The following is a 230686-nucleotide window of genomic DNA, read 5'->3' as shown; positions in this document are numbered from 1 at the left end:
TTCTCGGCACATCATCATAGCGTAACCCTCTCACGAGTATTGGTCGGCGTTCGGTCATTACCCATGGTCAATATGCCCTTAACAATGTATCGATTAACACTTGGTGCTTTTAAAGTGACATTCCTTACAACTTTAAAATAGAGCGGGTTGTAGGAAAAAATGTGTGATTGATACGATTTATGTTAACCAGCCTTTTTCAATACAGCCCCGCAGCCGCAAGCGCGCACGGTGCAAAATCACCCAACAGTTCGCATCGCTAAGCGTTAATGCCTCACAGATCTCCTGGGTGGTCAGCCCCATTAATTCACGCATGGTGAAAACCTGGGCAGTATTATCTGGTAGCACCATTAAACAGGTATCGAGTAAGCGCCAAAACGCCGCGTTTTCGAGTATCTGGTCGGGGTCGCCCCAAGGAGTGGGTTTGCTGGCAGCTTGCCAGCGCCCGTTCTCTTTAAACAGGTTTTCAAACGAATCCTCATCACTTAGCTCATCGTCTTGCCAAGAGAAATAGCGCCGTTCATGACGGAAGCGCTCAAGTATTTTATTTTTTAAAATGCCAAATACCCAGGTTTCAAACGCTGAACGCCCTGAAAAGCTCTGGTGCTTCTCTAAAGCGGTGACCAGCGTATCCTGCACCGTATCTTCAGCGGCGGCGCTATCGCGTAACTGCAAGCGCGCGAAGGCGACAAGCTTGGGCCGCAGCGTCGCGATATGCTCTTCAGTAGAGTGCGTGGCAGTCGTCACGGCAGGATCCTCATGGGTATACCGATCACGTTTTCGAAGAGGCTTAACATTTTGTGCATGCCTTAACCAGGCCAGTGATCGCAACAGCGACCACTGCCAAACATAAGTTATGACGCAGGAGCTTCCCAAGCTAACGGCTTAAGCTCTTCATTAAGTGGTGTGCCAGCAATATGGTTGGTGTAGTTGGAGAGTGTTTTCAGCGCGCAGGCAATTACCAGCTCAAGCACCTGCTGCTGAGTAAAACCTGCCTCAAGAAAAGCATTCAACTCGGTTTGCTCAGCCCAGCCGCGCTGTGCGTTTAGGTGGCGGGCAAAGCGTGTCACAGCGGCAAGCTTGGCATCGTTAGGTGCGCTGCGTGCGCGTAGATCTTCGATGATCTCGTCATCGGCCCCGGCTTTCTTGATTCCTCCGGTATGTGCCGCCACGCAGAATTCACAGCGGTTATCCGCGCTAATGGCGAGCAGAGCTGCTTGCTGTTCAACAGGGCTAAGGCTGGTTTTGGAATAAATGCCGTCAAGCGTTAGATAGGCTTCGAGTAGCGTTGGCGCTTCCGCCATTTTGGCAAAGATATTAGGCAGAAAACCCATCTTTTTTGCAGCGGCTTGAAGGTTCGCTTGAGCCTCTTTAGGGGCACTCTCAGCGGTATGTAATGGAAAATCAGTCATTTCAAACTCCTTCTGATCAATAAATGATCGTGTCGCTGTGTCGTCAACTGGCTTGAATTATTATGGAACAATTGGTTCATAAATGACAATGGTAACGTTTAAAAATACACAAAGAGGTGTAAGGAGAGCGTGATGTCGTTCACTCATATAGCGAAACAATAGATAAAAACGTTTGGATACTGAGGTGAACACCATGTCGCTAACTAAACAAAAACGCAGTGATTTGCTGGATAAACTTCGTCGCCAGGTTCGTTACAGCACACCCGTCTTGGTGCTGGTGGTAGGCGGCGTTGCGCTGGGCGTTTCGGCCAATGAGCAAAACGTAGTCGCCAACGATCAATCGGCTACGAGTGAACTACTGCTGGCAAGTAATCACGCAGAGGCAGAGGCGCAACCTGCAGGCGTGGCTAGCGCTGAAGGTGAAGCAGAGGGTGGTGTGCAGCCTAATGAACGTACGCAGTTAGTGTCCCGGCCCGAAGGTTACGTACCCGGTTACGATGAAAACGGTGACAACCCCAAAACACTCATTGAACGCGGTGAAGCCCTGTTCAATGACACCTCGTTGAGTACGAATGGACTCTCCTGCGCTAGTTGCCACGGTAGCGACGGCCAACAAGGCTATCAGGCAACGTTCAATCAGCCATACCCTCATCCGGTGGCCATGGGAACTAATATGTTTGGCATGGACACGGTGCACGCCGATGAAATGGTGCAGCTCTGCATGGTCTCCCCCATGGCCGCTGATCCATTGGATTGGGAGTCTGAGGATTTAGCGGCGTTGGCCGCCTATGTAGTTAATGCACGACAGCGGTTGGTCGGTGAAGCTGATGGTCATTGTGATATGTAGGCTTCTCTTGTGTAAAAGTGAATGATGTAAACCGAACGACGGAGTCTGATCAGGCTCCGTCGTTATTTACAGAGTACATGGCGTCTGTACTTAACGTTGGATTGCGTTGTCGGCGATGCGTGTGAATAACTCATCCAGTTCACTGGCAATCTTCGCCAGTTCATCATCGTCACCCTGCCCATAGGGAGCGAAGACGGCACTGGGCGTCTTCCACGACAGCGTGGCGCTTTCTGAGTCATTTTCGGTTACGTAAAAGCGCAGTGGCGCTTCAATCATGGCGGGGACGCTTTCGCGGATAATGCGCACGGCAAAATCGTTACGAAACACGCCGATGACTCGGTTGCCGGGAATCGTTTCGCCGCGGCGGGCGGCGGCGTCGGTTGGGCTGGCTTCAGTCACTACCAGCATATCGGCTTGTTCAACGGCGCGGCGCAGATCCTCCACCAGGTCGGCATAGGGTTTGTCGGTTTCTACCACGTTCCAGCCTTCCTGCGGCCAGTCGACAGCCGTATCGGCATTCGAGGTGAGTGAAAAACTGAACAGTAAAAATCCCATGAGGAGGGTTGAGAGTCGTTGCCTTGCACCAGCAAGCAATCCTTGATCGTGACGCCAGGCACCTGAATCACGAGTAGGCAAAGTAGGCATGAGGAAGCCTCCCACAGTCTGCATTTTTTTGATCTGTCCGAGGATAAGTGACTAGTAGGGACCAACCCTTACAGCCTCGTTGTTTATCAGTTAAAAGAGACAAGGGCTTTCAAGAGGCGAAACGCTGCCGCGCCCAGTAGCGGAGCGTCGATGGGTGAACACCGAAGTGCTTGGGTAGCGCGATGCCCAACTGTTCGCAAAACGTACCCAGCAGCGCCATATGGTGAATGCTGTGGCTGGTTAGAAACGCCAGCTCCCGGCCCAGGCTGGTGGGCAGTGCCACCGAATCGTCAGCGTCACCCACCTCAACCGGATAGCTCAGCGTTAGGGCGGCATCATGTTGCATGTTCGCCAATGCCTTGAGCCCCGCCTGCAGCGCTTCAGTACGCTCACCCGCATAGCCTGGCTGGGTTTCCAGCGCCGCTTCCCGCGGGCGATTTTCATAATCAAAAGTCGCCTGAGTAGGGGCCGTCGCGCAGGCATCCAGCAGGGTTTGGTAGTGCTCAAGGATATGGCGAACGTGCTTGCCCAGGGACTGGGTACCCTTGGCGCCGAGCGGGCGCTGGTAGTCCTGTGCAGACACGCGGCCCAGCAGTAGGGTGAGCTGAGCGAGGGTTTGCATGTTTTCGTCTATCAGTGGCGACAGCAATGATGTCGACATGGTCGTTAGCCTCCCGGTGAAGTGTGCCGGTGCGTACACCGGCACAGAAGCAGTTATCCTAGCGGGCAAGGCCAGTGTTAACCGGCTTCGGCACCGCCTTCCGCTTCACCTTCCATTTCTTCCTCGTCGGCGCCCTCAGCGCTGCCTTCCGCCAGCATCATGGGTGCTTCCTGCATCGAGGTGAACCCTTCGGTGGGTTCGTCGGCCTGGGCCTGGAAGGCCAGGCCACCCGCTACCAGCGCAAGGGCGGGGGCGGTATAGCCGAACTGGCGGCTAAGGCGGCTCAGTAAACGACGTTTAGCTTCGTTTTGAGACATGAGGCTTCTCCTTTTGGTGTGACAAGCAAATGCGCCAGATGGCGCGACTTCCTGCCGCTATACCGCGGCGTGGGAAGAGGGTAAAAGCGGTGTCCGGTTAAGCCACTGGCCTACGGCCTCGACCTGCGTGCTGGCCAGCCGCGCACAATGCGCGCCCTGGGTCATATGCTGCAGCGCGGTCAAGGCGTCAGGGCTTAACCCTTGTGGGTGTTCTGCTGTTTCCATGGACGCGGGGAACAGGGCGCCGAGTAACTCGAGTGACGACGGCGCCTCCGGGCTGTCGCTCGGGGCGGCATCAAGCCATAAAAGCCCAACGTAAGGGCCGCGTTCCTGAAACAGGAACCCGGCATCCCCAAGCGGTAGATTAAGCGGTTCCAGGGTGTCCGGTGCGGCCAGTGAGATGCGTGCCCCGCGCGTCAGGGCAAGGCCGTTCTGTGCCGCCACCGCCTTCAGCGTGCCCATCGCCTGGGCAGACTGCTGGGCGGGCACCACGCAGACAACATGCCCCTCCGGCCGACTCAGCATGACGACGTCGAGTACCAACTGCCCGTCACTGGTGGCGTGGGACAAGCAGTGCTGGGTGATGGCGGGGACGATGTCGTCAAGGTGTAGGCGCGAGCGAATTACCCGGCTGTCGCTGGTCAGGCAATAGCCGTTGGCGCTTTCCAGGACATGCAGTGACATGTCGGGGGCGTTGCCGTCGGCGTCCAGCAGCGGCGCCAGTGTCTCGGCAATACGTGCTGCCACGGGGCCCTGAGGCGCGCTGATCGACCAGCGGCGCTGATCAAAAAACAACGTACTGCGCCAGGTGGCGGGACGCTCGCGCGCGGGTGACGCCGTGTCGGGCGGAGAAGTGTCGCGATCCCCAGGCGCCAGCAGGCCGTGCTGCCACCATAGCGAGAGCGTCTCCCACAGATCGCCGGCAAGGGTGTCGGCATCGACCTGCTCTCCGCTTGCCGCCTGGAGCTGCTCGATCACGCTCTCGATCGGCGCGCCTTCGCTGACCAGCAGCCAGATCAGCGCCGCGCTGTCGTTAAGCTGGAAGTAGCGCCCGCTGGGGTGGTGGTAAAGCGCCAGCCGCTCGCCGTCGATCAGCTCGCTGACGTCCTGGCCGTGAAAAGATAGGCTCAGCGGGGCGATCTCGGCCGCCAGGCGGTAATCGGCAAGGCTGGGCAGCCCGACAAAGGGCAGGTAGCGATGGCCGTCCCGGGTCGGGTAGAGCGGTACAAAGCCTCCGGCTCGTTCACGCTCGACCGTCAGTGCAGCGGCATCGAAGACCGCCGCATTGCGAGGTGGTTGATCAAGCCCGATTAAGTCGATCATGTCCTGCACCAGGCCGGTTTTGACGGCCTCTTCGACCACGCCGCCGTGCTCGGGCTTGGCGCAGGTGCCCAGCGAGGGGCTCAGGTTGCACTCCAGAATCCAGGGCTTGAGCTGGTCGTCGACCAGGCAGTCCAGGCCGATCAGCTCGTAGCAGCCCCGCGGGTCGGCGCCGTCTTCCCGGGAGCGGGCGCGCATCGCCTCGACGCCGGAGAGCGCGGTCAGCGTGGCCAGATCCTGAAGCTGGCTAAACAGCGCCTGGTCGTCGTGACCCTGCTCGCGAAGCCAGTGGCGATAGCGGTCAAGATCGATAAACTCCACCGGAACCTCGGCGTCCAGGTTGAGCGCGTTGATGTCGGGGTTGGTCAACTGGCTAAAGGGATTGTCGATGTCATCCGGGCTCCACGGCGCCGAGGCTAGCTTGGCAAAGCCCTGGTCGTAGAGATACACGCGTAGCGGGTCAATGCTGGCAATCAGCATATAAAGGCGCAGCACGTACTTGTGGCCGCGGATGGTGTGCGGGTTGGCAACGTACTCTTGCACCAGCCAGTTGGGTGCCAGCGGTGCCGTGGTCGGGTCGCGAAGCACCTGAACCCCTTGGCCCTTGGAGGCATTGGTCGGCTTTAAAATCCAGCGCTTTTCGGGATGCGCGGCGGCGTCTTCGACCAGCGCCGGGTAGTCGTGGGGCATTTCATAGGCGCGCGGGAAGAAATTCAGCCGCTTAGTGTTGGGATGCGCCTCACCGTAGTGGCGCCGGGTACGTTCGCGCAGCGCCCTCAACCCCGCATGCAGGCGGCTTTTGACCGTGAGCGCGGCGTTGCCGGGGATGTGGTTCATCACCCGGCTGGGAGACGTCGCCTTGAATGCCGCCTTGGGCGGCATGCCGGTAACCCAGGCCGCCTGCCACTGCGCTTCGTCGCCTTGCTGCCAGCCCTTGGCTTCCAGCGTCTGGCGGAAAAAAACATCCTGCTCGGCATGGCGTTTGCCGCTCAGCCAAAAGCGTGGTGGGGGAGTAGCGTGCGCGCTCATCCTGGGCTCCTTAATCGGGTCGTTAGCAGTAAGTGGCCGATCAGCGCGATTACTTACAATTAATTTTTAACAACCGTTAAAAGCCGATCTGGCACTGAATTCACAATCGTTGGAACGCGTTGCTAACGGGGAAAGAAAATATCGCTTTCAGAGTGGTTCAGTATCGCTCAGTATGGCATTAATGTACCAATCGTTCCTGGCTCTGCTGCAATAACGTGGCGGGGCCTAGTAGCTAAGTACTAAGTACCTAACCCCCCACAAAGGGCACTTCAGGAGGTGTTATGTCTCGTTTACTATTTAGTCTAATTGGCGCGCTGGGGCTTTCCAGCCAGGCCTTTGCGCTTGAAATGACGCCGCTGGTGGATGCCCAGTGGCTGAACGAGCATCTTGATCAAGAAAAGCTTGTGGTACTGGACGTGCGCTCGTCCATCGATGAGGGTGGCGATGCCGAAAGCTTTGCCGAGGCCCGCATTCCGGGCAGCCGTTATTCAAGCTACACCGATGACGGTTGGCGCGAAACCCGCGACAGCGTTGCGGGCTTGATGCCTGAGGTCAGCGATCTGGAAAAGCTGATTGGCGACCTGGGTATCGATAACGATAGCGCTGTGGTGATTGTACCCGCCGGGTCGGGCGCTACCGACTTCGGCAGTGCGGCGCGGGTGTATTGGACGCTTAAAGTCCTCGGCCACGACGATGTGGCCATCCTTAATGGTGGCTTTGCGGGCTGGGAGCAGCAGGGCTTCGACGTGGCAAGCGGCGAGCCTGAGTCATACGATGCCGCGGAATTCGATGCCACGCTTCGCGAGGAGCTGATTGCGTCAACCGAGGACGTGGAAGCCGCCCGGGAAAGCCAGGCGCAGCTGGTCGACGCCCGGCCCGCCGACTATTTCTCTGGTGACAACCAATCGCCGGCGGCACGGGTCGCCGGTACGATTCCGGGCGCGCGGAGCCTGCCCCATCAGTCGCACCTGAACGACCAGAACGGCGCTTACTACCTGGACGTCGATGGTCTGCAGTCGCGCATCAATGCCGTGGTGCTGGATAGCAACGAGCGCACGATTGCCTTCTGCAACACCGGTCACTGGGCCGCTACCGACTGGTTTGTGCTTAGCGAAGTCGCCGGGTTCGACAACATCGCCATGTACGATGGCTCGATGGCCGCCTGGACTGTCAGCGATTCCCGCCCGGTGCAGCTTGCCCGCGAAGGTATCAAGCAAGTCAAAGAGCTACTCAATTAATTCAACTAAATGGCTGCGCTAATACAAAGCATCCACGCTCTGGGTGCTTTGCGTAGGTTAACGCTATCTCGTAATATGACGACTTTTTTGGGATTTCGTAATGAGTCTCGGCAGACCTCTGCAGCACCATCCTGAAACAGCGCTGAAAGCCGCGGTTCACGCTTTTTGGCGTTCGGGTTACCACCATACATCCATGCGCGATTTGCTGGATGCGATGCAGCTATCGCGCAGTAGTTTGTACCAAGCCTATGGTAATAAAGAGGCGCTGTTTTTACTGGCGCTGACCCGTTACCGTGAAGAGTTGCTTGCGTCTCTGCGGGCAACGCTTGCCCAGGAAGCGAGCGCCTGGCAATTTATTGAGCAATTGCTGTTACGTATGGCCCAGCAGGCCCAAAGCGAACAGGCGGCGCTGGGTTGCCTGATCTTTAATTCGGCCACCGAATTGGGCAATAGCGGCTCCTCCGTTTCGAATGCCGCAGTGCAGAGTGTTCAGGCCATTACTGAGTTTTTTACGAAGGTCATTGAGCAAGCGCAGCAAGAGGGTAGTATTTCCCTTGAGCGTGATGTACAAAGCTCAGCATACTTCTTAACCCTTTCTATATCGGGTCTGCGCATGCTGCTGAAAAGCGGTGCTAACCAGCGTCAGGCCGAACAATTAGTTGATAATATTTTGCGTGGATTGCGCTGAGCCAAGGGCACATTCAGCAGGGTGTTTCTGTAGGCTCAATAATGGAAAATACGTTGTTACTAGGATTTTTGGGCAGCCTAACCGCCGGGTTATTAACGGCGGTGGGTGCTCTACCGGTGCTGCTGGGTAAAACGCCTAGCCGGGGCTTTCGTGATTTGGCGTTAGGTTTTGCGGCGGGGGTAATGCTGGCGGCGTCATTCTTTTCGCTGATTATTCCAGCGCTTGACGCTGCGGAAATCTATTATTCCGGCGGCCCCGTGCCTGCCGCGATTGTTTGTGCGGCTATTTTGTTAGGGATGGGCGCGATTGCGCTGCTTAACGAGCATCTGCCCCATGAGCATTTTGCCCAGGGCCGTGAAGGGCCGGAGGCTGCATCGCTTCGCCGGGTGTGGCTGTTTGTGTTTGCGATTACTATCCACAACCTGCCGGAAGGCATGGCGGTGGGCGTCGGCTTTGGGGCCAATGGGTTAGAGGGCGGCATGCCCCTGGCGATCGGTATTGGCCTACAGAACATGCCAGAAGGGCTCGCCGTTGCGGTCGCCTTAATGGGCGAGGGCTACTCAAAGTGGCGCTCCTGGTCGATTGCTGCGCTAACCGGTCTCATCGAGCCCGTTGGAGGGCTATTTGGTGCCAGTATTGTCAGCGTTTCCCAAATACTGCTGCCCTGGGGCCTGGCCTTTGCCGCCGGGGCGATGCTGTATGTGATCAGCCACGAAATCATTCCCGAAACTCACCGCTGCGGGCACCAGAAAAAAGCCACCTTTGGTTTGGCCATGGGTCTGGTGATTATGCTGTTTTTAGACGTGTGGCTGGGTTAATCGCGCATTAGCCGATGACATCGGCGCCACCGTGAGGCCCTGCCTGATGACACAGGCGGTGATCGCTGAGCACGTCAATAATATGGCACTGGCCAACATTGCCTCCCGCACACTGATTGATCATGCGTTTGAGCTCATCGCGTACCGAGGTGAGTCGTGCAAGTCGTGCCTCGACCTCGGCTAGGTGACGCTTCGCTAGCGTGTCTACCTCTTCGCAGGGCATAGTGGGGTGATCCGCCATTTGTAACAGCTCTCGTACCGCCTCCACTGAAAAGCCAAAATCCCGCGCATGGCGAATAAACGTCAAACGGCGGATAGCGGCTGTGGTGTAGCGTCGCTGATTGCCTTCGTTGCGCGGTGCTGAAGGCAGTAGCCCAATCTGTTCGTAGTAGCGCACCGTTTCTGGCTTGCAGCCGGACTCGCGTGCCAGCTCGCCAATGCCGATATAGCGCTCAGTGGAAGTTGGCTCAGGGGTTTGATCTTTCATTACTTGAACCTCTAGTGACTACAGGTATTACGCTGCTCCTAAGATAGACTAACTTGGAGCAAAGAGCGATGAGCACGACCACACCGGCTAAAACCTCTGCAGTTTCTCCGTCGCCGACTACCCTGCGCGTGCAGGGTATGGACTGCGGTGGCTGCGAACGTAAAGTTGAAGCGGCGCTAAATCGTTTAAACCATGTTGAACATGTTTCGGCGAGTGCCGTTGCGGGGTCGGTTCAGTTGACTCCCTCAATCGGTAAAACGCTGCCGCATGCCGAGATTGAGTCGACGATCACGGCTCTGGGCTACCAACTGATCGATGAGTCGGCTGGCGTGACTGGATCGGCAAAACATACCCCCTGGTGGCAGTCGCCCAAAGGGCGTTTGGTGCTTGTCAGTGGTGCGCTGCTGGCGCTTGCCTGGGGGCTTAGATTTGCCTGGCCCGCCTTGGGCGGTTGGCCATTCATAGCTGCGACGGTCGTTGGGCTTGTGCCGGTTGTTCAGCGTGCGTGGCAGGCACTTAAGGTGGGCAACCCCTTCACCATTGAAATGCTGATGAGCATCGCAGCCCTTGGGGCGTTGGCGATAAACGCCGCCGCCGAAGCAGCGGTAGTGGTGTTTCTATTTGCAGTGGGGGAGATGCTGGAAGGCGTTGCCGCCGCTCAGGCACGCCGCAGTATTTCGGCACTTTCCAAACTAACGCCCTCCACCGCGCGGTTGCTGGAGCAGGGCGAAGTGCGCGAAGTAGCTGCCGCCTCGCTTCAGCCGGGGCAACGGGTGCAGGTACGCCCCGGCGACCGTCTGCCTTGTGACGGGCAAATTATTGCTGGTCACTCCTCGATTGATGAATCGCCTGTGAATGGTGAGTCGGTGCCACGGGAGCGTAGCGAAGGCGAGTCAGTATTTGCTGGCACCGTCAATCTGGATGGCGTGCTTGAGGTTGAGGTAACCCGCAGCGCTGAAAACAACACCATCGCCCGAGTGATTAAGCTCGTGGAGGAGGCTCAGGCGGCCAAAGCACCGGTGGCGCGTTTTATTGATCGCTTTGCGTTTTACTATATGCCGGCGGTCGTCGGGGTGGCGCTGCTGGTCGCTATCATACCGCCGCTGGTGTCGACGATGCTGTGGTCGGAATCCATTTATCGTGCCCTAGCGCTACTGCTCATTGCCTGCCCCTGTGCGCTGGTGATCTCGACGCCTGCGGCCATTGCGGCCGGGTTATCGGTGGGTGCTCGCAACGGCCTGTTGATGAAAGGCGGCGCAGTATTAGAGCAGTTAGGCAAACTCAAGCGGGTCGCGCTGGATAAAACCGGCACGCTAACTGCGGGCAAACCCACCGTGACGGATGTGGAGAGCCTTGAAGCTGGTAACCGTCTTGATAAAAACCGTCGTGCTGAGATAGTGCGTCTTGCTGCCGCTCTGGAGCAGGGCTCGAGCCACCCTCTTGCTGTAGCGATCAGTGACTATTATGACCTACAGGAGGGAGCGCCGGTGCCTACTGTGCAAGGTGCCCGTGCGCTAGCCGGGCAGGGCGTTGCCGGGCAAGTCGAAGGGCGTGAGTTACTGCTGGTGAGCCCGCGCTATTTACAACCTTTCACCCAGCACACCGGCGAGATAGAAGCCCGTATTGCGGCGTTGGAAGCGCAGGGCAAAAGCCTGGCTGTTTTGCTAGAAAGAGGGATAGAAGGAGAGGACGGGATAGAAAATGAGCGCCTTTTAGGGCTAATCGCACTACGTGATGAACCCCGTGAAGATGCTCGCGAGGGCCTTCAAGCACTAGAACGTTTAGGCGTGCAAGCCGTGATGCTCAGCGGAGACAATGCCCGCACCGTGGCCGCCATTGGTGAGCAGCTGGGCATTGAAGCAGAAGGTGAGCTGATGCCGGAAGATAAAGCCCAGCGCGTGCGTGAGTGGCAGTCTCAGGGGCTTGGGCCGGTAGGTAAGGTGGGTGATGGTATTAACGATGCACCGGCACTCGCAGCGGCAGAAGTGGGTATCGCCATGGGCAGCGGTACCGATGTGGCGCTTGAAACCGCCGACGCTGCGCTGCTTAAAAACCGGGTAGGCGGGATAGCCGAAATGATCGCGCTTTCCCGAGCAACCATGCGCAATGTAAAAACCAACGTGGCGCTGGCGCTTGGCTTTAAAGCGCTGTTTTTGGTCTCTACGGCGCTGGGGATCACGGGGATGTGGGTCGCGGTAATGGCCGACACTGGGGCGACCGTGCTGGTCACCCTCAATGCACTGCACTTATTGCGCTACCGCTTTAATGACCTGGACTAAATAACGACCGTGTTAGGGCTGGGCTCAAGCGAGCCCGGCTGGTTAGCTTTGTATCTGCTAGCGCTGTTGGTACTAGCTCTGTACGTATTCAACCAGTGCCTGGGCGAAGGAGTCGGTAGTGCCAGTGCCACCCATATCAGGAGTAACCATGTCGCGACGGGTTTCCAGCACGGTACGAATACCCTGGCGGATGGCGGTGCCTTTCTCTGTCATGCCCAGGTGGTCAAGCATTTGTGCGGCGGCCAGTAGAAGAGCACAGGGGTTGGCGATGTTTTTGCCTTCGATATCCGGCGCTGAGCCGTGCACCGCTTCAAAAATCGCCGCTTTTTCGCCGATGTTTGCCCCTGGGGCCAAGCCCAAACCGCCCACTAAACCAGCGCAAAGGTCAGAGAGAATGTCGCCAAACAGGTTGGTGGTGACCACCACATCAAACTGATGTGGGTTCATTACCAGCTGCATGCAGGCGTTATCGACGATCATCTCCTGGAATTCGATCTCGGGATACTCTTTGGCAATCTCCCGCGCCACGTCCAGGAACAACCCCGAGCTGGTTTTGATAATGTTGGCTTTGTGTACCGCGGTGACTTTTTTGCGGCCATTGTTTTTGGCCAGCTCAAAGGCGTAGCGCACAATGCGCTCGGAGCCTTTGCGAGTTACTTTGATCACTGAAATGCCGGTATCGCCGTCGTCGATCATCTCCTGGCCGTCGGAAAGATACGCGCCTTCGGTATTTTCGCGCACGGTGATCATATCGATGTCGTCGTAGCGCGAACGGGTACCGGGAAAGCTAATCGCCGGGCGCACGTTGGCATAAAGGTCAAAGTGACGACGTAGCTGTACGTTAATCGAGGAGAAGCCTTTGCCAATCGGCGTGGTCAGCGGGCCTTTCAGCGCAATGCCGTATTTCTCGATGGCATCCAACGACTCCTGAGGGATCAGCGTGCCATGCTTTTCAAGGGCGCCTAAGCCAGCGTCAATATGCTGGTAGGTTAAGCCGCAATCTAAGGCGTCGAGTACACGCAGCGTGGCCTCCATAATTTCGGGGCCGATACCGTCGCCCTTGATGACTGCAATAGATTGGCTCATGTGCTGCTCCTCTTTGATCGACAAGTGTGTTGCGTATGCCGCTTCAACGTAAATAGTTGGGACTTGATAAGACCTCATTTTCGAGCGCAATGGTACGCCAAATTGCATCTAGTGGGCACCCTGCAAAGGGTGTAGCACGGGTGCAAAGAGCGCTAATTGCTGCTAGAATGCCGCTGCTTATAGCATCCCGCTTTAACTTTGCGGTTCTTCTTACAGCAAGGCATAACGGTAATGATCCTTTCACCTTTATCTCAGGCACTACCTATTTCAGGGCTGATGACTCCGCCCTAGGTTTTCCCCTCCTCAATAAAACGTCTGACCTCGTTAATTGCGTTGTCATGGCGTTGCGGCATGCTATTGACGGCCGCACCCTAGATTACTCCAGCATTGACTCATTGGCCTGACGCCGCACGTCTTGTGTGTGCTGATATGCCGCGTCGAGAGTTTGTAAAATCTTAACCTCCAGCCATGGACTCCCTGAATGTCTCTCTATACCAAGCAAGAGTGGTTTTCCAACATTAAAGGCGACACGCTCTCTGGAATCGTTGTCGCCCTTGCACTAATTCCCGAGGCGATTGCCTTTTCAATCATTGCCGGCGTTGATCCCAAAGTTGGTCTTTACGCTTCATTCTGTATCGCGGTGATCATTGCGTTCACGGGGGGGCGCCCCGGCATGATTTCGGCGGCGACTGGTGCTATGGCGTTACTGATGGTGACGCTGGTGAGAGAGCATGGGCTTGAATATTTGCTGGCCGCCACGCTGTTGACAGGTGTGCTCCAGATTATTGCTGGTTATCTGAAACTCGCGGATTTGATGCGCTTCGTGTCACGCTCAGTGGTGACGGGATTCGTTAATGCGCTGGCGATTTTGATTTTCATGGCACAGCTACCGGAGTTGACCGATGTGACTTGGCATGTGTATGCCATGACGCTGGCCGGATTGGGCATTATCTACCTGTTCCCCTATTTACCTGTCATCGGAAAGTCCATCCCCTCACCGCTGGTCTGTATTGTGGTACTTACCGCGGTCTATATGATCAGCGGTATGGATATTCGCAGCGTCGGTGATATGGGCGAACTGCCTGATACATTGCCTGTATTCCTGTGGCCAAGTGTGCCGCTGAACCTGGAAACGCTATGGATCATTCTACCTTACGCGATGATGCTAACCGTGGTCGGTCTGCTCGAGTCTATGATGACTGCCACCATTGTCGATGATTTGACCGATACGCCGAGTAATAAAAACCGCGAATGTAAGGGCCAAGGTATCGCCAACATTGGTGCAGGTTTAATGGGCGGCATGGCGGGCTGCGCCATGATCGGCCAATCGGTGATCAACATAAAATCTGGTGGCCGTACGCGCCTTTCAACGCTGATAGCGGGTGTCGTACTACTGATGATGGTGGTCTTTTTAGCCGATTGGGTTTCGCAAATTCCAATGGCGGCGCTGGTGGCGGTAATGATTATGGTGTCGATCGGTACCTTCAGCTGGGAGTCGATCCGTGATCTTAAAAAGCATCCGATAAGCACCAATATTGTCATGCTGGCAACGGTTGCAGTTACCGTCAGTACACACAACTTAGCGATTGGTGTTTTTGTAGGCGTGCTGCTAGCAGCGCTATTCTTTGCTAATAAAGTGGGCAACATTCTCTACGTTGGTTCAAAAGAAGTAGAAGTCGGTAAGCAGCGTGAGTATCAGGTGGTGGGGCAAGTATTCTTCGCATCCTCTGAGCGCTTTACGGCCGCCTTCGATCTAAAGGAAAGCATTGAGAAAGTGACGATTGACCTTTCTCGTGCGCATTTTTGGGATGTGACTGCTGTACAGGCACTTGATCGGATCGTAATTAAATTCCGCCGTGAAGGTACCGAAGTAGAGTTGGTGGGCTTGAGCGAGGCCAGCGCGACGGTAGTGGATCGCTATGCGGTGCACAATGACCCCGAAGCGGTTGAAAAACTGATGGGCGGCCACTAAACCAACGCATGGAGAGCGATATGACAGATCAAGTATTAGCCGCTATTGACGGTTCCCAGTTTTCTGAAGGCGTCTGCGATTACGCTGCCTGGGCAAGCTTGGCCATGGATGCACCGTTAACCTTTGTGCATGTGGTCGACAACCACTCAGAAGTACCCGAAGAGCAGAACCTTTCCGGCAACCTGCGTTTTGGTGCCCGCGAAAGGCTGATGAAAGAGCTTTCTGAGCTTGATGAGCAGCGCGCTAAGGTGAACCGCGAGCATGGCAAGCTGATGCTGGAAGCGGCTAAAGAGCGAGCAATTGAGGATGGGGTCAGCGACCCCGTTACTCGTCAGCGCAATGGCACCCTGGTAGAGAGCTTGTTAGAGCTTGAAAAAGAGGTGCGTTTGCTGGTGGTGGGTAAACGCGGTGAAACCGCCCACCAGGCCAGCGGGCATCTTGGCTCTAACCTTGAACGGGTGGTGCGTGAACTGCACCGGCCGATTCTGATGGTGCCGAAAACCTTCAAGCAGCCTGAAAAGATATTGATGGCCTTTGACGGTAGCAAAACCGCTCGTAAAGGCGTTGAGATGCTGGCACGCTCGCCCCTTTTTGCGGGCACCGAGTGCCATGTGCTGATCGTGGGTGCGGAAACGGCTGAACGCCGTTCCGAGCTTGAGTGGGCGTTAAGCACACTGCGCGAAGCGGGCCACCAGGCTGAAGGCGCTATTCGTGCTGGCGAGGTAGATGAAGCCCTACAAGCCTACGAAAAAGAGCACGGCATCGACCTGCTGGTGATGGGTGCCTACGGGCACTCGCGTATTCGTCACCTGCTGGTCGGCAGCACCACAACGGCCATGCTACGTGGTAGCCGCATACCGGTGCTGATTTTGCGCTAAAACTCAAAAGCTAAAGCTCAAAAAAAGCAGCAGCGCATAACCGTTTAGCTTGCATTGCGACTTTTCCCGCAGCCGGCCCTCTTTCTTGAGTGAGCCGGCTTTTTAGTCTTTGCAGTGCATAAAATTGATCTCCATCAAATGATGCTAATGTTGCGATGCGCTTCTATGCTAGTAGTCAGGTTGTGACCTATCCACCAGTTGGATTAGCGAGAGGAGCCTGCCGTGAACATGCCTATGTTGGAGAAAAAGCCTGTTGGTTTCGATGAAGCCTCTACTTCCCACCGCTTTGTTGCCGAGCTACTGGCCCAAGCCGATATTCGGTTCGACGGCCACCGCCCCTGGGATATTCAGTTAAATGCCCCCGGCGTTATTGATAGCGCCCTTTCGCGAGGCAATCTTGGGTTTGGCGAAAGCTATATGCAGGGTGACTGGGACGCCGATCGGCTTGACGAGTTGTTTTACCGCTTAATGCGTACCCAGCTCGGGCAGCGTATCAAGCCTACGCAATTGATTTATCACTCTCTGCGTTCGCGCCTGCTAAATCGTCAAACGGCGAAGCGTGCCTGGGAAGTGGGCGAAAAGCATTACGATCTGGGTAATGACTTCTACGCGGCCATGCTCGATCAGCGCATGACCTACACCTGCGGTTACTGGAAAAATGCCAAAACCCTGGACGAAGCCCAGGAAGCCAAGCTTGACTTAGTCTGCCGTAAATTGCAGTTAAAACCAGGCATGCGCGTGCTGGATATCGGCTGCGGTTGGGGGAGCTTTATGGCCTACGCGGCCGAGCATTATGGTGTGGAGTGCGTGGGCCTGACTATCTCCAAAGAGCAAGCGGAGTTTGGCCAGCGATTGATCAAAAAGGGCTTACCGGTAGAGTTCCGCTTGCAGGATTACCGCAATGAAAGCGAGCAGTTTGATCGCATTGTCAGTATTGGTATGTTCGAACACGTGGGACATAAAAACTATCGCGAGTACATGGTCGTGGCTAGCCGCTGCTTAAAGGATGACGGCCTGTTTTTGCTGCATACCATCGGCAAAAATTTAAGCCACACGGTGACTGACCCTTGGATTGATAAGTATATTTTCCCCAATGGCGAACTACCCACCCTGGGGCAAATCATGGATGCCACTGAGGCGCTTTTTGTGGTGGAGGATGTGCATAATTTTGGGGCTGATTACGACCGTACCCTGATGGCATGGCACCATAATTTTGAGAGGCATTGGCCGACATTTGAAAGCCAGTATGGCAAGCGTTTCTATCGCATGTGGCGCTACTACTTGCTGAGTTGTGCCGGCGCTTTCCGGGCCAGGGAAATCCATCTTTGGCAGTTGGTGATGAGTAAGCAAGGTGTGCTGGGAGGTTACTCCCGTGTTAGCTAATCGCTATCTAATAAAAACTAGGGATCCGGGAGTAACTTACTGGGCACCCAGCGTAACAGTGCCACCATACCAAATAGCTCTACCAGTGATTGAAACACCACCACCACGACCGCTGCCTGCCAAGCGCTGGGTAGCGTCAGGGCTATGGGCAGCATCACAAAAGAGTTACGCGTACCAAAGCTAAACGCTAGCGTTCTAGCGCTGGCGGTGGGCAGCTTAAACAACTTGCCAAGTCCCTTGCCCAACAGTGCTGCAAAGAGTAAAAAGCCGATAAAGATAAATACCACCTGAATCAACACGCGGCTAAGCTCGAACACAGTGTTGATCTGGGAAGCGGCGATTATAAATACCACTAAGGCCAACAAAGGCACTGGCAGTAAACCCAGGTACTGCACGGTGTGTTTAATTGCCTTGTTGCGCTGGGCGCCGTACTCGGTAATCCAGGCGAGCGTTAAAGGCGTGAGAATAAGCCCTGCAAAAGCGCTCAATAACTCTGTAGAGAGCGTTAGCTGAAACCACTCACTGCCCAGGAACAGCCACAAATAAACGGGTAACGCGACTAACTGCACCAGCAGCAGTAGTGGGGCGGCGGCAACCGCCCGAGCACTATCACCCTTGCCTAAATGCGTAAAGGTAATAAACCAATCGGTGCAAGGCACCAGCAGTACCAGTAAAACGCCTGCCAGCACGGCGGGAGACAGCGGCAGCCAAATAACAGTCAGGGCTAAAAAGGCCGGAATGGCAATAAAGTTACCGACCATCAGCGCGGCCATAAAACGTGTGTCAGCGAAGCTTCGGGCAATGTGTAGCAAAGGTATTTGCGTAAAGGTGGCGTAAAGCAGCACCGCTAGCAGTGGCCATAAAAAATGCGCTAGCGGCTCAGCGAATTGCGGTGCGCCGATGCCTAACGCAAGGCCTAAACCAATGAAGGCCAGGTAGAGCCAAGACTGATGCTTTTCCATCTGATCGCGCATGCTGGCACATCCTGTGGCTGACGGTTTTGCTAACGAAAAAGCGCCAGGCGCTCACCCACCACGGCGGCACCCAGCCAGAGGGGGAGACTGACCACAATATAAATCAGCGCAATCCCCGGTCGGCCTAACTGCACCAGATGCAGCGTCTCTAAGCTGAACAGCGAAAAGGTGGTAAAACCGCCGCAAAAACCGGCCACCAGGAATGGCTGAAAACGCGCTAGCTGGCTGCGGGGAGAGCGCGAGAGGGTGGCCGCCAGCCAACCGATTAAGCACGAACCCAGTACGTTAACGATAAGTGTTCCCCAGGGGAAATAACCCCCTAGTGCTGCCTGAGCTATTAGCGAAACGCCATAGCGCAGCGCGCTACCAACCCCGCTGCCGACACCCACTGCAAGGTAAGCCTTCCAGGCGTTCATAAGGTCGCTCCTGACAATGAAGCGCCTGATAACAACCAGCCAAGGGATACCATGGTTAAGCCGAGTAGGAGCGTGGCGCCAATATTTACGCTGGCGCGGAGTTGTTGGCCGCCCTGCCATAGCTCAATGGTTTGCAAGCTAAAAGAGGAGACCGTGGTGTAGCCACCCAGTAGACCGGCCACGGTAAACAGCCATAGAGGGGACGGGGCGCTGGCGATACCTAGGCTGCCGAGCAGCCAGCCCGCTAGAAAGGCTCCGCTGGCGTTAACTGCCAGGGTTCCCCAGGGAAAGGCTTTACCTAGGCAGCGGGCGAGTAGATTGGAAATCGCAAATCGCCCCATACCACCCAACGCGCCGCCTAGCGCGACTAACAGTACGCTTGTTAAGCCGTGTCCCATGCCTTCCCCCTGAAGCACCTCAATAGGCTGCTAAGTTTAACATGTGGGCTCTATAGCGTCCGAAGCAGGTAAGAACGTTTTAGGGTGTCGCGGGTCAATGAGTTCGTGTAGAAAAGGGTGAGAATATAAAAATAATATTGATGCTCAAGGAGAAGTTCCTTATGTCAGATCGCGTGTTGGCAGCTATCGATAGTTCTCAGTTTTCAGAAGGTGTGTGTGATTATGCGGCTTGGGCTGCCAAAGCGCTGGATGCCCCGCTCAGTTTTATTCATACCGTGGATAACCATGCCCAGGTAGCCGAGCCGGATTTAACCGGTAACCTGGGACTAGGTACTAGAGAGCACCTGCTGGAAAAGCTGTCAGCTATTGAAGAGCAGCATGCCAAAGTTTCCCGCGAGCGGGGTCGCCTGCTACTCGACGCCGCCAAGGAGCGTGCAATCAACGCTGGTATTGCTGACCCTCTATGCTTGCAGCGCAATGGCACTCTAGTGGAAACCCTGGTCGAGAACGAAAAAGACGTTAGGCTTTTGGTGGTGGGCAAGCGGGGCGAGACCGCGCACCAGGCCAGCGGCCATCTAGGCTCCAACCTTGAGCGCGTGGTACGGGAAATGCACCGGCCGATTCTCATGGTGCCAAAGGAGTTTGTTCAACCGCACAATGTGATGATGGCATTCGACGGCAGTAAAACGGCCCGCAAAGGCGTGGAGATGCTGGCCAAAAGCCCGCTATTTGAAGGTGCCACCTGTCACGTGGTGATTGTCGGCGCGGAAACCGCTGAAAATCGCTCGCAGCTGAGCTGGGCGCTGGAAACCTTACGCGAGGCCGGGCACACCGCCGAAGGGGCGATACGCGCGGGCGAGGTGGAAGAGACCCTGCGTACCTATAAGCAAGAGCATGATATCGACATGCTGGTGATGGGTGCCTACGGCCACTCGCGGATTCGTCATCTGCTGGTCGGTAGTACTACCACCACGATGTTGCGTAAAGCCCAGCTGCCGGTGCTTATTTTGCGCTGATTGCGGCACGTTTAAGGCTCAGCCGTGATAGTGGAGGCTTCCCACAGTACGCGCTGAGCCAGTAGCCAGCCGACGATGATAAACAAAAGCATGCCTAATAGAAGGGCATGAAAAGGTGCGCCTGCGCTAAGGGCTAACCCCAGTACGGCGGGCGCGACGCCGGTGGAGAACACCATGGCAGCGCTAAGAGCGGAGCGAACCCTCCCTAGGTGCTCAGCTCCCCATAGCTTGATCAGCAGACCCGATGCAATTAGCTCTTGCGCGCCCATGGCCAAGCCGCCCCCTACCATCAATGCCCAAATGCTGATATGCCCGCCAATGGTGAGTGCCATCACCATGGCAAAGGCGTAGGGGAGTAGGTAAAGGCGGGCTAGCTTTACGGGGCCCAGTTTATCCACCCAGCGGCCTCCTAATAATGCCCCCGGCAATTTGGCGATTCCCATGCCGGTCAGCGCCAGGGCATAAACCGCCAGTGAGCTATCCAGAGACTCCGTTAATTGCGCTTGATAGATAAACAGTCCCGTCATGGTGATGGGGAGGGCCATTAATAGCGGCATTAGCAGCCAAAAGCGTTTTTCGCGAAAGGGGCGAGGGCCATGGGGCGTCTGCTTGGTTGGTTTAACGCCCGGTGCGTCGGGCCAAGGTGCTTTTAGCAGCAGCCACAGCCAAGGCAGGGCGATGACGCCACACAGCAGCCACCAGAAGGTTTGCCAACTGCTCCAGATAAGCGCGGCAGCCACTAACGGGGGTAGCAGCGCTTCACCCAGCGGTATCCCTAGGTTAGCCAGGCCAATGGCACGGCCACGCATGGTGGAAAACTCTCTGGCGGCGAGGGTGTTACCCAAGTGGGTCAACATGCCCTGGCCGCATAGCCGCACTATGCCAAGGCCGACTATCCCCAGCCACCACCAGGGCGATAAGGTGAGCAGGACAACGCCGGTTAACAGCAGTGACAAGACGATAGCGGCAAAGCGCCGTGGGTTGATCCAGTCAATAGAGGGCCCAAAGCGCAGCATGCAGAAACCCGCCATCAGAGTCACCATGGCATAGGCGGTGCCAAACTGGCCGACGCTAAGACCCAGATGGTCTGAAAGGGGCGCTTGAAAAAGGCCAATAAAGTAACTCTGCCCAAGGCTTGAGCTAAACATCGCTAGAAAAGCGATACTGAGTAAGCTGCGGTGATCGCGCAGCAGAGTGCGATAGCCCATCGAATAATCCCTTACGCGATCAAACAAATTAGTGGATTAATGATAGTAAGTTAACGACTGAAGGCCAACGGGAGGCGCAGATGAATCACCCTGAGGTGGATGGTGGATATAGCCGTTATCCGTGAGAAATTACTGGCCCTCGACGCTACGCTCCGTGAGGAGAGCGCCAGTAGTGAAGAGTCCCGGGATACGGTGATGCTGGATCAAACGTCGGTAGGTCGGCTGTCGCGTATGGATGCAATGCAGGGGCAGGCGATGGCCAAAGCGGGTGAGCAGCGCCGCCAGCTAAAGCTGAAGCAAGTAGCTGCTGCCCTGCAGCACATTGAGAGTGAAAGCTTCGGTGAGTGCATCGAGTGCGGCGAATGGATTGGGGCCAAACGCCTCACCTGGGATCCGTTAGTGCTGAAGTGTATTGAGTGTGCTGATTAGACCCTGCTCCTTAGAGCCAAGCCGTTTACGCTTCGGCGGCAGCTTCTTGCTGCTGCTCAGTTGTCTGACCTGGGTTAATCGTTGCGTTAATACCTGACAGCAGCGCCTTGAGCGATGCACTCACGGTGTCGCTATCTTCGGCCACTGCGCAGAGCCGCTGGCCATCGATATTGAGCTGAACGAAGGCGATGGCATTGGCTTCACTGCTGGCACCCAGCGAATGCTCGCTGTAATCGATAATCCCTACACTGCTGCCGGAGTGGCGTTGCCACGCATCGGTAAACGCCGACATCGCGCCGTTGCCCTTGCCAGAAAGGCGCAGCGTTTCGTCACCCTGTTTCAGCGTCAGCTCAATGCCTTCCTGCTGGCCTTTGGAGAGCTGGTAATCCACAAGAGATAAGGGCGCTTCCTGGGTGAAATTATCGAACATCACCTGGCGAATCATTTCGCTGGAGAGTTCGCTGGCGCGTTTTTCGCTCTCTTGCTGCACGTAAGGCGCCAAGGCCAGCATCATCCAGCGCGGTAGGTTAATGCCGTAATCCCGCTCAAGCAGGAAAGCCATGCCGCCCTTGCCGGACTGACTATTGACGCGAATCACCGCCTGATAGTCGCGGCCGATATCGTGGGGGTCGATGGGCAGATAAGCCACTTGCCAGGGCTCGTCGGGCTTTTGATGCTTGAGGGATTTACGAATCGCATCCTGGTGGCTACCCGAGAAAGCGGTATAGACCATCTCGCCCACCCAGGGGTGGCGCGGGTGTATAGCGATACCGGTGCACTCGTTGACTACCTGAATGATTTCATCAGGATTGGATAGATCCAGTTCAGGGTCGATGCCCTGGCTGTAGAGATTCATCGCCAGGGTGACGATATCCATATTGCCCGTGCGCTCGCCATTGCCCAGCAGAGTGCCTTCCACCCGCTCAGCACCCGCCAGCAGGGCGAGTTCGGCAGAGGCTACCGCGCCACCGCGGTCATTGTGGGTGTGCACCGAGATAATCACGCTGTCACGGCGGCTGATGTGCTGGCAAAAGTACTCAATCTGGTCGGCGTGATGGTGCGGCCCGGCCACTTCCACCGTGGTGGGCAGGTTGAGAATGCATTTATTCTCTGGCGTCGGCTGCCACACATCCATCACCGCTTCGCAGATCTCCAGCGAGAAATCGATCTCGGTGCTGGAAAAACTTTCCGGGGTATACTCGAAACACCACTCAATGTCGGGGTATTGATCGGCGTAGGTTTTGACCCAGGTGGCCCCTTGTACCGCGATATCGACAATCCCGGCACGATCCATCTCGAACACCCGCTCGCGCTGAATGGTGGAGGTGGAGTTATATAGGTGAACAATGGCGCGCTTGGCGCCCACCAACGAGGCAAAGGTCTTCTCAATCAAGTGTTCACGGCACTGCACCAGTACCGCAATGGTGACGTCATCGGGAATTTGATTCTCTTCGATCAACCAGCGCACGAAGTCGTAGTCGGGCTGGCTGGCCGAAGGAAAGCCTACCATGACTTCTTTAATGCCCACTTTAACGATCTGCTGCCAGAAGCGCTGCTTTTGCTCAACGGTCATCGGCTCAAGCAGCGCCTGATTGCCGTCGCGTAGGTCTTCGCTCACCCAGATCGGGGCGTGATCTAGATCACGGTCCGGCCATTGGCGATTGAAGGTAGGCACACGGGGCGCAGGGCGATATTTGCGATGATCAAAAGCAGACATGGTGAGCTTCCTAATGGCGATGAGTTGTTAAAAGCGGCCGCTTGTGGCGTATGCCGCGTTGCAGAAGTGCCAGGGTGAGGCACCTTAAGGGGCTGCTTGTGGCAATGACGCTTGTCGTACTGGGCTATCTTTTACGGACGATCTTTTACGAACGATCTCTTACGGACTATCTCGTACTGGATATAGTGTATGCGGATCGTGACGAAAGGTTATTGCGAAAATGTAGTGTTATCGCCAATAATTGACAGTAAATATCGTATAATTTGTTTTTATTGGTAGGAGCTGCTTTCCATGGCCGTAATGCCGCTGTCGCTTGATCGATTTGATCGTCATATCCTGGATATTGTGCAGCAGGAGGGGCGCATCAGTAACCAGGAGTTGGCTGATAGAATCGGGCTTTCGCCTTCGCCCTGTTTGCGTCGGGTGCGGGCCCTGGAGGAGCACGGCCTAATACTGGGCTACCGCGCGGAGGTCGATTCCCGCCAACTGGGCTATCAGTTAATGGCGCTGCTGCATATCTCCATGGATCAGCATACGCCGGAGCGTTTCGATAATTTTGAGCGCCATATTCGTGAGATACCCAACGTCATCGAGTGCCTGATCATTACCGGACAGGCGGCGGATTTTCAGCTCAAAATCCTGGTACGCGACATGGACGACTACCAACACCTGCTGCTGCATGTGATTAACCGCATCGAGGGTGTTACCGGCGCGCATACCAGCTTTGTGCTCCGGCGGGTGTTTGAACATCGGCCTGTGCCGACAGATCGGCTTTGATAAAGAAGGCGTAGTCAAGGAGAAGCTAAGCGGTTTAGACTGCTTTTCTTAAACCCACTAGGAGTTTTCCCTATGGCTATTCAGCGCCACGATACAAAAGCCCGCATGAGTCGTGCGGTAATTCACCAGGGTGTGGCCTATCTATGTGGCCAAGTGGCTGGCCCGGAGGCCCGCGAGGGCGACGTTACTGCTCAAACGGAAAGTATGCTGGCGCGGGTGGATGCGCTACTAAAAGAGATTGGTTCAAGCCGTGAGCAGCTACTTAGCGCGACGATCTACCTGAAAGAAGGCGGTGACTTTGCCGCTATGAACGAGGTGTGGGATGCCTGGGTGCCCGCAGGCTACGCACCGGCGCGCACCTGTGTCTGCGCGCCCATGCCCGCCGATGAGCTTAAAGTGGAAATTACGGTGACTGCCGCGGTGAGCCACTAACGGCTGATCCTTTAGCGCTTAAAAGTTTATGGCCATATCTCTAGGGGACGAGGGCAGGTTGAAGCGAGGGTCTTTTGCCAGGGCCGGAAAATGTTCCCAACAATTCCGGCATTCCCGCCATCCATGGCGGTCAGATGGCAAAAGTAGCGCCCAGGGATGGGTTCACAGCGCCCTCGCGGAAACCTGCCCTCGTCACCTTACCAATTAGCTATCCAAACATGTTCACTTCCCAGGCTTTTCCACCGGAAAGCGGGTGTCGCGCAGGCTGTCTTTGATTTTCATGAGGTGGGGTAAGAAGTCTTCACCACGCCTCAAGGTTACCCCAGTGGCCAGCGCATCAATCAGCGTTAATTGAATTACCCGCGAGGTCATCGGCATGTAGTGGTCGGTGTCTTCGGGGGTAGCGACCTCCAGGGTGGCGGTACACTCGCTAGACAGAGGTGAGTTGGGTGCAGTGATACCGAGAACCACGGCTCCGGCATCCCTCGCTAAACGGGCGATATCCACCAGCTCCCGCGTACGCCCGGTGTAGGAGATGATCACCACCACATCCCCCGTGTGGCAAGCGGCGGCGACCATACGCTGCATCAGCACATCGATGTAGGCCATCACCGGCAGGTTGAAGCGGAAGAACTTGTGCTGGGCATCCTGGGCCACCGCGCCGGAGGCGCCCAAGCCAAAAATGTGGATCTGCTTGGCCTGGGTGAGGTAGTCGACCATACGCTCGACGGCGCCCATGTCGATTTCGCGCTGGGCTTCGTCGAGGGCGGCGATGGTGGCGCCAAAAATTTTGTGGGTGTACTGGGTGGCAGTGTCACCGGGCTCCACCGCGCGGGTCACATAGGGCGTGCCACCGGCTAAGCTCTGGGCCAGTTTGATTTTAAAATCGGGATAGCCCTTGGCGCCAAAGTTACGGCAAAAACGGTTAACCGTGGGTTCGCTAACGCTAGCCGCCTGGGCCAGACTGGCAATGCTTAGACTGGTGGCGACCGTTGGGTCTTCAAGAATTACATTGGCGACTTTACGCTCCGAGCGGTTGAGTTCTTCTAAACGTTCGCGTAAGCGGTCAAGTAAGTCATGAGCCATTAACGGTCTCCGTATGAGATGTAGAAAAAAGCGGCTTCCATTCGCTGCACCAGGTTACAAATGCCTCGGCAGGCAGTGGACGAGCATAGAAGTAGCCTTGCGCGGCTTCACAGCCGATAGAGCTTAAGTAAGCCGCCTGGGCTGAGTTCTCGATGCCTTCTGCCACTACATCGCAGCCCACACTGTGGGCGAGCTGGGTAATGGTATGCGCCAGCTGGCGGTCAATCGCGCTGGTTTCCAAGTCCATCACAAAGGCACGATCTATCTTAAGCGTCGAGAAGGGCAGCGTTTTAATATAGGCCAGTGACGATTGGCCGGTGCCAAAATCATCGATGGCGACAGCGATATTCATGTCGGCCAATTGGGCAAGCTGCTGGCGAGCGTGATTCATATCGCTCACCAGCCCCGACTCGGTCACTTCCAGGGCCAGGAAACGCTCGGGAATCTGTTGCTGCTCAAGGCGAGCAAGCAGCTGTTGGGCAAAGTCCTTACGGCTCAGCTGACGAGCGGCCACATTCACCGCAATATGAAAATCGTCGTTGAGCAACCCTTGTGCTCGCCAGGTGCTGATATAGCGCATGGCTTCATCCAGCACCCAATCGCCTATGCAGAGAATATCACCGCTGGCCTCGGCCAGCGGAATAAATTCACCAGGGGAGATAAATCCAAACTCCGGATGCCGCCAGCGTAGTAGCGCTTCCGCGCCGAGAATCTTGTGGTCAGCCAGCGATAGTTTGGGCTGGAAGGCGAGCGACATCTCGCCACGTTCGGTGGCGCCACGGATCGCCTGCTGAATATGTAGTCGGTGCCGCTGCTTGGTCTCGAGCGCGGGGGTGTAGTACTGAACCTTGAGCGATTCCAATGGTGGCAATGCCAACGCGGCCATATGCACCAACCGTTCCGTCTCAAAATAGCCTGCTTCGGCGCTAATGCCGATACGTGCGCTGAGGGGCAGCAACAGCTCCTCCAGCGCTTGATCTTGCTCGAAGCACTCGAGCAGTTGCCCGGCCAAGTGCAGCAGTTGAGTGGGGTTCGCCGTGGGGGTAATGACCAGCAGCTCGCTTCCTCCCCATAGTCCAAGCAGACATTCGGCGTCGAGCTGTTGCCGAAGCCGTTGGCTAATGAAACGCAGTAGCTGATCGGCGACTCGGTAGCCGTGCAAGCGCACCACATCGTCGAGCTTATCAATAGCGATAAACAGTAGCCCCGTGCCCGAACCCTGGAGGGCCGCAGCGTGCAGCGCTTGGCTTAACCCACGGCGGTTGGGTAGCTGGGTAATGGGGTCGGTGCGAGACTGGCGGTCTAACTCCTGGGTGCGCTTGGCAACCATAAGCTCGAGAGTGTCGACCTGCTTCTCGCGCACCTGGTAGCGGTGCTCAATGTTTAAGGTATTACGGATGCGCTGTAAGACTTCATCCTGCTTAAACGGCTTGGTAATGAAATCACGTACCCCCATGGTGAGGGCGCGCTGGCGAGTAACGTCATCAATTTGTGCGGTAAGCACAATGATCGGTGGCATCTGCTCGGCAAAATACGTACTGAGCTGTTCAATGACCGCGTAGCCGTCTAAATGCGGCATGCGAATATCCAGCAGCAGTAAATCCGGCAACTGGCGCTGGCAGTGGGGTAGCACCTCACGGGGGTCGTTAATTCCGTGAATATTCTCAAACCCATACTCGTCAAGAAGATCAAACATGAGCTCGATGTTAATCGTGCTGTCATCCACTATTAACAGGTGTTTTTCAGTAAGGCTCATGGTTCCTTCCCTGACGCAGTCTGAATAAACTGAGCGATGGTGGCTTTTAGTTTATCAAGTTCAAGCGGTTTGGTGAGATAGGCGTTAAAGCCCGCTTCCAAACCGCGCTTGATGTCGCCAGGCATGGCGTTGGCTGAGAGGGCAACCACCGGCAACGTTTGCAACTTGGGGTCGCGGTGCATTGCTTCTAATGCCTGATAGCCGTTCATGCCCGGCAGATGGATATCCATTAATACCAGAGCAGGCGAGCAGTGGCGCATTATTTCCAGACCAATTTCAGCGCTAGGTGCAATTTGCAGCTTTATGTCGCCTATCTCTTCGATAATATCTTCCATTAGCCGTTGATTGGCGGGGTTATCTTCAATATAGAGCAGCATAAAGGCGTTGCTGGGCTGGGTATGAGCCCAATGGGGCGGAGGGGCTTCGTCAGCGGTGGCATCTGCGTTAGCCGTAGGCAAGGTAAACCAAAAGGTGGCGCCGTGGCCTGGCTGGCTATCGACGCCCATTTCTCCGTTCATACGCTCGACTAGCTCGCGGGTAATCGCCAGGCCAATACCGGAGCCTTCTATGCTGCCTCCTTCTGCATCAAGACGATTAAAGGGTTCAAAAAGCTCGTGCTGACGTTCAGGGGCAATGCCGGGGCCGGTGTCCGTTACGCTGATGCGTACATGGTCGACTAAGTGGGCCACGGTAATATCGATTGAGCCGTTGGTGCTGTTGTACTTAATCGCATTGGAGAGCAGGTTTAACAGTATCTGTTTGGTGCGTGTGTAGTCGGCGTTAACCTGCCACTGATCATTAGGCGAGGTGTAGCGAAAACGAATGCCTGCCGCCTCGGCGCTGGCTTCCAGGGTGGAGCAGGCGTCGTTAAACACGTTGGCGAGAATAATCGGTTCGATGGAGAGCGTCATATGGCCTGCTTCGATCTTGGCCAAATCCAGCACTTCATTAATTAGGCTAAGCAGATGCTGGCCGCTTCTCTCGATTTGGGAGACCTGGCGATGCTGCTTATCGCCCAGCGGTTCCCGGCGGCTATTGGTCAGTATTTGGGCAAAACCGATGATGGCATTGAGCGGGGTGCGTAGCTCGTGGCTCATGGACGAGAGAAATTCACTTTTCGCCCGGCTGGCGGTTTCCGCCTGGTCTCGAGCGGCAGCCAGATCCCCCATGACCTGTTCACGCTCGGCCATTTGGCTATAAAGATTGATCAGCAGTGCGCAGGTATCGGTAAACGGCTGAAGCCAATCCAGCAGCGCTTGGTTCAGCGGCTGTTTGCTGTTGGCAATAGCGTACATGCCGATCAACCGTTCGCCGCTAAAAATAGGCACACCGAGGTAGTTATGCAGTGGCGGATGCCCCGGAGGGAAGCCGCCACGTTTGACATGATTATAAACATCATTGGTCATAATCACTTCACCATACGCAAATACGTTGCCAAGCAGCGATTTAGGGTTAGTGAGTGTCATGTCGCCGCTGCGCAGCCGCCCCATCAGGTGGCGCGACTCCTCACTCCATGACAGGTCTGTGATGGCATGAATTTTAAGGGCATTGGTGGTGTTGGTAGGTAGCACTTCACCTATCAGCGCGTAGTCACTATCGGTAAGTTCGCGCAGCGCCTCCATTAGAAATAGCCACAACTGTTTTCCCGACATCAGCGCTGGATAATCCGTAATGCCTTGATGGAGTACTTTGAGCAGTTTCTGCTCTTTATGCATCTGGTGGGCGGTGTGGGTTAGTTCCAGCTGAAGTTTATGTAGGCGAAGTAGCTCTTCAGCCTGACCCGCTAAACTGCCAAGTAGCTTTAAATCACGTTCGCTGAACTGACGAGGCTTTTGGTCAATGATACACAGGGTGCCAATGGCCATGTCATCCAGCGGCCGTAGTGGGTAGCCTGCGTAAAAGCGGATACGTGGTGAGTCAATGACCAGGGGGTTGTCTGCAAAGCGCTCGTCTTTATGGGTGTCTGCAATCATTAACGGCGCGTCATGGGCGATGGCATGAGCGCAGAACGAGAAGGCCCGGTTGGTTTCGCATACATCAAGACCCAGGTGCGATTTAAACCACTGGCGCTCTTTATCCACCAACGACACTAAGGCAATGGGCACATCGAACAAGTCACGGGCCAGTTGCGTCAAGCGCTCAAAAGCCGTGTCTTGAGGCGTATCGAGTACCTGTAGAGTATGCAAGGCCGCCAGGCGCTGTGTTTCATTATGAGGAGTGTCTGGGGCGTGCATAGTCTTTCCAAAGCTGGGGATTAATAAAACATCCTATAAGGTCGTTAGGCTGATAGGTAATTAAATATCGGACATTAGCCCACAAGCTTTAGCCAAGACCAATAAGTTTTATTAGCCAGCGCCGGTAAGGCGGATAAAGCATGCGGCTAGCAGAGCGTTTAGCCTGATAGAAGACACCACGCAAATGGCTAAAACGCTCAAAACCATGACGGCCGTGGTAGGCACCCATACCGCTCTCGCCGATGCCGCCAAAAGGCAGTGAAGGAACGGCGTGATGAAGCAGCGTGGCATTAAACACCAGCGCGCCAGAGCGCGTCGTTTGCAGTAACTGCTGCTGTAAGCCCTTATCATTTGTGAAGGCATACAGTGCTAACGGATGAGGGCGGGCGTTCACATAACGTATTGCTGCTGACATATCGCTAACGCCAATGACCGGTAGACAGCGGCCAAAAATCTCTTCGCGCATCATCTGGAGCCCCTGGTGGGGGTCGATAATCAGCGCTGGGGCATAAGCACCGTGATCAATGACTCTGCAGCTGTGGTCTTGGGCTTCTTGCAGCATGGCATCTAGCCGCTGTTGGTGGGCCGCGTTAATCGCGTGGGTGGCTGCATGGTCGTCGGGGCGCTGCCGTTGAATAGCCTCGCTCAATGCTTTAATCAAGGCACTAATATGGCGGCTCTCAACCAGCACGTAGTCGGGGGCGATACAGGTTTGCCCGCCGTTCATGCCTTTACCAAAAATAATATCCGCAGCCGCTTTATCGAAATCCGCATCGCCTGCCACGATGGCGGGCGACTTACCGCCTAGCTCAAGCGTCGTTGGAGTCAAATTCGCCGCGGCTGCTTGGGCCACTTGCCGACCTACCGCGCTGGAGCCGGTGAACACTAGGTGATCGAATGGCAAAGCGCTAAAAAGACGCGCCACCTCTACATCGCCTTCGATGACCTTGAGTTCTTCAGGGGTGAAGTATTGCGGCACCAGCCGTTGCAGTAGGGCGCTGGTAGCGGGGGAGTGCTCGCTGGGTTTAAGCATCACCACATTGCCCGCAGCAAATGCATCCACTATCGGCATTAGCGCCAAGCTCCAGGGGTAATTCCAGGGTGACATCACGCCGACCACGCCCAGCGGCTGCGGCGCGATGCGTGCCCGGGCAGGCATTAACCGCCACGGGATGCTAACCGACCAAGGGCGCATCCAGCGCCATAGATGCAGCCTGGTATGACGAATGGCATGGAGCACCGCGCTGATTTCAGCTATGCGTATTTCTACATCGCTGCGTTGACCAAAATCCGTTTGAATCGCGCGGATAATCTCTAGCTGGTGATGCTTGGTCATACGCGCTAATCGGGCCAGCCGGTCACGACGCTCCGTTAGCGTTGGGTAGGGCATTTGGTCGGCAGCTTGGCGCTGCGTTTGAAAGTCACCCGTCAGATCGCGCGTCATGGCCTCTCCTCATATGCCGTTACCGGCGTGGCGTTAACGTTAAATACTGCAGTTCAATCGCCGTATCTGTTTTCGTTGGCATAGATCGTTGATTTAGCCAGTTGATTTAGCCAATTGATTTAGACATCGGTGTAGATGGTTAGTGTAAACGGTTTATATAAACAGTTAGTGTAAAGTGGCCTTTTAGCCCCACACACTCGGAAAGGTGCTATGCCGTTATCCCCACTGTCGATCACTATTCTACCCACCATTGAGGCCGTTACGGCAAGCCAGTGGGACTCACTGGTCGATGATGATCAGCCCTTTTTACGACACGCGTTTTTACACGCCCTAGAGGCAAGCGGCTCTGTCAGTGAAGCCACGGGGTGGGAGCCCTGCCACCTAAGTGTATGGCAAGGCGAGCAGTTGGTCGCAGCGCTACCCATGTACCGCAAGCACCACTCCTACGGTGAGTATGTGTTTGATTGGGGCTGGGCAGATGCACTAGAGCGCGCCGGTGGCCGCTACTACCCCAAAGCCCTCAGCGCGATACCGTTCACGCCGGTGCCAGGCGCGCGTACTTTAATCGCCCAGCACGCCGATGCCAGTGCCGTGCGTACTATGTTGGCCGATGCCTGGCGCGAGCAGTGTGAAAGTCTCAGTCTGTCTAGCTGGCACTTGCTGTTTGCCGATGAAGCGGACGTCAACGCTTGGCAGGCCCAGTGCCCGGAACTGATCACCCGTGAAGGGGTACAGTTTCAGTGGCGTGATCGAGGCTTTGGTGATTTTGAGGGCTTTCTAGCCAGCCTGACCTCTAAACGGCGCAAAATGATCAAGCGCGAGCGTCGCTTGGTCGCCGAGCAAGGATTAAAGGTCTCGCGTTTAGAAGGCGATGCGATTACATCAGCGGATATGGCGCATTTCTATCGCTGCTATGCGATTACCTATCATGAGCGCGGCAGACCGCCTTATTTAAACCACGACTTTTTTGAGCGCCTGCGCCAAACCATGCCTGAAGCGCTGGTGCTGGTACAAGCCTACGTTGAAGAGCGCCCGGTAGCGGCCGCGCTCTATTTTCGTGGCAGCAGCACGCTCTATGGGCGCTACTGGGGGAGCGAAGTCGTCGCCGATTGTCTGCATTTTGAAGCGTGTTACTACCAAGGCATTGAGTACTGCTTGCAGCGTGGCTTAACGCTGTTTGATCCAGGCACCCAGGGCGAGCACAAGCTGGTGCGTGGGTTTGCACCCCAGCGCGTGCGCTCGCTGCACTATATTCGCCATCCTGGGCTAGCTGCCGGTGTTGCCCAGTTTTGTCATGAAGAGGGCGAGCATGTTAGCGCCTACCGCGATGCAGCCCACCAAGCGCTGCCATTTAAGTAGTTATTTAAGCTGTCATTTAAGCTGTTATTTAAATCATGCGCGGCTCGCTGGTGCTGCGCCTTGATGGCATAATGCGCGCCAATAAGCGCTCTTTAGTGAATCAACGCAGCTTTTGATCAAACCAGGGCTTTTTCACCAGCCAATATTTCCAGGGAGTGCCGTGATGCGCAAATGGTTAGTGATGACATTGCTCGCTGTCTTGGCGCTGCTTCAGTACGAGCTGTGGTTAGGCAACGGCGGCTGGCGCGATTTACAGCACGTGGAGCAGCGGGTCGCGGTGCAAGAGGCGGCCAATGTGCCCATGCGCGAGCGCAATGCGCGGCTGGCGGCCGAAGTGACGGACTTAAAAACCGGGTTGGACGCCATCGAGGAGCGTGCCCGCAGCGATATGGGTATGGTACGCACCGACGAGCAGTTTTTCTGGGTGCCTGGTGTGGCGATTGAGAATGAGCTGATCGGTATTAATGCGGGTCTGGTCGCTCCCCAGGAGCCGCCGCAGTGAGCCAAACCTGGTTAATTGTTCCCGCGGCGGGTCAAGGCCGCCGTATGGGGGCCGACAAGCCCAAACAGTACTTGGCTTTGGCCGACGAGCAGCCGGTGCTGGCGCATACCTTGGCACGTCTTCACCGCGCCTTTCCGAATGCTCGCTTGGTGCTCTGTTTAGATAACGACGATCGTTGGTTTTCGCCACACTGGGTGCCTTTCATTACTTGGCAACGCGTGTCGGGTGGCAACGAACGAATGGACAGCGTGTTAAATGCGCTGCACGCCATGGCAGCCGACGATAATGATGTGGTGATGGTGCATGATGTGGCCCGCCCCTGTATCACCGTGGATGATCTTCAGGCGCTGTATCAAGCCGCCGCAACCCACCCCGCAGGCGCACTCTTGGCGATGCCGGTGGCGGATACCATGAAGCGCGCCGATAACCAGTGCCTGAGTGCGCGAACCGAACCCCGGGATGGCTTGTGGCATGCGCTAACGCCCCAAGGCTTTCGCTATGCGCTGCTGCGGCGAGCCCTAGAAACCGCCCGCCAGCAGCAAACGCTGGTAACCGATGAAGCCTCGGCGGTTGAAGCCTTGGGCGAGCGTCCGCAGTTAGTAAGCGGGCGGCGCGACAACCTGAAAATTACCCATCCGGACGACTTAGCGCTGGCAGCCGCGATTTTGGCGGCGCAAGCCGCTCACACGCCTGACGGGCTTTAATCACTAGGAGCTTATAATGCGTATCGGCCACGGATTCGATGTACACCGCTTCGGCCCCGGCGATCATTTAATGATCGGTGGCGTTAAGCTACCGTTTGAACAGGGCTTTGTGGCCCACTCCGACGGCGATGTGCTGCTTCACGCGATTAGCGATGCACTGTTGGGCGCCTGTGCGCTGGGCGATATTGGCCGCCATTTTCCCGATACTGACCCGACGTGGGCGGGGGCTGATAGCCGCGAGCTGCTGCGTCATGTGGTCACGCTTATTCAAGGACAGGGCTATGGAGTGGTCAATATAGACGCCACGCTGATGGCCCAAGCACCTAAAATGGCCTCTCATATCGATGCAATGCGGGAAGTCATCGCCGCTGATCTAGGGGTCGCGCTTGGTCAAGTCAATGTTAAAGCCACCACCACTGAACGATTAGGTTTCACCGGGCGCGGTGAAGGCATCGCCGCGGAGGCGGTGGTGCTGCTTAACCGTGCTGAGGCGCTTAATGATTAATATGCCGGAGTGGCAGCGCTGTCTAGACGCACAGTTTGACCCGCCTAAACCGGGCCAGTACCGTGCCCAGCCGGAAGATTTTTGGGTCGATGAGCAGCTTGATTTTACCCCTGAAGCACACGGGGAACATCTGTGGCTGCGAGTTGAAAAGCGTAATCAAACCACGTTAGATGTCGTCAAGACATTAAGTCGGCTTTGTAGCGTAACGCCCCGTGATATTGGTTACTCCGGCATGAAAGACCGCATTGCCGTCACACGCCAGTGGCTGAGCGTGCATCTGCCCGGCCGTGACGCGCCCCCTGAACTTGAGCATTCGCTTAATGCGCTGGGGATCACTGTCGTAGAACAGGCGCGCCACCCACGTAAGTTGAAGCGAGGCGTGCACCGCACAAACCGTTTTGTGTTGCGCCTGAGCGGTGAGGCCATTGAAAGTGAAGACTTTATTAGCCGCTGGGAAACGCTTTGTCAGCATGGCGTGCCTAACTATTTTGGCCCTCAGCGCTTTGGGCCTGAAGGGCGCAATCTTCAGCGTGCCGAAGCATTACTTAACCGAGGTTGGCGCAAACGCGATGATCGCCAGGGTATGATGCTCTCCACGGCGCGCAGTTTTTTGTTTAACGAACTGCTCAGCGCACGCATTGTGGATGGCACCTGGTCGCAGCCGCTGGCGGGCGATACGTTGATGCTGGACGGCACGCAAAGCGTGTTTCGTATCGATGCCTCCGATCCGACGCTTCAGGCCCGCGCCGCTGAACTGGATGTGCATCCTACTGGGGTTCTTTGGGGCGTTGGTGAAGCAGACCAGGGCGACGCCGCTGACTATGAAGCTCGTCTACTGGAGTACTACCCTGGCCTGTGCAATGGCTTAGAGCGCAGCGGAGTAAAGCAGGCGCGCCGGGCACTTCGTATGCGACTGTTGGAACCCCAGCTTGCTTGGGAGCCTGGCGCCGCCCGACTTTCGTTTTCACTGCCTCGGGGTAGCTTTGCCACTGCCGTGCTGGGTGAGCTGATGTTAACGAACGGATAGCCGTGGGTGGATTCAGCCGTTAGTGCTGTATAACTCATCAGGCTTAGAGGTTAGTAAAAGTGATGGATATAAGCCGCCACGTTACGAGCTTATGATCAAGGAGACCCGCCATGCGGCGACTACTGCTTTCAAATGATGATGGTGTGCACGCGCCGGGACTGCGTGCGCTGCACGATGCGCTGTTGGCCCATGCCAATATTCGCGTAGTGGCTCCTGACCGAGACCGTAGTGGTGCCAGCAACTCGCTCACTTTGTCACGGCCACTCTCGTTGACGCCGCTGGATAACGGCTTTTACAGCGTCGATGGCACGCCCGCTGACTGCGTCTATTTGGGCGTTCATGGTGTATGGGACGAAAAACCCGATTTAGTCATCTCAGGCATCAATCACGGCAGTAACCTGGGTGACGACGTGCTCTATTCAGGCACCGTCGCGGCGGCGATGGAGGGGCGCAATTTGGGTATGACGGCGATTGCCATGTCGCTGTGTGGCGAGCGCCATTTTGCGACGGCCGCCAGGGTAGCTGCCACCTTGATTGGCGCGGCGGATCAGCTCTCGCTACCGCCGCGAACACTGCTGAATGTCAATGTGCCCGATGTACCCTGGGAGGAAATTAAAGGCGTTAAAGTGACTCGCTTAGGCTATCGTGGGCCAGCCGAGAAACCGTTAGCGGTTAAAGACCCGCGGGGGCGTACGCGCTACTGGATTGCACCCGTAGCGGCCAATGCCGATGACGGGGATGATACCGATTTTGCTGCCGTCGAGGCAGGCTATGTGTCGATTACTCCCCTACAAACAGACCTAACGCGGCACCCCGCGCTTAACGATGTGCAGGAATGGTTGGATGTTTTTGCCTGATATCTCTCCAGGAGAGCTGCGCGGTCGCGGTATGACCTCCCAGCGTACCCGTGACCGCATGGTGGAGCGCCTCATGCAGCAGGGCATCAGCGATGCCCGGGTGCTGGAAGTCATGGCCAGCGAGCCGCGTCATTTGTTTGTTGATGAAGCGTTGGCCCATCGCGCCTACGAAGATACCGCGCTACCGATTGGCTTTAGCCAAACGCTGTCGCAGCCTTTTATCGTAGCGCGCATGACCGAGCTCGTGCTGCGTGCCGGGCCGCGCAGGGTACTGGAGCTGGGCACAGGGTCTGGCTATCAGACCTTGATACTGTCGCGGTTGGTAGAAGAGCTCTACTCCATTGAGCGCATTGGTGCGTTATACGAACGTGCGGCGGAACGGTTAAGGCGGCTAGCAGCACCTGCCACACTGGCGGTGGCGGACGGCGGCTACGGTTGGCCTGAGGCCGCGCCGTTCGACGTTATTTTGCTAACCGCCTGTGCCCAGACGTTGCCTACAGCGCTGCTAGAACAATTGAGCCATGACGGGGTGCTAATTGCCCCGTTGGAAGAGCCTGATGGTAGCCAGTGGCTTACTCAGGTAAAGCGTATCGGCAGTGCCTTTGAAAAGCGTCGGCTTGAGCCCGTGCGCTTTGTACCCTTACTGCAAGGAGTAGTGGATTGAAGCGGCAACCTTTGGGAATATTTTTACGAGGCGCAGGGATGGGCGCCGCCGACGCTGTGCCCGGCGTGTCGGGAGGAACGATTGCGTTTATTAGCGGTATTTATGAAGAGCTGATCAACACGATCAAACAGTTTGGCCCCAGCGCTATTGGCGCTTGGCGCCGCGGTGGCTGGCGGGCTCTTAGTAACCATTTGAATCTCGCCTTTCTGGTACCGCTATTGGCGGGGGTAGCGGTTAGCCTGTTTAGCGTGGCGCATTTAGCGCTCTGGTTGATGGAAGCACACCCGCTGCTGTTGGATGGTTTCTTTTTTGGCCTGGTAGCTGCCTCTGCATTGGTGGTAGGACAGGCGAGCAACGGCTGGAAGCTGTGGTATCTAGTGCCGCTACTGGTGGGGCTAGTGCTAGCACAAGCATTGCCCGGCATGATGCCGCTGGTGTTATTAATAGGTAATGAAGCACTGGTAGTGATGGTGGCAGGCTGTATCGCCATTAGCGCCATGCTACTGCCGGGTGTTTCAGGCAGCTTTCTGTTGCTGACCATGGGTCTCTACGGCACCATCATGGGCGCAATTCGCAGTTTGGACCTGGGCATTATTGTGCTGTTTGGCATGGGCTGTATGGTGGGCTTAGCGCTGTTTTCACGGCTGCTGTCGTGGCTGTTACGGCGCCACCACACCCCGACGATGCAACTGCTATTGGGGTTTATTGCCGGTTCGCTGCCGGTTCTCTGGCCATGGCGCGAGCTGTTACGCTACCAAATAGGGCCAGAAGGGCAAATGATTCCTCTGGAGTACCGCTATTTATTGCCCGCTGACTATGCCGTATTGACCGGTGCTTCGGCACAAGTGGCCGGTGTTGTCGCGCTAATGGCCGTGGGAGCCCTCATTGTCGTGTTACTCAACCGACATGCGGATCGTCGGCCAATCGATACCCAGCTTGGCGCTGAAAAGGAGTAGGTTTGTATGCGTAAAGGTTATCTACCTAAAGTACTGATGTTGTCGGCGCTGGGACTCGCAATTGCTGGCTGTGCCAGCCAGCAGGGCGGGAGCCCCCAGGTGCGGGATTTAAGCCAAGCTCGCCAAGCGGTGGAAAACTCGCCCCAGTACACAGTGAAAGCAGGCGATACCTTGTATGGCATTGCGTGGCAGCATAATTTGGATTATCGCCAGCTCGCGGCAATGAATAACATTGATCCGCCCTACCAAATTCGGCCAGGGCAAACGATTGCCCTGCGTGAAGGTGCTGGGTCGGCATCAACCGCCAGTAACCAGCCCGCGTCGAATACCTCACGTGGCGGCGGCGCCGTGGCGACCGGGTTGAGCCCGCAGACGGCTTCCGTAGCGAGTGATGACCAGGAGTTGGATTGGTTGCTGCCCGATGAATCCGCGATTCAGCGTAATCAGCGCCTCACGGCAGAACGCAATGCCGCAGAGCAAGAAGCTGATGAACTGTCCTCAACACCTCAGCCTGAAGTGGTCGCGGCGGCTGATCCTGAGCCCGCCGAGCAGCCTGAACCTCAGCCATCATCAGAACCCGAACAAACTGAGCCCGAACAAGCGCCGGCACCGGAGCCCGAAGCTGAACCCGAACCACAGCCTGAAGCCGCTCCTGCCACACAAAGTGCCAGCGTAGACCGCTCATCGCGTACCTATACGCCCGCCGAAACCATTGCTTGGCAGTGGCCTGCAGATGGCAATGTGGTTGGTGCATTTGGACAGGGTGATAGCATCACTGCCGGGATTGATATCGCCGGTGAAAAGGGGCAACCTGTTAAAGCGGCAGGCCCCGGCATCGTGGTCTATGCGGGCAGCGGCGTCAGGGGTTACGGCAACCTCATCCTTCTCAAGCACAACGATCAATTCCTAAGTGCGTATGCCCATAACGACAGCTTGCGGGTCAAGGAAAATGACGTGGTCGAGGCCGGTGAGGTCATTGCCACAATGGGGGATAGCGATGCAGAAAACGTCAGATTACACTTTGAGGTTCGCCGTGACGGGCAGCCGCAAGATCCCATGGACTTTCTGCCCTCCCGCTAAGGCACCCACCGGGAGAGTGAGCCGTCAGCATTTAACATGGACGTTGCCCGAATCGCTGCATTCGAGCGTCATATAACAATCGTCACATAACAATATGGTGTGCGTCCTAGAGCGCACCCCTTTGACTTTCTAAATGGCGGGTAGGCGACAAACGAGGGGTAAAGCCATGAGTATGTTGGAGAAAGATCTACAGGAGGTTGACCTGGATGCTGCTGAGGAGGCGCTTGATGATACTGATGATGTCACGGTAGAAGAAGACGCTTTCGAGAAAGCACTAGGGCGCGAGGATCGTCAATCGACCCAAAGCTTGGATGCGACGCAAATCTACCTCAACGAAATCGGCTTTTCGCCACTGCTAACACCAGAAGAAGAAGTTTACTACGGCCGCCTGGCGCGTAAGGGTGACCCTCTAGGGCGCTCGCGGATGATTGAGTCCAACCTGCGGCTTGTGGTGAAGATTGCCCGCCGCTACCTTAACCGTGGCTTGACGCTGCTGGATTTGATCGAAGAGGGCAATTTGGGCCTGATTCGTGCTGTGGAGAAGTTTGACCCGGAGCGTGGCTTCCGTTTCTCGACCTACGCCACTTGGTGGATTCGTCAGACCATCGAGCGGGCGCTAATGAATCAGACGCGGACGATACGCCTGCCCATTCATGTGGTCAAAGAGCTCAATATTTACCTGCGGGCGGCGCGGGAATTAACCCAGAAGTTCGACCACGAAGCCACTGCCGAAGAGATCGCCGATCACCTTGATAAACCGGTTGATGTGGTCAAAAAGATGCTTGGCCTTAATGAGCGAGTGTCGTCGGTCGATTACCCCATGGGGGGCGAGAGCGATAAGCCGCTGATCGATACGCTGGCGGACGATGAAGTTCAGGGCCCTGAAGCACGCTTGGTGGATGGTGACGTCAAGGAGCATGTGGATTTGTGGTTAGACGAGCTGAGCGAAAAACAGCGCGAGGTAGTGGTGCGCCGTTTTGGCTTGCGAGGCCACGAGTCGGCCACCCTGGAAGAAGTGGGCGCTGAAATTGGCTTAACCCGTGAGCGGGTGCGCCAGATCCAGGTCGAAGCGCTCAAGAAACTACGCCGTGCATTGGAAAAACAGGGCCTTTCTTTAGAGGCGCTGTTTGAAACCTGAGTGACGAACAGGTCTGGAAAATGACGGCTGGTTAAACCGCCTAGTATCCGGGCGAAGGGGAGGTTGAAGCGAGGGTCTTTTGTCATGGATGACAAAAGTAGCGCCCAGGGAAGGGTTCACAGCGCCCTCGCGGAAACCTCCCCTGAGCACCGATGCTACCTACTATAATCCTGGCTTAGCTAGGCACCTATTTGATGTTTTTCCTCTATAAACTTTGTAAGTGAGTCACCTCATGCGCCCCCTTGTGGCCGATATTGATCTGGACGCTCTGCGTCACAACTATCAATTGGCGTGCCGCTGCGCGCCCCAAAGCCGCTCAGTGGCAGTGATCAAGGCCGATGGGTATGGGCATGGCGCACTGGCCTGCGCTCAGGCGCTGGAGAGCTTAGCCCCGGCGTTTGCCGTCGCCTGCATTGAAGAGGCGCTTACCCTGCGTGAGGGCGGCATTACCCAGCCCATTATCCTGTTGGAAGGCATTTTCAGCGCTGATGAACTACCGCTGGTGGATACCCACGGCTTCTGGATCACGGTACACAGCCAGTGGCAGGTCGATGCTCTGCTAGCCGCTTCACCTAAAAAGCCAATTCCCGTCTGGTTGAAAGTTGACTCCGGCATGCACCGCCTGGGCTTCGCTATCGACGAGGCCGCTGCCATCTGGCGTCAGCTTAGCGCCGCGCCGAGCGTGGCCTCGCTCCATCTTATGAGTCACTTTGCCAGCGCCGATTCCCGCGATAACCGCTACTTCAACCAGCAAATGTCCCGGCTACAAGGCCTTGCTAGCGAGCTAAAAGCACCGCTGTGTTTGGCCAACTCACCGGCCACCCTGGCATGGCCCGTGGCCCATGGCGACTGGAACCGGCCGGGTGTGATGCTCTACGGTAGCGACCCCTTGGAAGTTGCCAATGAAATTACTCAGCAACTGCAGCCGGTGATGACCCTACGCTCGGAAATCATTGCCCTGCGTGAGCTGGAAGAGGGTGAGCCCGTGGGCTATAGCGGGCGCTGGCGCGCACCGCGGCGTTCACGCATTGCCGTGGTTGCCTGCGGCTACGGCGATGGTTACGACCGTCATGCGCGCGACGGCACGCCGGTACTGGTCAACGGCCAACGCTGCGCGATTGCCGGTAAAGTCTCCATGGATATGTTGACCGTTGATGTGACGGACGTACCCGACGCCGCCATTGGCAGCGACGTTGTATTGTGGGGCAGGGCCAGCAATGGGGAAGTGCTGTCGGTGGATGAAGTGGCCCGCTACTGCGATACCATCAGCTATACGCTGCTAACAGGGGTACTGCCCCGGGCGCCGCGGCGTTATCATGGGCGTTCTGCTTAAACGGTTGTTTGCATGTCGAAATCACGTTACCCGCGCTCGTTTGCCCACCCGCGTTACTGGCCCACATGGCTAGGTATTGGTGCCATGTATATCGCTGCCTGGTTGCCTTGGCGATTAAAAATGGCCATTGGCAAAGGGCTTGGGCTGCTCGCCTGGCGCTTTGCCAAACGGCGTCGCCATATCACTGAAACCAATATAGCGCTCTGTTTTCCCGAAAAGAGCCCCGAACAGCAGAACCAGCTTGTCAGAGATACTTTTATTGCCAATGGCATTGGCCTGATTGAAACCGCAACCGGCTGGTGTCGCGATGGCGAAAGCCTGCGCCATCGTGTCGCTTACATCGGTGAAGAGCACATGGCACGCGCTGAGGCCAAGGGTAAAGGTGTGATCATTGTGGGGGTTCACTTCTCTTCCCTCGATTTAGGGGGGGCTCTGCATGCACTGTTTTTCTCCGCCGATGCGGTTTATCGCCCACATAACAACCCGCTGTTTGAGCGCTTTATGACCCGCGCCAGAAAGCGTAATTTTGGCGTAGCGATTGACCGTTACGACCTGCGTGGGGCTGTGCGTCAGCTCAAGGCGGGCCGCATGGTGTGGTACTCACCGGATCAGGATTTTGGTCGCGATGTGAGCGTATTCGCGCCGCTATTCGGCCAGCAGGCCGCCACTATTCGCTTAACGGCCAAGCTTGCGCGTATGACCGGTGCACCTGTGGTGCCTATGATGTTTCACCGCAACCCGGATAACGTTACTTATACGATTGAAAGCTTGCCAGCTTTGGAAGGGTTTCCCAGTGGTGATGAAGTCGCCGATGCCACGCGGGTCAACCAGTTTATTGAACTGGCCATTCGCAAGCATCCCGAGCAGTACCTCTGGCTACACCGACGTTTTAAGACTCGCCCTGAAGGCGAGCCAAGGGTTTATTAACCACTCGGTAACTATTCAGTAGGTTTCAAGTTGTACTCGCCAGCCTGCTGTTTCATCAGGCTTAGATAGCTGCCCCTCGTGGAAGGCAGCTTTAGCTCGCGACCATCCAGGCATCCAGCCGGAAGACACTAAGGGGTGCCTTCGGCACCCTTCGCGCGCTGAAGCGCCCTCCCACAAGTCGCTTCTGACTTAGTGCTGGCTATGGGGTGTTGTGGGAGGTAGCTTTAGCTCGCGACCGTTTAGACTGCCAGTTTGATAGTTGCCCCCGTGGGAGGCTTAAACCAAGCTTTTCGGCACACACGGCGCTTGCGCCACGGTTTGCCGGTGAAGTGCCAGCGTTTAGGCGGCGAAGTGAGGCGCGTCAGGCAGCCTGAGCTGAATAGTTACATCACTCGCAGCCATATAAAAAGCCAGCATTAGCTGGCTTTTGGGTGTTCTGGTGCTGCGTTGAGCCCAGATTGGGGGCTTTTAATCCAGATTGCGGGAGTAGAAAATTTCCAGCATCTCTTTACGCAAACGACCCTCGATATCCCGGGCTTCTTCAAAGGTAATATCGCGACGCGACGTGCCGAACAGGTAGTTATCCAGTTCGAAGTCTTTGAGCAGCATCTTGGTGTGGAACATGTTCTCCTGATACACGTTTACGTCCATCATCTGGTACGCATTCTTGGTGTCTTCAGCGAGATAATCTTGAATGGAAGTAATACCGTGATCGATAAACAGTTTCTTGCCATCCACATCGCGGGTAAAGCCGCGCACCCGGTAATCCATGGTAACGATGTCGGAGTCGAAACTATGGATTAGGTAGTTCAGCGCTTTTAACGGGCTGATATGTCCACAGGTGGAAACATCGATATCCAGGCGGAAGGTGCTGATACCGTTGTCGGGGTGTGACTCAGGGTAGCTGTGCACCGTAACGTGGCTTTTATCCAGGTGGCCGACTACCGTCTCTGGTAACGGGCCGGGGCCTGGTTGAATTTGCTCAGGCGCCGCCTCGTCAAGCTCATGCTCGGCAATCAAAATCGTCACGCTCGCGCCATGGGGCTCGTAGTCCTGGCGGGCGATATTGAGCACATGGGCGCCGATGATGTTGGTGACGTCTTTAAGAATCTGGGTCAAACGCTCGGCGTTATAGAGCTCATCGATATAGTCGATGTAAGCCGCTGTCTGCTCTTCGGTCTTGGCATAACAGATATCGTAAATGTTGAAGCTCAGCGAGCTGGTCAGGTTGTTAAACCCGTGGAGCCGGAGATTGTCTGTCACGTCCGAGCCTCCTCAATAATCTCAAAGGAATGGGTGATCTTAACGCCGCCGTTAACGAGCATGATCGATGCACTGCAGTACTTTTCTGCGGAGAGTTCAACCGCGCGGGCAACCTGCTTCTCTTTAAGCGCGCGTCCGGTTACCACGAAATGGACGTGGATCTTGGTAAATACGGCGGGCACTTCATCGGCGCGTTCGGCGTCTAGCTCAGCAACGCAGTCGGTCACATCGGCACGCGCTTTATCAAGAATATTCAAGATATCAAAAGCGGTGCAACTGCCCATGCCCATCAGCAGCATTTCCATTGGGCGAGGCCCCGTATTACGGCCGCCGTGGTCGGGCGGGCCATCGATCACAACGCTGTGCCCGCTACCGGATTCCGCCACGAATTGGCGGCCTTCTGTCCATTTTACCCGTGCTTTCACGCTGCTCTCCTCATCTAGGCGACGAAAGGTAAGTCGCGCAGCATAACATTTCTTGGCCTGCGCGCCTCTTCTCAACGTTGTTGTTGAACATTGCTAATGTTCGGCGTGTGCCAGCCACCCTCATATATCGCTGTTTTGCCTGCCACGCTGGGGTTGTAAAGATACACCCAGGCGAGACCAAAACAGGTGTCGATCTGCTGGCGGTCATACTCACCCTCGGTGGGCGCATCAATGCGGTAATCCTCTAAGCGGTCTAGTTGGGCCAAGTGGTGAACGTTGATCCGATAGACTTCTATTGTGATCCCTTTTGACCGCTGCCGTTTGGCGCCGGGGTAGGGGCCGATATCGTAGAGCGTGAGCGCTGGAGTAGCGTCGCGCCCGAGCAGTGTGGCATCGTTTAACCAGTGGGCATTGTTAAAGCCTTGTTTGAGCGTTCCGTAGACCGCTACCCGTGGCGTGTCAGCGATTGCTTCACGTAAATAGCGCGGATGCATAGGCTAACCCCTTTCGCTCTGTAGCTGGCGCTCCAGCGCCGCCAGTCGTTCAGGGGTTCCAACGTCAACCCAATGCCCCTTATAGTGCTCGCCGCTTACCTGGTTGTTATCGATAGCAGTTCTCAGCAGTGGCGCCAAGGCAAAGGAGCCCTGGGGCTGCCCGGCGAGCAGCCCAGGGTGAATCACACTGATGCCTGAGTAGGTCAAGCGTTCAGAGTTGGTTTGATTCACGCGTCCTCCTGCTAGTCCAAAATCTCCACTGGCGTGCTGTGGAGGATTTTCCACCAGCATCAAGTGTGCCAGATCGTCGCCTTGGAGTGCTTGCTGGTCTGGGAGCGCTGCGCACCAAACGTCACCGTTGACCAGCAGAAACGGCGCCTCGCCAAGTAGCGGCAGCGCTTGCTGAATGCCGCCACCGGTCTCTAGTGGGGTTGTTTCCGGGCTCCAGCGAATGCGCAGGCCATAGGCGCCACCATCGCCCAACGCTGCGACAATCTGCTCGGCACGGTAGCTGACGTTGATGACTACCTCATGAATACCCGCCAGGCGAAGTCGCTCCAGATGGTGCACGATCAGCGGCTTCCCCGCCACGGGCAGCAGCGGCTTGGGGCAGTGGTCGGTGAGCGGGCGCATCCGCTTGCCCAGACCCGCGGCTAAAATCATCGCTTTCATGACGGTATTTCCGCTAGTCGTTTCATAATGGCAGGCCGTAAGGTGAGTTTGACCCACTCCGCGAACTCAGCCTGTTCGGTCAGGAACCATAGACTATCTTCCAGATGATCCAGAAAGTGCGGTAAGCGCTCGAGATAGCCACTTTTTTGATCACGCAGGGTTAAACGGCAGAAAATTCCCAGCACTTTTAGTGATCGCTGTGCGGCCATGGCGTGGCACTGGGTTAGAAAAGTGGCAAAATCGACGCTGCCGGGTAGTCGGCCATCGCTGCGAGCCTGTTGATAAAATGCCTCGACAAAGCCGGCAAACTGCTCATTGCTAAAGCGGCAGTAGCGCCCTCGCAGTAGCGAGATTACATCGTAGCTGAGCGGGCCAGCCACGGCGTCCTGAAAGTCGATCATAAACAGACGCTGATCGTGCATCATCAGGTTCATGGCATCAAAATCGCGGTGCACAGTCACTACTGGCTGCGCTAGGGCATGCTGGATAAGCTGCTCACGAACGACGTGCCAGCTCTCAGGCGGTGGCAGCGTTAACCAGGCACCAAGGCACCACTCGGGAAACAGATCGAGCTCACGGCCCAGCAGTGCCGTATCATAAGCAGGCAGTGAGTCAGGGCCTGCGCGATTTTGCAGTTTGGCGATCAGCGTGAGAGCCTGAGCATGGTAGGCCTGTGTGGTAGCGTCGTCGTTAAATAAGTGCTGTAGCGGCGTGTTGCCCAAGTCTTCAAGCAGCAGAAAACCGTCCGCTAGGTTGGCCGCGTGCACCTTGGGTACCGGTAGCCCGGCGCTTCGCCAGCGCTTGGCGATGGCCACAAACGGCTGAGAGTCCTCTTGCTCAGGAGGAGCGTCCATGACCACCTGGGTGGCACCGTCGGGGAGCGTGAGGCGAAAATAGCGCCGAAAACTCGCATCTCCCACGGCGGAGGAAAGCGAAATGTCGGCCTCAGAGAGACCGTTTTGTTGGGCAGCCCACGTGGTGAGGGCGTTAATCCGATATGAGGACATGCAAGCTCCTTGCTGGTCGGGCATCATGCGGGCTGTATAATACCGATTCTGGATGCCAAGGATAACGAACATGGGCAAGCGATTTTCGCGCACCTTGCCGGTTGCGCATACGCTGATGGGCAGTTTGCTTGCTGGCGCCTCGTTTACGGCGGTGGCTCAAGGGCAAACCATGTCCGCTGAAGCGTTGGATTGGCAACCCTGGGGGGAAGAAGAAGCGGCTAATCAACTTTGCCGTGGGCGCTATGTCATGCCCAGCTACCGCTTGCCAGCGGAAGATAACCCGGAAACGCTCTCGCTTGAGGCTAGCGACGTCGATTATGCTGCCGATGGCGAAGCGTTGCTGCGCGGCGATGTGGTACTGCGCCGCGGCAATGAAGAAGTGGAAGCGGAGCGGGTCTTTTTACCCGCCGACCGTCAGCAGGTCGATGCTGAAGGCAATATCGCCATCCGCGATGGGCGCGCTTTGGTACGCGGCGAACAGGCGATGCTCCGGCTTAACGAAGATCGGGCCACCCTGGGTGACAGCCACTATGTGCTCTACGAGCAGCATCTGCGCGGTCAGGCTAGTCAGCTAGAGCAGACCGGGGAAGGTGAGTACCGCCTACAAGATGCAAGCTTTACTACCTGCGACCCGGGTGCTAATAGCTGGCAACTGGTCAGCAGCGATATTCGCTTGAACCAGGCCGAAGGCTTTGGTACTGCACGTCATGCGCGCCTGGAGGTGAAAGATGTGCCAATATTTTACTGGCCATGGCTGCGTTTCCCCATCGACGACCGCCGCCATACTGGGCTGCTTTCCCCAACGATAGGCTTCTCGTCGGACGGTTTTGACTACGCTCAGCCGTTTTATTGGAATATTGCCGCCAACCACGATGCAACCATTACGCCACGCTGGATGAGTGACCGCGGCTTGCTAATGAGCGGTGAGTACCGTTACCTGTTTGAAGAGAGTGCGGGCATCGTTGAAGGTGGCTATTTAAATAGCGATGACGGCGGCTCTGGCGGCGGAGAAAACCGCTTTGAGGGCGATGACCGCTGGTATGTAGATGCCCGCCATGCAGGCCGGGTTAACGAGCGCAGTAATTATCGGCTGCGCTACGGAGCCGCCAGTGACGGGCGCTATTTCGATGACTTCGGCGGTGAATTTGGCGAGAGTGACCGCGCCAGTATGGAGCGTTTGGCCCAGGTCGATTACCGCGGCCAGCGCTGGCAGTTGGATGCCCGCGCCCAGGGCTTCCAGCGTTTGGAAGACCCGCTTAGCGATAGCGATAAACCCTTTTATCAACTGCCGAGCCTGAGCGCAAATGCCAATTGGCAGTTCGACAACGGGCTATATACCCAGTGGCGATCGAACGCGACCTATTTTTGGCGCGATGTGGATGAGCGCCGTGTACCGGAGCGCGAAGCGGCCACCGGCAGCCGGTTGCACCTAATGCCAGCAGTTGGCTGGCGTTTCGAGCGTCCTTGGGGCTACCTGGAACCGCGAACCGAGCTGTGGAACACTGCTTACGAGCTGGATTACGGCGAGCGCGACACACAGCGTAGTGACTCACCCAGTCGTAGTGTTGCTCTGACCTCCATCGACAGCGGGCTGGTCTTCGAGCGTGAACTCGCCCTGGGTGGGCGAGATTACCGCCAAACCCTGGAGCCACGCCTTAACTACGCCTATGTGCCGCGCACTGATCAGAGCGAGCTGCCCGACTTTGACAGCCGCGAACGTGCTTTCTCTTGGGATCAGCTCTGGTCAGCCCAGCGCTTTTCCGGCACCGACCGCGTTGGCGATCTCAACCGGCTCTCTTACGGCGTGCAGTCGCGCTTGTTGGAAGATGCCTCCGGTCGTGACCGCCTCTCGTTCGGGGTTGGTCAAAGCGTTTACTTTGATGACCGTCGTATTGATAGCGAGGGTGACGCCGATACGCTGCCAGATCGTCCGGAAGACAACCCGAACGTCAATCCAGAAAGCCGCTATCAGGCTACCCGGGATCGCTCGCCTTTGGTCACCCGCCTTGACTGGCAGATCAATGATCGCTGGAGCAGCGGAGCAGAATGGCTCTACGATGATCACCGTGAACGCACCGAACGCTCAAGCGTTGATGTTGGTTACCGGCATCCCGAAGGGCACGTAGTGAACCTTGGCTACCGTTGGGAGATCGAAGGGTTCGACCCCAGCGTATTGCCGGGCGATGATGGCTTTCGTGACTACAGCCGCGAAGAGTGGGATCTTTCGTTTGCCTGGAAAGCCAGTACCAACATTGATTTGATCGGCCGCTACCTGCACGATCAAACCAATGAGCGTTCGCTTGAGCAATTGGCAGGCGTGCAGTGGAATAATTGCTGTTACGGACTGCAGTTGGTGTGGCGCGAATGGGTCGATGACAATGACACCGCTCGTATTAATGATGACTTTAATGATCGCGGACTATTTTTACGCTTCGTATTCCGTGGTCTGGGCGGCGTTGGTCAGGATGCGGATAGCTATTTTGAACAGACCATTCCTGGCTATCGTCCGACTGCCCTGTAAATGACTTCCATAGAATGGCTAATGAAAGAGACGTTTGTTATGAAAATGAGAAAGCCCCTGCTAGGCCGTATGAAACAGCTCTCTGCTGGTAGCCTGCTAGCTTTGTGTGTAGGTGCAGGCCTGGTGCTGGCCCCGCTTGCTTTACAGGCGCAGAACTTCCAATCCACCCAGCGCCAGGCGTTAGATAGCGTTGTGGCTGTCATCAATGACGATGTGATTATGCGCAGTGAATTAGATGATCGCATGTCGCAAATTGAGCAGCAGGCGCAGGCCCAGGGGGGAAATCTTCCACCGCGCTCCCAGTTGGAGCGTCAGGTGCTTGAGCGCATGGTGATGGAAGAGATTCAGCTGCAAATGGCGGAAGATGCCAATTTGAGCATTGATGATACCGAGCTCAATGGGCAGGTGCGCTCGATTGCCGAATCCAACGGCATGACACTTGATGAGTTTGCCGACGCAGTGGAAGCTGATGGCATGACACTGGCCAGCGTGCGCGAAGATATTCGCCGCGAAATGCTGATGCGGCAGGTACAGCAGCGCCAAATTAGCGACCGCGTATCGGTCAGCGACCGTGACGTTGAGCGCTTTCTAAACCAGCAGTCCGGCCAATCCGGCGAGCAGAACTTTATTGAAGAGACCCGTGCCCGCCATGTGCTGATTGCACTGACTCCCAACCGCGATGAAAACCAAGCCCGTGCGCGGGCGGAAGAGGTGCGCCAGCGCCTTTCTCAAGGCGAGGACTTTGCCTCGGTGGCACGTGAGTATAGCGATGACAGTGGCACAGCCCTCAACGGCGGTGAGCTGGGCTGGGTTCGTCCAGGGCAAACCGTTCCTGCCTTTGAAGAAGCGATGCGTGAACTGGATGTTAACCAAGTATCTCAGCCGGTGCGCTCCCAGTTTGGCTACCACGTCATTGAAGTAGAAGAGCGTCGTCGTCAAAATGTCACCCAAGAGAGCCAGCGCGAGCAAGTGCGCCAGGCGATCTTCCAACGTCGCGCTAACGAAGAGCTAGAGTCCTGGCAGCAAGAGGTTCGCTCCCAGGCCTTTGTTGATATTCGACTCTAATGTTAGTGGATACTTTATCATCCGATAGCGAGCTGCCGGTGGTGGTAACTACCGGCGAGCCAGCGGGTATTGGCCCTGAGCTAATGCTGATGCTGGCGGCCCAGGGTAGCCTTCCCGCGTATACAGTGGCGATTGGCGACCCGGATATGCTACGCCAGCGTGCAGCCGCGCTGGGGCTCAAGGTCACGGTGGTAGAGTGTTCGCCCGGTGAGCACCCAAGTGGCACCCATGGCTTGCCGGTCTGGCCGGTTGCGTTGAGCGAACCGGCCACGCCGGGCGTTCTCAATCCGGTTAACGCTGACTATGTGCTGGCGACCTTGGCGCTGGCGGTGGATGCCTGCCAAAAAGGGCAGGCGGCTGCCATGGTGACGGCGCCACTTCATAAAGGCGTCATCATCGAAGGTGGTCATCCATCCTTTACCGGCCACACCGAATGGCTGTGCGATGCTTGCGGTGTCGATGAGGTGGTAATGATGCTCGCTACCGATGCGGCACTGCATGCCAGCGGCCCAAGTTGGCAGGGCAGTGGCGATCTTCGTGTGGCGCTGGTGACCACCCACTTACCCCTGCGCAAGGTTGCCGACGCCATCACCTATGAGCGTGTTACCCGAATCAGCCGCTTGCTAGTCGCTGATTTGCAGCGCCAGTTCGGGATTGCTAAACCGCGTGTGGCAGTGTGTGGTTTAAACCCGCACGCCGGTGAAGATGGCCACCTGGGTCGCGAAGAGCTAGATGTTATTATTCCCGCGCTCGATGCCCTGCGCGCTGAAGGAATGGATATCCTTGGCCCGTTGCCCGCCGACACGCTGTTTACCCCCAGACACTTGGCAGGTGTTGATGCGGTGCTGGCGATGTACCATGACCAGGGGTTGGCGGTGTTAAAATACGCCGGCTTTGGCCAGGCCGCTAACATTACCCTGGGCTTGCCATTGGTGCGTACTTCGGTCGACCATGGCACCGCGCTGGATCTGGCTGGCAAAGGCGTGGCAGACCCCGGCAGCCTAAAAGTCGCTATCGACCTTGCGCGCCGTTTAGCCGCGCAGCGGTTGTCTGCTACTGAAATTTAATCCGGTGCCAGAGTAGGTTGCAGCGAGGGTCTTTTTCCAGGGCCGGAAAATGTTCCGACAATTCCGGCATTTCCGCCATCCATGGCGGTCAGATGGAAAAAGTAGCGCCCAAGGACGGGTTCACAGCGCCCACGCGGAAACCTACTCTGGTACTGATTCATGCAGACGACCAGTTGCAACAGTGCTGGCCACTACATACTCCCGATTGAATCCGCACTCCAAGGAACACCGTTTGATGTCTACTGTGCCCCAACACCGCGCTCGTAAACGCTTTGGTCAGAACTTTTTACGTGACCTCGGCATTATCTCGCGGATCGTTCGCGCCGTTGGCCCGCGCTCGACGGATCGCTTGGTCGAAATTGGCCCAGGCCAGGGGGCGCTAACCGAGCCGCTGCTGGAGGCTGCGGGGCACTTGGAAGTGATCGAGCTTGATCGCGACCTGATTCCCGGTCTGCGGGTGCAGTTTTTCAACTATCCCGATTTTGTGATTCATGAAGGCGACGCACTGAAGTTCGATTTTGCTGCGCTGAAAGGCGATGGGCCCGCGCTACGCGTGGTAGGCAACCTGCCCTACAACATCTCCACACCACTGATAATACATCTGCTGGCTGCAGGAAGTGCCATAGAAGATATGCACTTTATGTTGCAAAAAGAGGTGGTTGAGCGCTTAGCCGCAGAACCCGGCGGTGCTGATTGGGGGCGTCTGTCGGTTATGGCTCAGTACTACTGCCAGGTCGAACAGCTGTTTATCGTGCCGCCGGAAGCCTTTGTGCCGCGCCCCAAAGTCGACTCCGCCATTGTGCGTTTAACTCCCCATGAAACGCTACCTCATACAGCGGATGATCCAGCGCTGTTGTTTGAGCTGGTGAAGCTCGCCTTTGGCCAGCGGCGCAAGACGCTGCGCAATAACTTCAAAGGGCGGGTGAGTGCCGAAACCCTGGAAGACTTGGGCATTGACCCTATCCGTCGTCCGCAAACATTGACTGTGGAGGAGTACGTGACGATTGCCAATCGTGTTGCCGCCGATGAGCAGGCAAGCGGTGAGCGGGGCAGCCAAACGTGAGTGGCCTAGCGATCAACGTCAGCGTCGTCCCTAGCTACCGCGCTGATGAGTCTAACGATGGCGAGTCGCGCTACGTGTTTAGCTATACAGTGACCGTCCACAATCAGAGTCCACATAGCGCTCAATTGATGGCACGCTACTGGAAAATCACCCAGGGCAGCGGCGATTGCCAGGAAGTGCGTGGCAAGGGCGTCGTCGGTCAACAGCCGCTGATTGGCCCTGGCCAGAGTTTCCGTTACACCAGCCGCGCCATTCTGCAAACCCCAGTCGGTGTAATGGAAGGTACCTATACGCTGTTGGACACCTCTACTCAGCGCGTTTTTGAGGTAGCCATTACTCCCTTTAGGTTGGCCGTACCGCTCCAGCTCCATTAGGCGGTTTGCGTTAGCCTACTCTCTAGGTGGTCGCAAAGCCGCAGGGCCAACTGCACTAGTGTTAACGTAGGGTTGGCGTGCCCGGCGCTGGCAAAAACGCTGGAACCTGCCACATAGAAATTGTCCTGAGCAAATAGACGGCAGTCGGGGTTAACAATGCCTTGCTCGGCATTAAGGCTCATGCGCGTGCCGCCCATATGGTGACGGCCAGCCAATTCACCCTCGGTGGGCAGCTGTACCGGCGTATCGGCTAGCCAGTCAGCCAGTTGCAGCCTACCTACCTCGCTATCACACAGATACTCCCCCAATAGCAGCATGCTCTCGCGGATGGTGTGGCGATCCAAATCAGACTGCTGCCACACCAATCGGCTGCGGGGCACGCCCAGCTCATCCAGCTCCTCGCTTAACTCTATGCGATTGTCAAAGCGAGGTTCCTGCTCCCAGGCGGCTCTTAGCACCGCGCCGTGTATCACCCGCCCCTGGGCCTGCCAGATACGCAACCGTCCTGCCAGCGTGGGCGCCTGATCCGCGAGCTCATCAATCAGTTCCTGGGTGGCTTCAGCGTTCATGCGGTGCAGGCGCAGCCCACAATTCAGTATTTGGCGCGAGCTGATGGAGTGGGCGGTGGGGGAGAGGAACACGTTGTAATCTTCGTCCAGACCCAGGGCCGCTGGCTCAAAAATTAGCGCCTGGCCCACCGTGGCGTGAGGGTGCTCCATCCAGTAGCGCCCTAAGGTGCCAGCTTGCGGTATAAGCTGGCCATTTAACTGTTGGTTGCACCACAGCAGCAAGCGCGAGTTTTCGATGCCGCCACAGGCCAGCACAAAGTAGCGCGCCTGAACCTTTCGGTAATTGCCTCGGTAGTTTTTGAAAGTGGCGCCGGTGACTTTGCCGTCCTGGCTTTCCAGTGCCACCAAGTTGGCTGTTAGGCAGCACTCCAACGTGGTCGATTCGCTTAGCGTGGCGGCATACTTCTCCTTCAGACGCGTCGGGTGGCCCAGTGAGAAGTAGATGCGCTTGAGTCCAGAGCCAGTGATCGGCTGATCAGCAGGCGTAGGCGCCAAGTCCAGTACGCTGGCAGCGGGACGATAGTAGGGCGATAACGCGTCGCGGCCAATAGGCCAATCCGTCTCACTGGCAGCGCTTTTGGCGGTAAAGTCATAGCGATCAAGTGGTCGGCAGATGCCGCCCCAGTGGTTGGTCGACCCGCCCAAGTGGCGCAGGCGAGCGCCATAGAGGGGAATATACGGGTCGCCGATAACTTCGCCCCGGTAGCACTCTTGGGAGCGTTCGCTGTAATCCGCATCGCCACCTTCGCAGAGCAGTACGCGGTGGCCGCGCTCCGTCAGGGTAACGGCCATGGAAATGCCCGCCGCACCAGCACCGATAATGCAGACATCCACTGCCTTGCTGCGCTCGCTGATATCCTCAAAGGCGATATACATCAGCGGTCACTGCTGCGCAGTAGCCAACCATTAACGGTCACCGCAGCGGGCGGTGGGCCAAGCTTGGGAGCAGCGGCTCGTGCGGCAGGAAGAAGCGTTGTGCCGGGGAGTATGAGTGCGCCAAGGCCTGCCAGCGTTGCTGCTCGCAGTAGCCCGCGCCGAGAATGATCCATTGTCATAAGCGTACCGTTTTCCTTAACAGTTGTTGCGAAGTGGCTACTCGAGAGACTAACTATTCATTTGACCAACTATTCATTTGACCAACGACGCGATTGAGTGGCTAAGCTAGCGAGAAGCTCAAGAGTGCCAAAGCGTATTTTTATAGTGATCCAGGTTTGTACTTTCCACCAGTGTTAATCATCAACATAAGCCATCAACATAAACCACCGACGACAGGCAGAGGGTGTCGTTGAAGTGGTAGTATTTAGCCTACTCATTTTATTAAAAAGGCCTCGTGCATGAGCACCTATGCGATCGGCGATCTGCACGGCTGTTACGCCGAATTTGTAGCCCTTCTTGAAAAGCTCAGCTTCAACCCCGCGCGGGATACGCTATGGCTGGTGGGCGATTTGATTAATCGTGGGCCTGGTTCATTGGAGTGTCTGCGAGAAGTGCGCGCACTGGGTAGTTCGGCACGCAGCGTATTGGGCAACCACGATTTTCATTTGTTGGTCGTGGCGCGTGGCGGCGGCAAGCTGAAAAAAAATGACACCTTGAGCGATATTCTGGGAGCGCCTGACTGCGAAGTGTTGCTGGATTGGCTACAGAGCCAGCCGCTTAGCGTGTTTCAAAACGGTACGCTAATGACCCACGCGGGGCTGCTTCCCCAATGGAGCGTAGCCCAGACCGTGTCTCTGGGGTGTGAAGTGCAGGCTGCGCTTGCCAGTGAAGCCTCTGGTGAGTTTTTAACCCAGCTGTTCGGCAACCAACCAGACAGCTGGCACGACGAGTTAGACGGCATTGATCGGCTGCGTCTGATTGTCAATGTGCTGACTCGGATGCGCTTTATTGATGCCCAGGGCCGTTTGGACTTTGCTGCCAAAGAGGGATTGGACAGTGCCCCAGAGGGCTTTCTGCCCTGGTTTCAATACCCGCGCGACGATGATACACGGCTGCTCTTCGGCCACTGGGCGGCGCTGGAGGGAAATACCCCCCAGGCGCGAGTGCCCGTTGAGGCGCTGGATACGGGCTGTGTTTGGGGCGGACGTCTAACCGCGTTCAATCTGGACAGCGGTGAGCGAACCAGTGTAGCTAGCCTTCAGCAGGAAAAACGACAGTGAAAGAGACAAACAGTGATCCCCACTTAGCGGGCTTGAACGTGTATCGGGTAGGCGGCGCCGTGCGCGATGAGTTACTTGGCTGGCCGGTATATGACAATGACTGGGTTGTGGTGGGCGCTACGCCAGACGCCATGCGCAGGCGCGGTTTTAAGCCTGTGGGGCGCGATTTTCCAGTTTTTTTGCATCCAGAAACCGCTGAGGAGTACGCCCTGGCCCGCACCGAACGCAAGTCGGGCCACGGCTATGGCGGTTTTGAAGTGCATGCCAGCCCCGATGTCAGTCTGGAAGAGGATCTGTTGCGGCGTGATTTAACCATTAACGCCATCGCCCAGAGTACTGAAGGTGAATTAACCGACCCGTTTAATGGTCAAGGCGATATCGAACGGCGCGTGTTGCGGCATATCTCCGCGTCGTTTAGCGAAGACCCGTTGCGGGTGCTTCGTACCGCACGTTTTCTGGCCCGCTATGCGTCACTGGGCTTCAGCATTGCCCCTGAAACACTGACGCTAATGCGTCAGGTGAGTCACAGCGGTGAACTTGAGCACCTGGCCGCCGAGCGGGTGTGGGTCGAAACGGAAAAAGCGCTGGGTGAGCCAAGCCCAGAGGTCTATTTCACTACCCTTGAACGTTGCGATGCGCTCAACGTCTGGTGGCCAGAATTAGCGGGCGAAGCGTTAGTGAAGGGCTTGGCAGCGATGGCTAAGGTACCTGATAGCGACATGTTCCCATTGGCTCATTGGCGCCATGCGCAGCTGGTATCGCCGCTAAGCGCTGAGCAGCGCGATGCCTTGTCGGAACGGCTCAAACTGCCCAATGCCGTTGCCCAATTGGCTCGCCATACCGCGCTTACCTATTCGTTAATAAACCATTCGCTAACAAACCATTCATTATCCAACCAGGCGCTGCCTTCCGACGCATTAGAGGGCTCTAGCGTGCTACGTTGGCTGGAGCGTTTGGATGGTTGGCGTAAGCCTGAGCAGGTCGAGGGGCAGCTGGCGTTAGTCAAAGTGTTGGCGCCTGAGCAGGTTGGCCCGCTCGAAAACGCCTGGCAGGCTGCTCGGGAGGTAAGCCCCCAGGCGCTGATAGCTGAGGGATATCAAGGAGCTGCGCTGGGCGAGGCCTTGCGAGAGCGCCGGGGGCAGGCCGTGGAGGCGGCGCTAACCTAGCCGTTTACCGGCGTGCCGCCGCCAGCAGGGGCTGTTCATCTGCTTGGGAGATCCAGCGACCGCGCCAGCTAAAATCCACCGCCCAAAGGCGCTGGCTACCAAGCTCAAAGGCGCTCCATAGCTCCGCATAGGGCGTGCCGCAGCGGGGGTGGCGCTGCTCGGGCAGCAACTCGGCGAGTGGCTGCAAAACAAACGCATTATGGGTAATTTCGCTACGCGGTAAGGCGACTTCATCAATCGTGCCGCAGAGGCTGCCCACGGTGAGCAAGTCAATATCCAGCGCTCGGGGGCTAAATTTGGCAATATCGGGCCGGCGGCCATGCTCTATTTCCAGCTGCTTACCCCATACCTGCAGTTCGCCCGGTGTCCAAGCGCTGTGAAACGCCACCACCAGGTTATAGAAATTGCGGCTGTCGGCGAAACCAACCGGTTCGCTTTCAAACACTCGTGAGATCTGTAGGGGGCCGAAGGTATCGGCAAGCGCATCCAGGCAGCAGCGAATATGCCGAGTAGGGTGAATATTGCTGCCTAAGCTGACGGTCACCAGGTTCATGCGCTGATCTCCTGGGTTGCCTCCGGCAGATTGCCGCGGGTAATTTCCAGGCCGACGCTAACGGCATTGGCAACCGCGCCCGGTTTACGTACCGTTAAGCGCAGCCAAGTGATGGGGAAGTCTGTACGCAGGCATTCAGCGAGCCGTTCGGCAAAGGTCTCTACCAGGGCGAACTGATGGGCATCGGCAAACTGCTGAATGCGCTGGCAGATAGCAGCGTAGTCCAGGGTAAGGCGTAAATCGTCGGTGGCTGCGGCCGAGCGAATGTCGGTCGCCAACACCAAGTCTAAGCTTAGCGACTGTTGAATCGAGCGCTCCCAGTCGTAGACACCAATCACGGTATCGACGCTTAACGCTTCAATCAAAATGCGATCCATCCAGCTTCCCCCTACGGTAACAAGCGGGCGATTGTACGTTAGGATGGGGCTAAACGACAGTATATCGGGCTATCGAAACGGTCTATAAAGCGAGCAAATCGCCATGGTATGGATAGTGGTGGGTTATTTAAGCGGCAGCTGGCTGGCAGCGATCAGCGTTTGCCGCCTGGCGGGTGTGGGCGACCCCCGCCAACACGGCTCATTTAATCCCGGCTTTTCCAACGTGCTGCGCCTATATGGCCCCCGCTTAGCGGCAGCCACTCTGCTGTTAGATGCTTTAAAAGCCATGCCCGCTGTGCTCGGTGCCAAGCTATTGGACTACCCGGTCTGGCTGCAGGGGCTGGTGGGGTTGGCAGTATTACTAGGTCATAGTTTTCCGCTGTGGCACGGCTTTCGTGGCGGTAAAGCGGTCGCCAGTGCCTTTGGTGTACTGCTGGTATTGGTGCCCCAGGTGGCGTTACTGAGTGCAGCGATATGGGCGCTGCTGGTGTGGCGATTAAAAACAGCGGCGCTGGCGTCGCTAGTGAGTGCTCTCGTGGCGCCGCTTGCCTGTGGCTGGCTGGCGCCGGAGTACGTCATGGTGGTGGGGGGCTTCAGCCTGCTGGTGCTGGCACGACACGGTCTTAATATTCGTCGTCTACGACGTGGTGAAGAGCCGCCGTTTCGTGGTTCTTAGCGTGAGTCAGGCGGTGTCAACTGATCGAGAGGCCAGCGGGGCGTCGCCTGCATCATTCCAGGAGTGTCGTACTCGCCTGCCGCCAGACGTTGAGCACCGACATAGGCAATCATGGCGCCGTTGTCGGTACAGAATCGCCCGCGCGGGTAGTAGGCGCGGGCCTGACGTTTTTCGCACTCAGCCTGCAGTTGCGCGCGGAGGCGATGATTGGCGCTGACTCCGCCCGCCACTACTAGACGCTTCAATCCGGTTTGATCCAGCGCTCGACGGCACTTGATCACCAACGTATCGACAACGGCCTCTTCAAAGGCTCGGGCAACATCGGCGCGGGCCTGGGCGTCGAGTTCTCCGGCTGTTTCCAGTTGGCGAATGGCCGTCATGGTGTGGGTTTTAAGGCCCGAAAAACTAAAATCCAGTCCCGGCCGGTCGGTCATGGGGCGTGGAAAACGAAAACGCTTGGGGTCACCCTGTTCCGCTAACTTGGCGACCTGAGGGCCGCCAGGGTAGGCCAGTCCGAGCATCTTGGCGGCTTTATCAAAGGCTTCACCTGCCGCGTCATCCACCGATTCGCCGAGCAGTTGATAGCGACCCAGCCCTTGAACTTCGACGAGTTGGGTATGCCCCCCGGAGACCAACAGTGCAACGAAAGGGAACTCGGGTGGTTCGTCTTCCAGCATTGGTGCCAATAAATGGCCTTCCATATGGTGTACGCCGAGCACAGGGATGTTCAAGGCGCGCGCCATGCCATGGGCGGTGCTAGCGCCCACCATTAATGCGCCGACCAAGCCGGGGCCGGCGGTGTAAGTGATGCCATCCAGATCGCGGCGCGTCAGCTTGGCGTCGCTGAGCACTTGCTCAATCAACGGCAGCAGTTTGCGGGTGTGATCGCGAGAGGCGAGTTCGGGCACTACGCCGCCAAATTCGGCATGCATGGCGATTTGGCTATACAGCGCATCGGCAAGCAGCCCCTGGCCGCCGGTTAACGAGGTGTCGTAAAGCGCGACACCTGTTTCGTCGCAGGATGTTTCAATGCCCAGAACTCGCATAAAGTGGGACTCTCAAAGGCTATTCAAAAGATATAAAGATGAAAACTGAAGGGCGCTAGTCTAGCATTATCGCCGTAGGTCAGCGTAAGCATTTGCAAAGATGGTCAACGGCGACTAAACTACTGTGCGCTGTAAAACTGGGTCGTACACCGTGTTCTAAAATGTAATTTCGCAGTGTACGTACTATCCGAACTCAAGACTCCTTAAGGTAGGTGAGTGCTTAATGCCTTCTGTAAAAGTACGTGATAACGAGCCGTTTGACGTCGCCCTGCGTCGCTTCAAGCGTTCTTGCGAAAAAGCCGGTGTTCTTTCTGAAGTACGCCGCCGCGAGCACTATGAGAAGCCGACTGCTGAGCGTAAACGCAAAGCGGCAGCTGCCGTAAAACGCCACGCTAAGAAAGTTCAGCGTGAGCAAAAGCGTTTCGAACGGCTCTATTGATCCGTACCCGAGGGGGCCGGAGCAGTTAGCTGGCCGTCTCAAGAGGGATGCCAAGCGGCCGCCACTAGGTGGCCGTTTGTTTTTGACTGTTGTTTTTAAAGCCATCGTTTTCCAAAGCTGTCGTTCAAGACCGTCGCTGTTTACGATGATCTGATCTGGCAATGGGTCTGATGACCTTGGGCAGTGTCTTAAAACTGGTTTTGACCGGTTTTAAAAACTGTTTTTAAACAGGGCTTTTAAAAAACAGTCTCGAAAGTTAGCGCTTTGCGCGAGGATGCCCGTAGTTCATGGCAGGCCAAATTCCACAGCGTTTCATTGATGACCTGTTAGGCCGCGTTGACGTGGTCGAGGTGGTTGGTGAGCGTGTGCAGCTTAAAAAGGCTGGCCGTAACTATTCCGGGCTATGTCCCTTCCATCAAGAGAAAACCCCATCGTTTACCGTCAGTGCTGATAAGCAGTTTTATCACTGCTTTGGCTGCGGAGCTAATGGTAATGCACTACGCTTCTTGATGGAGTACGACAAGCTGCCGTTTCCTGAGGCGGTAGAGCAGTTGGCCGGTCGCCTGGGTATTGAAGTGCCGCGTGAAGGTGCTGATGACCCGCGTGCCCAGCAGCGGGAAAAGAAGCGCAAAGAGGGCGTTAACCTGCTCGAGCTCGCCGCCAGTTTTTATCGCGAGCGATTAAAGATGCAGGAGGGCCAGTCTGCCCAACGCTATTTGTCGGGTCGTGGGCTCTCAGACGAGGTGATCAAGACCTATGGCATTGGCTATGCCCCAGCGGGTTGGGAAGCGCTAAAACAGCACCTCAGCGAGCGTGGTATTGGTGAGTCGGTGCAGGTGGAGTACGGCCTGCTGATTCACCGTGAGGATACTGGGCGTACCTACGACCGCTTTCGTGACCGGGTAATGTTCCCCATTCGCGATTTGCGCGGCCGCACGATTGCCTTCGGTGGTCGAGTGATGGGTGATGATCAGCCCAAATATCTCAACTCACCGGAAACGCCCGTGTTCCATAAAGGTCGTGAGCTTTACGGCTTGTATGAGGCGCGCCAAGCCTCGAACAAGCTTGAGCAGCTGGTCATGGTCGAAGGCTATATGGATGTGGTGGCGTTGGCGCAATACGGTATTCATAACGCTGTGGCGACGCTGGGTACCGCCACCACGGAAGACCATTTGACCCGCCTGTTTCGACTGGTGAGTCGCGTAGTGTTCTGTTTCGACGGTGACCGTGCGGGAAGACAGGCGGCTAGCCGGGCTTTGGAAACCGCGCTGCCGCAAATGATTGACGGTCGTGAAGCGCGCTTTCTGTTTCTGCCCGAAGGTGATGACCCGGACACCCTGGTGCGCCGTGAAGGCACCCAGGCTTTTCAGGATCGCGTGACCTGTGCCATGCCGCTGTCGGAGTTTCTATTCGAACAGGCGGCCCAAGGGCGCGACTTGAATACCGTGGAAGGGCGTGAGCGGTTTGCCAGTCAGGTGCTCGAAGCATTGAACAAAGTGCCTGAAGGCATGCTCAAATCGCTACTGCTGGAGTCATTGGCAAAGCGAAGCGGGTTGGCGCAAGAGCAGTTGAAAGCACTGCTCGAAAAGCGTGTCCAAGCGTCGCGGCGATCCGTCACCCAAGGTGATGTTTCGCAGGAGCAGGCAGAGCAGGTGGAGCCCGATTCGGCCTCATCCTCCATGCCCGGAGCCGTTTTGGCAGCGCCAGCCCGCTCATCGCGCTCACGGTCTCAGGCGCTCTCCCCGGTTGGGCGTATCGTGCAGCTGTTATTGCATGAGCCCAATCTGGTAGCCACGCTCCCTGATCATTTGGAGTGGTTGCCGGAAGATGACGATGCGCCGCTATGCCGCGAGCTGATTGAACTGCTCAAGGCGGGGCGCTACCGCAGCCCGCAGGTGGTGTTGGCGCATTTTCAAGGCAGCCAGCAGGGGCAGGCCTTGGCTGCTTTCGCTAAGCGCGAGCTATTGATTCCCAAAGCAGATCGGGAAGCAGAGCTGAATGGCTTGGTGGAACACTTGCAGTACGTTCAGCGTCAGCGTTCTCCCCAAGAGGAGTACACGGCGTTGCTGGCGCAGGAGCGCGCCGGGCAAAAGTTGGATAAGGAGCAGCGCCAGCGTTTGGCAAGTTTGGTAATGGAGCTTGCCCAGCGCCAATAAGGCGGTGTCTTGGGCGATGGGGGTTGAATTCCTAACGTTTCAGCACCAGATATAGGGTCAGTCGCCAAACGTTGGCCTAACCGAACAAACTAACACACCTGAATTACCGCGCAAATACGTTGGGCTGGAAAATTTCCTGCTTTTTACGCTATACTGTACGGCTTGTTGAGTTTAATCGATTCAGCGCTCCAGGTGTTTCATTCTTCTTCGTCGAGATAGGGTTTCTATGGCTGGAAATGCGCAGCAGCAGTCGCGTCTGAAGGAGTTGATCGCTCGAGGCAAGGAACAGGGCTACCTGACCTATGCCGAGGTCAACGACCATCTACCCGAGGATATCGCCGACCCGGATCAAGTGGAAGACATCATTGGCATGATCAACGACATGGGTATAAGTGTCGCTGAAGAAGCGCCAGATGAAGACACTTTGATGATGTCGGATCAATCCACGGACGAGTCCGCTGCGGAAGAGGCCGTAGCGGCTCTTGCCGCCGTGGAAAGCGATGTAGGCCGCACCACTGACCCCGTACGCATGTATATGCGTGAAATGGGCACGGTTGAGCTTCTGACCCGTGAAGGCGAAATCGAAATCGCCAAACGGATCGAAGAGGGTACCCGTGAAGTGATGTCGTCTCTGGCCTATTTGCCGGGAGCCGTCGCGTCTATTTTGGACGCCTATGACGCCACCCAGGATGAAGAAGCGCCGGGGCGTCTTTCGGATCTATTTTCTGGTTTCATCGATCCCGATGAAGGCATTCCCGGCGTTGCCGAAGCAGAGGTGCCCGAGCCAGAGCCTGAGCCCGAAATTGACGACGACGTTGAGAGCGACGGCGACGATGAAGACGAGGACTCTACGGCCAGCGAAGGCGGCCCGGATCCCGAAGAGGCCCGTGCGCGTTTCGAGCAGATTCGCGAGCAGAACGCCTTGGTCGAAGCGGCGTTTGCCAAGCATGGTCGTGGTAGTCCCGAGCTTAAAGCTGAGCAAGCCCGCTTGGCGGTGCTTTTCTCGCCCATCAAGCTGGTGCCTAAGCACTTCGAGCGCTTGGTCGGTCAGGTGCGCATCAGCGTTGAGCAAGTGCGTGCCCAAGAGAAAGCGGTCATGCAGCTGTGCGTGAAAAAAGCCAAGGTGCCGCGTAAGACGTTTATCAAGTCGTTTCCTGGTAATGAGTCGAGCAAAACATGGCTGGATGAGTTTCAGGCAGCGCAGAGCAAGTACGCCGACCGCCTTGAGCCGCTGCGCGCCGACATCGCCCGTGCCCAGCGCAAGATCGCCTTCGAAGAGGATATGGTGCAGCTCTCGGTTGCCGACCTTAAAGAGGTGAACCGCAAGCTCTCTATTGGTGAGGCGAAAGCCCGTCGCGCCAAGAAAGAGATGGTTGAGGCTAACCTTCGCTTGGTGATCTCGATCGCCAAGAAGTACACCAACCGTGGTTTGCAGTTCTTGGATCTTATCCAGGAAGGCAATATCGGCTTGATGAAAGCGGTCGACAAGTTCGAATATCGCCGTGGCTATAAGTTCTCAACCTATGCCACCTGGTGGATTCGTCAGGCAATTACCCGCTCGATTGCCGATCAGGCGCGCACCATCCGTATACCGGTGCATATGATTGAGACGATCAACAAGCTCAATCGCGTATCGCGCCAGATGTTGCAGGAAATGGGTCGTGAGCCGACGCCGGAAGAGCTCGGCGAGCGTTTGGAAATGCCTGAAGATAAAGTTCGTAAGGTGCTCAAAATCGCCAAAGAGCCGATCTCCATGGAGACGCCGATTGGTGATGACGATGATTCACACCTGGGCGACTTTATCGAAGACGGTACCATGCTACTGCCCATTGATATGGCCACCGGTGAAGGGCTTATCGAAGCAACGCGCAACGTGTTAGGCGGCTTGACCGCCCGCGAAGCGAAGGTGCTGCGCATGCGTTTCGGTATCGATATGAACACCGACCATACGCTGGAGGAGGTGGGCAAGCAGTTTGATGTAACTCGCGAGCGAATTCGTCAGATTGAAGCCAAAGCGTTGCGTAAGCTGCGTCATCCCAGCCGCTCCGAGCCGCTGCGTTCGTTCCTTGACGAGTGAATGCCGTAAGTTTCGAATGGTGAGTGGTAGATAGAAAGCAAAAAGCCCGTCGTTCTCAGAACGGCGGGCTTTTTTTGTGTGGATGATGGTGGGAGGTGATCATTGCTGCGCTTAAGCGCAGCAATTGGATGCTGTAACCATAGAGTTTAAATAGTTGTCTGCCGGGCTTTGTAAATGCGATGGGCTAGTAGCAGCAACTCCAGGGTGGCGATCAGAATTAGGCTATAACCGAGTAGCTCGACGACTTCTTCAGCTACGCTCTTGAAGGTTCCTGAATAGCTGTCTTCAAGAATAGCTTGCCAAAACTCCTGCCGCCCATACAGGCGCGAGAATATATAAGTGGTCAGCACGCCTGCCGTAAACAAACCAAAGGCGAAGGTGTTGCTGTAATGAGCGAACTCCGCGAGAAAGTGTTGGCGCTGCTTAATCACCCAAAAGAGCGATGGGAGAATAATCAGCGCAACAAGCACCTTCCAGGTGTTATGAGCCACATAGTTATCTAAAAAGTGATCTTGTTCGCGCACCAACGAGGCGGCCACAAATGCCAGCAGCAGAAGCGTGACGGTGGGCCATACTTTAAGTACTTGGCGAATATAGATCAGCATTGCACAGCAGGTGGCCAGCACCAACGTTTGGGTAAATTCAGTAAAGCCCAGCTCAGAAAAGCGTACTGAGGGGAGATAAAGTGCTTCTAAGTAGGCACCTTGGGCAATCGCACCGATAAACAGTACGTACAACACCGCACGCACTAAAATGGTTTGAAACCCGATGGGCCAAGCAGGGGGGGAAGACATACCAACATCCTTTGTGGGTAAGCAGCGTCGCTATTCGCATATTAAAACATGCATGGGTGAATGTTCATTATATCGTCACACTTATGTGTTCGCACGTCGATATTGCGGTTAACCGCTCGACGTTTGGTTGTCAGCACTGCAAAGTGTCTAATCGGCAAGTAATAACAGCGTTGTGAGGTGTAACAGGCATGGCTATTAGTGTGTTTGATCTTTTCCGAATTGGTATTGGGCCTTCAAGCTCCCATACGGTGGGGCCAATGCGTGCGGCCCGCGACTTTGCCATGGCGCTTGAAGATACCAGCGTTACCCGGTTAGTGGTGAGGCTGCATGGCTCGCTTGCTGCCACCGGGGTGGGGCACGGCACCGACCAGGCAGTGATCATGGGGCTGATGGGAGAGGCGCCGGAAAGTATAGACCCGGACACGATTGCCGCGCGATTAAAAAAACTTGAAGAGGGTGAGTCGCTGGTACTTGCCAATGGTCAGGCAATCGCTTTTGAGGCCCGGAACGATGTCGAGTGGGATGAGGCGTGTCTGCCGTTTCATCCCAATGCCATGGTGCTGAGCGCCTATTGTGATGACACGCTGTTGGCAACCAATACGTTTTACTCCCTTGGCGGCGGTTTCTATGTCGATCAAGCTAAGGCTGAACAAGGCGAGGTTGGCGAAGACGCTACTGAACTGAAGTATCCCTTTAATACGGCAGCCGAACTGCTCATGCTATGTCAGCAGCATCAGCTGCGGATTAGCCAACTAATGCTTGAAAATGAAAAAGCCTGGCGTAGCGAATCAGCCATACGTGAAGAACTGCTGATCATTTGGCACGCCATGAGCGACAGCATCGAGAATGGCCTGCGCGCGACGGGCCATTTGCCCGGTGGATTAAATGTGCGCCGTCGAGCACAGCTACTCCATCAACAGTTGCTGCATCCGCCGAAAAATCAGCGGCTGATTGTGTCGAGTTTTACCGTGATGGATTGGGTCAATGTGTTTGCGCTGGCGGTCAATGAAGAGAACGCCGCCGGGCGGCGCATGGTCACCGCCCCGACCAACGGTGCGGCGGGCATAGTGCCTGCGGTGTTGGCGTACTATTTGAAGTTTGAGCCCGACGCTAGCGAAGCCGATGTGGTGGACTTTCTGCTGACCGCCGGGGCAGTAGGCATTTTATGCAAAAAGAACGCTTCCATTTCCGGTGCGGAGGTGGGGTGCCAGGGTGAAGTGGGCTCCGCCTGTGCCATGGCGGCCGCAGGGCTTGCCGAAGTGCTGGGTGGCTCGCCGGGCCAGGTTGAGAATGCCGCTGAAATTGGCTTGGAGCATAACCTCGGTTTGACCTGCGACCCGGTAGGAGGGCTTGTTCAAGTGCCCTGCATCGAGCGCAATGCGATCGCCTCCGTCAAAGCTATCAATGCTGCACGAATGGCGCTGCATGGCGATGGCGATCACTTTATATCGCTGGATAAAGTGATCCGTACTATGCGCGATACTGGCCGTGATATGCAGGATAAATACAAAGAGACCTCCAAGGGCGGGCTCGCTGTCAATGCCATCGAGTGCTAGGTCAGCGGGTTCCTGGGCAATAAGCTGTCAATGTTGGCGGCCAAATAGTCAACCAACTGGCGGATTTTGGGTGACAGGTGGCGGTGTCGGGGGTAGACCGCCCAGACGGCAGTATCATGGTGGCGAAAAGGCTCAAGAACGGCCACCAGCTCACCGCTGGCCAGGTAGGGGCCAACATAATAGTCGGGCAGTTGCGCAAGCCCTAGCCCTTTAAGTGCGGCATCTAATAATGCAGGGCCGGAATTACCGCTCCAGCGCCCTTCTACGCGCACCTCACGTCGTTGACCGTTCACTTCAAACAACCAATTAGGTCGTGATCCAATCAGGCAGCGATGCTGGTTAAGCTCGCTCAGCGTATGCGGGCGTGGCGCTTGGCGGAAGTAGCTTTGTGAGCCGACGATATACTCGCGGCGGTCGCACAGTCGCCTGGCGATTAGGCTCGAATCCTTTAATACTCCCATCCTGATGGCAATATCGTAGCCTTCCTCAATCAGTTCTACCGGACGGTTAGTAAAATGCATATGGACGTCCAGCTGCGGATGTAAACACTGAAAGTCATTAACCAACGGGGCGATAAAGCGCTCACCGAAGGTGGTGGCGGAGGTGAGTTTAAGCAGCCCATTGGGCTTGTCCTGGAGTTCACTAAGCGCCTGCTCGGCATCGCGTAGCCCATCAAATAGATGGCGACAGTGTTCAACGTAGATAGTGCCTGCGTCGGTTAAGCGGATCTGGCGGGTGGTGCGATAGAGCAATTGCACGCCCAGTTGGTTTTCGAGTTGACTGACCAAGCGGCTAATATGCGAGGTAGATACCTTTAAGTGGCGGGCCGCAGCAGAGAACGTGCCTAAACGCACTACCTCAACAAAGGCTTCGATACGGCTCCAGTGCTGCATGCCAACTCCTCGGGTTGATAGCGATTATTGCTGTGTAGCAATAATCTTGTGAGTGTATCCCGGTTTATCAAGAGCGCCTAGGTGGCTTACACTGTTAGTATCGCTGGCCTATCAATGGAGCCTTTTATTTATGCCTATATCTTTATCTCGGTGGTCTCGCGGTGCCCTAGCAGTGGCCGTGAGCGCTGGCTGGGCAGTCAGTGCTCAGGCGGAGCTGCCCACCCAGCAGCAGGAGCAGGCGCCAGGTTGGTTTCGCATGATGGTTGGGGAGTATGAGGTAACCGCGCTATACGATGGCCATACGGCTATTGATACCTCCTTGCTAAAAGGCATGGAGCAAGAAGATATTCTCCGCCACCTGGATGCGCTATTTATCGATGCAGAAAGTGGCATGCAAACTGCGGTCAATGCCTTTCTTATTCACACTGGTGAGAACCTTGTGCTGGTTGATGCCGGCTCAGCTGCCTGCTTTGGCCCATCGTTGGGTCAGGTAGAGAGTAACCTGCGTGCTTCTGGTTACTCGCCGGAGGATGTTGACACGGTGCTGATGACTCATCTGCATCCTGACCATGTGTGTGGTTTGGCCAATGAGGAGGGTGAAGCGGTTTATCCCAATGCTGAACTGCGTGCCAGCCAAGCGGATGCCGATTTTTGGCTGGATGAGGAGCGTGCGGCTGCGGCTCCTGAAGCCAATCAACCCTTCTTTACCATGGCTCAAGAGGCGGTAGCGCCTTATCAGGAAGCTGACCGTTTCAACCCTTTTACGGCCGGTGATGAAGTGCTGATGGGTGTCGTTGCCCAAGATACCCATGGCCACACCGCCGGACACTCAAGCTTCATGCTGAACAGCGATGATGACGCCATGCTGGTATGGGGTGATGTGGTGCACAGTTACGGCGTGCAATTTGCCGACCCCACTGTGGCCATTGAGTTTGACTCAGACCCCGAGCAAGCCATTCGCACTCGAGAAGAAGTGCTCGAAAGCGCGGTTGAAGATAAGCACTGGGTCGCCGGTGCCCACATGCCATTTCCCGGCATTGGTCATATCGTAAAAGATGAAGAAGGCTACCGCTGGCTGCCGATTGAGTTTGGCCCAGTGGCAAGTGACGAGTAACGCCTTAGTTTTTGTTTTTGAAGTAATGAACGTTTAGGAGTCAATATGAAGTCACGCGCAGCTGTTGCACTGGAAGCGGGTAAACCGCTTGAACTGGTTGAGATTGATGTTGAAGGCCCTAAGGCGGGAGAAGTGTTGGTTAAGATGGCTGCGACAAGCGTTTGCCATACAGATGCTTATACGCTTTCCGGTGCTGATCCCGAAGGTAACTTCCCTGCGGTGCTGGGCCATGAAGGTGCCGGCGTTGTTCAGGAAGTCGGCGAGGGCGTCACTAGCCTTAAGCCAGGCGACCATGTGATTCCGCTCTACACCGCCGAGTGCGGCAAGTGTAAATTCTGTCTGTCGGGTAAAACCAACCTATGTGGTAGCGTGCGCGCTACCCAAGGCAAAGGGGTCATGCCCGACGGCACCTCGCGTTTCTCACTCGATGGCAAAATGCTTCATCACTACATGGGTACCTCCACGTTTAGTGAGTACACCGTGTTGCCTGAAGTCTCCCTGGCGGTGGTTTCAAAAGAAGCGCCCATGGATAAAATTTGTCTGTTGGGTTGTGGTGTGACTACCGGTATCGGTGCGGTGCTGAATACCGCTAAAGTAGAGCCTGGCGCCACGGTGGCGGTGTTTGGTCTCGGGGCTATCGGTTTGGCCGTCATTCAAGGCGCGGTAATGGCCAAGGCGGGGCGTATTATTGCTATCGACGTCAATGCTGATAAGTTCGAGCTGGCCAAGCAGTTTGGCGCCACCGACTTTGTGAACCCGAAAGAGTACTCAGACCCCATTCAGCAGGTCATTGTCGATTTGACCGATGGCGGCGTTGACTACTCCTTTGAGTGTATCGGCAACGTCAACGTGATGCGTTCAGCGCTGGAGTGCTGCCACAAAGGCTGGGGTGAATCGATCATCATTGGTGTAGCCGGTGCCGGTGAGGAGATCTCCACACGGCCGTTCCAACTGGTCACCGGACGGGTCTGGAAAGGCTCCGCTTTTGGCGGCGTAAAAGGGCGCAGCGAGCTGCCGGGCTACGTTGATCGTTATATGAACGGCGAAATCAATATCGACGATTTCATTACTCACGATATGCCGTTTGAGAAAATCAACGAAGCGTTTGAGTTACTGCATGCGGGTAAGAGCATTCGTACCGTGCTGCATTACTAGGCTCTGTGGCTCGATGCCGTGCCAGTGCAGGTTTCCGCGAGGGCGCTGTGAACCCATCCGTGGGCGCTACTTTTGACATCCCTGTCAAAAGACCCTCGCTTCAACCTACCCTGGCACTCCGTTATCGTGTGTTTTACAGACAGTCATTCGGCCTGTGCACAGCATTATTAAGTAGTATAGAAAGCACGTTTGAAACGCTAAAACGCGGTAGGGTGGACCTGCCGCGTTTGCTGCATTTAAAGGAACCTGCCCATGAGCATGAGTGAAACTCTAGAACTGGTGTCCGCCAACCGTAGTTTCGGTGGCTGGCATAAGCGCTACCGCCACTACTCCCGTGCGCTGGATTGCGACATGATCTTCGCCGTTTACTTGCCGCCCCAGGCAGAAAACGAGCGCGTACCGCTGCTGTGGTGGCTCTCGGGGCTGACCTGTAATGACGAAAACTTCATGCAGAAAGCGGGCGCTCACCGTATTGCCGCTGAGCTGGGCGTGGCGATTGTTTGCCCTGATACTAGCCCACGGGGCACCGACTTGCCCGGGGAGCATGAAAGCTATGATTTAGGCTCGGGTGCCGGTTTTTACGTGAATGCCACCGAGTCACCCTGGAAGTCCCACTATCGCATGTACGATTATGTGATCGAGGAGTTGCCTTCGGTGGTGCGTCAGCACTTCCCGGTCAATGGGCGCGAATCGATTAGCGGGCACTCAATGGGAGGGCACGGAGCGTTGATCCTGGCGCTGCGTCATCCAGGGCGCTTCCGTTCAGTGTCGGCCTTCTCGCCGGTGGTCAATCCGATGAACTGCCCTTGGGGTCAGCAGGCATTTAATACCTATTTGGGAGAAGATCAGTCACGCTGGCGCCAGTACGATGCCTGCGAACTGGTTGCCAACGGTGCATCACGTCAACGGCTGTTTATCGACCAGGGCGAAGCGGATCAATTCCTGGAGGAGCAGCTTCAGCCAGAGCGTTTAGAAGCCGTTTGCGAAGAGCACGATCACCCGTTAACGCTGCGCCGCCAGCCGGGCTACGATCACAGTTACTTCTTCATTGCCTCGTTTATCGAGGATCATCTGCGCTATCATGCAGATCACCTCATGAAGCGTTAAGGATAACTGGATGCTCAATCGCTCGTTGCGCCGTGTTCTGCGTCTGCTATGGCGGATTGTTTGGCGCGGCGTGTTAGCGTTTGTGCTGCTGTCGGTCGCGCTGGTCTTGCTGTTTCGGTTCGTTCCTCCACCGGGGTCGATGGTGATGGTCGAGCGCAAAATTCAGAGCTGGATCCATAGCGATCCGATTCGTATACAGCGCGAGTGGCGAGGCTGGGATTCGCTCTCGGTAAACGCCAAACTGGCAGTGATCGCTGCAGAGGATCAGCGCTTTCCGCATCATAGCGGATTTGATCTGGTTGAATTGCGCCGCGCATTGCAGGCCAGCCAAGACGGTGGTCGACTGCGCGGTGCCAGCACCTTGAGTCAGCAAACGGCTAAAAACGTTTTTCTGTGGACAGGTCGTAGTTGGACACGGAAGGGGCTAGAAGCGTGGTTTACGCTACTGATCGAGATACTCTGGAGCAAGCAGCGTATTTTGGAGGTTTATCTCAACGTCGCCGAGTGGGATCGCGGTGTATTTGGCCTAGAGGCCGCTGCTCAGCACTATTTTGGGGCCTCTTCGAGTTCGTTAACTGAACGCCAGGCAAGTCTTCTCGCGGCTATCTTACCCAGCCCGCTGACGCGCAGCGCCGCACGTCCCGATGCCCAGGTTGAGCGGCGAAGCCAGTGGATTCGCCAGCAGATGCGTAACTTAGGTGGGGCTGATTATTTGCAACATTTATAGCGGGCTTCATCCACACTAGTCGTATTTGGCATCGTCAATTTCTGCCAGGGCTTCTAGGTTGGGATAGGAAAAGTAATAGCCCTGCTGCATGGGAATGCCCAATGCCAGCAGGCAGCGCGACTCTTCGCGAGTCTCAATGCCCTCTGCAATCAGCTGTGTACCCAATGTCTCTGCTAGCGCCACCAGGCTACGCAATATGGCCTGGCGACGCTTGTTGCTATCGCATCCCATTACCAGGTCACGATCGATTTTCAGCGTATCGGGCCGCAGGTCGGTCAACAGATCGAGATTGGCATAACCGTTGCCAAAGTCATCCAGCGAGGTGGTAAAGCCCATTTCGCGGTAGCTCTCAATAATCGTACGCATATGCATACGATCATTGACCCGCTCGGTTTCGGTAATTTCGAAGTTGAGCCGTTCAGTGGGCCAACCAACACGATGCGCTGTTTCCAGGGTAGCTTGAATGCATGCCTGTGGTTCATAAACCGCATTGGGCAGAAAGTTAATGGAGAGGCGCTCCTGCATGCCCAGGTCGCTGGCTAGCTCAATGGCTTTGATGCGGCACGCCTGGTCAAAACGGTACATCAGCTCATCGGTCACCTGACCCAGTATTGAAAAAGCGGACTCGCCGTTGGTGCCACGTACTAACGCCTCGTAGTAAATAACTTGTCGCTGATTAACATTGACGATTGGTTGAAACGCCATGGTAAATGCAAAAGGTACCGGAGAATCGCAACGGTTACAGTGTCCGTTCACCCTGGCACAGTGGTGGTGTGCTGACATGTTTATCCAAGCCCTGGTTTACAAATATCGTTATCTTTTAGTCGCCTTATAGACGGGTTTCCGAATAACCATCACCACCCCAGTGATGGCGACCAACATCCCCACAAGCCCTAGCAGGGGAAGACGTTCGTCAAATAGCCACCACGCCTGAAGCGCCGTGACCGGTGGCACAAGATAAAAAAGACTCGCAACCCGCGAGGCTTCCCCCTTTTTAATCAAGGCCATGAGTAACAGAATAGCGGCAATTGAGAGAATCAACACCAACCAACCCAGCGTCAGCACAAAGGTGCTGCTCCACTCCACCTGGCGCGTCTCAAAAAGCAAGGCGCCAACGCCCAACAGAGCGCCTGCTGCCACGTACTGAATCACCGCCCCAGAAAGCAGCGGCATACTGGTGCAATACCTCTTCTGATAGAGCGTGCCCAGTGAAATCCCCATTAACGCAGCGGTAACACACAGTAGAGCGCTAACTCCGAAGCCATCAAATAGCGACTCACCCAGTTCAAGCTTACTGCCGAGCACTAAACTGATACCTATTAGGCCCAGGCCTAGCCCTACCCATTGGCGCCAAGAGAGCTGTTCACCTAATAGTGGCCCGGCGAAGGCGGCGGTCAGAAGTGGCTGCAACCCCACCAGTAGTGCCGCTAAACCAGCAGGCATACCTAAGTAAATGCCATAGAAGACTCCACCTAAGTAAGCGCCATGAACTAGAAAGCCTGATATGGCGATATGAGTCCATAACCTGGGTGATGAAGGCCAAGGTATTTGCATCACGACGACCAGCGGAATCAGTAGCAGTAGCGTGAACACAAAGCGAATAAACAGAAATGTAAAAGGTTCTGCATATGGCAGGCCGAACTTGGCGCCAATAAAGCCGGTGCTCCAAAGTAGAACGAAAAGTGCAGGCATGGCGGCAAGTCCTGCCGAAGGTAAGTCGTTTTTGTGTAACTTACTGAATATTATGGACATATTATTTCCGTGGTGGCGTGATAAACTCATCTTTAGGATACATTTGGTTCTTTTTGTTACTATCTTTTACATAAAGAGTTGAACCTGCTTGAACATGGCGCGTCACAGAAGGCACACACACAACGCAATATTGAGGTTTCTTCTATGCAACGTATGACTGCTCTGTTTTCCGCTGCCCTGCTCGCGACCGGTCTGATGGCTGCTACCGCCCACGCGCAGGAAGAGCAACAAGGCGCTGCACAAGATCCAATGGCAACCCAGCAAGCACCTGCCCAGGATTTTTCTGACGACCAGCTCCAGCAGTTTGCTGATGCTTCTCAAGAAATTGCGGTTATTTCCCAGGAATATACCCAGCGTCTGCAGGAAGCGGAAGATGAATCAGCGCAGCAGGAAGTGCGCACCGAAGCTAACGACCGCATGATTGAAGTGGTCGAAGACAGCGGGCTAGATGTTGATACTTTCAACGCTATCGGTCAATCCATTCAGCAAGACCCTGAAATGATGCAGCGTGTTCAGGAAATGGCTAACCAGTCGTAAGCTGTACTGCTGAAAGTAACTGACGACGATTTCCTGATTTTTTATATCGCTAATATAGCAGTTTTTATTTAGCAGGGTAATTATCAGTATGGCTTAGGCCAGTAAAGCCCGGTGCTTAACTGCACCGGGCTTTTTTATGCAGCTTGTTTCGCCAATGGGCAGTTTTATTATACTGAGTGGGGTTTACCTGACTTAGCCTTCCCGCCACACTTTAGTATTGTGAGTAGATTCTCCAGCCCATTGACCGGTATACCCGAGGAGTCCGTATGGATGTCGAACTGTTAGAAATACGCCAACATATGGGACGGTTCCCGCCTTTTGATGGGCTATCGGATGATCTTCTTGATGCCATCGCTGAACAGGTCGAAGTGAGTTACTTCAAAACCGGCAGCAACATATTAGCGCTCAACGAGATGCTCAATGATCTCTGTTATATCCGTAGTGGCGCTGTGGAGGTTTATCGTAGCCAAGGAGAACTGTATAACCGCCTGGGTGAAGGCGATATTTTTGGTCATTTCAGCCTGCTGCGTAACCACAAAGTGCGTTTTCCTGCCCAGGCTATTGAAGATACGCTGATCTATTTTATCCCCAAGGCGGTTTTCCTCAGGCTGTGCGAGGAGGATGACCATTTTGCCGATTTTGTCGAGTTGGAGCGGCCGCGGCTAGAGAGTGCCGCTGAGCAGCAAAAGAAATCCAACGACATGATGGTCACAAGGATACGCAAACTGATAACCCGTTACCCGGTGATGGTGGAAACGTCTACCAGCGTTCAGCACGCCGCGCAGCAGATGAGCGACGCCCAGGCTTCTGCGCTGCTGGTATTAAAAGAGGGGAGCGATAACCCGCGCTACAGCTTTAAAGATAGCGAAGGTCAAACTTGGCAGATGTGCGGGATTTTAACCGACAGTGATTTTCGTACCCGCGTTGTGGCCGAGGGGCTATCACCGCAAACCTCGGTCGGTGAGGTGGTTTCCTCGCGGCTAATTACCATTCAATCGGATGCCTCTGTTTATGAGGCCATGCTGACGATGCTGCGCAGTAATGTGCACCACCTGCCTGTCTTGTATCGTCAGCGCCCGGTGGGCGTGGTGCATCTCTCCGATATTATTCGCTATGAAACCCATAGTGGCCTCTATCTGGTCAGCAATATTTTCAATCAGTCCAGCGCCCAGGGGCTGGCACGCTTGGCGCCGGATGTGAGCGCGGCGTTTGTGCGTATGGTGCAAGAGGGGGCTAACTCGCAAATGGTAGGTAGCGCCCTTTCCACGATCGGACGCAGCTTTACTCGGCGGTTGCTGGAAATGGCTGAAGCAGAACTTGGCCCTCCGCCGGTGCCTTACTGCTTTATGGTGAATGGTTCTATGGCCCGCAATGAGCAGAGCATTGTCACTGACCAGGATAATGCGCTGATCCTCTCCGATGAGTTTATTCCAGAGCAGCATGATGACTATTTTTACGCCCTGGCAAAAATCGTTAGCGATGGTTTAGATGCCTGCGGCTACACCTACTGCAAGGGTGATGTGATGGCGACCAACACGCAATGGCGTCAGCCCCTCAGCGTTTGGAAGGAGTATTTTCAGGATTGGATGGCCAACCCTACGCCGGAACGGTTGCTGCATAGCTCGATTTTCTTTGATCTGGATAGTTGCTACGGCGAAGACCTCTATGTGGAAACGTTGCAAGATTTGATTGCCGAGATAGCGCCAAAATCACCGCTTTTTTTAGCCGCCATGGCTCGCAATGCCTTAAACCGTACCCCGCCGCTGGGGTTTTTCCGTACTTTTGTGATGGAGCAAGATGGCAAGCACAACAACTCTATCAACTTGAAGCGTCGAGGGACGGCGCCGATGGTGGATTTGGTGCGTATTCACGCCTTAGCCTGCGGCTCCAAAGCGCAGAACTCCTTTCAGCGCCTGAATGACATCAGCAAGACCCAGCTGTTGGCGACTGGGATGAGTGACAAGCTAAGCTATGCGTTTGAGTTTTTATGTATGTCGCGGATTCGCCATCAAATGATTGATCTACAAGAGGATCGCCTGCCGGATAACAATATCGAGCCTGAAAACGTGGCGGATAGCGAGCGGCACACGCTGAAAGATGCCTTCCAGGTGCTCAGCAACGCACAAAAATTTCTGAAATTCCGCTATCCCATGCCTGCCCAGCGGCAGGGACGCTAAGATGCTCAATATACGCCCACGCCAAAAAATCGTACAGGCCGATTGGAAGGGCTATATGGCCCAACGGGCGCAACAAGCGAAAAATCCTGCCCTTCAGCAATTTTTTGGTGCGTCGTTGCCTGATCCTGAAACGCCCATTTCTGAAGTGCCTATGGTGGCGCTGGATATGGAAACCACAGGGCTGGATGAGAGGCGACATGCGATTGTCAGTATTGGCCTCGTGCCCTTCACGTTAAATCGTATCAAATTGGCTGAGCGGCGCTATTGGGTCGTGAACCCTTCGCGGCCGCTCGCAGAAGCCTCAATTACCTACCATCACATTACCCACTCGGAGATTGCCCAGGCGCCGGACTTAGATGTGATACTGGACGAACTCCTGGCCCAGCTAGCAGGTCGCCTAGTGGTGGTTCATTTTCGCAATATTGAACGCCCCTTTTTGAATGCAGCTGTCAAAGCCCGGCGTGGGGAAGGGGTGCTGTTTCCGATGATTGATACTATGTCGCTGGAAGCGCGGATGCACCGCCAAACCCTATGGGCGAGGTTCCGCCGCTGGCTTGGCCGCCCACCGGTTTCCATCCGCATGCATGCGAGTCGTGAGCGCTATGGCTTGCCCCCTTATCAAGGACATCATGCCCTGGTGGATGCGTTGGCCACCGCAGAGCTATTGCAGGCGCAAATAGCCACCCATTATCGGCCTGAAACGCCATTGAAAGATATTTGGTGTTGATGCTTAGCTGTCAACATACCAACAAAAACGGGCAACCCAATGGGTTGCCCGTTTACTAGCTAAATTTAAACAGTACCAGCAAGCTTTAAACTTAGGGTTGGTTTAAAACCGTGGTCGGTTCAAAGTAGCGCTAGACAGCTTTAGGTTCGCTCATCAACCCCTTGATAATGGCATAGCAGGCCACTAGCAGAATGATGGTGAACGGGAAGCCGGTAGAAACCGCCATGGTTTGCAGCGCTGTTAGGCCACCGCCTAGCAGTAGCGCAATGGCAATCGCGCCTTCGATGATCGCCCAGAAAACGCGCTGTGGCGTCGGCGCATCTACCTTACCGCCAGCGGTGATGGAATCAATCACCAGTGAGCCAGAGTCAGACGACGTCACGAAGAACACGATGACTAGCACAATGGCTACGAATGAGGTGATTTGCGATAACGGTAGCTGCTCGAGCATTATGAATAGCTGCAGATCAACGCCTGCATCGCGAACGGCCTCAATGCCTTGGCTGACGTACTGATCAATGGCCGTGCCACCAAACGTGGTCATCCATAGTACTGATACCGTGGACGGCACCAGCATCACCGAGACCAGGAATTCACGCACTGTACGGCCGCGGGATACCCGCGCGATAAACATACCAACATACGGAGACCAGGAGATCCACCAGGCCCAGTAGAAGGCTGTCCAGCCCTGGCTGAAGTTGGCGTCTTCACGACCAAAAGGATTCGATAAGGCAGGCAGATGAACCGCATAGTTCCAAAGGTTTTCAAAGAAGCCCGTGGCAATCATCAGGGTAGGGCCAACCGCAATTACAAAGAAAAGTAGCATTGCCGCAAGAATAATATTGATTTTGGAGAGCAGCTGTACGCCCTTATCAACGCCTGCCACGATTGAGCCGATGGCGATCATCGTAATACCGATGATCAATAGGATCATGGTGATATCACTTTCTGGCGCACCAAACAGGTAAGTGAGGCCTGCTGCTGCTTGGGTTGCCCCTAAACCAAGGGACGTAGCCAAACCAAATAAAGTGGCAAACACTGCCAAAATATCAATTACGTGGCCTGGCCAGCCCCATACGCGCTCACCCAAAAGGGGGTAGAACACAGAACGCATGGATAGCGGTAGGCCCTTATTGAAAGAGAACAGCGCCAGCGAAAGCGCGACCACAGCGTAAATCGCCCAGGGGTGCAGGCCCCAGTGGAAGATGGTTGCGGCCATAGCTAACGCTTCAGCAGCGGCAGCATTACCTTCCGCACCCGCTAGCGGCGCCCAACTGCCACCGTCAAATGAAGAGCCAAAGTGCGTCAGCGGTTCGTTAACGCCGAAGAACATCAGGCCAATCCCCATGCCCGCGGCAAACAGCATTGAAAACCAACCCATATAGGTAAAATCAGGCTTGGCATCGGCGCCACCAATGCGGATTTTACCTAGCGGAGAGAAGATCAGACCAATACACAAGATGACGAATATATTCGCCGCTAAAATAAAGAACCACGCTAGATTGCCGGTCAAAAAACCAAAAATAGCATCATAAATAGGCGCAATCGTGTCTTGCAGCGCTAGAGTTAGCACCACAAACAGCAGCACAATGATTGCAGAAATGCTAAATACCTTGCCGTGTAGGTCAAGATTGAGGCCCATAGCATTCGTGGTGATATTATCTTGGCCGATAACATAATCGGTATCGATCAGGTTAGCCGGGCCATCTGGGGCGGGTATACCCTCAGAGACCGGCTCATCAGGCTCATTTTTCGGTGTTTTGTCCATAAGTTTACTCCCTTAATTATTTTAAAAACGAAAGGCGGTTTTATTGAGCCAGACGAATTAAGAAGACAGAGGCGTTAGTGTGAGTTGCTACTTTGCCACCATGCGAAGGCATGACAATATCCAAATGCCGCGGCAGATGAGTTGCCATCATTACTAAGTCAGCCCCTACTTCGTCAATAGCTTTCTCAAGTAGTGTGTCGATATTCGCCATAGGGTCTGTTGAGCTGTATACCTTGCTACTTACCGGTTGACCATGAACCTTATGTCGCTCTTGCGCAAAAGCCTCGAGCTTTTGCTCATACTCCTGGGGAGTGCGGGCGACGCTTGTGGGTGTATTGGCCGTGACGCTGACATAGGTGATATGGGCGTCATATTGTTTGGCAAGGTCGGCTACAACGCTTAACGCGGGTTCCAGTGTTTCAAGGTGGGCAAGGTCTACCGGCACCATAATGTTATTAAACATGCCAAGCTCCCGAAATGACCTGTCACACTATCGAACTGCTTATAGTAGTGTGCTCATAACAATAGGTTGTACAAACTTAAACGGCTGGGCTGGGGCTTACGAAAGCCCCAGCCCAACCATCACTAACAAATACAATTTACCTAATCAAAATGGCATTAGCTATCAAGCCACTCTGCGACCACGTCCTGGTTATCTTCAACCCACTGCTTCGCATTCTCATAGGGGTCACTGCCATCTTCCTGGTTCATCAGCATGACCTCGCCCATCTGCTCAGGCGTCCACTCGAAAGCGTCGAGAATGGCATAGGCTTCTGGCATGTCGTCTTCCAGGCCTTGGCGAACCGCAGTGTGGATCTGCTCTGCACCGCCATAGACGTTCTCAGGGTCTTCTAGGTATTTGAGATCGAAACGGGCAAACATCCAGTGGGGCGTCCAGCCGGTAACAACAACGTCTTCTTCGTTATTAATTGCGCTGGCTAGGGCTGCCGTCATGGTAGCACCGCTGCCGCTACGCAGATCCAGCTCAAGGTCATAGGTATCCACAACCTCTTCGGAGAGCGCCATTAGGCCTGCACCGGGGTCAATACCGATGATCTCGCCATTAAAGCTGTCGGCGTTATCGTTAAGGTCAGCAATCGAGTCGACGTCAGTATACTCTGGAACCACAAGGCCCAGCTTGGTGCCGTCCAGATTGGGGCCGAGGTCTTCAATGCTATCACCCAGGCGCTCCATGTAATCGGCGTGAGTGGTCGGCAGCCAAGCGGCAACGATGGCGTCCGCATCGCCAGTGGAGAGGGCTTGGAACATGGCCGCCGCTGAGAGTGACGTTAAATCAACCTCATAGCCTGCTTGCTCAAGTACCGCGGCAATGACGTTAGTACTAGCGACTTCGGAAGACCACTCCACGTAGGCCAAGTTAACCGTGCCTTTCTCTTCTTCGGCCTGGGCTGCGCTGCTGACGGCAACGCCTGCACCTGCTAGCAGTGCCAGTGAAGCAAGACGGATACGAAGGTTCAATGTGCGATGTTTCATTCACTTTCTCCCTTGGGTATAAATTTATAAACGTACACAATCATCAACAAACACAGCTGCTGCAGAATACAGCATGGTGAGCAAAGAGCGACTTAGCAAGCAAATGACTCAACGCTGCCGCTCCTGCTGTTTTGCTTTAGGGTTTAACTCTATTTGCGCGTTTTCCCTACTGACGTGTTTTTCTAAGCGATTGGGTCAGGCGGTCAAGCAGCATGGCCAGGATGACCACCGCGATACCCGCTTCAAAGCCATCGCCAGGGCGCAAGCGCTGAATAGCGCGCCATACTTCGCTGCCTAGACCATCCGCACCAATCATGGCGGCAATAACCACCATGGAGAGAGCGAGCATAATGGTCTGGTTGATACCTGCCATGACCGTGGGCAGTGACAGCGGTAGCTGTACTTTGAATAGCTTTTGGCCACGGGTGGCACCGTAGGCGTCGGCGGCCTCAATCAACTCCACCGGTACTTGGCGAATGCCCAGCGTAGTAAAGCGAATAGCCGGGGGCATTGAGAAAATCACCGTGGCAAAAATCGCCGACACCGAACCAATCCCGAAGAATGGAATAGCTGGAATCAAATAAACGAACGCTGGCATGGTCTGCATAAAGTCCAGAATCGGCATAATGACCCTGTAAAGCCGATTGGAGAGCGCCGCCGCAATGCCTACAGGTAGTGCGATGACCACGGCCACCATGGTAGCGAACACTACCAGCGTGAGCGTCTCAATCATCGGGTTCCAGAGGCCCAGGTTCCAGATCAGAGCCAAACCGGCGACGGCGCCGATTGCTAGACGAGGGCCCGCCAGCTTCCAGCAGAGCAGCGCGATCAATGCGAGCAGCGCCCACTCGGGCAGCCACATCAAACCGTCGTTTAAAACATCGATGCCGGTTTGAGTAAAACGAGAGATGCCCCGGGTAACCATAGAGTATTCGCTGGTCAACCAAGTCAGGCCGCCTTCAATCCAATCGCCTAGTGGAATGCGTGGGATATCCATTATTGCTCTCCTGCTCGTGCCAGTTCGTCGAGTACAGCGCCTTTTACCACTACGCCGAGTAACTGTTCCTGCTTATCAATGACGGCGATAGGGAAGCTCTTTTCACTAAACATGGCGAACAGATTGTGCAGCGGCTCATCCATCGGGACTTTGCGGAAATCCTGAGTTAAGTAGGGGATGATCGAATCGGAACCCTCTTGAATGGCCCGGCCGGCGGCGTCGGCCTCTAGTAGCCCGAGTAAGCGGCGATCGCGATCAACCACGTAAATGGAGTCGATAGCATGGTCGCGCATGCGGTGTAGTGCTGTGCGTGGGCCATCGCTTTCTCGCGCGGTGGAGCGCAGTGGCCGCATGGCGCTCTCTGCGGTCAGGATACGCGCTCGGTCAACGCCTTCGATAAAGCGTCGCACGTAGTCATCCGCGGGCTTGGTCAGAATCTCTTCCGGCGTGCCGATCTGCACCACTTCGCCATCTTTTAGCAGCACGATACGGTCGCCAATGTTGAGCGCCTCATCCAAATCGTGGGTGATGAAGACCGTGGTCTTTTGCATTTTGGATTGCAGTTGCAAAAGCTCTTGCTGCATGTCTTTGCGAATTAGCGGGTCAAGCGCTGAGAAGGCTTCATCCATTAACAGCACGGTGGCATCGTTTGCCAGTGCGCGGGCTAGGCCAACGCGCTGCTGCATACCGCCTGAAAGCTGATTCGGGTAGGCGTCTTCCCAGCCCTCCAGGCCCACTTGCTTCAATGCAGTATGAGCAATTTGGTGCCGCTCTGATTTCTCTACGCCGCGAATTTCCAAACCGAACTCGGCATTTTGCTGCACAGTGCGGTGGGGAAATAGCGCGAAATTTTGAAATACCATAGAGAAGTGGCGGCGGCGGCACTCCAGCAACGCTTTCTCTTTCAGCGTCGGGATGTTTTCGCCGTCGATAATGATTTCACCTTCGGTGGTCTCAATCAGACGGTTAAGACAGCGGATCAAGGTCGATTTGCCTGACCCCGAAAGTCCCATGATGACGAGCAGCTCGCCTTCATAGACATCAAATGAAATATTGGATAGCCCTAGCGTCTGGCCGGATTTCTCCAGAATTTCGGGGCGCTTCATTCCCTGATTACGTAGCTCAATGGCTTTTTGGGGGTGCTTACCAAAGACTTTGCTTAATCCGCGAACTTTAATTTTGACGGGTCGTGTCTCGTCCATCGGCGATGCCTTTTTGTTGAGCTGAATGAGCGTGTGTCGTTATTACACCATTCATAAAGAAATAAGAACTTGGGCCGTATAATTTATTAAAAATTATTATACATAGCTAGGGCCAGTGTGTCACAACGGCTCGCTCAATGGGGCAATTAACGTTACATGTGTCATTTTTTACCCATCTAAGAGGGTTTGCTGTACACGCATGCCGATGAGCTTTATGTTTTTAAGTGTTTGATTTTAATTAATTATTTGTATTTTTTCTATATTTGGCACGTTAAGTGAATAAGCTGGTTGTAAGCAACATGATATATGTACAAAGTTGGTTTGCGTCTATCCAGTAAGGTGTTTAGAAACATACGGTGTTAGCAATGGAGGTGGGAATTATGGACAAGCAACATGACCGCATTGAGAGTAAGCAAATTTCTAATCGCCCACGTTGGTTAACGCTGTGCATGATGGTGACAGCAGCAAGTGTCCTAGTATTAGCCGGTTGCGGTGACAATGAAGAAGCAGCGCCGCCTGCTGAAGAGTCTGCGCCATTAGAGCAAGATGCTACTTCTCAGCCAGAAACGGGTATGAGTGAAGAGCCGTCGATGGAAGAAGATCCAGGTTTAGATCAAGAGCCTGCTGCAGAGAATAGTACGACCCAATCTGAAGGCACGATGTCTGAAGAGAGTACTCTGCCAGAAGACACGATGGATGAGCCCGCGGAAGGCACTATGAATCCTGATGAAGATGAGCCAGGGTTTGGTGAAGGTACCGAGCCCATGCCAGGCGCGGATGAAGACGACGAAAATGCAACCAGTAATTAATTAGTTAACTGATTTATGTGCCCGTTTGAGTAAGTGTACCGCTCCCTACGATGGTAAATCGACCCAGCTGTTTGTTCCCTGCGGCTGCTCCACACGATTTACCATCCTTTACGCCCCCGCGCCCGCGGGGGTTTTTTTTACCTACTTTTAGCTAACGTGTTTAGTTTCGCGATCTGCCGTGCCGTAGCGGTTACTCTTCATTATCTTCCAGGCGACGATAGAGCGTCCGACGAGCAATCCCCAGCACCTCAGCAGTGCGCCGCTTGTTGCCACCCGTAGCTTCTAACACTTTGTTAATATAGCGCTTTTCGACTTCTTCTAAACTGGGCCAGCGGATCGGTGGCGGGGTTGGCATTTGACCTCCCGCCAGCACTTCGCCGCTGACGGCAGGCACTAAAGGCGTACCGGTTTCCACCGCTGATTGCTCGCGCAGCCGTTCGGGCAGATCTTTATAGCTGAGCGAGCCATCTTCGCTTAGGGTGACGGCTCGCATAATAGCGTTTTCCAGTTCGCGAACGTTACCGGGGTAAGCGTAGTTGAGCAGGTTGTTGAGCGCTTCGGGTTCAATTTGCTCTATCTGTTTGCCCTGTGCCTCGGCATGCTTGTCGATAAGTGCAAACACAAGGTGTTCGATATCGGTGCCGCGTTCGCGCAGCGGTGGGATGCGCAGAGAGAAGGTTTCCAAACGGTAGAATAAATCGCTGCGGAAGTTCTCCTGCTCGATCTCTTTCTCCAGGTTGCGGTGAGTGGCAGCGATGATGCGTACATCCACCGGCTCTTCACGCTCCCCGCCTACGGGGCGTACGGTCTTTTCCTGTAAAGCACGCAGTAATTTAGCCTGCAGATTGATGGGCATTTCACCAATCTCATCTAAAAACAGGCTGCCGCCCTGAGCACTGTGGAAGAGCCCTTTGCGCGCTTCATTAGCACCGGTAAAGGCCCCTTTTACATGGCCAAAGAACTCACTTTCCATCAAATCCGCCGGAATGCTCGCACAGTTAACCGGTACAAAGGGCTGGTCATGGCGCGGGCTTTCCTGGTGAATGGCGCGAGCAAGTAGCTCTTTGCCGGTGCCGCTTTCCCCTAAGATCAGAATAGGGGCATCGCTTTTGGCAAGGCGGGAAGCGTCATGAAACAATGTCTGCATGACCTGGCTTTTACCCACAATGCCGTGGAAGTGACTGATATCCGTGTCGTGGAAAACCGCCAATCGTTGGCGTTCAAGGACACGAAATACGGCATCACGGATGGCATCAAGGTCTAACGGCTTGGTTAAAAAGTCGTCAGCCCCTAGCTTAAGTGCCTCAACCGCCTGGTCGATGGTGCCGAAAGCGGTAATCACAATAATACCCAGCTCACTGCCTGCTTGGCGGAGCTGCTGAAGCAGCTGAATACCGGTCATGCCCGGCAAGCGCACATCGGTAATTACCAGTGAGACGGTGGTGTGGCTAAGTAAGGCGATCGCCTCTTCAGCGCTGGGTACGCCGAGCGTTGTGTAGCCTGCATCCTGCAGCTCTTCTTCTAATAACTCACGTATAGCGGCGTCATCTTCCACCACCAACAAAGGTAAAAGGGGGTCCTGTTGGGTCACAAACGTTGTCCTCACGCGGATGCGGTTTCACTAGTAGGTAGCGTAATTTCAAATCCAGCGCCGCCTAGGGCACTGTCAAACACGCCGATCGTACCGCCGTGGTCGTTAATAATGCGATGTACCATAGAGAGTCCCAAACCGCTGCCTTGGCCGACCGGTTTGGTGGTGAAAAATGGGTCGAACACTTTATGGTGATGGGAGCTGGGTATCCCAGGGCCATCATCTTCCACCCATAGTATTAATTCGTGATCTTGCTGTTGGGCGCGAACTCGAACTCTGCTCACTTCGGGGGCTTGCGCAGCATTACGCAGCAAGTTCGTCAGCACCTGTACAATTTGTTGGCCGTTGGCGAGTAAGTTGGGTGTCGGCGACGGTAATTCAATGTCTAAACGAATATTGCGTGGCTCCAGCTCGTCTTCAACCAAATCGCGGGCATTCATAATAAGCTGATCAAGCGCCAGTTCGCCTTTCTCTACGTTATGTTGACGGCCTAACTCCATCAACTGGCGCACAATTTCAACGATGCGCTCGACTTCGCCACGAATACGCCCTAGCCGTGCGCGTTCGTCATCGCCAATAACATCGCGGCGAGCCAAACGCTGGGCCTGACCATTGATCACCGTTAGCGGCGCACCTATCTCATGGGCAACGCCGGCTGCCAATACGCCCAGTTCAGCCAGCTTTTTCGACTTGCGCAGGCGCTTTTCAAGCTCAATTTCGCGCCGCTGGCGATTTTCGATCTCTTGGTCTTTCTCGGCCATTGCATCCAGCATGCCATTCAAACCGGAGGCGAGATGGCGATATTCGATAGGGCCGTCTTCGGTGGCGCGTTGGCTTCGGTCACCTTTTTCAACCAGCTGCATTACGTGCAGCAACCGGTTCAGCGGGCGCTCAATATGGCGGCGGAACCCCCACCAAATACTAAACACGATCCCGGCGGCGCCAATTACAAACACCAGTACGGCGACCACGCTGATAAAACCCGTATAGTTCTCAATGCCGGTATTTAGCCGATTAACCTGTAGTACCCCATATACAGTGCCATCTTGTGAGCGCAAGGGTGTCAACGCAGAGTAGTAATTCCACCCATCGTGCTGGCGATAGTTGCTATATAAATCATCGCGCTCGATGATTTGTTGAATCTCTTCACGGCTGAAAATATCTTTGCCGAGACCGAGTCCGTAAATATCGCGCCCTTCTGTATCAAATACATAGGCGCCGTAAATTCGATGGAAGGAGAACGCCGACTGTAGCGCTTCTTCAAGCGGCGTGTTGCTATCTGGCGTAACCGCATAGCTGAGCGACGAGCTCAGCGTACGGGTAATAATCTCCACTTCCGTTTGTAGCTTTGAGCGTACGTTATCTTCGAGCGACTTGATCGCCACTAAGCTAAAAACCACCAGGATGACAAACAGCGGCACAATCACCGTCAAAATAATCAAATTGCGTAGTCGCATGGGGTATCCATGGTGGTTTGAATACGTTTTAGTATCAGCCAGTAAATTTAAGCGCTACTGATTCGTTGGCGCTAAACGGTACAAACCGCCCTGAGGGTCGTCAGTGAGTAAGTAAATGGCGTCATCAGGGCCTTGGCGAACATCGCGAATGCGACCCACTTCGCCTTGTAAAATCAGCTCTTCTTCGGCGACACGGCCCTCTTCCAAGCGCAGGCGCAACAGCTTCTCGCTACCTAGCCCCCCGGCTAATAAGTTGCCTTGCCACTCACCAAAGGCGTCGCTAGTCACTTCGGCAAGCCCGGCGGGGGCGAAGCGGCCTTCAAATACATACACGGGGTCAACCATGCCGGGGAGCGAATCTTCGCCAATCGGCTCGTTGGTTGCATAGTCATTGCCCTGGCTGACCTTTGGCCAGCCATAATTATTGCCCGCTTCGATATGATTCAGCTCGTCGCCGGTGCGTGGGCCATGCTCTGACGCCCAGGCTTCGCCGTTACTGAGCACGGTCATGCCTTGAATATTGCGATTACCCATGGAGTAAATTTCATCCAGGGTAGTATCATCACCGACAAAGGGGTTGTCATCGGGAACGCCACCAGTAGCGGTAAGGCGCAGGGTAGAGCCCGCGTGGTCATCGCTTGCCTGGGCGCGGGTTGGTTCACTGCCGCGGTCACCAATACTCATTAGCAGAGTGCCGTCGGGCAGCCATGCCAATCGCGAGCCGTAGTGGCGACCCGGCCCTGAGGCGCGATCCTGCTCAAATAAGTGCTCGACCTCACCTAGCTTGCCATCCTGCCATTTTACTCGTGATAACGCTGAACGGCTGTTATTGCCTTCGGGTTTGCTCCAGGTGAAATAGATCCAGTCGTTATCACCCTCGCCATTTACGCCTTCAAAATCAGGGTGTAACGCTACGTCTAGCAAACCGCCCTGGCCCTGATTGCTCACTTCTGGCATGCCTTCCAGCGTACTGGCTTCACCGCTTTCGGGGTCGACAAGTTTCAATTGCCCGCTGCGTTCGCTCACCAAGTAGCGGCCATTGGGTAAAAAAGCCACCGCCCAAGGGTGCTCAAAACCATCGGCGATACGCTCAATGGAAAGGTTTAAATGGTCGGTTTTCAGCGATTCCTGGACGACTTCCGCATTTGCCATGTTAATAGCGCCCGCCAGCACTAGCCCACTGATCCCTGCACAAACCGCTGGGGTCAGCGGGCGTTGGGTATGGTTGCTCTTGTTCATGTAAAGCATAGCGTGCCCTCTGGTGACGATAATCGTTGGCATCCTTGCCAGTAGTCTAGCAGTGACCCTTTAGCCACGTGTGGGTTCCACTATTACATCAGCAGGGCTAGCAGCGCGGGTAGGTAAAACAGCGCTAACAACGTTGAGCAGAAGACCAAGCTGGCGACATAAACGGGTTCGCGCTGGGCCCGCTGAGCAAAGAGATAATTGAATACCGCCACCGGCATACACATTTGAAGCACTAAAATGTTCTGTGCCAGTGGCGGAAGGCCCACCCAGCCAGCGATCAGCCAGGCGACCACGGCAGCGAGAGGCAAACGCACCAGGCTAAATCCGAGCCCTGAACGCAGGTTTTTCACCTGAATGCTGGCCAGCGATACGCCCAGGGTAATAAGCATGAGCGGTACCGTGAACCCCGACATTAAGTCTACCGTATTCGCCAACCAGGGCGGCAGGGAAGTGTCCGTCAGAAGCAGCACCATGGAAATTGCAATGGCGTACACCGTGGGCGTTTTAGCAAGGGTTTTGAGGGGATTGCCTTGGCTATTAAGCACTGCGCCTAAGGTGAACTGAAACAGCGATACGGTCACCATCACCGTGATGCCGTAGGCAAACCCGGCGCTACCAAAGGCGTAGAGCACCACCGGTAAACCCATATTACCAGTGTTGGGGTACATCATGGGGGCAAGCAGCACTCGCCAACTGCGGCGCAACAGTTTTGCCACCACAAAAGTAGCGGCCCCCATGGTGATAATTACCAGTGCAGCGGCCAGCATCGTCTGACCAAAGGTGGTGGCATCGATATCGGCCCCCGCAAGAGATGCTAATACCAGTGAGGGTGTGCCGATGTTAAACACTAGCCGGGTGATAAAGTCGACCGGGTAGGGATGGCCTAGGCGTACCCACAGGTAGCCGAGCCCTGCACCCGCCAGCACAGGCGCCATGACGGCAAAAAGTTCGGCAAGCATTGGCTGTCCTTGGCAATCGTTAGCCACCTATTGTCGTTAATAAGCGGGCTAACTGGCAAGGCAAACACTCGAATTACCCTAAACAGCGACGGTTGACGTGCTCCACGGTGCGGGTACCTGGCTACGTAAAAACTCTAACAGCGCGTGGGTGCGGCGTGATTGGTGCCCGTAGGCGTAGAGCAGTGTAATGGGCAGGGGCACCGGCTCCCAGCCGGGGAGGCAGTTAATCAGTTCGCCTGGATGATGTTGTTCGCGCTTGGCGGTTAACCAGTGTGAGAGTAAGCCAATCCCTTGGCTGCGTGCGATGGCATCAATATGCAGGGCAGTGAGGTCTACCCGCAGCCGTGAACGGGGCGGGTTAAAGGTGTATTGGCCATGCTCTGGATGAGTGAGCAGCAGCCCATCAGAGGCAGAGCCCAACAGATCTATCCAGGCATGCTGGTTCAGTTCGTCGGGGTGTTGAGGCGTGCCAGCCGCCGCTAAATAGTGTGGGCTGGCATAAAGCCCGCGGGTTAAATGCCCCAAGCGCTCCTGGTTTAGCCCGCACTCATGCGTGGGCCCCAGCCAGACATGTACGCTATTGCTGTGCATTTTAGTGGGGGGCGTTTCTCTAGTGTGTAGCGTTAGCTCTACCTTGGGGTGGCGGTTTAAGAAGGCATCAATCGTACCGGGTAACCAGCTGCGCGCCAGGGCGCCGTGCACCTCAAGGGTTATTTCGCCGCTAATCTCCTCACGCAGCTCTGCCAGTGCCTCCTGGCTATGAGCCGCCATTGCCAACAGCTCGGTGCAGTAGTTGTGAAACAGCAGCCCTGCTTCGGTAGGAATTAAGCGGTTGGCCTGGCGGCGCAGCAGCGGCTGGTTAAGCCGGGTTTCTAGCTGGCTGATACGGCGACTAAGGGTCGATTTGGCTAATCCGAGCTTTTGAGCGCTGCGAGTCAAACTGCCTGTGCTCATCACATCGGCAAAGGCGGTAAGTTCGTCAAAGTCATACATGGTCAGGCCCACGGAAAAGGGTGAACGCTAATTGTGCCATTTTTCGGTGCGAATGAAAATAATAGGCATTTGTGTTCCGTAGAGTTGAACGTGCTGTCTCACCCCAGTGTGCAAAGAGTGTGTAAAAATATTAATGCTAATAATTCGCATTTAATGTGACGAATTCTCACACATATTGTTAACACACTATGAAGGACGAAGTTATGTCTCCCTGTTTGCGCCGTACGCTGCTGGCCAGCGCCATCTCTTCGCTTGCTAGTAGCGCTCTATGGGCACAAGATGCGCCCCGCTTAGACGATATGGTGGTAACCGCTTCAGGTTTTGAACAGCAGATTACCAATGCCCCCGCGTCTATCAGCGTGGTTTCCCGGGAAGAGTTGGAACAAGGCCACTATCAGAGTGTTACCGATGCGCTGCGCGATGTGCCCGGTGTGATTGTCACCGGCGGCGGGAGAGGGGATAACGGCCAGGATATCTCCATTCGTGGTATGCCTTCCCAGTACACCCTGATATTGGTCGATGGTCGCCCGCAGAATTCCCGTGAGTCCCGCCCCAATGGTAGCGCCGGGTTTGAGCAAGACTGGCTGCCGCCGCTACAGGCTATCGAGCGCATTGAAGTAGTGCGTGGGCCAATGTCGACGCTTTACGGCTCCGATGCCATCGGCGGGGTCATTAACGTGATTACCCGCAAGGTTGCGCAGGAGTGGCACGGTAATGTGCAACTCGACACCGTACTTCAGGAAAACAGCGACTCCGGCGATAGCCGCCAAGCCAACTTTTACCTGAGCGGCCCGCTGGTAGGGGATCGTTTAGGACTTCAGCTCTATGGCCGTGCCTCGCAGCGCGATGAAGACAATATCCTCAACGGCTATGAAGATAAAAGCCTGCAAAGTCTTACTGCACGGCTGAGTTTTGCGGCGACTGATAACCATGACTTCACTTTTGAGGCGGGTATTACCGAGCAGGAGCGCGAATCACTGATGGGCAACTCGGCGCCATCCGAGGGCTGTCGCGGCGGCTGCTCCGATAGTTTTAATGAGTTCACCCACCAGCATGTCGCTGTGACCCACAGTGGTCGCTTCGATTGGGGTACCAGCGAAACCTACCTGCAACGTGAGCGCAGCGAAAATAAATCGCGGGATATTGAAATCACCAACACTACCGCCAAAACCAGCGCTGTTATTCCGCTAGGCATGCATATGTTGACGCTAGGCGCTAACTACGAGGAAGAGTCGCTTGAAGATAGTACAACGAACAGACTGCCTGACTCTGATCGTAGTGAGATTGAGAATAGCCAATGGGCAATTTTTGTTGAAGATGAATGGATGCTTACCGATTCCTGGGCATTGACCGGCGGTTTACGTGTTGATGATGACGACAACTACGGTAGTCATTTAAGTCCACGTCTTTATAGCGTGTGGAATATGACGCCTGACTGGACGTTGAAAGGCGGCGTTTCAACCGGTTATCGGGCGCCTAACCTGCGCGAGATCACCCCTGACTGGGGGCAGGTCAGTCGCGGTGGCAATATTTACGGTAATCCTGACCTTGAGCCAGAGACCTCGCTCAATAAAGAGCTAGCCCTGCTTTACGCCAACGAAAGTGGATTAAGCGGCAGCGTCACGCTGTTCCATAACGACTTTGACGATAAAATTACCCGAATAGCTTGCCCCATCGATATCTGTACGGATGGCGCTAACCAGTTTGGCAGCGACCCGACTTATCGCGTTAACGTTGATGAAGCGGTGACTCAAGGCGTAGAGGCGAGTGTGGCTGCGCCGTTAACCGATACCGTTGAGCTAACGGCTAGCTACACCTATACCGATAGCGAGCAAAAAAGCGGTGAGTATGCCGGCGAGCCGTTAACACAGCTGCCTAAGCACCAGGTATCCGCCTCGTTAGATTGGCAAGTCTCTGCCAAGTTGAGTCAATGGACAAAAGTCACTTACCGCGGCGAAGAGAGCCAACCGACTACCGGCCCTTCGAGCAGTTCCATTGTGGCTCCTTCCTACACCTTTGTAGATGCAGGTATTGGCTACCAGCTAAATGAATCGACGCAACTGAACGCGGGTATCTACAACCTGTTCGACGAAGCGATTGACTACGATGAGTACGGCTATGTGGAAGATGGCCGCCGGGTTTGGTTAGGACTCAACGTAGCTTTCTAAACGCTAGGTTCCCGTTATAAACGCAGTACAGCAGCGGCTATCCAGCGATGGCCGCTTTTTTTGGCTGTTAGGAAATGTGAGGGAGGTAAACAAAAAAAGCCCCAGCGCATGGCCGGGGCAGAAGTCAGCATTGAAACAGTAGCGAGCTGAAACCGATTAGAACTCGTAGCGGGCGGACAGCCACAGTCGGCGGCCTTCTTCGCTGTTGGCGTATACATTGCCAAAGCGGGTGCCATCGCCGTAGGCGCGGTAGTCGACAAAGTCTTTGTCAAACAGGTTATAGATCGTCGCGCTCAGATTAAGATGATCGGTGAACGCGTAATTCCCGCCTAAGTGAAATAGTGAATAGGCTTTAAAGTCGCCCAGGTCATCAAAAGAAGGTGCGCCGCGAACGCTTTCGCGGTTACGGTAGCGTTCGCTGCGGTACTCAGCGGAGAGCCAGGTGTCCAGCTTTGCCGTTGCCTGCCAGCGCAGGGTGGCGTTGATGGCGTGTTCGGGGGTATCCGTCAGCGGCTCACCCTCGTTATCGCCACTCTTCTGTTCGCTATCGGTATAGGTGTAGTTAGCGTTAACGCGCCAATCGGGGGCGAACTGGTAGCTGGTAGAGAACTCAACCCCTTGGGTGATCGCTTCATCGATGTTGATATCCTGGCTATACAGGCCGTCAGGAATCAGCGGATCGTTTTCTACCAGGATATCGCTGCCGCTGGCAATCTTGTCGTCAAACTGGTTGTGGAACAGCGTAGCGCTGGCGGTAAAGCCTTGCTGGTTATCGTAATGGGCGCCGATCTCGCTACTAGTGCTGGTTTCCGGTTCAAGATCCGGGTTACCAATGGTCAGCACGGTGCCTTGGCCGGTGACGCCGTTGATGCCATCGTGCAAGTCATTAAGCGTGGGCGTTTTATAGCCGCGGCTCACGCCACCTTTTAATGTCCAGTTGGGCGTCGTGTTCCACACCAAATAGCCGCGCGGGCTGAACTGGCTGCCAAAGGCGTCGTGGTGATCATAACGGCCGCCTAGGGTCAGGGCTAAATCGTCCCGCAGCATCCACTCATCTTCAGCAAACAGCGACCAGGTGGTTTGGGCAAAGGTCTCACCGGCCAAGCCGTCGTCAAGCTCCGCATCCCACCACTGCAGGCCCAGCGTGGTCATGTGATTACCCAGCGGCATGATGAATTTGCTGTCGAGCACAGTATTGGTGGTTTCCAGCTCCCGCGGCGCACCGCCGACAATGCTGGGAAAGCCTTCGTAAGCGACGCCCACATCACCAGGAATCGTGCGCCCTTTGGTTTCGGTGGTATTGCGCATCAGGCTGGATTCCAACGTACCCGAGGCAAAACGTCCGGTGTGGCCAATGGCAATTTGCTCGCGCTCAAAACGGAGTTCATCCGAATAGCCGGTGGCGCTGCCAGGGTCGGGCGCGCAGCTGCGGGTGCGTCCATCCAGGGTGCCTAGCTGGCACTCGTCGTTGTTATAGCGCTGACGATTGACTTCACCATCCAGCCACAGGTCATGGCTATCAGAGGGCGTCCAGGTTAGCTTGCCGCCGATGTTGTAGGTATCGCCTTCCACCGGGCTGGGGCCGCGCTGGCTAACCTCGATAGGGTTGCCGTCACCGTCGGTGTAGGTGAGTTCAGAAGCATCGCGCTCATAAACCCGCCCGCGCAGTTGAAGGCCAAGGGTATCTTCTACCAAAGGGCCACTGGTATACAGGTTGATCTCGCGACGATCGCCAAAATCGCGATCTTCGTTAAAGGTGTTTTCGACCCCGATAGAGCCAGTCCACTCGCGGCCAATCCGGCGGGTAATAATGTTGATTACCCCGCCCATGGCGTCAGAGCCATACAGTGTCGACATCGGCCCACGGATAACTTCAATACGCTCAATGCTGGAAATGGGCGGAAAGAAACTGGTGGACGTTTCGCCAAAGCCGTTGGGCGTCACGCTACCGGCAGTATTCTGGCGGCGGCCGTCAATCAGGATCAGCGTGTAGTCGCTGGGCATGCCACGGATACTAATGTTGCTACCACCGGTTTTGCCCACTGAGCCGCCGACATCCACTCCCTCAACGTTGCGCAGGGCATCGGCAATACTGGTAACCCGTTGGCGCGAAAGCTCCTCGCGGGCGATCACCGAAATGCTGGCGGGGGCATCGACCATCGCCTGTTCAAACCCGCTGGCCGAAACAACGATATTGTCCAGCTGTTGCTCTTCTTGAGCGGTGGCTGTGCCTGCTGAAACAGCAAGCGTGACGGCGCTAGCCAGAACAGAGCGAGTAAAGCGTGGCATGTCATTCCCTCTTGGTTACGATAATTATTAGCCAATGATATTAATTATCAAATAAAGGCGGGAGTCTAAAAAGAAAAGTTCCCAAACGCGAGGGAATGATTGAGGAACGTTGCGTTGCGCATACTGAAACAGTGAAAGGGTGGAGGAGTTGCAGGAAACGGAACACGCCATTCGATGGAATAGTAGTGCAAGCGCTTTTGAGAATCGTTATTATTAATGCCAAGGCAACATATTGAGAGAAACTTATGCTGGTTAAAACGACATCAATGGCCGCCATCCTCGCCAAGAGCGGGCGTTTAGGTATGGTCGGTATATTGCTAAGTATTTTTGTGGCTGGCACTGCGCAAGCGCGCACGCTGGAAACCGCCTTTGGCGACGTAGACGTTGAGGGAACCCCAGAGCGCGTCGTAACACTCTACGAAGGCGCTTTGGACGCTGCCGTAGCGGCAGGCGTAAACCCGCTAGGAGCCGTGACGACGCGTGGTGGCGACAACGTGGCAAGCTACATTGAAGCGCATCTTGGTGAACACCCGCCGGCGATTATGGGCGTGGTGCGCGAGATCAATATCGAGGCCGTGCTGGCGCAGCAGCCGGATCTGATTTTGGCCCCCGCCCAGCTCTCTGATGAGCAGTATCAACTGCTGTCACGTATTGCGCCTACGGTGGTGCCACCCACTCAGCCACTTGCGCCGGATAACTGGAAAGCAGAAGCCCGCCTTTATGGCGAAGCGCTTAATCGCCAGGCCGCCATTGCAGAAGCGATTGAGGCCGTTGAACAGCGCGCCGCCGAGGTCGCTAAGGCAGTGGAAGAGGCCGGGGTTGGTGGTAGCGCCTTCTTGGTGCGTTGGATGCCCGGTGGCCCCATGGTGATGTCGGAAAACCTTTTTTCTGCAGGTTTGTTAGCCCAAGCAGGGCTGGATGTTCAGGACGCTGGCCTAGTGGGCGAGCGCGGCGTGCATAGCGATGTGCTCAGCCTGGAAAACCTTTCCCAAGTGGACGGCGATTGGCTGTTCCTGGCAACGCTCAACGAAGATGGTCAAGCGGCGGTGGACGCAGCCATGCAAAGCAGCGCCTTTAAGCGCCTAAACGTAGTACAGCAAGACCACGTAGTGCCGGTGGATGGCCAGCTATGGACAAGCGCCAATGGCCCGTTGGCCGCCCAGGCGATTCTTGACGATATAGAGGCAGCGCTGTTGCCGTGACGGTTCCACGTTTTGCAACGCCTAACGTTAGGCGTGCTACTCCCCGTACGCTAATGCTGCTATTACTCACCGCCCTTATGGCGGTGAGTCTCGTTAGTTTATTAATCGGCGCAGGTAGCATTGGCCCGGGTCGGGCTCTGGCGCTACTGAGCGGTGTTCAGGACAGCGAAGCGCAGTTTATCGTTTGGGAGCTGCGCGCACCGCGCACCTTAATTGGTATTGTCGTGGGTATGGCGCTAGGTGTCGCTGGCGCCCTGTTGCAAGCGGTGGCACGCAACCCGTTGGCTGAACCAGGGCTTTTAGGGGTTAGTGCGGGGGCGGCGTTTGCCGTGGCGCTGGCCTTAGTGCTGGGTGCCAGCGCCGCCACGTTACGCATTTCAGTCGCGCAGTTAGGTGCGCTGGTGGGCTGTGTGTGTGTGTTGAGCGTGGCGCGCTTTCGCGGTGTGGGTAACGATCCTATCCGGCTCGTGCTTGCTGGGGCTGCGTTCTCTGGCCTGCTGGCGTCTTTAACCTCATTGATACTGCTTTACGACCAGCGTGCCGCTGATGAAATTCGCTTTTGGGTGATTGGCAGCTTGGCAGGCCGCCGCTTGGATGACCTACTTGCCGTGCTGCCCAGCATGCTGGTCGCGTCAGTGATGGTTGCGCTGCTTGCTCGGCCGTTAGCCGCCCTGGCGCTAGGCGAACGAGTGGCCTCTGGTTTGGGGCATCACCCCAACCTCATTCGTTGGTTGGTCATCGCCTGCGTGGCGCTGTTGGTGGGTGCTGCCACCGCCATCGCCGGGCCCATCGCCTTTGTTGGGTTGGTGGTGCCGTTTGTGGCACGGGCCTTTGCCGGGCCTGATATTCGTCGCACGCTATGGTTTTGCCTGCCCATCGGGCCGCTGATCGTCCTCGCGGCCGATATCATCTCTCGGGTGGTGGTCGCTCCATCGGAACTACCGTTGGGCGTACTCACGGCGCTGTGCGGCGCACCCGTACTGATAGCGGTCGTACGTGCGCGCCGCCTACCGATGCTATGAATTCGCTCATGAAAACCACGCCGATAAAAAGCTCGTCTATGCCTTTCTCTTCGGAAGACCAGTTCCGCGCGGACGGCAATAACAACGTACCGCCACCGCAAGGTTACTGGCGATTCGCTTGGCGAAGCGGGAACGGTACGAACAGCCTGTTGTTTGAGCAGCGTGCGGTAGCCGTTAACCTGGGTCTGTTCAGCGCACTACTGCTCGCCAGCGTTATTTACCTAAGCTTGGGCAGCGTTAAGGTCGCCCCTATGGCAGTGCTGCAGGCGCTGTTTGGCAATGCAGATATGATGGCGAGCTTTGTAGTGCAGGAGCTACGCTTGCCGCGTTTGGCCGCCGCCGCTAGTACCGGGGCGGCCTTCGCGTTAGCAGGCATTCTGATGCAAACCCTGGCCCGCAATCGCTTGGCGACGCCGGGTATTATCGGCATTGATAATGGCGCGACAACGTTTGCAGTGGCCTCCATCGTAGGCCTTGGCGTTTCCATCGCGCCGCCTGCCATGGCGTTAGCCGGGGCAACCACCGCAGCGGTACTCACCTTCGGGCTCGCCGCGGGTAACGGCACCCAGGGGTATCGCTTTATCGTGGCGGGGATTGGCGTGGGCGCGGTGTTTGGCGCGATAACGCAATTGATGCTGGCACGAGTCGCCATTGATACCGCCAATGCTGCTTACCCATGGACAGTGGGTTCGCTCAATGCCCGCCCCAGCGGCGCACTGCAATTACTCATGCTCGGGTTGACGTTAGGGCTGGCCACTGCCATGGCGTTAGCCCGTTCGCTAACGCTACTGCGTTTCAAGGATGCCACCGCTAGCGGGCTAGGCGTGAACGTTAAGCGGCGCCGGTTGGAAGTGCTGCTGCTGTCCGTCGCGTTGACTGGCTTGGCGGTCGCCGTTGCCGGGCCGGTAGGCATGGTGGGGCTGATTGGCCCGGAGATTGCCCGGTCAATGTCGAGCTCTCGTAGCGTGCCTGTTTTGGCGGCAACGTTAGCGGGGGCGTTGGTCATGGTGCTCGCCGACCTGGCTGGGCGTACGCTGCTGGCGCCGATCGAGATTCCGGTGGGTATCGTTACCGCCGTGGTCGGCGGGCCCTGGTTACTTTGGATATTAATGCGTCCGCAACGGAGCTTCACATGAGCCAATCTCCAACATCTACCATGCCTTCTCTTGCCACGCAGTCGCTCGGCATGAGTTATGGCACCCGGCAGGTGATCGATGGCTTGGATATCACCCTGCCCAGCGGCCAAGTGACTGCCATTGTGGGCCCTAACGGCTGCGGAAAATCGACGTTGTTGGCCGGGCTTGCTCGTTTACACAAACCCGATAGCGGTGCCGTGTTACTAGATGGCGCCGATATTCAGCGCCTGCCCACGCGTCAGTTGGCCACTCAACTGGCGCTACTGCCCCAGGAGGCCGTCGCACCGGAGGGGCTCACTGTGACTGAGCTGATTCGCTTTGGCCGCCAGCCCCACCAAGGCTGGCTGCGCCAGTGGTCAGCAGAAGACCAGCGCGTGGTGCAGCACGCGCTAGCGGCGGCAGGGCTTGAGCAACTCGCTGACAGACCGATTGATGCGCTTTCCGGCGGCCAGCGGCAGCGCGCTTGGATCGCCATGACCATCGCCCAACAAACCCCGCTGCTGTTGCTGGATGAACCCACCTCAGCGCTGGATCTGGGCCACCAGATAGAAGTGTTCGAGCTGGTGAAACATCTTGCCCACCACGGCCGTACCGTGGTGATGGTGCTGCACGATCTTGCCAGCGCCTGCCGCTACGCTGACCATCTCATCGCCATGCGCGAAGGTCAGATTATCGCGGCTGGGGCTCCGGCTACGGTGGTTACGCCTGACCTGGTGCGAACGCTCTATCAAGTGGAGTGCACGTTGCTCACCGACCCAGATACCGGCAGCCCGTTGCTGGCCAATGTTCGCCGCTCCCCGGCACCTGCTTAGCTTGCCAGGCAGTAACGCGTTGAGCCTTCGCTGTGAATTCATTACGCTAGCGCCTCTATAACAACTCCTTTCAGCCTATCACTTACTGAGTAAGGAATGCTTGTGTCCTCTCCTGCACACAGTTTTCAAGCGTTGCTGCGGCTACTGCGCTACGCCAAAGGCTATCGTCGGCGCATCATTGCCGCCACCGCCTGTTCGATTATCAATAAGCTGTTTGATATTGCTCCAGAGATTCTGATTGGTGTCGCCATTGATGTGGTGGTCAACCAGGAGCAGAGTTTTGTGGCCAGCCTCGGCTTCGAGACGCCTCAACAGCAGATCACCATGCTGGCGGTGCTGACGTTTGTTATCTGGGCGGGGGAGTCGCTATTTGAGTACCTGTTTCAAATCCTATGGCGCAACTTAGCCCAACGTTTACAGGCGGATATGCGCCAGGATACCTATGAGCACGCCCAGCGGCTGGATATGGCGTTCTTTGAATCAAGAAGCTCCGGCCAGCTCGTGGCCACCATGAACGACGACGTTAATCAGCTCGAGCGCTTTCTGGACGGTGGCGCCAACGCAATGGTTCAGGTAGTGGTGACGGTGGTGGTGATTGGCGCGGTATTCTTTGTGCTTTCGCCGCTGATTGCGCTGCTGGCGTTTACACCGATTCCGCTGATCATTTGGGGCGCGTTCTTCTTCCAGCGTAAAGCTGGGCCGCTCTACAGCGACGTGCGTGAAAAGGTGGGCGATTTAGCCAGCCGTTTATCCAACAACCTAAGCGGTATCGCGACGATTAAAAGCTTTACCAGTGAAGACCGCGAAGCTGAACGCCTGCGCCAGGCCAGCGAAGCCTACGTAGACGCCAACAGAAGGGCGATCAAGGTTAGCTCCGCGTTTATTCCTGTGATCCGCATGGCGATTTTGGCGGGCTTTCTGGCCACCTTTACTGTGGGCGGCATGATGGCGCTCAACGGCTCGCTGAATGTGGGTGCGTACGGTGTGTTGGTATTCCTGACGCAGCGGCTGCTCTGGCCGCTCACTGGCCTGGCCCAGGTGATCGACCTGTTCGAACGCGCCATGGCCAGCACGCGGCGGATTCTCGATCTACTTGAAGTGCCGATTACCGTTAAAGACGATAGCACCACTCCGCTCGTTCAGCCGGTGCGCGGCGAAGTGACCATCGACAATGTGAGCTTTCGCTACGCCACCAGTGGCGTTGGCGTGGAAAACATTCATTTACACGCACCTGCAGGCAACACTCTGGCATTAGTAGGCGCGACCGGCTCGGGCAAATCGACCCTGATCAAGCTACTGCTGCGCTTTTACGACCCGGAAAACGGCCGAGTACTCATCGATGGCCAGCCGATTACCGACGTCAGCATGAACTCACTACGCCAGTCGATTGGCCTGGTCAGCCAGGATGTTTACCTGTTTGAAGGTAGCATTCGCGACAATATCGCTTATGGCAAGCCCGATGCCGACGAAGCTGAAATTATCGACGCTGCAAAAACCGCCGAGGCGTGGAGCTTTATCGAAACGCTGCCCCAAGGGTTGGATACGCCGGTAGGGGAGCGGGGCGTGCGGCTTTCCGGCGGTCAACGCCAGCGACTTTCTTTAGCGCGGGCGCTACTTAAAGACCCGCCTATTTTGGTACTGGATGAAGCCACAAGCGCAGTGGACAACGAAACCGAAGCGGCCATTCAGCGCTCGCTTAAGCGCATCGCCCATGGCCGCACGGTGATTATGATTGCTCATCGGCTTTCGACCATTGTGCATGCCGATGAGATCGTGGTGATTGAGAAAGGCCAAGTGGCCGAGCGCGGCACCCATTCCAGCCTATTGGCAGCTAACGGCCACTACGCCGCCCAGTGGCGGGTGCAAACAGGCGAAGCTCAGGCGGGGGATGTGGAAGCACTCAGTAACCTTTAACGACGACCGATTAACTATTACCTATTAACCAGGAGCGCATTGAGGGTGACGGGCACATGCTCGTCAATCTCCTGGTAGCCCAGTAACGACATCACGGTGCGCACCGTGGTGTTGGCCATCAGCGCTCGGCCATCCATCGCCATGGGCTCCGCGTGTGTCACGCGTATCTCATTCAGGCCTTCGCGGGTAAACCGCAGCGGCACGGATTCCTGTTGGTTTACCATGTCTGATTGAACGCTAAAGGTCAGCGTCTCCACCAGGGATTCGCCAATATCCAAACCGTCCAACCGCTCTGGCGGCATTTGCGCCTCTAGCGTCACCAAGGTGGTGTTGGCCAGCAAACCTATCCACGGCGGCAGCTCACCAAAGCGTTCCAGCACATCCGTTTGGCTGAGTTTTAACGGCAAGCGCAGGGTGCCATCGCTGGAGATATCACCCTGCAGATCTCGTACTTGATGGTGATGAGTTTGCGGTGCTTCGCCGTTCAACTGAGTAATCGACGCCTGCACCCGCGACTGGCTAGGATCAAGCTGCCAGTCAGCGTGCACGGGCAGCGCCAACAATAAGGGGAATAGAGCAATCAATGCTTTCACAGCGCGTCTCCGCATATAAGAACTACTCACCAGACTGCCCAATCCACATAAAGTGCCGCAATGACATCAAGATAGCGCAAAGGGGCTAGCCTCACCCGGCCACATTCGCTATGATATGCACGCTTTTCGGGCCTATAGCTCAGTTGGTTAGAGCAGGGGACTCATAATCCCTTGGTCGTAGGTTCAAGTCCTACTGGGCCCACCATTAAAATCAATTAGTTAATCTAATTTTGCTACTTTACTACGTAGCCTTTCTTGGGTTTGGAAGCACATAGGAAGCACTGTGTGAAATTGCTTCCCGAAAGTCTAGTAGCGTTGCTGTAAGCGTGCACTGCATTTGGCAAAGATTATGGGACACTATTCAGGGTTCCTTGGGAGATTGGCGTAAGCAAAGTCATTAACTTCACGAGCAGCCCCCTCATAGCCTGGAAATAACACCGAACCCTTCACGCCAAGATCATCGCACAGTCGCAATAACTCGCCTGCCTCCTCTATAGGTAGCGTGACCTTTATTAGGCCTGGAAAGTCCCTATTTCGGCGTTTATAGACATCCTGCTCATGCTCTAATGCAAGAGATTCGAAGCGCTCCCCAAGCCCAACATTGATACCTGAAACCGTGAAAACGCCTGCATGTGCAGCAAGGTTTGCGCTTGTCCCCCCAGGCATTTCTATTAGAGCTATATTCTCCCAGTCCTCGTGTCCAAAAACTCTGAGAGCCCAAATAGCCAAATGGCTACTTTTAGTTTCACTCCTCAAGGCTCCAGAAGCAGCAAAGTAAGCAGCTACGTAGGAGCGGCGAGTCCAGTCAAGCAGGCAGGTAGGCACCCCGTGATGTTGCGCTGTTGCCAAAACTGGGAAAACTGGCTCTGGGGGCCACTCGGATGGCCTCCTGATATAGTGATCAGGGTTTGCAAGGAGTCTGCGCAACTCAATAGAGTCACCAGTGACTTGAATGCCCGCTCCATCGCAAGCTTCTAGGAACGCGATAAGTACTTGTACCTCAAAGAAGACCTGCCCATCACCTTTAATATCTCCATAGCGCCCTAGTCGGGCTGAAAAAGCTCTTAGTGCGGTATGCAGCAGGTGCCAATGAATAGTCTGCACATGGCTGCCCTCGGAATACATATTCTCCACGTGGCCAGCGATCCTTATTCAAAGGCGAAAGGTAATCTATTAGCTCCCTTGCGTCTTCAAAGTCTTCTTGGTGATACATAAAATAGCCATGCCTTATTAGAGGTACATTCAAAGCAAACCCGCTGGTTCGGGCTCTACATCTCAGCTGAAGATCAGCACCTCTTTGGCGTCTGAACCTTTGCCGCCGCCGACGGTGTAGAGTATGCCGGTGGTTTCGATGTGGTAGTCCGCGAAGATCCGGCGGATGTCTGGGTGGTCGTTGAGGCTGATGATGCCCTTGAGTTTGGCTAGCATGCTCGCCATTTCCTCGTACTGTTCTATGCCAAAGGGTATCCCATATCCTCAGTCTGCCAGTAGAGCGGACTCATTTAGAACACTGCGTACGAACATGTATGCCCTAGTCCAACTATGGGCACACCAAAGCGGCACCCCACGTTGTGGAAGCAGTTCGTAAGGAACTAATTAGGGCTAGTCGGATGGTCGCGAGGCTTTCTACTACTAGCTACTGCTTGTACTGACTATTTCTGACTTAGTATTTGCCAGGGGGAGCTGTGGTTAGGACTGTTTGCCGAGCCTAAGACAGTCAAAATCTGGAGTAATGTAGCCCAATAGGTCGGGCAGCTTGTTGTAGCAGAATAATATTTTGATTTATCTATCAAAATATTAAAGGGCGTCATCAGACTCAGCAAGAGCCTTTATGACAGCGAATTGCGCCTCCCTTCCACACTTCATATTCCATCAAAGCTACTCGCAGCGCCATGTGGAAAGGTGGTCTGGCCCAAGCTGTCGAGTAGTTCCTGTGTGTATAGCGGTTTTCTTCAAAGACTCACAATGTTCTGCCGCGAGCCTGAAGGCAATTTTGTTTCCCCATGTGCTATGAGCTACGGAAACAGACATGTTGTTTTTCGATATGATTTCAGCGCGTTGGAGCATGTTTGGCTCATCATTATAGTTCGAAGCGCAAGCTGTTAATAACAATACAAATGAGGATGTGAAAAAAAGACGCATATACTCCCCTAAGATTTAATTAATTTTAACTAGGCATAATGTATGCCTATTCCAGTTATAACCCAAGCGATAAGCAGGTAAATTTTGAAATTTACCCTCCAGAAAGAATGCTGTTTCCCTCAACAATGCCTAACTGACTGGGGTCAAGCCGACCAGAAAATGCTTTCACGCACATTAGCCTTTTTGGTAATAAATTAGTGTGTCACTACTCATTATTGCTCGTCTGATACTTACTATTGCTTACCGTTGTAGATCCAATGACCCTTGTAGATTGCCTGGTTACTCAGTCTGAACGAGGCTTATGGTCAGTTAGCCAAAATTCCTCCCATAGTCGATGCCGGCAAAGGTAGGGTGCTTTCGGCCACGCTCACTTGAATTCGTCATAGCTTTCCCTCCTCAAGTTTGGTGAGATAGGCACCATTCACCAAGGTCTTATCAGATGACCAGCACTTATATCTCAGGGAAACGCAGTACATGATCCTCACCCTCAACCAGCTGGAACGGCACCTGTTCAAGGCGGCTGACATTCTGCGCGGACGCATGGATGCCTCGGAATTCAAGGAGTATATCTTCGGTATGCTCTTTCTAAAGCGCTGTTCTGATGTTTTTGAGCAGCGCCAAGAGGAGGTGCGTAGCCAGCTTAAACAGGCCGGGAAGAGCGACATCGACATCGCCCATGTCATCGAAATGCCAAGCTGGTACAAGGCTACTTTTTACGTGCCGGAGCAGGCACGTTGGTCCTATTTGTTAAAGGAAGCCCACCAGGGCGTTGGCAATGCGCTTAACAAGGCGCTCGCTGGCTTGGAGGAGCATAACCCCAGTCTTGCTGGTGTGCTGGAGCATATCGACTTCACTCGTAAGGTTGGCTCCACCACCCTGCCGGATAGAAAACTCCGCGACCTGATTTTTCATTTCAGCGAGTACCGCCTGCGCAACGAGGATTTCGAGTTTCCTGATCTCTTGGGCGCTGCCTATGAGTATCTGATCCGTGATTTCGCCGACTCCGCCGGCAAGAAGGGCGGCGAGTTTTACACCCCGCGCCCGGTGGTCCGCATGATGGTGAGGCTGATGGCCCCCCAGGAGGGCCACAGCGTTTACGATCCCTGCATGGGCTCGGGCGGTATGCTGATCCTGTCCAAGGAGTACCTGGAAGAGCAGGGGGGTGAGCCACGCAGGCTCAATCTATTCGGCCAGGAAACTTCCGGCTCGGTATGGGCCATCGCCAAGATGAACATGCTGCTACACGGGGTCAGTTCCGCCGACTTGCGCAACGACGACACCCTCACCGACCCGCAGCACGTCGAGGGCGGCGAGCTTGTGCGCTTTGACCGCATCCTTACTAATCCGCCTTTCTCCATTGGCTACACATCGAGCCAACAGTTCCAAGAGCGTTTCCACTACGGCAGCGTGCCAGAGGGAGCCAAAAAGGCTGACCTGATGTTCTTGCAGCACATGATTGCCTGCCTGAAATCCGACGGCCGCTTGGCCACCGTTATGCCCCACGGCGTGCTGTTCCGTGGCGGTGATGAGAAGCGCATCCGCGCCGGCATGCTCGAGGACGACCTGATCGAGGCGGTGATCGGCCTGGCGCCCAACCTCTTCTACGGCACCGGCATCCCGGCCAGCATCCTGGTGCTACGCGCCAAGGGAGCTAAGCCCGAGGAGCGAAAGGGCCAAGTGCTGTTCATCAACGCCGACCGCGAATACTACGAAGGCCGCGCCCAGAACTACCTGTTACCAGAGCACATCGAGAAGATCGCCAGCACTTATGAGTCCTTCGCCAACGAGCCTGGCTTCTCCCGGGTGGTGCCGCTCTCGGAGCTGCGCGACAACGACTACAACCTCAACATCCGCCGCTACGCCGACAACACTCCGCCGCAGGAGCCCCAGGACGTGCGTGCCCACCTCAAGGGCGGCGTGCCAGTGAAAGAGATCAATAACAAGCGACCGCTGTTAGACGCTCAGGGCCTAGACCCCATGGGGCTCTTTGAATCGAGGATGAACGATTCCGACTATGTAGACTTCGCTGAGCGGCTCGTGGAGAAGCGCGACCTCAAACTTGCTATCGAGGCAGACGCTAGCCTTACTGAGAAGGAAGCTAGCGTGATGGCTGCCTTCGAGGCCTGGTGGGCTGAGCACGGCATTAGCATCACTTCACTAACCGGTAACGGTGGACGCCTTACCCATTTGCGAGACGAACTGCTGAGCAGCTTCACCGCAGCCTTAGAGCCCACCGCCATGCTCGACCGCTTCGCGGTGCGCGGCATCATTGCCGGCTTTTGGTTTGACAATAAGAACGAATTCCGCACCCTTCAGGCCCGCGGATGCATGGGCGTGGTGGATGCCTGGCGCACCAGTATCAACAGCCTGCTGGAGGACGAGCAGAGCAAGACCAACCCCCTCGACCACCGCCTGGTCCATTTCCTTCTCGAGGAATACGTGGCCGAGCTCGAGGAGCTCGCTGCCCGCAAGGCGGAGCTGGACGCCAGCATCAAGGCCGCCGAGGCCAAGCCGGAGGGCGATGACGGCGACGAGGCTGATGCCGATAGCGGCGAGGATGACGACGCCCCGACGCCGGAGCAGATCAAGGCCTGGAAGAGCCAGCGTACCCAGGTACGCAAGGCCCACAAGGCCAAGGTCGCCAGCTTCGAGACTCGCCTCAACGCCGCCGTGGACACCCTGGACGAGCCCGACGCTGCAGCGCTGGTCGGCACCATCCTGCACAACGACCTAAAGGGCATCCTCGAGCGCTATATCCGCCAACAGCGCCAGCAGGTGATCGCCGCACTCGAGACTTGGTGGGACAAGTATCGGGTGACGCTGACCGATATCGAGGCCGAGCGGGATGCCGCCGCAAAGGAGCTGCAGCAGTATCTAGAGGGACTGGGTTATGTGTGATGTTTATCAAAAGCTACCGACAGGATGGTATTCTCCGAGGCTTGCGGAACTAGGCAACATTTTTACAGGCACTACCCCGCCAACGAGCGATCAATCTAACTACGGCGGAGACTTGCCCTTTGTAGGCCCTTCGGATTTAGGAGGAAAAAGGTGGGTTGAAAGTTGTTCAGATAAGCTCACGAAAAAAGGCGAACTATTATCAAGGGCCGCAGAAAAGAATGCCGTGTTTGTTTCTTGTATTGGCATATTGGGTAAAGCTGGGCAGACCAAAGAAAAAACCGCTTTCAACCAGCAAATCAATGCTATACAGCCTGACGAAAAAAAAATTGATCCTAGCTTTATTTATTATGCCTGCACTCGCCTAAAGCCCAAGCTAAATACCCTAGCGGGTCTACAAGTAGTTCCAATTGTAAACAAAAGCTTATTTAGTAGTCTTGAGATTCTAGCTCCAAAGAAGCTGAGCGAACAACGCCTCATCGCCCGCATCCTCGACACTCTCGACACTCATATCCAGAAAGCCGAGGCGTTGATCGCTAAGCTGGAGAAGGTCAAGGAGGGCCTGCTCCACGACCTGCTGACCCGCGGCATCGACGAGAATGGCAAGCTCCGTCCCGGTCCTGAGCAGGCGCCGGAGCTCTACAAGGAGTCGCCGCTAGGGTTGATTCCGAGGGAGTGGCAAGCTCGGCCTTTATCGACTGCAGTGAAGGAGGTGATTCCTGGCGCTGCAATTAAATCCGGAGAATTTTCAGACACAGGAAAGCCGGTTATTGCCAAGTCTGATGTGACTGGAAGCAAGTTGATAGATATCGTAAATAGAGAGCAATTTGTTTCACTTCAGGCTGCGAGCCTCTATAGCCGCTCCATGGTTGATGAGGGTGCAGTGGTTGTCAGCTTGCGAGACCTAGTTCCCTCCGGCCCAACGGTCGGTATGGGGTCAATTTTTTATGGCAAGGGTGTTTATATACTGGCCCAAGGAACTTACGGGCTGTACTTAAAAGAAGAATTAATGACACGAGAATTCTTTTCCGAGATAACTAGGCGTTCATGGTTTAGATCCCAAGCAAGGGGCATCACTGTAGGAAGCACTCAAGTGCATGCCAGATCAAGCGAGTATGTGAGGATAATAATTCCCATCCCGGCTCTGCATGAGCAGATCGCCATCAACGAAAGAATTCGCTCCTTAGACGAGAATATTTCAGCTGAAAAAAGGGCTCTCTCGGAAGCCAGTGACTTAAAAAAAGGCCTAATGGACGATCTCCTTACCGGCCGCGTCCGCGTCACTCCGCTGCTCGAACAGGCCCAGGCCACTACCCCGGCATAGACCGGGGCTTCCATAGCATCAGGATCACATCGCACAGGGAACCGCCATGACCACCTTCGACAGCACCAAGCGCTCGCTGCCCGAGCTACTCAAGGACATCACCACCGGCAAGATCCAGCTCCCTGACTTCCAGCGCGGCTGGGTGTGGGACGACGACCACGTCAAAAGCCTGCTGGTGAGCATCGCCCGCTCCTTCCCAGTGGGTGCAGTGATGCTGATGGAAACCGGCGGTGAGGTGCGCTTCGAGACGCGTCCGGTGGAAGGTATTGATCCAGACAGCGTCACCAAGGACCCGGATCAGTTGATCCTAGACGGCCAGCAGCGCCTCACCAGCCTGACACAGGCGGTGGGCCTGCCCACCCCGGTGGATACCCGCACCGCCAAGGGCAAGGACATCAAGCGCCATTACTACTTCGACATCCGTATCGCCTTGGAAGGGGAGGATCGGCTGGAAGATGCCATCGTCGCGGTTGACGAGACCCGCCAGAAGCGTAGCGATTTCGGTCGTAAGGTGGATCTGGATCTCTCCACCCGCCAGCTAGAATGCGAGCAGCTCTACTTTCCTTGTGACAAATTACTATCGCCCAATGATTGGGCTAGCGACCTTTTCAAGTTCAATCAGGAACAGATAGGAGTTTATTTTGAGTTCCAGGAAAAGGTTCTCAGTGCCTTTTCTTCCTATCAGCTACCGGTTATCGAACTTAAAAAGGAAACATCCAAGGAGGCAGTCTGCCTGGTGTTTGAGAAGGTCAATACCGGTGGAGTGCAGCTGTCGGTATTCGAGCTGATTACCGCCAGCTACGCAGCGGAAGGCTATAACCTACGCGATGACTGGTTCGGTTCTGATATCCGCAAGGTTCTCTCGCGCAAAGCCCGCTTCGAAGAACACGAGCTGCTTAGGGACGTCCAAAGCACCGACCTGCTCCAAGCTATTACCCTGCTGCATACCCGAGAGCGCAAGGTACAAGACCTGAAGAATGGCAAAACGGGCAAGCAGGTGCGCCCGGTTAGCGCCAAGCGTGCTGCAGTGTTGGACCTGCCTTTAACGTCTTATCAGGACTGGGCTGATGACGTTGAGAAGGGCTTTATCGAAGCATCTTATTTCTTGCTCAGCGAATGCTTCTATAGCCGCCGCGAGTTGCCCTATGCCACCCAGTTGGTGCCCCTAGCAGCGGTGATGACCCTGCTAGGTAATCGCTGGCGCGAGCCGCGCATCTACCAGAAGCTATCTCGTTGGTACTGGAGCGGTGTTTTAGGTGAGCTCTACGGCGGCGCTGTAGAAACCCGAATCGCCCTGGACTTAGAAGAGCTGATGAATTGGTTTACGGACGATGCAGTTATGCCGCGCACTGTGATTGACGCCTCTTTCGATCCCTCACGACTAGAAACCTTGCGTAGCCGTCTCAGTGCCGCCTACAAGGGTATTAATATACTAATTTTGCGCGAGGGTGCCGTGGACTTCTTCTGGAGGGGTGATATTCAGGAGTTGGACAATCAGGGCGTGGAGTTGGATATCCACCATATCTTTCCTCGTGCCTGGTGTGAGGCGAAAAAAATCACACCGCGCGTCTACGACGCCATTATTAACAAGACGCCGATTTCCTATAAAGCCAACCGTATGATTGGTGGCGATGCACCCTCCAAATACCTGGATCGCCTACAAAGCCATGAGCAGGTTCAACTTGGCGATGAGGCCATGAACGCCATTCTCAAAGGGCACCGTATTCCTACCGAAGCCCTGCGCGCTGATGACTTCGACGCCTTCTACCAGCAGCGCAAACGTCTGCTACTAGAGATCATCGAGAAGGCCATGGGCAAGAAATCTTTGGTGGGCTCTGATGATGGGCAGTAGTCGAGTTAGGCTGTGATAGTTACAGAGCAGTGTTGTAAAAAAACACTATTAACGAGGGTCGAACGGTGTCGGAAATAAAAGAAAAGTCAGGAAGCTTTATCGTTTCTTTCTGGTCTAGCATTTTTCAACTGCTTAAATATATTGCACTATTTCCTTGGGTAATGAAGCTTTGGCAAAAACTTTTGGATGTCTTCAATGTTAATCAAAAGCGCCGCCGGGACCTGTCGTTTCTGCTAGTAGATACCTGGACACTGGGGCATTTGCTGCTGGCATTGCTGGGGCTTTGGCTTCTGAATTCTGAGAGTTCGGCTTTGGTATCAGCTGGCAAATGGATAGCCACGTATGGGTTACTTAGAACATTTGAATTGGTAGTTTATCAAGTTAATGTACTTCTCTTTGATGAATATCGAGCAAAAAAGTTAGGTCGAGATTATCAGATGCGCGGCTACCGACGAATGGTGATTCTTCTGGTCCACAACTATTTCGAGACCGTCGTATGGTTTGCGTGCGCTCACTTTCTATTGATGCACTGGGGCTGGATGGAGTTGTCAGCAAATGGACTTTTGGGAAGCCTAAGAGAAGCCTTAACCCTCATGGTTGCTTTCTCTTTTAATGGTGGAAGTGCACTGAATCAGATGGGTCAGCTAATACTATTGTTTCAGGCGGCTGTTGGAATTTTGATGACCCTGGTGATGTTGGCTCGCTTTATTTCCATACTGCCCACACCAGATACCATGGACGAGTTAGAGCAGGATAAACGACGCTCTTAGCAGCCCGATAATCTAATAATAGGTTTCATCATGACAGGCCCAGAGTATAAGGACGTCGAGAAGCCCTTCATTGACCAGCTCATTGGTCAGGGCTGGCAGTTCCTGGCCGGCTCGGTGGACGATCCCGCTGTAACCTACCGTGATAGCTTCGCCCAGATGGTAATGGAGCCGCTGCTGCGCGAGCGACTCCGCGGCATCAACCTGCGTGACGGTGAGCCCTGGCTCGATGACAGCCGCCTCGACCAAGCGGTGTCCGCGATTACCCGCCTGCCAGCCAGCAAGGTGATGGAGGCCAACAAGCTGGCCACCGAGCTGCTGTTGGGTGGCTTGTCCGTGGAGGGGCTGGAGGGCTGGGATGGCGGTCGTGGTCAGACCCTGCGCTACATCGACTGGGCAACGCCAGCCAACAATCTCTTCACCGTGGTCAACCAGTTCAAAGTGAAGTGCCCACCGGGCCATGATTCGGGCAAGGGTCATGTGATTCCGGACTTGGTGCTGTTCGTCAATGGCCTCCCGCTGGTGGTGGTGGAGTGCAAGAGCCGCACCGTGCCGGAAGGCATCAGCCAGGCGGTGGACCAGCTGCGCCGCTACCATGACCAGCGCCATCTGGACGTCGAGGTGCAGGAACACGAAGGGGCACCGGCGCTGTTCGCTACCAGCCAGTTCCTGGTGGCCAGCAATTTCGATGAGGCCCGGGCGGGCACCATCGGCGCCGACTTCGCCCACTACCTGAGCTGGAAGACCGTGGCACCGCAACGCGAGGCGGAGGTGGCCATCGACTTGGGCGTGGCCGACCTCTCCGCGCAGCAACGCCTGGTGGCCGGCATGCTCAACCGTGACAATCTGCTGGATATCGTGCGCCACTACACCCTGTTCATGAACCTGGGCGGTCAGGAAATCAAACTGGTGTGCCGCTACCCCCAGTTCCGCGGCGTGACCCGCGCCATAGAGCGGCTGAAGAGCGGCAAGACCCGTCGCGAGGATGGCGAGTCCGACCGGCGTGGCGGCATCGTCTGGCACACCCAGGGCAGCGGCAAGAGTCTTTCCATGGTGTTCTTGGTACGCAAGCTGCGCAGCGACCCTAGCTTGCGGCGTTTCAAGGTGGTGGTGATCACCGACCGCAAGGATCTGCAGTCTCAGCTCTCTGCTACCGCCGAGCTGACCGGTGAGAGCGTAGAGAAGGCGAGCAACACCGCAACCCTCAAGAAGCTGCTGGCACGGGACGGCCCCGGCCTGGTGTTCGGGACAGTTCAGAAATACCGTGACCAGACGCTGCCCGGTGCCGACACCAACGACGACGCCGAAGAAGAAGCCGAGGCCGGCAACGACTACGAGGGTGACCACCACGGACTGGATGACGGTCGGCGCGATGCGGCTGAACCGGGCCGTGCCGGCACCACCCCGCGCAAGCCCACCCTGAGTGAGCCCTTCGAGGTACTCAACGAAAGCGAGGACATCCTGATCCTGGTGGACGAGGCTCACCGCACCCAGGCTGGCGACCTGCACGCCAACATGATGCGTGCGCTGCCCAACGCCGCACGCATCGGCTTCACCGGCACGCCCATCATCATGGGCGACAAGAAGCGCACCCATGATATCTTCGGCGAGTACATCGACCGCTACACCATCAAGGAGGCGGAGCAAGACGGCGCTACAGTACCAATCCTCTACGAGGGGCGCACCGCCAAGGGCGCCATTAAGGACGGTGCCAGCCTTGATGGCCTGTTCGAGGATCTGTTTCGCGAGCACACCAAGGACGAACTGGAGGCCATCAAGAAGAAGTACGCCACCAAGGGACAGATCTTCGAGGCGCCCAAGCTGATCCAAGAGAAGGCCCAGGACATCCTACGCCACTACGTAACGCATATCCTGCCCAACGGCTACAAGGCCCAGCTGGTGGCCTATAGCCGTCGGGCTGCCCTGCGCTATTACGAGGCTCTCGAGCAGGCTAAGGCCGAGCTGCTGGAAGACGCCATGGCGCTGACACCCGAGGACAAGGCACTGGACGACACACAGCTGCTGATCCGCCCGCCACGGGTCAAGGCGGCGATCCAGGCCTGGCGCTATCGTGAGATCCTGCGTCAGCTGGAGTTCGCTGTGGTGTTCAGCAGCGGCAACAACGACGATTCTGCCTGGGCGAAGTGGAGCGACCGCGCCGCGGTCGAGCGTCACATCAAGCGTTTCAAGAAACCCTTGCCGCCGCTTTCCAGCGAGGCGGCCAAGAATCGACAGAACCCGAATCGACAGGAACAGGACCCGCAAAAGTACGACCCGCTGGCATTCCTAATCGTCAAGAGTATGCTGCTGACCGGCTTCGACGCGCCTATCGAGGGGGTGATGTACCTAGACCGCTCGATTCGCGAAGCGGAGCTGCTGCAGGCCATCGCCCGGGTTAACCGCACCGGCCACGGCAAGACTCACGGCATCGTGGTGGACTACTTCGGAGTAGCCAACCATCTCAAGGAGGCCTTGGCCGCCTACAGCGATGAGGACATCGACGGCGCACTGATGAGCCTCAAGGACGAGATCCCGCTGCTGCGTGACCGTCACCTGCGCGTCATCGACGTGCTGCGCGGCCAGGGCGTGGACAGCCTGGACGATACTGAAGAAGCGGTACAAGCGCTGGCGGACGAGCGGTTGCGCGCCGAGTTCGTGGTCAAGCTCAAGGAATTCAATCGCACCCTGGATGATGTGCTGCCACGCCCCGAGGGGCTGGAGTTCGTCAACGACGCCAAGCAGCTCGCCTATCTCCACGCCCTGGCGCGTAATCGCTACAAGGATACTCCGGAGCTCGGCCGCGACATCGGCAAAAAGGTGCGCAAGCTCATTGATGACTATGTGATTTCATTGGGCATCGACCCGCGGATTCCCCCCGTGCAGCTCACCGACGCCGAGTTCGATGCGCACATCGGCCGCCAGGTCGGTGATCGCGCCAAGGCCTCTGAGATGGAGCACGCCATCCGCTCCCATGTGCGCAAGCACCTGGACGAGGACCCGGTGAAGTACGGCCGGCTGAGCGAGCGACTGGCCGACCTGCTTCAGCAGCTCGATGGCCAGTGGGACGAGCAGGTGAAGGCCCTGCGGGGGCTGATTCAGCAGTTGCGCGACGGGGCACGGGTAGAAGGGGAAGACGTTCCCGACATGCCGGCCCACGCCGAGCCCTTCTGGCGCGAGCTGATGGTGAGCGCTGGCTTCGAGGTGAACCAGATGGACGACGGCACCGCTCGCCAGCTGCTGGCGACTACAGAGGAACTGGTAATGCTGATCCAGGAGGAAATCTCGATCCCCGACTTCTGGAAACCCTCGCACATTCCGGACCAGGAGCGCCTCAAGCAGCACCTGTTCACGCGGTTGATGATGGGTGGTCTGGTGCCGACGAGTGAGGTTGAGGCCGTCGCCGAGCGGCTCTTTGACCTGGCGCGAAGTAACCAGGCGAAGTTGGTGGATGCATGACACGGCTGGACGTGGGCGACCTCATCTTTGAGGTGCGCGAGAGCCGCCGGCGCAAGACGCTGGAGATCACGGTAGACCGTGAAGGGGAGTTGATTATCGCGGCACCCAGCGATACCGATGAGCAGTTGCTACGCGATTTCGTGGTCGAGAAGCGATACTGGATCTACCAGAAGCTGGCGCAGAAGGCCGAGAGCCGCCGCCAGCTACCGCGCAAGGAGTACGTCAACGGCGAAGGGTTTCTCTATCTGGGGCGCAGCTATCGGCTCAAGCGAGTTCCCAAAGACGCCCAAGACGTGCCGCTCAAGCTCGCCGCCGGCCGCTTCCAGCTGCGCGAGGATGCACTGGTTGATGCCCGCGAGCACTTCATCCGCTGGTACACACTCCGCGCAACCGACTGGCTGGTTGGAAAAGTGAAGGAGCACGCCCGGCGCATGCAGGTCGAGCCCGCCGGGGTGAAGGTGCAAGATCTCGGTTATCGCTGGGGCTCCTGCGGCAAGGGCTGCCGGGTCTATTTTCACTGGAAGACTATCTTGCTGCCGCGCCATATCGCCGAGTACATCGTCGTCCATGAGTTGATCCACCTGCACGAACCCCACCACACCCCGGCTTTCTGGCGCCGCTTGGAGCGTACCATGCCGGACTATGAGCAGCGCAAGAGCTGGCTCGCCCGGCATGGCATCGAGGTGGAGGGAATTTAAAAACAATTAACTTTGTTAGTTCATCCGAATAAGCTTCATTCAAGTTTGAAAACTGGCAATTGAATGAAATAGGCAGGTCTGCAAGATTACGGCGCTTCTAATACAACAGAATGTGTTGATGACTCTGTTGAGATTGGGTAATGGGCGTAGATAGGGTGGCAATGTAGGAGTGGTGTAAAAACAACACCTCTAGCTTTAAAAAACTGTGGTCACAGGTGCCATAAACGATACCTCTTCACCTAAAAAACTGCCCCAATGGTGTATAAACGATACCTCTGAACTTCCACAGGTGTCATTTATACACCTGTGGAAATTTTACACATAGCACTGATTTTCCCATTCATTTGTGGGCCCAAGGTAGTTCCACGGCATCCAGGTGAGGCGCCAAGTCCGCGTCTTTGATTGTGCTCGTGAGCAGAACAGACTTTCGTCCACCATGACAATGAATCCTGCTTCCTGTAGTTCCTTGAAGGCGCGCATAGCTATTTTGCGCGAGCAGGGGATTGTTTGCTCTGCCTCGCGGACACCGAATCCTATAGCCCTGTCTGGCCTCCAATGGGAATGCAGTTGATGCAGCAATGCCTTTGCTTGAGGAGATATCTTCTTATAAGCATCGGACTTTAACAGGCGTCTCTGGATCGTAACAACGCCTCCCCTGCTATCGAAGGGCAGGCTATTTTTTCTCTTGGCCATGCCGTCTAAATTCCTATAAAGGGACAGGCTGGCCGGTGGCGCTTACACGCTCTACAATGACCATGCACTGACCAAATGACAGAAAGCTTTAGCCCTGCCCAAGCGGGGCTTTTTCTTGCGAATCGTTAGTGGCTTCCACGTTGTGCAGATACTCGCGAATCTTGGCTTTGTCATCCGATGTAGCATGGTAGCGGCATATCTACTTTTGATGCCATCGCTGGTCACGAACGGTACGTATTCACATGGCACTTCCAGCTTCACTTTCTCTCTTAGTACGCCGATGTAATGGGGCGAGTTGCTGGATGGTGCTAGTTTGTCGCATTCTTCACGTGTGCGCGGGGCGCTCAGCAATGCCAGCATCAGTCGGAAAGCGCGCGGGCAAACCGTATGTTTAGTCATGGGCAGCCCCTTTCTTGATGTGCAAGGTGAACAGCCAGCACGCTAGGCGCTTGCAGGCGGTTTCGAGGCTAAAGATGTGGAATTGAGCGCTTGTTGCAAACATCCAGCGAGTTACCACACCAAACCCTAGAGTGAGTAGGTGAAGGTTCATTTCAAATCCTCGCTGGTGTTGGTGCGGGTGTTGGCTTCTAGCCAAGCGAGTACATCATCGGCACGGTAGCGAACGGCGCGGCCTACCTTGATAAAGCGAGGGCCGGTGCCATCCCAGCGGGAGCGCTCACACCAGGCGACGGACTTGCCGAGATATGTGGCAACCTGCTTTTGATCCAGCAGGGTTGGGAAGGAAGCAGTAGTATTCATGAAAAAGCCCCATGTCGTTTGAACACAGGGCTATGATGCATAGGTCACAGAGCTATCTCATTGCAATTGCAGAGCCGGTTTTTGCAATTGCAATTTCAGGCTTATGGATGGGAATTTTTTCTAGCTTCCTTAAGTGCTTTATTTGCAGCTGAAAACAGATCCCCCAGATTTCTCGGGCTCAGGCCTCTCACATAGCCATCATCACCGTCTTTAATACTCTCGATTATGCCGGCTTGGTTGTAGCGTGGATTTTGACTCGCTTTCAGTAAGTTTAGCAGGACTGCAATCGTCAGTAAGAGCGACGGCTTTTCCTGCTGCGAGGGGGCCTCGCTGACAGCATTGCTCAGCTTTTTTCGCACCCAATCTGCCATATCGAACGGGTCGATATATTCGCTGATTCCTTCTTGATTCAAGAATTCTTCCAGCTGCCACAGCTTGCAGGGGAATTCGACGCATGGCTTGGTAGGGTCTCCCTCAGGATGCTCTAAAAATTCCTCCTCTTCATCCGTCTCGCTCGGAAGAGTTACGCCCTCTAGCCTCTGAAAATCAACATAGATTCCACGAATGCAAATGAAGTGCCTTGTCGGTATCTCCCAGGCATCCACTTTTTCCTTCCGGTCCAGCAATTTCCTTTTCTGATGCTCCCCTAAACTCGTGCCAAATAACTTCTTTGCATCCGTGTACGTGACTTGTAAACCTGCAAGTTGCGGATCCATGCGCTACTCCTGACGCACTCCATGTAAAGGATAGCTGGCAGATGTGGTGGAGTTGCCACGATTTCAGGAGCGACCCTAGCCAGCCAATACGGTGCGGCATTAGCCGCGTAGCTGTACTACCTTGGCACCTCGCTGGGCATGGCTATGGCTCAAAATGAAGGTTTCGATGCGCTGCATGGGGTCGCGCAGCCGCTCTGGCGTCACCTGCACATAGCCTGCGGTTACGTCGCTGGCGCTGGTACGATGATTCAAGGCCTGTTTGATGGCGTAAGCACTCAGCCCCATGGATTCGGCGATAGTGGCGAAGGTCCGGCGTAGGTCGTGGCAGGTAGCATGCATGTCGGTGTGCTCTTCGATACGCGCTAAGGCGTAGCGCAGATTGTGCAACCGGTGACCGGCTTTGTTGCTGAACACATACTCGGCGCCGGATTCGTCACGGCGACGCTTCAACAAGGCGCCTAAGTAATCGCCTACCGGCAGGGTGTGGTCGTCGTGGTTCTTGGAATCGCGAATAGTTAAAGTGCGACCCTCCATGTCCACATCCTCCCAGCGCAGCCCCTTGGCTTCGTTTAGGCGTAGTCCGGTCAGCAACACCAGCAACAGGAAGTCTCGCTGCATGGCACCGTTCTTGAGCTTCTGATGATGTCTGCCGGTGCCGGGTGCGTAGTCTGGCATTTCGTCTAGGGTGGACACGGCATCTAGCCAGGTGCCCAGCTTGTGCGGTGGGATGAAGGTGCGGCGGCGCTTGATAGTGTTCCATGCCTTGCGGTGGCTTAGAGTATCCACCGGGTTGGCGTCCAGGAGGGTGAAGCCTTCTGCCTTGGCTTCGTGCATGACATGGTTCAACACGGCGCGCAGGTAGCGCATGGCCAGGTTAGCGCGAGCCTCGCTGGAGGCGCTCAGCTTCTTATGGCGCCCCTTCACCATGGCGGGAGTGATGTCTTGCACAGGGCGACGCTTCCAATCCTCTATCCCCTTGAAGGCCCTCTCCATATCGTAGCGGGTCGAGTCTTTCAGCTTGCGCTCTACCAGATACGAGTCGATGGCGGCAGCAAGTGTCCATTGTTTCTCAGCTGCTTCGCGAAGTGACTTAGCCTCAGCGGCGGCGCGCTCAGCTTGGGGGTCTTCACCACGGCTTAACTTGCCCACGTACTCTCGTGCCAGCTTTTGCGCTTGTTTGGGGGTGATGTCGCCGTAGCGGCCAAGGCTCGGCTTGCGGGTTTTGCCAGCCCACCGATATTGGAAAAAGAAGGTGCGCTTTCCAGTAGGAGTTATGCGGATGCCGAAACCAGGCGGATCGGTGAAGAAGTGCAAAGCAGCCGTTTGTGCTGGAATTTCCAGCGCCTCAATAACTGTTTTGATGGCGTTTAGGCCAGTCGCCATGAGTAATCACCTCGACGCATTTGGAAGCACATAGGAAGCAGGTTACTTCAAATGAGCGCAAACGACAAAGGAATTGTTGGGCGAGTTAGTTATTGATATTAAAAGGTATGCTGTGCTTCCTCAAGTCCTATAAAATGGCGTAAAAGATAATTATAAGGACTCATAATCCCTTACTTGAAAAAGCAAGAATGGTGGGCCCAGTAGGACTTGAACCTACGACCAAGGTATTATGAGTTAGCTACTATAACAATAAGTTACTGACAAATAAAGGAAAGCAGCCGTAATTTAGAAAAAGGTACAGCTGTTTAGAATCAGTAGTTTAGCGTAATTAGAGGATAGCATGCGAAGCATGTGTGTGTACCGATAGCGTACCTTAGAGGAGGCTATCGGTACACCCATATAACTTCCTAGGCCAGCCTGATCAGGATCGCGTAAAGCTCTATCTCACTCTCTCCCATATCAACGCATGTAAGTCATTAGTCGCTCGAAACGCTGATCAGCTTCTAACTCGGGCGCGGCTATGAGGAGCGATTCAAGGCAAGCTCTAAGGTCTCTTGATGACCACTGTGCTGGGTCACCTATCACCAGACTCAGGAAGTCTAGCGCCTCCTCCGGGAACTTAGCGCAAAGTTCAGTCTCATGAAGCTTATGCACTAAATAGATAGGATGCGGCAGCGGTTGCAGCCAAGCCCTGAGAAGCCCCAAAGCCTCCGGGAAAGCATCTTGAGCCACAATACACAAGCGACCAAGGCTTTCGGCAATAGCGGAAGAGATATTATCTCGGGTCTTAGGCCAGATGGAGTGAAGATACGGTACAACCCGGTTAGCCCAGTAATCCGAACGCTGTTCTCCCGCTCCCTCCAATGCTCTCACTAGGGCACGCGCTGAGTCGTGTAATCCATCTTGAGGCAGCGCGCGGGTAGCAGTAGCAAGTTCAGAAATTGTAAATGTATCACTCGGGTCAAGGGCCGCAAACGTCAGCAGCGATGCGTATTGGCCATCGTGCTTAGTCAATACTCCATAGTGACGCGCAGTATCGAGAAACGCCGGCTTGAGTACTTCCATCAAAGGTCGGTATAGGCGCGGGGACCACAAAAACCCCTCCCAAGCAGCAAGCGCTTCGGCTTCTGAACGTTGCCAGTCGAACAGCGGTAAAAGATGTTGCGTCGTCCACTTTCTGTCCACACGAAACAGTGCAATTACATGGGCTGCAAGTAAAACACGGCCATGCCTAAACTTATCGAGCTGCATATCACAAAGATCAGTAAATGTAGACTTGATCTCTGATGGCAGACCCTGTTCATCCTCTAACGATCTACGATACCACCAACGCAATAGCGCTTCCGTAACATGACCTACAGGATGATTAATAGCTCTCATAACGGGTTCGTCTGTATCGACCCCGCCTTGATGTTCTTGCGCCAGCATACGTCGAGATAGAGTGAAGAAGAGTACTTCATGGTCTACGAATGTCTTAGCGACAGACTGAAGCCACCTACTGACACTATGGGAGAGTGTTTGTAGAAATTCAGATGACGAGTGCGCAAGCAGTACACCCAAATAACGCCAAGAGCGTTTAGCAAGCCTTTCTTCTGACCATGATTGCAACGCCTCTCTCCACCGATCGACCGGCCAAATATCTTCTTTGGCTAAGGTGTATAAAGAGCAAGCGGTAGTGGCAAAATTGTCAAGACAGCGCTGCTGCCAGTCATCTTTCTGCCAGTGGTCAGAAGTCGGATGCTGTTTGAGCCATTCGACTAATTCACGGCGCCGACTTGGTGTGGCAACAAATTTAATCCACTCATCGCCATCGCCCATCCAGTAAGGAAACTCCTCACGCTGATCTGCCGCCAATTGCCATTCTGGGTACTGTGCCGATAATACCGCAAGCCTATCCGTACCAGCTGCACCCAATTTCACATCAGTCTCATCAATTTTTGCCAGACGCAGCCAACACTCTCTATCTACTATACGAGTCCAATGCTCGGGCTCAATGTCATCTTTGAACATTTCTCTAGGTGGCCCAATGAGGATTGCCTGCTCAAGCTCAGCAAGCAGCGACACATCAATCTGTGGAGCAAGGTTGACCAATAGCTGCATGGCCTCTCGTTGGGTTTCAATTGACCAAAGCCACCAACAGTCATCTGACAACAGCCAGTCAATAGCTTGCCGATGGGATATTATATTCCCCTCCCCAGCGGCAAAAAAAGCAAGGCGGCGGAACAGCGGATAAGGCACATACCACCATGATTGCGCCGCGAGTGCTGCCCGCTCAGGTGACTTAGCCGCCGAGGCTTGCCAAGCATCTCGGGTAAGCTCGACCAATGCTGTCCAGTCGTGTAAGTCGCGGTTCTGTGGGTGTTCACTGATTGAGGGCTGATGTATGTATGAATGATCACTCAGGTTATCGGCGTTACCGAGCTCACGCATCAAATCTAGCACGTCGCGTAATAAAGCACTGAAGTCAGGCAATAACTCCGGCAACGCCATCACCCACAGTTCGTCTCTAGACAGCTCCTCCAAGCTAGAATGAACGTGATCACTCGACAGTACGATCTCCCATTCCACCAATTCCTTAATGTGTTCTGCCTCTGAACTTTCTGGCTTGTTAGCGAACCAGCGAAGTGGTTCGCTTAAAGACACCCGCGGTGTCAGTATCTCACGCAGCTCCATGCGCAAGGTTGCTGTGAGCCCATCGCGTCTGAATCGGTCTCGCCACGTGTATAAGTCAAAGTCCGGTAGCCATGATTTGACACGACCTGTCAGTAGCAGGCGCCACAATGTGCGCATGAGTGGGCTGGGAATGGCTCTAGGTGCGCTCTCATGAATGCACATCAATTCGGCGCTATGCCCCTCGCGCTCAAGTTTGGCTAACTCATCCAGACGGTGTTCGATCAGACTGATGAGTTGGCCATGCAACTGACCTCCACTTTTAACTAACCACAGCAACATTGCTGGATCATCGAGATGCCGGATCAGCCATCGTGCTATATGGCGCATCACCTCGTCCCAGCTGCTCCCCCGTACACCAGAATCGACGAGACACATCGCGGGCGCCATGGAATAAGGAGCTGGCCTGCGGGTTAGGCTTAAAACAAGCTTTTCATCCACAGGCATCGTCGGTGAAACCCCGAAACGGCTAAGGTCTGAGTGGTCATAGCACTCCTCACTTAAAGGCTTCAGCCAGTCCAGTGACGGTACTGGATCAAGCTCGGCAAAGCGCTTGGCTGGCAGACCGCCGGGATCACTCAGTGCCCACAAAAGGCGGCCTACGAAGTCGTCCTGCCGGGTGCTCGCCAATGGCCGCCCCATGGCCGACTCAATAACTATCCGCTCCTTTCCACGCACCCCATCTCGGTAAGTTTCGGCCCAGGCGCACAAGGTTTTATGCAGATAGGCATGACGATTGTGCTCTCGGTAGAGGACAGGCGTGACGTTTTTTGCTCTCCACTCATTGGCCCGCTGATCTTCCTTGCCCTTAGAGTAACTGCCGAACGCGAACATCTCAGGAGGCGACTCACCAAGTAAACGGTCAGCGGCCAGCGCATCCATCATGTAGCGTAGCACTGGGTCGTTAATGCTATAGCCGACGAAGCAAACGGTGTAGTTACGAAACAACTCACTGACGAAACGAGCCGCCCAACGCTCGGTAAGATAAGCCAGTCCGAAATCACCACTGGAAACGACTAGCCGATCCAACTCGCTTGCAGTAGGTACATCGCTCAGCAAACCATGCAAATACACTAGCCCATCCCAGCGGCTCTTCGGTACTGGCAACAGTGGGGCCTTAAACCTTTCAACCGACAGCGACTTTGCGGCAATCACTTCTTCAAACAAGCGGTCGAAGTTGGTAGTGATAAGCCTGGTTTGGCCGTTACGGCACTTAGCCAAGCTTAATACCGCCTCATGGGTTGCTGTGGCTTTCGCAGAACTCAAATCTGGAGTAAGGATACTTGCTAGAGCCCTGCGCACGACCTCTCGCCCACCGACAATATCTGCTTCTAGCAGACCGATGGCAGTGTCGAACTGCCCTACTTTTATTGCCGCTTGTTGCACTGCATTGGGTGTAACTGCAAGTGCCATGTACAACTTCTGGACTAGCCCTGAAAAGCCAGGCAAACGAGCAGGATATGAGATGCCTGCGCCGCAAAAAAACACCACGCGCCCATCTTCATGCGCTTGTAATAAGCGCTCAGGAATATCGGGGCCCTCACGTATAAACTGCATCCGCCCTCCATAGTTTTAATTACTAACAATAAGATGATTGTGTACTAAATTCAGGTCAAGCTTCAGAAGTTTCCTTGAAGGCAACAACTTTGAACTAGTTGAGGCGGAGTCGAGTGCCATAGAAATGTGATTATCACAGATGTGTCAAAAAATCCTCTATCATCCTCGCCCAAGCCACTCAATGAAGCTCGACAACAGTGAAGTGTCACTGGTCTGCGTAATTAATAGGGTTATAGTTGCAACAATCATCGATCCAGCAGCAACAAAAAGTGCAACTCTTCCAGTCCAGGCTGCGTCAGCACTTGCACCCAATGCTGCAACTGTTGATAAAACAGTACGGTAGGACTCATCTTGTTCAATGAGTTGTTGAAAACCTTTTTCACGATCTTTATTGAACGACTCGATCAAATTAAATGGCTCAAATTTTTTTCTCTTAAGAATTGAAGGAACAGCCTGCACTTCAATATTCAGATACCAGCGCTTGTTTGAAAGATGACGACTATCACGAGCTACAGCTGGTAAATCAAGCCCAGACTCCAAAATCTCTAAACTGAGCCTGCGAGCTTTTCGGGCTTTAAAGCGCCTATGCCGAGTACTAGCCAAATCACGTGATAATGCATAGAAAGCTATTTGTTCCGATATGTAGGCTTTTACGGCAAGGTGTAAGAGAAATGCACCTGCAGCATCTCCTAATATATGTCCGATACCCTTGGCAGTATAAGAGTTATCATCGCAACTTGAGCGCTTATTCTCATTTATAACTCTTTGATACTCGCCAGCTATAGACCAGCAATTCTTGATAGGCTCATGAGGCCCATTTCTTCCATAGGAGGGAATTAGAGTTGTTCCTTTCATTTGAGGAGATATATATTTCTCAAGCTCCCAATGTCCCATTCCTAATGCTCTCATTGCATGACGCATACTACTTGAATCGCCTTCCAATAGCGGATCAAAGCCCTCAAATAGGTTTAGATCAAGTACTGGGTGCTGGTTGCCGCGTGATGCAAAAAAGCCAGGGGACAGCCTAGAAGCCCAAATCCTTGCTAAATCGTGAATTCGCAGACGCTCATGTTGAGTCGCTTCAATTGCAGCAAAGTATCGACCAGCCAGCCTTGGACGGCGAAATCCCGTCCAAGTTAATGTTGGTTCATGCGAGCCTCGCCAAACGCGATCAAGGTTTGATGCTCCGGCATCACTCAATTGGAAGAAAGTAACAACCGCAGTAACGCTGGTTCCCAACTGTATAGCGGTAATTTTTATATATTCGAACTCTTCTGGCAGATTTTCGTGTTTTATGGCTGGTAGAAGATATTTTGAATTGGCACGAGAGATTGTTCCGATCAATGACCAAGCAAAGCCTCGTCCCTCACGTGCACGTCTTACCTGCTGAGATGCAGTCTCATCAGTTGCTTGAAATGGTGACCGATTCAAACCATTTTTTTGAAAAGAACGCTCTAAAGATTTAAACTGACTAGGTGGAAATAACTCGACTGTCCAAACTCCGCACTGCTTGAGCTCCATTTCTTCCGGAATAATCAAGTTATCCATTGGATCATCTAGCGGTTCTCTCTTACTACGCTCATACTCGTTGAACACACTAAAGAAGTTAATTCCGCGAACTAAAAGACGTCTCAGTACAGGCGGCAAAATACGAGGGCGCCATGACTTTAACCACGATTCTAGTAGCTTGACCGGAATATCGTACCATCGCCATCCTGCTCCTACCTCGGGCACTAGCTTGAATAAGCGATTAGTTTTTTCTCTAATATTTTTGTTGACTGGCTCAGTCGTTTGTTCTGTTGATTTCTCTGCATCTTCATTATTTTGAGTCATATTGGGCCATGAATCGCTTATGGTTCAAGCTTTAAGCATCTGATTGACGAGGTTTTAATTGATTCTAACCAGACACTAGATTGACGCCAATCTTGCTATTACGCTGCAACCATGACGCGCATTTCCACATGCAACCCGGCAGCGGCAGCCATGTTCACTAGAGCGTCTAGGCCAAACAAAGAGATCTTGCCACGCATTAGGTCGGAAACACGCGGTTGAGTGACGCCAAACAGTTTTGCCGCTTGTGACTGGTTCAAACCAGTACGGTCGATGTGATCTTTAAGAGCCATCATCAACGTTGCACGTAACTTCATATTTTCAGCTTCCGCTGGCGTGTCTTCAATGGCGTCCCAAACACTTGCAAAGCGCTCATTGCTCATCGTTTATACTCCTGCGCTAATACCCGGTAACGTTTTTCAGCCAAATCTAGGTCACGCTTGCTGGTCTTCTGTGTTTTCTTTTGGAAGCAGTGCAGTACATAAATTACATCAGCGAATTTGGCCACGTAAATGACCCGAAATGCACCGGCAACATCTCTAACCCGTATTTCCTTTACGCCCTGCCCAACGGATGGCATAAACTTCCAGTCGTCAGGATCTCGACCGTGCTGGACTTGGTCTAGCTGGTAACCTGCCTCATTCCGAGCCGAGGCTGGAAAGGTACGCAGATCATCCAGAGAGCTTCCCAAGAATTCTATAGGCTTAGGTGCTTTGGGCTCTATCATGCTTTGAATATACAATATTTTATATAACTGTACAATTCCTTTTACCTGAACGGATTACTGTGTAGATGTCTACCCCGATCCTCACCAGGATCGCCCTAATGGCAGACAAATATGGGGTACCCTTCGGTATAGAGCAGCACGAGGGAATGGCGAGCATGTTGGTCAAGCTCAAGGGCAAAGCCATCATCAGTCTCAACGACCTCCCAGACATCCGCAAGATCTTCTCTGGCTACCATATAGAGACCACCGACATCCGCTACACCGTCGGCGGCGGCAAAAGCTCAGATTCCAAAGAGGTGCTGATCTTTAGTTGAAAATGTCAGCCGAGCCAACGGGGTTGTTTTGATTAAAAAAATGAGAGGTGAGTTTGATTATGACGGGTATTGGTGAAGCAGTAGCAGCCGTAAAAAGCGCGTACGTTCTTGCTCGGTCGGCAAAGGATATAACTGACAAGGTAAGTGAATGAGGTTCTGGATGCTCTTGGTAAGGCTCAATCAGCCTTGCTGGAACTACAGCAGCAGCACTTCGAGCTAATGAACGAAAACAGGAAACTTAAGGACAAGCTAAAGAAAGAGGAGCGTTTCGATGACTATGTGCTTCGCGAAACCCCAGTAGGAGGTAGGTATATCCTAGAATTACGCTCTGAGTGTATTACTCCAGACAGACCAGCCCATGCAATATGCCCTCTGTGTAGAGAGGACGGTAGACTCATCGTTATGAGCAAAAATGACACCCATCATTCCTGCTCAAAATGCCGATTTTCGGCATTACACTCCAGAAGTCAGAATAAGAGTTTAGAAGAACTAGGTAATGAGTTGGGTTAATGCCAAATATTTTGCGAAAATCTGCCCAAAAGTATTAGCTATGCTGTGAAAAATGCAGCGCGCGCTTACAAATTTCTAGGGCGTGGACACTTGCGGATAAAAGGTACAGTGGGAAAGGTCAAGTAAGTCTTTGAATTAATGGTGGGCCCAGTAGGACTTGAACCTACGACCAAGGGATTATGAGTCCCTTGGTTCTCTGTGGTACTAAGCTGCGTGATTTCCCCTTTCTCCGCGTTTATGTCTCGTATGCTCGCGCTTGATGGCTTATCGACAGTTGATGGGCGCGTATGATATTGGTCTTTAATTGTTTATTTATAGCGTTGTTAAGCAAGCCACTTTGAAGCCACAAGTGTGGCGGTCAATACCAGCTCAAGCTATGTCTCCCGTACGTACCAGTACGACGTTGAATTACCCTCTTCCCATGCTAATGAATTAAGTGTTAGTGCGAAGCAAGCTCATTGAAAAAATCGGGGTTGTCCTGAATCGTAGCCAGTACCTTCGCGGCGAGCCCCGTCGGGTTACGGCGCTTGGTTTCCCAGCTTTTAATGGTGTCCACGCTGGTTCCCATAGCCTCGGCAAACTCAGCCTGAGAGACGTGTAGCTGGGCGCGGATAGCTTTTACATCAGCCACCTCATGGCGCGTGAGGCGGCTGGCCTTCGCTTTGCCTTGTTTGATCTCAACGGCTTCCTGCAGTGATGATTGCAGTTCGTCAAAAATGCTCATTCGGAAACCTCCTCCTTCAGTTGGTGGGTCAGTGTTTTCAGAGCGGCCTTTTCAGCGGGCGTTAAGCTGTCCTTCACGTTCTTGGGGTAGGCCAGTATCAGGTAGATTTTTTCTGCCGTTGCCAAAAAGTAAATAAACCGAGCGCCGCCGCTTTTGCACGACACTACCCAACCCACCAGCGCCAACCCGCAGCACAAAGCATACCCATTGCAATTGATACCAACGGATTCCTCATCACTACCGCCACCGTACCCGCCGCAATGGCCGCGAGCCGAACGCCGCCGTCACCATGCACGATGATGGGCGTAATAACGGCAATCAGGACTGAGCTAGACATGGCATCGACGAATCGCCTAACGCGTGGGCCTAGCGGCACACGTGACATGATTAGCAGCCCCAGCACTCTGGAGCCATAAGCAATTACCACCATTAGGGTGATGGCTATCAACGACTGCCATACGGGCGATGGGATCATGAGGCGCTTTCCCTGAGCCAGCGTCCAGGCAACAATACGGCCACCACGCCACCGGTAATGGCGCCTACCATCACATGTAGGTAAGGCGGCAACCACCAGTACGCCATCAGTGCACTCGCCGCTGCTGCCAGCCAGGGTAGGGCCATTGCCGCTCTTGGGTTGCCACCGACAACAATCATCAGCAGAAAGCACAGCATGATCACATCAAGGCCGAAACGTTCAGGCTCGGTAATGCCTCCACCAAAGGCTAGCCCTACCGCCGTGCCGACGACCCAGGCGCCCCACAATGCTATCCCGCCACCTAGAAGAATGCCCAGGTTTCGCTCGCCGCGTTGATACTCTCCCAGCGCCATTGCCCAGTTGGAGTCGGTTAGCAGAATCACCATAGCGAATTGCTGGCGTTGAGGTAACGCCTTGAGCCAGGGGTAGAGCGCCGCACTCATCAGCATATGCCGGGTATGAATCGCGAGTGTGACCGCTGCCAGAGCAAGCAGTGGCAGAGGCGAATGCCACATCTCTAGGGCAGCAAATTGGGATGGAGCCGCGAAGACAAACAGGCTCATTAGCATCGCTTCCCAGCCAGCCAACCCTTGGTGCACGGCGGCTACGCCAAACGCCAATCCAAAAGCGATGGTAAAAACCGCCAAAGGCAGCATCATGCGAATCCCTCGCCAGGTGCCCTCAATATCAAGACGAGTAGGATTTTCTTTTATTTTCATTACTTAACCTTTCTACGCGAAGCAGGTTGTATCAAAAACAAACAGACCTGCTTGTTTTTTTATTCTTTGAAGTCTAGATTGAATTATGTACGCGCGCCACATTGGGTGACGTGTCAATAACATGAAGCAATACAACAGAAAAAAACAGCCGATTAAATCGGCCCGGGAAACTATATGAAATTCACTCGTAATACGCTAAAACTCGCCGTTGGAGCGCTGGTCTTGCCTGTCGTTGCTTCTTCGGCCCATGCCGCAACTTCCTTTATTGCTAATTCGTTCTACGACCAACAACATCCCCACTCCCGTTACGGTTACATCGAGTGGGCCGAAATGGTCAAGGAGCTCTCGAACGGTGAACTACAACCCGAAGTTTATACTGGCACCGTGCTGCTGGCACCGCGGGCTAACCTGCAGGGCATCCAAGATAATATTGTTCAGGTTGCTCACCATGCGGCTATCTACACGCCTTCTGAAATGCCGGTCGCGAATGCCGTGCAGGAGTTGGGGTTTAACTATGATGACCCATTGGTTGCCATTCTGGCGGTGACCGACTTCAGCCTGAATAATCCCACTCAGTTGGCCGAGTGGGAAGAGCTGGATATTGTCTACCTGGGTGCCTATAGCACGCCTTCCTATGTGCTGTTCTGCCGCGAGCCCGTCCGCAATCTTGACGAGCTACGCGGTAAGCGTATTCGTACCGCAGGCTCGACTGTTTCTGCCTGGGTCGAACAAGCGGGTGGAACACCGGTTAATGTGCCTTCCAGTGAGATGTACAGCGGCCTTGATCGGGGGTCATTAGATTGTGCAACGAATGCGCCTAATGACTTGATCGATCGGTCTCTTTGGGAAGTCGCTGAGTACACGACGCTTCTGCCCACCGGCATGTATTGGTCTGGGCCTCAGTGGGGCTTCAATTCGGGCTTCTGGGCTAGCCTCAGCGATGAAGAGCGCGATGTCTTTAAAGAAGCGACGGCCAACGCAATGACACGCATGATCGTCCAGTTCCTCAACGCTTCTGAAAGCGCACTGGAAGAAGCCGCTGCCCATGGCAACAACATCTACCAGCCAGAAGAGGATCTGATGGCGTCTGTAGAGACTTTCCGCGATGAGGCCTTGGCCAATGTCTACGATAAGGCCCGTGGTGAGTACGGTGTTGAAGACCCTGAAGCGCTGATTGATGATTTTATCGCGACTTACGAAAAGTGGGATGCCTTGATCAGCGAAGTTGATCGCGAAGACGAAGAGGCGCTGGCCGAGCTGGCCATGGAAGAGATCTACAATAAGCTTCCTGCTGACTACGGAATCTATTAATACGGCAACACTGAGGCCGCCTCATTGAGGCGGCCTAGGCCAAATAAGGGTTCGCTATGACGAAGCGACAGAATCAAGAAGAACGCTCACGCCAAACCCAGGCTCGGGTCACGCAAGCAACTATCGAGTGCATTCTCGAGAAGGGCATTCGTGCCACTTCAACCGTGGATGTCGCACGTCTAGCGGGCGTTTCCCGTGGCGCTTTAGTTCACCACTATCCTTCCAAGACATTATTGATGCAGGCGGCGCTTGAGGACTTGCTAAGCCGCGAAGTCGAAAGCGTAAGGGATATGGCCACGCAAGTTAAGGTGGGTGAACTCAACTTTGATAACTTGCTACAGGCACTCCATGAGCACTTTAAGGGTGACCTTTATATGGTGACTCTAGAATACCTCACTAATGCACGTACCGATCCCGACATCATGAAAGTGCTTGTGACCCTGGGGTCGAAGTTCAATGACTCTTTGGAGCAGATCTGGGAGCAGTTGGTTGCCAGCGCCAATCACACGTCACATCAGAATCGAGTCGCCCTGAATGCCACTTTGTGCATGATGCGAGGTATGGGGGCACAAAGCATCTGGCGTGATGACCCAGAACTCTACCGCGATATGCTGCTGTTCTGGAAAGAGACGCTTCTGGAACTGGGTTTTTCTGCCTCAGATGCGAAGAGGGGGCAGCTCGTATGATCGCCAAACACGTCGAGTCGCTGAGCCAATGGGTCGCCAAAAGCGCCATGGTGCTTGCGACGCTATTTCTAGTGCTTATGGCGCTGCATGTCTCACTTGATGTAGGGCTGCGCTACTTATTCGGAAAGTCATTTACCGGCACCCTGGAGTTTGTCTCTTTTTACTACATGGTCGCCGTTGTCTTTCTGCCGCTTGCTTATGTGGAACTTCAGCGGGAACACATCAGCGTGGATGTGCTGGTGGGAAGGCTTCCGTCTAGCGTCCAACTGGTGCTTTACCTTTTCGCCTGCGCCCTTGGGCTCCTCTATTTCGGCATGCTCTGTTACCAGAGCTATCTAGATGCAGTGCGCGCTACGGTTCGAATGGAAACGGCCATGGCCAACTTCACCTTCTATCTATGGCCCAGTCGCTGGGCGTTACCAGTTGGCTTCGCGGCTATGTGCCTGGCCATCCTCGCCAACATGATTAAGGCGCTGCAACAACGCCAAGCCCTGTAGGAGTTTCCTAATGAGTAATATCGAGATAGGCGTGGCAGGCATTGCCATCGCCTTGGCCCTGATCGCCCTGCGCGTGCCAATCGGCGTTGCACTAGGTTTGGTGTCGATCATCGGCATTGGTGAAATGACCAGTATGCGCGTGGCCTGGGGGATGATTTCGGCCACTCCATTCGACTTTGCAGGTACCTGGGAGCTGACTGCTGCACCTATGTTCCTGTTCATGGGCTATTTGTGTACCAGCACCAATATGACCCAAGGCCTGTTTCATGCCATGCGCCTTTATCTGGCGCGCCTTCCTGGCGGTCTGGCTGTTTCCAGTGTTATGGCCTCTGCCTTCTTTGCCGCCGCCTCGGGTTCAAGCGTCGCAACATCGGCGGCCATGTCGCGTATTGCCGTGCCTGAAATGCTCAAGCATAACTACGACAAGGGGCTGGCCACCGGTACCGTCGCCGCATCGGGAACACTCGGCTCGCTGATCCCCCCAAGCGTTCTGCTGGTGCTCTATGGCGTTTATGCCCAGGTGTCGGTGGGTCAACTGTTTATGGCGGGATTCATCCCCGGTGTGCTTTCCGCGCTGCTTTACATCGCCATGATTATGGTGCGAACCAAGCTTAACCCCAGCCTGGCGGGCAATACTGATGTGCGCTCTAGCTGGGGCGAAAAATGGGATGCCTTTAAGCATATCTGGCCGTTGCCGCTGCTGATCGGCTCCGTGCTTGGCGGGATTTTTATGGGTATTTTCTCGCCTACCGAGGCGGGGGCTGTGGGTACAACCATAGCTGCTCTGATCGCCTTTGCGCGGCGCACGCTAACCTTGGCGGCCATTCGTGAAGCGCTGGTTAGCACGGCGGTAAGCACGGCCAGCATCTTCATTATTCTCATCGGGTCGCTGTTTTTCACTCGCTTTCTAGCCATGAGTGGCGTGCCCGCTGCTTTCTCCGAAATAATCCTCGGTGTCAGCACCGAGACCTGGTGGATCATTCTCGCTGTGGCAGTGATCTATCTTGTGCTGGGTATGTTTATCGACTCCATTGGCTTATTGCTGCTCACTTTGCCGCTAATCCTGCCTTTAGTAGAAGGCGCAGACCTTAACTTGATCTGGTTCGGCATCATCGTCGTCAAGCTGCTTGAAGTGGGGCTGGTCACTCCGCCTATCGGGCTTAATGTTTATGTCATCAAAGGAGCCCTGGGCAATAGCGTCACCCTGTCTGAAGTGTTCAAGGGCGTCACCTGGTTCATCGTCATGGATGTTGTTGCCCTGTTGTTGATCGTGCTGATTCCAGCGCTTTCGCTCTACCTCCCTCAAAAAATGTTTTAACGCCACTTTCGCAAGAACATTCACAAGAACATTCACAAGGAATACTCATGACAACGACACGCTTTATCAATGCCAACGTCATCGACACGCGCAACGGAAAAGTACTCGCTAACCAGCAGGTGCGCATTCAGGATGGCCGTATCGTCGATGTGAGCGATTCGCCACTAGAGGGCAGTGATGATCAAGTCATCGATATTCAGGGCCACTTCCTGATGCCCGGCTTGGTTGATTCGCATGTCCACGTCACGGCAATCACACCCAATTTTGCATTGCTTGAGACGCTCTCGCCTTTCTATGTCGGTGCCAAATCAAGCGAGCTGCTGGAAGCTATGTTGATGCGCGGATTCACGACCGTGCGTGATGCTGGCGGTGCAGATTACGGGCTAGCCAAGGCTGTAGACGAAGGTGCTCTGGTCGGCCCGCGCATCATGTACGCAGGGAATGCACTCTCCCAGACCGGCGGCCATGCTGATATGCGCGGCCCAGGCCAACAAACCTTTGAAGGCTGCTTCTGCTGCGCTGGTTTAGGTCGTGTTTGCGATGGTGTAAGCGAAGTACGCCGGGCCGCCCGGGACGAGATCAGAAAGGGTGCCACCCAGATTAAAATTATGGCGTCTGGTGGCGTTTCTTCACCTACCGACCGTATCGACAGCACTCAGTTTTCGCTTGAGGAAATTGATGCCATTGTGGAAGAAGCCACCGCCGCCAATATTCACACCATGGCACATGCTTATACTGCGCGCGCTATCAACCGGCTTATCCCCAGAGGCGTCAAGACCATTGAGCACGGCAACCTCATGGATGAGGAGAGCTGTCGGCTATTCCTTGAGTACGACGCTTATCTTACTCCGACCCTTTGCACTTACGATGCCCTAGCGAAGGAAGGTGTAGAGGCGGGCATGGCCGAGCATCTACAGCGCAAGGTTTATGATGTGCTGGATGCTGGCGGTAAGGCACTGGAAATGGCTCAACGTCATGGGGTTAAAATGCTATATGGCTCTGACTTGCTCGGTCGGATGCAGCGCCACCAGCTCAACGAATTTAATTTACGTAAGGACGTGGTGCCCACCGATGAACTGATTCGTGCAGCGACAAGCCACGCCGCCGACGCTTATGGCCACACCGGTGATTTTGGTGAGATTATTCCAGGCGCAAGGGGAGACGTAATCGTTCTTAAAGATAATCCCTTGGATGACATTAATGTTCTTACTCAGCCGGATGAGCAGCTCATGCTGATTATGAAAGGGGGAGTGGCTTACAAAAATGTACTTTAGTCAGACTTAATACTGCTTAAGAAAACGCTGCGTAGTGAAGAGGCCAACCAATGGCCTCTTCACGTAGCCCGTTGGCGTTGCAGAGGAGGGACTTATTAAACGCTTGATCAAGAGTTACGCATTCTTCCTCTATAACACCGGCAACATTTTGGCGTACAACGCGCAGTCTTTGCTATAGCACTCGCAGGACGCTTCGATCAGACCTAGCCGATCAAGCACTGTGATGGTTCCACGCTGGTAGCGGATTAGGCCATGTGCCTGCAGGGCTATCGCTGCCAGGGTAATGCCGGCCCGTCTAACCCCGAGCATCATGGCCAGAAACTCGTGGGTCAGATTCAACTGATCAGCCCCCGCACGATCCTGAGTCATCAGCAACCAGCGGGCGAGGCGCTCTTCAATCCGATGGAAGTGGTTACACGCCGCAGATGTCGCCAATTGGCTCATCGCAACATAGATATAGCGCTTCAGGCGCTGATGTAATACGGGGCTGGAGAATAGTAGACGCTGAAAGCTTTCAGCAGTCATGCGAAGGGCCGACCCCGCGCCTTGAACCAAAGCGATCGATTGAGATTCTTTGACATTGAGTACCAGGGGTATACCTAACATACCCTCCCGGCCTGCCATTGCGACTTCAAGCCGGTTGTCAGCGTCAATGACGTTAATCAACGAAATAAAACTGTCGATGGGGAAATAGACGTGGGTAAAAATCTCGGCGGGCTGGAGCAGGACTTCTCCAAAAGCAAGCTGCACTGTTTGACACTCCGCCATAAAGGCTCGTTGTTCGATTTCCGGCAGCTTAGCAAGCAGCTGATTGGCAGCGGAAACGTTTAAAATAGACGCCATGTGCCTCTCCGGTTGAAAGAACCTGGCAAACGGCACAATGAAGGATTAAATCATTTTGATGTCGGCTGCAGATAAGCTGTCATAAGTGAAGTGACGGGCTATGTGTATATTAACATTCAGTAAATCAAGCGTCGGCACGCTAGCGTACATAGCATGGGAATGTTGGTTACAGGGAGGTTGATGGTGCGGGCTGAAGGATTACATTACGTTATGGTGGTTGAGTAGGCGGTCGTACTCGCGCTTAACCACCGCATAGCACTCGCAGACCCGCTTCTCTAGCCCTGGCCTGTCAAGGACAGTGATATGCCCGCGGTTGTAGGCAATTAGTCCTGCTCGCTGGAGTTTCCCAGCGGACTCGGTCACCCCTTCGCGGCGCACGCCCAGCATATTGGCAATGAGCTCCTGGGTCATAATCAGTTTATCACCCTGCAGCCGGTCAAGGCTGAGCAACAGCCAGCGGCATAGCTGTTGATCGACGCTGTGATGGCGATTGCATACCGCTGTCTGTGCCATTTGCGTCAGCAAGGCTTGGGTATAGCGCAGCAGTATTTTCTGCATGGGGCCAGCGCGATAAAATTCGTTTTTGAGTAATTGCCCCTTTAGGCGATAAGCAGCGCCGGCACTCTGCACAATCGCTCGGCTGGGGGTGGTCTCTCCGCCCATGAACAGAGAAACGCCAACGATCCCTTCATAGCCCACTACTGCAATTTCCGTCGAGGCGCCATCTTCCATTACACAAAGCAGCGAAACGATGGCATCAAGTGGAAAGTAGACGTGACTCATTTGCATGCCTGACTCAGACAGTGATTGTCCTAATGTCAGCTCCACCCTCTCAAAATGTGGCAGCAAATGGGTTAGCTCTTCTTCTGATAGCAGGCCAAGTAGAGCATTCTTGCGCAAACCTTCAGTGTCTTGCATAGAAATCTCTGCCCCTCTGGTTGGCTGTAGCGCATGTTCTGATTGCCTGATACCTGCGGCACTTACTCGTGTATCAATAAATATGCATATATTTCAAAAAATTAAGCGCAATAGACCTTGATTTAGAAGGCTGGCATATAAAATCTGTACGCTACCGAACCTAGTCGTGTTTAAGCATACCTCTATAAACCGAATAGGGTGGCCTAAAAGGTGAGTTTTGAGTCACACCATCTATTATGTACGCCAGCGCACATTCAGTTACGGCGTTATCCTGTAGCGTTAAACTGGGTGAGGTAACGGAAATGCCAATACAGGATGTTCCACGATGCGCTGCTAGGAGCGCAGCGCTATCTGTTTAATTTTTAAACTCTAAATGGCTTTTTCATCGGTAAAAAAGATGCCCTCCGTTTGTTTGAAAGTAGGAGACTGGCGTTCTAGAGAATAAGGGGCAGATCGATGGCGTTAAAAAAGTACATGCTAATCGCTAGCTGCCATATAGGAGATATTTGTCAATACAATCATCCCATCGATCTGGAACATGCTGAAGCCCGATTGCGTGAAGCTGAATCCGCTTTACAGGACGCTAGAGAGTGGGCTCAGTCGACGCTAAATTCAATTGGCGATGCCGTCATAACGACGGATCTAGAGTGCCGCGTTACCTACCTCAACCGCGTTGCTGAAAACCTGACTGGCTGGATGAGTATCGATGCGCTTGGTAAGCCCTTGTCGCAGGTGCTTACACTCGCTGATGGTCATACGTTCCTGACAGCCCCTAATCCTGCGCAGCGTGCCATAGACGAAAATCGAACAGTTGGGCTCGCTATGGACTGTGTGTTGATTCGCAAAGACGGGAGCCAGTTGAACATTGAAGACTCAGCGGCGCCCATCCATGATCGAGCCGGTTGCACTAAGGGGGCGGTCATTGTATTCCATGATGCCTGCCAATCGCCTGCCCAATCGTTGAAGCTGGCCCATCAGGCACAACATGACTCTCTCACCGGGTTGCCCAACCGTGTCCTGCTCGCAGAACGCCTCTCTAGGGCTATAGGTCTGGCAAAACGGCATCAGCATCAGGTCGCGCTGATATACCTGGACCTTGATGCTTTCAAGCCTATCAACGACTCGCTAGGCCATGCGGTAGGCGATACGCTCTTACAATTGGTTGCTGGTCGACTTAGCGAATGTGTTCGGGATACAGATACAATATGCCGCCAGGGCGGCGATGAATTCGTAGTGTTGCTAAGTGAGATTGAAGAACCGGAGGATGCTGCCAGGATTGCGCAGAAAATCCTTAGTGCCTTAGCGGTGCCCTATCGAATTGATAACCATGAGTTGCATATTACGACCAGTATCGGCATCAGTCTCTATCCCAATCATGGCAGCGATGCGCGAACTTTGCTCAATAATGCTGATACGGCTATGTACCATGCGAAGGGTAGCGGTTCTAACCATTTCCAGCTGTTCAGAGCAGACATGAATGAGCTGAGAGAGCAACGTAGCCAAATCGAGCTGCAACTGCATTGGGCGCTGAAGGAAAAAGCGCTCTTTCTTGAATTCCAGCCCAGAATAGACATTGCCAACGGTTACTTGTGTAGTACCGAAGCGTTGGTTCGCTGGCGCAATCCAGCACTGGGGCTTTTACAGCCTTCGACATTTTTGCCTGTCGCAGAAGCTTGTGGGCTTATTCGCCCTATTGGGCACTGGGTACTGTGTGAGGCTTGTCATCAGTTACAGCGTTGGCGTGAGCAGGGCCTTGAAATTGTGCCTATTGCGGTGAATATGTCGGCCATGGAGCTGCGCGATAGGTCGTTACCCGCTCGTATTACTGAGATGCTGTCTGAAACGAGGTTAGACGCACATTTTTTAGAGGTAGAGGTCACCGAAAGCAGCCTCATGTATCACCAGGACGAGGCCGTAATAGCGACCCTGGTTGAATTGAATAATTTAGGAATACGTATTGCCATTGACGACTTTGGCGCCGGGAGCGAGAGCCTGAAGCGATTGAAGTGCTTTCCAATCAACACGATTAACATTGCGCCCTGCTTTGTCCATGACATGCTAGAAAGTTTAGAGAACCTCAATTTTATCAAAGCCCTTATCAATTTTGGACAGGGTTTGGCTTTGCGTGTCATCGCCAAAGGCGTTGAGGCCCAGGCACAGCTGGATCATCTTATACTGCAAGGTTGCGATGGTGCCCAGGGCTTTTTATTCAGTAAACCGCTTTCGGCCAACGATTACCAAGCGTTACTCGTAGCTGGCGATTTCCGGTTGAAACACAGCGCTGCAGCGCCTGGTAACATCTTAAGCTCTAAGTAAACGCCCGCCCAAATAAAGATCCACCTCTCCCTCCCGGTATTGTTGAACCAAGATGTCTATCACCTTCCAGCGATAAACAAGCGTAATAAGCTGCGTTCAAGCTCCTTTTGAGTATCTGTCTCACTATCGAGTAGCGTTGAAAATCCCCGCACTAAGCAATTGAAAGCAGCTATCCAAAAGCACTATCATGAATACTAATAACAACGATTATCATGATGTTTGTTGCTCTTTTTTCTCTTTGCTCCTAATTCCTACTGAGATCCTATCATGCCTCGTCTGCCGTTTGCTCGTCGTCCTTTGGCGCGCTCTATTTCCGCACTGATCCCCGTCACTGCGGCGCTCTTTTGCGTATCTACCTATGCTCAGGAAGAAACCACTTCCAACGATACCGTGGTGGTCACCGCCACGGCGCTAAAAGTCGATGCCCCGCTAGTAGAGACGCCACGTCCGGTCTCAAGCGTTGACCGTGAAGAGTTGGAAACCCGTAACGTCCAACAGCTGGATGAAACGTTCCGCTATCGCGCGGGCGTGCTGTCGGGCCATTACGGTAGCGACAACAATACCGATTGGTTCAAGGTGCGCGGTTTTGATCAATCGACTTACCAAGATGGTCTGCGTATCTACCGAGAAGGATTTTATCAGTGGTTGCCCGAGCCTTATGGCTTGGAACGAGTGGATGTCTTCAAAGGCCCCTCATCGATTCTTTACGGCGAGGCGCCTCCTGGCGGTTTGATTAATGCGGTGAGCAAGCGCCCGACCGAAACACCCCAAGGCGAGGTGAACCTGCAGCTCGGTAACCGCAACCATCGCCAAGTCGGGGTTGATACCAGTGGCCCGGTGGGGGAGTCTGACGATGTACGCTATCGCTTAGTGGGATTATACAAAGAGCGCGACGGCGATTTAAACGCCACGGATAACGAGCGCTACTACTTTGCGCCGAGCCTGGCGGTTGATCTTAGTGAAGACACTAGCGTTACCTTTTTAGCCAGCGTGCAAAAAGATGATGGCGTTCCCGTTAATGGCTTTAAGCTGCCCTATGGCACTGTGGAAAACACCCCTTTTGGCCACATCGACCCACAGACCAACTTGAGCGAGCCTGGATACGATCAGGATAAACGCACTCAGTGGGGGATAGGTTATGAGCTTCGCCATGCGATTAACGATACCTGGTCGTTTGAGCAAGACCTGCGCTATAGCGAACTGGACTTAGAGCTGCGCAGCACCTACGCACTCTCCATGGTTGATGAGCGACGCGCCTCCCGTGGATTGGTTTATCGCGATGGTTCCATTGATAGCTGGACGATTGATAACCGCATGGTGGGTACTTGGTACGGTGATCGCACCGAGAATACGCTGCTGCTGGGGGTTGATTATCAAAACTTGAGCCTGCGCGGCCAGGAAGGGGATAACTATGCGTTCGGCGAGCCGATTGATATTTTTAACCCAACCTACGGTAACTTTACGCCGATTGCGGAAGAAGATCTGCTAACTCGGGAAATCGATAAAGAGCAGACCGGCCTGTATGCTCAAAACCAGCTGCGTATCGATGACCGCTGGGTGCTACTGGGCGGCGTACGCTACGACCAAGCGGAAACGGATAACCGTAATCAAACCGCAGGAACCACTCAGCGCTCAGATGACGACCAAGTGTCTTGGTCAGGTGGCGCGATGTACCTGGGTGAAAACGGCGTTAATCCTTACGTTAGCTACACTGAGTCATTTGACCCAGTGGGTCGAGTTGATGATGCGGGCGACCTGTATGATCCACGTGAAGGTCGCCAGTGGGAAATAGGCGCTAAGTTGGCGCCGTTCGACTGGGATGGCTATGTAACGGCGGCAGTTTTTGATCTGGAAGAGACCAATACTCTAGTGACCTCTCCAGCAGGCTTCCAGGTACAAGAGGGCAAGCGTACTTCTCAAGGTTTTGAGTTGGAAGGGGTGGGTTATATTACCGATGCGTTAAAAGTCACCGCGGCTTACACCTACACCGATGCCCGCCTGGAAGGCGATGAGCGTGCGCCGTTAATCCCGCGTCACCAAGCTTCCACATGGTTGGATTACGCCTTCACCGGCGGCGCGTTAAATGGCGTGACCCTGGGTGGTGGTGTGCGTTATGTGGGCAGCACCGTTGATACCAGCGTCGCCGACAACACGGCAGTGGATAGCTACACACTGGTCGATGCCATGGTGGGCTATGAGTTTGCTGACGGTTGGCAGGCCCAGGTCAACGTCAACAACCTCACCGATAAAGAGTACGTGGCCAGCTGTGAGTACTGGTGCTACTACGGTGAATCCCGCAGTGTGATTGGCAGCGTGAAATATAGCTGGTAAAAGGCTATCTCGAGCTAAAATCCCTATTTAATGAGTGCCCACTATCTGCGGATGACGCAGGTAGTGGGCGAGTTAATGACTGGTAATTTTCGGATGTTTCAGTCTATGTTAAATCTCTCGGCCAGGTGTCTGAAAGCTGATAACCCTCTGGCCATGGGTCGCTGGGGTCGAGTAAATGTTGATGAGTACCAGTAATCCAGGCCCGGCCAGCTAGGCTGGGGATAATTGCTGGTCGACCCTCCATATCGCATTGGCCTTCAATTCGGCAATCAAACGTCGAGCCAATAATTGATCGGCCGATAAAGCGCTCTCCAACCTTCAATTGGCCTTTCTCGTGCAGCACCGCCATGCGTGCAGAGCAGCCGGTGCCACAGGGAGAACGGTCAATCTTACCAGGACGAATCACCACTGCATTCTTGGCGGTTGCTACACCGCTTTCGTGGCTCACCGGTGCAGCTATTTGGCAAAAAGATATATGTGACCATTCTGGATTCAATGGATGCGTAAACCCCAGCTGTTCATTGGCAGCATGGGTAATCTTAAGGCCGGTGGTGACTAAATCGGCTGCTTCATCAGCATGCAGTGAAAACCCCAGCTGTTGGGCGTCCGCGATGACGAAGCTATCGCCCCCGTAGGCGGTATCGACTTGCAGCGATCCTATCCCTTCAACCTCGATCCAGCGGTCAATTTTGTCGGCAAAGGACGGTACGTTACGCACTTCAACTTTCTCGGCCTTGCCGTCTCGGCATTGCGCGGTAATCTCAACCAGCCCCCCTGGCGCTTCCAGTACCAAATGGATGACAGGCTCCGTCATAGGCAGAATGCCGCTATCGAGCAGCACCGTCGCGACACAGAGCGAATTAGAACCGGACATCGGTGGTGTGTCGGCGGGTTCCATGATGATCCACGCCATCTGGGCACGAGGGTCTTTTGACGGCACCAGTAGATTGACGTGGCGAAATACGCCCCCGCGTGGCTCGTTGAGCATGAAATTGCGCAGGGTTTCATCCTGTGCAATCCAGCGTGATTGCTCCCATAACGTATCGCCAGGTGGTGGGGCGACGCCACCGACGATGACGTCTCCGACTTCTCCCTCGGCATGACAGCTGACAACATGAATGACTTTGCTTGAACGCATGTAAACCTCTAGACCACTGACTTGAGAAAGGCGGCTGTTTCTGGCTTCTGCGGGTTATCGATCACTTGATCGGGAGGGCCAATCTCATGAATGAGGCCTTCGCGGAAAAAGGCCACACGGTCGGATACGTCACGGGCGAAAGGGATTTCGTGGGTGACCAGAATCATGGTCATGCCGTCTTCGGCCAGCAGGCGCATGGTATCAAGTACTTCGCCAACTAATTGCGGATCAAGTGCCGAGGTAGCCTCGTCGAAAAGCATATAGTCCGGTGACATGGCCAGTGCACGGGCAATTGCCATACGCTGCTGCTGGCCACCAGAGAGCTTACCGGGAAATACCTTGAGTTTATCGGCAAGGCCCACATGGGTGAGTTGCTTAACGGCCAATTCTTCAGCTTCCGCTCGACTCTTACCCAGCACTTTGCGTGGCGCGAGCATAGTATTCTCCAGCACATTTAGATGCGGAAAGGCGTTCCATTGCTGGAAAACAATACCAATCTTCTGCCGCAGCTTATTAATGTCGGTGCCCTTGGCATGTACCTCGGTGCCATCAACCCTGATTGATCCGCCCTGGATATTTTCCAGCCCGTTGATACACATCAGCAAAGTTGACTTCCCCGAGCCGGAGCCCCCTACAATCGAGACCACTTCGCCCTTTTGAACGGTTAGGTCAACGCCTTTGATCACTTCCAGGTCTTTAAACGACTTATGTACTTTTTCGATCTCAATCATTCTGCTGCCACCTTTTTTCCACTTGGGCGCCTAGGCGGGAAACCACCAAGCTGATGAGGTAATAGATAAGCCCTGCGATGCACAGCACCAGCAGTGGCTCCTGAATGCGTGTGACGATGGCCTGGGAGGCACGGAGTAATTCAATGATGCCGATCCACATCACTAACGCGGTGTCTTTCATGGCTGAGAGGGAGAGATTCAGCCAGCCGGGAAAAGCGACACGCGTTGCTAATGGCATCACTACGTAGCGCAGATCTTGCCAGTAGGTCATGCCCAGCGAACGGCTGGCTAAACGCAGGTTCTGGGGCACCGATAGCACGCCGCTGCGCACAATCTCGGTGCAGAAGGCGGCTACATAGACGCCAAGTACGACACAGCCAACGGTAAAGGCGCTCCAGTCCAAACCGACAATGCTCTTGAGCGAGTTGAACAGCACAAACTGGATAAGCAGCGGCACGCTGCGAAAGATATCCAGAAACCACCCCAGCGGAATAGTTGCACGGGGCAGCAGTGCACGGAGTAGCCCGCAAGAGACGCCCATAACGGTGCCCAGCAGCATCGACCAAAACGTCAGTAATAGAGTGACCCAGGCCCCTTGAAGCAGAAACAGCAGGTCGTTCCAGGTGAAGCTAGTTGAAAACATAAAGCCATTTGAAAACATAGTCAGGCCCTCAATAGCGGAATAGCCGCCAGGCCAGCAGCCGGGCTATCACTACAATCAGTTTGGCGATCAGGTAATAGAGCACCGCTGCCAGCGCAAATAACTCAAAGGTGCGGAATGTTCTAACGTTGTAATCCTGAGTCACGCCGGTGAGATCGTTATTCAGGCCAACGATAACGCCCAGCGATGTCATTAATACCGCCCACACCATCTGATTGGTGATCGGGTAAAAGACGATGCGCAGTAGTTGCGGTACCACCACCAATCGATAGGCCTGGAAGCTACTCATCCCCAAGGAGCGGGCTGCGCGAACTTGGGTGTCGGGTATTGCTTTAAGGCCACCGCGAAAGTTTTCAGCTAAGTACCCCGCGTTATTAAAGGTAATACCCGCTAATAGGGCTGCCCAGGAGCTGACGTGCATACCGATAGCGCCAAGACCGAAATAGACGATATAGATCTGGAACAGCGCAGGCGTATTGCGGGCGATTGATACCCAGGTGCCAGCTACTGCTCGTGTTGCGGGATTAGGAGCCTCCCGCATCGCCAATAGCGCCAGGGCGATTAAGATGCCGAAGATCATCGATAGCGCTGCGGTCTCAAAGGTAACAACAGCGCCCTCGAGCATATCCGGCAGGGCCCTAAAGGCAGTTCGCCATTGGAAGGTATAATCAAACATGGCTTAGTGTGCTCCTTGACGAGTCGCAACGGCCGTCAGCCAAGTGGGCAGGCGACCACTGGCCTCTCCACTGCATGCGGTCTCGACGCACTCGGCAAGATTGCCGAAGTGCACCTGGCGACCGACTAACCCTGGGGCGTAGTGGGCATATTTTCCCGAATTGGTCATTAGTGTGCGCGCCGTTGGTGGCACCACGGGTTCACCCAGCATGCACCAGCAGGTATCGTTGATAAGCTGTGCTCCGAAGCGCTCCAGAGTGGTGATGTATCCGGCCGCGCTGGCGTCGTCATACACCGCTCGCCCCAGCGTGACCGCCATGGCGACATCCGGATGTTTGCGACGTCCTGAACAGAGCGCTGCCAGCGCCGCACATTCGCTCAACGAGAAGTGGGGGTTGCCCAAAGAGATAAGGTCTACCTGGGATGCTTCAGCATGATCCAGCTCGTACCAACTAGCGAGTAGATCAGCTGGCTCGATGGTTAGATGACGTGAAGGCGGGAGGCCGCCGAGGGCCTGGGACTCCCGCATCGCTTCCGGAGTAATCTGGCTAATATGGAACATCGGCGCGGCGGAGGTGGTTGCGAAGGCTGCACAGAATGCTTTGAGATCGTCGCGACTGGGCGCTGTGTTCTCCAGGCCGCAAAGTAAGGGAATCTCGCTGCCGCAAAGCAACCCCACGTGATACCCAAGCAATGGCCAGAAAGCATCATCCAGGGAATCGAGAGGCTTAACGTCAATACGCAACGTGGCAAAACGCCCCTGATTTCGATGTGCTCCAATGAAGGGCGCGCGCCCCGTCAACGCGATGCAAATATCCAGATAGTCCGGATATTTCAGCGTTCGGGCCGCCAGCACACTATTGGCGTATACAACGGCGTTAGACTCGGCCCACACGATTTGCTCGCCAGCTTTGGGAGCGCTGTCGAGTAGATAGGGCGCACAGGTGTAACTGAGTTGCGCGCCCATGGCCATGTAGGCATTGCCTAGTGCGCTGGCAGGCTCGCCGAAAGCGGGGTCGATGCCCTGCGCCCGCCAGCGGCACTGATCAACCGATATAGAATTGAGTGTAGTGGGAACGCGCACTTGGGCGCCCCATTCCACTAACTGCTCAGCGAAACGCAAACTGGCTGGGCCGGTATAAATGCAGCCATCAATATGCGCTTGGCTGATGTCAATCAGTTGCTCGGCTCCTTGGAGCTCGGCCACTCGCAGCACGATTCGCATAGCCTCCTGGGCTGCCTTACCGTAGTGGCCTGCGAGTAGCGCTTGGTCATCATCGCTTAGCGTTAGGCTGGAGGGGGCTAGGGTGGATAGCTGAGAATAGCGGGTGGTGGCCTCTGCTGCTGAGTACTCTTGGGAAGGCATGTCGGAAAGGTGTATTTTTTCATTTTCAATATGTGCATATTGCCCTAGCCGCAGCGTGGCAAATGCTTCGGGGCCGACGAACAGCACCGGAATAGAGGCTTCAAATAGCGTTTCGGCAATGATCACACCGAGGGTCAAAATCTCTTCTTGTTCGGCAAATATCAAGGCGGATGGCGCGTTTTGACCGGTAAGCAACTCAAGTAGCACGCTGCTGCCGGTACATGAGCCACGTCCACTAGGCAGGGCGAGTATACGTCCGGCAAGGCACTGGCCCTTTAACGGATGGTGACAGTCAATTATCTCGCCGCTGAACGGGTCGACACCACCCCAAAAGCTCAAGCCAACGTCGGTATACAGTAATTCACCCTGCGTTGAACCACGCACCAGGCTACGACCGGTGAGCGAAACATCAGACATAGTGTCATCTCTTTCGTTGGGAAGAACGCGCCACCAGAGCGGCGCGCGATACATTGTTATTATTCAGCGATTAGTAATAAACGTTGGGTACGGTCAGATCGACTGGCTCACCGCCTACCCATTTGTCGTAGAGTTCCGCATAACGTCCGGTGCGCACCTGCTGGTTCACGAATAAATTTAGGTAATTCAGAAGGCCATACTCGGTGCGGTTAGCTGCCAGGGAAACGTAATCAATAACATAGGGTGCTTCGCCGGCAATTTTCAGCCCCTCATATTTGCCGGATTCGAGAGTCGAGGAGGCGACTGTGTTAGTGACAACGGTCGCATCAATGTGCCCTTGGGCGACGGCCAGAATGGTGTCGTTCTGAGTTTGGTAAGCGCGGAAACTGCCGTCACCCCACTCATCTACATCTTCTTCCAGCGCCATTGCTTCGTAAGTGCCACTGGTATTGCCGACAGGACGACCCTGCAGATCATCGTACTGCTCGATACCAGTGTCTTCACGGGTCAGAACGACCATCTGAAAGGCGAAGTAGGGGATGGTCATGCCAACGGTTTTGGCACGCCCCAGGGTGTCAGAGGTGGAGGCGACGATAACGTCGGCGCGGCCAGAAACCAGCGCAGGAATACGATCGGGGAAAGGTGTTTCAACGATTTCAGCATCGACTTCGAGGACATTGGCCAAGTCATTACAGTAGTCAACATCGAAACCGACAGGTTGGTTGTTATCGTCGCGAAACCCCATGGGGGGAAAATCGAGGGTGACGGCACAACGTAGGGTGCCTGAGCTAATTATTTCATCGAGCTTGTCAGCCTGTGCCTGACCGATGACGGATACACTCAAGATAGCGGAAAGCGCTAATGGAGCGGTCTTGTTTATCATTTTTGACCTCCTAGGTGGGCTTTGCTTGGCTGCTAGAGACAGCAAACTTAGTATTTATTATTTCGGATACGATTTGCAAGTTTTGAGTGTGTTAATTGAAATTTAAATTTAAGATATTGTTTTAATTGATTTAAATAAAAAAATTGAGTGGCGGTGCGAGCTGGAATATTAATAAGAGTGCAGGTAAAAACCGCTCTATCAGCGCTTTGGAGCCTCAGCGTTGAAACAGATCACGCAAGAATCAAACAACAGATACTGGGAAGTTGGGTAGCGATTCGAACACCGCTACCCGGCGGACAAAGAGGGCAAGGTTTAGTGGTCTAAATCCTTTCTGAGAAGTCAGTGGCTACTCAGCAAGCCGATTAGGTAGATGGTCGTAGAGTGTTCGACACACACCAATAATATGGCGTTCAACCAACGCAGCTGCTTCGTCGGCGTCGCCTTTGCGGCAAGCGGCAATAATAGCGCGGTGCTCTTTGTCAGCGCGTGCCTTGCCCTTGGACAAGCTCAACTGTAAGCGGAGATAGCGCTCCACCTTATCGTGGATAGAGCGTATCAGGCTCATCATGAAGGGGCGTTGTGCAGGCTCGTAGAGGCAGGCATGGAACTCCCAGTTCAGTGCGGCCCAGCGGCCCACATTGTCCTCATTATTGAACTCGTCGCAAATGCGCTCAGCATTGTCGAAGGTGGTTTGGCTCATATTGGGGACTGCCAGACGAATAGCTTCTACCTCGAGCAGGACGCGAACTTCAAACATCTGGGCGAGCTCGGGTTCAGAGATCTTCGTCACAACGGCGCCCTTGTTGCGCTGAAAAAGCACCAAACCCTCTGCTTCCAGACGCTTCAGTGCTTCCCGTACAGGGATTTTGCTAACATTGAATTTATTGGCAATATCATCCTGGCGTATTGGCTCACCCTCTTCGAGCTGGCCGGCAATAATGGCTTCGCGCAGGTGTTTTACGATCACCTCAGATGCCGAGGGCGTAATGCCAAGATTAGGTGCGTTAAACATGATAAGTGGCAACGATGAGAGTCCGTAGTTGAGAGGAATATACCAGATACTGTATACCAACCCAGAATTATGCAATTTATTTTTTGCGTCACAAAGGCGTTGGGCTCCAGCGCGGCCACGGGTGAAACATCAACAGGCCCTAGATAAATACTGACGTTTTTAGCAATGCCTGCGTTCGGTTTCCAATCAGGTAAATCGGCTTATTCGATAAGGTGATAAGTCGGCCACGGCATGATTGGCTGCGCTAGGGTGACGTTCTCCTTGTGTCGCTAGATTGGCGATGATTTCTGCTGTCAGTGCCGCTTGCGTCAGGCCAAGGTGGTGGTGCCCGAAGGCCAGCAAGACTCTACCGCCTTGGACACTGTCAATAATCGGCAAAGAGTCGGGTAGGGAAGGGCGAAAGCCCATCCAGGGTTTGGCGTCAGTAATATCCAGCTCACTTCTAAATAACCCCTGGCTGAGTTTATGTAGCTGCCAGGCACGCTGCATATTGGCTGGCCGCTGAAGGCCCGCAAATTCAACGGTACCTGCCAAGCGTAACCCCTCTTCCATTGGTGTCATGATAAAGCGGCGCTCCAATGACGTAATCGCTACCGGTAGCCGTTCCCGCTCATGGGGAAGCATTAGATGGTAGCCCCGCTCAGTATCCAGCGGAATACTGGTGCCCGTCAGCGCAGAGGTAAGTTTGGCCGAGTGAGCCCCGCAGGCGATCAGCACTTTGGAGGCTGTCAGGGTAGTTGAGCTATCCGTCTGCAAGCTAACGCAGTGACCATTCACACTCCCTGACGCTACGGTTGTCTGCCGGAACTGTACGCCGTTCGCTTTGGCGGCCTGAACCAGAGAGTTAACCACTTGCCAAGTATTGATAACATGGGCGGTGACTGGGAAAAATAGGCCCCCTTGAATGTTATCCGACAACTGAGGGGCAACGTCGCGAATGGCATCGCCTGACCAACGTTCCACCGCGACTTGCTGCTCGACCATACGTGCCCGCAGCGCCTCTAACTCGTCGACATTGTCGGCTTTTTCGTATACCAGGAAGGAGCCCTCTTCTTTGAGTAAGTGCCTGCCATCGATGCTGTCGAGTAGCCGTTGCCAGGCGGCCAAACTCTGCTCATTAAGCGCACGAATACCGGCGACGCTGGCTTGATAAGGAGCTTGACGCAGGTTCCAGAGTAGCCGAGTGAACCAGGGTAGTGCCTTCGGCACATAGCGCCAATCCAGCCGCAGTGGTCCCATCGGATCCAGCAGCATTTTGGGAAGTTGCTTCACAATGGCGGCATCGGCAATGGGGAATACCTGCTCCGTTGCCATATGTCCGGCGTTTCCATAGGAAGCACCAATGCCGGGCGGCTGACTATCCAACACCACGACGCGCCACCCTTGTTGACTTAACGATAGGGCACAAGCCGTACCAATGATACCGGCACCGATAACGATGATATCAGCCTCCACATTGGGGTCGCTGGTTGCCTGTGGGTGTGCGTCCATGGCAATTCCTGGTTTCATAGCGAGGCAGACCAGCTCGCGTACCAAGTGCGGAACAGCGCGTACTGGGACTCCACATAATGACGCTGCGAATCGTTGAGCGCATCGGTTTCATTAAAGTGTAGGGCGTATTCAGCATCGCCGTTGAGCACCATCAGGTGCTTGTAGTAGAGAACCAGATCGCCGCCTTCGTCGAAAGAAGAGAGCACACCTAGTGCTTCCTCTAGCTCCATGGCTAAACGCCGTGCTTTGACGTCCCCTTTGGCGGCCTGTTGGCTGAGCGAGACAAGCTGCAATACCTCTCGGGGAAGCGCATTGCCAATCCCGGTAATAGCACCCGTGGCACCACAATTGACGAAGCCGTGGTAAACAGTGGTATCGACACCGACCATCAGAGTGACATCTTCGTCTTGAGAGGTAATGTTTTCCGCGGCATAGCGGAGGTCATCGGCGCCGCCAAACTCTTTGAAGCCAATCAGGTTCGAGTATTTGTGGCGTAGTTCAAAGAATAAGTCGGCACGTGTGGCGAAGCCGTAATAGGGGCTGTTATAAATCACCGCAGGTAGCTTGGGCGCCGCATCCAAAATGGCCGAAAAGTGTGACTTCTGTGCAGCCGCCGAGGTGCCTCTTGAAAGCACCCGGGGAATCACCATCAGCCCTTGAGCGCCAACTTTGGCTGCGTGAGCCGCATAGGAGACGGCTTCACGAGTGTTGATGGCTCCGGTACCCACAATGGTGGGAACGCCTGCCTCAACCAAGCGCGCGACACCCTCCTGGCGTTGCGCTTCGCTAAGTAATGGCCAGTCACCCATTGAGCCGCAATACACCACGCCGCTCATTCCCAGATCCACCAGTTCACGGCCTTTAGCCACCAGGGCATCGAAATCGGGTTGGCGGTCAGCGCTGCAAGGGGTCATTAACGCCGGTATGCAGCCAGTAAAAATGTTATCGCTCATCGTTGTTCCTTTTCGTTTGGTGTTATCAGCTATACGGAGTTGGCGCTGGGTTCGAAAGTGGGGCAGGCGTGGTCATTGATTACGAGTCAGTGATTCCCCAGGCGAATGGGTCTTGCTCATCAATCAAAAGAGTGGTGTCGGCGCTCAGGTAGGCGCGACCCTTAATGTAGGGGCGAATGCGATCACCCTCCCATTCGTAGTACCCCTCAAACTGGCTGTCACAGATACTTGCCTGCACCCAGGTTGCGCCGGGCGCCAGCTTGCCATCCGCCGCCAGGCACGCCAGCTTGGCGCTGGTGCCAGTGCCACAGGGGGAGCGGTCATACGCCTTGCCAGGGCAGAGCACGAAATTACGGCTATCAGCCACGGCGTCATCGGCAAACAGCTCGATATGATCGATCAGGCCGCCGTCTTCGCCGGTAATGGCCGCAGCCTCCAGCGCCTGACGAACGGCCCAGGTGAAGTTAGTCAGCACTTCGACGTTGTCGAGGGTCAGTGATTGACCATGGTCGCTAATCAGGAAAAACCAGTTGCCACCCCAGGCAATATCGCCGTGTACCCGCCCGAAGCCTGGTACCTCCAAGGGCACTTGCTGGCGATAGCGATAGGCGGGCACATTGCGCACGGTAACGGCGCCGTCGTCATGCAGGGTTGCACTGATCGGGCCAACTGGCGTGTCGATTTTGTGATCGCCAGATGATATCAAGCCCAGGTGATGCAGGGAGGCCACCAGCCCTATAGTGCCGTGGCCGCACATGCCCAGATACCCGGTATTGTTGAAGAAGATGACCCCGCAGGTCGCATCCGGCGATTCAGGTGCACAGTAAAGCGCCCCCACCAGCACATCATGCCCGCGAGGCTCTAACATGCAGGCGCGCCGCCACTGATCATGGGATGTGCGCAGAGCGTCACGCTTTTCCGCCATAGTGGTGCCAGGCAGTAAGGGAAACCCCTCCATGACTAGCCTTGTCGGTTCACCCGCCGTATGGGAATCAATCACACGTATGCGTTTCATGGGGCACCTGCGGTTTTTGGATATAGGTGATTAATGGTGAAGATAGCAGCTTACCCGTCTATTCGCTGTTTTTTTATATCTTATACAATATTCCAAAAGCCTTGTGAAGCCTGTGCAAAGCAGTAAAGAAGCTAGCTCAACTGGGGGGTAATGAAGTGCTTATCAAAGCGTTGCAAGAAAAATTGACTTGCTTTGAATCCGGTAATTTAGAAAACCAAGGTGCTTTTCTAGCTATACTGAGAAATCTGACTGTTCAGTTTCTTTGCAGAACAGCTCGCTTAGGAGCAGGCCATGCCACGTTTATCCCGTCAATTCATCTGCGTCTTACCTTTTGCACTGGCTGCTGTATTGCCTTTCATGCTACCTAGCTGGGCAGGTGCCGCCGCTGCGCAGGCTGACGTGTTAAGCGCCGAGGAATCAGACCCTAACCGGTTGGGCTGGATGCAGGGATTTCCGCCTGTTTCTGAACGGGTAATTGGCCAACCTGACTCCAATTACTTTAGCTTTCCTAAAATGCGCTGGACGGTGTGCCACTTCCGCGAATTGCTGCCCACTAAACAGGTAAGCCGTGGGTTAGGGTCACCTTCGCCGCTTACCTACGCGCTGGATGACGCCATCAACGGTGTGATGTTTACCCCGCTTGACGGTAGTGAACCCATGACGTGGCAGGCGTCGCTGAACGAGAACTACACTGATGGCCTGCTGATTCTTCATCAGGGGCAAGTAGTGTATGAGTACTACGCTGGCTGTTTAGATGAGGCGGGCCAGCACGGGGCAATGTCGGTGACTAAGTCGATGACCGGCCTGTTGGGGGAAATACTGGTAGCGGAAGGAGCGTTGGATGAAGAGGCGCTCGTCGGCGACATATTGCCAGAACTGGCCAATAGCGCTTTTGGCAATGCCACCGTGCAGCAGTTGCTAGAAATGACCACAGGCCTTGCCTATAGCGAAGATTACAGCGACCCCAATGCGGAAATTTGGGCTTACAACGCAGCGGCAAGCCCGCTCCTCAAGCCTGAAGGCTACTCTGGGCCACGCACTTACTATGAGTATTTAGCCACCGTACAGCCGGAAGGTGAGCATGGTCAGGTGTTTGGCTATAAAACAATCAATACCGATGCGCTCGGTTGGGTAATTGCGCGCACCACGGGCGAGTCAGTGACGTCGTTGCTGTCATCGCGAATTTGGCAACGCATAGGCGCCGAGCAGGATGGCTACTTTACCGTTGACTCCATCGGTACACCGTTTGCTGGTGGTGGTTTAAGTGCAGGCCTGAGGGATATGGCCAGAGTAGGACAGTTGGTGCTGAGTGAAGGTGTTATTGACGGAGAACGGCTATTTCCTGCTGCGGCGATAGAACGTATTCGTCAAGGGGGTGACAGGCAAGCGTTTGCCGCTGCAGGTTACCGCTATTTACCTGGCGGCAGTTACCGTGGCATGTGGTGGTCGCTGCATAACGACCATGGTGCATTTGCTGCCCGCGGTGTGCATGGGCAAACGATATACATCGACCCCACCGCGGAGATGGTAATAGTGCGCTTTGCATCACACCCGGTGGCAGGCAATGCCGCCAACGACCCCACCTCACTCCCAGCTTATCAGGCAGTGGCTGAGTATTTGTTGGAGAAAGCCCCTTAGGTCAGGGCTGCCCGCCGTTCCGTATTTCATCATGTGCTATCATTGCAATCAATGATGTCAGTGTTAGCAATGAAAAGGGTGTGCAAATGGCAACTATAACGGTGCGTAATTTGGATGATGAACTCAAAGCGCAGCTCCGCGTTCAAGCGGCGAGCCATGGGCATTCTATGGAAGAAGAGGTACGGCTTATTCTTCGCAAGGCGTTAGTAAAGCCACAACAGGGTGGGTTGGGAAGTCGCATTCATCAGCGTTTTGCCGCTGAGGGCGAATTGGAATTAGCGTTGCCAAAACGTGAGGAAAAGCCAAGAGCCGCGGACTTTGAGTCGTGATTATTCTTGACACCAACATATTGTCGGAATTGATGCGCCCTGCGCCCAATATGAGGGTAGTTAATTGGCTTAATGCTGAGGAGCCTCTCGGCGTCACGATAACCGCTATTACCGTGGCCGAAATTCTTTACGGCATTGAACGTTTGCCTGATGGCAAGCGTAAGCAGCGCTTTGCACAGCTAGCCGTCGAGATGTTTGAAGAAGACTTTACCGACCGTGTTTTACCTTTTGATGAAGTAGCCGCTGCCTATTATGCAACGTTAGTTGCCGACAGCGAGCGTTCCGGCCGGGTAGTGCATTCTGCTGATGCTCAAATCGCCGCCATTTGTCAGCAGCACCACGCCCAGCTTGCTACCCGCAATGTGAAAGATTTCGAGCATTTAGGCATCTCCATTATTGATCCCTGGCGAGTCGAGTAGCGTCTTCAATGCTGACGAAGCACAGTGTTGCTAAACAATCTGTATCTACAGACCTAGAGAAGTAGTGGGCTTATCCGCCGCGCTTCCAGCCCATCAAATGGTACACCTTAGGCCAGCTCGGCCAGCCGTTCAGTGTATGCGTTTAACTTGCTGCTGGTTATCATTAAGCGACGGCGGGCGCGGGTCATACCGACGTACAATAGGCGAGTCTCTTGGGCATAGCGCTCTTCATTGTCGGCAAGTTCACCCACGCCACATAGCAGCACAGTATCAAACTCCAGCCCTTTACTACTCTGTCGGCTAAGCAGCACTACCTCATCGGCCATCGGGTCATACTCTCGTTTGGTGGCGGCATCTTGGAGACAGCGACTAGGAATACCCGCTTCCTGAAGGGCACTATGGAAGCGTTTACCTTGAGTGTTGTGGGCATAGATAATGGCAATACTGTTTAACTCGCTGCCGTCTTCACGCCAACGTTTCACGCAGTGAGCGATATAGCGAGCTTCGTCCTCTTTATTGTGGCGCAGGCGAAAGGCGGGAGTGGGGCCGCTAATACCCGCCACTTCTGGTTTAATCAGCGGGATATGGTCGTCGTCCGCATCGTGGGATTGTAGAAAGTCTTTAGCAAAATCGTAGGCGAAGGTAAGAATTTCCCGAGTATTACGATAGTTTAGCTTTAAGATAGTCGTTCGCCCACGCGCCTGAATGCCTGCTGTAGAGAGCGGAAATTTTAAAGACTGCTTCTGGTAAATTGATTGGGCATCGTCATAGAGAAGTAATAACGAGTTGGTGGTGGGGTCGATCATCTGTACTACAAGCTTTAGCCTAGCCTGTTCAAAGTCGTGGCCTTCATCAATCATTAACGCGCTGTATTGAGCACGAGGTATCCACCCCTCGTCGACTGCGTTAATCACGCTTTCTACCTGCCTTTCGTAAGCGGGCTTGCTGCCAGGCAGCGTTTTGATATCGTAGGTATCAAGCTGCCGCTTACACCACTCATGGAAGTGATGAACCTGCACTTTTTCCGCAATGCCTTTTTCGGCAATGAACTTGCGCAATCGAGCTGCAAGCGTAATGTTGAAGCACAGCACGAGCATTGGCTTTTGGACAGCCTGAGCCAAGTGCAGGCAGCGATAGCCTAAGATCAGTGTTTTGCCAGAGCCCGCCACCCCATGAATCACACGATGGCCATCGCCCATATTGCGTGCCAGCCGCTCTTGCTGAAGATCCATTACGCGTACGACATCCGGAATCATTTCAACAGCGTGCTGAGTATCTTCTTCGTCGTCAAAGAGATCTTGAGTTGGCGAGTCAATGCGTACTTCTGGAAACAGCTGCCAACGAATCCGATCAATTTGTGGTACGCTTAGCTCCCCGCCAAAGTTGTAATCAAACATACCCCACAAGCGCTGCTGAAATGCTTCTGGATCGGTCGTGGGGAGCATCTCATCTTTACAGATAAGCCGATGGGCGGGGAGTATTCGTTCCTGATCTTCTGCGCTGACAGCCTCATTCCACTGGCGACGAGTGATATTGGGAAAGACGACGCCGTGGCCATATGGGAAGCAAAGTTTACCCTTGTAGCGTGTGTTGGTTTGAGTAAGCTGAGGATCTCGTTCCAATTGGTTAATGGCGGTAAATGAACACTGCCGAGCTTGCTGCAAAGGGTTGCTAACGGTTTTGAGCCCTTCGTTTGTGACGATTTCCGCCCGTTCTGGCGTCATCGAACGCAGGGTGTCAATTTTCCAATCTTTGACTTCTAGAAAGAGCAGACCGCGACTAGGGTATAGCAGAATAAAATCCGGATATCGGCGCTGCCGCCCAATCGGAATGTCGTACCAAACTAGATAGTTATCTTCCAGGAGGCTTTCCAGCCGTTGACCAAAACGACGTTCGCCGCTGGTCATTCGGGTAATGGTGCTTAACGCTGGAAGGATGGTAGCCATATTGTAGTGTTCCGTAAAAGCGGTGTTGCCTGCTGCTTATTAGATGCGTGATCGCTAAATCATCTTAATAACAGAGTGAGCCCGGCACAACTAATTACCTCTTTATATCGCCTTCCATTTTGGTGCGGGATGACCAGCATGCTGGTTGCACCTTTCCAATTATTGATCCTTGGCGGGTTGATTAGCGTGTTCAAGTATCACGATACAAAGCGTTGCTGGTGATGGGCATTATGTTCAGTGGCGGGTTGGCTACGCTTACGCGGTACGCAAATCGGGCTGCCGCTTTCAGGGTCGTGGATGACATGGGCATCAAGGTCAAAGACGCGCTTGAGATTGGTTGCGGTAAAGACCTCGCTAGGTGCGCCGCTGGTGACGATACGGCCATCACACATCATCACTAACTGATCGGCATAGGCGGCGGCCAGGTTTAGATCGTGGAGTACCAGTAGTAGGGTGCGGCCTTTCTCGTGGGCCAGGCGCGAAAGCAGTTCCAGCAAATCTACCTGTACCTTCAGATCCAGAAAAGTAGTGGGCTCATCAAGCAGGATCAGGTCGGTTTGCTGGGCCAGCACCATGGCAATCCAGCAGCGCTGGCGCTGGCCGCCGGAGAGCGCATCGACGTTGCGCTCGGCAAACTCCGTCACGCGGGTATACGCCATGGCCTCACGAATAGCTTCTGCGTCCTGCTGAGCATTTTTCTGCCATAACCCTTGATGCGGAAAACGCCCCATTCCCACCAACTGCTTTACGCTCAGCCCCTCAGGCGCTACCGGGCCTTGGGGCAGAATTCCCAGACGCTTGGCGACCTCTCTCGTTTTGCTGCGATGGATATCCTTACCGTCCAAATACACATGCCCGCCACTAGGCATAAGCGTACGGGCAAGGGTTTTCAGCAGCGTCGACTTGCCACTGCCATTGGGCCCCAAAAGCACCGTGAGCTTGCCTTCCTCAATCGCAATGTCGACACCATCCAGTACACGTCGAGTGTCATAGCCCGCGTGCAGGGCTTCGCCCGTCAAGCGAGGTGGCTGATGAGAAGGCTGTGTCATGAATGTGCTCATTGGGGTTGTTTAAGCAGGCAGAACCGTAAGCCAAAATATTCTCATTTTCAATATTTGCCATTGCTCAGCACGAAATTGCTCATTACTTTAAACGTCGGCCGTAGAGGAAATGGGGGTAAGAAAGGGGGAGAAATAGTCTCGTTACCCTGAACACTTCGTTCCGCTTGAGTAGACCTTTGTGACTTATATGCATAAAATAATCATTATTATTTAGATGTAGATTACGTTTTCACGGTAAGGTTCACTCAAAAGCAGGGGGATAAAAACTAGATGTACACTAAGAAACGCCAGGTATTTTGGCCTACGGTGACACTCGCCGGTTTGGTAGCTGCCAGCCATGCTTATGGGCAGGAGTCTGCTTCTACAGAATCGCAAAGCGGCGCCAGTGATGCCGACTCGACCATGGTGGTGACGGCCACCCGCAGCCATAGCGAAGCGGGCCAAACACCACAGCGGGTTACGATCATTACCCGTGAACAGATCGAGCAGCAGCTGGCCATCACCGACGACCCGGGCCAGGTGCTTAGCAACCTGATTCCCTCTTATTCCCCCAGCCGCCAAAAGCTCTCCAACGCGGGTGAAACGTTCCGCGGCCGTGATGCCCTGTTCCTGATTGACGGGGTGCCGCAGTCCAATCCGTTGCGCGACAGCTCGCGGGATAGCTATACCATTGATCTTTCCATGGTTGAGCGTATTGAAGTGATCCATGGCGCCAGCGCCGAGCATGGTTTAGGCGCTACGGGTGGCTTGATCAACCTGGTGACCCGGCGTGCCGAAGGCGGAGGCATTAGCCAGCACGCAGGCATTAGCCTGACCATGGATGATGATCTCCAGTCGGATGGGCTAGGCAACAAGCTGGACTACCGCATTAGCGGCCAGCAAGGCGACTGGGATTTCGTTGCCGCAGCAACGCGTCAGGAGCGCGGAGTTTTTTACGATGGCAACGATGAGGTGGTCGGTATCGCCTACCCAGGCGAGCTGCAAAACTCGGAAAGCTACGATCTTTTCGGCAAGCTGGGCTACTGGATCGACGACAACCAGAATATCGAGTTCTCGCTGAACCACTTCGATTTGGAAGAGGGCAACGACTACGTACCGGTAGCCGGTGACCGCTCCGCAGGTGTTCCCACCACGGCACGCAAAGGCCGTCGTGACGGCGAGCCTGGGTTCAACGAAGTGACCTCGGCGCGGCTTTCCTACTCTCACGCTGACTGGTTTGGCAACGAGCTGGATGCCCAAGTGTATCGTCAGCGCTTCCGCGCACGCTTTGCCACTACGCCATTTTTCCCTTATCTGGATAGTGCAGGGGATACCCAGTATGACCAGACACGCAATGAATCTGACAAAACGGGCGCCAAATTCACCTTAAACCGTGACGGTATGCTGGACGACCGTTTGGGTGTGACGGTTGGTTTGGACGTATTGGAAGACGAAACAAGTCAGATGCTGGTGCATACCGGGCGTACCTATGTGCCGGAAAGCCGCTATCGTAATTTGGCGCCTTTCCTGCAGGGCCAGTTTAAGCTCGCGGATCCTCTCACGCTGCATGCCGGGGTGCGTCACGAGCATGCTGAGCTTGAGGTAGATACCTTTCAAACCATCGACCGCAGCAATATTACTCAAGACAACGTTACCGTTGATGGCGGCAAACCCAGCTTCGATGAGACGTTGTATAACGTCGGCTTAACCTATCAAGCAACCGATTGGGCTCAGCTGTATGCCAACTACTCGGAAGGGTTTGGCATGCCTGACGTGGGTCGGGTGCTGCGCGGTATTGGCACGGCGGGCCAGGATGTGGATACCCTTCTGCAACTTCAGCCTATTGTTACCGATAACCGAGAAATCGGCGCGCGTTTTGACTGGGATGGTTACGGGCTAGAGATCAGCTACTACGAGTCCAACTCGGATTACGGCCAGCGGCTTACCGAGCAGAATGGCACCTGGGTAGGCAGCCGTGAGAAGACCGAGATCCAAGGCGTTGAGATTACCGGCGACATGCAGGTGGCGGACAAGCACGATCTATCGCTCTCCTATGCCCACACTGAGGGCAAGTCAGATCAGGATGGCGATGGCAGTGTGGATACCAAACTCACCGGTATCAATATCGCCCCGGATACGCTCAAACTGGGCTGGAGCGCTACCTGGAACGACCGCGTTTCCACGCGCTTGCAGGGTAGTTACTACTTCGATCGCAGCGTCGATAATCCTGCGCTTGATTTTGACGGCTACGGCCTAGTGGATGCTTCTCTGGCTTATCGCCTGCCCACCGGCAGGGTGTCAGTGGGTATCGAAAACCTCACCGATGAGGATTACCTCACTTACTACTCTCAAGCCGCACGCATCAGCGATGAGTACTACTTCACTGGGCGAGGCCGCACTTTCACGCTGGGGTACCAGCTGGATTTCTAGTCAGCCGCTTTCTATTTTCTATGTTTTGTGCTCGATACTGTTTGGCGGCGCCTTTGGGGCGCCGCTTTTTTTTTCGTCAATTCGCGCTAAAAGCGAGCTCGCGATCTATGCAGTAAATAAACGAAGAAGGGTGCGCCTATCCCGGCAACAAAGATGCCCGCAGGTAAATCTTTGGGCAAAAACGCTACCCGCCCCAGCAGGTCGGCGTAAAGCACAATCAAGGCGCCAACCAACGCTGATGCTGGCACCAGGCGAGCCATGTTGCGCCCCACCAGCTTGGCCGCCAAGTGGGGCGCAATTAATCCCACAAAGCTTAAGCCACCGGCAAACGCCACCGCTGCGCCAGCCAGTACTACGCTGCAGGCCAGCAATACTAACCGGCTGCGAAGAATCGCCACTCCAAGCCCTTCGGCAACGCTATCACCCAGCGCCATGGCATCAGCATGTCGGGCGAAGGTTAGGCTGATAGGCACCGCGACGACTAACCACGGCAATAGGCCCCACACATCGTCCCATTGCGCCGCGTAAAGGCTGCCGGTTAGCCATACATAGGCGGTCATGGCGGCAGAATCATCGCTGATTACGATCAACAGGGTGGTGCCAGCGCCCATGGCCGCGGCCAGACCAATGCCGACTAGCACCATGCGCGATGGGCTAATACCGTTTTTCCAGGCCAGGCTAACCACCAGCAGTGCAGAAACCAGTGCTCCCAGCATGGCGGCAACGGGCAGCCAGTGAATGCTAAGGGTCGAACTCAATAGCGATAGGAACACCACCGCCGCCAGCGCCGCACCGCTGGTAATGCCGATCACATCTGGAGAGGCTAGCGGGTTACGCACGATGCTTTGCAGAATCGCCCCCGCTATCGCCAGGGCGGCGCCGACCAGTATTGCTAGCGCGATGCGGGGCAGCCGAAGCTCCCAAATAATAAAGGCAATATCGCTGTTTTGCGGGGCCGTTAGTGCGTCTAGCACCTGCAGCGGTGGTGTGGGAAAACTGCCTAGACAGAGGGACAGTCCAGCGCTTGCTATCAATAAAAGACTTAGCATCATCAGACTACGCAGTAAGCGTTTACTGTCACTATTTGCTGCGCTATGGAGGGTTAACGTTGCGTCTGATCTCATTGGCCAGCCATCTTGCGTCGTGCCAGATAGATAAAGAAGGGCGTGCCGATCAGTGCGGTCATCACCCCAACCGGGATCTCCTGGGGTGGCATTAAAAAGCGCGAGCCAAGATCGGCCAGCAGCAGCAAACAGGCACCCAATAGCGCGCAGGCAGGTAGCAGCCAGCGATGGTCGATGCCAAATATTCCCCGCGCCATATGGGGCACAATCAGACCCACAAAACCGATCATGCCCGCCAGCGCCACGGAGCTACCCGCTAGCACAATCACAATCAGCCCGAGCAGCAGCTTGATGGTGGTGGCCTGCATGCCGAGCCCCGTGACCATATCATCGCCCAGTAACAGCGCATTGGCGTGACGTACCAGCAGTGCACTGAGCAGCAGTGCTCCGCCAAAGAGCGGCAGTAAGGGCGCTACCAATGAAAGATCACGCCCCGACACTGAGCCTGCCAGCCAGTAGAGCACGCTTTCAAAACTTTGCTGATCAATCACCAGTAGCCCTTGGCTGAACGACACAAACATTGCCGTCACTGCTACACCTGCCAGCACGACCCGCAGCGGTGAAAGCTCACCGTGGCGGCCGCGGCTAAGCATCACCACCAGGATTGCCGCAACGAGTGCCCCGAGTAGCGCCGCCCATACGTAGTGAACGGGCGTGTGCAGCGGCAATAGCGAAACTGCCACTACCACAAAAAACATCGCGCCTGCATTGATGCCCAGAATGCCCGGCGACGCCAGCGGGTTGCGCGTCATGGTCTGCATTAGTGCCCCGGCAATAGCTAAGCTGGCGCCCACCAGAGCGGCAATTACCGCACGGGGTAAGCGTTCAGTTAAAAGAATGATGTGGGCGATGTTGGTGGGGTCGTAATGGGCGAACGAACCGAATAGCGAGGAGAGGGCTATTTCAGTCGTGCCTAACATCACACTGGCGAAAAAGGCGCCCAGCGCCAGCAGCGTGCCAAGTAGCAGGCCAATACTTTTTGCGGCAGTACTGTTTAGCATGAAGTAGGCTCCCCACGGCCGCTGGCGGGAGGCAGGCAAGCCTGATGCGGCGCCGCTTCGGGTTGCAACAGCCCATAGTGGCTATACAGATCATCCAGCATAGCGTTGGCCGCCAATATGCCACCGCCCATCATCCAACTCACCGGCTCCACTTCAAATACGCGCCCGCTTTGCACCGCTGACAGCTGTTGCCAGAGTGGGTGGGAGGCCCAGCGTTGGTAATTATCAGCAATAGCGGGGTCATCGGGCTCAAGCAGAATAAACAGGGCATCAGCGTCCAGCACCGGAATGTTTTCAGTACTGGAGAGCTTCATTCCCCAACTCTGGCTTTGCAGTGTATCCGGCTGAGCAAAGCCCAGTTCATCAAGAATTGAGCCCGCAAAGCCGCTGGTATAGATGCGCACGTGGTCGCTTTTAAACCGCACCACGGCCACTTTTTGCGGCCACTCGCTGCCTAGCCGGGTGGCAATCTGCTGACGAAAGTCGGCGACACGATCATCCCATTGCTCAAGCAGCTCATTCGCCTGCGCTTCGCGGCCAGTGGCATTAGCCACCATGGTGAGCGTGGTTTGGAAGTTAAACACTGTCGGGGCAGATACAGTGGGGGCAATAGCATTCAATAGCGGTGCTATTTGCGCATGGCGAAAGTCGCTGGCAATCACTAGGTCTGGATTAAGCCAGGCGATCTTTTCCAGATTGGGTTGGGTTTCCAGCCCCACATGCTCGACGCTATCAAGCGCATCGCGCAGATAGCGGTACATGGGTTTTTCCAGCCAGGAATCGACGACGCCAATAGGCGTCAGTCCAAGGGCGACGGCGCTGTCGGTCGCCCCCTGGTAAAGCGTCACAATGCGTGGCGGTTTCGGGGGGCTGCTCGGAGTGTTAGCGGCTGCCATTAAGGGCATTAGCGCCGCCAGGGTTAACAGCAACACACTCATAAAAACCTGCTTGCGATGGGTGTGTGCTTTTAACATTAATGTCACTTTACGATTGGCTCGGATTTAAGAGCCAGGATGATGGCATGACGTAAAAGCTAATGCAAAGCATTACCAAATGAAGGCCGCGACCTCCACCATCCCAAATACCGCGACGCCAGCCGCGACCGGCCAGCCCAGTGAGCGTACCCGCGACCACACCAGCAGTGTGACGGAAAGCCCGATGGCGGTGGCGATCCAGGAAATAGCACTTGGGTTAACCGGCACAATGGACACCCCCAGCACGGCGGCAATCATCAGCGGGCCGAGAATACCCAGCCACTGGGGCATGTTATTAAGGCCGCTTTCGCTGTTGAGGCGGCGCTGCATCCATAAAAACGGCGCTACCCGCATCAGCAACGTGCCAATGGCAGAAACCGCGACCGCTATCCAAAGTGCCGTGCTCATGATTCACGCCTCCTGTTGGTGGCGAATCTTTGCGTATAGAACTGCGTGGAGTAGAAGCACAGCGCGCCGCAGGCGGCGGCTAGGGGAATCGCCACGTTGCTCCAGCCGACCAGCGTTAAACACAGCGCCGCTAAAATGGTGCAGCTCATGGCGACTGCCCAACGCTTGTCGGTAAAGCGTGGCGCTACCATGGTCAAAAACAGCGCGGGCAGCGCGAAGGGCATAATTTCACCCAGCAGCGGCCAGCGGGCGGTAAAGGCCTCACCGGCGGTAGCGCCCACCGCGGTGCCAATTATCCAGGCGCCCCAGGCCAGCAGTGATGCGCCCAAAAACCAGCTAAAACGCTTTACCTCAGGCAGTTGGGGCAGCCGGGTTAGGGCTAGTGCAAACACCTGGTCGGTGAGGCCGTGCATCAACCAGGGCCAGTGGCGGCTGCGCGGCAGTAGCGCCGCCAAGTTAGGGCCGTACACCACATGGCGCACGTTAATCAGCAGCGTCATCGCTACCACCAGCCACAGCGGGGCGCCGGTGGCGATCATACCGACAAACAGAAACTGCGAGGCCCCGGCGTAAATTAGCGCTGAAATAGCCGTGGCCTCCAGCGTGCTGAAGCCTGCCTGGGTGGCGACTAAGCCGAATGACAACGCCACTGGAATGTAGCCGCCCAGTAGTGGGATGGCCTCACGCACGCCCTGCAGCGCGCTACGAACGGTAGAGTGGCTGGCAGCTTGGCTCATGATGCTTGGCCTTCTGCACCATAGGTGATGGTCATCATCAACGTGGCCTCCGCTTCGTGGGTACGGTAAAAGTGCGGTTGGTCGGCGGCAAAGGTGATGGCCTCTCCCGGTGTCAGCACCGTGGTGGCGCCCTCTGGCCCCGCTTCCAGCCAGCCGCTAATCAGCGTGAGTGATTCACGGGTGCCGGGGGTATGGGCTTCAGCATGACGCAATGTATGCGGTGCGCAGCGCATCCAGTAGGCGTCCACCTGAGGGGAGTCCTTGCCTTGATCGATTAGGCGCACCTGCACGCCATCTTCACCCAGCGGCACGCTGATGGGCGCGACCAGCGTGCCGAAAGGCACATTGAGCTGCACCGCCAGCCGCCAAATGGTATCCAGGGTTGGGTTGCCGTTGCCCTGCTCAAGGCGACACAGGTTGGATTTGGCAATCCCCGCCTCATTGGCCAACTGCGACAGCGACCGGCCCCGCTCAAGGCGAAGTGCTTGAAGGTGTTGGCCCAGGGTGTTGAGTGAAAGCTTATCCATCTTTTTATCTCGCGTTCCTTTTATAGAACGTTCTATATAAAGAACGTTAGCCTGTCAATGATTGTGACAACCGCTTCCAGTGGCACTCTTTATGCATGACCTTTAGGTTGGCTGCTGCGAGGAAGCGCAATGCGTTCATTGGCAATGCTCAAACCGGTTAAATCGATCCTATACAGCGTGGCGTTACTGCTGCTAGGCAACGGTTTGTTGAATACGCTGCTAACCTTGCGTGGAACGGGGGAGGGCTTCTCCAGCGCGGTGCTGGGGATAATTATGTCCGGCTACTTTGTTGGCTTTATCTGCGGTACTTGGGTTAGCGGACGCTTAATTCGGCGCATGGGGCATATCCGTACCTTTGGCTTCTGTGCCTCTGTTTGTGCATCGGTGGCGCTGCTGCACCTGGTGTTTATCAACCCCTGGGTATGGCTACCGTTGCGGGTGATCTATGGGCTTTCGTTTATCACCTTGGTGACCGTGATTGAGAGCTGGCTGAATAGCCAAGCCGCCAGCCATGAGCGGGGGCGTATTTTTGCTGTCTATATGGTGGTCAATTTGGGCGCTCTGGCCACGGCTCAGCAGCTCCTGCGTCTCTCCTCACCCGACGGGTTTTTACTCTTTGTGGTGATCGCCATTTTGATCAGTTGGGCGCTGCTACCCATCACCATGACCCGTCGTGTGCAGCCCAAAATACCTGAGCGGCCCAAAAGTAGCCTGCGCGCGTTGTTAGGCTTTGCACCATTGGCGGTGGCTTCCGCCGCGTTGTCGGGTCTTGCCATGGGCGCATTCTGGTCGATGACCCCGGTGTACGCCACTCAGTTGGGGTTTGATATTGGTGGGGTCGGGCTGGTGATGAGCGTGGCGATTATTGGCGGCGCGCTGCTGCAGATTCCCATCGGGCGCTTCTCCGATAAACACGACCGCCCTAAGGTCATGATCTGGGTGGTGATGCTTGCGGCCTTAATCGCAGCGGCCATGCCCTTTGCGCCCAGCCACGAGGTGCTGCTGGGGCTCTATTTTATCTGGGGCGGCTTGTCGTTTTCCCTCTATCCGCTGGCGGTAGCGCAGTTGATTGACCAGCTCCACCCGGATGAAATTGTCTCCGGCTCGGCGGATATGCTGGTAATGCACGGGGCAGGCTGTGCCGTGGCGCCGATAGCGGCAGGGTCACTGATGAGTGCAGTGGGAGGGCATGGCTTGCCGCTCTATATTGCTTGCGTGTTCACTTTGCTAGGTATCTACGCGCTCTATCGCCGCCGCCGCATTAGGGCAGTGGTCACGCATACCGCACACTTTGAGCCGATGGTGCAAAGTAGTGCAGAGGTATTGGAAATGATCTTCGATGATACCCAGCGTGACTTATTTGATGACCCGAGCTTCTATGAAGAGGATGAACGGGAGCGTTTGGCGGGGCTTGTTAAAACATCCACTCGTTAATGCTGGGAAGTACTGGGGGAGCGGCTTTGATGAGCAGCCACTCCCCTGGGTGAATGTTTAAGCGCGCTTCGCCTCTTGCGACTGGCAAGCGGCAGCAGTGAACAGCACATCGGTAGAGGAGTTGAGGGCGGTTTCGGTGGAGTCCTGTACCACGCTGATCACAAAGCCAATCGCCACCGCCTGCATGGCCACTTCCGTGGGAATACCGAACAGGTTGGCGGCCATGGGAATCAGCATCAGTGAGCCGCCCGCCACGCCTGAAACGCCGCAGGCCGCCAGCGCTGAAACCACGCACAGTAGCAGCGCCGTGGGGAAGTCGACGCTAATGCCCAGCGTATGAGTGGTCGCCAGAGTGATCACGGTAATGGTGATGGCCGCACCACACATATTGATCGTCGCGCCTAGCGGAATGGAAATGGAGTAGGTGTCAGGGTCGAGCTTCAGGCGGCGGCAAAGCTCCAGGTTCACCGGGATATTCGCAGCCGAGCTACGGGTAAAAAAGGCGGTAATCGCGCTGCCGCGCAGGCACGTAAACACCAGGGGATAAGGGTTTTGCCGGATGGTGAAGTAAACCAGCAGCGGGTTGCTCACTAGCGCGACAAACAGCATGCAGCCCACAATTACACCCAGCAGTTGGGCGTAGTTGAGCAACGCCGCAACGCCGGATTCTGCCAGCGTGCCTGCCACTAAACCAAAGATACCCAGCGGCGCTAAACGAATCACCAGTGTCACAATGCGGGTGATCGCTGCAGATAAATCGCTCAATGCTTGGCGGGTGGTATCGCTGGCTTGGCGCAGGGTCATACCAAGGCCGATAGCCCAGGCCAAAATAGCGATAAAGTTAGCCTCCATGAGTGCACTAACCGGGTTAGCCACCGCATTCAACAGCAGGTCGCGTAGAACGCTAAAAATATCCCCGGGCGGGTTGCCGTCAACTTGCCCCAAATCTAACGTAAGCTCCGTGGGAAACAGGAAGCTGGCTGCCACCGCAATCAGCGCGGCGATCAGTGTACCTACCACATAGAGCACCAGCACGGGGCGAATGTGGGTGGGTTGGCCTTTCTGATGAGCTGAGATCGCTGCGGCTACCAGTACAAACACCAAAATGGGTGCCACCGCCTGCAAAGCGGCGATAAATAGCTGGCCAAGCAGGGCCACGTCGCTCGCAATACCCGGCGCAAACAGGGCGAGTACTACCCCAGCAACAATACCGATTAAAATTTGCGGGATAAGACCCAGCCGTATAAGTGGCCGGAAAACGGTGCGGGCGGTGGCGATCATTGCGCAACTCTCAGGTAGTAAAAGGTGGGTGACGTTGCGGCGTTTAGCCGCTAACGCGCCTGAAAGGGGCGATATTCTACCAGCTACAAGCATGACGCGGGTGGCTGGAGAAAAAAACGTGCAGCCTATGTACTTAGCACGCAACTTGCTGTTTACTTTAAAAAAAGACCAGGGAACTTTCCAATGAAAATTAGAACGTTGTTATTTGCGCTTGTTGCGCTATGTGCTTCATCGCTGGCGATGGCCGCTGACTACTATGTGGATATCACCAACCGAACGGGTTACACCATCTACTATATGTACGTGAGTCCAGGGGACTCGAAGAGCTGGGAAGAGGACGTGCTGGGTAAAGATGTATTAATGAACGGCGATACCCAGCGAGTGACGCTAACGGGCTATACCAACCCCTATTTCGATATTCGCTTAGTTGATGAGGATGAGGACAGCTATACCTTCTGGAACGTGGATGTCTCAACAGAGGACATTATCGTCACGCTGGATCACTTGGATTAACGTCTGCATTCACGCAATAAAAATGCCCCTGCCTCATCAGAGGGCAGGGGCATTAGTCAATGATGCTTGTTGCCTTGGCGATCTAGCCTCTAGTTCAAGCAGCCACGACCTCAAGAGCCGCAGGAGTGGATTTTTGCGGTTTTCTGATGATTTCGTCGTTATCCGCAAATAGCTCACTGCTGCCAATCATCTCAGTATACCCTCGCTGTGTTAAAGCAAGCACCTCGGGTGACGTACCCCACTTCATCAGCATCTCATCCAGCACTTGCTCGGCTTTTTCAGCCTGGCCCCAGTGGGTAAGTAGTTGGGCAATGGCGTAGTCGCACTCGGGAGTGTCGAACAGTTCATCCTTGATGTCTTGAATGGCGATGTTAAGACCCGCCTGGGAAAGGTCGCTTGACGTTTCGTTATGCATATCACGGCTCCGTGTGATTGCTAATGGGACGGCGGTTAAGCTGAGATAACCGCCTGAATTTGAGTTGTACGTGTGTTGTACGAACCGAGCTTAATATAGCCGTGAGTGAGAAGCAAATGCGAAAAGGCGGCGGCAAAGGTTTATTGCACCGCGGTTGTATTTGGCTTGATAAATACCTCGAACGGGTGCTGTTTGCCATCAGTTACAACTAAAGTTGTTAGACTTTGGTTGTAATTAATGGCAAATCACTGGACTAATTGCCTATTGCAGTTAATAAAGGGCGCCAAAGGAGGTTCCGTATCGCCCATCATGCGGCATATGTATCGGAATGTTGATCCTCGATTTGTTCTTTTCACTCTGACCGTAAGTGGCGCACATTGTATGCATAAAACTGCCCTGATGACGGTATGGGATCAGCTATGGCACTCCCACTACCAAGCCAAAAATCTATTGATGTGCGCGCTGCCGACGGGCGGGGCCGCTAACGCCGCGGCTTCGAATACCAAGCGTAACCCTTCCCCTCAACCTAAGCCGCCTGCCTATACCACGCCGCAGAAGATTGGCCTGCTGCTTGGCCCACTGCTGTTCGCCTTTGTGGTGATGTTCTTTCACCCTGAAGACTTAAGCTTTGAAGGGCGCATGGTGCTCGCTACCACTCTGTGGGTGGCCGTATGGTGGATCACCGAAGCTATTCCTATCCCCGCGACTTCGTTGCTGCCCATTGTGCTACTACCGATTACCGGCGCGTTGGATGGCAATACCGTCACGGCCGCCTACGGTAACCCAATTATTTTCCTGTTTCTGGGCGGTTTTATGATCGCGCTGGCAATGGAAAGGTGGGATCTCCACAAGCGTATCGCGCTGTCGATTATCGCCGTGCTGGGCACCAGTATTAATAGCATCGTGTTTGGTTTTATGGCCGCGACCGGCTTTTTGTCCATGTGGGTCTCCAACACAGCGTCGGTGATGATGATGCTGCCGATTGGTACCGCTATCGTCTACCAGGTGAGCCAAGAGCTGGCAAAAAGTGACGGCGACCACAGTGCCGAAATCGATAAGTTCAGCAAAGCGCTGATTTTTGGTATCGGTTACGGCGGTACCATTGGGGGATTGGGCACGCTAATCGGTACCCCACCGAATATCATTCTCGCTGCCATTGTGAATGAACTGTTTGGCATCGAGATCTCCTTTGCCGGTTGGCTCATGTTTGCTTTTCCCGTCGTGCTGGTGTTGCTGTTTAGCACCTGGCTACTACTAACGCGGGTATTTTTCCGTATCGAGTTTAGTCACCTGCCGGGCGGGCGAGAGCTGATTAACAAAGAAAAAGATGCCTTGGGTAACACTAGTTTCGAAGAGAAAGCGGTACTGGCGGTGTTTTTGTTCGCTGCCTTTATGTGGATCACCCGCTCGTTCTTGTGGCAGGGGCAGATCATCAATATCCCCGGTATCAATGACACCATGATCGCGATCGTCGCTGCGCTGCTGCTGTTTTTGATCCCCTCCAAAAACAAAGGCGGCTGCCTGCTGGGCTGGGACGTGGCGAAAGATGTGCCTTGGGGCATTCTGCTGCTGTTCGGGGGTGGTTTGGCGATTGCCGCAGGCTTTGGCTCTTCCGGCCTGGCGGAGTGGATCGGCGGGCAAATGAGCGTGCTGGAAGGCGTCAACTTTTTGCTAGTAATCTTGCTGGCGACCGGCATGGTGCTGTTCCTGACTGAAATCACCTCGAATACCGCAACGGCCACCATGATTCTGCCGGTGCTGGCGTCACTGGCACTGGCGCTGGATATCCATCCTTTTGTACTGATGGTTCCAGCCGCGATGGCTGCTAACTGTGCCTTTATGCTGCCTGTAGGTACCCCGCCTAACGCGATTATCTTCGCTACAGGTAAGATCACAATTTTAGAGATGGTGCGTACCGGCTTCTGGATCAACATCATTGCAATGCTGCTGATTGTGGCAGCGGTATATTTCATGCTGCCACTTATGTGGGGGGTTGACCTCACCAGCTACCCTGACGCCTTCCGTCGTTAGTAAGATTTTATAGCATTGCCTAGCCCCGCCCATGTGCGGGGCTTTTTTATGCTGAAATGGAGTTTTGTGAGTAGATAGCGTATCGGGTTGTTATCATGCCGATACACTATTTTTGCTGAGCCTGTTATGCGTCTACTTCACACCGCCGATTGGCACCTGGGGCGGCTGTTCCACAACCTTTCGTTGCTGGATGACCAGCGCCATGTGCTCGACCAACTTATCGAGATTATCGACCGGGAAAACGTCGATGCGGTGCTGATCGCGGGCGATATCTACGACCGTTCGGTGCCGCCTGCGGCGGCGGTAACGCTGTTGGATGAGGTACTCCATGCGCTCTGCGAGGAGCGCAAGCTGCCGGTGATCATGATCTCGGGCAACCACGACGGCGCCGAGCGGCTTCGTTTCGGCGCGCGTCACCTACGCCAGGCCGGGCTGCATATCCTTTCTGACTTAGCTGATTTTGCCACCCCCGTCACGCTGGCGATTAAGGGCGTTGAAGTCGATGTGTTCGGCATTCCCTACGCCGACCCTGAGCATGTGCGCAGCCAGTTTAACGTTGAGGTACGCGATTTTGACGGCGCCCACCGCTACCTGGTCGAGCGCATCGAAGAGCAGCGTCACCCTACACGCCCCTGCATATTGATGAGCCACTGCTTTGTGGATGGTGGCAGCGCCTCGGACTCTGAACGCCCGCTGACCCTGGGCGGCGCCGAAAGCGTCGCTTGGGAGCCTATGGAAAGCTTTGATTACGTCGCGCTTGGCCACCTTCACGGCCCCCAGTACCGCGGTGGCGAGCATATTCGCTACAGCGGCTCGCTGCTCAAGTACAGCTTTTCCGAAGCCAGCCAGCGCAAAGGCGTGACGCTGGTGGATCTTGATGCGAGCGGCGTCACCCAGATCGAGCAGATCCCCCTCATTCCCAGTCGCGAAGTACGCGTACTGGAGGGCGGGATCGATGCGTTAATTGCCCAGGGGCGAACGGACGCGAATGCCGATGACTACCTGCTGGTGCGGTTAACTGATCGCCACGCCATTCTCGACCCCATGGGCAAGTTGCGCGAGGTGTATCCCAACGTGCTGCATCTCGAAAAGCCCGGGATGCTGGATGCCCGCGGTAATCAGCAGCTTGACCGAGAGCGGCTGAAGTTCAGCGCACTGGATATGTTCAGTGACTTTTTCGCCCAAACCAGCGGTGAGCCCATGACTGACCAACAAACCGAGGCGATAAGCGAACTGATAGGCGAGCTTAGCCGTGACGAAGAGGCTCAGGGATGACACCGCTAACCCTCACCATGCAGGCGTTCGGGCCTTTTGCGGGCAGTGAGACCATCGACTTCACCGCCCTGGGCAGAAGCCCACTGTTTTTGATTAATGGCCCTACCGGCGCCGGTAAAAGCTCGATTCTCGATGCCATCTGTTTTGCGCTTTACGGCCAAACCACGGGCAATGAACGCGACCCGGCGCAGATGCGCTGCGACCAGGCTGATGCTTCGCTGCTAACGGAAGTGATGCTGGATTTTCGCCTGCGCGGCGTGGATTACCGGGTTCGCCGGGTGCCCCAGCAGGAGCGCCCCAAGGCCCGCGGCGAAGGCACGACCACCCATAATGCTGAAGCCCAGCTGTGGCGCTTGAAGGGCGGAGGCGAGGTAGACAGCTGTTTGGTTGCGCGTAAGGTCAACGATGCCACCGCCGAGCTGCAAACCCTGATCGGCCTGGATGCCAACCAGTTTCGCCAGGTGATGGTGCTACCCCAGGGTAAGTTCCGCGAACTGCTGCTGGCAGGCTCCAAAGAGCGCGAAGTGATTTTTTCCCAGCTGTTTCAAACCCAGATTTTTCAGCGCATCGAAGAGCGTCTGCGAACCCAGGCCAATCAAATCGAGCGGGCAGTGAGTGATCATCGCCAGCATATCAGTGGCATCCTCGCCGGGGGCGAGCTTGAGAGCGAAGCCGCGTTAGCGCAAGAGCTTGAAGCGCTGACACCCCAGGTAGACCAAGCGCGGCAACGCTTTGAAACCGCGCAGCAGCAGCGCCGTAGCGCCGAAAAACAGCGCGATGAGGCGCTGGCGCTGCAGCGTCAATTTGAGGCCCGCGATCGGCTGGCGGCGGATAAAGCCCGTCATCTTGAGCAGCACACACAGATAGAAAACGCTCAGGAGCGCTTAGCGCAAAGCACTCACGCCCAGGCGCTGCGCCCACAGAGAGCTGCCTTAGACCAAGCGCAGCAGACGCTGAACACCGCCGAGGCCGATCAGCGACAGGCGCAAGCCGCGTTAGCCATACAACGTAGTAACGCCGAACAGGCGCAGCAGGCGTTAGAAGTGGCACGCCAGCGTCAGGCAGAGCTCCCCGCCCTCCGGGAACGGCATCGGCAATTGGGCGAATTTATTCATAAAAGCCAGCAGTTAAGCGAGTTGCAGGCGCGTTTTAAAACGGCGCAGGCCACCTGGCAACAAGCTGATAGTGCGCTCAAGCGTGATGAGGCGCAGCTAGATAGCATTCGTCAGCAGGGCGAAGCGATCGGCGTTAATCTGGAGCGCTTACAAACAGAGTATCAGCAGCTGGCCAGTGCCCCCGCTGAGCTAAGCCGCCATAACGACCTGCTGACCCAGCGCCAAGAGCTGGATGAACTCACCCGGCAAGCGCATGAGTTAACCAGGCAACAGCAGCAGGCGACGGAGGCACTCAACCGCCAGCAAAGCGAAGCAGAGCGCGCGCAACGCCACGCCACTGAGCAGGAGATGCGCTGGCACCAGGGGCAGGCCGCGCTGTTAGCGCTTACTCTTGAACAGGATGTGCCCTGCCCGGTGTGTGGCAGCCTGGAGCATCCAGCCCCAGCGGTTGATAGTGCCAACGTGGTCAGTCAGGCGCAGGTTGAAGAAGCCAGGATGGCGCAAGAGCAGGCCCGCCAAGCACGTCAGGGTGCCGAACGTCATCACCATCAGCTCACTCAGCAGATTAACTACAATACAGAACAGGCCCAGCGGCTTGCCCAACAGTTGGGCGAGTGGGCTAGTCAACCGCTGGCTGAGCTGCAAAATGCCTGCGAAGGCTTGCGCCGCCAAGTGCAGCGCCGGGAAAGCGTTGAACGTGAGATTAGCCAGCAGAACACCGCTCGCGAAGCACTGCGCCGTGAGTGGGGCGTGCTGGATAAGCAGCTTAAAACCCATCGTCCCGAGGTGGAGAGGGCGAAAGAGGAGGCGTTGCGCCTGGAGAGTCAGCGCGATCAGCTGAGCCAATCGCTGCCTGAAGGTGCTCGCGACCCTGAGGCAATGCGCCGAATCCTCACTGAGCTTGAACACCAGATCGCACAGCTCGAAAAAGCCTGGGAGAGCGCCCAGCAGATGCTCTCGACCAGCCAAACCCAGCTGGCGCGGGCGGAAGAGCAGCTACGCGGTGCGAACGAGCGAATCGAACGTAGCGAGCAGACGCTTCAGCAGGTGCAAGCTGAGTGGCAAGCCGCCCTGCAGGCCAGCCCCTTTGAAGATGAAGCGGCGTTTCAGGCTGCGCAGTTAGATGATAACCAGCAGCAAGAGTTGACTCGCCAAGTAGAGGCGTACCAACGCCGCCTGGCCGAGCTTGAAGGCGCGCTGGAGAACTACCAAACCCAGCTTGCGGAAAAAACGCCGCCAAATATGGCCGCGCTGACCAGCCTAGCCGAGGTGGCCCAGGTCGAAGAGAACACCCAGCTAGAGGCGTGGCGGGGACTCGATGGAAGGCTGTCCACACTGCAAGGCATTCGTCAAAAGCTTGCGACTGCCCACACGGCGCAGGCAGAGCTCGAAGCCCAGTATCAGCTGTGGGGCACGCTCAGTGAGGTTGCTAACGGCCGTACGGGGCACCGTATTAGCCTGCAGCGTTTTGTGCTGGGAGTGTTGCTGGATGACGTATTGATTCAAGCTTCGGAGCGGTTGGTACGCATGAGCCGCGGGCGTTATCAGTTGGTGCGCCGGGAAGATCCCTCCAAAGGTAACAGAGCCTCTGGGCTGGAGCTTGATGTGGCCGACACCTACACCGGCAAGAATCGTTCGGTAGCGACACTCTCAGGCGGGGAGTCGTTTATGGCCGCGCTCTCGCTGGCGCTAGGGCTCTCGGATGTAGTACAGGCGTACGCTGGTGGCATTCAACTGGATACGCTATTCATCGATGAGGGCTTTGGTAGCCTGGATCAGGATGCGCTGGATCAAGCCATCGCCATGCTCAGCGAACTGCAAATGGGCGGGCGCATGATCGGCGTGATCTCCCATGTCAGCGAACTCAAAGAGCAAATGCCAGTCCGTATAGACGTGCGTGCCAGCCGGCAGGGGAGCTCAGTGGAAGTAAAAGGTGCACTTCTTTAACGCTTAACGCCGCATGGCCGATTGCAGGCAGTTTTCCCTCCAAGGCCTGGTTCATGCTGCGTTCATATAGAATGTTTTATAAAGTGACTCAATCGTCAAACGAGCTCTGAAGATACTATCTACTTAGGAGTACAAGGATGAACGCAAGCAAAATTTTACAGCAGCTGATGCAGCAAGCTGGCGGAAGTCAGAAGGGCGGCAGTGGCAGTGGTGTTGATGTTAAAGGCATGCTGAGCGGGCTCTCTAAGCAGCTAGGCAGTGGCAGCAGCGGTCAAGGTGGCGGCTCCTCCAGTGGCTTCGATGTTAAGAGCCTGCTCGGTGGCGGCGCCATGGGCATGTTGGTCGGCTCCAAACGCGGCCGCAGCATGGGCGGTAAAGCGCTGAAATACGGCGCCATTGCTGGGGTGGGCGTGCTGGCGTGGAAAGCGTGGCAGAGCTCCCAGGCGGCAAAAAATGGCAATGCCCAGCAAAATACGGCCCAGAATGCGTCAGAGGGCGAGCGGGTAGAAGCGCTTAGCGGTGAGTACCAGGAGCGCCGCAGCCTGGAGTTACTGCAGGCGATGATTATGGCTGCCCGGGCCGATGGCCATATTGATGAGCAGGAGCAGGCGCTGATTACCGAGCAGATTGATGCCCTGGGTGCCGACCAGGAGATGCATAACTGGGTGGAGCAGCAGCTAAAAGCACCGCTGGATGCCCAAGCGCTGGCCCGCGAAGCGGACTCCCCTCAAGCGGCCCGGGAAATGTACCTGATCAGCGTGGCCGTGACCGATGATCAAAACCCCATGGAGCGCGCCTGGCTCGACCAGTTGGGTAGTGCCCTCAACTTACCCAAAGAGATGACTGACGAACTTGAGCGTCAAGCGCAGCAGGCGGGTTAATGCTGGATACGGTTAATTTTTGGCTAGCTACCGGCTTTGGGCTGGGGCTAGCGCCGATGGCGCCGGGTACCTTTGGCTCGCTGCTGGGCATCCCTCTGGCGTGGTGGTTGTTAAGCCGTCCGCTAGGTCAGCAAGGTGCTATCATGGCAACGCTGCTGCTACTTGCGATACCGGTTTGCCACGTCGCTGCCTGGCACTACGCCGGTTTGGATCATGGCAGTATCGTTGCCGATGAATATGTAGCGTTTCCGCTGGCGGTAATCGGGTTAGCCGGCGCGCGCCACCCAGCGGTGATAGCGCTGGCATTTGTTGTCTACCGCTTTTTCGATGCGCTGAAGCCGCCGCCGATTCATCTGGCAGAGTATGTTCATGGCGGTTTTGGCATTGTTTTGGATGATGTTATTGCGGCGTTGGTGACCTGGGTGGTGATTGCTATTGTGCTGAAACTTTGGCTGCGTCGAACCTCTGACCAACAGTTGAATTCGTAATAGACACGCAACGAAAAAAAGCGCCGCTAGCCTTAATAAAAAGCTAGCGGCGCTCTATCTTATCGCTCAGGATTTTGAGCGCTTACAGCCTTACTCTTGAACGACAATAACCGACTTGGCATTGACGAACTCGTGCATGCCGAAGCCGCCGTGCTCGCGACCGTAACCGGAGTTTTTAACGCCGCCGAAAGGCATTTCCGGGGTAGCAACGCCAAAGCCATTGATAAACACCATGCCGGTGTCAAAGTACTTGCTGGCAAGCTCGGTGGCGCGTTTAACATCTTTAGAGATGATACCGCCGCCCAGGCCGTAACGGCTGTCGTTGGCAATGCGCATGGCATCTTCGTCATCTTTGGCACGAATCAGCGCAGCGACGGGGCCAAACAGCTCGTCGTCGTAAGCGGGCTGGCCGGGAGTCACGTTATCCAGCACGGTGACCGGGTAAAACGCGCCTTTACCGGATGGCTTTTCGCCACCGCAAAGAATCTTCGCACCTTTGCGCACGCTCTCTTCCACTTGGTCGTGGAGACCATCGCGCAGATCCACGCGAGCCATGGGGCCCAGATCGCTGTCTTCTTGGGTCGGGTCACCCGCTTTAAGCGACTGCATGCGCTCTACATAGCGCTTTTTAAACGTTTCATAGTTCTTTTCAGTGACCACAAAACGCTTGGCCGCGACGCAGGTTTGACCGCCGTTGTAGACGCGCCCCTGTACGCAGGTGTCGATGGCGACATCCATGTCGGCGTCATCGAGCACTAGGTAGGCATCGTTAGAGCCCAGCTCAAGCACGGTCTTTTTAAGGTGCTCGGCCGCTTTGCCAGCGACTGTGCGACCTGCGCCATCACTACCCGTTAGGGTTACGCCACGTACCGCAGAATGAGCAATCACCTCATCAGAAACATCGTGAGAGATCACCAGTGTACGGAAGACGTTTTCCGGAAGACCCGCTTCGCGGTAGATCTTTTCCAACAGCAGGCCGCTGCCAGTTACGTTTTCAGCGTGTTTTAGCAGCACGCCGTTACCCGCCATAATATTGGCGATTGAGTAACGTACCACCTGGTATGCGGGGAAGTTCCAGGGCTGAATGCCGTAGATCACACCCATCGGTGAGTAGGTCACAAAACCGCGTTCGCCATTGCCAGGCTGACGCTCTTCGTCGGCTAGCTTTTTGGGGCCATGTTCAGCGGTGTAGTCACAGATGCCGGTGCAAAGATCGACTTCCTGGCGGGCCTGAGAAGGCAGTTTACCCATCTCTTTGACCATCAGGTCGGCAAGCTCTTCTTTATGCTTTTGCATCGCTTGGCCAATGGCTTTAACCGTTTTAGCGCGGCTTTCCAGGGACTCTAAGCGCCAATCGAGAAACGCCTCGTAGCAGGCGTCCACTACCTGCTTGGCTTCCGCGCTGCTCATTAGCGCATAGGTTTCGAGGGTTTCACCATTGGTGGGATTGATCGTCTTGATGCTGTTGCTCATAAGATCTCCTATCTATTGATCAACGTGGGGTCACAGCGTCCAGCTCCAGGATGCCTAATAGACCAACCGGTCTATTTCTTGCGTAAGGTCACTGTAGTACAAAATGAACGACCATGCATAACATTGGTGTTCCCTTTCCGGCAGTGATTAAAGTAAACAGTTCAACCAATTAGTCTAATCAATGTTTAAGTCGTAACACCTGCTACTCAAACGAAGGCCCTCCGGCTTCTTCGCCCCACACTTCTTCCAGGCGTCCGTCGCGACCACAGCTGTAGCGGTAGAACTTATAGCGCACGGGGTTCTTTTGATAATAGTCCTGGTGATACTCCTCTGCAGGCCAGAAGGTAGTGGCTGGTACTATTTGGGTGGCAATTTCCCGGTCAAAGCGCGCTTCCATTTCGGCTTTGGACGCTTCGGCCAGTTCACGCTGGGCTTCGTCGTGATAGAAGATCGCCGAGCGGTATTGGTCGCCCACATCACAGAACTGACGGTCGACCGCAAAGGGGTCGATGTTGCGCCAGAAGATTTCTAAGAGCTGCGCGTAGCTGATTTGCTCAGAATCGTACTCGACCTTTACGACCTCGGCGTGGCCCGTGTTACCTCGGGTGATATCTTCGTAGCTGGGGTTCTCAAGCTCGCCGCCGATATAGCCGGAAATGGTGGCAGTGACGCCGGGTTGGTTATCGTAGGGCGGTTCCATACACCAGAAACAGCCACCGGCAAAGGTAGCTTCCGCACTGCTCTGTTGTTGCGAGGGCTGGTCTTGAGAGGGCTGCTCTTGGGAGGGTTGGGCTTGAAGCGAAGGGCTGGCTAGGCCAGCGGCCACCAATACGCCAAGCGTGAATGGACGAAGAGGGGACAGACGGATCATTGCAAGTACTCCGGTGGAGGGGCGAGTTACTGTCCATTATGGAGTTGATTAGTCGCTTGGCGTTCCCTTTCCTTACAGCCCCTTTGTCACAACCTTTTTTTATGGCTTAGCCTAGACGCTGGGGCCATACCTCATCCAGCGTACTGAGCGCAGCGTTGACAGTCGATTCGTTGGTGCTTTCATGCCGCCAGATAAAGCTTAACGCGCAGGGCAGGCGAATATTCTCCGCCACTGCCAAGCCGCTCTCCTGGCGCTCGGTCATCGCCAGGGCGTCCCGGGCCAGGCTTAAGCCAACGCCTGCGCGCACCAGGTCAAGCATGCAGGCCTCCTGATCCACCTGGGCCACCCGGTTGGGAACTGCGCCGCTCGGTGCCAGCGCCTGCTTTAACAGCCGGTGGTGGGCAGAATCCTGTGGCGTAACAATCCAGGGCAGCGTGGCTAAGTGCTCCCAACGGGTATCAATGAGTCGATTTTCCCAGCCTGCTGGGGCAATCACGTGATAAACAAAATGGGTTAGCTCACGCCACGCCAGCGCCTCATGGTCTTTTCCAGGGCCTTGCCCAGGCGGCGCCAGGTAAAACCCCACATCTAAGTCGCCTTGTTCAATGCGATTAAGCACGCTGCCGCTCATCCCATGGTGAAGTTCGGTTTCTAGCTGCGGTGCTCGGGCCATCAATCGGCTCAAAAATGCGCCTAGACGCAGAAATTCGGGGTCGACGATGGTGCCGATTGAGAGCTTGCCGCGCAGCGTGCTGTGCAGTGTTCCGGCGGTTTGCTCAAACGCCTGGGCGCTGGCCAGGGCTTTTTCAGCGGCAGGTAGCAGAGCGTGGCCATCAGGCGTCAGAGCTAGGCCCTGAGGACGGCGACTAAACAGCGTAAGGCCTAAATTCGCCTGCAGCTGCTTCAACTTTAGGCTAATGGCTGGCTGGGTCAGGTGGAGCTGTTCTGCGGCGCGTGACACGCTGCCCGTTCGTGCAACGGCCACGAAGGCGCGCAGGGTGGCGTATTCTTGCATGATTAGCCTCAAATACTCGTCGTGATATTAGCAGATCTTATAACTGGCTTTTAAATAACTCAATTGATCCGCTCGCTAGGCTCAGTAGGCTAGGCTGAAAGTAAGCTTCTTGCACACACTTTAAACATGCGTTCTTAACTAGGTACTCCCATGACAACAACAGCGATTCAGCACTTTATTAATGGCCAGGTCACCGCTGGTGAATCTGCTCAATCCCAGGACGTCTTTAACCCCGCCACTGGCCGTGCTACCGGCCGTGTATCGCTCGCTTCCCCGGCGGACGTACATACGGCGGTAGAGGCTGCACAAGCCGCTTTTCCCGCCTGGGCCGATACTCCGCCGATCCGCCGTGCCCGGGTAATGTTCAAGTTTTTAGAGCTGTTAAACGCGCATAAAGATGAGCTAGCGGAAGCGATTACCAAAGAGCACGGCAAGGTGTTCACCGACGCCCAGGGTGAAGTGGCCCGCGGTATCGATATTGTCGAATTTGCCTGTGGAATTCCGCAGCTGTTAAAGGGTGACTACACCGAGCAGGTGAGTACCGGGATTGATAATTGGACGATGCGCCAGCCGTTAGGCGTCGTGGCTGGTATAACGCCATTTAATTTCCCAGCCATGGTGCCGATGTGGATGTTCCCGCTGGCAATTGCGGCGGGGAATACGTTTATTTTGAAGCCAAGCCCCCTTGATCCCAGTGCTTCGCTGCTGATGGCTGACTTGCTAAAGCAGGCAGGCCTGCCCGATGGCGTGTTTAACGTTGTGCAGGGTGATAAAGACTCCGTGGAAGCTCTGATCGACCATCCGCATGTTAAGGCGCTGTCGTTTGTAGGCTCAACGCCAATTGCCAACCTGATCTACGAGCGCGGAGCGCGCAACGGCAAGCGCATTCAAGCCTTGGGCGGAGCCAAAAATCATATGGTAGTGATGCCGGATGCGCATTTGGATAAAGCCGTCGATGCGCTGATTGGTGCCGCCTATGGCTCGGCTGGTGAGCGCTGTATGGCGATTAGCGTGGCGGTGTTGGTCGGCGATGTGGCGGATAAGGTCGTCCCGGCATTGGCGGAACGTGCCAAAGCGCTAAAAGTAAAAGATGGCATGCAGCTTGATGCGGAAATGGGCCCCATTGTGACCCGTGAGGCTCATCAGCGGATTAGCGGCTATATCGAAAAAGGCGTGGCGGAAGGCGCTGAACTGGTGGTCGACGGCCGTACCTTTGACGCCTCTACTGCAGGAGATGAGTGCGCCGACGGGTTCTGGATGGGCGGCACGCTGTTCGACAATGTCACTCCCGAGATGACGATCTACAAAGAGGAGATTTTTGGCCCGGTGCTGGTCTGCGTGCGGGTGCCGGATATCGCCACCGCGATCCAGTTGATTAACGACCACGAGTTTGGCAACGGCGTTAGCTGCTTTACCGAAAGCGGTACGGTGGCGCGGGAGTTTGGCCGCCGCATTCAGGTTGGCATGGTGGGTATCAATGTGCCCATTCCGGTGCCCATGGCATGGCACGGCTTTGGTGGCTGGAAGCGTTCGCTGTTTGGCGACACCCACGCCTACGGGGAGGAGGGCGTGCGTTTCTACACCAAGCAGAAGTCGATTATGCAGCGCTGGTCGGATTCGATTGATGCCGGGGCTGAATTTGTAATGCCCACGGCGAAGTAGCGACCAAACGTTACCGGAGCCAACCAATGTCAGAATCTACCCATAACAATGTCGACCATATCAGTCACTTCGACTATATCGTGATCGGCGCAGGCACCGCGGGGTGCCTGCTGGCAAATCGTTTGAGTGCTAATCCCAATAATAAGGTGCTGCTGATAGAGGCGGGCGGTCGCGATAACTACCACTGGATTCATATTCCGGTGGGCTACCTCTACTGCATTAATAATCCACGCACCGACTGGCTGTTTCGCACCGAGCCCGATAAAGGCCTCAACGGACGTTCGCTGATCTACCCGCGGGGGAAAACCCTGGGCGGCTGCTCTAGCATCAACGGCATGATCTATATGCGCGGCCAGGCGCGTGACTATGACCACTGGGCGGAAGTCACAGGCGACGACGCCTGGCGCTGGGAGAACTGCCTACCCGACTTTATCAAACATGAAGACCACTACCGTCTGGACGAGGGCGGAGATGCAGACGCCCAGCACCGGGATTTTCACGGCCACGGTGGGGAGTGGCGGATCGAAAAGCAGCGCCTTAAGTGGCAGGTGCTGGATGATTTCGCCGAAGCTGCCGTGCAGGCGGGTATTCCGCGTACCGACGATTTTAACCGCGGGTCTAACGAAGGCGTGGCCTACTTTGAGGTCAATCAGCGCTCGGGCTGGCGCTGGAATACCGCCAAAGCGTTTTTGCGCCCCGCCCTCAAGCGCAAAAACCTCACGCTATGGCACTCCACCCAGGTCAATCGGCTGCTCTTTGAGCAAGCGGACGCACTAGGCTGCGCGGGTGTAGAAGTAGAGCGTGGGGGCAAAACCCAACATGCTATGTTGAGCAAGGAGGGGGCCAATGCAGAGGTGGTGCTCTGCGCCGGCGCTATTGGTACGCCGCATCTGCTGCAGCTTTCCGGTGTGGGGCCCGCAGAGACACTGCGTGAGCACGGCGTTGAGGTGGTGCATGAGCTGCCGGGCGTCGGCGAGAACTTGCAGGATCACCTGCAGATTCGTTCGATATATCGGATTACTAATGGCAAAACCCTCAATGCCATCGCCAGCACGCTGTGGGGTAAAGCGGGAATTGGCCTTGAGTACCTGCTTAAACGCTCCGGGCCGATGAGCATGGCGCCTTCGCAGCTGGGGGCTTTTACCCGCAGTACGCAGGATCAACCGCACCCCAACATTGAGTACCACGTGCAGCCGCTAAGCCTGGAAGCCTTTGGTCAGCCGCTGCACCCGTACCCGGCAATTACCGCCAGCGTCTGCAATTTGAACCCTACCAGCCGGGGCACCGTGCGACTTAAAAGCAGCGACCCGCGCCAGGCACCGGCGATTTCTCCCAATTACTTGAGCACCCCTGAAGATCGCAAGGTGGCGGCGGATTCTCTGCGGGTGACAAGGCGTATCGCCGAGCAGCCTGCGTTTGCCAAATACGCGCCGGAAGAGGTGAAACCCGGCCTCGAGTACCAAAGCGACGATGAGTTAGCCCGGCTGGCTGGTGATATCGGCACGACTATTTTCCACCCGGTGGGCACCGCACGTATGGGCCAGGAAGATGATGCGATGGCAGTGGTCGATGCACGGCTGAGAGTGCGCGGTATTCGCGGGCTAAGAGTGGCTGACGCCAGCGTTATGCCGACCATCACCAGCGGCAACACCAACTCTCCGACGCTGATGATTGCCGAGAAGGCCGCCGGTTGGATACTGGCTGAGAGGCGTGAGGTTTAGATCTATTAATCAACGTTTTATAAGGGTGTTGACGCGGGAGGGTGGATCAGCGCAAAATGGTGACAGTTGGTTAGCAAGTCGAACGTTGTCAGCAGTATAGAAGCGCCTCTAGCGTTAAATCTGGTGAAAGTCTCTTGTTATACCCACTGCAATTCGGGTATTTCCCGGTTTAATTAGCAACATCGAGGATTTCGATCATGGCAACTGGTACCGTTAAGTGGTTCAACGACACTAAAGGTTTCGGCTTCATTTCTCCTGACGACAATGGCGACGATCTGTTCGCGCATTTCTCAGAAATTCAGGCAGAAGGCTTCAAATCTCTGCAAGACGGCCAGAAGGTTTCCTTCGACGTCACACAGGGTAAAAAAGGCCTTCAGGCTTCTAACATCAAAGTAGTTTAAGTTAATTCTTAAGTATTGAGATGTTAGCAATCACCGCTTAGCGTTGATTGACCAGAAAACCCCGCCAAGCGCGGGGTTTTCGCTTTTTAGGTTTTGTAACCTAAACTTAGCCCACCTCACACCTCACACCTCACACCTCACACCTCACACCTCACACCTCACACCTCACACCTCACACCTCACACCATATTCCATTTCGATCTTTAAATGTTTCTAAAAATAACTTTTTAGAATATAAGATTGGCTTCACAATACCGCCATGCTTATTAGTTAAGGATGTCGTAGTTATGTCGCTGGATGCTTGGATAGCGGTCGGGGTGGTGCTCACCATCTTTCCGTTGATGGCTTTTTCACGCCTGGGGCCGGATATTATCTTGCTGGGCGCGGTTGTTTTACTGATGACGCTGGGTGTGATTGACCCACAGCAGGCGCTGGGGGGCTTCTCCAATAGTGGCCTGTTTACCGTGGCGTTTATGTATGTGCTGGTGGCCAGCATTCGCGAAACCGGCGGCATCGATCTGATTATTCGCTATGTACTCAAGCGGCCTAAAAGCGAGCGAGGCGCGCTGGTACGCCTGCTGCTCCCCGTGGCCACGCTTAGCGGCTTCGTTAACAATACTCCGGTTGTTGCTACTTATATCCCCGCGGTTATGAGCTGGAGCCGTCGGCTGCGCTTGTCTCCCCAGCGGTTGCTGATGCCGCTCAGCTTCGCCTCTATCCTTGGTGGCACCATTACGCTCTTTGGTACCAGCACTAACCTAGTGGTACATGGACTGCTGCTGGAACGCTACCCGGAGCTTGGCATGGGCCTGTTGGATTTGGCCTGGGTAGGTGTTCCGGTGGCCATCGCAGGACTTGCTTATCTAGTCTTGTTAGGGCCACGTTTGTTGCCCGCTAGGGAAGGGCTGGCCAATGCGTTTGCCAACCCTCGCGAGTTCACTATCGAAATGGAAGTCGACCCGGCAGGCGTGCTGGTGGATCGCACCGTTGAAGAGGCGGGGTTACGCCACCTGCAGGAGCTGTTTCTGGTCGAGATTGAGCGTGCAGGCAACGTGGTTAGCGTTGTTGGGCCTGGCGAGCAGCTAAAAGGTGGCGATCGGCTGGTGTTTGCAGGTACCTCTGATGCGGCGGTGGAGTTGCAGCAAATTCGTGGCTTAATTCCTTCCCGAGATGGTACCTCCAGTTTGGAGAAAGAGTTCAAAGAGCGTCGCTTGGTCGAGGCCGTGGTCTCCAATCAGTGCCAGTTTATTGGCCAGCGTATTCGCGATGGCCACTTTAGAACCCTTTATGGGGCAGCCGTGCTGGCGATCTGCCGTGGCGGCGAACGGGTTAAGGGCAATCTTGGCCAAGTGCGGCTGCAGCCCGCCGACGTGCTGCTGCTGGAGGCGCGGCCGCCTTTTATTGAGCGGCACCGCCAGTCGCGGGATTTCCTGCTGATTAGTGAGTTGAATGGCGCGGCGCGGCCGATCCATGAGAAAGCGCCGCTAGCGTGGGGAGTGCTGTTAGGCGCCGTACTGCTTGCCGCCTTCGGGGTGCTGAGTATGCTCAACGCTGCCATGTTGGGGGCGGCATTGGCGCTACTCACGGGCTGCTGTTCGGTGGGCGCCGCCAAGCGTGGCTTGGATACCCAGGTGTTGCTTACCATTGCCGCGTCGTTTGGAGTGGGGGCCGCGCTGCAGAGCTCTGGTGCTGCCGAGGTAATGGCCGGCGGAGTGCTCACCTTAGTGGCTGGGAACCCTTTGCTACTGTTAGTAGGCACTTACTGCGTGGTGGCGCTGCTCACCGAGCTGGTGACCAACAATGCAGCGGCAGTGATTATTTTTCCGGTGGTGATGAGCGCGGCGGAAAGCTTGGGCGTGAACCCGATGCCCTATGTTGTGGCGGTCATGTTTGCCGCTTCGGCGAGCTTTTTAACCCCCATCGGCTATCAAACCAACCTGATGGTGTATGGCCCGGGCGGTTACCGAGTGAGCGATTTTCTACGTTTGGGCGGTGGATTAAATATACTGACGGGTGCCATAGCGCTCGTTTTGATTCCCCTCGTGTGGCCCTTTTAAGCGTGGCGTGACCTTTTTAAGCATGCCATGGCTCGCTGTTAACGCGGGTTTGCGCTAGGGTGGCCCTTTTTGAATAAGGAATACGATGTCATGACTGCTCCTGGCGAACTGATTATTGAGCCGAAAGATGGTCAACCCGCCGATGCCTGTGTGTTTATTATTCACGGCTTAGGCGCGGATGGGCACGATTTTGAACCCTTGGTACCCGCATTAGCGCTGCCTAAAGATTCCCACGTACGCTTTATCATGCCCCATGCGCCTCGGCTGCCGGTGACGATCAATGGCGGTATGGTGATGCCCGCTTGGTACGATATTTTGGCCATGGATTTGGGACGTCGGGTCGATGAGATCCAGCTCAAGAAATCTGCTGAGCGAATCCAGGCGTTGATTCAAGAGCAGATCGACCAGGGCATCGATAGCCAACGCATTATTGTGGCGGGTTTTTCGCAGGGTGGTGCTGTTGCCTACCACGCCGCGCTGACTTTCCCCGCGCCGCTAGGGGGCTTATTGGCCATGTCGACCTACTTCGCGACCGCGGACAATATCGACCTGGCGGAAGCCAATCGTCAAATCCCTATAGAAGTGCAGCACGGTAACTTTGACCCCATTGTGCCTGAAAGCCTGGGTCGTAGCGGAGCCGACCGCTTGAAAGAGATGGGTTACGCGGTCAACTACCGTCAATACCCCATGGCCCATGCGCTCTGCCCCCAGCAGGTGAATGATATCGGCAAGTGGCTGAGTTCTCGCCTAAACTAAGCGCCTATTCGTGACCGATGCAAGGATGTAGCGAAAACGAATGACAGCCACCTTTGATGCAATAGAATCTTTTGACGCAATAGAAGTGCTGCTGGCGCTGTTCCTCACGGCATCAGCGCAAGTGTGCCTGTTTGACCGCCACTTGGTGCGCGCTTGCTACTTTTTTGTGGCTTTTACGGCCGCAATGACTGCGGCCTGGTGGCAGCTCGGTGCCCCCTGGCTGGCGGCTGTCGAGCTGGTGCTAGGGGTAGGGTTAACCGGGCCCTGCTTTTTTTATGCCCTGGGCCATGTCTTACCCGGCGCTTCCTCACCTTTAGAGCGCGATAAATTCAGCGAGCCTTGGTCGCGGGTGGCGATGCGGGTGTTGTTGGCACTGGCTTGGTTTGTCATGGTCGGCGCCGCGATTCGCTATGTCGTCGCCGATATGGCGTATGCACCTTCAGAGCATCCGCTGCTTGTTGCTGGAGTAGTGATTGCCGCTACCGCCTTAGGGGCGTTTGCGCTACACCGTCATCTGCTGCGTCGGCTGCTGGCGTTTAATCTGCTCGGCTCGGCGGTATTTATACTACTGGCTGGCGTGGCAGGCACCTCGGCGACTGCTCAGGCACTAATTAGTGTAGGGCTGCTAGTCGCCTGGTTGGGGTCAATGCTGGGCGCGCTGTTGATTCGGCAGCTTTTGCATCTCGAAGGGGTCGAGGCTTTGGGGCGTGACGGTCGAACTGAAGAGGGCGCCACATGATTTGGCGCTTTGGCCTTTTCGATAGCACCTTTGAACCCCTTCTCCCTACCCACTGGGCGCTATTAGTGGCGCTTGGCTTACCCCTGCTGCTGGGCATGCTGGCGGCACTATTCCCCCCTAAGCGGGCGTGGCCCGTGGTGCTGGCGAGTGTGCCGGTGTTGGCTTCTGGGCTAATGCTGCTGTCTGCTTACGATCAAGCGGGACTACTGCGCTGGCATTGGGACATAGCAGGCGTTCAGCTGTCGCTGCGCTTAAACGGGCTGAGCGTGCTGTTGCTATTAATGACTCAGGTGATTGGCGTTGCGGCAGCGATCTATACACCAGGGTATCTGCGCTTAAGCGAAACCGGGCCGTTGGCACGCTGGCTGTGGCCGCTGATGGGCGTAGTGCTGAGTGCGCTTTCGTTAATTTGGTTGGCCACTGACCTGTTGACCCTCTATGCCGGGCTGGAGCTGATGGGCCTTGCGGCGGTCGGGATGCTGATGCTATCGGGCAAGGTAGCCGCGCTGGTGGCGGGAATGCGCTATTTGCTCTTGGCCCTGATGGGCTCGTTAACCTATTTACTCGGGGTCGCGCTGATTTTGGGCCACTGGGGGCAGTTGGATTTGCAGGGCTTGGCTGAGGTCGTCGAGCCTGGGCCGGTGGCGTGGTTTGCCGCCGCATTGATAGGCGCCGGGCTTGCCTTGAAAGCCGCACTGTTCCCACTGCATGCCTGGCTGACTCCTGTCCACGAGAATGCCTGGACACCGGTGAGCGCGTTGCATGCAGCGCTGGTGATCAAAGCGTCGCTGTTTATATTGCTGCAGCTGTGGAGCATTCTGCTCCCCGATACGTTCTACGCCCCGCGTGTTATCGCCTGGTTAGGCCTGCTGGCGATTGTATGGGGCGGGTTACTTGCGTGGCGTACCGATTCACTTAAAACCCTGGTCGCTTCTTCTACCGTAGGTCAACTGGGTTACCTGATGGTGGCTTTTCCGCTACTACTGGGGCCGGATATTGCCCCGCTAACCCGCGCTTTGGCTTGGGAAGGGTTCTGGCTACAGTTAATGGGCCACGCCTTTGCTAAAGCTGCCATGTTTATGGCCGCAGGCAACCTGATACTGGCCACCGGGGAGAGTACGCTCAAAGGCCTGGCCGGTACCAGCCGCCGTTTGCCGCTTTCACTATTAGTGTTTGGTATTGCCTCCATTACTTTGATGGGGCTGCCGCCCAGCTCTGGGTTTACTGCCAAGTGGCTGCTGCTACAAGCGATGGTGCTATCCCAGCAGTGGTGGGCGGTGGCCGCGCTATTGATCGGTACGCTACTCACTGCCGCCTATATTTTCCGCCTGTTTCGCTACTGTTTTGATGAGACGGCCCCCCGCCATCGCTATCAACCCTTGGCGCCGGGCATGGATCTGATCGCCCTAACGCTTGCTCTAATTGCGTTCGCTCTAGGGCTATTGGCGCATTTCCCGCTGGAATTGATGCATGGAGGTAGCCCATGAATGCCGCCTGGTTACCGCTGACTGCTCTGGCCACTTCGCTATTGGTAGTGGTGATTATCTTTGCGTTGCCGGAAGATGCCCGCCGACTGCGCACGACGATCAACCTTACGGCGGCGGTGGTTAAGATTATTCTGGTTATTCTTATGGTCAGGCGGGTCGCCGCGGGACATGAGGATATTTTTAGCTTTCAAGTGATCGGTGGCGTCGATTTTGTGCTGCGCAGCGATGCGCTGGGGGTGATGTTCGCCGGACTATCGTCACTGCTGTGGTTATGCACCACCATCTACGCCATTGGCTACTTGGAAGGTTCAGCTAATCGGAAGCGCTTTTTTGGCTTTTTTAGCCTCTGCGTTGCGAGCACGATCGGCATTGCGCTGGCTGATAATCTGTTTACCTTCCTGATTTTCTACGAAATGTTGACGCTCTCCACCTACCCCTTGGTGGTTCACAACGGTACCCGGCAAGCACTCGATGCGGGACGCGTCTATTTGCGCTACACCTTAAGCGCCGGTGTGGTACTGCTGCTGGGCACCGTGTTGCTATATAGCCTAACCGGGGATCAGTCATTCTCCTCAGAAGAGGGGTTGGGCGACTATTTAAACGATCATCGCGGTTTGCTAACGCTAATATTTGCCCTGCTTGTGGGTGGGTTGGCGGTAAAAACGGCCATGGTACCTCTGCATGGGTGGCTACCCAGGGCGATGGTCGCCCCCGCGCCGGTGAGTGCGCTGCTACACGCGGTAGCGGTGGTGAAGGCGGGGGCTTTCGGGATTCTGCGGGTCGTTTACGATCTGTTTGGCATTGAGCTGAGCGTGGAGCTCGGTGTTATTACCGCGCTGGCGGTAGCGGCCTCGATTACGGTTATATATGGCTCGTTAAGGGCCATTGCCCAAGAGGAGCTGAAACCCCGCCTAGCGTTTTCCACCGTCAGCCAGGTCTCCTATGTCATTCTCGGTATAGGCCTGTTTGGCCCTTTCGGCACCGTCGGTGCTTTAGCGCACTTGCTGCACCAGGGCCTAATGAAGGTTACGCTATTCTTCTGTGCGGGCAACTATGCCGAAGAGCTGGGGATTCATCGTATTGATGAAATGGACGGTGCAGGCAAGCGCATGCCGCTGACCAGCATTGCGTTTACCATCGGCGCTTTTGGCATGATTGGCCTTCCTCCCGTGGCGGGGTTTATTACCAAGTGGTACCTCGGCGTTGGCGCGATTCAAGCCGAGATGTACTGGGTCGTCGCCGTGCTCGTGGCCAGCAGTACTCTCAACGCCATGTACTTTTTGCCCATTGTGCACCGTTTATGGTTCCGTTCAGGGCCCGCCCATGGCAAAGGCAGTTGGCCCAAAGAGCAACGTCTAGGCCGTTTTGAAACCCATAGCTGGCTGCTGTTACCGATGGTGTTTACCGCCTTGGTGAGTTTGGGGGCCGGGCTGTTTGCCGGGCTCCCCTTTAGCCCCTTGGATTGGGCGGCTCGAGTAGCCAATGGGGAGTATCTCCCATGATGACCATGCTACTTGCCCTGGCGCTACTTTGGCCGCTGGTCGTCATCGGTTGGACGCTATGGAGCGCCTACCTCGCTCCCGCTGCGCAGCAGGGCTATTTTTCAGCACTTTGGCTAAGCGCCGCTTGGCCAGCCCTGCTGCTAGCCTACGGCGGTGAAGCGCAGTGGACGATGGATGCCTGGATGCTGGGTGGCGAATGGGCGCTTAACTCACTAAGCCGCCCCTGGCTTGCGTTTACCGCATTGCTCTGGGGGTTGGCAGCCATTCACGCAAGGGGCTATTTTGCGGCGGAACAGGCGAAGGCCCAGAAGGGTGATCAGGATGCTCAGCGACGCCTGTTGCGCTTAGCGCTGCTTTGGCCGCTGACACTGCTTGGCAACGTATTACTGATTATTGCCCAGGATATTGCCAGTTTTTATCTAGGCTTTGCGCTGATGACCTTCGCCGCCTACGCCCTGGTGGTGCATAGCGGTACCGAGGAGGCGCGGCTGGGGGCCAAGGCCTATTTGATGTTAGCCGTGGTGGGCGAAGGACTCATTATAGGTGGCTTTCTATGGGCAGCCGGCGAGGCGGATACGCTTACGCTGCAAGGCCTGCGTGAAGGCATTTTAGTTGCAGAACAAGGCGCATGGATGGCCGCCTTGCTGTGCTTGGGCTTTGGCGTGAAAGCCGGTGTCATTGGCTTGCACGTATGGCTACCGTTAGCCCACCCGGTGGCCCCGGCCCCAGCCAGCGCGGTGCTGAGCGGAGCGATGATTAAGGCGGGGCTGCTGGGCTGGATCAGTGTGCTGCCGCTAGGGAGTGAGCAGGTTTCAGCCTCATTAGCTCAGTTTGGCCGCATTATGTTAATTGCAGGGCTGGCGGCAGCGTTTGGCGCCGCGCTGTATGGCGTTTTTCAGCGCCACCCTAAAGCCGTTTTAGCCTACTCCAGTATCAGCCAGATGGGCATGATGACTGCTTTGGTGGCCATGGGATTAGTCGCGCCAGACGTGTGGCCGCTGCTGTGGCCAGGCTTGGTACTGTTTGCTGCCCATCACGCGCTGGCTAAGGGTTCGCTGTTTTTGGGCACCAGTATCAGTGAACATCTCCCCCGGTGGCCGCTGCCGTTGGTCTGGGCTTTGCTGGCACTGCCGGGAATATCATTAGCTGGCGCCATTGGGGCGGGCATGATCAGCAAGTGGGGGGTGAAGAGTCCACTCTACGAAATGCATCATGAATCGTTAATCAAACTGCTCAGTTGGGCGGCTGTTGGCACCGCGGCTCTGGTAAGCGTTGCTTTATGGCGTCAGTGGCAGCAGCGCCATAAAGGAGGCAGTAACCGAGAGCAGTGGGGCGCCTGGTTAGTTGCCATGGCGGCAGCGCTGTTAACGCCACTTTGGCTTCCCCTCCCTGCGGGCAGTATCGAGATGCCGCCGCTTAAAGAGTGGTTGGGGATTATGTGGCCATTCCCGGTGGGGGTACTGTTCGCCGGGGTGGGCTGGCTATTAACGCGCCCGCTTAAGGGTAAATCCCTCCCCGCGGGAGATCTATGGTGGCTCTATGCGGGGGTGGTCGACGCTGCATTGGTGCCGATACGACGGCTTGGGCACTACTGCGCCAAGCTTAAAGCGGCGAGCGTGGCAAGCGCACAAAAAACTGAAGAGATATTAATGGGCCATTTAACTCGCCTGTTGTCGACGGAGTCCTGGTTGCGTCACCATGTCAGTGGGCTGATGATGTTGCTTGCCTTAGTACTTGCGGCGCTAATGATGTGGGAAGGTCTGTAATGAGACGATTGTGTGGAGTGTACTTGTCAGGAGCCCGCTATGGGTAAGCTCCCGCGCGGTCGCCGCGCGCAGGTACCCGGTGATATTCCCCAGCGGGGTTGGCATGATATTACCTGGCGGGTAGTGCGTGCCGCTCGTCGTAACCGTCTGACCATGCTGGCCGCCGGTGTGGCGTTCTACGCCTTGCTGGCGCTATTTCCCACCATCGCCGCGGTCATTTCCCTCTGGGGGTTACTGTTTGACCCCTATGAAGCAGGCCAGCAACTGAATGAAATCAGCCGCTTTATGCCGCCGGATGCCGCCAAGCTGATTGATCAGCAGGCGCAGAAGGTGGTGGAAAGTGCTAAATCAGGAAGCTTTCTGGGCGCATTAGCCGGGTTGCTGATTGCGATGTTTATTGCTTCCAAAGGGGTGGCGGTGTTGGTCATTGGTCTTAACGTGGTGTATGGCGAAACCGAAAAGCGCAGCCTGCTACACCGCAGTACGGTACTGATAGCGCTGACCTTTGGCTTGATTATTATGACGTTGATCTCGCTGGGTTTTATCGCCATCGTGCCGGTAGTTGTCAACTCCCTGGCGATTGATCCTCCGTTGGATCAAATCCTGCAGTGGCTACGCTGGCCTGCACTGTTAGTGGTGATGAGCATGCTAATTGCGCTGCTTTACCGCTACGCGCCTTATCGGCGCTCAGCTCAGTGGAGTTGGTTAAGCTATGGGACGCTGCTGGCGACGGTGATGTGGTTGTTGGGCTCCGGCGGACTTTCGCTCTATGTACGCTACTTCTCTATGTTTAGTGAGCTGTACGGTTCGTTGGGGGCGGTGGTGGCGCTCATGATCTGGTTCTGGCTTTCCGCGTTTGTGGTGCTGTTTGGTGCGGAGGTCAACTGTGAGATGGAGCGCCAAACCTTCACCGACACCACCATTGGCGAGGCGCGTCCGTTAGGGGAGCGCGAGGCGTTTGCCGCGGACACCATTGGCGCACCCCGGCCGTGGAAGGATATTGAGGACAGTAACGAGAATTGAGTGCGGAGAATCACCTCCCACCAGCAGTGGGAGGTGATTGGTTTAAAACAGCAGGTTTAAAACAACAGGTTTAAGACAGCAGGCTTAAAGCAGCTCTTCCGCCGCCAGGGCCAAGCGAGAGCGTTCAACGCTTTTCAGGGTGATATGCCCGGCGTGGGGCCAATCACGGAAGCGCTCAACGACTGCGGCCATACCGCAGGTGTTGGCAGTGAGGTAGGGCGTATCAATCTGCCCGACGTTACCCAGACAGACAATTTTGGTATTGCGCCCCGCCCGTGTGACTAGCGACTTAAGCTGTTTGGGGGTGAAGTTTTGCGCCTCATCAATGATTAAAAAGGTGTCGTTTAGGGTGCGGCCGCGCATAAAGCTCGGCGAGCGGATTTGCACCCGCGAGCCAATCAACTGCCGCGTGGCGCCGTTATCCCAACTGGTTTCTCCCTCCTCGTTGCGCAGCAGGTTATCCATATTGTCGTGGAAGGCACCCATCCACGGTGACATTTTCTCCTCCTCGGTGCCGGGTAGAAAGCCAATGTCTTCCCCCATGGGGATCGGCGCGCGGGTAAACACAATACGTTCAAACAGCTTGGCATCCAGGGTCTGCTGAAAGGCTGCGGCCAGGGTCATAAAGGTCTTACCGGTACCGGCATTACCGGCGATGGTGACCAGATCAATATCGGGATCCATGAGTAGGTTGAGGGTGAAGTTTTGCCGACTGTCGTGGGCGTGAACGCCCCAAACGCCCGCGTGGTGGCGATAGTTCGTCAGCAACTGAAGGCGCGCCGAAGAGGGCCCCAGTTCACGAACGATTGCTTCGAACTCTGCCCCGTTTTCGCTATCCGAGACCAGCATGCCCACGTGCCAGTTTCGGGGCATGGTGCCGGTGAGCTGATAGAAAGTGTGGTGATCCAGGCGCTCAACGGTGACGTCGACATTCAACGCTTCCCACAGTGAGGCGCCATTCTGGCCTGCAGAGGCGTAGACCTGGGCACCCTCAATCATGGCGTCGCTGTCGGAGAAGGCGCGATCGTTGAGGTAATCTTCAACGGGCACTTTCAGCGCGGCGGCTTTAACGCGGAGGTTGATGTCTTTGGTGATCAGAATGACCGAGGCGTCGGGGCGTTCTTCGCGAAGGCGGCAGGTCTCCGCCAGTATGCGGTTATCGGGGCTATCGTCGAGGGCGTCAAAGAGCTTTAAATCGTTGTAGCATAAAAAGTGCAGGCGTCCTGTGTCGCCGCTGAGACGGGGAATCGGAATACCGCGTTGGATCTCATCAAAAGTGACTTGGCTGGTAAGGTCAGAGAGCGTACGGCTGATTTGGCGAGCCGTGCGGGCAATTTCACGTACACCATTTTTGTGCTTATCAAGTTCCTCCAGGACGGTCATGGGGATAACGACGTCGTGCTCATCGAAGTGGTAGAGCGCGGTGGGGTCATGAATGAGGACATTGGTGTCCAACACATACAGCCGAGTGGCTTTCTTATCGAGTCGTACCATCGTTGGAATCACTCCTTGGTTGACGGCAACATCGACACTGGCAGGTGCGTATTACGCCCAGATGACACTTACCAGTGTTCCTCACGTGGCGTGTCCTGGCGGCTCCTTATTTAGCTCTTTGTAATAGCGTGGAAGGCTTTGGTGTTTTTTTCCATAAAAAAGATTTCAACGATATGTCAGCCCGCTCTTTGCAATAGCCCTGGTCATCAGTTCTGGGAAGCCAGGAAGTGCGCCACTTTGTTTAATAAGGCGGTAGCCACCACGCCACGGTTATCACTTTCCACATAGCGGTAGTAGTGGCTGTCTAGCGCTAAATCGTGATTTAGCGTGCAGAGCGTGCCAGCCTCTAGGGCGCCTTTCACCAGCGGGTAAGGCAGCAGCGCCCAGCCGGTCGCGTTGATGACGGCGTCGCGGATCACTTCAAACATCGTTAAACCCAGATAATTACCTGAAAACAGCGCTTCGCTGATCAGCTTGTCATCCTGCACGTGGGTTAAACACACTTGAGTGTACTGGGCCAAGTCGTCACGGTTAACGCTGGGGAGACGGCTTAGCGGATGATGGGGTGCGGCCACTAAACGCATGCTGACGGGGGCAAGGTTGGCTGCGTTGGCATCAATGCCTTCAGCGGTATACAGGCCAAAGGCGATGTCCACGGTTTGGCGCTGCACAAACTGGGTGTGCTCCTGGGGCGGCACCAGGTACACCGAAATCGCGGTTAGCGGGAACTGCTGTTTTAAATCATGCATCACCTGGCGCCAAAATACCTCGGGCAGGGCATCATCCCGGGCAATGCCGAGCTGGCTTTCAACGCCCTGCAAGTGCTGGTGGCAGTGTTTTTTGATTCGGCTGGCGCTGGTCAGCAAACGGTAGCAGTCAGGAAGCACGCTATCGCCTACGGCGGTAAGCGTTAGGCTATTGCCCGAACGCTCAAATAGCTCCACGCCCAGGCTATCCTCCAGCGCATTGACGGCGGCACTCAGCGTGCTCCGTTTAAGGCCGGTATGTCTTGCTGCGGCGGCAAAGGAGCCATGCTCGGTGACATCAATAAAGGCCTGTACTTGTTCTGCACGCATAATCGCCTCGTTTAGCGCTTTGAGCGCCAGTTAACTTGGCGCTGAGCGATTCGTGATTGTCATAACTCTTCACTATTATGGCGCACATTCCGACTAATGTGATGGAGTTATCCGCGTGACCCCCTTTGTTGCCGAGCGCCGTGCGCTAAGATTTTCAGCCATTTCTGCAAGCCTGTTTGCGTTTACCGGGCTAGCACTAGGGCTGACCAGCGGTTCCATAACGATTCTTTTTGACAGCGGCTACTCGCTGCTGAGCCTTGTGCTGGCGTCGCTATCTCTGTTTGCACTTCAGCAGGCGCGTAAACCGGCGGATGATCACTACCCCTTTGGGCGGCTGACGGTAGAGCCGCTCGCTGTGCTGCTCAAAGGCGTAGTGATCGCGATGGTGTGTATCGTCTCGCTGGTTTCCGCTGTGTGGAGCCTGCTCGATGGCGGGCGGCTGGTCACGCTGGATTTGGCGCTGATGTTTGGCGTGGTCAACGTAACGGGCTGTTTATTAACCTGGTGGTGGCTGGCGCGCTACGCCCGGGTGGCGCGCTCCTCGCTGTTGGCCGCCGAGCTACGTCAGTGGCAGATGGATACCTGGCTGAGTGCGGCTGTGATGTTGGGCTTTGGGCTTACCTGGCTATTAACCCAATCGCCCTGGGCCAGCTACGCGCGCTTTGCCGACCCGGTGATGGTGCTGATTATTGCGGGTTACTTCTTACCGATGCCTATTCGTATGGTGAAGGGAGCGCTGCGTGAGCTGATGTTTGGCGGTTCATGCAGCAGCGTGCGTCAGGATGTGGTGGAGGATGTCGCCGACTTTGATGTCACCGCCGACGATGTGCGTCTAGCACAGGTAGGGAGCTTCCTAATGGTAGATATCCAGTTGGACAAGGAGCAGTTCAATGACGCCCAAGAGATAGTGGATAGCGTAGAGAAGCGCTGTAAGCGGCTAAACCTGCGTCCGGTTACCAGTCTTACTTTAGTGACTGGCTAAGGCGTGTGAAAAAAGATTGACGTTCTGTTAAAGGCAGTGCTATTTAGCGCTACCGACAATAGGTGTCGGCCTAATAGTGCTACGTTGAGGGTTGTAAAAACATGCCATTGCGCCGCTGTTTACCCGTACTGCTACTGACCGCACTGGTCGCTGGCTGTGCAAGTTCTACCATTGCTCCAAGTTATACTACCGAAAATCCTGACGTTATGCGGATTGGCGGTGAGCGCCCGGCTAACCGCGATGCGAGCGTTGAAAGCGCCGGATCGTTCTGCCTGGAAACCGCCGAACGTTGGAATGAGCACGGCCGTACGCCGGATGGCCAAACGTTATGGGCAAAAGACACCCTGCGTAAAGTGGTGCCTTGCAAGCAGTAGTCGTTAGTAAAGCCAAAACCGCCAGCTTCGCTAAGCTGGCGGTCTTATATCAAAAAGGATAGTTAATCCTGTTTCTTTTCCGGTTTGCCTTTGCGCTGTGTACTCGCGAAATCTTCTAGCTCCTCCTCGCTCATGGAGTCATACATCTCTTTAGACGAACCATAAAGTTCACTGGGCTTGGTTTCTCCGCGCTTAGCGGATAGTGCCGCGCCCGCCGCTTTCTGTTGCGCTTTAGACTTTGCTGGCATCTTTGGACTCCTTTCGTTTAGCTTCCGTTTACCTACTGCACTATTGAGCATTTCATTTTTAAGGCTCTTCGTCATTCGGCATAGAATTATTTCTGACAGTCTGACCTGTGGGAGGTAGCTTTAGCTCGCGACCGTTAAGGCTGCCAGCCTGACAACACCGAGGTACCTTCGGCATCCTTCGCCGAAGTGTCGGATCACTGCTGGAAGCGGCCTCCCACAACAGACAGATGGCTTGGTGGTTTCTATCTAAACCGTGAGGCACAAAATGTGTCGGTTAATATTAAATCCACATTAGATGACGGATAACCACTTTTAAACATAGTAGCTGACGCTCAGCTTTCCATTTATAGCGTGCTAACATTCATGCCCAGCCACCGGTTGACTTCCATTTGCCTGTCGCGCTATTAACCTATCGGGCGAAGTGTGCCATTCAGTAAAGTCATCGTATCAACGCTGTTAATGAAGAGAACGCCATGACACCGGCTATCAATAGTGCAAAACACGCAGGCATTGCCTTTCAAATCCATGAGTACGATCACGACGCCACCGCGCACTCCTATGGATTGGAGGCGGCGGAAAAACTGGGCGTCGCGGTGGAGCAGGTTTTTAAAACCTTAGTGGTAAAGCTGGATGGCAAACAGCTGGCGGTCGGCATTGTGCCGGTGAATTGCCAGCTGGGGTTAAAGCAGATCGCCAAAGCCGCCGGCGCAAAGAAAGCGACCATGGCGGAACCGTCGGAGGTCGAGCGCACTACCGGTTATGTGCTGGGGGGCGTTAGCCCGCTGGGGCAGAAAAAGCGCTTGGCCACCTTTATTGATCACTCTGCCGAAAGCTTTGCCAGTATCTATGTAAGCGCCGGGCGTCGTGGACTTGAAATCGAGCTGGCCCCGGGGGATTTAGCCTCGCTGAGTCAGGCTACCTTTGTGCCCCTGGCTACCTGATGGCGATGTGATGGCGGCGCAGTAAGGGGCACTTTCTGGTATGGTGCGGTAATATTTTCGCGTGTCGTTTGTCTTTTAGGCTGCGTGCGCTGTTTTCCGATGGCCATCTACTGTGGCCCAAGCAAGGTAATATCGTGTCTGACTCCTCTTTCTCCTCGTTAGCGTTGCCAAAAGCTCTGCTGAGCAACCTTGCGTCCCTTGGCTACCACGAAATGTCGCCGGTGCAGGCAGAGAGCCTGCCACCGATGCTGGCCGGGCGCGATGTGCTGGCGCAGGCGAAAACCGGTTCAGGCAAAACGGCTGCGTTTGGTTTGGCACTGCTGGCTAAATTGAGAGTCGAGAGCTTTGCGGTGCAAGGATTGGTGCTGTGTCCTACCCGGGAACTCGCTGACCAGGTGGCTGAAGAGCTGCGCCGTTTGGCCCGTGGTATGGCCAATGTAAAAATACTGACCCTCTGCGGCGGTGCGCCCTTTGGGCCGCAGCTCGGCTCTTTAGAGCACGGCGCGCACATTGTTGTGGGGACACCTGGGCGTATTGACGAGCACTTGCGCAAAGGCTCGCTCACTTTGGAATCCCTCTCGATGCTGGTGTTGGATGAAGCGGATCGCATGCTGGATATGGGCTTCCAGGCAACTATTGATGACATCATTGCCGAGACCCCAACTGACCGCCAAACGCTGCTGTTCAGCGCGACCTTTCCCGACGAGCAGACATCGGGCGGCCTAACCGAGATGACCCGCGGTGTCATGCGCGAACCGGTGATGGTGAAAATCGCCGAAGTGCACGACGCCACCACGATTCAACAGCACTTCTATAGCTTCGCCAATGAAGAGGCGCGATTTGACGCCCTGCGCCAGCTGCTGCTGGTCTATCGGCCCGCGACCAGCGTGGTATTCTGCAACACTAAACGCGAAACCCAGGCAGTGGCTGATCAACTGACCGATGCTGGTTTTAGCGCCGTGGCGCTCAATGGCGATTTAGAGCAGAAGGATCGTGATCGTATTTTGATTCTGTTCTCTAACCAGAGCGCGTCTATTCTGGTGGCCACGGACGTTGCCGCCCGCGGCCTTGATATTGCCCAGCTGGACGCGGTGTTTAACTACCAAATTGCCCGTGAGCTCGATGTTCATATACACCGGGTAGGTCGCACCGGACGAGCCGGGGCCAGTGGTATTGCCTGCACGCTGGTGACCCCTAAAGAGAGTTATCGGTTGGAGCGGTTGGAAGGGTTGCTGGAGCAGGCGATTACAACCGAACCCTTGCCCAAACCCCAGCACTCGGTACCGTTCGAGCCGCCCATGGCGACACTGCAACTGGCCGGTGGCAAGAAAGATAAACTGCGCCCCGGTGATATTCTCGGCGCGCTTACCAGTGAAGGCGGCTTGCGCGGCGATCAAGTGGGTAAAATTAAAGTGCTCGCCCGCAGTGCCTATGTGGCCGTTGAGCGCGATGTGATTCAACAAGCTCAGGCCAAACTCGAGCGTGATAAATTAAAAGGGCGGGCTTTCCGTGTTCGCCGTATCCGTTATTGAACGCGTACCAAAGAGGAGCCGACGCAGCTAACCATGAAAATCCCTAAGCGATTACAACCCCTGGTCGATGATGGAATGATCGACGAGGTGTTGGTGCAGTTAATGAGTGGCAAGGAAGCGCAGGTCTACGTGGTGCGCTGCGGTGAAGAAGTGCGCTGTGCCAAGGTATTTAAGGAGGCCAAACAGCGGAGCTTTAAACAGGCCGTTCAGTATCAAGAGGGGCGTAAAGAGCGCAATAGCCGTCGTTCAAGAGCGATGGCCAAAAAAACCCGTTACGGCCAGAAAGAGCAGGAGCAGGCGTGGCTGAATGCAGAAGTCGACGCGCTCTACCGTCTTGCCTCGGCGGGCGTGCGGGTACCTGAGCCTCATGGTTTTGTAGACGGCGTACTGTTGATGGAGATGATCAGCGACGCCGAAGGCAACGTCGCGCCGCGCTTGGACGAAGTCACGCTAACGCCAGAGCAGGCCGAGACCTACTACGCCAAGGTCATTCAAGACGTGGTTAAAATGCTGTGCGCGGGCCTGATTCATGGCGATTTGTCGGAATTTAACGTGCTGGTCGATGCCTCCGGTCCGGTGATTATCGATCTTCCCCAGGCCGTTGACGCCGCCGGTAATAACAGCGCGGCCGCAATGCTATATCGCGATGTGGATAACATGCGCAATTACTTCGGGCAGTTCGCGCCAGAGCTTCTGAATACCGAATATGGCAGAGAGATGTGGGCGCTGTACGAAACCGGTGAACTACACCCAGATAGCAAGCTCACCGGCCACTTCGATGCCGACACCCATATTGCTAACGTCGATGAGTTGATGGAAGTCATCGACGATGCCAAAGAGGAAGAGGCGGAACGCCAGGCGCGTATGCGCGACGATGATGACGACGGCGAGATTCCGCAGCCTTACTGAAAAGCCTCAATAAAGCAGGCTCCTCTCGTTTGATAGCAAAGTGAGGAGCCTGATTTGACTTATCTTAGCCCTTGAATCCTTTGATGGTTTTCCAGGGTCATTACCAACGCTGTAGCCGCTTCCTTGCCTTTGGCACGGAAATGGTCATAGAAAAAATCATGGTGTGTGCTGTGTTCATGGAAATGATGCGGCGTCAGAACGACAGAAAGTATGGGAATTTCTGTTTCCAGTTGCACCTGCATCATGCCTTCAACCACTGCTTGAGCAACGAAGTCGTGGCGATAGATGCCTCCATCAATAACAAAGCCCGCACCCACAATGGCGCTGTAACGACCTGTTTTGGCTAGCAACTTAGCTTGAAGAGGCACTTCATAAGCCCCCGCAACTTGGAATGTTTCTATTTGATCAGCGGAAAAGCCATGCTCGCTGGCAAGCTGAGCAATCAATGCTTCTCTGGCTTGGACAACAATATCGTGATGCCAAGACGCTTCGATAAAGGCAACGCGAGGGAATGAAGAAAGTTGGGTCTGATTCATGGTCATCCTAAGGGGATTGGTTACCAGAACCAGGGCATGAGGCATCCAATAGCACAGCACCCGAATGCGTTGGAACGCTACGGGTAATATCACTAGGAAACCTTCTCTTTTATCCGGACTATGACCGTCGGCTTCGGAATCTCACCGAATCTGCTGTCCTCAACCGTTAGGTGAAACCTCTGGTTGAGCGCTCGTGGGCTTATCCGCATCAATAAAGATATGGCATTACCACCGGTGGGGACTTACACCCCGCCCTGAGAAAGTTCGCCATTACTGGCGGAAGACATTATACGCTGGCTGGCCGGCAGATACAGATAGCATGACCAAAAAATTAAGATGATGGATGACGTCTTGAAAGGTGAGCTTTGCAACCAAAAGCATACCTCTTCGCCATCATTGAAGCCCAAGCCACTGGTTCAGTGCTAAACTATTGGATGTCATTAGCAGGTTAATTATTGCGTCAGTAGGGACAGATTTTAAGATTTAGGGAGTCGATGTGAAGGGCGTCGTGTTGAATGCAGGGAGCGCAAAAGCGCTGACAATGTCACTAACCGTTGGCGCCGTTGGCGGTACGCTGTTTCAACTGTCTGGTCTGCCCCTTGCGTGGATGCTTGGCCCTCTAATTGCTAACCTCGTGGTCTCTTCACAAGGTGTGAAGGTCGAAGTGCCTGAGCCACTGCGTAACGTATTTCTAGCCGTTATGGGGCTGGTGTTGGGTAGCCAGGTGACGCCGCAGCTGGCTCATCGCGTACTGGATTGGCCGGTTTCCGCGGCTCTCTTGCTGTTGGGAGTAGCCGCTTCCACCGCCGTAGCCGCTGCCTGGTATCGACGCTGCGGGTTTGATCCGGTGAGTGCCTGGTTTGGCGCCTCGCCCGGCGCGATGACGGCGATGATTCTATTGGGCGAAAAGTGCGGTGGTGACCCTCAGCGTATTGCGGTCGCACAATCGCTGCGCATCATTTTAGTGATTCTTTTTTTGCCGCCGCTATTTTGGGCCTATGAGGGCGGAGGCGAGGGCATCGGTCCTGTTCATAGCAGTTTTGAACACGGCTGGATGCTTCTGATGATCCCGCTGCTGTTGCCGCTAGGACGCTGGCTGCGAATTCCCAGCCCTGCACTGCTGGCACCACTGCTAGTCGCTGCTCTATTATCCGGTGTTGATATTGCCAGTCTCGCTCTCCCGGAGTGGGGGTTGAACCTGATGCTGTGGGTGCTGGGTAGTGCCATTGGTTCGCGCTTTCAGGGCATGACGCGAAAGCTTTTTGGCCGCTATTTATGGCAGTCGGGCGTGGCGACGCTGTTAGCATTACTGGTACTGGCACTATTTGCCGAGTTGATTCACCAACTGCTAGGGGTAGGGCGCGATGTGGCGCTGCTGGCGCTGGCACCTGGGGGCATTGGCGAAATGGCTATTCTAGCCGTCGCGCTCAATATCGACCCGGTGTTTGTTGCCTTTCACCACCTGCTGCGCATGGTCACGCTGATGATCATTGCGCCTTTTTGGGCGCGCTGGCTGCTGCGCCACGCCACTTCTTAAAATCAAACTGATACATAAATAAGTTAACGTCTGTCACACCAATTCCAGTCACACCACCGCTAGTCACGTAAGGAAGCCTCATGCTATCGCGTGTTTTACAGCCGCTATTTCGCTACTTCGAAACGCGAGTTAACCCTTACCCGGAAGGCGAGGTTAAAACGCCGCCTAAGGGCTTAATGCCGTTTATTGTCCACTTTTCCCGTCCGATGCTACCACTGTTGCTGCTAATGACGCTGTTCACGGCGCTGGTCTCGGCAGCTGAAGTGGTTTTCTTTAGCTACATGGGGCAACTGGTCGATTGGCTGGGCAACGTTGAACGTGCAGGCTTTTGGACTGAAAACGGCCTGTGGCTTGCTGGCCTGGGGCTATTGCTGCTGATCGGTTTGCCGCTACTAGTGCTGATGCAGTCACTGGTCACCCATCAGAGTATTTTTGGTAACTACCCGATGATTGGCCGCTGGCTATCCCACCGCCATATGCTTAGCCAGAGCCTGGCCTTTTATCAGGACGAATTTGCCGGGCGGGTGTCGCAAAAGGTGATGCAAACGGCGCTGGCGATCCGCGAGACCGTCACCAAGGTGATGGATCTATTGGTCTACGCCATCGTCTATTTCACTGGCGCGGCCTACCTGCTGGGACGGGCGGATCTGTTGCTACTGATCCCACTGGGGCTGTGGCTGGTGGGCTACCTGGCGATCATGCGCTACTTTGTACCGCGGCTGCGTGATGTCTCCATGGCCCAGGCGGACGCCCGCGCCCAGATGACTGGACGCGTGGTGGACAGCTACAGCAATATCCAGACCATCAAGCTGTTTGCCGATACCGAGCGCGAGCAGCGCTACGCCAAAGACGCTATGGAAGGCTTTATGGTCACGGTTCACCGCCAAATGCGGCTGGTGACTATCATGAGCGTCGGGTTGACGCTGCTCAACACGGCGCTGTTGGTGGGCACTGCGGCCATGGCGATCAGCGCCTGGTACACGGAGGCGATTTCTTTGGGCGTTTTGGCGATTGCCATCGCGCTGGTCATGCGTATCCGTTTTATGTCTGACTGGATATTGTGGGAAGTCGCCGGCTTGTTTGAAAATATCGGCACGGTTCAGGATGGCATGAACACCATCGCTCAGAAGCCCACGATCAACGATGCGCCCAATGCTAAAGCGCTTCAGGTTCCCCATGGCGAAATTGTGTTTGACGCGCTGCGCTTTCAATACGCCCAGGCGAAAGGGGAGAGTAAAAACGTCTTTGATGGGCTAAGCCTGACCATAAAGCCCGGCGAGAAAATCGGCCTGATAGGCCGTTCCGGAGCGGGCAAATCCACTTTGGCCAATCTGCTGCTGCGTTTTTATGACTTGCAAGGTGGGCAGATTTTGATCGATGGGCAAAATATTGCCGAGGTGACCCAAACCTCTTTGCGCCACCAGATTGGCATGGTCACCCAGGATACCTCGCTGCTGCACCGCTCGCTGCGTGACAATATCCGCTACGGCAGCCCCCATGCCAGTGACGAAGACGTTTGGAACGCGGTGTGCCGCGCCCATGCGGACACCTTTATCAATGATCTGGTCGACCCGACAGGACGTCGCGGCCTAGATGCCCATGTGGGCGAGCGCGGTGTGAAGCTTTCCGGCGGGCAGCGCCAGCGGATCGCGATCGCCCGGGTGCTGCTCAAAAATGCCCCTATTTTGGTTCTGGACGAGGCCACCTCGGCGCTGGACTCGGAAGTGGAGGCCGCCATTCAAGAGCAGCTGGATACGCTGATGGAAGGCAAAACGGTGATTGCCATCGCGCATCGGCTGTCGACCATTGCCATGCTCGACCGGTTAATTGTGGTGGATGAAGGGCGCATGGTGGAAAGTGGCACGCATCAAGAGCTGCTTGCACGCAACGGCATTTATGCCAGCCTGTGGCAGCGCCAGTCTGGTGGCTTCCTGGGCCTTGATATCGACGGCAACGGCCCCAACCCACAGTAGATACATACATCAATGTACATATTCGAACTGTACATACTGAGGTAACGATGAAAGCGATCAAACTGAATCAGCCCGGCGGTTTAGACAAGCTGGACGTTGTCGACATGGAAGCACCTGGTGAACCGAGCCCTGGCGAAATCCGAGTACGCCTACACGCCAGCTCACTGAATTTTCACGATTACGCCGTGGTTGCCGGGATGATTCCCACCGACGATGGGCGTATTCCCATGTCAGACGGCGCGGGCGTTGTCGAAGCCGTCGGCGAAGGTGTCAGTGAATTCGCGGTGGGCGATCACGTGGTTTCAACATTTTTTCCTCACTGGTTGGAAGGCCCGGCGCGTGTCGGTGATTTTCGCACTACGCCGGGCGATGGCGTGGACGGTTACGCTCGGGAGCAGGTTGTACGCCCGGTTGAGTGGTTTACCCATCAGCCCAAGGGCTATAGCCATGCGGAATCCGCCACCTTAACCACCGCTGGCTTAACCGCTTGGCGGGCACTGGTCGTCGATGGTGGCATTAAAGCGGGCGACAGCGTGCTGGTGCTGGGCACCGGCGGGGTATCCATTTTTGCTCTGCAGTTTGCCCGCTTGATGGGGGCACGTGTCATTGCGACCTCATCTTCTAATGCGAAGCTGGCGCGGCTGCGTGAGATGGGCGCCGAGCACACCATCAACTACAAAGAGACGCCTGATTGGGGTAAGCGCGTCAAAGAGCTGACCAACGGTGAAGGCGTTGATCATATCGTCGAAGTCGGCGGGCCAGGTACGCTGCCGCAATCCTTTGATGCGATTAAAATTGGTGGGCATATCGCCTTGATTGGTATCCTCACAGGGCGTGAGGGTGAGTTGCCGACGGCCAAGTTAATGGCCAAGCAGGCGAACTTGAAGGGCTTGATTGTGGGCAGCCGCCGCCAGCAGATCGAGATGATTCGTGCGCTGGAAACATTCGATATGCACCCAATCATTGACCGCGAATTCCCGCTTGCCGAGATCGCCGACGCTTTCCGCCATCAGGAGTCTGGCCAGCACTTCGGCAAGATCTGTCTGACGTTTTAAAACAGTTGGCTTACTTTCGAGGAAGTGAGCCATAGATAAGCAGTTTGCACGCCTTGCGCACTTGCCGGGCGTGCAAGTGGAGACTAGTCTGGCAAGCGGCTGTAGACCACACCCTTCACTTCAAGCTCTAATATTTCGTCATAGGGCACCATCACGCCTTCAACGTCACCCGGTGTGCGATGGCTGTTCTTAATCTCGGTTTCAGGTATCACCTTCACGCCCATTAGCCCAACGTGCTGGATTCTGGCGCTAAAGCGATTGCCCTCATGCTCAATCAGTAGCCGCTCACCGGCAATACACTTCTCGAGCTTGGCGTGGAGTTCTGCTTCGCTAACGTGGACAACACTCATTGCTTTCTCCTTTAGCTTTTGTCATTGCTCTCGCAATAAAATAATAGTCCGTTTTGTGCGCTAACTACTGTCTATAAAGACTTTACTTTAGACCATAAGTTCGTCCAAGAGGTTAGAAGCCTGGCGCGACATGCTAAAGTGAGTGCTTATCATCAGCCAGAGGGGAAGTTCATGGGGGAGCAGTCATCATCAGCCGACACGCCGCTGTGGGCGGTCGTCGAGCTCGATCAGTTTCGTACCCCTGAGCAGACCCAGGCAAGCCAATGGCGACGTTCGTTCCGCTCGATCTCGTCGTGGCTGGGGGGCAAAAAAGACGCTGAGCAGCAGGTAAAAGACGAAAGCGAGCTACGTGCGCTACCCGAGGTTAGGCTAGCACATTTAGTGCCGTCTATTGATTGGACTCCCGCGGCTAGAGCGTTGGGGCAACAGCTAGAAGGCCAGGATGCGCCGGTAACGTTCTTTATTACCACGCCCTACAGCGGTCATGCTTCGGTGGTAACTCATTGGGCTGAAAAGCATCATGTTGCCTGCTTAGCGCCGCCCACGCTTAGCGAAATAGCCGAGGGTAGCACTCAGTGGGTAGAGCAGTGTGTCAATCAACGAGAATGGGCCATTCCCGCTCTGGAACGCTATTTTTTACGCCACACCCAGGGTATTCAGGGCGTTCGAGAGTTTCTTGAGCGTGCTTTAAGTGGCCGTTTGGGTAAAGGTGTGATTGGTTGCGACAGCTGGACTTACGCTTTCCTTCATCGGGTGATCGGTCTCGATGGGGCGCCGGTGTTTACCCTTCAATCCATGGAGGGCGAGCAGCTGGCACGCTATTTTGCACAAATTGCGACCCATTCGGGGCAACCTCCGCCTGTTTACAGCACGCGAACCGGTAAGCAGGTGTTGTTCGACTCAGCATCTGAGCAAAAGAGTAAAGCGCCTAATAGAGAACTGCAGCGCTTAGCGGCTCACTGCCGCGGTCATATAGGTCTTGCATGGCACTACTGGCGCGAGCGGTTACGTGAGCCAAAAGCAGACGATGAAGAGGCCCTCTGGCTTGTGGATGCCCTAGCAGAGGCGGAGCTTGCCGTTGATACCGGCGATATCGCCACGCTGGTGCTACATGCGTTATTGGTTCATGGCGGACTGGATGACGACTCTCTGGGGGAAGTTCTGCCGTTTTCACACCATGAAGCACTCAATGCCCGTTTAGCGCTTCAGCGCAAAGGCATTGTTTCAAGCTGTGAAGGACGTTGGCAGATCGCACCGTTAAGCTACGCGAGCGTTCGTCAGTTACTAGAGTCGCGTAATTATCTAGTGGATCCTCTCTAAGCAGCCCGCTATAAGTGACAGGCCCGGGAGGGCAATCTATGGAAGAACAACAAAAGTACGCGCGACTGTTTAACGATATCGATAGCCAAGCGCTGATTACGTTGGGCGTAGTGCTGCTATCAACCATTGTGCTGATTATTGCCAGCCAGAGGGGGCTGAACTGGATCGGCAATCGAATGCATGGCCAAGTTCGCTTTCGTATTTTTGCTTTAGTGCCGATGACGCGCTTGCTGATATTAATGACGGCACTCGCCATCATCGTACCCACGATTATCGAGCCGTCGCTACGCAATATGGTGACCCTGTTGGGCGCACTGGGCTTGGCCATTGGCTTTGCCATGAAAGATTACGTGAGCAGCTTGATAGCGGGCGTTGTTTCAGCGGTAGAACTGCCTTATCGGCCCGGCGATTGGGTTCAAATTGAAGATACCTACGGCGAAGTCAAACACGTTGGCTTACGCACCGTAGACATCCAAACTCCTGACGATGATTTGGTCTATGTGCCGCATTTAAAGCTGTGGGATCACGCCGTTTATAATGCCAACAACGGCGGTACCAGCCTGCAGTGCGTAGCGAGTTTTTACCTTCACCCAGAGCACGAGGCAGGCTGGGTACGGAAAGCGCTGCGTGATGTAGCGCTGACCAGTGCCTACCTTAAATTCGACCAGCCGATCATTGTGGTGGCTGAGGAGAAACCCTGGGGCACCCACTACCGCATACGCGCCTATCCGGTGGATCCCCGTCAGCAGTTTTTGTTTATTACCGATCTCACCTTGCGCGGTAAGAAAGTGCTGAGTGCCGCGGGCGTGCAGTCAGCAATGTTGCCACCGGATGCGGCCTTGGATACCCGCAACGCTGTGGGGTCAGCTTACTCAAGAGGTAATGATTAGCTATCACTCTCTTCGGGTAATTCACCGCTGTGATAGACGTTTTGTACATCATCCAGTTCGTTGAGCATGCCCAGAAACTTTTCAAACATTGCCACGTCATCACCCTCTACCGGGGTGGTGGTTTGCGGCAGAAACTGGATCTCGTCTGCCTCGAAGTCAATCTCACCGAACGCGTCCAGTAGCGCCTGTTTGGCTTTAGCGTAGTCGGTGTGCGGGGCGAAAACGGTGATGCGCTCGCCCTCTTGCTCAATGTCGGTAACATCCACATCGGCTTCCATCAGCGCTTCGAGTACGGCTTCTTCATCGCTTCCGGTGAAGGAGAAGATAGCGCAGTGGTCAAACATATGGCTGACGCTACCGGGCGTGCCGATTTTGCTCTTGGTTTTGGTGAAGCAGCCGCGCACATCGCCAAAGGTACGGTTGGGGTTGTCGGTAAGACAATCGACAATCACCATCACATTGCCTGGACCGAAGCCTTCGTAACGTGCGGACGAGAAATCCTCGCCACCGGCACCACTGGCTTTGTCGAGCGCTTTATCAATAACGTGAGAGGGCACTTGGTCTTTTTTGGCCCGCTCCATTAGACCGCGCAGCGCCAGATTGCCATTAGGGTCGGTGCCACCAGCTTTAGCGCAAACGTAAATCTCGCGTCCATATTTGCTGTAGACCTTGGTCTTTGCATCGGCCGTTTTGGCCATGGATTCCTTACGGTTCTGAAAAGCCCTACCCATGTTGCCGTCCTATTTTTTCTAGACCTATGTTTTCTAGACCTATGTTTTCTATATACCCCGCGCAATGAGCGGCGGGGCGGATGTTTTCAAAAGAGCGAATAAATCGCACAGAGCGAAAAGAGTAAATTTTACCCAACAGCGTACCATGCTAACAGCGTTATTTAAGACGCTTACCGAAGTGTTGCTTGGCTTAGCGTATACTCACCATCATCGCTCATATTTTGATTTTGACCCTTCAAGGAGGAAAAGGCATGCCGTTAACACTCTGGCTATCACTCGCCGCGATTTGTGCCATGGGCGCTATGTCGCCAGGGCCGAGCCTGGCACTGGTGCTTCGCCATACGTTGGGTGGTGGGCGTTTTACTGGAGTGACCGCGGCAGTCTTCCATGCCTTCGGCGTAGGCTTTTATGCGCTCCTGACCGTTTGGGGGCTAGGTGCGATAATCGCTGGCTTTCCGCTGCTGTTCCAGCTGATTACTTGGTTCGGCGCGGCTTATTTGGCGTGGCTAGGGGTTAAAGCGCTGCGTGCCGGGAAAGCGGGTGCCTTGGAGCCTAATGCGATTGTCACTAGCCGAGGGCAAGCGGCCAAAGAGGGCGTGTTAGTGGCATTAGGCAACCCGAAGCTGATTCTGTTTTTTGTCGCGCTGCTGAGCCAGTTTGTGACCCCGGAGATGAGTGGACTGGCCAAAGCGATCATTGTGTTAACGGCAATGATCATTGACGGGGGATGGTACGTGCTGGTGGCGGTGGTGCTTTCCCACTCGCAGATTCTGCCCTGGCTAAAGCGGCGTGCCCACTGGATTAACCGCATCACAGGCGTCCTGTTAATCGCGTTGGCGCTACGCGTGGTCGCCGGACCGCTGGTGTAAAAAGCATAGCCGTGGCATGGTGATAACCATGCCGTTTGGGGTTTTGTGGGGCCGAATGATGCAAATATACGACCAAGACTGCTATACCCACCAAGGGCTGCCGTTCAACTTACGTGCGCTGCGCGGCCAGGTGCTGCTGGTGGTGAACGTTGCCAGCCAGTGCGGTTTTACCCCGCAGCTCAGCGAACTCGAAACCCTTTTTCAACGCTATCGGGACCGAGGCTTCACCGTGCTCGGTTTCCCGTGTAATCAATTTGGCCGCCAGTCGCCGGAGAGCGCTCAAGCGTTTTGCCAGTTTGGGGAACAGCAGTTTGGAGTCAGTTTTCCGCTACTGGAAAAGGTCAATGTCAATGGCAGTGATGCCCATCCACTGTTTGTGCTGCTCAAGCGCGAGGCGCCTGGAGTCCTAGGCACACAGCTGATTAAATGGAATTTTACCAAGTTCCTGGTGGGGCGTGATGGCAAGGTGATTGCCCGCTTTGGGCCTCGCGACCACGGGCGTCCATTGCGTTTGGCTTTGGAAGAAGCCTTGGATCAAACTTACCCATAACCTTACAAGGCACTAGCCTTCTATACCTGCTCGCCCCGCGCGACTGCTATACGATTCATTAGCGCGTTCCAGCGGTGACGCACCATCATGGTCGTTAAGCCTGAAAACAGCGCCCAGCTTTTGCGGCGCCAGCCCTTCAGGCGCATGTTGTGATTGACCAACTGCTTCATCAGCTTATAGTCGTCAAATTGTCGCCACTCGCTGGCGATTGAAAGCTGGTGGCGAGACATCACCGGTGCCATTTCCAGGCGGAACATCCATTCGAGCTCGTTAAGGGTCATATCATAGCGCTCTACGACCTCGACCATACGCGCGTAATCGCGCTCGCTGGGTTCACGATCCAGCCACAGCGGGGCTAGCGCTAGCCAAAGATCGCCGCGTTCATCTACTAGCTGCTGTGCATTCATGATCGCCTCATGGGAAGTCGTTGCTGATATAAGTGCCGATATAAGTACTCTGGCAGCTATCGTGACGCGAATGCGCCCCGAGCTCAAGGGCGGATAGGAGCTCAAAGGGACAAGAGCACAGGAGCGGACAGAGCGCACGGAGATGGCTAGAATAGTCTCTATGAGTCATGACACTGCTATTTCAAATTCAAAAACTATGCCACAAACTATGCCAAAAGCTATGGCAAAACGGTGTCGCTAGTTATGATGTTGCCAGTTACGATATTAAAAGCTAAATCAATCCGATTAAGAGGTTCTCTGTGATTATTAAACCCAAAGTACGCGGCTTTATTTGTACCACTACTCATCCCATCGGCTGCGAGCAGAACGTTCGCGAACAGATTGAAGCGACCCGTGCTCGTGGTTTGGATAAGCAGGCTGGCCCAAAAAAAGTACTCGTCATTGGGGCTTCAAGTGGCTACGGGTTGGCAGCGCGCATCACAGCTGCGTTTGGCTACGGTGCCGACACCCTGGGTGTGTTCTTTGAAAAGCCTGCTACTGATAAGAAACCCGGCACCGCAGGTTGGTACAACAGTGCCGCCTTCGATAAGTTTGCCAAGCAGGAAGGGCTGTATAGCAAGTCGATTAACGGCGATGCGTTCTCCCATGAAGCACGGGAAAAAGCCATTGAACTGATCAAGCAGGACATGGGTGAGATCGATCTGGTGGTTTACTCACTGGCATCACCCGTTCGCAAGCTGCCGGATAGCGGCGAGCTTAAGCGCTCGAGCCTCAAGCCAATTGGCGAAACTTACCGCGCCACGGCTATCGATACCAATAAAGACGTGATTATCGAAGCAGAAGTAGAGCCAGCCACCCAGCAGGAAATCGACGACACCATTACGGTAATGGGGGGCGAAGATTGGGAACTGTGGATGGAAGCGCTTGACCAAGCGGGTGTGCTTGCTAAAGGTGCGCGTAGCGTGGCGTTTAGCTATATCGGCACTGAAATCACCTGGCCGATCTACTGGCACGGAGCGCTGGGTAAAGCCAAGGAAGACCTTGACCGCGCCGCAGCGGCTATCGACGCCAAGCTGAAAGAGACCGGTGGCGGTGCCAATGTGGCGGTACTCAAGTCGGTGGTCACCCAGGCGAGCGCGGCCATTCCGGTAATGCCGCTGTATATCGCCATGGTCTACCGCATCATGAAAGAGCAGGGCCTGCACGAAGGCACGATCGATCAGTTAAACCGTCTATTTGGCGAGCAGCTCTACTCACCCCAAGGCAAGCGCGGTGAAATGGTAAATGATGAGGTAGGGCGCCTGCGTTTAGATGACTGGGAGTTGCGCGATGACGTTCAGCAAGCGTGCCAGGATCTGTGGCCGGAAGTGACGACCGAAAACTTATTCGAGATTACCGACTATGCTGGTTATAAGCACGAATTCTTGAAGCTATTTGGCTTTGAGCGTGATGACGTAGATTACGATGCCGACGTTAACCCAGAGGTTACGTTTGATGTCGTAAACCTGTAAGCCATTCATAGAGGCGGTAGCGCCGCCCAATTCGACCGGAACGCTGGAGGTGTTTATGGATACTAGGGAAAGCAAGACTCCGGAAGAAGAGAAGCAGCACATGATAAATGAGCGGATACCTGAGGATTATGAATCCTCAAAACCGCACCTACAGCCGGAGGCAAAGAAGCGACCAGAGGGGTTGTACAAGCTACTCCCGTTGGTGGTTATTATTCTCGGGGTGATTGTGGTTAGTATCGTCGTGTTAGGCATTATTAACCGCGGTAATTAGTACTTAACCATTCTTTCTTTTTGCCGGGCCTAGCGCCCGGCAATTTGCATTCATGCGTCACGTTTTTACTGCAGTGGTCATAACGCTGCCATCCTCTACGCAATTGGGTAAGATGATTGTCTATTTACGTCGATGGCGGTTCTTCATGCATCTTTTCATGCAACTCAATCAGTTATCATGCAGCCCAACCCGTTAGCCTCACAGGAAGCGCTACCTCGTCGGCGGGTAGCCTTTCTGCTGCTGCCAGGTTTTTCATTATTAACCCACGCCAGCGCGTTGGAACCGCTGCAAATGGCTAACCAACTAAGTGGGAAAATGCTTTATCAGACCGTCACGCTTAGCCTTAATGATGAGCCCGTGCGAAGTAGCGCCCAGCTTTCGCTAATAGCTCAGCACGAGCTAAGTACTGCCTTAGGCCCACTAGACCTGCTATTAATATGCGCACCCACGCCATTGCCCTATACACTGCCCGCGAAGTTGAATGAGTGGTTGAGAGGGCACCAGGGGCGCGGCGTGGCGCTAGGTGGGTTGGCCGGGGGCACTGAGGTATTGGCGCGCTGTGGGTTGCTTGAAGGCTATCGTGCAACGCTGCCCTGGCAGCGTTTTGAGGCTTTTTCTCAAGCCTATCCGCAAGTGACGCTTTCTCAACAGCTGTTTGAAATTGATCGCGACAGGCTGACCTGCGCGGGCGGTACTGCGGCCATGGATTTGATGCTCACGCTGATTGGCCAGCACCACGGTGCCCGCTTGGCTGAGCAGGTATCGGAGCAATTTGTCTGCGACCGTATTCGCTTGGCAGATGAACGCCAACACGTGCCGCTGCGCAGTCGCCTGGGCCACGCGCCACAAAGCCTGGTGGATGCCGTAACGTTGATGGAAGCCAATATTGAGGAGCCGCTCTCGACCCTGGAGCTTGCCGAGCATCTAGGCATTTCTCGGCGTCAGTTGGAGCGGCTGTTTAAAAAGTATCTGCAGGCGGTACCTAGTCGCTACTACCTGGATTTACGCTTACAAGAGGCGCGCAAACAGCTGCGCGATAGTGACCGGCCGGTAGGCGATATTGCGTTTGCCACGGGGTTTTCCTCTGGCGCCCACTTCTCTACCGCCTACCGGCACCATTTCGGCATGACACCGCGGGAAGAGCGCCTGGGTTAGAAAAGGATTAGGTTAACGTATCCACAATGCCGCCTTCCACGCGCAGTGCCGCCCCGGTGGTGGCGCTGGCTTGGGGAGAGGCAGCGTAGACGCTCATACTCGCGACCTCTTCGGGTGTCGCCAAGCGCTGGATAATTGAAGAGGGGCGGTTCTCTTTAACAAAGCGTTCTTCCATCTCTTGTTGTGAAATACCCTCTTTTTTCGCCATCTCCCCAATCATCTTGAGCACGCCTTCTGAACGGGTCGGCCCAGGTAGAATAGCATTCACGGTGACCTGGGTGCCGCTGAGCACTTTGGCCAGCCCGCGAGAGACGGAGAGCAGCGCCGATTTGGTCATGCCGTAATGCACCATCTCGCTGGGGATGTTGATCCCCGACTCGCTGGAGACAAACTGTATGCGGCCCCAGTCGCGCTCGCGCATGCCCTGGGCGTAGTGGCGGGAAAGGCGTACGGCGCTCATCACATTGACATCAAAAAATTGTTGCCAGGTAGCGTCATCTACATCGAAAAAGTCCTGGGGCGCAAAAATACCCACGTTATTGATCAGGATATCTGCGCTGGGTTGCTTTTCGATCAGCGTTTGGCAGCCTTCAACAGTACCGAGATCAGCCGCCACGCCTTCCACCTTGGCATTGGGGGTAGCGTTTTTAAGCGCGGCGATGGCGTCGTCAACTCGCCCCTGGGTGCGTCCTGTCACGACCACGTTTGCGCCAGCATTGGCGAGTGCTTGAGCAATTGCAAAACCGATGCCTGCCGTCGAACCCGTGATAATGGCGTGTTTGCCGCTTAGATCAATCTGCATACGCTGGTCTCCTCTCATCCTGAGTGTCGGTGCTCATCACTATGCAACGCAGCTCAGCGAATAATCGCATAGCTTGCTAATAAGTATGGGGCTCTTTTAGAGTTCTTCAAGGCGGTTGAGTAGTACGCCAAGACGCCGCTATTCATAATTTGCCGTCCCATTGCTGAAAGCACTGGGGCTCTTTGCCGCCTTATACTGTTGTTACTACTTTCCTCCACTGGAGCTAGCGTCCCATGAGCCATACCCCAAGCCGTCAAGATTACGACCACTACATGACGCCCAACTACTCACCGCAGCAGGTTATTCCCGTGCGTGGTGAAGGTAGCCGCTTGTGGGATCAACAGGGGCGTGAATATATCGATTTTGCCGGGGGCATCGCGGTTAACTCTCTTGGCCATTGCCATCCGGTACTGGTCAATGCGCTCAAGGAGCAGGGCGAGAAGCTGTGGCACCTCTCCAACGTATATACCAACGAGCCAGCGCTGAATTTGGCCAAGGCGCTGGTCGAGCGCACCTTCGCCGACAAGGTGTTCTTATGCTCCTCCGGCGGTGAAGCCAACGAAGCTGCGCTTAAGCTTGCTCGCCGCTGGGCGGTGGATAATCACGGTGAGCACAAAGATAAAATCATCTCGTTCTATCAATCATTCCACGGTCGTACCTTCTTCACCGTCAGCGTGGGTGGCCAGCCTAAGTACTCCCAGGGTTTTGGCCCGGTGCCGGGCGGTATTCTCCACGCCGACTACAACGACCTCGATAGTGTGCGTAAGCTGGTCGGCGACGACACCTGCGCGATTATGGTTGAACCCATGCAGGGCGAGGGCGGTATCGTGCCCGGCACGCAAGAATTTCTCCAAGGGCTGCGCGATCTCTGCGACGAGCACAATGCGCTGCTGATTTTTGATGAGGTGCAGACCGGCGTTGGCCGTAGCGGCGAACTCTACGCTTATAAGAACTACGGCATCACGCCGGACATTCTTACCAGCGCCAAATCCCTGGGCGGCGGTTTCCCCATTGGCGCCATGCTGGCAATCGACTCGGTGGCTAAATCGCTGGTTGTTGGCACCCACGGTTCTACTTACGGCGGCAATGCGCTGGCATCAGCCGTTGCCCTGGCGGCGGTTGAGTTTATCGATACCCCCGAGGTACTCGAAGGCGTTAAGCTTCGCCACGATCTGTTCCGCGAACACTTAGAAACCATTAACCGCAAGCACGGCGTGTTTAAAGAGATTCGCGGTATGGGCTTATTGATCGGTGCGCAAATGTCGGATGCCTATGAAGGCCGCGCCAAAGACATTCTGCCGCTGGCGATTGAAGAGGGCTTGATGGCGCTTATTGCCGGGCCGAACGTGCTGCGCATGGCGCCTTCTCTGGTCATTCCTGAAGCCGATATCGCCGAGGGCATGGCGCGCTTAGAGCGTGCGATTGAGCGGTTAGTTGCGGAAGCATGAGTGAGCAACAGGCTGCGTCAGTCGTGTTAACTGAAGAGGGGGCGTCGAGGATGCTGGTAGTTCGACCCGTTAAAGCGTCTGATCTCACGGCGCTTGAGCAATTAGCCGAGCATGCAGTACCTAAGCTTACCAACTTGCCTGCTAACCGTGAGCGGCTTCAGGAGCGCATTGCGCGCTCTCAAGACGCCTTTAATGGTGACGTCGAGTTTCCAGAAAACGAGCACTATACGTTTGTGCTGGCTGACGACTCACGCGAGGAAGTGCTGGGTACCGCCACCATTCGTGCCCAGGCGGGTGCCAATGAGGCCTACTACACCTACCGCCAGGAAACGCTGATTCACGCCTCGCAGCAGTTGAACGTACGTCGCGAGGTGCAGACGCTAGCGCTCTCCCATGAAGTGTCGGACGCTACCCTGCTGTGCGCTTTTTCGCTTAACCCGCGCTATAAAGGCACTAGCGCGGAGAGCCTACTGCGCCGGGCGCGGCTGATGTTTATCGCCCAGTACCCGGAGCGCTTTTCGCGCATTCTGGCGGTGGCGTTTCCCGGCTACCTGGATGCCCGCAATGAGTCACCGTTCTGGGAGAGCGTAGGGCGGCACTTTTTCGCCCGCAGCTTCCAGGATATGAATCATATTGCCGGTGTACGCTCGAAAAGTTTTATCGCCGAAGTCATGCCCCAGTTCCCGCTTTATCTGCCGCTGCTAACGCCTCAGGCGCGGGCGGCGATCGGCCGGGAACACCCAGCCCACGAAGAGGCGCTGGAAGAGATGCTGGCGGAGGGCTTCGTGCGCTCTCGCCATGTGGATATTTTCGACGCCGGGCCGATCGTCAAAGCCGAGCGCGAACGGTTGGAAACCTTCTGCAGTGCTGCCTGGCACCCGGTACGCATTCGCCCTGAACACGCGTTGCCCGATGCCGAGCCCGCGCTGGTTGCCAATCAAAAGCTTGGCGAGTTTCGTTGCATCGTCGCTCGCTACGCGCTGTCACCCACGGGCCAGCTGATGCTCTCAGCGGAGCATGCCGAGCGGTTGGGCGTTACGGAAGGGCGAGCGGTGCTCGCCGCGCCGCTAGCGCTCCCCAGCGTGGTAGACGCGCTCGATGAAGGAGAAATGTAATGCGCATTCGACCCATTGCCCGTGATGATTTGGATGGGCTTCAGGCGCTTGCGCAGCAGGCAGGGGTTGGTTTTACCTCGCTGCCGGATAACCGCGAGTTTCTAGCCGGTAAGATTGAAGCGGCTGCCAGTGCCTTTGAAGAGCGCACCCCGGTGGATGACCGGCTTTATTTCTTTGTACTAGAGGATGAAGTCAGCGGTGAGCTGGCGGGCTGCTGCGCCATTGAGGGGCAGGTTGGCCGTGAAGTGCCGTTCTACAACTACCGGCTGGGCACGTTGGCCCACTCCTCGGTTCAGCTGGATCTGCACCGCACCATCGATACGCTGTTTTTAAGCTCCGACCATACCGGTGACGCCGAAGTGTGCTCGCTGTTTCTGCGACCGGAATACCGCGGCGAAGCCAACAAACATTTGCGCAACGGCGCGCTGCTCTCCAAAGCACGCTGGCTGTTTATTGCCCAGTTTCGCGACCGTTTCCCCGATAAAGTATTAGCGGAAATGCGCGGTGTGTTCGATGAAAACAACACCAGTCCTTTCTGGGAGAGCCTGGGCAAACACTTCTTCCCTATGGATTTTAGCGAAGCTGACCGCCTAACCGGCCTGGGGCAGAAGAGCTTTATCGGCGAGCTGATGCCCAAGTTCCCTATTTACACCACCTTTATGGCCGAAGAGGCGCGGGCCTGTATTGGTCAGGTGCATCGTCATACCCGCCCGGCGCTGGAGATGCTGAAGAAAGAGGGGCTGCGCTGGGAAGGCTATATCGATATTTTCGACGGTGGCCCCACGGTGGAGGCGTACATTGACGACGTGCGTGCCATTCGCAACTCACGGCTTTGCCAGGTGGAAGTATCTGCCGGGGCAAGCGAAGAGAGCGTCAGCCGCTGGCTGGCCGCCACCACCCAGATGCTGCACTTTACCGCCAGTTGGGTAGGCCGCGGGCCAACTGATGACAACACCATCGTGCTAAGCGAACAAGAAGCGAAGCGCTTAGGCGTTGCCACCGGCGATACCCTAAGGCTACTCGAGACCTAAGGAGCCTCTGATTAATGTGATGAGCGCAGGCCAGACAAGGCAAAAATCAACGAAAAAAGGATCGGATTCGCGTGCGAATTTACGGGGTGTAAATGAGCATTTTGATCGGACTCGCGCACGAGGCGATTTTTAACGCAGTATGGCCAAGCGCAATAGTTAATCAGAGGTTGCCTAGGCGATGTTTACAGGAGAGTTTTTTATGCACGCCCAACAGCAGCAACTGATCAATGGCGCCTGGGTCGCAGGCGACGCAGAGCCGTTGAGCAAGCACGATCCCGTTTCTGGCAAGTCGCTATGGCAAGCAGCGACGGCTAGCTCAGAACAGGTTATGGCCGCTGTGAAAGCCGCCCGCGGAGCCTTCCCCGGCTGGGCGCGCACACCCTTTGCCGAGCGCCAGGCGCTTGTCGAGCGTTTTGCCGAGGTGCTGAAAGCACGCGGTGAAGACCTGGCAGTGGCGATTGCTTGTGAAACCGGCAAACCGCTCTGGGAAGCACGTACCGAAGCGGGTGCGATGGTGGGTAAGATCGGGCTCTCTGTTAAGGCGTATAACGAACGCACCGGTGAACGGGAAAAAGTGGTGGGCAGTGCAAATGCGGTGCTGCGCCATCGTCCTCATGGCGTGATGGCGGTGTTTGGCCCTTACAACTTCCCTGGCCACCTGCCCAACGGCCATATGGTGCCTGCGTTATTGGCGGGCAACTGTGTGGTCTTCAAGCCCAGCGACCAAACCCCGCTGACGGCAGATTTAACGCTGCAGTGCTGGCTGGAAGCTGGGCTTCCCGCAGGCGTTATCAATCTGGTGCAGGGCGGTGTGCCGGTGGGCCAAGCGCTGGCAGGTAACCCCGATATTGATGGCCTGCTGTTTACCGGTAGTGCCAAAGTGGGCGGTATGCTGCACCAGCAGTTTGCCGGACAGTTGGATAAAATTCTGGCGCTGGAACTAGGCGGCAATAACCCCCTGGTAGTGAAGGATATCGACGACGAGCGGGCAGCGGTGCTAACCATTCTGCAGTCGGCGTATCTCTCCGGTGGCCAGCGCTGCACCTGCGCGCGGCGATTAATGGTGCCGGAAGGGGCCGTCGGTGATCGCTTGATCGATGCGCTTTCAGAGGCGATCACCAAGCTACACGTGGCAGGGCAGTTCGAGGAAAATCCTGCGCCGTTCTATGGCGGTTTGGTCAGCGTAGCGGCGGCGGATAGCCTGCTGAAAGCCCAAGAAGAGTTGGAAACCATGGGCGGCACGGTGATCAATCGTATGAAGCGCCTGGAAGAGAACACCAGCCTGTTAAGTCCCGCGCTGATTGATGTGACCGGTCTTGATGTGCCGGACGAGGAGCACTTTGGCCCGCTGCTGAAAATCCACCGCTATCGCGATTGGGATGAAGCGCTTGAGCTTGCCAATAACACCCGCTACGGGCTCTCCGCCGGTTTAATCGGCGGCGATCGAGCCGATTGGGACGACTTCCTGCTGCGTATTCGCGCCGGAATCGTCAACTGGAATCGCCAAACCACCGGCGCCTCCGGCGATGCACCTTTTGGTGGTGTGGGTGACAGCGGCAATCACCGTCCCAGTGCTTTTTATGCGGCAGACTACTGCGCCTACCCGGTGGCCTCCATGGAAGCTGACAGCCTGGAGATGCCCGAGACCCTGCCGCCGGGAGTGAGTCTATGAGTGCCGCCGATATCAGTAGCGTCAGGGAAGTCAATTTTGACGGCCTGGTCGGCCCAACCCACAACTACTCTGGGTTGGCCGTGGGCAACGTCGCTTCCATGAGCCACGGCGGCCTGGTCTCCAACCCCAAAGAGGGCGCGCTGCAGGGGCTGCTTAAGATGAAGTCGCTGATGGACGCGGGCTACGCCCAGGGCGTTCTGCCGCCCCAACAGCGCCCGGATATTGGCGCACTGCGCGATTTAGGTTTTAGCGGTAGCAACAGTGAGGTATTGGCTCGCGCCGCTCTTGAAGCCCCACAGTTGCTGCGAGCGGTATGTTCGGCCTCCAGTATGTGGACGGCTAACGCGGGTACCATTACCCCCAGCATCGACGCATCAGATAACCGGGTACACTTTACCCCAGCGAATCTGCAATCCAGCTTTCACCGCTATTTAGAACCGCAAACCACTGGCCGCGTACTGCAGGCAATCTTCCGTGACGAACAGCACTTTGCCCATCACCCGGTGCTGCCCGCCACCCCAGCCTTTTCTGATGAAGGTGCGGCCAACCACACCCGTCTATGCGGTGAACACGGCGAACCCGGCGTTCATCTGTTTGTGTATGGCCGCCGGGCGTTTGGTGACGTGCGTAGCGGAGAGCGTGAACCCAAGCACTATCCGGCCAGACAAACCTTGGAAGCCAGTCAAGCGGTGGCCCGCCAGCATGGGTTAACAGAGGCACAAACGGTATTTGCCCAGCAGCACCCGGATGCTATCGATGCGGGTGTATTCCATAACGATGTCATTGCTGTGGGCAATGGCCCCGTGCTGCTCTACCACGAAATGGCCTTTCTGGACGAAGAGGGCACGCTGGACGAGCTTCGCGCCAAAATGACCACCCCGCTGATTCCTGTGCGCGTACCCTTGGAAGCGGTGAGTATGGAAGACGCCGTGGCGTCATATCTCTTTAACTCGCAGCTGCTATCCAATCCGGATGGCACCATGACGCTGGTGGTACCCGGCGAGTGTCAGGAGCGTGAAGCAGTATGGCGCACTATTCATGATCACTTACTGGCGGGCAATAACCCGATTAGCGAAGTGGTCGTCAAAGACGTCAAGCAGAGCATGCGCAACGGCGGCGGCCCTGCCTGCCTGCGCCTGCGCGTGGTGCTAACGGACGCAGAACGTGCAGCGCTTACCGGCCGCGTGCTGCTCACCGATGCTCTGTACGCTGATCTAACCGCGTGGGTGGAGCGCCACTACCGCAATCGCCTTGCCCCGGATGATTTGGCCGACCCACAGCTGGCGGAAGAGTCACTTGCCGCACTGGATGAACTCACTCAACTGCTGAAAATTGGCCCGGTTTATCCGTTTCAACTGGGGTAGTGTGTGATGTAGCGAGGGAAAACGATAAACGCCATGGCAGTGCCTTGGCGTTTTGGTTTAAAGTTTGTAGCGAAAGCTTAGCCGTCGCTTTGCCCGGCGTATGCGGTCAGGAGCGAGCAGTGCGACAATATATGCTGGCCTTGGTGATAGGAGTATTTTTAATAATGTCGACAGGCACTAATGCGAACGGCTTGGATTTCGAAGCGTTAGTGTCTGAGCAAGGCGCAGCAGGCACACTGCCAGCACTTCAGCCGTTTGAAGCAAGGGATGGCACGACACTTTCATATCGGCATTATTCAAGTGAATCCGACACGGCGCTGGTGCTCGTGCACGGCTCAGGGACCGACAGTCGATATCTGGCAACTTTTGCTCGCGAATTGGCAGCTTCAGGCGCCGCCGCTGTTTACACCCCAGATATTCGAGGGCATGGGCCATCTCCTGTTCGGCGCGGCGATATCGACTATATCCATCAGCTTGAGGACGATCTGGCTGATTTTATTTATCACGTCAAAACGGAAAACTCAGCAATAACCAGATTAGTGGTGGGTGGGCATTCGTCAGGCGGAGGACTTGCTATACGCTTTGCTGGTGGGGAGTACGGGCACCTTGCCGCTGCATACCTCATGATGGCACCCTATCTGGGGCACGACGCCCCTACCGTTCGTAATAACTCGGGGGGATGGGCTGAGCCGAGTGTGGCTAAAATTATTTCGCTATCTCTTCTCAACAGGCTTGGCGTGAAAGGCTTGAATAGCGTGACCGTGCTGCGATTTAACTTACCTCCTGAGTACCGGGATGGGTCAGAGACACTGGCTTATTCTTATCGGCTGATGACGGGGTTTAATCCCTCTAACTACCCGGATGACCTTCGTTCTATCAATGTGCCGAGCCTTTTCATAACCGGCGCCGAGGATGAAGCCTTTTTCGCCGATCGCTTTGAGTCTACCGTTCGACCGCATGTCCCAGACGCCGATGTCGTCACTGTCCCCGGCACATCGCACTTGGGGCTGTTAGTGAATGAAGAAGGCATTGAAATAGTGCGTCAGTGGCTTCAAGCGCGAAGCAGGACATCATCGATGTGTACTTTTGAAAACAGCTAAAGTTTGATGGATGATAATTAGAAGAGAGCACTCAGTTAGGGGCATATGAAGTATCAGTTTTAAGTTAACCACCGTACTGGAGACCGGCGATTTGAGAAGGGTATTAATGAGCGCCTGCCTTTTGGGTAAAAAGGTTCGCTATGATGGTGGCGCTCTTTCCGTGGATGATCAGATCGTTGAGCAATGGCGTTCGGAAGGTCGAATTGTTTCTGTCTGCCCCGAAGTTGAGTCGGGGATGAGTATTCCCAGGCCGCCCGCGGAAATTTTCAAAGGCAGTGGCAAGGGCGTTTTAAACGGTGAGGTGGATGTTATTGAAAAAGGCGGGGCCAAGGTAACCAGTGACTTTTTAGCGGGTGCCTCTATTGCTTTAAACCTATGCCATAAATTCGATATCGACGTCGCGGTGCTTGCTGAGTTCAGTCCTTCATGCGGAAGCACCGCTATTTATGACGGCAGTTTTATGGGTAAAAAAGTACCAGGTATGGGAGTCACCGCTGCATTGCTCCGCGAAAATGGAATTCATGTTTTTAGTCAGTATGAGATAGCAGAAGCCAACATTGCACTACTTGCCACAAACTAGTTAAAGCAGCACTAGGAATCGTGATATGACGCCTATTATTCGGCCTACTAACGACAAGGCGTTCGTGGAAAACATCATCATTCAGAATATGTCAGCCTACTACGAACAGTTGGATATGCGCTGGGATACAGCCCTGTTTGATAAACAGTGGAATGAGTTAGACAGTTACGAATTAGTGATTAACGCTAGCCCAGTAGGATTGCTATGCATCAATCATGACGAAGCCGCTTATTATATTCGAGAGTTACAAATTGATCATATGTGGCGGCGTCAAGGCTTAGGTACAGCGGCAATCCGCTACACGGAGGAAATCGCCCAACAGTCGGGCATCCGCTTACTTCGGCTCCGTGTGTTTTGTATCAACCCTGCAATAGCGCTATACGAGCGTATGGGGTTTCGCATTTGTAAAACTGAAGATAATACTCACTACATGCAGCGGCGCATTTTTTAATAGTAAAAATTAACGCTGTTTAACGGCTACTGATGAGCCACTTTACGGGGCGTCCAGCCATGATCGTGGTTCTCTTCGTTTAGGCGATTTTATTAGGCGCTTGTTTGGCTTTACCAATATTGAGCAGGGCAATACCTGCACCAATTAACAGGGTGCCTAGTAGTAATCCCTCGGGAGCGGTTTCTCCTTGCAACAATATGGCGACCGGAACGCCTACCACAGCACCGACGGAACCCAATAGGCTCAGAAACACCGGGCCGCCGCTTTTCTGTAGCAGAAAGAGCAGTAAGAACTGGCCTGCGAAGACCATCGCCTGAAGTGCAATCAGTAAGAACGGCAGGGAACGTTCTGTTGGAACGCTCAGTGAGAAGCCGGGCAGAAACCCTACGCTGAGTAGAATGATGGTCGCAGCAATAAGCATCCCCGGCGCCAACGCATCGCTAGATACGCCTTCTGGCCAGCGTAAGGTTCGGTAGAGGTTGCCGATAGCCAGCAGAACGGGGCCAATTAAAGCGAGGAGAATCCAAAGATAATCAGCATCTGGGGCGGAAAACTTATGGAAGGCGAGGGTGACGGCCCCCGCAAGGGCTGATATTACTCCCGCCGCACGCAACATCTGGAACCGCTCCATGTTTAACGCAAGTGCGCCCACGTAGGTGAGTAGCGGCGGCAGGGTGATGATTAATGCCACGAACCCAGCACCCACATGGGGGATGGCTGAGAAAAAAAGCAGGTTGGCACCCGCTACGCCCAGTAGACCTGAAATAGCGTAATACTCAACGGTGCGAAAGTTTACCGGCGGTAGATTGCCGCGGAAGGCCGCGAGAACCAAGAGAATAAGCGCCGCTCCTGAAATTGACCAAAACAGAAAAGCGAGCGCTGATAGCTGAATATCACCGGCTAGTTTTGCCAAATTAGTCGATAGCCCCAGCAAGGCTCCACCGGATAACAGATACACCAGAGGGGCAAGCCAAACTCTTGTGCGTGAGTGGGTGCGGGTAGTGCTTAACGATGTCATTGGCGATGTTCTCATAGGTACCGTTTCGAAAGTATCTTGATATCAAGTTATGTGTGATTAATCTTGACGTCAAGATAATTAGGCGCAAAATATGCTTATGGATCATGTAGACAACATTCTCAAACAGTGGCGGCAGGAGAGGCCCGACCTTGATGTTGCGCCGATGGGTACCATCGGGCGGGTCAAACGGCTGAACCACGCTTTAATGCGCGCAATGGAGAAGACCTGGGCGAAATACGGTCTAACTGACGCGAGCTTTGACGTTCTGGCAACTCTTCGTCGTGAGGGGGAGCCTTACGCTCTATCGCCGGGGGATTTGATGGCATCCACCATGGTGACTTCGGGCACCATGACCCACCGCATCAATCAATTGGAAAAGGCGGGGTTAATCGAGCGGGTCAAAAACCCCGACGATGGTCGTGGTTTTCTCATCTCTCTTTCTCAACGTGGATTCGAGTTAATCGATGAAGCCGTTGCTGCCCATGTGGAAACCCAGGCACAGCTGGTGAGCGCCCTGACTGAAGATCAACGAGCGCAACTCGATGAGCTGCTTAAACAGTTCTTAGCGGGATTGGAACAAGAGTGATGTGTGTCGCAGCGGCAACTTAGCCACTATTGAGAAGAGTCACGCCTAGACTTTGTTCCATCTCGCTTAAACACCTGGAGACGTTGGCATGGCTAATACGCCGCGCTCGGCTGGCGCCGGATAGCGACCCCTCTTCTGCAATTGCTAGATCGTCCCACCTTACTTGTTGTTCATTCATGCAAACTGAGTTGTCATTTTTCGCGAATGTTTGAGCGTATTTGAACAGGCTAGTCTGTCGTTGAACCAATCAATAGGGGAAGCGCAGAATGAATGTGTTGATCGTCTTGGCTCATCCTGAACGCAAATCGTTTAATGGCGGCCTAGTGGATGTAGCGGTAAAACAACTGGTGGGTGAGGGCCATACAGTAGAAGTAGATGATCTCTATGCTGAGCAGTTTGATCCGGTGGAGCGCGCTGAGCAATATCCGCATAGCGCCGTGGCCTCGGACTACTTCTATCCCCTCAATGAGCAGCGGGCTCACTACGAGCAAAACACATTACCGCAGGATGTCCAGCGGGAGTTGGCGCGGTTGGAGTGGGCTGACCTAGTGATCTTCCAGTTCCCTTTGTGGTGGCACGCCCAGCCTGCCATTTTGAAAGGCTGGTTTGATCGGGTGCTGGTGTATGGCGGGCGCTATACAAGCCGCATGCGTTACGATCATGGCTACTATCGCGGAAAACAGACAATGCTGTCAGTCACCACAGGCTCGCCAGAGAAGGCGTTTCAGCCCTTTGGCCGCGCTGGCAATATGGTGCACTGGCTGTGGCCCATGCACGCATCTTTGTACTACGTTGGCTTTAACGTGCTGGCGCCTCAGGTGAGCTACGGCATTCAGGGCGGTGGTATTCGCTATCAAGAAGAGGCCGACATCATTGGTCACCTAGAGACCTGCAAAGCGACTTGGGTCTCTCGTCTGAAGAACTTGGATAGTGAACTACCCATTCCCTTTACCGGATGGGATGACTGGGACGATGACGGCGTTTTACGCCAAACCAACCCGCTGAGATGGCGGCTAGGCTGAGCTCGTGTAGACTCTTACTGTCTATAAAACAGATCAGCAAAAGGCCCAATCAGCGCCATGACCACCTCTAACCACCGTTTTTCCGATGCTGAGCGGCGTGGCCTTTACCGCGCCATACACGAGCGGCGCGATGTGCGCTCGCAGTTTCTGCCTGACCGGATCCCCCCTGACGTACTGACCCGCCTTTTGGAAGCAGCGCATCATGCGCCTTCTGTAGGGTTTATGCAGCCCTGGGATTTCATCGTGATTGAAAGCCGTAGCGTCAGGGAAACGGTGTTGGCGATGTTCGAGCAAGAGAACCAGAAGGCCGCCGAGCGCTTTGAAGGCGAACGTAAAGAGCATTACCGCAGCCTTAAGCTGCAAGGTATTATGGAGAGCCCACTTAATCTCTGTATTACCTGCGACCGCAGCCGGGGCGGTCCCCATGTGCTGGGGCGTAACAGCATTGTGGATACCGATCTTTTCAGTACTTGTCTCGCTGTGCAAAATCTTTGGTTAGCTGCGCGGGTAGAAGGTATTGGCGTTGGTTGGGTAAGTATTCTTGACCAAGAGCAGCTAAGCACGGCGTTGAATCTGCCTGAGCACGTTTATCCGCTGGCGTATCTCTGTCTTGGCTACGTGAGTGATTTTTTAGACCAGCCAGAACTTGAAGTCAAAGGCTGGCGCTCCCGCCTGTCATTAAGTGAACTGGTACATGGCGATCAGTGGGGGCAGGCGTTTGTCAGTGGCTTGTGAGAAAGTTTTTATAAGGGTATCCAGCCCGCGGTACCCAGGTCATCTACTCTTTGCTTGCGGTGCTGGTTCTTGTCTTCGTACATGCGCTCGTCCGCTAGCGCAAAAACCTGTAGGGCAGGCACTTCGCTGGAGCTGGCGCATCCCAAACTCAAATGAAGCGCCAATTCTTCACGTTCACCGTTAGCGGTATCGATAATGCAACGTTGCTCAGGCAAATTTTCTCTGATCAAGTTGGCGACACGCTTAGCTGCCGTCAGATCGGCAGAGGGAAACAGAATGACGAATTCATCGCCACCGCAGCGTGCAAGTATGTCGCTGTCTCTACAGTGAAGTTGCAGGTACTTGGCAACGCTAGAAAGCAGTTGATCGCCTGCGACGTGTCCATAATGGTCGTTCACTTCCTTGAGCCTGTCGACATCCATCATCAACACAGCAAAATCCAGGCTCGGTGTTTGCGCCTTCCACTGAATGCTCATTTGCAGTGCGGCTTCCAAGAAGCCTCGGTTATAAAGCCCGGTTAGTCCGTCACGCTCAGCCGTTTTTTTAAGTTCCAAATTTAGCAATTTATTTTCGGTAGCGGCCGCCAGTTGGTCGGCAAAGAGGGAGAGTATTTGCTCCAAGCCGTCTTCTCTGCTGGGAGCTTTCATGATCAGCCAGCCTTCGTACAAGCTTAGGCGATCCTCCATGGACATAACATATAGGTTCTCGCCTTCGACTGTTTGTGGCAGTGTGCCCGGCTGTAATCTTTGCCTATGAACGCTGGCCAATAGATGCTTTAGACGCTGTTCATCCTTTGGGCTTAGTCCCGCAAAAGACGAGTAGCGTGTCACTTCAGAACGTTGCCTTTCTTGTACAAAAACAGCAAAACCGTAGTCGGGGAAATGGGAGTGTAGGTGGTTTAAGGAGTCATCCAGCAGGGTATGGATATTGGCTGCACGATTTGCCACCGTCCCGAGATCAAGCAGGGCGTGAAAGACTCGGTTCTGAAACTTTATCTCGCCAATGCTGCGTCCAATCTGACGATTCTGACTGTACGTTACGCGGCCGATGGTTAGAAAATAGACGACTGCTCCCGCCCATTGGTAAATGTCTAAATTGTTGCTTACATAGGGTCGAAAATTGAAGCTTGTTAGGGCGCTTCCTATCAAGGCTGCGGTAGTGAAAAGTACGGCTGCAACAAGCATCTTGCGTACTCCGCCGACCACTAAATTGTTCATCAAACAGGCAAGACCAATGGTGATCGTGGCTAAAATGTAAAAATCCAGCACGCTGCACCAAAAACCAAATAGCAGGCTGTCATAGAGTAGATTTCTGAACTCGGCACGCTTTGAGTTCTGGGCGTTTACAGCAAGCGCATAGGCAACGCCGGGCCATAGCAGCAGCAAAATCCCAGGCAGAATAAGTGTCCAGCCGCTGCCTTCTATTACGGCGATCCATACGGTTAAGCCGAAAGTATGGCAAAAGGCAAAAATGCGCGGGGCAATGGTTGCCAATGCAAGACGGTGCGGGCGTCTCAAGGAAGGTTGCATTCGTGAGTCTTTACTCAACGTTATTTTATTAACAGACTAGCACCTAAGAGGTTAAGAAGTCCTGTCCTAACATCAGGCGAAGAACCCTTTATTTTCTCATGCTTTAGTCTCTGTCAAAGGTATCTATTGGATAGGATGAAACTGACTCGCAACGGGCTCGTAAAAACGTTGCATGCTCGCGAATTGCCTTTTGGGTGCCCTCTGGCTTAGGGACGGTAACTCGAAACTGGCGCTTTGTTGATGATCTTAATAAGGGGGTTCTTAATTGCATTGCGACCTAGTCTTACGTGGGCAAGTACTTTCAAGTTGAGATAAGCCAATCTGGTTGCAGTTTTGTAAACGTTAACAGCGTTAAACTTCTGGCTAGCAGTGTGTTCGGGAGGTATCGGCGCTGGCCAGTCTACCCATATATCGCTACTGTATTCGCTTGTGCTAAATAAGATAAGGCGCCATTTATGCGAAGCGATATCACCCTCCAGCGGTTAAGAGCTGAAGACCCTAATGCTGAAGTCGTCGCAGGTTGGACATTCTCCGCCTGGGGCCATTTGCATCCTGGGCTCACACTAGAACAAGCCATTGAGCGCACTAAAGCCAAATGTGGCCAGGCTGGCGTGCCTTCCATTTTTGTGGCGATACAAAACGAAACCCCTGTTGGTACCGCTAGCCTCATTGCCGATGACATGAGCATACGCCGCGAACTTACCCCCTGGCTTGCCTCCGTATTTGTCGTACCCGAATGGCGGGGGCAGGGCATTGCCTCTGCCTTGGTACGCCGAGTGGAAGCCGAAGCAACTGCGGGTGGTTGTGATCGCTTATATCTCTATACCCCTGATCAGCAGGCTCTGTATCGACGGCTGGGATGGCAGGGTGAGGAAAACATTGAGTATCGGAGAGAGCACGTTACGGTAATGGCGAGGCAGTTAGACCAGTGATGAACAGAAACCCCGTGTGTAAAGTGAGGGGTTAGCGTTTAAAAGCAGTCATCAAATCACTAAGGGGAACACCCATGCGACGATTATGGGTACTGCCTACCTCCCGGGCGGGCTGGGGGCTGTTAATTGCGTTTTTGGTGCTGGTGCTGGCGGGAACGTGGCCGGTAATTGGTTGGGTAAACAGGGCCACCTTAGTGATGGGCTTGCCTCTGTTAGTGGTGTGGAGCTACCTGGTGATTTTTGCCTGCGTAGTGGTGATGCTGATCGGCAACCGCATTGTGGAGCGAGACGACCATGAATAGCCCTTGGCCACTGTTGATTACCTTGACCTATGTCGCCATTGCCATGGTGATTGGCCTACGCGCCAGAGCAGGGCGTTCCATGAATAGCTTGGAAGAGTGGGGCGTGGCGGGCCGCAGCATGGGGCCGGTGACGCTCTACCTGCTGATTGCCGCCGGTAGTGTGAGTGCTTACACCTTTATGGGAGCGCCCGGGTGGGCTTATTCCAAAGGGGTAGCGGTGTTTTATGTGGCGATTTATCTCTCGTATCTAGCGCTGGTCGCGTGGTATTTCGGCCCTAAAGTGTGGCAGTTCGGTGAGCAGTTTGGTCACGTAACTCAGGCAAGCGCCATTGCTGACCGCTACCAGAGCCCCGCACTGGGCGCACTGGCGGCAATTGTCATGGCGATTGGCTCCATTGCCTACGCAGTACTGCAAACCATTGGCTCAGCGTATATTTTGTTTGTGATGAGTGGCGGTTTGATTCCGATTTGGTTGGGGGTCGTGCTGGTGCTGGCCTGTATTGCGGTCTATCTCTACGCCAGCGGTCAGCGGGCGATTGGACGCACCAATGCCTTTCAAGGCGTGTTGATGTTGATCGTCGCCTGGGCCGTTGGCCTTTGGGCAGTGCACAGCGCTACAGGCGGGCTGAGTTTTGCTGGCGTGTTCGAACGTATTCAGGCCGAGCATAGCGAGTTTCTCACCCTGCCAGGCGCTGGCGGCGATATGAGCTTTAGCTTCTGGACGACCTCTATTATCGTTTCCATGTTCTCGTTTATGCCACCGGTATGGACGCAGTGGATGAGCGCCTCCTCGGCACGTACTATTCGTCGCAGTGTGACGTGGTTGCCCACTTACTACGTGGTGATTCTGCCCATGGTGGTTGTCGGCTTTATCGGCATTTTTTCGCTTCCTGAGCTGGACCGAGCCGATACCGTGGTGCTTGAGTACGCCATACAGCACTTGCCGGTGGTATTAGTCGGGTTGCTCGGCGCGGGTACTCTGGCGGCCTCTATGTCTTCCAGCGAGCCGTTTATTCATTCAGTATCGCTGTCGCTCAGCAAAGATGTGCTTCAGCCGGTGTTAAAACTCTCGGATGGCGTTACTGGCAAACTTGCGCGACTGCTGATTCTGCCCATTATGTTCTTCGTGGTCGCCCCCCTCGCCATTGCCGAGCCCGGCAGCTTGGTAATGATTCTGTTAGTGGGTCTTGGGTTTGCCTCTCAGGTGCTGCCTGCCTTTATCGGTATGTTCTTCTGGCCGCGGGCTTCTCGCTTGGGCGTAATGGTGGGCATCGTGGCGGGCTTTCTGATTACCGTGGTGTTTACGACTCTTTGGCCACACCCAATGGGCATTCACGCGGGGTTCTGGGGGCTGATGCTCAATCTGCCGGTTTTTGTCGCCGTCTCATTGATGACCCCTGCTACCCATGCTGAGGTGGTGGAGCGCTTCTTTCGTATTGCCGCCCCACGAGGTTTTACCCAGCGGGGGCGTCGAACTGCGGTGTGAGCGCTGACTTAATCTATTCATGGTTATCGACTACCTTTGTACCAACATGTTTTTTTGTATCAACGTTTTTTTGCATCAATAAAGGCAATTCGATGAGTCATGCATTGACTGGACATAACCGCCCTCAGCGGGTGATTGAGGCAACCCATCAGGCGAATAACGCCTTGCCAACGGCCATCCGCCAAGCCAAGTACGCCAAAATGGCTGCGTCGCCCTATCGCTTTTTCCGCGGCAGTAACCATCTGTACTGGAATGATGTATGGCACGATTGGCGCTTTGCCCTGTTTGGCGGCTGGCCGGAAACCCAAACCTGGCTACAGGGCGACGCCCACGTTTACAACTTTGGTGCCTATGGTCACCACGATGATCAAGTGCGCTACGGCATGGATGATTTTGATGATGCGCTGATTGGCGACTACCAATATGATCTGTGGCGGCTGGCTATCAGCGTCGTATTAGATGCTCGTGAAAATGCTGAGCTGGATCCAAAAGCGATTGATAAAGCGCTTAAAAAGTTAATAAAGGGCTATTACCAAACGTTGGCTGAGCACGTTGATAGCAATCCTGTGCACGCAGTGACCCTTGAAAGCGCAAAGGGACTGCTTAAGCCCTTTATGAGTAAAGTGGCCGATAAGCAGAGCCGTGCTCGCATGCTCGAAAAGTGGACGACCCTTGATGAGCAGCAAGGACGCCAGTTCGCCGAACGGCCTGGCAAGCTCGCTAACCTGCCGGCGGATGTGGCCAGCCAATTGCGCCGCTTAATTGAGCAGGAGTACCAGCAAACGCTGCAGCACGCTATTAAAGAGAGTGATCCCCACCATTTTCGTGTCAAAGATACGGCACGGCGTTTGGATGCTGGCACCGGTTCGTTGGGTGTCGAACGTTATTACGTCTTGATTGAGGGCGGCGTTGAGCACGAGCACGATGACATTATCCTGGATGTCAAAGAGCAGGTGCCGCCAGAAGCATTTCGATTAATGGATAAAAACCAGCAGCAGGCGTGGCGTAAGCTGTTTCCTAACGAAGCCATCCGCCACGCAGCTGCTTTTCACGCCATTGCCGAGCACCCAGACGCCTATCTCGGTTGGCTAACCATGAACGGAAAGGTGTTTTCGGTGCGCGAGCGCTCGCCGTTCAAGAAAGATTTTCCCACCCATAAACTCTCTGGCGGTAAGTCATACCGGAAGTTGGCACAGCAGTGGGGGGAAATTCTCGCCCGTGAACACCTGCGCGGTGCCCAGGCGCTTAACCAGGGTGACGCAACGCGCTTTGCCAAGGCCGTTGGCCAACGATTAAAAGGACGTGAAGACCTGTTTGTTGAGGTGGTTTCGACACTGGCGGTGGCTTATGCTGACTGCACAGAGCAGGATTACGCTGTGTTTATCGATCACTTTCTGGCGACGGGGGCTGCTTGATTCACCAATACCAGGAGTGGTTATTGAGGCTGCTGTCTACCGAACATGAATCCCTGCTCTTCAAGCGTCTCTTCCCATACTACGCAGCGGTTACGGCCGCTGTGCTTGGCTTGATAAAGTGCTTCATCGGCAAGTCGTAGCAATTTCTTAGGGTCTTGAGTGTGATCAGGATACGTTGCGACACCGCAGGAAAGCGTGATTTTACGTAATGAGGTGCTTTGATGAACAAATGTCTGATGAGCAATGGATGTTAATAGCGCCTTGGCGCGCGTTTCAGCAGCGATTCGAGAGGTGGCGGGTAACAAGGCAATAAACTCTTCACCCCCAAAGCGACAGATCACGTCCAAATCTCTTAGGTGGTGTCGCAATAACAGCGCGATTTCGATCAGCACTGCATCGCCTGCGTCGTGTCCAAAATCGTCGTTAATCTGTTTGAAGTGATCCACATCCAGCATCAACACGGAGAGTTGGCTGGCATGCTGCTTAACGCGTTGGCACTGGTGTTCGAATGCTGTGTCGAAATGGCGTCGGTTGTGCAGGCCTGTTAACGGGTCTTTGCGTGAAAGTCCTTCCAACTCTTGAACTAACCGGTCGAGATCGGCGGTGCGCGCCGCTACCTGCTGCTCAAGGGTCTCATTGGCCGTGGCAAGCTGTTGCTGTGTATGCCGGTAGTGCCACAGAAAAATAGCCGCGTTAGCCAAAGAAAACGCCAGTGTGCCGTAGCTCAAGGGCACACTGCGCCAGCCCACAAAACCGTGGGCAACCGCCATATCGGCTAGCAGCAGCGGGGCAAAAAAAGTAAAACTCACTACCAGAAGCCGTTGTCCAAGGGTTAGCCGTTGAAAACGCATGAGCGCAAGTGCCAGCATTACCGGGAGCGATACGGCCAGCATCACATCAAAAATGGGGAAGGTTAATGACAGGCTCACCATCCCCAATTGAACCAATCCAATGGCCAGCACCAGATATATTAAATGGATAACCCATAAGTGCGTTATCCAGCGCTTTGCGGTGCCTTCCAGCCAGTAGCTGAGCAATAGTCCTAAGGCCACCGGCAAGGTGTAGTAGCTACCCGCACGTAGTGTGTCCCAGGCCAATGGGTTATCGGCAATAAATTGGCGTGCTGGAGTCTCCGCAAGTAGCATCAGCCCTGAAGCATAGGCAAACAACGCGATAGACCCGAAACCGCGACGTTCGGGGCCTATTAACGCGAAAATGGTGGCCAGGATAGCGAGTACCAAGACCAACGCGCTGACGCCGAGATCCTGAGCGGAGTCATGGATAACTTGCTTAAGAACCTCTATGCGCTCCATTACCTGGACTTGGCCCCATAAGCCAATACTGGTGTAGTAAGAGTAAAAGCGAAAGGTGAGCGTCTGGCCGACGGCATCTCCTGGTAGGTCAATCATGTGCCATGGCCATCCTGCAAAATCGCCTTTCCCCTGATCGTCAAATTCACCATATTGATAGATAAGTTTATCACCTAGATAAACTTGCCCAATCAAATTGATACTGGTGACAAAGAGGACTGGGTCGTTCCAGTCTCCGGCGGGCACTGTAGTGCGTAACCAGAGGTGCTCGTGCCCGTCGCGCCCGGGAGGGTTAGAAGGAGAGTCAATCGACTGCCACCCTGTTGAGTCGCTTAGCAGCCATTCAGGACGTCCATCGGCATCGGAAGGCGAGTCGCCCCAGCGATACTCCCAGCTCTGAAGAGGCTGTGGCTGAGCAGCAGCTTGGAGGCTACTTGGAAGCATCACCAGGATGACCAATAGTAGAAGTAGCTGAGCATAGTGACGTAGGACAAGCCAGCGTGGCAGCATGATGGTCGTACTCACCTCTTAATCATAATACTTCTACTAGCCAGCGCTTCTATCTTGTTCATACACAAGGGCTGAAGCACGAATAAGCAAGTACTTATTTTAGGCGATGGCGATCCCCCATCACTCAAAAAAAGCTGAGGGGTTAAAACGTTGTGGCTGGGGATCTTTCGCCCCAGCCGAATCTTGCTTTATACCGATAATATTAATAGCACTAAGCATGGTCGTATTGAAATAGTACTTTTTAAACGCTCAAGCAGTCATTATTAATCACTACAGCGTTAATTGCCGCCTGCCGCGCCGCCGACAATTCCGCTGCGAAGATTGTTCTCATTGGTGTGGCCTTTTTTAAGGTGATTAGCCACAGTGTCCTCCGGCGAACCGGCCATTTCTCGGAACATACCCATAGAGCCAAGCAGGGCGGAGGATTCGTAGGGCACAAATACCCGCTCGCCATCTTTCGCCATATTGGGTAATACCTTGATATAGCTCTGACCGAGCAGGTAGCCCACTACGGTGCGCTTATTCTCTTCGCTATCGCCAATGGCACTAAGCACCAGTTTAATCGATTCCTGCTCACCCTGGGCGCGCAGAATAGCTGACTCTTTGTCACCTTGAGCATTAAGAATTGAAGATTCACGCTGGCCCTGGGCCATGGCAATCGCCGCTGATTTTTCACCTTCAGCTTCGGTCACGGTGGCACGGCGCTTACGCTCGGCGGCCATTTGCAGGCGCATAGCGGTTTCCACTTCTTCCGGCATGGCGATGTCCTGCACTTCGACACGGGATATTTTGACCCCCCATTTAGAAGCAGGCTCTTCCATGGCTGCCTGTATTTCGTTATTCACTTCAGCCCGAGACTCAAACAATTTATCCAGCTCCATTTTGCCGACCACCGAGCGCAGCGTGGTTTTCGCCAGTACTTCGACGGCCTGGCTCATATTCTCTACCTCATAGACGGCGCGCTTAGGGTCGATAATTTGGTAATAGAGCGCACCGTTGATACGCACGGTGACGTTATCCGTGGTAACGACCGGCTGACCGGGGAAATCCATGACCGTTTCGCGGCGGTCGATGCGGGTTTCGTCGGTGGTGATGGCGGTATAGTCCTCACCCATTTTGCGATAACGCAGCATGGTGATTGCGCGGGGCTGTTCGATAAACGGAATAATGATGTTAATGCCGCTTTCTAAGACGCGGTGAAACGAACCTAGGCGCTCAACCACCATCACTTCTGATTGGCGAATTATAATCAGGCCCTTGGAAATGATCAGCACCGCGATCACGACAATAATGAGGCTTATTAATAAGCCTGGGCTTATAGGTAGATCCATGGTTAAGGCTCCTTGCGTTGGGAATTGTCATCTTGCAGGGTGACGTCAGCAGGCTGATGTAGTGTGACCAGCGCAGTGGTACCTTCAAAACGTCTAAATACGACCGGTGTGCCGTCAGGTAGCTCGGTTTCACCGCTATCAAGTACGCGTAAACGGTAGAAGTCGCCGTTGACCTTAATGCCCGTGGCATCATCAAAATCTCGGCGCAGTGTTATGTAGTGATTGCCTTTTTCTACGCCTGTACCTGTTGTGCCATAAGCAACACCGCGGGGAGAGAAGCGCGGACGAATGACCATAATGCAGATCGGCAGCAGTACCCCGGTAAAAACTCCCATGCTGAGCAATTGCCAAGGAAGTGTTAACCCAAGCGCAGTAACGGCCGCTGTTAGCGCAGCGGCAATACCCAGT

At 55.0% G+C, this 230686-nt stretch carries 210 protein-coding genes, 1 tRNA gene and 1 riboswitch (2 of these 212 only partly in view); of the genes, 116 read left to right on the top strand and 95 right to left on the bottom strand.

Features of this window, described 5'->3' with window-relative positions; all coding sequences use genetic code 11:
• The 3 genes from KF947_RS05680 to KF947_RS05670 all read right to left on the bottom strand — a co-directional run.
• A protein-coding gene (locus tag KF947_RS05680) for a zf-HC2 domain-containing protein (RefSeq protein WP_227406278.1) crosses the window boundary here: on the bottom strand, window positions 1–12 show its beginning. 198 nt of this gene lie to the left of the window's left edge; the window shows 12 of its 210 coding nt (coding positions 1–12); it begins with the start codon at window positions 10–12; the stop codon falls past the left edge of the window.
• Between the two features lie 165 nt (window positions 13–177).
• Window positions 178–744, bottom strand: coding sequence for a sigma-70 family RNA polymerase sigma factor (locus KF947_RS05675; protein ID WP_227405698.1), 567 nt, complete (start codon window positions 742–744; stop codon window positions 178–180).
• 107 nt (window positions 745–851) lie between these two features.
• A complete protein-coding gene (locus KF947_RS05670; RefSeq protein ID WP_227405697.1) occupies window positions 852–1409 on the bottom strand; it encodes a carboxymuconolactone decarboxylase family protein in 558 nt (185 codons plus the stop codon).
• Window positions 1410–1602: 193 nt separating this feature from the next.
• Here KF947_RS05670 and KF947_RS05665 point away from each other — a divergent pair, with 193 nt between their 5' ends.
• Window positions 1603–2256: a c-type cytochrome gene (locus KF947_RS05665; protein WP_227405696.1), complete on the top strand. Its 654-nt coding sequence runs from the start codon at window positions 1603–1605 to the stop codon at window positions 2254–2256.
• 90 nt (window positions 2257–2346) lie between these two features.
• Here KF947_RS05665 and KF947_RS05660 read toward each other — a convergent pair whose 3' ends face one another.
• From KF947_RS05660 to KF947_RS05645, 4 genes are all read right to left on the bottom strand, one after another.
• Entirely contained in the window at window positions 2347–2901 is a 555-nt protein-coding gene (locus tag KF947_RS05660; RefSeq protein ID WP_227405695.1) for a DUF302 domain-containing protein, read from the bottom strand.
• A 109-nt stretch (window positions 2902–3010) separates the two neighbouring features.
• Entirely contained in the window at window positions 3011–3562 is a 552-nt protein-coding gene (locus KF947_RS05655) for a hypothetical protein (protein ID WP_227405694.1), read from the bottom strand.
• Between the two features lie 77 nt (window positions 3563–3639).
• On the bottom strand, window positions 3640–3879 hold the full coding sequence (locus tag KF947_RS05650; RefSeq protein WP_227405693.1) for a hypothetical protein: 240 nt from the start codon (window positions 3877–3879) through the stop codon (window positions 3640–3642).
• A gap of 57 nt (window positions 3880–3936) precedes the next feature.
• Window positions 3937–6228: a PqqD family peptide modification chaperone gene (locus KF947_RS05645; protein ID WP_227405692.1), complete on the bottom strand. Its 2292-nt coding sequence runs from the start codon at window positions 6226–6228 to the stop codon at window positions 3937–3939.
• Between the two features lie 281 nt (window positions 6229–6509).
• On the opposite strand from KF947_RS05645, the gene KF947_RS05640 reads away from it, so the two are divergent.
• The 3 genes from KF947_RS05640 (at window position 6510) to KF947_RS05630 (ending at window position 8972) form a co-directional block, all read left to right on the top strand.
• Window positions 6510–7466 (top strand): sulfurtransferase, encoded by a 957-nt coding sequence (locus KF947_RS05640; protein ID WP_227405691.1) that lies wholly within the window; start codon window positions 6510–6512, stop codon window positions 7464–7466.
• A 100-nt stretch (window positions 7467–7566) separates the two neighbouring features.
• A complete protein-coding gene (locus KF947_RS05635; RefSeq protein ID WP_227405690.1) occupies window positions 7567–8154 on the top strand; it encodes a TetR/AcrR family transcriptional regulator in 588 nt (195 codons plus the stop codon).
• A 41-nt stretch (window positions 8155–8195) separates the two neighbouring features.
• On the top strand, window positions 8196–8972 hold the full coding sequence (locus tag KF947_RS05630; RefSeq protein WP_227405689.1) for a ZIP family metal transporter: 777 nt from the start codon (window positions 8196–8198) through the stop codon (window positions 8970–8972).
• 7 nt (window positions 8973–8979) lie between these two features.
• Here the strand turns inward: KF947_RS05630 and KF947_RS05625 are convergent, their stop codons facing one another.
• The gene (locus tag KF947_RS05625) at window positions 8980–9459 is read right to left on the bottom strand and encodes a MerR family transcriptional regulator (protein ID WP_133729852.1); all 480 of its coding nucleotides are present in this window, start codon (window positions 9457–9459) and stop codon (window positions 8980–8982) included.
• Window positions 9460–9527: 68 nt separating this feature from the next.
• Between KF947_RS05625 and KF947_RS05620 the strand changes: the two genes are divergently transcribed.
• On the top strand, window positions 9528–11738 hold the full coding sequence (locus KF947_RS05620; RefSeq protein ID WP_227405688.1) for a heavy metal translocating P-type ATPase: 2211 nt from the start codon (window positions 9528–9530) through the stop codon (window positions 11736–11738).
• Window positions 11739–11810: 72 nt separating this feature from the next.
• Here the strand turns inward: KF947_RS05620 and KF947_RS05615 are convergent, their stop codons facing one another.
• On the bottom strand, window positions 11811–12824 hold the full coding sequence (locus KF947_RS05615; protein WP_133729854.1) for an isocitrate dehydrogenase: 1014 nt from the start codon (window positions 12822–12824) through the stop codon (window positions 11811–11813).
• 481 nt (window positions 12825–13305) lie between these two features.
• Between KF947_RS05615 and KF947_RS05610 the strand changes: the two genes are divergently transcribed.
• The 3 genes from KF947_RS05610 to cfa all read left to right on the top strand — a co-directional run bounded on the left by KF947_RS05610 (window position 13306) and on the right by cfa (window position 17057).
• Window positions 13306–14796, top strand: a complete 1491-nt coding sequence (locus KF947_RS05610; RefSeq protein WP_133729855.1) for a SulP family inorganic anion transporter — start codon at window positions 13306–13308, stop codon at window positions 14794–14796.
• A gap of 20 nt (window positions 14797–14816) precedes the next feature.
• The gene (locus KF947_RS05605) at window positions 14817–15674 is read left to right on the top strand and encodes a universal stress protein (protein WP_133729856.1); all 858 of its coding nucleotides are present in this window, start codon (window positions 14817–14819) and stop codon (window positions 15672–15674) included.
• 222 nt (window positions 15675–15896) lie between these two features.
• A complete protein-coding gene (cfa, locus tag KF947_RS05600) occupies window positions 15897–17057 on the top strand; it encodes a cyclopropane fatty acyl phospholipid synthase (protein WP_413614121.1) in 1161 nt (386 codons plus the stop codon).
• A gap of 17 nt (window positions 17058–17074) precedes the next feature.
• Here cfa and KF947_RS05595 read toward each other — a convergent pair whose 3' ends face one another.
• Genes KF947_RS05595 through crcB form a run of 3 tightly spaced genes read right to left on the bottom strand, consistent with a single transcriptional unit; the run spans window position 17075 to window position 18845 of the window.
• A complete protein-coding gene (locus KF947_RS05595; protein WP_227405687.1) occupies window positions 17075–18031 on the bottom strand; it encodes an arsenic resistance protein in 957 nt (318 codons plus the stop codon).
• 29 nt (window positions 18032–18060) lie between these two features.
• On the bottom strand, window positions 18061–18447 hold the full coding sequence (locus tag KF947_RS05590) for a fluoride efflux transporter FluC (RefSeq protein ID WP_227405686.1): 387 nt from the start codon (window positions 18445–18447) through the stop codon (window positions 18061–18063).
• Entirely contained in the window at window positions 18444–18845 is a 402-nt protein-coding gene (crcB, locus tag KF947_RS05585; protein WP_133729860.1) for a fluoride efflux transporter CrcB, read from the bottom strand. Before crcB ends, KF947_RS05590 begins: the two co-directional genes overlap by 4 nt.
• Window positions 18846–19006: 161 nt before the next feature.
• Between crcB and KF947_RS05580 the strand changes: the two genes are divergently transcribed.
• The gene (locus KF947_RS05580) at window positions 19007–19861 is read left to right on the top strand and encodes a universal stress protein (protein WP_133729861.1); all 855 of its coding nucleotides are present in this window, start codon (window positions 19007–19009) and stop codon (window positions 19859–19861) included.
• Window positions 19862–19872: 11 nt separating this feature from the next.
• Here the strand turns inward: KF947_RS05580 and KF947_RS05575 are convergent, their stop codons facing one another.
• Window positions 19873–21069: an MFS transporter gene (locus KF947_RS05575; RefSeq protein ID WP_223288035.1), complete on the bottom strand. Its 1197-nt coding sequence runs from the start codon at window positions 21067–21069 to the stop codon at window positions 19873–19875.
• Between the two features lie 102 nt (window positions 21070–21171).
• Here KF947_RS05575 and KF947_RS05570 point away from each other — a divergent pair, with 102 nt between their 5' ends.
• Entirely contained in the window at window positions 21172–21498 is a 327-nt protein-coding gene (locus tag KF947_RS05570; RefSeq protein WP_227405685.1) for a TraR/DksA family transcriptional regulator, read from the top strand.
• Window positions 21499–21523: 25 nt separating this feature from the next.
• On the opposite strand, the gene KF947_RS05565 is transcribed toward KF947_RS05570, so the two are convergent.
• Window positions 21524–23215 carry a 2-isopropylmalate synthase gene (locus KF947_RS05565; RefSeq protein ID WP_223288034.1) on the bottom strand — a complete coding sequence of 564 codons (1692 nt, stop codon included), beginning with the start codon at window positions 23213–23215 and terminating at the stop codon, window positions 21524–21526.
• A gap of 291 nt (window positions 23216–23506) precedes the next feature.
• On the opposite strand from KF947_RS05565, the gene KF947_RS05560 reads away from it, so the two are divergent.
• Together KF947_RS05560 and KF947_RS05555 are read left to right on the top strand one after the other, a co-directional pair.
• A complete protein-coding gene (locus KF947_RS05560) occupies window positions 23507–23992 on the top strand; it encodes an Lrp/AsnC family transcriptional regulator (RefSeq protein ID WP_133729864.1) in 486 nt (161 codons plus the stop codon).
• Between the two features lie 72 nt (window positions 23993–24064).
• A complete protein-coding gene (locus tag KF947_RS05555) occupies window positions 24065–24424 on the top strand; it encodes a RidA family protein (RefSeq protein ID WP_223288033.1) in 360 nt (119 codons plus the stop codon).
• Between the two features lie 222 nt (window positions 24425–24646).
• Here the strand turns inward: KF947_RS05555 and hexR are convergent, their stop codons facing one another.
• From hexR to KF947_RS05535, 4 genes are all read right to left on the bottom strand, one after another.
• On the bottom strand, window positions 24647–25510 hold the full coding sequence (gene hexR / locus KF947_RS05550; RefSeq protein WP_227405684.1) for a transcriptional regulator HexR: 864 nt from the start codon (window positions 25508–25510) through the stop codon (window positions 24647–24649).
• A complete protein-coding gene (locus KF947_RS05545; RefSeq protein WP_227405683.1) occupies window positions 25500–27266 on the bottom strand; it encodes an EAL domain-containing protein in 1767 nt (588 codons plus the stop codon). The genes hexR and KF947_RS05545 overlap by 11 nt, the downstream gene beginning before the upstream one ends.
• Window positions 27263–29500 carry a GAF domain-containing hybrid sensor histidine kinase/response regulator gene (locus KF947_RS05540; protein WP_227405682.1) on the bottom strand — a complete coding sequence of 746 codons (2238 nt, stop codon included), beginning with the start codon at window positions 29498–29500 and terminating at the stop codon, window positions 27263–27265. Before KF947_RS05540 ends, KF947_RS05545 begins: the two co-directional genes overlap by 4 nt.
• An 88-nt stretch (window positions 29501–29588) precedes the next feature.
• Window positions 29589–30944: an aldehyde dehydrogenase family protein gene (locus tag KF947_RS05535; RefSeq protein ID WP_227405681.1), complete on the bottom strand. Its 1356-nt coding sequence runs from the start codon at window positions 30942–30944 to the stop codon at window positions 29589–29591.
• Between the two features lie 210 nt (window positions 30945–31154).
• On the opposite strand from KF947_RS05535, the gene KF947_RS05530 reads away from it, so the two are divergent.
• The 12 genes from KF947_RS05530 to lpxL all read left to right on the top strand — a co-directional run bounded on the left by KF947_RS05530 (window position 31155) and on the right by lpxL (window position 41996).
• Complete coding sequence (locus KF947_RS05530; protein WP_223288030.1) at window positions 31155–32303, top strand: GNAT family N-acetyltransferase; 1149 nt, start codon at window positions 31155–31157, stop codon at window positions 32301–32303.
• A 163-nt stretch (window positions 32304–32466) separates the two neighbouring features.
• Window positions 32467–32805 carry a cell division protein FtsB gene (gene ftsB / locus KF947_RS05525; protein WP_133729871.1) on the top strand — a complete coding sequence of 113 codons (339 nt, stop codon included), beginning with the start codon at window positions 32467–32469 and terminating at the stop codon, window positions 32803–32805.
• Window positions 32802–33509: a 2-C-methyl-D-erythritol 4-phosphate cytidylyltransferase gene (gene ispD / locus KF947_RS05520; protein WP_133729872.1), complete on the top strand. Its 708-nt coding sequence runs from the start codon at window positions 32802–32804 to the stop codon at window positions 33507–33509. Before ftsB ends, ispD begins: the two co-directional genes overlap by 4 nt.
• 16 nt (window positions 33510–33525) lie before the next feature.
• The gene (gene ispF, locus KF947_RS05515) at window positions 33526–34014 is read left to right on the top strand and encodes a 2-C-methyl-D-erythritol 2,4-cyclodiphosphate synthase (protein ID WP_246638078.1); all 489 of its coding nucleotides are present in this window, start codon (window positions 33526–33528) and stop codon (window positions 34012–34014) included.
• Window positions 34007–35041: a tRNA pseudouridine(13) synthase TruD gene (gene truD, locus KF947_RS05510; RefSeq protein WP_227405680.1), complete on the top strand. Its 1035-nt coding sequence runs from the start codon at window positions 34007–34009 to the stop codon at window positions 35039–35041. The genes ispF and truD overlap by 8 nt, the downstream gene beginning before the upstream one ends.
• Before the next feature lie 110 nt (window positions 35042–35151).
• Window positions 35152–35898, top strand: coding sequence for a 5'/3'-nucleotidase SurE (surE, locus tag KF947_RS05505; protein WP_133729875.1), 747 nt, complete (start codon window positions 35152–35154; stop codon window positions 35896–35898).
• A complete protein-coding gene (locus tag KF947_RS05500; protein WP_223288028.1) occupies window positions 35885–36562 on the top strand; it encodes a protein-L-isoaspartate(D-aspartate) O-methyltransferase in 678 nt (225 codons plus the stop codon). The genes surE and KF947_RS05500 overlap by 14 nt, the downstream gene beginning before the upstream one ends.
• Entirely contained in the window at window positions 36559–37518 is a 960-nt protein-coding gene (locus KF947_RS05495) for a DUF368 domain-containing protein (RefSeq protein ID WP_133729877.1), read from the top strand. Before KF947_RS05500 ends, KF947_RS05495 begins: the two co-directional genes overlap by 4 nt.
• A 6-nt stretch (window positions 37519–37524) precedes the next feature.
• Entirely contained in the window at window positions 37525–38598 is a 1074-nt protein-coding gene (locus tag KF947_RS05490; RefSeq protein WP_133729878.1) for a peptidoglycan DD-metalloendopeptidase family protein, read from the top strand.
• A gap of 166 nt (window positions 38599–38764) precedes the next feature.
• Entirely contained in the window at window positions 38765–39736 is a 972-nt protein-coding gene (gene rpoS / locus KF947_RS05485; RefSeq protein WP_088698869.1) for an RNA polymerase sigma factor RpoS, read from the top strand.
• A 232-nt stretch (window positions 39737–39968) separates the two neighbouring features.
• Window positions 39969–41069: an alanine racemase gene (gene alr, locus KF947_RS05480; RefSeq protein ID WP_227405679.1), complete on the top strand. Its 1101-nt coding sequence runs from the start codon at window positions 39969–39971 to the stop codon at window positions 41067–41069.
• Window positions 41070–41081: 12 nt separating this feature from the next.
• Window positions 41082–41996 carry an LpxL/LpxP family Kdo(2)-lipid IV(A) lauroyl/palmitoleoyl acyltransferase gene (lpxL, locus tag KF947_RS05475; RefSeq protein WP_227405678.1) on the top strand — a complete coding sequence of 305 codons (915 nt, stop codon included), beginning with the start codon at window positions 41082–41084 and terminating at the stop codon, window positions 41994–41996.
• A 468-nt stretch (window positions 41997–42464) separates the two neighbouring features.
• Here lpxL and speD read toward each other — a convergent pair whose 3' ends face one another.
• The 5 genes from speD to KF947_RS05450 all read right to left on the bottom strand — a co-directional run bounded on the left by speD (window position 42465) and on the right by KF947_RS05450 (window position 45857).
• Window positions 42465–43259 carry an adenosylmethionine decarboxylase gene (speD, locus tag KF947_RS05470; RefSeq protein WP_088698866.1) on the bottom strand — a complete coding sequence of 265 codons (795 nt, stop codon included), beginning with the start codon at window positions 43257–43259 and terminating at the stop codon, window positions 42465–42467.
• A complete protein-coding gene (locus KF947_RS05465) occupies window positions 43256–43684 on the bottom strand; it encodes an OsmC family protein (protein WP_133729881.1) in 429 nt (142 codons plus the stop codon). Before KF947_RS05465 ends, speD begins: the two co-directional genes overlap by 4 nt.
• 71 nt (window positions 43685–43755) lie before the next feature.
• Window positions 43756–44178: a gamma-glutamylcyclotransferase gene (locus tag KF947_RS05460; RefSeq protein WP_227405677.1), complete on the bottom strand. Its 423-nt coding sequence runs from the start codon at window positions 44176–44178 to the stop codon at window positions 43756–43758.
• Between the two features lie 3 nt (window positions 44179–44181).
• Window positions 44182–44850: an N-acetylmuramate alpha-1-phosphate uridylyltransferase MurU gene (murU, locus tag KF947_RS05455; RefSeq protein WP_227405676.1), complete on the bottom strand. Its 669-nt coding sequence runs from the start codon at window positions 44848–44850 to the stop codon at window positions 44182–44184.
• Window positions 44847–45857 carry an aminoglycoside phosphotransferase family protein gene (locus KF947_RS05450; RefSeq protein ID WP_227405675.1) on the bottom strand — a complete coding sequence of 337 codons (1011 nt, stop codon included), beginning with the start codon at window positions 45855–45857 and terminating at the stop codon, window positions 44847–44849. The genes murU and KF947_RS05450 overlap by 4 nt, the downstream gene beginning before the upstream one ends.
• A gap of 70 nt (window positions 45858–45927) precedes the next feature.
• Here KF947_RS05450 and KF947_RS05445 point away from each other — a divergent pair, with 70 nt between their 5' ends.
• The 5 genes from KF947_RS05445 to apaG all read left to right on the top strand — a co-directional run bounded on the left by KF947_RS05445 (window position 45928) and on the right by apaG (window position 51947).
• Complete coding sequence (locus KF947_RS05445; protein ID WP_133729885.1) at window positions 45928–48378, top strand: LPS-assembly protein LptD; 2451 nt, start codon at window positions 45928–45930, stop codon at window positions 48376–48378.
• A gap of 39 nt (window positions 48379–48417) precedes the next feature.
• The gene (locus tag KF947_RS05440) at window positions 48418–49443 is read left to right on the top strand and encodes a peptidylprolyl isomerase (RefSeq protein ID WP_133729886.1); all 1026 of its coding nucleotides are present in this window, start codon (window positions 48418–48420) and stop codon (window positions 49441–49443) included.
• Window positions 49443–50510, top strand: a complete 1068-nt coding sequence (gene pdxA / locus KF947_RS05435) for a 4-hydroxythreonine-4-phosphate dehydrogenase PdxA (protein ID WP_227405674.1) — start codon at window positions 49443–49445, stop codon at window positions 50508–50510. The genes KF947_RS05440 and pdxA overlap by 1 nt, the downstream gene beginning before the upstream one ends.
• Before the next feature lie 235 nt (window positions 50511–50745).
• Window positions 50746–51573, top strand: coding sequence for a 16S rRNA (adenine(1518)-N(6)/adenine(1519)-N(6))-dimethyltransferase RsmA (gene rsmA, locus KF947_RS05430; RefSeq protein ID WP_133729888.1), 828 nt, complete (start codon window positions 50746–50748; stop codon window positions 51571–51573).
• A complete protein-coding gene (gene apaG, locus KF947_RS05425; protein WP_133729889.1) occupies window positions 51570–51947 on the top strand; it encodes a Co2+/Mg2+ efflux protein ApaG in 378 nt (125 codons plus the stop codon). The genes rsmA and apaG overlap by 4 nt, the downstream gene beginning before the upstream one ends.
• On the opposite strand, the gene KF947_RS05420 is transcribed toward apaG, so the two are convergent.
• Both KF947_RS05420 and KF947_RS05415 read right to left on the bottom strand, forming a co-directional pair.
• Window positions 51944–53392 (bottom strand): FAD-dependent oxidoreductase, encoded by a 1449-nt coding sequence (locus KF947_RS05420; protein ID WP_227405673.1) that lies wholly within the window; start codon window positions 53390–53392, stop codon window positions 51944–51946. The two genes, apaG and KF947_RS05420, sit on opposite strands and share 4 nt — an antisense overlap.
• Window positions 53392–53571 (bottom strand): hypothetical protein, encoded by a 180-nt coding sequence (locus KF947_RS05415; RefSeq protein WP_133729891.1) that lies wholly within the window; start codon window positions 53569–53571, stop codon window positions 53392–53394. Before KF947_RS05415 ends, KF947_RS05420 begins: the two co-directional genes overlap by 1 nt.
• 279 nt (window positions 53572–53850) lie before the next feature.
• Between KF947_RS05415 and KF947_RS05410 the strand changes: the two genes are divergently transcribed.
• Complete coding sequence (locus KF947_RS05410; protein ID WP_227405672.1) at window positions 53851–54672, top strand: symmetrical bis(5'-nucleosyl)-tetraphosphatase; 822 nt, start codon at window positions 53851–53853, stop codon at window positions 54670–54672.
• Window positions 54669–55838, top strand: coding sequence for a polynucleotide adenylyltransferase (locus KF947_RS05405; RefSeq protein WP_223288022.1), 1170 nt, complete (start codon window positions 54669–54671; stop codon window positions 55836–55838). Before KF947_RS05410 ends, KF947_RS05405 begins: the two co-directional genes overlap by 4 nt.
• A 4-nt stretch (window positions 55839–55842) precedes the next feature.
• Here KF947_RS05405 and folK read toward each other — a convergent pair whose 3' ends face one another.
• Entirely contained in the window at window positions 55843–56391 is a 549-nt protein-coding gene (gene folK, locus KF947_RS05400; RefSeq protein WP_133729894.1) for a 2-amino-4-hydroxy-6-hydroxymethyldihydropteridine diphosphokinase, read from the bottom strand.
• The gene (gene folB, locus KF947_RS05395; RefSeq protein ID WP_022522378.1) at window positions 56388–56768 is read right to left on the bottom strand and encodes a dihydroneopterin aldolase; all 381 of its coding nucleotides are present in this window, start codon (window positions 56766–56768) and stop codon (window positions 56388–56390) included. The genes folK and folB overlap by 4 nt, the downstream gene beginning before the upstream one ends.
• Before the next feature lie 103 nt (window positions 56769–56871).
• Here folB and plsY point away from each other — a divergent pair, with 103 nt between their 5' ends.
• Window positions 56872–57444, top strand: coding sequence for a glycerol-3-phosphate 1-O-acyltransferase PlsY (gene plsY / locus KF947_RS05390; protein WP_133729895.1), 573 nt, complete (start codon window positions 56872–56874; stop codon window positions 57442–57444).
• On the opposite strand, the gene tsaD is transcribed toward plsY, so the two are convergent.
• Complete coding sequence (gene tsaD / locus KF947_RS05385) at window positions 57441–58490, bottom strand: tRNA (adenosine(37)-N6)-threonylcarbamoyltransferase complex transferase subunit TsaD (RefSeq protein WP_227405671.1); 1050 nt, start codon at window positions 58488–58490, stop codon at window positions 57441–57443. The two genes, plsY and tsaD, sit on opposite strands and share 4 nt — an antisense overlap.
• Window positions 58491–58713: 223 nt before the next feature.
• Between tsaD and rpsU the strand changes: the two genes are divergently transcribed.
• From rpsU to rpoD, 3 genes are all read left to right on the top strand, one after another.
• The gene (gene rpsU, locus KF947_RS05380; protein WP_008956349.1) at window positions 58714–58929 is read left to right on the top strand and encodes a 30S ribosomal protein S21; all 216 of its coding nucleotides are present in this window, start codon (window positions 58714–58716) and stop codon (window positions 58927–58929) included.
• A 287-nt stretch (window positions 58930–59216) separates the two neighbouring features.
• Window positions 59217–61085, top strand: a complete 1869-nt coding sequence (dnaG, locus tag KF947_RS05375) for a DNA primase (protein ID WP_227405670.1) — start codon at window positions 59217–59219, stop codon at window positions 61083–61085.
• Window positions 61086–61311: 226 nt separating this feature from the next.
• The gene (rpoD, locus tag KF947_RS05370; protein WP_133729898.1) at window positions 61312–63162 is read left to right on the top strand and encodes an RNA polymerase sigma factor RpoD; all 1851 of its coding nucleotides are present in this window, start codon (window positions 61312–61314) and stop codon (window positions 63160–63162) included.
• Between the two features lie 146 nt (window positions 63163–63308).
• Here the strand turns inward: rpoD and KF947_RS05365 are convergent, their stop codons facing one another.
• Window positions 63309–63956, bottom strand: coding sequence for a hypothetical protein (locus KF947_RS05365; protein WP_133729899.1), 648 nt, complete (start codon window positions 63954–63956; stop codon window positions 63309–63311).
• A 188-nt stretch (window positions 63957–64144) separates the two neighbouring features.
• Between KF947_RS05365 and KF947_RS05360 the strand changes: the two genes are divergently transcribed.
• Window positions 64145–65512, top strand: a complete 1368-nt coding sequence (locus KF947_RS05360; RefSeq protein WP_133729900.1) for an L-serine ammonia-lyase — start codon at window positions 64145–64147, stop codon at window positions 65510–65512.
• Here KF947_RS05360 and KF947_RS05355 read toward each other — a convergent pair.
• A complete protein-coding gene (locus KF947_RS05355; protein WP_133729901.1) occupies window positions 65509–66405 on the bottom strand; it encodes a LysR family transcriptional regulator in 897 nt (298 codons plus the stop codon). The two genes, KF947_RS05360 and KF947_RS05355, sit on opposite strands and share 4 nt — an antisense overlap.
• A gap of 130 nt (window positions 66406–66535) precedes the next feature.
• On the opposite strand from KF947_RS05355, the gene KF947_RS05350 reads away from it, so the two are divergent.
• The 4 genes from KF947_RS05350 to mtgA all read left to right on the top strand — a co-directional run bounded on the left by KF947_RS05350 (window position 66536) and on the right by mtgA (window position 70508).
• Window positions 66536–67519: an MBL fold metallo-hydrolase gene (locus KF947_RS05350; protein WP_227405669.1), complete on the top strand. Its 984-nt coding sequence runs from the start codon at window positions 66536–66538 to the stop codon at window positions 67517–67519.
• A gap of 45 nt (window positions 67520–67564) precedes the next feature.
• Window positions 67565–68674, top strand: coding sequence for an S-(hydroxymethyl)glutathione dehydrogenase/class III alcohol dehydrogenase (locus tag KF947_RS05345; RefSeq protein ID WP_133729903.1), 1110 nt, complete (start codon window positions 67565–67567; stop codon window positions 68672–68674).
• A gap of 252 nt (window positions 68675–68926) precedes the next feature.
• On the top strand, window positions 68927–69781 hold the full coding sequence (gene fghA / locus KF947_RS05340; protein ID WP_133729904.1) for an S-formylglutathione hydrolase: 855 nt from the start codon (window positions 68927–68929) through the stop codon (window positions 69779–69781).
• A 10-nt stretch (window positions 69782–69791) separates the two neighbouring features.
• Window positions 69792–70508, top strand: a complete 717-nt coding sequence (mtgA, locus tag KF947_RS05335) for a monofunctional biosynthetic peptidoglycan transglycosylase (protein ID WP_227405668.1) — start codon at window positions 69792–69794, stop codon at window positions 70506–70508.
• A 15-nt stretch (window positions 70509–70523) separates the two neighbouring features.
• Here mtgA and KF947_RS05330 read toward each other — a convergent pair whose 3' ends face one another.
• The gene (locus KF947_RS05330; RefSeq protein ID WP_227405667.1) at window positions 70524–71213 is read right to left on the bottom strand and encodes an EAL domain-containing protein; all 690 of its coding nucleotides are present in this window, start codon (window positions 71211–71213) and stop codon (window positions 70524–70526) included.
• Window positions 71214–71321: 108 nt separating this feature from the next.
• Window positions 71322–72260, bottom strand: a complete 939-nt coding sequence (locus tag KF947_RS05325) for a DMT family transporter (protein WP_133729907.1) — start codon at window positions 72258–72260, stop codon at window positions 71322–71324.
• A gap of 144 nt (window positions 72261–72404) precedes the next feature.
• On the opposite strand from KF947_RS05325, the gene KF947_RS05320 reads away from it, so the two are divergent.
• The 3 genes from KF947_RS05320 (at window position 72405) to KF947_RS05310 (ending at window position 75701) form a co-directional block, all read left to right on the top strand.
• On the top strand, window positions 72405–72797 hold the full coding sequence (locus KF947_RS05320; protein WP_133729908.1) for a DUF4168 domain-containing protein: 393 nt from the start codon (window positions 72405–72407) through the stop codon (window positions 72795–72797).
• Window positions 72798–73063: 266 nt separating this feature from the next.
• On the top strand, window positions 73064–74974 hold the full coding sequence (locus tag KF947_RS05315) for a DUF294 nucleotidyltransferase-like domain-containing protein (protein ID WP_227405666.1): 1911 nt from the start codon (window positions 73064–73066) through the stop codon (window positions 74972–74974).
• A 1-nt stretch (window position 74975) separates the two neighbouring features.
• The gene (locus KF947_RS05310) at window positions 74976–75701 is read left to right on the top strand and encodes a 3'-5' exonuclease (RefSeq protein WP_133729910.1); all 726 of its coding nucleotides are present in this window, start codon (window positions 74976–74978) and stop codon (window positions 75699–75701) included.
• 130 nt (window positions 75702–75831) lie between these two features.
• Here the strand turns inward: KF947_RS05310 and KF947_RS05305 are convergent, their stop codons facing one another.
• The 5 genes from KF947_RS05305 to KF947_RS05285 all read right to left on the bottom strand — a co-directional run bounded on the left by KF947_RS05305 (window position 75832) and on the right by KF947_RS05285 (window position 81162).
• Window positions 75832–77469: a BCCT family transporter gene (locus tag KF947_RS05305; RefSeq protein ID WP_223288019.1), complete on the bottom strand. Its 1638-nt coding sequence runs from the start codon at window positions 77467–77469 to the stop codon at window positions 75832–75834.
• Window positions 77470–77509: 40 nt separating this feature from the next.
• Window positions 77510–77932: a universal stress protein gene (locus tag KF947_RS05300; RefSeq protein ID WP_133729912.1), complete on the bottom strand. Its 423-nt coding sequence runs from the start codon at window positions 77930–77932 to the stop codon at window positions 77510–77512.
• Window positions 77933–78087: 155 nt separating this feature from the next.
• Window positions 78088–78963, bottom strand: a complete 876-nt coding sequence (locus KF947_RS05295) for a glycine betaine ABC transporter substrate-binding protein (protein WP_133729913.1) — start codon at window positions 78961–78963, stop codon at window positions 78088–78090.
• Between the two features lie 166 nt (window positions 78964–79129).
• Window positions 79130–79960, bottom strand: a complete 831-nt coding sequence (locus tag KF947_RS05290) for an ABC transporter permease (RefSeq protein WP_133729914.1) — start codon at window positions 79958–79960, stop codon at window positions 79130–79132.
• Window positions 79960–81162, bottom strand: coding sequence for a quaternary amine ABC transporter ATP-binding protein (locus KF947_RS05285; protein WP_223288018.1), 1203 nt, complete (start codon window positions 81160–81162; stop codon window positions 79960–79962). Before KF947_RS05285 ends, KF947_RS05290 begins: the two co-directional genes overlap by 1 nt.
• A gap of 380 nt (window positions 81163–81542) precedes the next feature.
• On the opposite strand from KF947_RS05285, the gene KF947_RS05280 reads away from it, so the two are divergent.
• Window positions 81543–81971, top strand: a complete 429-nt coding sequence (locus KF947_RS05280; protein WP_227405665.1) for a hypothetical protein — start codon at window positions 81543–81545, stop codon at window positions 81969–81971.
• A gap of 190 nt (window positions 81972–82161) precedes the next feature.
• Here the strand turns inward: KF947_RS05280 and KF947_RS05275 are convergent, their stop codons facing one another.
• The 5 genes from KF947_RS05275 to KF947_RS05255 all read right to left on the bottom strand — a co-directional run bounded on the left by KF947_RS05275 (window position 82162) and on the right by KF947_RS05255 (window position 88219).
• The gene (locus KF947_RS05275; protein WP_223288016.1) at window positions 82162–83562 is read right to left on the bottom strand and encodes a sigma-54-dependent transcriptional regulator; all 1401 of its coding nucleotides are present in this window, start codon (window positions 83560–83562) and stop codon (window positions 82162–82164) included.
• 11 nt (window positions 83563–83573) lie between these two features.
• Window positions 83574–85019 carry an ATP-binding protein gene (locus KF947_RS05270; RefSeq protein ID WP_227405664.1) on the bottom strand — a complete coding sequence of 482 codons (1446 nt, stop codon included), beginning with the start codon at window positions 85017–85019 and terminating at the stop codon, window positions 83574–83576.
• Window positions 85020–85073: 54 nt separating this feature from the next.
• Window positions 85074–86258: a PQQ-dependent sugar dehydrogenase gene (locus KF947_RS05265; RefSeq protein ID WP_227405663.1), complete on the bottom strand. Its 1185-nt coding sequence runs from the start codon at window positions 86256–86258 to the stop codon at window positions 85074–85076.
• A gap of 92 nt (window positions 86259–86350) precedes the next feature.
• Entirely contained in the window at window positions 86351–87226 is an 876-nt protein-coding gene (locus KF947_RS05260; protein WP_227405662.1) for an AEC family transporter, read from the bottom strand.
• 78 nt (window positions 87227–87304) lie between these two features.
• Entirely contained in the window at window positions 87305–88219 is a 915-nt protein-coding gene (locus KF947_RS05255; protein ID WP_223288013.1) for a LysR family transcriptional regulator, read from the bottom strand.
• A gap of 203 nt (window positions 88220–88422) precedes the next feature.
• On the opposite strand from KF947_RS05255, the gene KF947_RS05250 reads away from it, so the two are divergent.
• Entirely contained in the window at window positions 88423–90387 is a 1965-nt protein-coding gene (locus KF947_RS05250) for a ligand-gated channel protein (protein ID WP_227405661.1), read from the top strand.
• A gap of 156 nt (window positions 90388–90543) precedes the next feature.
• Here KF947_RS05250 and KF947_RS05245 read toward each other — a convergent pair whose 3' ends face one another.
• The gene (locus KF947_RS05245) at window positions 90544–92676 is read right to left on the bottom strand and encodes a TonB-dependent receptor domain-containing protein (protein ID WP_227405660.1); all 2133 of its coding nucleotides are present in this window, start codon (window positions 92674–92676) and stop codon (window positions 90544–90546) included.
• 245 nt (window positions 92677–92921) lie between these two features.
• Between KF947_RS05245 and KF947_RS05240 the strand changes: the two genes are divergently transcribed.
• The 5 genes from KF947_RS05240 (at window position 92922) to KF947_RS05220 (ending at window position 98762) form a co-directional block, all read left to right on the top strand.
• The gene (locus KF947_RS05240) at window positions 92922–93878 is read left to right on the top strand and encodes an ABC transporter substrate-binding protein (RefSeq protein WP_227405659.1); all 957 of its coding nucleotides are present in this window, start codon (window positions 92922–92924) and stop codon (window positions 93876–93878) included.
• A gap of 53 nt (window positions 93879–93931) precedes the next feature.
• Entirely contained in the window at window positions 93932–94900 is a 969-nt protein-coding gene (locus KF947_RS05235) for a FecCD family ABC transporter permease (protein ID WP_133730217.1), read from the top strand.
• Between the two features lie 38 nt (window positions 94901–94938).
• The gene (locus KF947_RS05230; protein ID WP_413614127.1) at window positions 94939–96036 is read left to right on the top strand and encodes a FecCD family ABC transporter permease; all 1098 of its coding nucleotides are present in this window, start codon (window positions 94939–94941) and stop codon (window positions 96034–96036) included.
• Window positions 96033–96848 carry an ABC transporter ATP-binding protein gene (locus tag KF947_RS05225; protein ID WP_133729925.1) on the top strand — a complete coding sequence of 272 codons (816 nt, stop codon included), beginning with the start codon at window positions 96033–96035 and terminating at the stop codon, window positions 96846–96848. Before KF947_RS05230 ends, KF947_RS05225 begins: the two co-directional genes overlap by 4 nt.
• 102 nt (window positions 96849–96950) lie before the next feature.
• Window positions 96951–98762 carry an ABC transporter ATP-binding protein gene (locus KF947_RS05220; protein WP_413614120.1) on the top strand — a complete coding sequence of 604 codons (1812 nt, stop codon included), beginning with the start codon at window positions 96951–96953 and terminating at the stop codon, window positions 98760–98762.
• A 17-nt stretch (window positions 98763–98779) separates the two neighbouring features.
• On the opposite strand, the gene KF947_RS05215 is transcribed toward KF947_RS05220, so the two are convergent.
• Window positions 98780–99355: a hypothetical protein gene (locus KF947_RS05215; RefSeq protein WP_227405656.1), complete on the bottom strand. Its 576-nt coding sequence runs from the start codon at window positions 99353–99355 to the stop codon at window positions 98780–98782.
• 128 nt (window positions 99356–99483) lie between these two features.
• Between KF947_RS05215 and KF947_RS05210 the strand changes: the two genes are divergently transcribed.
• Window positions 99484–99560: transfer RNA gene (locus tag KF947_RS05210), tRNA-Ile, on the top strand.
• A 152-nt stretch (window positions 99561–99712) separates the two neighbouring features.
• Here KF947_RS05210 and KF947_RS05205 read toward each other — a convergent pair.
• Both KF947_RS05205 and KF947_RS05200 read right to left on the bottom strand, forming a co-directional pair.
• Window positions 99713–100480 carry an FRG domain-containing protein gene (locus tag KF947_RS05205; protein WP_227406276.1) on the bottom strand — a complete coding sequence of 256 codons (768 nt, stop codon included), beginning with the start codon at window positions 100478–100480 and terminating at the stop codon, window positions 99713–99715.
• Window positions 100481–100630: 150 nt separating this feature from the next.
• Entirely contained in the window at window positions 100631–100783 is a 153-nt protein-coding gene (locus KF947_RS05200) for a hypothetical protein (protein ID WP_227405655.1), read from the bottom strand.
• A gap of 1188 nt (window positions 100784–101971) precedes the next feature.
• Between KF947_RS05200 and KF947_RS05195 the strand changes: the two genes are divergently transcribed.
• The 6 genes from KF947_RS05195 (at window position 101972) to KF947_RS05170 (ending at window position 112489) form a co-directional block, all read left to right on the top strand.
• Complete coding sequence (locus tag KF947_RS05195) at window positions 101972–104395, top strand: type I restriction-modification system subunit M (RefSeq protein WP_227405654.1); 2424 nt, start codon at window positions 101972–101974, stop codon at window positions 104393–104395.
• Complete coding sequence (locus tag KF947_RS05190) at window positions 104388–105716, top strand: restriction endonuclease subunit S (RefSeq protein ID WP_227405653.1); 1329 nt, start codon at window positions 104388–104390, stop codon at window positions 105714–105716. The genes KF947_RS05195 and KF947_RS05190 overlap by 8 nt, the downstream gene beginning before the upstream one ends.
• Window positions 105717–105762: 46 nt before the next feature.
• A complete protein-coding gene (locus tag KF947_RS05185; RefSeq protein WP_227405652.1) occupies window positions 105763–107568 on the top strand; it encodes a DUF262 domain-containing protein in 1806 nt (601 codons plus the stop codon).
• Window positions 107569–107633: 65 nt separating this feature from the next.
• Window positions 107634–108338 (top strand): hypothetical protein, encoded by a 705-nt coding sequence (locus KF947_RS05180; protein WP_227405651.1) that lies wholly within the window; start codon window positions 107634–107636, stop codon window positions 108336–108338.
• Between the two features lie 30 nt (window positions 108339–108368).
• On the top strand, window positions 108369–111791 hold the full coding sequence (locus KF947_RS05175; protein ID WP_227405650.1) for a type I restriction endonuclease subunit R: 3423 nt from the start codon (window positions 108369–108371) through the stop codon (window positions 111789–111791).
• Window positions 111788–112489 carry a M48 family metallopeptidase gene (locus KF947_RS05170; protein ID WP_227405649.1) on the top strand — a complete coding sequence of 234 codons (702 nt, stop codon included), beginning with the start codon at window positions 111788–111790 and terminating at the stop codon, window positions 112487–112489. Before KF947_RS05175 ends, KF947_RS05170 begins: the two co-directional genes overlap by 4 nt.
• Window positions 112490–113728: 1239 nt before the next feature.
• Here KF947_RS05170 and KF947_RS05160 read toward each other — a convergent pair.
• The 7 genes from KF947_RS05160 to KF947_RS05130 all read right to left on the bottom strand — a co-directional run bounded on the left by KF947_RS05160 (window position 113729) and on the right by KF947_RS05130 (window position 122824).
• A complete protein-coding gene (locus tag KF947_RS05160) occupies window positions 113729–113941 on the bottom strand; it encodes a helix-turn-helix transcriptional regulator (protein WP_227405647.1) in 213 nt (70 codons plus the stop codon).
• A 101-nt stretch (window positions 113942–114042) separates the two neighbouring features.
• Window positions 114043–114657 carry a hypothetical protein gene (locus KF947_RS05155; RefSeq protein ID WP_227405646.1) on the bottom strand — a complete coding sequence of 205 codons (615 nt, stop codon included), beginning with the start codon at window positions 114655–114657 and terminating at the stop codon, window positions 114043–114045.
• 99 nt (window positions 114658–114756) lie between these two features.
• On the bottom strand, window positions 114757–116040 hold the full coding sequence (locus KF947_RS05150; RefSeq protein ID WP_227405645.1) for a tyrosine-type recombinase/integrase: 1284 nt from the start codon (window positions 116038–116040) through the stop codon (window positions 114757–114759).
• Between the two features lie 459 nt (window positions 116041–116499).
• On the bottom strand, window positions 116500–120267 hold the full coding sequence (dsr1, locus tag KF947_RS05145) for an anti-phage defense-associated sirtuin Dsr1 (protein WP_227405644.1): 3768 nt from the start codon (window positions 120265–120267) through the stop codon (window positions 116500–116502).
• 159 nt (window positions 120268–120426) lie between these two features.
• Window positions 120427–122100 carry a hypothetical protein gene (locus KF947_RS05140; protein WP_227405643.1) on the bottom strand — a complete coding sequence of 558 codons (1674 nt, stop codon included), beginning with the start codon at window positions 122098–122100 and terminating at the stop codon, window positions 120427–120429.
• Window positions 122101–122198: 98 nt separating this feature from the next.
• A complete protein-coding gene (locus KF947_RS05135) occupies window positions 122199–122480 on the bottom strand; it encodes a helix-turn-helix domain-containing protein (protein ID WP_227405642.1) in 282 nt (93 codons plus the stop codon).
• Complete coding sequence (locus KF947_RS05130; protein ID WP_227405641.1) at window positions 122477–122824, bottom strand: type II toxin-antitoxin system RelE/ParE family toxin; 348 nt, start codon at window positions 122822–122824, stop codon at window positions 122477–122479. The genes KF947_RS05135 and KF947_RS05130 overlap by 4 nt, the downstream gene beginning before the upstream one ends.
• Window positions 122825–122922: 98 nt before the next feature.
• Here KF947_RS05130 and KF947_RS05125 point away from each other — a divergent pair, with 98 nt between their 5' ends.
• On the top strand, window positions 122923–123138 hold the full coding sequence (locus KF947_RS05125; RefSeq protein ID WP_227405640.1) for a hypothetical protein: 216 nt from the start codon (window positions 122923–122925) through the stop codon (window positions 123136–123138).
• A gap of 949 nt (window positions 123139–124087) precedes the next feature.
• Here the strand turns inward: KF947_RS05125 and nadS are convergent.
• The 3 genes from nadS to KF947_RS05110 all read right to left on the bottom strand — a co-directional run bounded on the left by nadS (window position 124088) and on the right by KF947_RS05110 (window position 125566).
• Entirely contained in the window at window positions 124088–124372 is a 285-nt protein-coding gene (gene nadS / locus KF947_RS05120) for a NadS family protein (RefSeq protein WP_227405639.1), read from the bottom strand.
• 163 nt (window positions 124373–124535) lie between these two features.
• On the bottom strand, window positions 124536–124847 hold the full coding sequence (locus KF947_RS05115; RefSeq protein ID WP_027958586.1) for an AzlD family protein: 312 nt from the start codon (window positions 124845–124847) through the stop codon (window positions 124536–124538).
• A complete protein-coding gene (locus KF947_RS05110; protein ID WP_227405638.1) occupies window positions 124844–125566 on the bottom strand; it encodes an AzlC family ABC transporter permease in 723 nt (240 codons plus the stop codon). The genes KF947_RS05115 and KF947_RS05110 overlap by 4 nt, the downstream gene beginning before the upstream one ends.
• A gap of 174 nt (window positions 125567–125740) precedes the next feature.
• Here KF947_RS05110 and KF947_RS05105 point away from each other — a divergent pair, with 174 nt between their 5' ends.
• Genes KF947_RS05105 through KF947_RS05085 form a run of 5 tightly spaced genes read left to right on the top strand, consistent with a single transcriptional unit; the run spans window position 125741 to window position 130652 of the window.
• Window positions 125741–126877, top strand: coding sequence for a C4-dicarboxylate TRAP transporter substrate-binding protein (locus KF947_RS05105; protein ID WP_227405637.1), 1137 nt, complete (start codon window positions 125741–125743; stop codon window positions 126875–126877).
• A gap of 56 nt (window positions 126878–126933) precedes the next feature.
• On the top strand, window positions 126934–127563 hold the full coding sequence (locus KF947_RS05100; protein WP_227405636.1) for a TetR/AcrR family transcriptional regulator: 630 nt from the start codon (window positions 126934–126936) through the stop codon (window positions 127561–127563).
• Complete coding sequence (locus KF947_RS05095) at window positions 127560–128060, top strand: TRAP transporter small permease (protein WP_227405635.1); 501 nt, start codon at window positions 127560–127562, stop codon at window positions 128058–128060. The genes KF947_RS05100 and KF947_RS05095 overlap by 4 nt, the downstream gene beginning before the upstream one ends.
• A gap of 10 nt (window positions 128061–128070) precedes the next feature.
• The gene (locus KF947_RS05090) at window positions 128071–129378 is read left to right on the top strand and encodes a TRAP transporter large permease (RefSeq protein WP_223287989.1); all 1308 of its coding nucleotides are present in this window, start codon (window positions 128071–128073) and stop codon (window positions 129376–129378) included.
• A 47-nt stretch (window positions 129379–129425) separates the two neighbouring features.
• On the top strand, window positions 129426–130652 hold the full coding sequence (locus KF947_RS05085) for a metal-dependent hydrolase family protein (protein WP_133729934.1): 1227 nt from the start codon (window positions 129426–129428) through the stop codon (window positions 130650–130652).
• Between the two features lie 129 nt (window positions 130653–130781).
• On the opposite strand, the gene KF947_RS05080 is transcribed toward KF947_RS05085, so the two are convergent.
• Together KF947_RS05080 and KF947_RS05075 are read right to left on the bottom strand one after the other, a co-directional pair.
• Window positions 130782–131495 carry a Crp/Fnr family transcriptional regulator gene (locus tag KF947_RS05080; protein WP_133729935.1) on the bottom strand — a complete coding sequence of 238 codons (714 nt, stop codon included), beginning with the start codon at window positions 131493–131495 and terminating at the stop codon, window positions 130782–130784.
• Window positions 131496–131693: 198 nt separating this feature from the next.
• The gene (locus tag KF947_RS05075) at window positions 131694–132413 is read right to left on the bottom strand and encodes a Crp/Fnr family transcriptional regulator (RefSeq protein ID WP_223287987.1); all 720 of its coding nucleotides are present in this window, start codon (window positions 132411–132413) and stop codon (window positions 131694–131696) included.
• A 456-nt stretch (window positions 132414–132869) separates the two neighbouring features.
• Between KF947_RS05075 and KF947_RS05070 the strand changes: the two genes are divergently transcribed.
• Together KF947_RS05070 and KF947_RS05065 are read left to right on the top strand one after the other, a co-directional pair.
• Entirely contained in the window at window positions 132870–134729 is a 1860-nt protein-coding gene (locus tag KF947_RS05070) for a putative bifunctional diguanylate cyclase/phosphodiesterase (RefSeq protein WP_223287986.1), read from the top strand.
• Window positions 134730–134996: 267 nt separating this feature from the next.
• Window positions 134997–137060 (top strand): TonB-dependent siderophore receptor, encoded by a 2064-nt coding sequence (locus KF947_RS05065; protein ID WP_227405634.1) that lies wholly within the window; start codon window positions 134997–134999, stop codon window positions 137058–137060.
• A gap of 103 nt (window positions 137061–137163) precedes the next feature.
• On the opposite strand, the gene KF947_RS05060 is transcribed toward KF947_RS05065, so the two are convergent.
• From KF947_RS05060 to KF947_RS05015, 10 genes are all read right to left on the bottom strand, one after another.
• Window positions 137164–138198, bottom strand: coding sequence for a trans-3-hydroxy-L-proline dehydratase (locus KF947_RS05060; RefSeq protein ID WP_227405633.1), 1035 nt, complete (start codon window positions 138196–138198; stop codon window positions 137164–137166).
• Between the two features lie 8 nt (window positions 138199–138206).
• Window positions 138207–138929 (bottom strand): amino acid ABC transporter ATP-binding protein, encoded by a 723-nt coding sequence (locus tag KF947_RS05055; RefSeq protein ID WP_133729940.1) that lies wholly within the window; start codon window positions 138927–138929, stop codon window positions 138207–138209.
• Entirely contained in the window at window positions 138922–139590 is a 669-nt protein-coding gene (locus KF947_RS05050; RefSeq protein WP_208862626.1) for an amino acid ABC transporter permease, read from the bottom strand. Before KF947_RS05050 ends, KF947_RS05055 begins: the two co-directional genes overlap by 8 nt.
• Before the next feature lie 10 nt (window positions 139591–139600).
• Window positions 139601–140266: an amino acid ABC transporter permease gene (locus tag KF947_RS05045; RefSeq protein ID WP_133729941.1), complete on the bottom strand. Its 666-nt coding sequence runs from the start codon at window positions 140264–140266 to the stop codon at window positions 139601–139603.
• Window positions 140267–140269: 3 nt separating this feature from the next.
• The gene (locus KF947_RS05040; protein WP_227405632.1) at window positions 140270–142048 is read right to left on the bottom strand and encodes an aconitase X; all 1779 of its coding nucleotides are present in this window, start codon (window positions 142046–142048) and stop codon (window positions 140270–140272) included.
• A 70-nt stretch (window positions 142049–142118) separates the two neighbouring features.
• Complete coding sequence (locus tag KF947_RS05035; protein WP_133729943.1) at window positions 142119–142931, bottom strand: transporter substrate-binding domain-containing protein; 813 nt, start codon at window positions 142929–142931, stop codon at window positions 142119–142121.
• Window positions 142932–143277: 346 nt separating this feature from the next.
• Window positions 143278–143943 (bottom strand): GntR family transcriptional regulator, encoded by a 666-nt coding sequence (locus tag KF947_RS05030; RefSeq protein WP_133729944.1) that lies wholly within the window; start codon window positions 143941–143943, stop codon window positions 143278–143280.
• Window positions 143944–144129: 186 nt separating this feature from the next.
• A complete protein-coding gene (locus KF947_RS05025; protein WP_227405631.1) occupies window positions 144130–145434 on the bottom strand; it encodes an NAD(P)/FAD-dependent oxidoreductase in 1305 nt (434 codons plus the stop codon).
• Between the two features lie 14 nt (window positions 145435–145448).
• Entirely contained in the window at window positions 145449–146387 is a 939-nt protein-coding gene (locus KF947_RS05020) for a dihydrodipicolinate synthase family protein (RefSeq protein WP_227405630.1), read from the bottom strand.
• Between the two features lie 79 nt (window positions 146388–146466).
• Window positions 146467–147402, bottom strand: a complete 936-nt coding sequence (locus KF947_RS05015; RefSeq protein WP_227405629.1) for a 4-hydroxyproline epimerase — start codon at window positions 147400–147402, stop codon at window positions 146467–146469.
• A 291-nt stretch (window positions 147403–147693) separates the two neighbouring features.
• On the opposite strand from KF947_RS05015, the gene KF947_RS05010 reads away from it, so the two are divergent.
• From KF947_RS05010 to KF947_RS05000, 3 genes are all read left to right on the top strand, one after another.
• Entirely contained in the window at window positions 147694–149040 is a 1347-nt protein-coding gene (locus tag KF947_RS05010) for a serine hydrolase domain-containing protein (RefSeq protein WP_227405628.1), read from the top strand.
• A gap of 86 nt (window positions 149041–149126) precedes the next feature.
• Window positions 149127–149369 carry a FitA-like ribbon-helix-helix domain-containing protein gene (locus tag KF947_RS05005; protein WP_133729951.1) on the top strand — a complete coding sequence of 81 codons (243 nt, stop codon included), beginning with the start codon at window positions 149127–149129 and terminating at the stop codon, window positions 149367–149369.
• The gene (locus tag KF947_RS05000) at window positions 149366–149788 is read left to right on the top strand and encodes a type II toxin-antitoxin system VapC family toxin (protein ID WP_227405627.1); all 423 of its coding nucleotides are present in this window, start codon (window positions 149366–149368) and stop codon (window positions 149786–149788) included. The genes KF947_RS05005 and KF947_RS05000 overlap by 4 nt, the downstream gene beginning before the upstream one ends.
• Window positions 149789–149895: 107 nt before the next feature.
• On the opposite strand, the gene KF947_RS04995 is transcribed toward KF947_RS05000, so the two are convergent.
• Both KF947_RS04995 and KF947_RS04990 read right to left on the bottom strand, forming a co-directional pair.
• Window positions 149896–151734, bottom strand: coding sequence for a 3'-5' exonuclease (locus tag KF947_RS04995; RefSeq protein WP_227405626.1), 1839 nt, complete (start codon window positions 151732–151734; stop codon window positions 149896–149898).
• 197 nt (window positions 151735–151931) lie between these two features.
• Complete coding sequence (locus KF947_RS04990) at window positions 151932–152783, bottom strand: ABC transporter ATP-binding protein (protein ID WP_133729954.1); 852 nt, start codon at window positions 152781–152783, stop codon at window positions 151932–151934.
• Window positions 152784–153065: 282 nt separating this feature from the next.
• On the opposite strand from KF947_RS04990, the gene KF947_RS04985 reads away from it, so the two are divergent.
• Window positions 153066–155204, top strand: a complete 2139-nt coding sequence (locus tag KF947_RS04985; protein ID WP_227405625.1) for a TonB-dependent receptor — start codon at window positions 153066–153068, stop codon at window positions 155202–155204.
• An 86-nt stretch (window positions 155205–155290) separates the two neighbouring features.
• On the opposite strand, the gene KF947_RS04980 is transcribed toward KF947_RS04985, so the two are convergent.
• From KF947_RS04980 to KF947_RS04955, 6 genes are all read right to left on the bottom strand, one after another.
• Window positions 155291–156328: a FecCD family ABC transporter permease gene (locus KF947_RS04980; protein WP_227405624.1), complete on the bottom strand. Its 1038-nt coding sequence runs from the start codon at window positions 156326–156328 to the stop codon at window positions 155291–155293.
• Window positions 156325–157329, bottom strand: coding sequence for a FecCD family ABC transporter permease (locus KF947_RS04975; protein ID WP_227405623.1), 1005 nt, complete (start codon window positions 157327–157329; stop codon window positions 156325–156327). Before KF947_RS04975 ends, KF947_RS04980 begins: the two co-directional genes overlap by 4 nt.
• Window positions 157323–158267 (bottom strand): ABC transporter substrate-binding protein, encoded by a 945-nt coding sequence (locus KF947_RS04970; RefSeq protein WP_413614119.1) that lies wholly within the window; start codon window positions 158265–158267, stop codon window positions 157323–157325. The genes KF947_RS04975 and KF947_RS04970 overlap by 7 nt, the downstream gene beginning before the upstream one ends.
• A gap of 108 nt (window positions 158268–158375) precedes the next feature.
• Window positions 158376–158711: an AzlD domain-containing protein gene (locus KF947_RS04965; protein ID WP_227405621.1), complete on the bottom strand. Its 336-nt coding sequence runs from the start codon at window positions 158709–158711 to the stop codon at window positions 158376–158378.
• On the bottom strand, window positions 158708–159448 hold the full coding sequence (locus KF947_RS04960; protein ID WP_227405620.1) for an AzlC family ABC transporter permease: 741 nt from the start codon (window positions 159446–159448) through the stop codon (window positions 158708–158710). The genes KF947_RS04965 and KF947_RS04960 overlap by 4 nt, the downstream gene beginning before the upstream one ends.
• Window positions 159445–159975, bottom strand: coding sequence for a helix-turn-helix domain-containing protein (locus KF947_RS04955; RefSeq protein ID WP_227405619.1), 531 nt, complete (start codon window positions 159973–159975; stop codon window positions 159445–159447). Before KF947_RS04955 ends, KF947_RS04960 begins: the two co-directional genes overlap by 4 nt.
• Before the next feature lie 129 nt (window positions 159976–160104).
• Between KF947_RS04955 and KF947_RS04950 the strand changes: the two genes are divergently transcribed.
• Complete coding sequence (locus tag KF947_RS04950; RefSeq protein WP_227405618.1) at window positions 160105–161409, top strand: MFS transporter; 1305 nt, start codon at window positions 160105–160107, stop codon at window positions 161407–161409.
• Between the two features lie 57 nt (window positions 161410–161466).
• Here the strand turns inward: KF947_RS04950 and sstT are convergent, their stop codons facing one another.
• Window positions 161467–162690: a serine/threonine transporter SstT gene (gene sstT, locus KF947_RS04945; protein ID WP_227405617.1), complete on the bottom strand. Its 1224-nt coding sequence runs from the start codon at window positions 162688–162690 to the stop codon at window positions 161467–161469.
• A 183-nt stretch (window positions 162691–162873) separates the two neighbouring features.
• Here sstT and KF947_RS04940 point away from each other — a divergent pair, with 183 nt between their 5' ends.
• Entirely contained in the window at window positions 162874–163203 is a 330-nt protein-coding gene (locus tag KF947_RS04940; protein WP_133729963.1) for a hypothetical protein, read from the top strand.
• A gap of 94 nt (window positions 163204–163297) precedes the next feature.
• Here KF947_RS04940 and KF947_RS04935 read toward each other — a convergent pair whose 3' ends face one another.
• Window positions 163298–163618, bottom strand: a complete 321-nt coding sequence (locus KF947_RS04935; protein ID WP_133729964.1) for a hypothetical protein — start codon at window positions 163616–163618, stop codon at window positions 163298–163300.
• A gap of 381 nt (window positions 163619–163999) precedes the next feature.
• Here KF947_RS04935 and KF947_RS04930 point away from each other — a divergent pair, with 381 nt between their 5' ends.
• The 5 genes from KF947_RS04930 (at window position 164000) to KF947_RS04910 (ending at window position 171355) form a co-directional block, all read left to right on the top strand.
• A complete protein-coding gene (locus KF947_RS04930) occupies window positions 164000–165649 on the top strand; it encodes a DASS family sodium-coupled anion symporter (protein WP_227405616.1) in 1650 nt (549 codons plus the stop codon).
• Window positions 165650–165775: 126 nt separating this feature from the next.
• The gene (locus KF947_RS04925) at window positions 165776–166924 is read left to right on the top strand and encodes an exonuclease SbcCD subunit D (RefSeq protein ID WP_133729965.1); all 1149 of its coding nucleotides are present in this window, start codon (window positions 165776–165778) and stop codon (window positions 166922–166924) included.
• A complete protein-coding gene (locus KF947_RS04920) occupies window positions 166921–169986 on the top strand; it encodes an AAA family ATPase (protein WP_227405615.1) in 3066 nt (1021 codons plus the stop codon). The genes KF947_RS04925 and KF947_RS04920 overlap by 4 nt, the downstream gene beginning before the upstream one ends.
• 137 nt (window positions 169987–170123) lie before the next feature.
• Complete coding sequence (locus KF947_RS04915) at window positions 170124–170867, top strand: tellurite resistance TerB family protein (RefSeq protein WP_227405614.1); 744 nt, start codon at window positions 170124–170126, stop codon at window positions 170865–170867.
• Window positions 170867–171355: a phosphatidylglycerophosphatase A gene (locus KF947_RS04910; RefSeq protein ID WP_227405613.1), complete on the top strand. Its 489-nt coding sequence runs from the start codon at window positions 170867–170869 to the stop codon at window positions 171353–171355. Before KF947_RS04915 ends, KF947_RS04910 begins: the two co-directional genes overlap by 1 nt.
• 90 nt (window positions 171356–171445) lie before the next feature.
• Here KF947_RS04910 and KF947_RS04905 read toward each other — a convergent pair whose 3' ends face one another.
• The 3 genes from KF947_RS04905 to KF947_RS04895 all read right to left on the bottom strand — a co-directional run bounded on the left by KF947_RS04905 (window position 171446) and on the right by KF947_RS04895 (window position 174714).
• Window positions 171446–172828 (bottom strand): NAD-dependent succinate-semialdehyde dehydrogenase, encoded by a 1383-nt coding sequence (locus KF947_RS04905; RefSeq protein WP_227405612.1) that lies wholly within the window; start codon window positions 172826–172828, stop codon window positions 171446–171448.
• Window positions 172829–173030: 202 nt separating this feature from the next.
• The gene (gene msrA, locus KF947_RS04900) at window positions 173031–173699 is read right to left on the bottom strand and encodes a peptide-methionine (S)-S-oxide reductase MsrA (RefSeq protein WP_227405611.1); all 669 of its coding nucleotides are present in this window, start codon (window positions 173697–173699) and stop codon (window positions 173031–173033) included.
• 106 nt (window positions 173700–173805) lie between these two features.
• Window positions 173806–174714: a LysR family transcriptional regulator gene (locus tag KF947_RS04895; RefSeq protein ID WP_133729971.1), complete on the bottom strand. Its 909-nt coding sequence runs from the start codon at window positions 174712–174714 to the stop codon at window positions 173806–173808.
• Window positions 174715–174864: 150 nt separating this feature from the next.
• On the opposite strand from KF947_RS04895, the gene KF947_RS04890 reads away from it, so the two are divergent.
• The 10 genes from KF947_RS04890 (at window position 174865) to KF947_RS04845 (ending at window position 187828) form a co-directional block, all read left to right on the top strand.
• Complete coding sequence (locus KF947_RS04890; RefSeq protein ID WP_227405610.1) at window positions 174865–176376, top strand: CoA-acylating methylmalonate-semialdehyde dehydrogenase; 1512 nt, start codon at window positions 174865–174867, stop codon at window positions 176374–176376.
• Between the two features lie 26 nt (window positions 176377–176402).
• A complete protein-coding gene (locus KF947_RS04885) occupies window positions 176403–178097 on the top strand; it encodes a GMC family oxidoreductase (RefSeq protein ID WP_227405609.1) in 1695 nt (564 codons plus the stop codon).
• Window positions 178098–178294: 197 nt separating this feature from the next.
• Window positions 178295–178498, top strand: a complete 204-nt coding sequence (locus tag KF947_RS04880; RefSeq protein ID WP_035559868.1) for a cold-shock protein — start codon at window positions 178295–178297, stop codon at window positions 178496–178498.
• A 287-nt stretch (window positions 178499–178785) separates the two neighbouring features.
• Window positions 178786–180555, top strand: a complete 1770-nt coding sequence (locus tag KF947_RS04875; protein WP_133729974.1) for an SLC13 family permease — start codon at window positions 178786–178788, stop codon at window positions 180553–180555.
• Between the two features lie 90 nt (window positions 180556–180645).
• Entirely contained in the window at window positions 180646–181311 is a 666-nt protein-coding gene (locus KF947_RS04870) for an alpha/beta hydrolase (RefSeq protein ID WP_227405608.1), read from the top strand.
• 40 nt (window positions 181312–181351) lie between these two features.
• Window positions 181352–182050, top strand: coding sequence for a hypothetical protein (locus tag KF947_RS04865; RefSeq protein WP_227405607.1), 699 nt, complete (start codon window positions 181352–181354; stop codon window positions 182048–182050).
• A complete protein-coding gene (locus KF947_RS04860) occupies window positions 182047–183537 on the top strand; it encodes a complex I subunit 5 family protein (RefSeq protein WP_227405606.1) in 1491 nt (496 codons plus the stop codon). The genes KF947_RS04865 and KF947_RS04860 overlap by 4 nt, the downstream gene beginning before the upstream one ends.
• Window positions 183534–185039 carry a complex I subunit 5 family protein gene (locus KF947_RS04855; protein ID WP_227405605.1) on the top strand — a complete coding sequence of 502 codons (1506 nt, stop codon included), beginning with the start codon at window positions 183534–183536 and terminating at the stop codon, window positions 185037–185039. The genes KF947_RS04860 and KF947_RS04855 overlap by 4 nt, the downstream gene beginning before the upstream one ends.
• Window positions 185036–186805, top strand: coding sequence for a complex I subunit 5 family protein (locus KF947_RS04850; RefSeq protein ID WP_227405604.1), 1770 nt, complete (start codon window positions 185036–185038; stop codon window positions 186803–186805). Before KF947_RS04855 ends, KF947_RS04850 begins: the two co-directional genes overlap by 4 nt.
• Window positions 186806–186844: 39 nt before the next feature.
• Window positions 186845–187828: a YihY/virulence factor BrkB family protein gene (locus tag KF947_RS04845; RefSeq protein ID WP_227405603.1), complete on the top strand. Its 984-nt coding sequence runs from the start codon at window positions 186845–186847 to the stop codon at window positions 187826–187828.
• A gap of 84 nt (window positions 187829–187912) precedes the next feature.
• On the opposite strand, the gene KF947_RS04840 is transcribed toward KF947_RS04845, so the two are convergent.
• A complete protein-coding gene (locus KF947_RS04840) occupies window positions 187913–189322 on the bottom strand; it encodes a PhoH family protein (RefSeq protein ID WP_088699791.1) in 1410 nt (469 codons plus the stop codon).
• A 206-nt stretch (window positions 189323–189528) separates the two neighbouring features.
• A complete protein-coding gene (locus KF947_RS04835) occupies window positions 189529–190398 on the bottom strand; it encodes a LysR family transcriptional regulator (protein WP_227405602.1) in 870 nt (289 codons plus the stop codon).
• Window positions 190399–190513: 115 nt separating this feature from the next.
• Here KF947_RS04835 and KF947_RS04830 point away from each other — a divergent pair, with 115 nt between their 5' ends.
• Both KF947_RS04830 and KF947_RS04825 read left to right on the top strand, forming a co-directional pair.
• On the top strand, window positions 190514–191380 hold the full coding sequence (locus KF947_RS04830) for a cation diffusion facilitator family transporter (RefSeq protein ID WP_227405601.1): 867 nt from the start codon (window positions 190514–190516) through the stop codon (window positions 191378–191380).
• Between the two features lie 101 nt (window positions 191381–191481).
• Window positions 191482–191754 (top strand): hypothetical protein, encoded by a 273-nt coding sequence (locus KF947_RS04825; protein ID WP_227405600.1) that lies wholly within the window; start codon window positions 191482–191484, stop codon window positions 191752–191754.
• A gap of 62 nt (window positions 191755–191816) precedes the next feature.
• Here the strand turns inward: KF947_RS04825 and KF947_RS04820 are convergent, their stop codons facing one another.
• Complete coding sequence (locus tag KF947_RS04820; RefSeq protein ID WP_133729984.1) at window positions 191817–192002, bottom strand: DUF3008 family protein; 186 nt, start codon at window positions 192000–192002, stop codon at window positions 191817–191819.
• A gap of 473 nt (window positions 192003–192475) precedes the next feature.
• Between KF947_RS04820 and ybaK the strand changes: the two genes are divergently transcribed.
• From ybaK to KF947_RS04805, 3 genes are all read left to right on the top strand, one after another.
• Window positions 192476–192943, top strand: coding sequence for a Cys-tRNA(Pro) deacylase (gene ybaK / locus KF947_RS04815; protein ID WP_227405599.1), 468 nt, complete (start codon window positions 192476–192478; stop codon window positions 192941–192943).
• A 134-nt stretch (window positions 192944–193077) separates the two neighbouring features.
• Window positions 193078–194475: an ATP-dependent RNA helicase DbpA gene (dbpA, locus tag KF947_RS04810; protein WP_227405598.1), complete on the top strand. Its 1398-nt coding sequence runs from the start codon at window positions 193078–193080 to the stop codon at window positions 194473–194475.
• Window positions 194476–194508: 33 nt separating this feature from the next.
• On the top strand, window positions 194509–195384 hold the full coding sequence (locus KF947_RS04805) for a PA4780 family RIO1-like protein kinase (protein ID WP_009288324.1): 876 nt from the start codon (window positions 194509–194511) through the stop codon (window positions 195382–195384).
• Between the two features lie 59 nt (window positions 195385–195443).
• Here KF947_RS04805 and KF947_RS04800 read toward each other — a convergent pair whose 3' ends face one another.
• On the bottom strand, window positions 195444–195920 hold the full coding sequence (locus KF947_RS04800; protein WP_227405597.1) for a 6,7-dimethyl-8-ribityllumazine synthase: 477 nt from the start codon (window positions 195918–195920) through the stop codon (window positions 195444–195446).
• 97 nt (window positions 195921–196017) lie between these two features.
• A riboswitch (FMN riboswitch) is annotated at window positions 196018–196186 on the bottom strand.
• A 275-nt stretch (window positions 196187–196461) separates the two neighbouring features.
• Here KF947_RS04800 and KF947_RS04795 point away from each other — a divergent pair.
• The 3 genes from KF947_RS04795 (at window position 196462) to KF947_RS04785 (ending at window position 200485) form a co-directional block, all read left to right on the top strand.
• A complete protein-coding gene (locus KF947_RS04795; RefSeq protein ID WP_264478629.1) occupies window positions 196462–197457 on the top strand; it encodes an AbrB family transcriptional regulator in 996 nt (331 codons plus the stop codon).
• Window positions 197458–197537: 80 nt separating this feature from the next.
• The gene (locus tag KF947_RS04790; protein ID WP_227405595.1) at window positions 197538–199430 is read left to right on the top strand and encodes an ABC transporter ATP-binding protein; all 1893 of its coding nucleotides are present in this window, start codon (window positions 197538–197540) and stop codon (window positions 199428–199430) included.
• 47 nt (window positions 199431–199477) lie between these two features.
• Window positions 199478–200485: a zinc-dependent alcohol dehydrogenase family protein gene (locus KF947_RS04785; RefSeq protein WP_227405594.1), complete on the top strand. Its 1008-nt coding sequence runs from the start codon at window positions 199478–199480 to the stop codon at window positions 200483–200485.
• A gap of 83 nt (window positions 200486–200568) precedes the next feature.
• Here the strand turns inward: KF947_RS04785 and KF947_RS04780 are convergent, their stop codons facing one another.
• Entirely contained in the window at window positions 200569–200835 is a 267-nt protein-coding gene (locus tag KF947_RS04780) for a hypothetical protein (protein WP_022522484.1), read from the bottom strand.
• Window positions 200836–201006: 171 nt separating this feature from the next.
• On the opposite strand from KF947_RS04780, the gene KF947_RS04775 reads away from it, so the two are divergent.
• A complete protein-coding gene (locus KF947_RS04775) occupies window positions 201007–202155 on the top strand; it encodes a hypothetical protein (protein WP_133730015.1) in 1149 nt (382 codons plus the stop codon).
• A 38-nt stretch (window positions 202156–202193) separates the two neighbouring features.
• Window positions 202194–203045, top strand: coding sequence for a mechanosensitive ion channel family protein (locus tag KF947_RS04770; RefSeq protein ID WP_133730016.1), 852 nt, complete (start codon window positions 202194–202196; stop codon window positions 203043–203045).
• On the opposite strand, the gene KF947_RS04765 is transcribed toward KF947_RS04770, so the two are convergent.
• Complete coding sequence (locus KF947_RS04765) at window positions 203042–203776, bottom strand: YebC/PmpR family DNA-binding transcriptional regulator (protein ID WP_133730017.1); 735 nt, start codon at window positions 203774–203776, stop codon at window positions 203042–203044. The genes KF947_RS04770 and KF947_RS04765 overlap by 4 nt on opposite strands.
• A 251-nt stretch (window positions 203777–204027) precedes the next feature.
• On the opposite strand from KF947_RS04765, the gene KF947_RS04760 reads away from it, so the two are divergent.
• Together KF947_RS04760 and KF947_RS04755 are read left to right on the top strand one after the other, a co-directional pair.
• A complete protein-coding gene (locus KF947_RS04760; protein WP_227405593.1) occupies window positions 204028–204645 on the top strand; it encodes a LysE family translocator in 618 nt (205 codons plus the stop codon).
• 58 nt (window positions 204646–204703) lie between these two features.
• On the top strand, window positions 204704–205195 hold the full coding sequence (locus KF947_RS04755; protein WP_133730221.1) for a glutathione peroxidase: 492 nt from the start codon (window positions 204704–204706) through the stop codon (window positions 205193–205195).
• 20 nt (window positions 205196–205215) lie between these two features.
• Here KF947_RS04755 and KF947_RS04750 read toward each other — a convergent pair whose 3' ends face one another.
• On the bottom strand, window positions 205216–205602 hold the full coding sequence (locus tag KF947_RS04750) for a hypothetical protein (RefSeq protein WP_133730019.1): 387 nt from the start codon (window positions 205600–205602) through the stop codon (window positions 205216–205218).
• Between the two features lie 299 nt (window positions 205603–205901).
• Between KF947_RS04750 and fabV the strand changes: the two genes are divergently transcribed.
• The 3 genes from fabV to KF947_RS04735 all read left to right on the top strand — a co-directional run bounded on the left by fabV (window position 205902) and on the right by KF947_RS04735 (window position 208539).
• The gene (fabV, locus tag KF947_RS04745) at window positions 205902–207113 is read left to right on the top strand and encodes an enoyl-ACP reductase FabV (RefSeq protein ID WP_227405592.1); all 1212 of its coding nucleotides are present in this window, start codon (window positions 205902–205904) and stop codon (window positions 207111–207113) included.
• Between the two features lie 55 nt (window positions 207114–207168).
• Window positions 207169–207384 carry a hypothetical protein gene (locus KF947_RS04740; RefSeq protein ID WP_133730021.1) on the top strand — a complete coding sequence of 72 codons (216 nt, stop codon included), beginning with the start codon at window positions 207169–207171 and terminating at the stop codon, window positions 207382–207384.
• 177 nt (window positions 207385–207561) lie between these two features.
• Window positions 207562–208539, top strand: coding sequence for a GlxA family transcriptional regulator (locus tag KF947_RS04735; RefSeq protein WP_208862628.1), 978 nt, complete (start codon window positions 207562–207564; stop codon window positions 208537–208539).
• A gap of 7 nt (window positions 208540–208546) precedes the next feature.
• Here KF947_RS04735 and KF947_RS04730 read toward each other — a convergent pair whose 3' ends face one another.
• Window positions 208547–209341 (bottom strand): SDR family NAD(P)-dependent oxidoreductase, encoded by a 795-nt coding sequence (locus tag KF947_RS04730; protein WP_133730022.1) that lies wholly within the window; start codon window positions 209339–209341, stop codon window positions 208547–208549.
• 233 nt (window positions 209342–209574) lie between these two features.
• On the opposite strand from KF947_RS04730, the gene KF947_RS04725 reads away from it, so the two are divergent.
• The 8 genes from KF947_RS04725 (at window position 209575) to KF947_RS04690 (ending at window position 218102) form a co-directional block, all read left to right on the top strand.
• The gene (locus KF947_RS04725) at window positions 209575–210789 is read left to right on the top strand and encodes an aspartate aminotransferase family protein (protein WP_133730023.1); all 1215 of its coding nucleotides are present in this window, start codon (window positions 209575–209577) and stop codon (window positions 210787–210789) included.
• Between the two features lie 50 nt (window positions 210790–210839).
• Complete coding sequence (locus KF947_RS04720) at window positions 210840–211904, top strand: arginine N-succinyltransferase (RefSeq protein ID WP_133730223.1); 1065 nt, start codon at window positions 210840–210842, stop codon at window positions 211902–211904.
• Window positions 211904–212935: an arginine N-succinyltransferase gene (gene astA / locus KF947_RS04715; protein ID WP_227405591.1), complete on the top strand. Its 1032-nt coding sequence runs from the start codon at window positions 211904–211906 to the stop codon at window positions 212933–212935. Before KF947_RS04720 ends, astA begins: the two co-directional genes overlap by 1 nt.
• Window positions 212936–213134: 199 nt before the next feature.
• Complete coding sequence (gene astD / locus KF947_RS04710; protein WP_133730025.1) at window positions 213135–214607, top strand: succinylglutamate-semialdehyde dehydrogenase; 1473 nt, start codon at window positions 213135–213137, stop codon at window positions 214605–214607.
• Window positions 214604–215971: an N-succinylarginine dihydrolase gene (astB, locus tag KF947_RS04705; protein ID WP_227405590.1), complete on the top strand. Its 1368-nt coding sequence runs from the start codon at window positions 214604–214606 to the stop codon at window positions 215969–215971. The genes astD and astB overlap by 4 nt, the downstream gene beginning before the upstream one ends.
• A 119-nt stretch (window positions 215972–216090) precedes the next feature.
• Window positions 216091–217071 (top strand): alpha/beta hydrolase, encoded by a 981-nt coding sequence (locus KF947_RS04700; protein WP_227405589.1) that lies wholly within the window; start codon window positions 216091–216093, stop codon window positions 217069–217071.
• A gap of 106 nt (window positions 217072–217177) precedes the next feature.
• Window positions 217178–217651, top strand: a complete 474-nt coding sequence (locus KF947_RS04695) for a DUF523 domain-containing protein (RefSeq protein ID WP_227405588.1) — start codon at window positions 217178–217180, stop codon at window positions 217649–217651.
• Between the two features lie 25 nt (window positions 217652–217676).
• Entirely contained in the window at window positions 217677–218102 is a 426-nt protein-coding gene (locus KF947_RS04690) for a GNAT family N-acetyltransferase (protein ID WP_227405587.1), read from the top strand.
• 79 nt (window positions 218103–218181) lie between these two features.
• Here the strand turns inward: KF947_RS04690 and KF947_RS04685 are convergent, their stop codons facing one another.
• Window positions 218182–219120 carry a DMT family transporter gene (locus tag KF947_RS04685; RefSeq protein ID WP_227405586.1) on the bottom strand — a complete coding sequence of 313 codons (939 nt, stop codon included), beginning with the start codon at window positions 219118–219120 and terminating at the stop codon, window positions 218182–218184.
• A 97-nt stretch (window positions 219121–219217) separates the two neighbouring features.
• Here KF947_RS04685 and KF947_RS04680 point away from each other — a divergent pair, with 97 nt between their 5' ends.
• On the top strand, window positions 219218–219706 hold the full coding sequence (locus tag KF947_RS04680) for a MarR family winged helix-turn-helix transcriptional regulator (protein ID WP_133730225.1): 489 nt from the start codon (window positions 219218–219220) through the stop codon (window positions 219704–219706).
• Window positions 219707–219725: 19 nt separating this feature from the next.
• Here the strand turns inward: KF947_RS04680 and KF947_RS04675 are convergent, their stop codons facing one another.
• On the bottom strand, window positions 219726–219884 hold the full coding sequence (locus KF947_RS04675) for a helix-turn-helix domain-containing protein (RefSeq protein WP_319796391.1): 159 nt from the start codon (window positions 219882–219884) through the stop codon (window positions 219726–219728).
• Window positions 219885–219972: 88 nt separating this feature from the next.
• On the opposite strand from KF947_RS04675, the gene KF947_RS04670 reads away from it, so the two are divergent.
• Both KF947_RS04670 and bluB read left to right on the top strand, forming a co-directional pair.
• Window positions 219973–220728 carry an NAD(P)H-dependent oxidoreductase gene (locus KF947_RS04670; RefSeq protein ID WP_227405585.1) on the top strand — a complete coding sequence of 252 codons (756 nt, stop codon included), beginning with the start codon at window positions 219973–219975 and terminating at the stop codon, window positions 220726–220728.
• Between the two features lie 57 nt (window positions 220729–220785).
• The gene (bluB, locus tag KF947_RS04665; protein WP_227405584.1) at window positions 220786–221463 is read left to right on the top strand and encodes a 5,6-dimethylbenzimidazole synthase; all 678 of its coding nucleotides are present in this window, start codon (window positions 220786–220788) and stop codon (window positions 221461–221463) included.
• 8 nt (window positions 221464–221471) lie between these two features.
• Here the strand turns inward: bluB and KF947_RS04660 are convergent, their stop codons facing one another.
• Window positions 221472–222956, bottom strand: a complete 1485-nt coding sequence (locus KF947_RS04660; RefSeq protein WP_227405583.1) for a GGDEF domain-containing protein — start codon at window positions 222954–222956, stop codon at window positions 221472–221474.
• A 491-nt stretch (window positions 222957–223447) separates the two neighbouring features.
• Between KF947_RS04660 and KF947_RS04655 the strand changes: the two genes are divergently transcribed.
• The 4 genes from KF947_RS04655 to KF947_RS04640 all read left to right on the top strand — a co-directional run bounded on the left by KF947_RS04655 (window position 223448) and on the right by KF947_RS04640 (window position 227127).
• On the top strand, window positions 223448–223924 hold the full coding sequence (locus tag KF947_RS04655; protein ID WP_227405582.1) for a GNAT family N-acetyltransferase: 477 nt from the start codon (window positions 223448–223450) through the stop codon (window positions 223922–223924).
• A gap of 74 nt (window positions 223925–223998) precedes the next feature.
• Complete coding sequence (locus tag KF947_RS04650) at window positions 223999–224226, top strand: hypothetical protein (RefSeq protein ID WP_227405581.1); 228 nt, start codon at window positions 223999–224001, stop codon at window positions 224224–224226.
• On the top strand, window positions 224219–225712 hold the full coding sequence (locus KF947_RS04645) for a sodium:solute symporter family protein (protein ID WP_227405580.1): 1494 nt from the start codon (window positions 224219–224221) through the stop codon (window positions 225710–225712). Before KF947_RS04650 ends, KF947_RS04645 begins: the two co-directional genes overlap by 8 nt.
• A 92-nt stretch (window positions 225713–225804) precedes the next feature.
• Window positions 225805–227127: a DUF2252 domain-containing protein gene (locus tag KF947_RS04640; RefSeq protein WP_227405579.1), complete on the top strand. Its 1323-nt coding sequence runs from the start codon at window positions 225805–225807 to the stop codon at window positions 227125–227127.
• A gap of 20 nt (window positions 227128–227147) precedes the next feature.
• Here the strand turns inward: KF947_RS04640 and KF947_RS04635 are convergent, their stop codons facing one another.
• The 3 genes from KF947_RS04635 to KF947_RS04625 form a co-directional block, all read right to left on the bottom strand.
• Complete coding sequence (locus tag KF947_RS04635) at window positions 227148–228962, bottom strand: GGDEF domain-containing protein (protein ID WP_227405578.1); 1815 nt, start codon at window positions 228960–228962, stop codon at window positions 227148–227150.
• Between the two features lie 263 nt (window positions 228963–229225).
• On the bottom strand, window positions 229226–230278 hold the full coding sequence (locus tag KF947_RS04630) for an SPFH domain-containing protein (RefSeq protein ID WP_227405577.1): 1053 nt from the start codon (window positions 230276–230278) through the stop codon (window positions 229226–229228).
• Window positions 230279–230280: 2 nt separating this feature from the next.
• Window positions 230281–230686: the 3' portion of an NfeD family protein gene (locus KF947_RS04625; protein WP_133730046.1), read on the bottom strand. The gene runs 89 nt beyond the window's last position; the window shows 406 of its 495 coding nt (coding positions 90–495); its start codon lies beyond the right edge, outside the window; its stop codon occupies window positions 230281–230283.

The organism is Halomonas sp. FeN2, assembly GCF_020595105.1.
Classification (GTDB): Bacteria; Pseudomonadota; Gammaproteobacteria; order Pseudomonadales; family Halomonadaceae; genus Vreelandella; species Vreelandella neptunia.
This window is presented reverse-complemented; position numbering and strand designations above follow the sequence as displayed.

Excerpts from the sequence above, each read along its gene's own strand:
- KF947_RS05635 (WP_227405690.1), top strand. The coding sequence starts at position 7,567 with ATGAGTCTCGGCAGACCTCTGCAGCACCATCCTGAAACAGCGCTGAAA.
- KF947_RS05580 (WP_133729861.1), top strand. The coding sequence starts at position 19,007 with ATGTCAGATCGCGTGTTGGCAGCTATCGATAGTTCTCAGTTTTCAGAA.
- KF947_RS05560 (WP_133729864.1), top strand. The coding sequence starts at position 23,507 with ATGGCCGTAATGCCGCTGTCGCTTGATCGATTTGATCGTCATATCCTG.
- KF947_RS04680 (WP_133730225.1), top strand. The coding sequence starts at position 219,218 with ATGGATCATGTAGACAACATTCTCAAACAGTGGCGGCAGGAGAGGCCC.
- KF947_RS04975 (WP_227405623.1), bottom strand. The coding sequence starts at position 157,329 with ATGCTAAACAGTACTGCCGCAAAAAGTATTGGCCTGCTACTTGGCACG.
- KF947_RS04750 (WP_133730019.1), bottom strand. The coding sequence starts at position 205,602 with ATGAATGCACAGCAGCTAGTAGATGAACGCGGCGATCTTTGGCTAGCG.
- KF947_RS04980 (WP_227405624.1), bottom strand. The coding sequence starts at position 156,328 with ATGAGATCAGACGCAACGTTAACCCTCCATAGCGCAGCAAATAGTGAC.
- KF947_RS05075 (WP_223287987.1), bottom strand. The coding sequence starts at position 132,413 with ATGCAAGACACTGAAGGTTTGCGCAAGAATGCTCTACTTGGCCTGCTA.
- fghA (WP_133729904.1), top strand. The coding sequence starts at position 68,927 with ATGAGCATGAGTGAAACTCTAGAACTGGTGTCCGCCAACCGTAGTTTC.
- KF947_RS05545 (WP_227405683.1), bottom strand. The coding sequence starts at position 27,266 with ATGAGCCTTACTGAAAAACACCTGTTAATAGTGGATGACAGCACGATT.
- rpoS (WP_088698869.1), top strand. The coding sequence starts at position 38,765 with ATGAGTATGTTGGAGAAAGATCTACAGGAGGTTGACCTGGATGCTGCT.
- KF947_RS04885 (WP_227405609.1), top strand. The coding sequence starts at position 176,403 with ATGTCAGAATCTACCCATAACAATGTCGACCATATCAGTCACTTCGAC.
- KF947_RS04920 (WP_227405615.1), top strand. The coding sequence starts at position 166,921 with ATGACACCGCTAACCCTCACCATGCAGGCGTTCGGGCCTTTTGCGGGC.
- KF947_RS05015 (WP_227405629.1), bottom strand. The coding sequence starts at position 147,402 with ATGAAACGCATACGTGTGATTGATTCCCATACGGCGGGTGAACCGACA.
- KF947_RS05025 (WP_227405631.1), bottom strand. The coding sequence starts at position 145,434 with ATGGACGCACACCCACAGGCAACCAGCGACCCCAATGTGGAGGCTGAT.
- KF947_RS05090 (WP_223287989.1), top strand. The coding sequence starts at position 128,071 with ATGAGTAATATCGAGATAGGCGTGGCAGGCATTGCCATCGCCTTGGCC.
- astD (WP_133730025.1), top strand. The coding sequence starts at position 213,135 with ATGCACGCCCAACAGCAGCAACTGATCAATGGCGCCTGGGTCGCAGGC.
- KF947_RS05610 (WP_133729855.1), top strand. The coding sequence starts at position 13,306 with ATGTCTCTCTATACCAAGCAAGAGTGGTTTTCCAACATTAAAGGCGAC.
- KF947_RS05055 (WP_133729940.1), bottom strand. The coding sequence starts at position 138,929 with ATGATTGAGATCGAAAAAGTACATAAGTCGTTTAAAGACCTGGAAGTG.
- KF947_RS04850 (WP_227405604.1), top strand. The coding sequence starts at position 185,036 with ATGATGACCATGCTACTTGCCCTGGCGCTACTTTGGCCGCTGGTCGTC.
- KF947_RS05305 (WP_223288019.1), bottom strand. The coding sequence starts at position 77,469 with ATGGACAAAACACCGAAAAATGAGCCTGATGAGCCGGTCTCTGAGGGT.
- KF947_RS05140 (WP_227405643.1), bottom strand. The coding sequence starts at position 122,100 with ATGACTCAAAATAATGAAGATGCAGAGAAATCAACAGAACAAACGACT.
- KF947_RS04640 (WP_227405579.1), top strand. The coding sequence starts at position 225,805 with ATGAGTCATGCATTGACTGGACATAACCGCCCTCAGCGGGTGATTGAG.
- KF947_RS05185 (WP_227405652.1), top strand. The coding sequence starts at position 105,763 with ATGACCACCTTCGACAGCACCAAGCGCTCGCTGCCCGAGCTACTCAAG.
- dsr1 (WP_227405644.1), bottom strand. The coding sequence starts at position 120,267 with ATGCAGTTTATACGTGAGGGCCCCGATATTCCTGAGCGCTTATTACAA.
- KF947_RS04940 (WP_133729963.1), top strand. The coding sequence starts at position 162,874 with ATGAAAATTAGAACGTTGTTATTTGCGCTTGTTGCGCTATGTGCTTCA.
- KF947_RS05030 (WP_133729944.1), bottom strand. The coding sequence starts at position 143,943 with ATGTTTAACGCACCTAATCTTGGCATTACGCCCTCGGCATCTGAGGTG.
- KF947_RS04670 (WP_227405585.1), top strand. The coding sequence starts at position 219,973 with ATGAATGTGTTGATCGTCTTGGCTCATCCTGAACGCAAATCGTTTAAT.
- KF947_RS04730 (WP_133730022.1), bottom strand. The coding sequence starts at position 209,341 with ATGCAGATTGATCTAAGCGGCAAACACGCCATTATCACGGGTTCGACG.
- KF947_RS05105 (WP_227405637.1), top strand. The coding sequence starts at position 125,741 with ATGAAATTCACTCGTAATACGCTAAAACTCGCCGTTGGAGCGCTGGTC.
- astB (WP_227405590.1), top strand. The coding sequence starts at position 214,604 with ATGAGTGCCGCCGATATCAGTAGCGTCAGGGAAGTCAATTTTGACGGC.
- KF947_RS05125 (WP_227405640.1), top strand. The coding sequence starts at position 122,923 with ATGGCAGACAAATATGGGGTACCCTTCGGTATAGAGCAGCACGAGGGA.
- KF947_RS04870 (WP_227405608.1), top strand. The coding sequence starts at position 180,646 with ATGACTGCTCCTGGCGAACTGATTATTGAGCCGAAAGATGGTCAACCC.
- murU (WP_227405676.1), bottom strand. The coding sequence starts at position 44,850 with ATGAAAGCGATGATTTTAGCCGCGGGTCTGGGCAAGCGGATGCGCCCG.
- KF947_RS04655 (WP_227405582.1), top strand. The coding sequence starts at position 223,448 with ATGCGAAGCGATATCACCCTCCAGCGGTTAAGAGCTGAAGACCCTAAT.
- KF947_RS04915 (WP_227405614.1), top strand. The coding sequence starts at position 170,124 with ATGAACGCAAGCAAAATTTTACAGCAGCTGATGCAGCAAGCTGGCGGA.
- KF947_RS05085 (WP_133729934.1), top strand. The coding sequence starts at position 129,426 with ATGACAACGACACGCTTTATCAATGCCAACGTCATCGACACGCGCAAC.
- KF947_RS05655 (WP_227405694.1), bottom strand. The coding sequence starts at position 3,562 with ATGTCGACATCATTGCTGTCGCCACTGATAGACGAAAACATGCAAACC.
- KF947_RS05070 (WP_223287986.1), top strand. The coding sequence starts at position 132,870 with ATGGCGTTAAAAAAGTACATGCTAATCGCTAGCTGCCATATAGGAGAT.
- KF947_RS05415 (WP_133729891.1), bottom strand. The coding sequence starts at position 53,571 with ATGACAATGGATCATTCTCGGCGCGGGCTACTGCGAGCAGCAACGCTG.
- truD (WP_227405680.1), top strand. The coding sequence starts at position 34,007 with ATGATTAATATGCCGGAGTGGCAGCGCTGTCTAGACGCACAGTTTGAC.
- ybaK (WP_227405599.1), top strand. The coding sequence starts at position 192,476 with ATGACACCGGCTATCAATAGTGCAAAACACGCAGGCATTGCCTTTCAA.
- KF947_RS04690 (WP_227405587.1), top strand. The coding sequence starts at position 217,677 with ATGACGCCTATTATTCGGCCTACTAACGACAAGGCGTTCGTGGAAAAC.
- KF947_RS04845 (WP_227405603.1), top strand. The coding sequence starts at position 186,845 with ATGGGTAAGCTCCCGCGCGGTCGCCGCGCGCAGGTACCCGGTGATATT.
- KF947_RS05410 (WP_227405672.1), top strand. The coding sequence starts at position 53,851 with ATGAGCACCTATGCGATCGGCGATCTGCACGGCTGTTACGCCGAATTT.
- KF947_RS04675 (WP_319796391.1), bottom strand. The coding sequence starts at position 219,884 with ATGAATGAACAACAAGTAAGGTGGGACGATCTAGCAATTGCAGAAGAG.
- KF947_RS04925 (WP_133729965.1), top strand. The coding sequence starts at position 165,776 with ATGCGTCTACTTCACACCGCCGATTGGCACCTGGGGCGGCTGTTCCAC.
- KF947_RS05095 (WP_227405635.1), top strand. The coding sequence starts at position 127,560 with ATGATCGCCAAACACGTCGAGTCGCTGAGCCAATGGGTCGCCAAAAGC.
- bluB (WP_227405584.1), top strand. The coding sequence starts at position 220,786 with ATGACCACCTCTAACCACCGTTTTTCCGATGCTGAGCGGCGTGGCCTT.
- KF947_RS05295 (WP_133729913.1), bottom strand. The coding sequence starts at position 78,963 with ATGAAACATCGCACATTGAACCTTCGTATCCGTCTTGCTTCACTGGCA.
- KF947_RS05290 (WP_133729914.1), bottom strand. The coding sequence starts at position 79,960 with ATGGATATCCCACGCATTCCACTAGGCGATTGGATTGAAGGCGGCCTG.
- rsmA (WP_133729888.1), top strand. The coding sequence starts at position 50,746 with ATGTCTACTGTGCCCCAACACCGCGCTCGTAAACGCTTTGGTCAGAAC.
- KF947_RS05200 (WP_227405655.1), bottom strand. The coding sequence starts at position 100,783 with ATGCTAGCCAAACTCAAGGGCATCATCAGCCTCAACGACCACCCAGAC.
- KF947_RS05265 (WP_227405663.1), bottom strand. The coding sequence starts at position 86,258 with ATGAACAAGAGCAACCATACCCAACGCCCGCTGACCCCAGCGGTTTGT.
- plsY (WP_133729895.1), top strand. The coding sequence starts at position 56,872 with ATGGTATGGATAGTGGTGGGTTATTTAAGCGGCAGCTGGCTGGCAGCG.
- KF947_RS05150 (WP_227405645.1), bottom strand. The coding sequence starts at position 116,040 with ATGGCGACTGGCCTAAACGCCATCAAAACAGTTATTGAGGCGCTGGAA.
- KF947_RS05050 (WP_208862626.1), bottom strand. The coding sequence starts at position 139,590 with ATGTTTTCAAATGGCTTTATGTTTTCAACTAGCTTCACCTGGAACGAC.
- KF947_RS04650 (WP_227405581.1), top strand. The coding sequence starts at position 223,999 with ATGCGACGATTATGGGTACTGCCTACCTCCCGGGCGGGCTGGGGGCTG.
- KF947_RS05595 (WP_227405687.1), bottom strand. The coding sequence starts at position 18,031 with ATGCGCGATCAGATGGAAAAGCATCAGTCTTGGCTCTACCTGGCCTTC.
- tsaD (WP_227405671.1), bottom strand. The coding sequence starts at position 58,490 with ATGCGAGTTCTGGGCATTGAAACATCCTGCGACGAAACAGGTGTCGCG.
- lpxL (WP_227405678.1), top strand. The coding sequence starts at position 41,082 with ATGTCGAAATCACGTTACCCGCGCTCGTTTGCCCACCCGCGTTACTGG.
- ispF (WP_246638078.1), top strand. The coding sequence starts at position 33,526 with ATGCGTATCGGCCACGGATTCGATGTACACCGCTTCGGCCCCGGCGAT.
- sstT (WP_227405617.1), bottom strand. The coding sequence starts at position 162,690 with ATGATCGCCACCGCCCGCACCGTTTTCCGGCCACTTATACGGCTGGGT.
- KF947_RS04970 (WP_413614119.1), bottom strand. The coding sequence starts at position 158,267 with ATGAGTGTGTTGCTGTTAACCCTGGCGGCGCTAATGCCCTTAATGGCA.
- KF947_RS04695 (WP_227405588.1), top strand. The coding sequence starts at position 217,178 with ATGAGCGCCTGCCTTTTGGGTAAAAAGGTTCGCTATGATGGTGGCGCT.
- KF947_RS04825 (WP_227405600.1), top strand. The coding sequence starts at position 191,482 with ATGCCATTGCGCCGCTGTTTACCCGTACTGCTACTGACCGCACTGGTC.
- KF947_RS04950 (WP_227405618.1), top strand. The coding sequence starts at position 160,105 with ATGCGTTCATTGGCAATGCTCAAACCGGTTAAATCGATCCTATACAGC.
- KF947_RS04770 (WP_133730016.1), top strand. The coding sequence starts at position 202,194 with ATGGAAGAACAACAAAAGTACGCGCGACTGTTTAACGATATCGATAGC.
- KF947_RS05255 (WP_223288013.1), bottom strand. The coding sequence starts at position 88,219 with ATGTATGACTTTGACGAACTTACCGCCTTTGCCGATGTGATGAGCACA.
- KF947_RS04905 (WP_227405612.1), bottom strand. The coding sequence starts at position 172,828 with ATGAGCAACAGCATCAAGACGATCAATCCCACCAATGGTGAAACCCTC.
- KF947_RS05235 (WP_133730217.1), top strand. The coding sequence starts at position 93,932 with ATGCTGCTATTACTCACCGCCCTTATGGCGGTGAGTCTCGTTAGTTTA.
- KF947_RS04995 (WP_227405626.1), bottom strand. The coding sequence starts at position 151,734 with ATGGCTACCATCCTTCCAGCGTTAAGCACCATTACCCGAATGACCAGC.
- KF947_RS04855 (WP_227405605.1), top strand. The coding sequence starts at position 183,534 with ATGAATGCCGCCTGGTTACCGCTGACTGCTCTGGCCACTTCGCTATTG.
- KF947_RS05330 (WP_227405667.1), bottom strand. The coding sequence starts at position 71,213 with ATGGCGTTTCAACCAATCGTCAATGTTAATCAGCGACAAGTTATTTAC.
- KF947_RS05590 (WP_227405686.1), bottom strand. The coding sequence starts at position 18,447 with ATGAACGCCTGGAAGGCTTACCTTGCAGTGGGTGTCGGCAGCGGGGTT.
- KF947_RS05420 (WP_227405673.1), bottom strand. The coding sequence starts at position 53,392 with ATGTATATCGCCTTTGAGGATATCAGCGAGCGCAGCAAGGCAGTGGAT.
- KF947_RS05650 (WP_227405693.1), bottom strand. The coding sequence starts at position 3,879 with ATGTCTCAAAACGAAGCTAAACGTCGTTTACTGAGCCGCCTTAGCCGC.
- KF947_RS05345 (WP_133729903.1), top strand. The coding sequence starts at position 67,565 with ATGAAGTCACGCGCAGCTGTTGCACTGGAAGCGGGTAAACCGCTTGAA.
- KF947_RS04740 (WP_133730021.1), top strand. The coding sequence starts at position 207,169 with ATGGATACTAGGGAAAGCAAGACTCCGGAAGAAGAGAAGCAGCACATG.
- KF947_RS04935 (WP_133729964.1), bottom strand. The coding sequence starts at position 163,618 with ATGCATAACGAAACGTCAAGCGACCTTTCCCAGGCGGGTCTTAACATC.
- crcB (WP_133729860.1), bottom strand. The coding sequence starts at position 18,845 with ATGGGACACGGCTTAACAAGCGTACTGTTAGTCGCGCTAGGCGGCGCG.
- KF947_RS04930 (WP_227405616.1), top strand. The coding sequence starts at position 164,000 with ATGCATAAAACTGCCCTGATGACGGTATGGGATCAGCTATGGCACTCC.
- KF947_RS05615 (WP_133729854.1), bottom strand. The coding sequence starts at position 12,824 with ATGAGCCAATCTATTGCAGTCATCAAGGGCGACGGTATCGGCCCCGAA.
- KF947_RS05155 (WP_227405646.1), bottom strand. The coding sequence starts at position 114,657 with ATGGATCCGCAACTTGCAGGTTTACAAGTCACGTACACGGATGCAAAG.
- KF947_RS04755 (WP_133730221.1), top strand. The coding sequence starts at position 204,704 with ATGCAAATATACGACCAAGACTGCTATACCCACCAAGGGCTGCCGTTC.
- KF947_RS04820 (WP_133729984.1), bottom strand. The coding sequence starts at position 192,002 with ATGCCAGCAAAGTCTAAAGCGCAACAGAAAGCGGCGGGCGCGGCACTA.
- KF947_RS05320 (WP_133729908.1), top strand. The coding sequence starts at position 72,405 with ATGCAACGTATGACTGCTCTGTTTTCCGCTGCCCTGCTCGCGACCGGT.
- astA (WP_227405591.1), top strand. The coding sequence starts at position 211,904 with ATGCGCATTCGACCCATTGCCCGTGATGATTTGGATGGGCTTCAGGCG.
- KF947_RS05135 (WP_227405642.1), bottom strand. The coding sequence starts at position 122,480 with ATGAGCAATGAGCGCTTTGCAAGTGTTTGGGACGCCATTGAAGACACG.
- KF947_RS04795 (WP_264478629.1), top strand. The coding sequence starts at position 196,462 with ATGTCACTAACCGTTGGCGCCGTTGGCGGTACGCTGTTTCAACTGTCT.
- ftsB (WP_133729871.1), top strand. The coding sequence starts at position 32,467 with ATGCGCAAATGGTTAGTGATGACATTGCTCGCTGTCTTGGCGCTGCTT.
- KF947_RS05530 (WP_223288030.1), top strand. The coding sequence starts at position 31,155 with ATGCCGTTATCCCCACTGTCGATCACTATTCTACCCACCATTGAGGCC.
- KF947_RS05225 (WP_133729925.1), top strand. The coding sequence starts at position 96,033 with ATGAGCCAATCTCCAACATCTACCATGCCTTCTCTTGCCACGCAGTCG.
- KF947_RS05080 (WP_133729935.1), bottom strand. The coding sequence starts at position 131,495 with ATGGCGTCTATTTTAAACGTTTCCGCTGCCAATCAGCTGCTTGCTAAG.
- KF947_RS04985 (WP_227405625.1), top strand. The coding sequence starts at position 153,066 with ATGTACACTAAGAAACGCCAGGTATTTTGGCCTACGGTGACACTCGCC.
- KF947_RS05245 (WP_227405660.1), bottom strand. The coding sequence starts at position 92,676 with ATGCCACGCTTTACTCGCTCTGTTCTGGCTAGCGCCGTCACGCTTGCT.
- folB (WP_022522378.1), bottom strand. The coding sequence starts at position 56,768 with ATGGATCGCATTTTGATTGAAGCGTTAAGCGTCGATACCGTGATTGGT.
- KF947_RS05350 (WP_227405669.1), top strand. The coding sequence starts at position 66,536 with ATGCCTATATCTTTATCTCGGTGGTCTCGCGGTGCCCTAGCAGTGGCC.
- KF947_RS04725 (WP_133730023.1), top strand. The coding sequence starts at position 209,575 with ATGAGCCATACCCCAAGCCGTCAAGATTACGACCACTACATGACGCCC.
- KF947_RS04895 (WP_133729971.1), bottom strand. The coding sequence starts at position 174,714 with ATGCAAGAATACGCCACCCTGCGCGCCTTCGTGGCCGTTGCACGAACG.
- KF947_RS05490 (WP_133729878.1), top strand. The coding sequence starts at position 37,525 with ATGCGTAAAGGTTATCTACCTAAAGTACTGATGTTGTCGGCGCTGGGA.
- KF947_RS04685 (WP_227405586.1), bottom strand. The coding sequence starts at position 219,120 with ATGACATCGTTAAGCACTACCCGCACCCACTCACGCACAAGAGTTTGG.
- KF947_RS05630 (WP_227405689.1), top strand. The coding sequence starts at position 8,196 with ATGGAAAATACGTTGTTACTAGGATTTTTGGGCAGCCTAACCGCCGGG.
- surE (WP_133729875.1), top strand. The coding sequence starts at position 35,152 with ATGCGGCGACTACTGCTTTCAAATGATGATGGTGTGCACGCGCCGGGA.
- KF947_RS05230 (WP_413614127.1), top strand. The coding sequence starts at position 94,939 with ATGCCTTTCTCTTCGGAAGACCAGTTCCGCGCGGACGGCAATAACAAC.
- KF947_RS05540 (WP_227405682.1), bottom strand. The coding sequence starts at position 29,500 with ATGCACGCCCCAGACACTCCTCATAATGAAACACAGCGCCTGGCGGCC.
- KF947_RS04790 (WP_227405595.1), top strand. The coding sequence starts at position 197,538 with ATGCTATCGCGTGTTTTACAGCCGCTATTTCGCTACTTCGAAACGCGA.
- KF947_RS04780 (WP_022522484.1), bottom strand. The coding sequence starts at position 200,835 with ATGAGTGTTGTCCACGTTAGCGAAGCAGAACTCCACGCCAAGCTCGAG.
- KF947_RS04775 (WP_133730015.1), top strand. The coding sequence starts at position 201,007 with ATGGGGGAGCAGTCATCATCAGCCGACACGCCGCTGTGGGCGGTCGTC.
- KF947_RS04965 (WP_227405621.1), bottom strand. The coding sequence starts at position 158,711 with ATGAGCACGGCACTTTGGATAGCGGTCGCGGTTTCTGCCATTGGCACG.
- KF947_RS05605 (WP_133729856.1), top strand. The coding sequence starts at position 14,817 with ATGACAGATCAAGTATTAGCCGCTATTGACGGTTCCCAGTTTTCTGAA.
- KF947_RS05665 (WP_227405696.1), top strand. The coding sequence starts at position 1,603 with ATGTCGCTAACTAAACAAAAACGCAGTGATTTGCTGGATAAACTTCGT.
- KF947_RS04835 (WP_227405602.1), bottom strand. The coding sequence starts at position 190,398 with ATGCGTGCAGAACAAGTACAGGCCTTTATTGATGTCACCGAGCATGGC.
- KF947_RS04910 (WP_227405613.1), top strand. The coding sequence starts at position 170,867 with ATGCTGGATACGGTTAATTTTTGGCTAGCTACCGGCTTTGGGCTGGGG.
- KF947_RS05450 (WP_227405675.1), bottom strand. The coding sequence starts at position 45,857 with ATGTCCTCATATCGGATTAACGCCCTCACCACGTGGGCTGCCCAACAA.
- KF947_RS05555 (WP_223288033.1), top strand. The coding sequence starts at position 24,065 with ATGGCTATTCAGCGCCACGATACAAAAGCCCGCATGAGTCGTGCGGTA.
- KF947_RS05670 (WP_227405697.1), bottom strand. The coding sequence starts at position 1,409 with ATGACTGATTTTCCATTACATACCGCTGAGAGTGCCCCTAAAGAGGCT.
- KF947_RS05130 (WP_227405641.1), bottom strand. The coding sequence starts at position 122,824 with ATGATAGAGCCCAAAGCACCTAAGCCTATAGAATTCTTGGGAAGCTCT.
- hexR (WP_227405684.1), bottom strand. The coding sequence starts at position 25,510 with ATGGCTCATGACTTACTTGACCGCTTACGCGAACGTTTAGAAGAACTC.
- rpoD (WP_133729898.1), top strand. The coding sequence starts at position 61,312 with ATGGCTGGAAATGCGCAGCAGCAGTCGCGTCTGAAGGAGTTGATCGCT.
- KF947_RS04720 (WP_133730223.1), top strand. The coding sequence starts at position 210,840 with ATGCTGGTAGTTCGACCCGTTAAAGCGTCTGATCTCACGGCGCTTGAG.
- KF947_RS05175 (WP_227405650.1), top strand. The coding sequence starts at position 108,369 with ATGACAGGCCCAGAGTATAAGGACGTCGAGAAGCCCTTCATTGACCAG.
- KF947_RS05100 (WP_227405636.1), top strand. The coding sequence starts at position 126,934 with ATGACGAAGCGACAGAATCAAGAAGAACGCTCACGCCAAACCCAGGCT.
- KF947_RS05250 (WP_227405661.1), top strand. The coding sequence starts at position 88,423 with ATGTCTCCCTGTTTGCGCCGTACGCTGCTGGCCAGCGCCATCTCTTCG.
- KF947_RS04865 (WP_227405607.1), top strand. The coding sequence starts at position 181,352 with ATGACAGCCACCTTTGATGCAATAGAATCTTTTGACGCAATAGAAGTG.
- KF947_RS04645 (WP_227405580.1), top strand. The coding sequence starts at position 224,219 with ATGAATAGCCCTTGGCCACTGTTGATTACCTTGACCTATGTCGCCATT.
- KF947_RS05270 (WP_227405664.1), bottom strand. The coding sequence starts at position 85,019 with ATGCGACTACGCAATTTGATTATTTTGACGGTGATTGTGCCGCTGTTT.
- KF947_RS05315 (WP_227405666.1), top strand. The coding sequence starts at position 73,064 with ATGGATGTCGAACTGTTAGAAATACGCCAACATATGGGACGGTTCCCG.
- KF947_RS05365 (WP_133729899.1), bottom strand. The coding sequence starts at position 63,956 with ATGTCTTCCCCCCCTGCTTGGCCCATCGGGTTTCAAACCATTTTAGTG.
- KF947_RS05645 (WP_227405692.1), bottom strand. The coding sequence starts at position 6,228 with ATGAGCGCGCACGCTACTCCCCCACCACGCTTTTGGCTGAGCGGCAAA.
- KF947_RS05565 (WP_223288034.1), bottom strand. The coding sequence starts at position 23,215 with ATGTCTGCTTTTGATCATCGCAAATATCGCCCTGCGCCCCGTGTGCCT.
- KF947_RS04630 (WP_227405577.1), bottom strand. The coding sequence starts at position 230,278 with ATGGATCTACCTATAAGCCCAGGCTTATTAATAAGCCTCATTATTGTC.
- KF947_RS05045 (WP_133729941.1), bottom strand. The coding sequence starts at position 140,266 with ATGTTTGATTATACCTTCCAATGGCGAACTGCCTTTAGGGCCCTGCCG.
- KF947_RS05040 (WP_227405632.1), bottom strand. The coding sequence starts at position 142,048 with ATGTCTGATGTTTCGCTCACCGGTCGTAGCCTGGTGCGTGGTTCAACG.
- KF947_RS05035 (WP_133729943.1), bottom strand. The coding sequence starts at position 142,931 with ATGATAAACAAGACCGCTCCATTAGCGCTTTCCGCTATCTTGAGTGTA.
- pdxA (WP_227405674.1), top strand. The coding sequence starts at position 49,443 with ATGTTAGTGGATACTTTATCATCCGATAGCGAGCTGCCGGTGGTGGTA.
- KF947_RS04735 (WP_208862628.1), top strand. The coding sequence starts at position 207,562 with ATGCAGCCCAACCCGTTAGCCTCACAGGAAGCGCTACCTCGTCGGCGG.
- KF947_RS05110 (WP_227405638.1), bottom strand. The coding sequence starts at position 125,566 with ATGAAAATAAAAGAAAATCCTACTCGTCTTGATATTGAGGGCACCTGG.
- KF947_RS05020 (WP_227405630.1), bottom strand. The coding sequence starts at position 146,387 with ATGAGCGATAACATTTTTACTGGCTGCATACCGGCGTTAATGACCCCT.
- KF947_RS05660 (WP_227405695.1), bottom strand. The coding sequence starts at position 2,901 with ATGCCTACTTTGCCTACTCGTGATTCAGGTGCCTGGCGTCACGATCAA.
- KF947_RS04785 (WP_227405594.1), top strand. The coding sequence starts at position 199,478 with ATGAAAGCGATCAAACTGAATCAGCCCGGCGGTTTAGACAAGCTGGAC.
- KF947_RS05620 (WP_227405688.1), top strand. The coding sequence starts at position 9,528 with ATGAGCACGACCACACCGGCTAAAACCTCTGCAGTTTCTCCGTCGCCG.
- KF947_RS04860 (WP_227405606.1), top strand. The coding sequence starts at position 182,047 with ATGATTTGGCGCTTTGGCCTTTTCGATAGCACCTTTGAACCCCTTCTC.
- KF947_RS05575 (WP_223288035.1), bottom strand. The coding sequence starts at position 21,069 with ATGGGCTATCGCACTCTGCTGCGCGATCACCGCAGCTTACTCAGTATC.
- KF947_RS04840 (WP_088699791.1), bottom strand. The coding sequence starts at position 189,322 with ATGGTACGACTCGATAAGAAAGCCACTCGGCTGTATGTGTTGGACACC.
- KF947_RS04805 (WP_009288324.1), top strand. The coding sequence starts at position 194,509 with ATGAAAATCCCTAAGCGATTACAACCCCTGGTCGATGATGGAATGATC.
- KF947_RS05640 (WP_227405691.1), top strand. The coding sequence starts at position 6,510 with ATGTCTCGTTTACTATTTAGTCTAATTGGCGCGCTGGGGCTTTCCAGC.
- KF947_RS05010 (WP_227405628.1), top strand. The coding sequence starts at position 147,694 with ATGCCACGTTTATCCCGTCAATTCATCTGCGTCTTACCTTTTGCACTG.
- KF947_RS05355 (WP_133729901.1), bottom strand. The coding sequence starts at position 66,405 with ATGCAGCACTGGAGCCGTATCGAAGCCTTTGTTGAGGTAGTGCGTTTA.
- msrA (WP_227405611.1), bottom strand. The coding sequence starts at position 173,699 with ATGATCCGTCTGTCCCCTCTTCGTCCATTCACGCTTGGCGTATTGGTG.
- folK (WP_133729894.1), bottom strand. The coding sequence starts at position 56,391 with ATGAACCTGGTGACCGTCAGCTTAGGCAGCAATATTCACCCTACTCGG.
- KF947_RS05195 (WP_227405654.1), top strand. The coding sequence starts at position 101,972 with ATGATCCTCACCCTCAACCAGCTGGAACGGCACCTGTTCAAGGCGGCT.
- KF947_RS05205 (WP_227406276.1), bottom strand. The coding sequence starts at position 100,480 with ATGTATTCCGAGGGCAGCCATGTGCAGACTATTCATTGGCACCTGCTG.
- KF947_RS05325 (WP_133729907.1), bottom strand. The coding sequence starts at position 72,260 with ATGTCCATAATATTCAGTAAGTTACACAAAAACGACTTACCTTCGGCA.
- KF947_RS05170 (WP_227405649.1), top strand. The coding sequence starts at position 111,788 with ATGACACGGCTGGACGTGGGCGACCTCATCTTTGAGGTGCGCGAGAGC.
- KF947_RS05360 (WP_133729900.1), top strand. The coding sequence starts at position 64,145 with ATGGCTATTAGTGTGTTTGATCTTTTCCGAATTGGTATTGGGCCTTCA.
- KF947_RS05460 (WP_227405677.1), bottom strand. The coding sequence starts at position 44,178 with ATGCATCCGCGCTATTTACGTGAAGCAATCGCTGACACGCCACGGGTA.
- KF947_RS05115 (WP_027958586.1), bottom strand. The coding sequence starts at position 124,847 with ATGATCCCATCGCCCGTATGGCAGTCGTTGATAGCCATCACCCTAATG.
- KF947_RS04960 (WP_227405620.1), bottom strand. The coding sequence starts at position 159,448 with ATGAGCCAAGCTGCCAGCCACTCTACCGTTCGTAGCGCGCTGCAGGGC.
- nadS (WP_227405639.1), bottom strand. The coding sequence starts at position 124,372 with ATGAGCATTTTTGACGAACTGCAATCATCACTGCAGGAAGCCGTTGAG.
- KF947_RS05285 (WP_223288018.1), bottom strand. The coding sequence starts at position 81,162 with ATGGACGAGACACGACCCGTCAAAATTAAAGTTCGCGGATTAAGCAAA.
- KF947_RS05445 (WP_133729885.1), top strand. The coding sequence starts at position 45,928 with ATGGGCAAGCGATTTTCGCGCACCTTGCCGGTTGCGCATACGCTGATG.
- KF947_RS04760 (WP_227405593.1), top strand. The coding sequence starts at position 204,028 with ATGCCGTTAACACTCTGGCTATCACTCGCCGCGATTTGTGCCATGGGC.
- rpsU (WP_008956349.1), top strand. The coding sequence starts at position 58,714 with ATGCCTTCTGTAAAAGTACGTGATAACGAGCCGTTTGACGTCGCCCTG.
- KF947_RS05440 (WP_133729886.1), top strand. The coding sequence starts at position 48,418 with ATGAAAATGAGAAAGCCCCTGCTAGGCCGTATGAAACAGCTCTCTGCT.
- KF947_RS04765 (WP_133730017.1), bottom strand. The coding sequence starts at position 203,776 with ATGGGTAGGGCTTTTCAGAACCGTAAGGAATCCATGGCCAAAACGGCC.
- KF947_RS05060 (WP_227405633.1), bottom strand. The coding sequence starts at position 138,198 with ATGCGTTCAAGCAAAGTCATTCATGTTGTCAGCTGTCATGCCGAGGGA.
- alr (WP_227405679.1), top strand. The coding sequence starts at position 39,969 with ATGCGCCCCCTTGTGGCCGATATTGATCTGGACGCTCTGCGTCACAAC.
- KF947_RS04990 (WP_133729954.1), bottom strand. The coding sequence starts at position 152,783 with ATGACACAGCCTTCTCATCAGCCACCTCGCTTGACGGGCGAAGCCCTG.
- KF947_RS05280 (WP_227405665.1), top strand. The coding sequence starts at position 81,543 with ATGGACAAGCAACATGACCGCATTGAGAGTAAGCAAATTTCTAATCGC.
- KF947_RS05160 (WP_227405647.1), bottom strand. The coding sequence starts at position 113,941 with ATGAATACTACTGCTTCCTTCCCAACCCTGCTGGATCAAAAGCAGGTT.
- KF947_RS05260 (WP_227405662.1), bottom strand. The coding sequence starts at position 87,226 with ATGCTTGCCGAACTTTTTGCCGTCATGGCGCCTGTGCTGGCGGGTGCA.
- KF947_RS05005 (WP_133729951.1), top strand. The coding sequence starts at position 149,127 with ATGGCAACTATAACGGTGCGTAATTTGGATGATGAACTCAAAGCGCAG.
- KF947_RS04880 (WP_035559868.1), top strand. The coding sequence starts at position 178,295 with ATGGCAACTGGTACCGTTAAGTGGTTCAACGACACTAAAGGTTTCGGC.
- KF947_RS05500 (WP_223288028.1), top strand. The coding sequence starts at position 35,885 with ATGTTTTTGCCTGATATCTCTCCAGGAGAGCTGCGCGGTCGCGGTATG.
- KF947_RS04875 (WP_133729974.1), top strand. The coding sequence starts at position 178,786 with ATGTCGCTGGATGCTTGGATAGCGGTCGGGGTGGTGCTCACCATCTTT.
- mtgA (WP_227405668.1), top strand. The coding sequence starts at position 69,792 with ATGCTCAATCGCTCGTTGCGCCGTGTTCTGCGTCTGCTATGGCGGATT.
- KF947_RS04955 (WP_227405619.1), bottom strand. The coding sequence starts at position 159,975 with ATGGATAAGCTTTCACTCAACACCCTGGGCCAACACCTTCAAGCACTT.
- KF947_RS05535 (WP_227405681.1), bottom strand. The coding sequence starts at position 30,944 with ATGACGCGCGATCTGACGGGTGACTTTCAAACGCAGCGCCAAGCTGCC.
- KF947_RS05190 (WP_227405653.1), top strand. The coding sequence starts at position 104,388 with ATGTGTGATGTTTATCAAAAGCTACCGACAGGATGGTATTCTCCGAGG.
- KF947_RS05625 (WP_133729852.1), bottom strand. The coding sequence starts at position 9,459 with ATGAAAGATCAAACCCCTGAGCCAACTTCCACTGAGCGCTATATCGGC.
- KF947_RS05300 (WP_133729912.1), bottom strand. The coding sequence starts at position 77,932 with ATGTTTAATAACATTATGGTGCCGGTAGACCTTGCCCACCTTGAAACA.
- KF947_RS05240 (WP_227405659.1), top strand. The coding sequence starts at position 92,922 with ATGCTGGTTAAAACGACATCAATGGCCGCCATCCTCGCCAAGAGCGGG.
- KF947_RS05065 (WP_227405634.1), top strand. The coding sequence starts at position 134,997 with ATGCCTCGTCTGCCGTTTGCTCGTCGTCCTTTGGCGCGCTCTATTTCC.
- KF947_RS05310 (WP_133729910.1), top strand. The coding sequence starts at position 74,976 with ATGCTCAATATACGCCCACGCCAAAAAATCGTACAGGCCGATTGGAAG.
- KF947_RS04890 (WP_227405610.1), top strand. The coding sequence starts at position 174,865 with ATGACAACAACAGCGATTCAGCACTTTATTAATGGCCAGGTCACCGCT.
- dnaG (WP_227405670.1), top strand. The coding sequence starts at position 59,217 with ATGGCAGGCCAAATTCCACAGCGTTTCATTGATGACCTGTTAGGCCGC.
- KF947_RS04800 (WP_227405597.1), bottom strand. The coding sequence starts at position 195,920 with ATGAATCAGACCCAACTTTCTTCATTCCCTCGCGTTGCCTTTATCGAA.